The 226321-nt window shown below is 64.3% G+C and carries 194 protein-coding genes and 7 pseudogenes (2 of these 201 running past the window's edge); 115 read left to right on the top strand and 86 right to left on the bottom strand.

What is annotated here, in order from left to right:
- From AC3WLE_RS07585 to AC3WLE_RS07560, 6 genes are all read right to left on the bottom strand, one after another.
- On the bottom strand, positions 1–898 hold the beginning of the coding sequence (locus AC3WLE_RS07585; protein ID WP_492356807.1) for a polysaccharide biosynthesis tyrosine autokinase. It extends 1541 nt beyond the left edge of the window; only the first 898 of its 2439 coding nucleotides appear in the window; its start codon is at positions 896–898; its stop codon lies off the left edge, out of view.
- Positions 899–974: 76 nt separating this feature from the next.
- A complete protein-coding gene (locus AC3WLE_RS07580; protein WP_492352411.1) occupies positions 975–1697 on the bottom strand; it encodes a Crp/Fnr family transcriptional regulator in 723 nt (240 codons plus the stop codon).
- A 509-nt stretch (positions 1698–2206) separates the two neighbouring features.
- Positions 2207–3172 (bottom strand): DUF1839 family protein, encoded by a 966-nt coding sequence (locus tag AC3WLE_RS07575; protein ID WP_492319373.1) that lies wholly within the window; start codon positions 3170–3172, stop codon positions 2207–2209.
- Between the two features lie 583 nt (positions 3173–3755).
- A complete protein-coding gene (locus tag AC3WLE_RS07570; protein WP_010811142.1) occupies positions 3756–4070 on the bottom strand; it encodes a hypothetical protein in 315 nt (104 codons plus the stop codon).
- A gap of 123 nt (positions 4071–4193) precedes the next feature.
- Positions 4194–4652, bottom strand: coding sequence for a DNA-binding response regulator (locus tag AC3WLE_RS07565; protein ID WP_492319374.1), 459 nt, complete (start codon positions 4650–4652; stop codon positions 4194–4196).
- Between the two features lie 238 nt (positions 4653–4890).
- On the bottom strand, positions 4891–5751 hold the full coding sequence (locus AC3WLE_RS07560) for a helix-turn-helix transcriptional regulator (protein ID WP_492319375.1): 861 nt from the start codon (positions 5749–5751) through the stop codon (positions 4891–4893).
- 499 nt (positions 5752–6250) lie between these two features.
- Here AC3WLE_RS07560 and AC3WLE_RS07555 point away from each other — a divergent pair, with 499 nt between their 5' ends.
- The gene (locus AC3WLE_RS07555) at positions 6251–7834 is read left to right on the top strand and encodes a phage integrase family protein (protein WP_492319376.1); all 1584 of its coding nucleotides are present in this window, start codon (positions 6251–6253) and stop codon (positions 7832–7834) included.
- Between the two features lie 51 nt (positions 7835–7885).
- Here AC3WLE_RS07555 and AC3WLE_RS07550 read toward each other — a convergent pair whose 3' ends face one another.
- Positions 7886–8899: a ParB/RepB/Spo0J family partition protein gene (locus tag AC3WLE_RS07550; RefSeq protein WP_492319377.1), complete on the bottom strand. Its 1014-nt coding sequence runs from the start codon at positions 8897–8899 to the stop codon at positions 7886–7888.
- A gap of 2 nt (positions 8900–8901) precedes the next feature.
- The gene (locus AC3WLE_RS07545; protein ID WP_010811147.1) at positions 8902–9561 is read right to left on the bottom strand and encodes an AAA family ATPase; all 660 of its coding nucleotides are present in this window, start codon (positions 9559–9561) and stop codon (positions 8902–8904) included.
- A 377-nt stretch (positions 9562–9938) separates the two neighbouring features.
- Here AC3WLE_RS07545 and AC3WLE_RS07540 point away from each other — a divergent pair, with 377 nt between their 5' ends.
- Positions 9939–10142 carry a cold-shock protein gene (locus tag AC3WLE_RS07540; RefSeq protein ID WP_006159056.1) on the top strand — a complete coding sequence of 68 codons (204 nt, stop codon included), beginning with the start codon at positions 9939–9941 and terminating at the stop codon, positions 10140–10142.
- 202 nt (positions 10143–10344) lie between these two features.
- On the opposite strand, the gene AC3WLE_RS07535 is transcribed toward AC3WLE_RS07540, so the two are convergent.
- Both AC3WLE_RS07535 and AC3WLE_RS07530 read right to left on the bottom strand, forming a co-directional pair.
- Positions 10345–11439, bottom strand: a complete 1095-nt coding sequence (locus tag AC3WLE_RS07535; RefSeq protein WP_010811148.1) for a replication protein RepA — start codon at positions 11437–11439, stop codon at positions 10345–10347.
- A gap of 1662 nt (positions 11440–13101) precedes the next feature.
- Positions 13102–13305: a cold-shock protein gene (locus tag AC3WLE_RS07530; protein WP_010811149.1), complete on the bottom strand. Its 204-nt coding sequence runs from the start codon at positions 13303–13305 to the stop codon at positions 13102–13104.
- 417 nt (positions 13306–13722) lie between these two features.
- On the opposite strand from AC3WLE_RS07530, the gene AC3WLE_RS07525 reads away from it, so the two are divergent.
- From AC3WLE_RS07525 to AC3WLE_RS07515, 3 genes are all read left to right on the top strand, one after another.
- A complete protein-coding gene (locus AC3WLE_RS07525) occupies positions 13723–15099 on the top strand; it encodes an NCS2 family permease (protein WP_492319378.1) in 1377 nt (458 codons plus the stop codon).
- A gap of 710 nt (positions 15100–15809) precedes the next feature.
- A complete protein-coding gene (locus AC3WLE_RS07520; RefSeq protein WP_492319379.1) occupies positions 15810–16280 on the top strand; it encodes a hypothetical protein in 471 nt (156 codons plus the stop codon).
- 125 nt (positions 16281–16405) lie between these two features.
- Positions 16406–17773, top strand: a complete 1368-nt coding sequence (locus tag AC3WLE_RS07515; protein WP_492319380.1) for a sigma-54 dependent transcriptional regulator — start codon at positions 16406–16408, stop codon at positions 17771–17773.
- A gap of 113 nt (positions 17774–17886) precedes the next feature.
- On the opposite strand, the gene AC3WLE_RS07510 is transcribed toward AC3WLE_RS07515, so the two are convergent.
- From AC3WLE_RS07510 to AC3WLE_RS07500, 3 genes are all read right to left on the bottom strand, one after another.
- Complete coding sequence (locus tag AC3WLE_RS07510) at positions 17887–18276, bottom strand: hypothetical protein (RefSeq protein ID WP_492357466.1); 390 nt, start codon at positions 18274–18276, stop codon at positions 17887–17889.
- Positions 18277–18422: 146 nt separating this feature from the next.
- On the bottom strand, positions 18423–18647 hold the full coding sequence (locus AC3WLE_RS07505; protein WP_231881471.1) for a hypothetical protein: 225 nt from the start codon (positions 18645–18647) through the stop codon (positions 18423–18425).
- A gap of 419 nt (positions 18648–19066) precedes the next feature.
- Positions 19067–19261, bottom strand: coding sequence for a hypothetical protein (locus tag AC3WLE_RS07500; protein WP_492319382.1), 195 nt, complete (start codon positions 19259–19261; stop codon positions 19067–19069).
- A gap of 102 nt (positions 19262–19363) precedes the next feature.
- Here AC3WLE_RS07500 and AC3WLE_RS07495 point away from each other — a divergent pair, with 102 nt between their 5' ends.
- Positions 19364–20437 (top strand): YihY/virulence factor BrkB family protein, encoded by a 1074-nt coding sequence (locus AC3WLE_RS07495; RefSeq protein ID WP_492319383.1) that lies wholly within the window; start codon positions 19364–19366, stop codon positions 20435–20437.
- A gap of 173 nt (positions 20438–20610) precedes the next feature.
- Positions 20611–22212: a peptide chain release factor 3 gene (locus tag AC3WLE_RS07490; protein ID WP_035819145.1), complete on the top strand. Its 1602-nt coding sequence runs from the start codon at positions 20611–20613 to the stop codon at positions 22210–22212.
- A 70-nt stretch (positions 22213–22282) separates the two neighbouring features.
- Here the strand turns inward: AC3WLE_RS07490 and AC3WLE_RS07485 are convergent.
- Positions 22283–22687 (bottom strand): annotated as a pseudogene (locus AC3WLE_RS07485) (IS3 family transposase); the annotation flags it as partial.
- Between the two features lie 177 nt (positions 22688–22864).
- Positions 22865–25033 carry a TonB-dependent receptor family protein gene (locus tag AC3WLE_RS07480; RefSeq protein ID WP_492319385.1) on the bottom strand — a complete coding sequence of 723 codons (2169 nt, stop codon included), beginning with the start codon at positions 25031–25033 and terminating at the stop codon, positions 22865–22867.
- A 351-nt stretch (positions 25034–25384) separates the two neighbouring features.
- Between AC3WLE_RS07480 and AC3WLE_RS07475 the strand changes: the two genes are divergently transcribed.
- Positions 25385–26632, top strand: coding sequence for an MFS transporter (locus AC3WLE_RS07475; protein ID WP_492319386.1), 1248 nt, complete (start codon positions 25385–25387; stop codon positions 26630–26632).
- Between the two features lie 464 nt (positions 26633–27096).
- Positions 27097–28035 carry a mechanosensitive ion channel family protein gene (locus AC3WLE_RS07470; protein WP_058697703.1) on the top strand — a complete coding sequence of 313 codons (939 nt, stop codon included), beginning with the start codon at positions 27097–27099 and terminating at the stop codon, positions 28033–28035.
- Here AC3WLE_RS07470 and edd read toward each other — a convergent pair.
- Positions 28032–29888: a phosphogluconate dehydratase gene (edd, locus tag AC3WLE_RS07465; RefSeq protein WP_492357465.1), complete on the bottom strand. Its 1857-nt coding sequence runs from the start codon at positions 29886–29888 to the stop codon at positions 28032–28034. The two genes, AC3WLE_RS07470 and edd, sit on opposite strands and share 4 nt — an antisense overlap.
- Positions 29889–30114: 226 nt before the next feature.
- On the opposite strand from edd, the gene zwf reads away from it, so the two are divergent.
- From zwf to AC3WLE_RS07440, 5 genes are read left to right on the top strand one after another with little or no spacing between them, the layout of a single operon-like run.
- Positions 30115–31572, top strand: a complete 1458-nt coding sequence (zwf, locus tag AC3WLE_RS07460) for a glucose-6-phosphate dehydrogenase (RefSeq protein WP_492353217.1) — start codon at positions 30115–30117, stop codon at positions 31570–31572.
- A 34-nt stretch (positions 31573–31606) separates the two neighbouring features.
- Positions 31607–32287 carry a 6-phosphogluconolactonase gene (gene pgl, locus AC3WLE_RS07455; RefSeq protein WP_492357464.1) on the top strand — a complete coding sequence of 227 codons (681 nt, stop codon included), beginning with the start codon at positions 31607–31609 and terminating at the stop codon, positions 32285–32287.
- Between the two features lie 35 nt (positions 32288–32322).
- The gene (gene glk / locus AC3WLE_RS07450) at positions 32323–33336 is read left to right on the top strand and encodes a glucokinase (RefSeq protein WP_492357463.1); all 1014 of its coding nucleotides are present in this window, start codon (positions 32323–32325) and stop codon (positions 33334–33336) included.
- A gap of 2 nt (positions 33337–33338) precedes the next feature.
- Positions 33339–34052 (top strand): response regulator, encoded by a 714-nt coding sequence (locus AC3WLE_RS07445; RefSeq protein ID WP_492319391.1) that lies wholly within the window; start codon positions 33339–33341, stop codon positions 34050–34052.
- Positions 34052–35380 (top strand): sensor histidine kinase, encoded by a 1329-nt coding sequence (locus AC3WLE_RS07440; protein WP_492319392.1) that lies wholly within the window; start codon positions 34052–34054, stop codon positions 35378–35380. Before AC3WLE_RS07445 ends, AC3WLE_RS07440 begins: the two co-directional genes overlap by 1 nt.
- 67 nt (positions 35381–35447) lie before the next feature.
- Here the strand turns inward: AC3WLE_RS07440 and AC3WLE_RS07435 are convergent, their stop codons facing one another.
- Positions 35448–36383 carry a 2-hydroxyacid dehydrogenase gene (locus AC3WLE_RS07435; RefSeq protein WP_492319393.1) on the bottom strand — a complete coding sequence of 312 codons (936 nt, stop codon included), beginning with the start codon at positions 36381–36383 and terminating at the stop codon, positions 35448–35450.
- Between the two features lie 372 nt (positions 36384–36755).
- On the opposite strand from AC3WLE_RS07435, the gene AC3WLE_RS07430 reads away from it, so the two are divergent.
- Entirely contained in the window at positions 36756–37211 is a 456-nt protein-coding gene (locus AC3WLE_RS07430; protein WP_492319394.1) for a YccF domain-containing protein, read from the top strand.
- A 4-nt stretch (positions 37212–37215) separates the two neighbouring features.
- Here AC3WLE_RS07430 and AC3WLE_RS07425 read toward each other — a convergent pair whose 3' ends face one another.
- Genes AC3WLE_RS07425 through AC3WLE_RS07415 form a run of 3 tightly spaced genes read right to left on the bottom strand, consistent with a single transcriptional unit; the run spans position 37216 to position 39582 of the window.
- On the bottom strand, positions 37216–37686 hold the full coding sequence (locus AC3WLE_RS07425) for a MarR family winged helix-turn-helix transcriptional regulator (RefSeq protein WP_492319395.1): 471 nt from the start codon (positions 37684–37686) through the stop codon (positions 37216–37218).
- Positions 37687–37730: 44 nt separating this feature from the next.
- Positions 37731–37910 (bottom strand): hypothetical protein, encoded by a 180-nt coding sequence (locus AC3WLE_RS07420; RefSeq protein ID WP_010811169.1) that lies wholly within the window; start codon positions 37908–37910, stop codon positions 37731–37733.
- Complete coding sequence (locus AC3WLE_RS07415) at positions 37900–39582, bottom strand: FAD-dependent oxidoreductase (protein ID WP_492357498.1); 1683 nt, start codon at positions 39580–39582, stop codon at positions 37900–37902. The genes AC3WLE_RS07420 and AC3WLE_RS07415 overlap by 11 nt, the downstream gene beginning before the upstream one ends.
- 194 nt (positions 39583–39776) lie before the next feature.
- Here AC3WLE_RS07415 and AC3WLE_RS07410 point away from each other — a divergent pair, with 194 nt between their 5' ends.
- The 3 genes from AC3WLE_RS07410 (at position 39777) to AC3WLE_RS07400 (ending at position 43444) form a co-directional block, all read left to right on the top strand.
- A complete protein-coding gene (locus AC3WLE_RS07410; RefSeq protein ID WP_492357499.1) occupies positions 39777–41555 on the top strand; it encodes an OPT/YSL family transporter in 1779 nt (592 codons plus the stop codon).
- Positions 41556–41678: 123 nt separating this feature from the next.
- Complete coding sequence (locus AC3WLE_RS07405) at positions 41679–42836, top strand: acyl-CoA dehydrogenase family protein (protein WP_010811172.1); 1158 nt, start codon at positions 41679–41681, stop codon at positions 42834–42836.
- Positions 42837–42868: 32 nt separating this feature from the next.
- Positions 42869–43444, top strand: coding sequence for a hypothetical protein (locus AC3WLE_RS07400; RefSeq protein ID WP_492319398.1), 576 nt, complete (start codon positions 42869–42871; stop codon positions 43442–43444).
- Positions 43445–43545: 101 nt separating this feature from the next.
- Here AC3WLE_RS07400 and AC3WLE_RS07395 read toward each other — a convergent pair whose 3' ends face one another.
- Together AC3WLE_RS07395 and AC3WLE_RS07390 are read right to left on the bottom strand one after the other, a co-directional pair.
- Positions 43546–43920 (bottom strand): hypothetical protein, encoded by a 375-nt coding sequence (locus tag AC3WLE_RS07395; RefSeq protein WP_010811174.1) that lies wholly within the window; start codon positions 43918–43920, stop codon positions 43546–43548.
- Positions 43921–44091: 171 nt separating this feature from the next.
- Complete coding sequence (locus AC3WLE_RS07390; protein WP_492357500.1) at positions 44092–46938, bottom strand: M16 family metallopeptidase; 2847 nt, start codon at positions 46936–46938, stop codon at positions 44092–44094.
- A 163-nt stretch (positions 46939–47101) separates the two neighbouring features.
- Between AC3WLE_RS07390 and AC3WLE_RS07385 the strand changes: the two genes are divergently transcribed.
- From AC3WLE_RS07385 to thpR, 3 genes are read left to right on the top strand one after another with little or no spacing between them, the layout of a single operon-like run.
- Positions 47102–48583, top strand: a complete 1482-nt coding sequence (locus AC3WLE_RS07385) for an AlkA N-terminal domain-containing protein (RefSeq protein WP_492357501.1) — start codon at positions 47102–47104, stop codon at positions 48581–48583.
- Positions 48580–49080, top strand: coding sequence for a methylated-DNA--[protein]-cysteine S-methyltransferase (locus AC3WLE_RS07380; protein ID WP_492319401.1), 501 nt, complete (start codon positions 48580–48582; stop codon positions 49078–49080). The genes AC3WLE_RS07385 and AC3WLE_RS07380 overlap by 4 nt, the downstream gene beginning before the upstream one ends.
- Before the next feature lie 19 nt (positions 49081–49099).
- Positions 49100–49669 carry an RNA 2',3'-cyclic phosphodiesterase gene (gene thpR / locus AC3WLE_RS07375; protein WP_492357502.1) on the top strand — a complete coding sequence of 190 codons (570 nt, stop codon included), beginning with the start codon at positions 49100–49102 and terminating at the stop codon, positions 49667–49669.
- Here the strand turns inward: thpR and AC3WLE_RS07370 are convergent.
- Positions 49653–50276 carry a LysE family transporter gene (locus AC3WLE_RS07370; protein WP_492319403.1) on the bottom strand — a complete coding sequence of 208 codons (624 nt, stop codon included), beginning with the start codon at positions 50274–50276 and terminating at the stop codon, positions 49653–49655. The genes thpR and AC3WLE_RS07370 overlap by 17 nt on opposite strands.
- A 132-nt stretch (positions 50277–50408) precedes the next feature.
- Here AC3WLE_RS07370 and AC3WLE_RS07365 point away from each other — a divergent pair, with 132 nt between their 5' ends.
- Positions 50409–51293 (top strand): LysR substrate-binding domain-containing protein, encoded by an 885-nt coding sequence (locus AC3WLE_RS07365; protein ID WP_492319404.1) that lies wholly within the window; start codon positions 50409–50411, stop codon positions 51291–51293.
- A gap of 159 nt (positions 51294–51452) precedes the next feature.
- Positions 51453–52226 (top strand): flagellar brake protein, encoded by a 774-nt coding sequence (locus AC3WLE_RS07360; RefSeq protein WP_492319405.1) that lies wholly within the window; start codon positions 51453–51455, stop codon positions 52224–52226.
- 77 nt (positions 52227–52303) lie between these two features.
- Here AC3WLE_RS07360 and AC3WLE_RS07355 read toward each other — a convergent pair whose 3' ends face one another.
- From AC3WLE_RS07355 to AC3WLE_RS07340, 4 genes are all read right to left on the bottom strand, one after another.
- Positions 52304–53152: an IclR family transcriptional regulator domain-containing protein gene (locus AC3WLE_RS07355; RefSeq protein ID WP_013954068.1), complete on the bottom strand. Its 849-nt coding sequence runs from the start codon at positions 53150–53152 to the stop codon at positions 52304–52306.
- Positions 53153–53280: 128 nt separating this feature from the next.
- Entirely contained in the window at positions 53281–53697 is a 417-nt protein-coding gene (locus tag AC3WLE_RS07350; RefSeq protein WP_492319406.1) for a DUF6691 family protein, read from the bottom strand.
- A gap of 3 nt (positions 53698–53700) precedes the next feature.
- The gene (locus AC3WLE_RS07345) at positions 53701–54135 is read right to left on the bottom strand and encodes a YeeE/YedE family protein (protein ID WP_035819085.1); all 435 of its coding nucleotides are present in this window, start codon (positions 54133–54135) and stop codon (positions 53701–53703) included.
- 246 nt (positions 54136–54381) lie between these two features.
- Positions 54382–56676, bottom strand: a complete 2295-nt coding sequence (locus AC3WLE_RS07340) for a patatin-like phospholipase family protein (RefSeq protein WP_492353238.1) — start codon at positions 56674–56676, stop codon at positions 54382–54384.
- A 234-nt stretch (positions 56677–56910) separates the two neighbouring features.
- On the opposite strand from AC3WLE_RS07340, the gene AC3WLE_RS07335 reads away from it, so the two are divergent.
- The 5 genes from AC3WLE_RS07335 to AC3WLE_RS07315 all read left to right on the top strand — a co-directional run bounded on the left by AC3WLE_RS07335 (position 56911) and on the right by AC3WLE_RS07315 (position 59877).
- Complete coding sequence (locus tag AC3WLE_RS07335) at positions 56911–57147, top strand: hypothetical protein (RefSeq protein ID WP_010811185.1); 237 nt, start codon at positions 56911–56913, stop codon at positions 57145–57147.
- Between the two features lie 45 nt (positions 57148–57192).
- Positions 57193–57519, top strand: coding sequence for a hypothetical protein (locus AC3WLE_RS07330; RefSeq protein ID WP_010811186.1), 327 nt, complete (start codon positions 57193–57195; stop codon positions 57517–57519).
- A gap of 77 nt (positions 57520–57596) precedes the next feature.
- The gene (locus AC3WLE_RS07325) at positions 57597–57800 is read left to right on the top strand and encodes an oxidoreductase-like domain-containing protein (protein WP_492319408.1); all 204 of its coding nucleotides are present in this window, start codon (positions 57597–57599) and stop codon (positions 57798–57800) included.
- The gene (locus tag AC3WLE_RS07320; RefSeq protein ID WP_492353476.1) at positions 57797–58657 is read left to right on the top strand and encodes an NAD-dependent protein deacetylase; all 861 of its coding nucleotides are present in this window, start codon (positions 57797–57799) and stop codon (positions 58655–58657) included. Before AC3WLE_RS07325 ends, AC3WLE_RS07320 begins: the two co-directional genes overlap by 4 nt.
- A gap of 320 nt (positions 58658–58977) precedes the next feature.
- On the top strand, positions 58978–59877 hold the full coding sequence (locus tag AC3WLE_RS07315; RefSeq protein WP_492363565.1) for a DMT family transporter: 900 nt from the start codon (positions 58978–58980) through the stop codon (positions 59875–59877).
- A 40-nt stretch (positions 59878–59917) separates the two neighbouring features.
- Here AC3WLE_RS07315 and AC3WLE_RS07310 read toward each other — a convergent pair whose 3' ends face one another.
- The 3 genes from AC3WLE_RS07310 to AC3WLE_RS07300 all read right to left on the bottom strand — a co-directional run bounded on the left by AC3WLE_RS07310 (position 59918) and on the right by AC3WLE_RS07300 (position 61308).
- Positions 59918–60472 (bottom strand): DUF1439 domain-containing protein, encoded by a 555-nt coding sequence (locus tag AC3WLE_RS07310; protein ID WP_013954058.1) that lies wholly within the window; start codon positions 60470–60472, stop codon positions 59918–59920.
- Positions 60473–60592: 120 nt separating this feature from the next.
- Positions 60593–60796 carry a SlyX family protein gene (locus tag AC3WLE_RS07305; protein WP_492355867.1) on the bottom strand — a complete coding sequence of 68 codons (204 nt, stop codon included), beginning with the start codon at positions 60794–60796 and terminating at the stop codon, positions 60593–60595.
- Positions 60797–60882: 86 nt separating this feature from the next.
- Positions 60883–61308, bottom strand: coding sequence for a VOC family protein (locus AC3WLE_RS07300; RefSeq protein WP_492355868.1), 426 nt, complete (start codon positions 61306–61308; stop codon positions 60883–60885).
- Between the two features lie 265 nt (positions 61309–61573).
- Between AC3WLE_RS07300 and AC3WLE_RS07295 the strand changes: the two genes are divergently transcribed.
- The gene (locus AC3WLE_RS07295; RefSeq protein ID WP_492352413.1) at positions 61574–62521 is read left to right on the top strand and encodes a LysR family transcriptional regulator; all 948 of its coding nucleotides are present in this window, start codon (positions 61574–61576) and stop codon (positions 62519–62521) included.
- A gap of 15 nt (positions 62522–62536) precedes the next feature.
- Here the strand turns inward: AC3WLE_RS07295 and AC3WLE_RS07290 are convergent, their stop codons facing one another.
- The 3 genes from AC3WLE_RS07290 to AC3WLE_RS07280 are packed head-to-tail and all read right to left on the bottom strand — an operon-like array spanning position 62537 to position 65510.
- Positions 62537–63313, bottom strand: coding sequence for an enoyl-CoA hydratase (locus AC3WLE_RS07290; protein ID WP_479945785.1), 777 nt, complete (start codon positions 63311–63313; stop codon positions 62537–62539).
- 15 nt (positions 63314–63328) lie between these two features.
- Positions 63329–64297 (bottom strand): tripartite tricarboxylate transporter substrate binding protein, encoded by a 969-nt coding sequence (locus tag AC3WLE_RS07285; protein WP_492355869.1) that lies wholly within the window; start codon positions 64295–64297, stop codon positions 63329–63331.
- A 49-nt stretch (positions 64298–64346) separates the two neighbouring features.
- Positions 64347–65510 carry a CaiB/BaiF CoA transferase family protein gene (locus AC3WLE_RS07280; protein WP_492355870.1) on the bottom strand — a complete coding sequence of 388 codons (1164 nt, stop codon included), beginning with the start codon at positions 65508–65510 and terminating at the stop codon, positions 64347–64349.
- A 302-nt stretch (positions 65511–65812) separates the two neighbouring features.
- Between AC3WLE_RS07280 and argG the strand changes: the two genes are divergently transcribed.
- The 4 genes from argG to AC3WLE_RS07260 all read left to right on the top strand — a co-directional run bounded on the left by argG (position 65813) and on the right by AC3WLE_RS07260 (position 70555).
- Positions 65813–67138: an argininosuccinate synthase gene (argG, locus tag AC3WLE_RS07275; RefSeq protein WP_013954052.1), complete on the top strand. Its 1326-nt coding sequence runs from the start codon at positions 65813–65815 to the stop codon at positions 67136–67138.
- Between the two features lie 234 nt (positions 67139–67372).
- Positions 67373–68713 carry an MFS transporter gene (locus tag AC3WLE_RS07270; protein WP_492355871.1) on the top strand — a complete coding sequence of 447 codons (1341 nt, stop codon included), beginning with the start codon at positions 67373–67375 and terminating at the stop codon, positions 68711–68713.
- A gap of 17 nt (positions 68714–68730) precedes the next feature.
- Entirely contained in the window at positions 68731–69324 is a 594-nt protein-coding gene (locus tag AC3WLE_RS07265) for an RBBP9/YdeN family alpha/beta hydrolase (RefSeq protein ID WP_492319417.1), read from the top strand.
- A gap of 67 nt (positions 69325–69391) precedes the next feature.
- A complete protein-coding gene (locus tag AC3WLE_RS07260; protein ID WP_035823417.1) occupies positions 69392–70555 on the top strand; it encodes a porin in 1164 nt (387 codons plus the stop codon).
- A gap of 93 nt (positions 70556–70648) precedes the next feature.
- Here AC3WLE_RS07260 and AC3WLE_RS07255 read toward each other — a convergent pair whose 3' ends face one another.
- Entirely contained in the window at positions 70649–71650 is a 1002-nt protein-coding gene (locus tag AC3WLE_RS07255; RefSeq protein WP_492319418.1) for an AraC family transcriptional regulator, read from the bottom strand.
- Positions 71651–71766: 116 nt separating this feature from the next.
- On the opposite strand from AC3WLE_RS07255, the gene AC3WLE_RS07250 reads away from it, so the two are divergent.
- Genes AC3WLE_RS07250 through AC3WLE_RS07235 form a run of 4 tightly spaced genes read left to right on the top strand, consistent with a single transcriptional unit; the run spans position 71767 to position 74825 of the window.
- Complete coding sequence (locus AC3WLE_RS07250) at positions 71767–72825, top strand: beta-keto acid cleavage family enzyme (protein WP_492319419.1); 1059 nt, start codon at positions 71767–71769, stop codon at positions 72823–72825.
- Positions 72826–72883: 58 nt separating this feature from the next.
- Positions 72884–73084: a DUF1289 domain-containing protein gene (locus tag AC3WLE_RS07245; RefSeq protein ID WP_010810818.1), complete on the top strand. Its 201-nt coding sequence runs from the start codon at positions 72884–72886 to the stop codon at positions 73082–73084.
- The gene (locus tag AC3WLE_RS07240) at positions 73081–73797 is read left to right on the top strand and encodes a DsbA family oxidoreductase (RefSeq protein WP_492319420.1); all 717 of its coding nucleotides are present in this window, start codon (positions 73081–73083) and stop codon (positions 73795–73797) included. Before AC3WLE_RS07245 ends, AC3WLE_RS07240 begins: the two co-directional genes overlap by 4 nt.
- Positions 73798–73850: 53 nt before the next feature.
- On the top strand, positions 73851–74825 hold the full coding sequence (locus AC3WLE_RS07235) for a Bug family tripartite tricarboxylate transporter substrate binding protein (protein ID WP_439669490.1): 975 nt from the start codon (positions 73851–73853) through the stop codon (positions 74823–74825).
- A 67-nt stretch (positions 74826–74892) separates the two neighbouring features.
- On the opposite strand, the gene AC3WLE_RS07230 is transcribed toward AC3WLE_RS07235, so the two are convergent.
- Genes AC3WLE_RS07230 through AC3WLE_RS07220 form a run of 3 tightly spaced genes read right to left on the bottom strand, consistent with a single transcriptional unit; the run spans position 74893 to position 78405 of the window.
- A complete protein-coding gene (locus AC3WLE_RS07230) occupies positions 74893–76539 on the bottom strand; it encodes a fatty acid--CoA ligase (protein ID WP_492355872.1) in 1647 nt (548 codons plus the stop codon).
- Between the two features lie 11 nt (positions 76540–76550).
- Complete coding sequence (locus tag AC3WLE_RS07225; RefSeq protein ID WP_492355873.1) at positions 76551–77399, bottom strand: TauD/TfdA dioxygenase family protein; 849 nt, start codon at positions 77397–77399, stop codon at positions 76551–76553.
- A 25-nt stretch (positions 77400–77424) separates the two neighbouring features.
- On the bottom strand, positions 77425–78405 hold the full coding sequence (locus tag AC3WLE_RS07220; protein WP_492352421.1) for a quinone oxidoreductase family protein: 981 nt from the start codon (positions 78403–78405) through the stop codon (positions 77425–77427).
- 191 nt (positions 78406–78596) lie between these two features.
- Between AC3WLE_RS07220 and AC3WLE_RS07215 the strand changes: the two genes are divergently transcribed.
- Positions 78597–79595, top strand: coding sequence for an AraC family transcriptional regulator (locus tag AC3WLE_RS07215; protein WP_492352422.1), 999 nt, complete (start codon positions 78597–78599; stop codon positions 79593–79595).
- 12 nt (positions 79596–79607) lie between these two features.
- Here the strand turns inward: AC3WLE_RS07215 and AC3WLE_RS07210 are convergent.
- Positions 79608–80416: pseudogene (locus AC3WLE_RS07210) on the bottom strand (LysR family transcriptional regulator).
- Positions 80417–80545: 129 nt separating this feature from the next.
- Between AC3WLE_RS07210 and AC3WLE_RS07205 the strand changes: the two are divergent.
- Genes AC3WLE_RS07205 through AC3WLE_RS07190 form a run of 4 tightly spaced genes read left to right on the top strand, consistent with a single transcriptional unit; the run spans position 80546 to position 83830 of the window.
- Positions 80546–81214 (top strand): HAD family hydrolase, encoded by a 669-nt coding sequence (locus tag AC3WLE_RS07205; RefSeq protein WP_492319426.1) that lies wholly within the window; start codon positions 80546–80548, stop codon positions 81212–81214.
- A gap of 11 nt (positions 81215–81225) precedes the next feature.
- On the top strand, positions 81226–82230 hold the full coding sequence (locus AC3WLE_RS07200) for a tripartite tricarboxylate transporter substrate-binding protein (RefSeq protein ID WP_492355874.1): 1005 nt from the start codon (positions 81226–81228) through the stop codon (positions 82228–82230).
- Between the two features lie 42 nt (positions 82231–82272).
- Entirely contained in the window at positions 82273–83418 is a 1146-nt protein-coding gene (locus AC3WLE_RS07195) for a DSD1 family PLP-dependent enzyme (RefSeq protein WP_492355875.1), read from the top strand.
- Positions 83408–83830: a RidA family protein gene (locus AC3WLE_RS07190; RefSeq protein ID WP_492319429.1), complete on the top strand. Its 423-nt coding sequence runs from the start codon at positions 83408–83410 to the stop codon at positions 83828–83830. The genes AC3WLE_RS07195 and AC3WLE_RS07190 overlap by 11 nt, the downstream gene beginning before the upstream one ends.
- On the opposite strand, the gene AC3WLE_RS07185 is transcribed toward AC3WLE_RS07190, so the two are convergent.
- The gene (locus AC3WLE_RS07185; RefSeq protein ID WP_492355876.1) at positions 83817–84953 is read right to left on the bottom strand and encodes an NADH:flavin oxidoreductase; all 1137 of its coding nucleotides are present in this window, start codon (positions 84951–84953) and stop codon (positions 83817–83819) included. The genes AC3WLE_RS07190 and AC3WLE_RS07185 overlap by 14 nt on opposite strands.
- A complete protein-coding gene (locus AC3WLE_RS07180; RefSeq protein WP_010810810.1) occupies positions 84950–85348 on the bottom strand; it encodes a RidA family protein in 399 nt (132 codons plus the stop codon). The genes AC3WLE_RS07185 and AC3WLE_RS07180 overlap by 4 nt, the downstream gene beginning before the upstream one ends.
- 145 nt (positions 85349–85493) lie before the next feature.
- Between AC3WLE_RS07180 and AC3WLE_RS07175 the strand changes: the two genes are divergently transcribed.
- From AC3WLE_RS07175 to AC3WLE_RS07165, 3 genes are all read left to right on the top strand, one after another.
- Positions 85494–86381 carry a LysR substrate-binding domain-containing protein gene (locus AC3WLE_RS07175; protein ID WP_492352424.1) on the top strand — a complete coding sequence of 296 codons (888 nt, stop codon included), beginning with the start codon at positions 85494–85496 and terminating at the stop codon, positions 86379–86381.
- A 69-nt stretch (positions 86382–86450) separates the two neighbouring features.
- Positions 86451–87407, top strand: a complete 957-nt coding sequence (gene pip, locus AC3WLE_RS07170; RefSeq protein ID WP_492319433.1) for a prolyl aminopeptidase — start codon at positions 86451–86453, stop codon at positions 87405–87407.
- A 42-nt stretch (positions 87408–87449) separates the two neighbouring features.
- Entirely contained in the window at positions 87450–88103 is a 654-nt protein-coding gene (locus AC3WLE_RS07165) for a glutathione S-transferase family protein (protein WP_492319434.1), read from the top strand.
- Here the strand turns inward: AC3WLE_RS07165 and AC3WLE_RS07160 are convergent.
- Positions 88061–89368: an SGNH/GDSL hydrolase family protein gene (locus AC3WLE_RS07160; RefSeq protein ID WP_492355877.1), complete on the bottom strand. Its 1308-nt coding sequence runs from the start codon at positions 89366–89368 to the stop codon at positions 88061–88063. The two genes, AC3WLE_RS07165 and AC3WLE_RS07160, sit on opposite strands and share 43 nt — an antisense overlap.
- Before the next feature lie 134 nt (positions 89369–89502).
- On the opposite strand from AC3WLE_RS07160, the gene AC3WLE_RS07155 reads away from it, so the two are divergent.
- Positions 89503–90408, top strand: coding sequence for a LysR family transcriptional regulator (locus AC3WLE_RS07155; protein ID WP_492355878.1), 906 nt, complete (start codon positions 89503–89505; stop codon positions 90406–90408).
- 15 nt (positions 90409–90423) lie between these two features.
- Here the strand turns inward: AC3WLE_RS07155 and AC3WLE_RS07150 are convergent, their stop codons facing one another.
- The 3 genes from AC3WLE_RS07150 to AC3WLE_RS07140 form a co-directional block, all read right to left on the bottom strand.
- Positions 90424–91641, bottom strand: a complete 1218-nt coding sequence (locus AC3WLE_RS07150) for a cation:proton antiporter (RefSeq protein ID WP_492319437.1) — start codon at positions 91639–91641, stop codon at positions 90424–90426.
- A gap of 25 nt (positions 91642–91666) precedes the next feature.
- Positions 91667–92398: a 3-oxoacyl-ACP reductase FabG gene (gene fabG, locus AC3WLE_RS07145; RefSeq protein ID WP_492355879.1), complete on the bottom strand. Its 732-nt coding sequence runs from the start codon at positions 92396–92398 to the stop codon at positions 91667–91669.
- A 64-nt stretch (positions 92399–92462) separates the two neighbouring features.
- Positions 92463–93692, bottom strand: coding sequence for an NAD(P)/FAD-dependent oxidoreductase (locus AC3WLE_RS07140; protein WP_492319438.1), 1230 nt, complete (start codon positions 93690–93692; stop codon positions 92463–92465).
- A 299-nt stretch (positions 93693–93991) separates the two neighbouring features.
- Here AC3WLE_RS07140 and AC3WLE_RS07135 point away from each other — a divergent pair, with 299 nt between their 5' ends.
- Together AC3WLE_RS07135 and AC3WLE_RS07130 are read left to right on the top strand one after the other, a co-directional pair.
- Positions 93992–95026, top strand: coding sequence for an aldo/keto reductase (locus AC3WLE_RS07135; protein ID WP_492319439.1), 1035 nt, complete (start codon positions 93992–93994; stop codon positions 95024–95026).
- 223 nt (positions 95027–95249) lie between these two features.
- Positions 95250–98516 (top strand): transglycosylase domain-containing protein, encoded by a 3267-nt coding sequence (locus AC3WLE_RS07130; RefSeq protein ID WP_492355880.1) that lies wholly within the window; start codon positions 95250–95252, stop codon positions 98514–98516.
- On the opposite strand, the gene AC3WLE_RS07125 is transcribed toward AC3WLE_RS07130, so the two are convergent.
- Both AC3WLE_RS07125 and AC3WLE_RS07120 read right to left on the bottom strand, forming a co-directional pair.
- Entirely contained in the window at positions 98489–98740 is a 252-nt protein-coding gene (locus tag AC3WLE_RS07125; protein ID WP_492319441.1) for a GlsB/YeaQ/YmgE family stress response membrane protein, read from the bottom strand. The two genes, AC3WLE_RS07130 and AC3WLE_RS07125, sit on opposite strands and share 28 nt — an antisense overlap.
- Positions 98741–98862: 122 nt before the next feature.
- Positions 98863–100419 (bottom strand): methyl-accepting chemotaxis protein, encoded by a 1557-nt coding sequence (locus tag AC3WLE_RS07120; RefSeq protein ID WP_492340393.1) that lies wholly within the window; start codon positions 100417–100419, stop codon positions 98863–98865.
- Between the two features lie 460 nt (positions 100420–100879).
- Between AC3WLE_RS07120 and AC3WLE_RS07115 the strand changes: the two genes are divergently transcribed.
- From AC3WLE_RS07115 to AC3WLE_RS07090, 6 genes are all read left to right on the top strand, one after another.
- Positions 100880–101536 carry a PepSY-associated TM helix domain-containing protein gene (locus AC3WLE_RS07115; RefSeq protein WP_492319443.1) on the top strand — a complete coding sequence of 219 codons (657 nt, stop codon included), beginning with the start codon at positions 100880–100882 and terminating at the stop codon, positions 101534–101536.
- A gap of 55 nt (positions 101537–101591) precedes the next feature.
- The gene (locus AC3WLE_RS07110; protein ID WP_439672214.1) at positions 101592–102116 is read left to right on the top strand and encodes a DUF2271 domain-containing protein; all 525 of its coding nucleotides are present in this window, start codon (positions 101592–101594) and stop codon (positions 102114–102116) included.
- Positions 102117–102134: 18 nt separating this feature from the next.
- Entirely contained in the window at positions 102135–102974 is an 840-nt protein-coding gene (locus tag AC3WLE_RS07105; RefSeq protein WP_058698784.1) for a DUF4198 domain-containing protein, read from the top strand.
- 14 nt (positions 102975–102988) lie between these two features.
- Positions 102989–103996 (top strand): FAD:protein FMN transferase, encoded by a 1008-nt coding sequence (locus tag AC3WLE_RS07100; RefSeq protein WP_492319444.1) that lies wholly within the window; start codon positions 102989–102991, stop codon positions 103994–103996.
- Positions 103997–104007: 11 nt separating this feature from the next.
- Entirely contained in the window at positions 104008–105591 is a 1584-nt protein-coding gene (locus AC3WLE_RS07095) for a sulfite reductase subunit alpha (protein ID WP_492355881.1), read from the top strand.
- Between the two features lie 125 nt (positions 105592–105716).
- Positions 105717–108149 (top strand): penicillin acylase family protein, encoded by a 2433-nt coding sequence (locus AC3WLE_RS07090; protein WP_492355882.1) that lies wholly within the window; start codon positions 105717–105719, stop codon positions 108147–108149.
- Between the two features lie 108 nt (positions 108150–108257).
- Here the strand turns inward: AC3WLE_RS07090 and AC3WLE_RS07085 are convergent, their stop codons facing one another.
- Complete coding sequence (locus AC3WLE_RS07085) at positions 108258–108935, bottom strand: type 1 glutamine amidotransferase domain-containing protein (RefSeq protein WP_492318220.1); 678 nt, start codon at positions 108933–108935, stop codon at positions 108258–108260.
- 118 nt (positions 108936–109053) lie between these two features.
- Here AC3WLE_RS07085 and AC3WLE_RS07080 point away from each other — a divergent pair, with 118 nt between their 5' ends.
- Positions 109054–110010, top strand: a complete 957-nt coding sequence (locus AC3WLE_RS07080) for a LysR family transcriptional regulator (protein ID WP_492352447.1) — start codon at positions 109054–109056, stop codon at positions 110008–110010.
- On the opposite strand, the gene AC3WLE_RS07075 is transcribed toward AC3WLE_RS07080, so the two are convergent.
- Both AC3WLE_RS07075 and AC3WLE_RS07070 read right to left on the bottom strand, forming a co-directional pair.
- Entirely contained in the window at positions 109997–110689 is a 693-nt protein-coding gene (locus AC3WLE_RS07075; RefSeq protein ID WP_010810772.1) for an SDR family NAD(P)-dependent oxidoreductase, read from the bottom strand. The genes AC3WLE_RS07080 and AC3WLE_RS07075 overlap by 14 nt on opposite strands.
- 184 nt (positions 110690–110873) lie before the next feature.
- Positions 110874–111836, bottom strand: a complete 963-nt coding sequence (locus AC3WLE_RS07070) for a LysR family transcriptional regulator (protein WP_492318223.1) — start codon at positions 111834–111836, stop codon at positions 110874–110876.
- 221 nt (positions 111837–112057) lie between these two features.
- Between AC3WLE_RS07070 and AC3WLE_RS07065 the strand changes: the two genes are divergently transcribed.
- The 5 genes from AC3WLE_RS07065 to AC3WLE_RS07045 all read left to right on the top strand — a co-directional run bounded on the left by AC3WLE_RS07065 (position 112058) and on the right by AC3WLE_RS07045 (position 116285).
- Positions 112058–113005: a hydroxymethylglutaryl-CoA lyase gene (locus AC3WLE_RS07065; protein WP_492355883.1), complete on the top strand. Its 948-nt coding sequence runs from the start codon at positions 112058–112060 to the stop codon at positions 113003–113005.
- Positions 113006–113013: 8 nt separating this feature from the next.
- Positions 113014–114171, top strand: a complete 1158-nt coding sequence (locus AC3WLE_RS07060; RefSeq protein ID WP_492318225.1) for a CaiB/BaiF CoA transferase family protein — start codon at positions 113014–113016, stop codon at positions 114169–114171.
- Positions 114172–114247: 76 nt separating this feature from the next.
- Positions 114248–115240 carry a tripartite tricarboxylate transporter substrate binding protein gene (locus AC3WLE_RS07055; RefSeq protein ID WP_492355884.1) on the top strand — a complete coding sequence of 331 codons (993 nt, stop codon included), beginning with the start codon at positions 114248–114250 and terminating at the stop codon, positions 115238–115240.
- 51 nt (positions 115241–115291) lie between these two features.
- A complete protein-coding gene (locus tag AC3WLE_RS07050; RefSeq protein ID WP_492318227.1) occupies positions 115292–115816 on the top strand; it encodes a gamma carbonic anhydrase family protein in 525 nt (174 codons plus the stop codon).
- Positions 115817–115904: 88 nt separating this feature from the next.
- Entirely contained in the window at positions 115905–116285 is a 381-nt protein-coding gene (locus tag AC3WLE_RS07045) for a DUF427 domain-containing protein (RefSeq protein WP_492318228.1), read from the top strand.
- Between the two features lie 88 nt (positions 116286–116373).
- On the opposite strand, the gene AC3WLE_RS07040 is transcribed toward AC3WLE_RS07045, so the two are convergent.
- The 6 genes from AC3WLE_RS07040 to AC3WLE_RS07015 all read right to left on the bottom strand — a co-directional run bounded on the left by AC3WLE_RS07040 (position 116374) and on the right by AC3WLE_RS07015 (position 121554).
- Entirely contained in the window at positions 116374–116724 is a 351-nt protein-coding gene (locus AC3WLE_RS07040; RefSeq protein WP_492318229.1) for a hypothetical protein, read from the bottom strand.
- 57 nt (positions 116725–116781) lie between these two features.
- Positions 116782–117201, bottom strand: coding sequence for a cupin domain-containing protein (locus AC3WLE_RS07035; protein ID WP_492318230.1), 420 nt, complete (start codon positions 117199–117201; stop codon positions 116782–116784).
- Positions 117202–117301: 100 nt separating this feature from the next.
- Positions 117302–118120 carry a GntR family transcriptional regulator gene (locus tag AC3WLE_RS07030; protein ID WP_492318231.1) on the bottom strand — a complete coding sequence of 273 codons (819 nt, stop codon included), beginning with the start codon at positions 118118–118120 and terminating at the stop codon, positions 117302–117304.
- An 89-nt stretch (positions 118121–118209) separates the two neighbouring features.
- Complete coding sequence (gene puuE, locus AC3WLE_RS07025) at positions 118210–119199, bottom strand: allantoinase PuuE (RefSeq protein WP_492355960.1); 990 nt, start codon at positions 119197–119199, stop codon at positions 118210–118212.
- A 38-nt stretch (positions 119200–119237) separates the two neighbouring features.
- Entirely contained in the window at positions 119238–119972 is a 735-nt protein-coding gene (locus tag AC3WLE_RS07020; RefSeq protein ID WP_010810757.1) for an aspartate/glutamate racemase family protein, read from the bottom strand.
- A 58-nt stretch (positions 119973–120030) separates the two neighbouring features.
- Positions 120031–121554, bottom strand: a complete 1524-nt coding sequence (locus tag AC3WLE_RS07015) for an NCS1 family nucleobase:cation symporter-1 (RefSeq protein WP_492318232.1) — start codon at positions 121552–121554, stop codon at positions 120031–120033.
- Positions 121555–121861: 307 nt separating this feature from the next.
- On the opposite strand from AC3WLE_RS07015, the gene AC3WLE_RS07010 reads away from it, so the two are divergent.
- The 4 genes from AC3WLE_RS07010 to AC3WLE_RS06995 all read left to right on the top strand — a co-directional run bounded on the left by AC3WLE_RS07010 (position 121862) and on the right by AC3WLE_RS06995 (position 125725).
- Entirely contained in the window at positions 121862–123043 is a 1182-nt protein-coding gene (locus AC3WLE_RS07010) for a CaiB/BaiF CoA transferase family protein (protein ID WP_492318233.1), read from the top strand.
- 65 nt (positions 123044–123108) lie between these two features.
- Entirely contained in the window at positions 123109–123852 is a 744-nt protein-coding gene (locus AC3WLE_RS07005; protein WP_492318234.1) for a FadR/GntR family transcriptional regulator, read from the top strand.
- A complete protein-coding gene (locus AC3WLE_RS07000) occupies positions 123849–124664 on the top strand; it encodes an enoyl-CoA hydratase (protein WP_492355885.1) in 816 nt (271 codons plus the stop codon). The genes AC3WLE_RS07005 and AC3WLE_RS07000 overlap by 4 nt, the downstream gene beginning before the upstream one ends.
- 83 nt (positions 124665–124747) lie before the next feature.
- Positions 124748–125725 (top strand): Bug family tripartite tricarboxylate transporter substrate binding protein, encoded by a 978-nt coding sequence (locus AC3WLE_RS06995; protein WP_492318236.1) that lies wholly within the window; start codon positions 124748–124750, stop codon positions 125723–125725.
- Positions 125726–125781: 56 nt separating this feature from the next.
- Here AC3WLE_RS06995 and AC3WLE_RS06990 read toward each other — a convergent pair whose 3' ends face one another.
- A complete protein-coding gene (locus AC3WLE_RS06990) occupies positions 125782–127944 on the bottom strand; it encodes a TonB-dependent siderophore receptor (RefSeq protein WP_492355886.1) in 2163 nt (720 codons plus the stop codon).
- Between the two features lie 231 nt (positions 127945–128175).
- On the opposite strand from AC3WLE_RS06990, the gene AC3WLE_RS06985 reads away from it, so the two are divergent.
- Complete coding sequence (locus AC3WLE_RS06985) at positions 128176–128421, top strand: type II toxin-antitoxin system RelB/DinJ family antitoxin (protein ID WP_492350889.1); 246 nt, start codon at positions 128176–128178, stop codon at positions 128419–128421.
- Positions 128422–128522: 101 nt separating this feature from the next.
- On the opposite strand, the gene AC3WLE_RS06980 is transcribed toward AC3WLE_RS06985, so the two are convergent.
- Together AC3WLE_RS06980 and AC3WLE_RS06975 are read right to left on the bottom strand one after the other, a co-directional pair.
- The gene (locus tag AC3WLE_RS06980; protein WP_492318239.1) at positions 128523–130199 is read right to left on the bottom strand and encodes an amidohydrolase; all 1677 of its coding nucleotides are present in this window, start codon (positions 130197–130199) and stop codon (positions 128523–128525) included.
- A gap of 71 nt (positions 130200–130270) precedes the next feature.
- Positions 130271–131806, bottom strand: a complete 1536-nt coding sequence (locus tag AC3WLE_RS06975) for an amino acid permease (RefSeq protein ID WP_492355887.1) — start codon at positions 131804–131806, stop codon at positions 130271–130273.
- Between the two features lie 409 nt (positions 131807–132215).
- Between AC3WLE_RS06975 and AC3WLE_RS06970 the strand changes: the two genes are divergently transcribed.
- From AC3WLE_RS06970 to AC3WLE_RS06960, 3 genes are all read left to right on the top strand, one after another.
- Entirely contained in the window at positions 132216–133886 is a 1671-nt protein-coding gene (locus tag AC3WLE_RS06970; RefSeq protein ID WP_492318240.1) for a phospholipase D family protein, read from the top strand.
- An 87-nt stretch (positions 133887–133973) separates the two neighbouring features.
- Complete coding sequence (locus AC3WLE_RS06965) at positions 133974–135059, top strand: Zn-dependent alcohol dehydrogenase (protein ID WP_492318241.1); 1086 nt, start codon at positions 133974–133976, stop codon at positions 135057–135059.
- A gap of 71 nt (positions 135060–135130) precedes the next feature.
- Positions 135131–136063: a LysR family transcriptional regulator gene (locus AC3WLE_RS06960; protein ID WP_492355888.1), complete on the top strand. Its 933-nt coding sequence runs from the start codon at positions 135131–135133 to the stop codon at positions 136061–136063.
- Positions 136064–136092: 29 nt separating this feature from the next.
- Here AC3WLE_RS06960 and AC3WLE_RS06955 read toward each other — a convergent pair whose 3' ends face one another.
- The 3 genes from AC3WLE_RS06955 to AC3WLE_RS06945 all read right to left on the bottom strand — a co-directional run bounded on the left by AC3WLE_RS06955 (position 136093) and on the right by AC3WLE_RS06945 (position 140222).
- A complete protein-coding gene (locus AC3WLE_RS06955) occupies positions 136093–136599 on the bottom strand; it encodes a DUF6630 family protein (protein WP_010810742.1) in 507 nt (168 codons plus the stop codon).
- A gap of 26 nt (positions 136600–136625) precedes the next feature.
- Complete coding sequence (locus AC3WLE_RS06950; RefSeq protein ID WP_492318243.1) at positions 136626–137315, bottom strand: ArsR/SmtB family transcription factor; 690 nt, start codon at positions 137313–137315, stop codon at positions 136626–136628.
- Positions 137316–137864: 549 nt separating this feature from the next.
- Positions 137865–140222 (bottom strand): hypothetical protein, encoded by a 2358-nt coding sequence (locus AC3WLE_RS06945; protein ID WP_492355889.1) that lies wholly within the window; start codon positions 140220–140222, stop codon positions 137865–137867.
- 339 nt (positions 140223–140561) lie between these two features.
- On the opposite strand from AC3WLE_RS06945, the gene AC3WLE_RS06940 reads away from it, so the two are divergent.
- The 3 genes from AC3WLE_RS06940 (at position 140562) to AC3WLE_RS06930 (ending at position 143668) form a co-directional block, all read left to right on the top strand.
- Entirely contained in the window at positions 140562–142319 is a 1758-nt protein-coding gene (locus AC3WLE_RS06940) for an SNIPE associated domain-containing protein (RefSeq protein WP_492355890.1), read from the top strand.
- A gap of 478 nt (positions 142320–142797) precedes the next feature.
- A complete protein-coding gene (locus tag AC3WLE_RS06935) occupies positions 142798–142935 on the top strand; it encodes a hypothetical protein (protein ID WP_198036050.1) in 138 nt (45 codons plus the stop codon).
- On the top strand, positions 142907–143668 hold the full coding sequence (locus AC3WLE_RS06930; RefSeq protein ID WP_492355891.1) for a reverse transcriptase domain-containing protein: 762 nt from the start codon (positions 142907–142909) through the stop codon (positions 143666–143668). The genes AC3WLE_RS06935 and AC3WLE_RS06930 overlap by 29 nt, the downstream gene beginning before the upstream one ends.
- Before the next feature lie 27 nt (positions 143669–143695).
- Here AC3WLE_RS06930 and AC3WLE_RS06925 read toward each other — a convergent pair whose 3' ends face one another.
- Positions 143696–144169, bottom strand: a complete 474-nt coding sequence (locus tag AC3WLE_RS06925; RefSeq protein ID WP_492355892.1) for a hypothetical protein — start codon at positions 144167–144169, stop codon at positions 143696–143698.
- 189 nt (positions 144170–144358) lie between these two features.
- Here AC3WLE_RS06925 and AC3WLE_RS06920 point away from each other — a divergent pair, with 189 nt between their 5' ends.
- The 8 genes and pseudogenes from AC3WLE_RS06920 to AC3WLE_RS06885 all read left to right on the top strand — a co-directional run bounded on the left by AC3WLE_RS06920 (position 144359) and on the right by AC3WLE_RS06885 (position 152533).
- Entirely contained in the window at positions 144359–145618 is a 1260-nt protein-coding gene (locus AC3WLE_RS06920; protein ID WP_492355893.1) for an ABC-three component system protein, read from the top strand.
- Positions 145611–146114: a three component ABC system middle component gene (locus tag AC3WLE_RS06915; protein WP_492355894.1), complete on the top strand. Its 504-nt coding sequence runs from the start codon at positions 145611–145613 to the stop codon at positions 146112–146114. Before AC3WLE_RS06920 ends, AC3WLE_RS06915 begins: the two co-directional genes overlap by 8 nt.
- Positions 146111–148057, top strand: a complete 1947-nt coding sequence (locus AC3WLE_RS06910) for a DUF3732 domain-containing protein (RefSeq protein ID WP_492355895.1) — start codon at positions 146111–146113, stop codon at positions 148055–148057. Before AC3WLE_RS06915 ends, AC3WLE_RS06910 begins: the two co-directional genes overlap by 4 nt.
- Before the next feature lie 30 nt (positions 148058–148087).
- Positions 148088–149794, top strand: a complete 1707-nt coding sequence (locus AC3WLE_RS06905; RefSeq protein ID WP_492355961.1) for an ATP-dependent nuclease — start codon at positions 148088–148090, stop codon at positions 149792–149794.
- The gene (locus tag AC3WLE_RS06900; RefSeq protein ID WP_492355896.1) at positions 149787–151202 is read left to right on the top strand and encodes a UvrD-helicase domain-containing protein; all 1416 of its coding nucleotides are present in this window, start codon (positions 149787–149789) and stop codon (positions 151200–151202) included. Before AC3WLE_RS06905 ends, AC3WLE_RS06900 begins: the two co-directional genes overlap by 8 nt.
- Positions 151203–151235: 33 nt before the next feature.
- Positions 151236–151403, top strand: a pseudogene (locus tag AC3WLE_RS06895) (H-NS family nucleoid-associated regulatory protein); the annotation flags it as partial.
- Positions 151404–151468: 65 nt separating this feature from the next.
- Entirely contained in the window at positions 151469–152086 is a 618-nt protein-coding gene (locus AC3WLE_RS06890; protein ID WP_492355897.1) for a hypothetical protein, read from the top strand.
- A 33-nt stretch (positions 152087–152119) separates the two neighbouring features.
- Positions 152120–152533, top strand: a complete 414-nt coding sequence (locus AC3WLE_RS06885; protein ID WP_492355898.1) for a bis(5'-nucleosyl)-tetraphosphatase — start codon at positions 152120–152122, stop codon at positions 152531–152533.
- Between the two features lie 399 nt (positions 152534–152932).
- On the opposite strand, the gene AC3WLE_RS06880 is transcribed toward AC3WLE_RS06885, so the two are convergent.
- Together AC3WLE_RS06880 and AC3WLE_RS06875 are read right to left on the bottom strand one after the other, a co-directional pair.
- Positions 152933–153637, bottom strand: coding sequence for a hypothetical protein (locus AC3WLE_RS06880; RefSeq protein WP_492355899.1), 705 nt, complete (start codon positions 153635–153637; stop codon positions 152933–152935).
- A 173-nt stretch (positions 153638–153810) separates the two neighbouring features.
- Complete coding sequence (locus tag AC3WLE_RS06875) at positions 153811–153945, bottom strand: hypothetical protein (RefSeq protein WP_492355900.1); 135 nt, start codon at positions 153943–153945, stop codon at positions 153811–153813.
- A gap of 349 nt (positions 153946–154294) precedes the next feature.
- On the opposite strand from AC3WLE_RS06875, the gene AC3WLE_RS06870 reads away from it, so the two are divergent.
- The 6 genes and pseudogenes from AC3WLE_RS06870 (at position 154295) to AC3WLE_RS06845 (ending at position 165738) form a co-directional block, all read left to right on the top strand.
- Positions 154295–155509: a Druantia anti-phage system protein DruA gene (locus AC3WLE_RS06870; RefSeq protein WP_492355901.1), complete on the top strand. Its 1215-nt coding sequence runs from the start codon at positions 154295–154297 to the stop codon at positions 155507–155509.
- A gap of 44 nt (positions 155510–155553) precedes the next feature.
- Positions 155554–155694, top strand: a pseudogene (locus AC3WLE_RS06865) (competence protein CoiA family protein); the annotation flags it as partial.
- A gap of 780 nt (positions 155695–156474) precedes the next feature.
- Positions 156475–157218: a hypothetical protein gene (locus AC3WLE_RS06860; RefSeq protein WP_492355964.1), complete on the top strand. Its 744-nt coding sequence runs from the start codon at positions 156475–156477 to the stop codon at positions 157216–157218.
- Positions 157215–159137, top strand: coding sequence for a hypothetical protein (locus AC3WLE_RS06855; protein WP_492355902.1), 1923 nt, complete (start codon positions 157215–157217; stop codon positions 159135–159137). The genes AC3WLE_RS06860 and AC3WLE_RS06855 overlap by 4 nt, the downstream gene beginning before the upstream one ends.
- Positions 159138–160211: a hypothetical protein gene (locus AC3WLE_RS06850; protein ID WP_492355903.1), complete on the top strand. Its 1074-nt coding sequence runs from the start codon at positions 159138–159140 to the stop codon at positions 160209–160211.
- Positions 160201–165738: a DEAD/DEAH box helicase gene (locus AC3WLE_RS06845; RefSeq protein ID WP_492355904.1), complete on the top strand. Its 5538-nt coding sequence runs from the start codon at positions 160201–160203 to the stop codon at positions 165736–165738. The genes AC3WLE_RS06850 and AC3WLE_RS06845 overlap by 11 nt, the downstream gene beginning before the upstream one ends.
- A gap of 722 nt (positions 165739–166460) precedes the next feature.
- Here the strand turns inward: AC3WLE_RS06845 and AC3WLE_RS06840 are convergent.
- Both AC3WLE_RS06840 and AC3WLE_RS06835 read right to left on the bottom strand, forming a co-directional pair.
- Complete coding sequence (locus AC3WLE_RS06840) at positions 166461–166904, bottom strand: hypothetical protein (RefSeq protein WP_492355905.1); 444 nt, start codon at positions 166902–166904, stop codon at positions 166461–166463.
- A gap of 303 nt (positions 166905–167207) precedes the next feature.
- Entirely contained in the window at positions 167208–170078 is a 2871-nt protein-coding gene (locus AC3WLE_RS06835) for a DEAD/DEAH box helicase (protein WP_492355906.1), read from the bottom strand.
- 510 nt (positions 170079–170588) lie between these two features.
- Here AC3WLE_RS06835 and AC3WLE_RS06830 point away from each other — a divergent pair.
- From AC3WLE_RS06830 to AC3WLE_RS06820, 3 genes are all read left to right on the top strand, one after another.
- Positions 170589–170909 carry an H-NS histone family protein gene (locus tag AC3WLE_RS06830; RefSeq protein ID WP_492355907.1) on the top strand — a complete coding sequence of 107 codons (321 nt, stop codon included), beginning with the start codon at positions 170589–170591 and terminating at the stop codon, positions 170907–170909.
- Positions 170910–171249: 340 nt separating this feature from the next.
- Positions 171250–171582: a hypothetical protein gene (locus tag AC3WLE_RS06825; protein ID WP_198036045.1), complete on the top strand. Its 333-nt coding sequence runs from the start codon at positions 171250–171252 to the stop codon at positions 171580–171582.
- 180 nt (positions 171583–171762) lie between these two features.
- Entirely contained in the window at positions 171763–172266 is a 504-nt protein-coding gene (locus AC3WLE_RS06820) for a hypothetical protein (RefSeq protein ID WP_492355908.1), read from the top strand.
- Between the two features lie 120 nt (positions 172267–172386).
- Here AC3WLE_RS06820 and AC3WLE_RS06815 read toward each other — a convergent pair whose 3' ends face one another.
- Positions 172387–172944, bottom strand: coding sequence for a DUF6471 domain-containing protein (locus tag AC3WLE_RS06815; protein ID WP_492355909.1), 558 nt, complete (start codon positions 172942–172944; stop codon positions 172387–172389).
- A gap of 206 nt (positions 172945–173150) precedes the next feature.
- On the opposite strand from AC3WLE_RS06815, the gene AC3WLE_RS06810 reads away from it, so the two are divergent.
- From AC3WLE_RS06810 to AC3WLE_RS06780, 7 genes and pseudogenes are all read left to right on the top strand, one after another.
- Positions 173151–173789: an HAD domain-containing protein gene (locus AC3WLE_RS06810; protein WP_492355910.1), complete on the top strand. Its 639-nt coding sequence runs from the start codon at positions 173151–173153 to the stop codon at positions 173787–173789.
- A 725-nt stretch (positions 173790–174514) separates the two neighbouring features.
- Positions 174515–175429: a TnsA endonuclease N-terminal domain-containing protein gene (locus tag AC3WLE_RS06805; protein WP_492355911.1), complete on the top strand. Its 915-nt coding sequence runs from the start codon at positions 174515–174517 to the stop codon at positions 175427–175429.
- Complete coding sequence (locus tag AC3WLE_RS06800) at positions 175426–177564, top strand: TnsB C-terminal domain-containing protein (RefSeq protein WP_492355912.1); 2139 nt, start codon at positions 175426–175428, stop codon at positions 177562–177564. The genes AC3WLE_RS06805 and AC3WLE_RS06800 overlap by 4 nt, the downstream gene beginning before the upstream one ends.
- Before the next feature lie 19 nt (positions 177565–177583).
- Entirely contained in the window at positions 177584–179119 is a 1536-nt protein-coding gene (locus AC3WLE_RS06795) for an AAA family ATPase (protein WP_492355913.1), read from the top strand.
- A 2-nt stretch (positions 179120–179121) separates the two neighbouring features.
- The gene (locus AC3WLE_RS06790; RefSeq protein ID WP_492355962.1) at positions 179122–180828 is read left to right on the top strand and encodes a TnsD family Tn7-like transposition protein; all 1707 of its coding nucleotides are present in this window, start codon (positions 179122–179124) and stop codon (positions 180826–180828) included.
- A 634-nt stretch (positions 180829–181462) separates the two neighbouring features.
- Complete coding sequence (locus AC3WLE_RS06785; RefSeq protein WP_492350840.1) at positions 181463–181882, top strand: amidohydrolase family protein; 420 nt, start codon at positions 181463–181465, stop codon at positions 181880–181882.
- 16 nt (positions 181883–181898) lie between these two features.
- A pseudogene (locus tag AC3WLE_RS06780) lies at positions 181899–182083 on the top strand (transposase); the annotation flags it as partial.
- A 19-nt stretch (positions 182084–182102) separates the two neighbouring features.
- Here AC3WLE_RS06780 and AC3WLE_RS06775 read toward each other — a convergent pair.
- Positions 182103–183263, bottom strand: coding sequence for a porin (locus AC3WLE_RS06775; RefSeq protein WP_492355914.1), 1161 nt, complete (start codon positions 183261–183263; stop codon positions 182103–182105).
- Between the two features lie 537 nt (positions 183264–183800).
- Between AC3WLE_RS06775 and AC3WLE_RS06770 the strand changes: the two genes are divergently transcribed.
- Entirely contained in the window at positions 183801–184841 is a 1041-nt protein-coding gene (locus AC3WLE_RS06770; protein ID WP_492355915.1) for a Rieske 2Fe-2S domain-containing protein, read from the top strand.
- A gap of 270 nt (positions 184842–185111) precedes the next feature.
- The gene (locus tag AC3WLE_RS06765; RefSeq protein WP_492355916.1) at positions 185112–186059 is read left to right on the top strand and encodes a PDR/VanB family oxidoreductase; all 948 of its coding nucleotides are present in this window, start codon (positions 185112–185114) and stop codon (positions 186057–186059) included.
- Between the two features lie 124 nt (positions 186060–186183).
- Here AC3WLE_RS06765 and AC3WLE_RS06760 read toward each other — a convergent pair whose 3' ends face one another.
- Positions 186184–186882 carry a TetR/AcrR family transcriptional regulator gene (locus AC3WLE_RS06760; protein WP_492355917.1) on the bottom strand — a complete coding sequence of 233 codons (699 nt, stop codon included), beginning with the start codon at positions 186880–186882 and terminating at the stop codon, positions 186184–186186.
- Between the two features lie 202 nt (positions 186883–187084).
- On the opposite strand from AC3WLE_RS06760, the gene AC3WLE_RS06755 reads away from it, so the two are divergent.
- From AC3WLE_RS06755 to AC3WLE_RS06725, 7 genes are read left to right on the top strand one after another with little or no spacing between them, the layout of a single operon-like run.
- Positions 187085–188350 (top strand): alpha/beta fold hydrolase, encoded by a 1266-nt coding sequence (locus tag AC3WLE_RS06755; protein ID WP_492355918.1) that lies wholly within the window; start codon positions 187085–187087, stop codon positions 188348–188350.
- Positions 188351–188383: 33 nt separating this feature from the next.
- Positions 188384–189037 (top strand): VOC family protein, encoded by a 654-nt coding sequence (locus AC3WLE_RS06750; RefSeq protein WP_492355919.1) that lies wholly within the window; start codon positions 188384–188386, stop codon positions 189035–189037.
- Positions 189034–189306, top strand: coding sequence for a hypothetical protein (locus AC3WLE_RS06745; protein WP_492355920.1), 273 nt, complete (start codon positions 189034–189036; stop codon positions 189304–189306). Before AC3WLE_RS06750 ends, AC3WLE_RS06745 begins: the two co-directional genes overlap by 4 nt.
- Before the next feature lie 15 nt (positions 189307–189321).
- Complete coding sequence (locus tag AC3WLE_RS06740; RefSeq protein ID WP_492355921.1) at positions 189322–191043, top strand: AMP-binding protein; 1722 nt, start codon at positions 189322–189324, stop codon at positions 191041–191043.
- Positions 191040–191525 (top strand): acyl-CoA thioesterase, encoded by a 486-nt coding sequence (locus AC3WLE_RS06735; RefSeq protein ID WP_492355922.1) that lies wholly within the window; start codon positions 191040–191042, stop codon positions 191523–191525. Before AC3WLE_RS06740 ends, AC3WLE_RS06735 begins: the two co-directional genes overlap by 4 nt.
- 5 nt (positions 191526–191530) lie before the next feature.
- A complete protein-coding gene (locus AC3WLE_RS06730) occupies positions 191531–192310 on the top strand; it encodes a maleate cis-trans isomerase family protein (protein ID WP_492355923.1) in 780 nt (259 codons plus the stop codon).
- A gap of 20 nt (positions 192311–192330) precedes the next feature.
- On the top strand, positions 192331–193488 hold the full coding sequence (locus tag AC3WLE_RS06725; RefSeq protein ID WP_492355924.1) for an FAD-dependent monooxygenase: 1158 nt from the start codon (positions 192331–192333) through the stop codon (positions 193486–193488).
- A 140-nt stretch (positions 193489–193628) separates the two neighbouring features.
- Here AC3WLE_RS06725 and AC3WLE_RS06720 read toward each other — a convergent pair whose 3' ends face one another.
- From AC3WLE_RS06720 to AC3WLE_RS06710, 3 genes are all read right to left on the bottom strand, one after another.
- Positions 193629–197066 carry an adenylate/guanylate cyclase domain-containing protein gene (locus AC3WLE_RS06720; protein WP_492355925.1) on the bottom strand — a complete coding sequence of 1146 codons (3438 nt, stop codon included), beginning with the start codon at positions 197064–197066 and terminating at the stop codon, positions 193629–193631.
- 109 nt (positions 197067–197175) lie between these two features.
- A complete protein-coding gene (locus tag AC3WLE_RS06715) occupies positions 197176–198528 on the bottom strand; it encodes an MFS transporter (protein WP_492355926.1) in 1353 nt (450 codons plus the stop codon).
- 1461 nt (positions 198529–199989) lie between these two features.
- A complete protein-coding gene (locus AC3WLE_RS06710) occupies positions 199990–201027 on the bottom strand; it encodes a PIN domain-containing protein (RefSeq protein ID WP_492363564.1) in 1038 nt (345 codons plus the stop codon).
- A gap of 205 nt (positions 201028–201232) precedes the next feature.
- Between AC3WLE_RS06710 and AC3WLE_RS06705 the strand changes: the two genes are divergently transcribed.
- Together AC3WLE_RS06705 and AC3WLE_RS06700 are read left to right on the top strand one after the other, a co-directional pair.
- A complete protein-coding gene (locus tag AC3WLE_RS06705) occupies positions 201233–201655 on the top strand; it encodes an HU family DNA-binding protein (RefSeq protein ID WP_492318245.1) in 423 nt (140 codons plus the stop codon).
- A 557-nt stretch (positions 201656–202212) separates the two neighbouring features.
- Positions 202213–203289 carry a porin gene (locus AC3WLE_RS06700; RefSeq protein WP_492350837.1) on the top strand — a complete coding sequence of 359 codons (1077 nt, stop codon included), beginning with the start codon at positions 202213–202215 and terminating at the stop codon, positions 203287–203289.
- 1456 nt (positions 203290–204745) lie between these two features.
- Here the strand turns inward: AC3WLE_RS06700 and AC3WLE_RS06695 are convergent.
- From AC3WLE_RS06695 to AC3WLE_RS06685, 3 genes and pseudogenes are all read right to left on the bottom strand, one after another.
- Positions 204746–205174, bottom strand: coding sequence for a hypothetical protein (locus AC3WLE_RS06695; RefSeq protein ID WP_492318247.1), 429 nt, complete (start codon positions 205172–205174; stop codon positions 204746–204748).
- A gap of 396 nt (positions 205175–205570) precedes the next feature.
- A pseudogene (locus tag AC3WLE_RS06690) lies at positions 205571–205690 on the bottom strand (IS5/IS1182 family transposase); the annotation flags it as partial.
- The gene (locus AC3WLE_RS06685; RefSeq protein WP_013958643.1) at positions 205678–206310 is read right to left on the bottom strand and encodes a TetR/AcrR family transcriptional regulator; all 633 of its coding nucleotides are present in this window, start codon (positions 206308–206310) and stop codon (positions 205678–205680) included. The pseudogene AC3WLE_RS06690 and the gene AC3WLE_RS06685, both read right to left, overlap by 13 nt.
- A 281-nt stretch (positions 206311–206591) precedes the next feature.
- Between AC3WLE_RS06685 and AC3WLE_RS06680 the strand changes: the two genes are divergently transcribed.
- Entirely contained in the window at positions 206592–207485 is an 894-nt protein-coding gene (locus AC3WLE_RS06680) for an NAD(P)/FAD-dependent oxidoreductase (RefSeq protein WP_013958644.1), read from the top strand.
- A gap of 96 nt (positions 207486–207581) precedes the next feature.
- Positions 207582–208445, top strand: coding sequence for a class I SAM-dependent methyltransferase (locus AC3WLE_RS06675; protein ID WP_492318250.1), 864 nt, complete (start codon positions 207582–207584; stop codon positions 208443–208445).
- A gap of 438 nt (positions 208446–208883) precedes the next feature.
- Here the strand turns inward: AC3WLE_RS06675 and AC3WLE_RS06670 are convergent, their stop codons facing one another.
- Positions 208884–209537 carry an NrsF family protein gene (locus AC3WLE_RS06670; RefSeq protein WP_492350836.1) on the bottom strand — a complete coding sequence of 218 codons (654 nt, stop codon included), beginning with the start codon at positions 209535–209537 and terminating at the stop codon, positions 208884–208886.
- On the bottom strand, positions 209534–210229 hold the full coding sequence (locus tag AC3WLE_RS06665; RefSeq protein ID WP_492318252.1) for a sigma-70 family RNA polymerase sigma factor: 696 nt from the start codon (positions 210227–210229) through the stop codon (positions 209534–209536). The genes AC3WLE_RS06670 and AC3WLE_RS06665 overlap by 4 nt, the downstream gene beginning before the upstream one ends.
- A gap of 116 nt (positions 210230–210345) precedes the next feature.
- Between AC3WLE_RS06665 and bufA1 the strand changes: the two genes are divergently transcribed.
- The 5 genes from bufA1 to AC3WLE_RS06640 are packed head-to-tail and all read left to right on the top strand — an operon-like array spanning position 210346 to position 213093.
- Positions 210346–210666 carry a BufA1 family periplasmic bufferin-type metallophore gene (bufA1, locus tag AC3WLE_RS06660; RefSeq protein ID WP_492318253.1) on the top strand — a complete coding sequence of 107 codons (321 nt, stop codon included), beginning with the start codon at positions 210346–210348 and terminating at the stop codon, positions 210664–210666.
- Positions 210667–210680: 14 nt separating this feature from the next.
- Positions 210681–211571 carry an MNIO family bufferin maturase gene (bufB, locus tag AC3WLE_RS06655; protein ID WP_492355928.1) on the top strand — a complete coding sequence of 297 codons (891 nt, stop codon included), beginning with the start codon at positions 210681–210683 and terminating at the stop codon, positions 211569–211571.
- Positions 211543–212355, top strand: coding sequence for an HvfC/BufC family peptide modification chaperone (locus AC3WLE_RS06650; protein WP_492355929.1), 813 nt, complete (start codon positions 211543–211545; stop codon positions 212353–212355). The genes bufB and AC3WLE_RS06650 overlap by 29 nt, the downstream gene beginning before the upstream one ends.
- Positions 212352–212828, top strand: a complete 477-nt coding sequence (locus AC3WLE_RS06645) for a DoxX family protein (protein WP_492318256.1) — start codon at positions 212352–212354, stop codon at positions 212826–212828. Before AC3WLE_RS06650 ends, AC3WLE_RS06645 begins: the two co-directional genes overlap by 4 nt.
- Positions 212829–212883: 55 nt before the next feature.
- Positions 212884–213093, top strand: coding sequence for a GDCCVxC domain-containing (seleno)protein (locus tag AC3WLE_RS06640; RefSeq protein ID WP_492350834.1), 210 nt, complete (start codon positions 212884–212886; stop codon positions 213091–213093).
- 456 nt (positions 213094–213549) lie between these two features.
- Here AC3WLE_RS06640 and AC3WLE_RS06635 read toward each other — a convergent pair whose 3' ends face one another.
- From AC3WLE_RS06635 to AC3WLE_RS06615, 5 genes are all read right to left on the bottom strand, one after another.
- Positions 213550–214533: a Bug family tripartite tricarboxylate transporter substrate binding protein gene (locus AC3WLE_RS06635; RefSeq protein ID WP_492355930.1), complete on the bottom strand. Its 984-nt coding sequence runs from the start codon at positions 214531–214533 to the stop codon at positions 213550–213552.
- Between the two features lie 87 nt (positions 214534–214620).
- Positions 214621–215415, bottom strand: coding sequence for an SDR family oxidoreductase (locus AC3WLE_RS06630; protein WP_492355931.1), 795 nt, complete (start codon positions 215413–215415; stop codon positions 214621–214623).
- Between the two features lie 68 nt (positions 215416–215483).
- Positions 215484–216431, bottom strand: coding sequence for a tripartite tricarboxylate transporter substrate binding protein (locus tag AC3WLE_RS06625; RefSeq protein ID WP_492355932.1), 948 nt, complete (start codon positions 216429–216431; stop codon positions 215484–215486).
- Positions 216432–216575: 144 nt separating this feature from the next.
- Entirely contained in the window at positions 216576–217532 is a 957-nt protein-coding gene (locus tag AC3WLE_RS06620; protein WP_492355933.1) for a hydroxymethylglutaryl-CoA lyase, read from the bottom strand.
- Positions 217529–218740 (bottom strand): CaiB/BaiF CoA transferase family protein, encoded by a 1212-nt coding sequence (locus AC3WLE_RS06615; protein ID WP_492350830.1) that lies wholly within the window; start codon positions 218738–218740, stop codon positions 217529–217531. Before AC3WLE_RS06615 ends, AC3WLE_RS06620 begins: the two co-directional genes overlap by 4 nt.
- Positions 218741–218967: 227 nt before the next feature.
- Here AC3WLE_RS06615 and prpR point away from each other — a divergent pair, with 227 nt between their 5' ends.
- Positions 218968–221031: a propionate catabolism operon regulatory protein PrpR gene (prpR, locus tag AC3WLE_RS06610; RefSeq protein WP_492355934.1), complete on the top strand. Its 2064-nt coding sequence runs from the start codon at positions 218968–218970 to the stop codon at positions 221029–221031.
- A 166-nt stretch (positions 221032–221197) separates the two neighbouring features.
- A pseudogene (locus AC3WLE_RS06605) lies at positions 221198–222224 on the top strand (IS30 family transposase).
- A 52-nt stretch (positions 222225–222276) separates the two neighbouring features.
- On the opposite strand, the gene AC3WLE_RS06600 reads toward AC3WLE_RS06605, so the two are convergent.
- From AC3WLE_RS06600 to AC3WLE_RS06585, 4 genes are all read right to left on the bottom strand, one after another.
- Positions 222277–223512, bottom strand: a complete 1236-nt coding sequence (locus AC3WLE_RS06600) for an adenylate/guanylate cyclase domain-containing protein (RefSeq protein WP_492318264.1) — start codon at positions 223510–223512, stop codon at positions 222277–222279.
- A 258-nt stretch (positions 223513–223770) separates the two neighbouring features.
- On the bottom strand, positions 223771–224550 hold the full coding sequence (locus tag AC3WLE_RS06595; protein ID WP_492350828.1) for a cyclase family protein: 780 nt from the start codon (positions 224548–224550) through the stop codon (positions 223771–223773).
- Positions 224551–224577: 27 nt separating this feature from the next.
- Complete coding sequence (locus tag AC3WLE_RS06590; protein ID WP_492355935.1) at positions 224578–226176, bottom strand: phytoene desaturase family protein; 1599 nt, start codon at positions 226174–226176, stop codon at positions 224578–224580.
- Between the two features lie 99 nt (positions 226177–226275).
- On the bottom strand, positions 226276–226321 hold the 3' portion of the coding sequence (locus AC3WLE_RS06585) for a flavin reductase family protein (RefSeq protein ID WP_492355936.1). 479 nt of this gene lie beyond the right edge of the window; the window shows 46 of its 525 coding nt (coding positions 480–525); its start codon lies off the right edge, out of view — the gene reads right to left on this strand; it ends in the stop codon at positions 226276–226278.

Raw genomic sequence — 226321 nt, 5'->3', positions numbered from 1 at the left:
ACAGGAACGCGAGCGTGCCGGCCGCGTCCTGGCGCCGCTTGTCGGTCTGGCCGTCGATATAGGCGCGCGTGACCCCGTTGACGAGTTGGGCGGCAAGCTGGCGGTCCGGGTATTGCCAGCTCACGCGCACGGTGCCGCCCGGCGCGGACAGCGGGTCGGCCGCGCCGCCCAGGCTCGCCGGGGTTTCGCTGCGTTCGCTTTCCACCGTGAGTCCGCGGCGCACGGACTCGGCGGTGCGGGCCAGGTCGTGCCGCGTGAGCTGGAAGCGCGTACCGGGCGCGGCCTCGATCTTGTCCACGCGCAGCACAATGCCGTTGGCCATCGCGGTCTCGCCGGCCCGCCCTTCAAGCAGCAAGGTGTCCTGCTGCATCAGGCGGTAGCGGCCGTCGCTGCGCACCTCGAAGGTGAGTGGCTGGTCTACCAGCGCCTCGGGCACGGTCATGCTGGCGATTACCAGGCGCTCGCCGCCCCAGGCATAGCCCAGGCTGGCAGGCCAGGTGCCGCGCGGCTGGCCGGGTGTGGAAAAGCGCTGGACCAGCGCGCCCAGCAGCGGCGCACGCAGTGGCTGCGCGGTGATATCGAGCCGCAGCCGCTCCACCACCGGAGCGACCACGGCGCGGCTCTTGAGCAGGCCCGCGTCGAAGGCCGCCGGGCCCTGCATCTGGGCGACGCTGCGCATGCCGCCATCGCGCCCCTCTACCTGCACCAGCGCCTGCGCGCGATACTGCGGCGGCGCCGACAGCGCCACCAGCAAGCCGGCGGCCGCACCGGCCACGCCAGCCGCGGCGATCCAGCCGAGGTGGTCCATCAGCGCACGCGCCTGCGTGGTGCCCGGCTGGGCATCACGGCGCGGGGTGGCGCTCTCAGCCGGTCCACCGGCATATGACAGTCTGCTCACGAGTACGGCTCCTCAAATGGGATCGGCGCGGCGTATGCACGCCGCGCCTCGCAGGCCACGCGCCGAAGCGTGCCGCTCAGGCGCTGGCCAGCGCGGGCAGCAGGCGGTCATACTCGCGCTTGACCAGCTTGTAGCACTCGCACGAATGCTTCTCCAGCCCGCAGCGGTCGATCACGGTAATATGGCCGCGGCTGTGGTGGATCAGGCCCAGGTCTTCCAGCTTGCCGGCCGCTTCGGTCACGCCTTCGCGGCGCACGCCGAGCATGTTGGCGATGACCTGCTGGGTGATCACCAGCTCGTTGGAGCTGAGCCGGTCGATGGCCAGCAGCAGCCAGCGGCACAGTTGCTTGTTCAGGGAGTGGTGGCGGTTGCAGGCCGCGGTCTGTGCAATCTGCGTGAGCATGGCCTGCACGTACAGCAGCGTCACGCGCTGCAGCGTGGGCAGGCGCGGCAGCTCGCCGCGCAGCAGGCGCGCGGGAATGCGATAGGCCATTCCGGGGCTGCGCACTTCCACCCGGCTGGGCATGGTGTCGCCGCCGGTGACCACGGGGATGCCGACCAGCCCTTCGTTGCCGACCGCGGCGATCTCGACCGTCGCGCCGTCCTCCAGCAGCGACAGCAGCGACACCACCGCGGTGGTCGGGAAATAGACGTGGACGATGCGCTGGCCGGAATCAGTCAGGAGTTCGCCGGCGCGCAGACGGACCAGCTCGAAGTGCTGCGCCAGCGTCTCCCACTCGCCGCGCGGCAGCGCGCTGAGCAGGTGATTGACATGCAGATCCGATCGATGCGTAATCATTTTCGTACCCCCTGTCCAATCCCGTGTCCGGGAACAACGCTCTGCCGGCCTGGCTCGGCACGACTGCTTTCCGAGAACCGGCTGGCCACGCCGCCGACCCAGGTGCGGCGCTCTTTGCAAGCCAGTGCCTCTATTTAGCGTCATGGCAGCGCGCTCCGACAGTAGGCGAACGGCTGGGGAACGGTCATCCATCGGGAGGTTGGACGGAAAGCCGAGAGAGAAGCGGGCGCTGACAAAGGCGCCATGCGCCGCGGCGGGCGCGATGTCTGCCGCCGCCACACGAGGCGAGGCAGCATGGCGGCTGGAAGTGGTTCCGGGCTAATCAGCCGCGGCAGGCACGCAAGCCTGGATGCATGGCATGCCCTCCGCTGTCGGCATGAGACCCGGGCTATCGTGCAAATGGCGGATGCACCGGCTTGCCCCCAGCGCCGGATCAAACCGGTTCTGTGCCACGCGCCAGAGGCGGCGCACAAGCCACGGGTTGCCCGCTGCAGGCACGGTCTGCCGGCTCATGGCGTGAACTCGCCGAAATGCGCGGCCAGCAACGGCACGCTGGCCAGGTATGAGGCTTCGAGCTGGTCCAGGCAGTCTTCGCAACGGTCCGGCTTGCGGCTGATGACCGCGCGCATCAGGCGGAACTGCATCACCATCGCCTCCGAGGCCATGGTGTAGCAGGCTTGCGCCGCCTTCTCAGGCACCTCCTGCCCATGCATCACCAGCCAGCGCAGGTAGCGCGCCAGCAGCTCGAAATTGGCGCCGAGCTGGCGCAGCACGCCCGACGCGTAGTGGTGAAAGCCCGGTTCGCCGCGCGCCATCAGCCGCTCGAGATGCTGGGGAAACACCGCCCGAAACAGGGTGACGGGGTTCTCGCGCGGACGGTTTCCCAGGTGAAAGCGCAGCAATGCCAGCGAGGCCTCGAGCAGCGTCTCGGCAGCGTGCGGGTGCCCGTTGCGGCGGACCACGTCGGCGTGCATGAAGGGCAGCGCCTCGGCACTGCGCACGCCCGGTGCCAGGCGAATGATGGCGGCGTAGTCCTCGCCGGTCGCGGTGTGGTAGCCGTCGGAGTGGTAGTAGCCGACCGCGCCGGCCTCGGGGATCAACACATCGATGGCAATGCAGGTGGGCATGCAATGGCGCAGGTAGCCGGCGCCGCGGGGTGGCGGCAGCTGGCTGCTGTCCAGCTCCATCACGACGATATGGCCGCGCGAGGTCTGTGCCGCCACGTGCGACTCGAGCGAGTCGTAGAACGTCAGGGCGTGCACGGTGAGGCCATACAGCCGCTCCAGGTCGGCATCCGGAAAGCGGCACTGCGTGAAGTGGTCGGCCTCGAAGTCCTGCCGCACCGCGCAGGCCAGTGCCGCGACCGGCGGCAGGTCCAGCCCGTGCAGCAGCTCGATCCAAAGGTCGATATGGCAGTTGACGTGCGACCACACCGGATTGCCGCCGCGCAATCCCGGTCCGCCCCGTCCACGCATCCTGGTGTCGCCGTGCACTAGTGACCTCCGCCCCTGCCATGCCGTTTCATGAGCGGGTACGGACGGCCCATGCCGGGCCCGCGCGCGTGCCTGACGAGCGATACGGCAGGCCGAGCGCTGACACCAGTCATTTTTCCGTCTCCCCCTGAACCCGAGCCAGATACTTGCTGCCATTGGCCGTGATGGCGATCTTGGCGCGCGCGGTTCTGGCCAGTCTGTTGGACGGCGCACAAACCGGCAAAGGGTTCAGGCGGTTCAGGGGCACTCAGCCGCAAAGTTGCGCGCATGGTGCTTCTGGTTGATGGAGGAGCGCGAGCTGATTGGTTATCGTCAAGGAGACGTGTGGGCGGGCAGTATGGCCCGCACGCCTTCAAAGCCCGCATGGTCCCCCGGTCGGCGGGCTTCTTTTTTGGCTCGCCGGCTAGTGTCCTGTTCCGCAAATACCTTGCCATGAAATTTTGGCAAGCCATCTACGGAACAGGACACTAGCTGCGCAATCACGAGGGGAATGACAAAGGCACAGTGGCACCCGGCGAGGCCGCCGGGTGCCACTGTGCCTGATTCTCGCTGGATGCCTGCAGGTTCAGGCTACGAGTGGCGGCGGCACGCGATGCCGATGCTGAGCAATGATCAGCGCCCTCAGGCTTTCCACACGCAGCCGCGCTTCGCGCTCACCGGCCGCGCGGGCCGCGTCGGCGGCGGCCAGCTCGCAGTCAAACTGACGCCCGTGCAGTTCACCGCGATAGAGCAGCGGCTCATCGCTGCCCTCGTTGGCACCCGCGTGGCAACCATGGTCCAGGCTGGCAGCCAGCCTGATCTCGAAGCAGCACGCCCACTTGCCTCTGCCTTCGCGCACAGCAAAGCCGCGAACGACGAGGAATTCCAGTCCGGCCTCCATATGACCCCCTTACTTCCCCGGGGCGGCCTGCCTGCAAACTGGGCTGGCTTCTGCCTCCGGGCGAATCAAGCATAGGCAATCAGGTGCGATGCGCACTCATCCGGTGGATGTAGGCCTGCTCGCTCAAAGGAGGGAGGCGGTGGTCCCGCTGGCGCCCGTCAGCGACAGCGCCATGCGCGGGAAGCACTGGCCGCCGGCCCACACCAGCGCGGTGGCAGCGCAGACCAGTTCAAGCGGTGCCGGCAGCGCGAGACACCCGCTGGCACCGAGCAGCGCGGCATGCAGCATCAGCGAGGCATCGAGGCGATCGGACAGCACCAGCCAGCGCCGTGGCGCCAGGCGTGCCTGCAGCTGGTCCAGCAACGCACGCGGGTCGCCCTCCAGCGCGCTGCAATCGATCAGCGCAATATCGGCCGGGTCCGGCTTCGTCTCCGAAGACGAAGCCTGCGTCGATGCGCGCGCCGATTCATGCAGCCACTGCGGCGTGCGCCACGTGATCGGCTGCGGCACGTCCAGTGCGTTCAGGCGACGCGCCAGGACACGGCACATCATTTCATTGCTGGCGATGAGATAGGTCGGCATTGACTCGGTCTGGCAGCGGGCCCGGGCCGCAGATGCGCTTGCCACCCGGTCGGGAGCCGGGCCGCGTGGGCGGCCCGCCTTGCAGGGCATCAGGGCAGCGCCGGCCGCCGGAAAAAGTGTCTGCAGATGCCTTTCATCACAAGGTAGCAAGCCGCCGCCGCCATTGCCTCATGCTTTTGGCCGAGAGCCGCACGCCAGAAGGATGAGGCGCGGCCCGTGAAAGCCGCGCCGCCACCCGTCACGCAGCCTGGCAGGTGGGGTCGGGTGCCGGCACCCGGGTCACCGGATTAACGGGCGTGGCGGGCCCGGCCCAGTTGAGCGTTGCACCCTTCTGCAGGGCAACGTAGACGGCTTCGCCCTTGTTGCGTACGTGCAGGCGCTGGTACAGCGTGCAGGCATGCGTCTTCGCGGTGGCTACCGAGATATTCAGCATGCGGCTGACCGTCTTGATGGGATAGCCCCGCGCCAGCAGCGCCAGCACTTCATACTGGCGCTCGGTGATGTTCAGCAGGTGCGCGCCGGCCGACGGGGTTTCGTGGTACGTCGCGTGCGCCTGGAAATGGCGCTGGGGCGCGGGCACCGCATGCTCGAGCACGGCCTCGCCGATGCCTGCGCGCAGCGCCACGACCCGGGCCTCGCCCTGCCCTGCGCTGCTTGCCACCGGGGCATGGCCGGCATCGAGTTCCGGTTGCCAGGCGTGGTGGCTGCCCTGGGCACGCGCCGGGAAGCACTCGCCGCCGGCCAGCACCAGGCGCACCGCGGCATCGAGCGCATCCGCACTGCAGCTCTTGGCCACGCAACCGCGCACCGGGTCAGGCAAGCCTGCATCCGGCAGCGATGGCGCCGCCTGATCGCTGAGGACCAGCACGCGCTGCGGGCGTAGCCGCTGGCACAGTTCCTCCAGCATGGCCCAGCCGCCGGCGTGATCGGCTGGCAGGCCATAGATCAGCAGGTCGGCATCGTACAGCCACAAATCTGAATCGACTGGGGCGAGGGGATCGATATCGATCAGGTCACCAGGAATATGTGCTTGGGCCAGCAGATGGCGCAGACCCAGGCGCAGGAGGGGGTGAGGCTCGATCAAGAGGATGGTGGCCATGGCCGCTCTCTTATTATTGCGGCAAGTACGGACCCTGCGACAATCCGCGCTTGCTTGTCGGAAATGCTCCGCTATCTTGCGGTTGCACTTCCATACGATCCGCCATCGCTCCAGACCGCCCGGCAGCCTTCCCGTCAGGCTGCAGGTCCGTCCTTCCCGTGGAGATACCGGATCGCCCCGTTTTGCGTGTTAAGACGCTTATGTAGAAAGAGTCTTAGATGCGACTGAAGTCTGATCTAAGTATTTATAACTCCTGACCTGCAGCATATGAAACGCGTAGGTCGAATGCAAGGTGATGGTGCGCTGCGGCGGGTTTTCCCCGAGCACTGCCTGACACCAGCATACGGATCCCACAAGGGCAGCGGGGATGACTTTCCAGTGAAAACGCGCATAAAATTATCGGCATTGCATTTACCTATGCATTTCGGGCCGGATGAATTCTCGCTCGCTTCAAGTGCCTTATAAATCAAGAAGTTAGCCATTCAGCGCATACCTGCCCATGATTCCCGGAATGATGACGGTCAGCCTCACCCGCAGCGAATTTGCAGCGGTGCGCGCCTATGTCCAGGGCATGCCGGCGGCCATGGTGGTGCCCCGCTACCTGGCCGACGAAGCCGATGACGACGAAGCCGGGGCCGAGTCTGCGCTGCGAATCCTGCTTGCCCTGCGCGACCGGATGGTCCAGCTCGCGCACCTGCACGGACGGGCGGACCTGGCCGAACTGCTGCTGGCCGGCCCTGGCCGCTCCAACCGCGGCATGGATCGCCGCGTCGACGCGCTGGCCGAGCTCGAACGCTTGGGTACGGCGGCGCCGCGCCCCCAGCACGGCGTGGAGTTGTGGTTTGCACCAGCCTTGGCGCGGCGCTTGCACAAGGCTGAAATTGTGACTCTTAATACTCTTTTTGAGCTTGCAAACCGACGCGGCAGCGCCTGGTGGCGGACCGTCCCGCGCATTGGCGCGCTTGCCGGCGCGGCCGTCAACCGCTGGCTCGGCGAGAACCGCGCTGCCTTCCGGGATCCGGACGGCAAGCCATTGCTGGGCGAACACGTCGGCAACCGCACTCTGCTCGAGCGAGGCAGGCTGGGACCAGGGCTGCGCCAGCCGTTGCCGCTGGAATGGATGACCGCGTCGCCCGCGTTGGCCTCAGACGCCAGCTGCCCGTACAGCCAGGGCCTCGACGTGGTCCAGGCCTGGCTGCGCGATGCCGCTGGTGACAGCGGCAGCACGTTCTCGGCCTACCGCAAGGAGGCGGAGCGCCTGCTGCTGTGGGCAGCGCTGGAGCGGCGCAAGGGCCTGTCGCAGCTCGATCTGGACGACCGCCGGGCCTACCTGGGCTTCCTGGCGCAGCCCGAACCGGCCAGCCGCTGGTGCGGACCACGGGCGCCGCGCTACCTGGCCGGATGGCGTCCGTTCACCGGCCCGCTCAGTCCGGCAAGCGTGCGGCACAGCATGCGGGTGCTGGCCGCCCTGTTCCGCTGGATGCATGGCAACGGCTACCCGGGCGCAGCGCTCTGGCCAGCCCGGATCCCGGATGGCACCGATGCCTCGACGGCAACAAAGGCGGCGCGGCCGGACACCTTGCAGGTTGCCGAGACCAGCCTGGCCCCCTTCCTGTCATGGCTGGAACGCCGGGGCGGCGACGGCGATGGCCAGCGCTACCGAACGGCCCATGCGGCAATCCTGCTGTTGCGGGAACACCGGCTCAGCCTGGACCGGCTGACCTCGGTCACGCGGCGTTCGCTGGCGCCGATGCAGCAGCCTGCGCGGGTTCCGGAAGACGGTGTGGAAAGTATTGTGCCAGACGGAACGCCTGGCTTTGGCCTGGCCACGCAGCACGCGCTGGCCCGGCATTGGCGTGACCGCAATCTCCAGTGGGATGGCGCGGGCACCGAAGACGCCTCGCTGATCGGTCCACCGGCCGCGCCGCCGACCCGGCGCGCGCAGCGCAAGCTGGCGGCATTGCCGCAGGCCGGCTACTCGGTGCGTGGCCTGCATGCCCTGCTGTCCAGCATGCTTGAGCGCTACCGCAAGACCTGTGATCCGGAGTTTGGCGCGCGCTCGCCGCGCGACCTGCTGGCCTGAGCGCTGCGGCGGCAATGCTGCCGCAGCGCCGCCATGGCGTGCCTTCCCGGCTCAGAGCAGCGTGTTATCCAGCCCGAAGCGGGCCTTCAGGGCCTCGACCAGCGCCTCGCGGGCACTGCGGTCGCTCAGCTGCACGTCCAGCATCACGCGTCCCGAGTCCCATTCCTTGATGGTGCCCAGCAACTGGCCGCTGTCGGTCCGGATCTTGTATTGCCGGCTGATTTCCTTGACCTTGCGCGCCTTGCCTTCCTGCGCGTGCTTGCGGATGGCTTCAACCTCGCGGCTCGACAGGCCGTCATTGATGATGCGCGCCACCAGTTCTCGCGTGCGCTCCTCGCCCGCCAGCTTGCAGTACAGCGTCAGCTCATAGCCCGCGGCGATGCCGATCGCGCTCGGGCGCTCGCGCATCACGCCCAGCACGGACTCGGGCAGGCGCAGCAGCGCCAGCGTCTTGTTCACGGTGCCGGCCGACATGCCGGTCAGCTCGCAGATTTCCTCTTCCTTCTGGACCTTGCCTTCGTCCAGCAACTGGCGCCAGGCGATCGCATTGTCCAGCGCTGACTGGTCCGAGCGCTGCTCGTTGAGCATGAACGACAGCCGGTAGAAGTCCAGGTCGCTCAGGTCGTTTTCGACAAAACATTCCATCTCGAGCTTGCCGGCAGACGCCAGGGCTCGCTTGCGGTAATGACCGTCGATCAGGATGTAATGGCCGGGGCGCGCCGGATCGGGCGCGGCCAGGCCGGGGGTCTTCTGGCCGTGCGTGGCAATGGATGCCGCCCGCTCCTGCACCACGGCGGGATCGTAGAGGCGCCGCGCGTTGAGAGGATTGTCGTGCAGTTGCGCCAGCGGAATCCTGATCAGCTGCCGACCCGCGGCGGCTTCGCCAGGACTTTCAGCGCTGAAAACAGGCGCTCCATCGGCTCCCCTGCCCTGCAGCAAGCCATTCGGATGCTGGGAAATGGCCGCTTCCGCGCGTGCGAAACGGTCCAGCGTATCGTTGCGGGTCTTTTCGGCCGCCATGCCGGCCAGCATGCCAGCCTTGAGGCTCTTCAGTTTGGTAGCCATGCCTAGTGCTCAATCAAAGACAGTATTTCATCGACCATCATGTCGACCTCCTGCACCGCCTCGCGTGCGCCGGCGACGCCGTGCACGGTGCAGCCGATCGCCTGGCATTCCCGGAATGCGGAGCGCGACCCGATCATCGAATTCAAAAGCGGTACGTCGCCGTCGTCGCCAAGGATTTCAATGGCCTGGCGCGCGATCGAGACGCGGCGCTGGACCATATTGGCCATCACGCGGATCAGCAAGGACTCATTCTGGACCTGGGCGTGTTGCGCCAGCGTCTTGGCCGCAACCGCCGCCCACAGATCCGGCGGTGAAGGCACCACCGGAATAATGGCAAGGTCGGAAATCAGCAGCGCGCTCGAGGGCGCTGCCGAATGCACCGCCGGCGGGCAATCCACGACGATGTAGTCATAATCCTGGACGAACTTTCGGACCTCGCGGTGCATGGCGCCGCCCGAGGGCGCCAGGCCGATCACGGAAGCCGGGAACGGCCGCTCGTCGCTGGCCTGCGCCGCCCAGCGGGTGGCGGTGCCTTGCTCGTCCATGTCGACCAGCATCGAGCGCGCGCCCCGCAGGCCGAGCGTGCCAGCAAGGTGCATGCTGACCGTAGTCTTGCCGCAACCGCCTTTCTGGTTAAAGACTGTGATGATTTTGGCTGGCACTGCGACCTCTCTTTCAGCGCTGAAAGCGCGGTTGATTCTTAAGGCGCAACTGTAGCCAAAAGCACGTGATGCTTCAACCGTTTTCCAAATTTACAAAATATATGTTGCCGCCACGGGGCCCACTGGCCGCCATTTGGCAGCCGGAAACCGGCCGGACCGTAAAATTGCTTGAAAAGCAGGACGGAATGTGCCTAAAGTATCTGTAGTGCGCATTACGCCGCACATGACACCGCAATCCAAAGTGGTTATGATGCGCGCTACAGTCGAGTCAAGTCGTGTCAACCTCGTCGGCTTCCGTTCGGTATCTACGAGAACTCAACGTGCTTGAACGGTTGTTTGCGTTGTGTACAAGAACTTGCTTCGAAAAGGAAATTCCTATGGCAACCGGTACGGTCAAGTGGTTCAACGAGACCAAGGGCTTTGGCTTCATTACCCCGGACGACGGTGGTGCAGACCTGTTCGCGCACTTCTCGGAAATCCAGGGCTCGGGCTTCAAGACCCTGAAGGATGGGCAGCGCGTGACGTTTGAAGTCAAGCAAGGCCCGAAGGGCCTGCAGGCTTCGGCAATCAAGCCGGCCTGACCAGCCTCGGCTGATCCCGCCCGTTGCGGCTCCGTCCGCAGCAGGCAAACAAAAAAGGCAAGCGTTCAACGCTTGCCTTTTTTGCATTCAGGGGCCGGACATGGTGCCCGGCCTCAGCTCCGGGGCGCCCGGCCCTGCTGATACCGTCCCGAGAGCACGTGCAACGGCGTGCGCGGATCTCCCCGGGCGGGAAGCTAGCAGATCAGCCCAGCTTGCGCACGCTGGTCCGGGAAGGCTGCAGGATCAGCGCCTTGGACGAATCCGCATCGACCTTGGCACCGGGATACACCACCAGCACATCCTTCAGGGCCTTGCGGAACAGCGCACGGAACTTGCGCTCGCTTTCGGTCTCGGTGCCGAACTGCATCTGCAGCGCCTCCCACGGGATTTCCGTGCGGCGCTGGATCGTGAAGAAGCGGTAGGTCAGCCACGAATACACGTCCAGCGCGAACGGCGACTGTTTCAGCGCCTTGAGCGCGCGCATGTCGACCGGTACGGGGCGGTTGACCAGTTCGTTGAAGAAGGGCTCGGACAGCACCACGAAGCTCTCGAACATGGACCCTTGACCAGGCTGCATGGGGTCCCACCAGGTCGACAGCTGGTCGGCCAGCAGGTAGCCCACCCGATCGATCGACAGTGGCTCGTGGTTGGGATTCTGGTTCTGGCTCGGCGTCGACTTGTTCTGCACGATGGCGATGGTCGCCGAGAACAGGCGAATCATCTGCTGGCGTACCAGCGTCATGGTGCCGCGCTTGCCGCCGGTGGCCATCGGAATGCCGAGGTTGTACATGAACTCGGACAGCGAATTGCCCAGCGAAATGCGCCGGTCCTCTACCGTGCCGGTGAATTCGCCGCGCTTTTTCTTCGCCATGATCTCCTTGCCGATCCAGGCCAGCATCAGTCGCGGATAGGAGCCATAGGGGTAGCCCAGCGAGACGGTCTCGGACACCAGCTTCTGGCGGCCGTTGGCGGCACGCTCGGAGCGTTGCTGCGTGAAGTAGCCAGGCTGGATCATCAGCGAGATATTGCCGCTGGTGCGGGTCCATACCGGCGGCGCGCCCTTGGGCGCGCGGTAGGGCAGCGTTACCTGGACGCTGGCGCGGCTCAGGAAGCCGACTTCACCGCTTTGCCAGGCGTCTTCACGCTCCATGGCCTGCGCTTCGTCGAACAGACGCTGGAATTTCTCGGACGGAACCAGGTTGTTCTCGTTGCCGGGAACAATGATGCGGGAGGGTTCGGCGTCCAGATCGAGGACGCTTCGATCCCCCGTGGTGGCCGGGGAGCGTTTGATGGGCATATTGGCGTGCTTCGGATTACCCGCCTTTGTACTCGAAGCCGCAAAGGTTGTCACGCAGAAACAGGTACGCAAAGCCTTTGCCTTGCTCGCCCTGTTTTTTGCGAGCCGGGGATCTCACGACTGGTCGCATGGTGGCGGACGGTGGGCAACCCGCGAGGGTTGTCCACGGTTCGCCACCCATCCACTACCAGTAAACGATACCGATACGGGTTAACTACTTGTAAACCGTATACGTGAAGTTCAGCGCCTTGATTCGTAAGGGAAAAACCAACCCCGCCGAACCCAATTCTGCGGGCAAACGTACTCGATTCTGCGAAGGGCCGAACCCGTATCTGCGGCAAGCCGAACCTGTATCTGCGGGCGGGGCGAACTGGTTTCTGCGGGGATAACTTGCGGGCTCCACAGCCTTTTCCACAGCGGCCACTCCGCAAACCGTACCCGTTTCTGCGAGCGAGCGCCGGATATACGCGTTTTGCGGGCGTTCCAGGGCGTCTTTCCCGCAGAAGCACCGCCAGAAACCGGTTATCCCCGCAGAAACTGGTTCATTTGCCGGGCTGCTGAACGGCGCTTTGCACGCCAGGCGTACCCGTTTCTGCGTTCCGAGGCCTGAAACCGTACCCGTTTCTGCGCTGGCCTGAAAAGCCGCTGCCGTGCTGCCGCAGCGTACCTGTTTCTGCGGCGTACCCATTTCTGCGTGCCGACTCTCGCACCCTGGTGTGCCACGGAGCGTACCCGTTTCTGCGTACCTCCTTCCGGGCTCTTCCGAGTCATGCGTACCCGTTTCTGCGCAAATCCATGGCGCTGTTCAGACGCAACTGTTACCAATTTTCCATTCTACATGAGACTTATATAAAAAGCTAGCGCTTACACTCAACGTATACGTGACAAATTCGCGGCGCTGCACGCCGTACCTGTTTCTGCGCAGACAGATCATGGATACCGCAGCGCGGCCGGGTAGCCAGCGGCCTTGCATGTCGGTGGCGTACCCGTTTCTGCGTGGCGTTGAGTGGTGCGCCTGCGCCCGTGGGCGTACCTGTTTCTGCGTGAGGTGCCGGCAGCCTCAGGGCTTCAGATGGTTATTGCATTGCAACATCCGCCGTACCCGTTTCTGCGTCGTCGGTCCGGCCCGGTCTTGTGGATATGTAGGAGGAATGTGGGCCGGAAAATCGCTGGCATCGGCCGAATCGAATTCGAAAAAAATATGGGGCGTACCCATTTCTTCGTGCCATAAGGCGCCTGGAAAGACCACAGCAGCTGCAGGGCGTACCTGTTTCTGCGTGCGCGCTGCCCAGCGCGAGCTGGCCTGCCAGACAGACCGTACCCATTTCTGCGAGGCTCACGGGCCGCGGCTGACCTAGTGCGGCGCAGCAGGGCGTACCTGATTCTGCGTGGAGCGCAAGGCTGGGTGGTGTGCAGGAAAGCGTGCCGTGCGCAAGGCCAGAGGTGCTGGCTGGCGGCGGCATGGCAGGTGGGGGCTGGAGCCGGAGCGCCTGGCGGTCTGCATGACCGGGGAGGCGGGGAACAGAGCGGGGGCCGGGATGTGATGAAGGTGGCGCAGCCAGCACCGCCAATCGCGCTATCCGTGCCTGAAAACAAAAAACCCCGCCATCGGGCGGGGTTCTGCGCTGTTCGGCGCGCACGGGGCGCGCCGGCAGTCAATGCTTACAGCGGGGTGATGTTCGCGGCCTGCAGGCCCTTCGGGCCATTCTTGACTTCGAACTGCACGCGCTGGTTTTCCTGCAGCGACTTGAAGCCGTCGGCGCGGATCTCCGAGAAATGGGCGAAGAGGTCGTCACCACCCGCGTCCGGCTTGATGAAGCCGAAGCCCTTGGCGTCGTTGAACCACTTGACGATACCGGTTTGCATGATTTGCTTTCCAGAAAAAGGACAAAAAACATCGCATGACGAAAACGTCATCCGACACGGGAAACTCAAGGAAAGGACACCATGGACAACCGAAGTACCAGACGGTGGCTAACGAATGAACTGTTGCCTCGTCGCTTGAATCTAGGCGGCTTTATACGGGGGATTGCCGCAAGCGTCAAGCCGGGGACGCCCCGAAGCATCCCCGTGGCGCCGCTGGCTTCAGCGGTTCGCGCTGTGGGATCATCACGCCTTTTGCATATCGCTTATTCGCCTGTGCGTGGCGAAGCGGGGCCGACCTGCACCAGAGTACGCTTGCCGCCCAGCGGGGCGTCGCGGGATGCTTCAGGCCGAAGCCAGCCACCTGCGGCCGCGCCGTTGTTGTCGCCGCGCACAGATAACGATATCAGGAGACCAGTCATGTCGATGCCGGAACCCGCTTCCAAGCCGGGCACGTCAACCACCAATCCGCCGCACGGCAAGCCACAGGCCGCGCCTTCGCTGATCGAGCGCCTGTTCAGGCTGCGCGAACACCAGACCGATGTGCGCACCGAGATCCTCGCCGGCGTCACCACGTTCCTGACGATGGCGTACATCATCTTCGTCAACCCGTCGATCCTGGGCGATGCGGGCATGCCGAAAGACGCGGTGTTCGTCGCCACCTGCCTGGCCGCGGCGATCGGCACGCTGATCATGGGCTTCTACGCGAACTACCCGATCGCGATGGCGCCGGGCATGGGCCTGAACGCGTACTTTGCCTATACGGTGGTGAAGGGCATGGGCTTTGCGTGGGAGGCGGCGCTCGGCGCGGTCTTTATTTCCGGCTGCCTGTTCCTGCTGGTGACGCTGTTCCGCGTGCGCGAGATGATCGTCAACGGCATTCCGCACTCGATCCGGGTGGCGATCACCGCGGGCATCGGCCTGTTCCTGGCGATTGTCGCGCTGAAGAACGCCGGCATCGTCACCGCCAGCCCGGCCACGCTGGTGACCATCGGCGACCTGCACCAGCCTTCGGCGGTGCTGGCGATCATCGGCTTCTTCGTGATCGTGGCGCTGGACCACTTGCGGGTGAAGGGTGCGATCCTGATCGGCATCCTGCTCACCACGCTGCTGAGCTTTGCGTTTGCCGGCAATACCTTCCACGGCGTGTTCTCCGCGCCGCCGTCGCTCAGCCCGACGCTGTTCAAGCTCGATATTTCCGCCGCGCTGTCGATCGGCATCATCAACGTGGTGCTGGTGTTCTTCCTGGTGGAGTTGTTCGACGCCACCGGCACGCTGATGGGCGTCGCCAACCGCGCGGGCCTGCTCAAGGCCGGGAAAATGGACCGGCTGAACAAGGCGTTGATGTCCGACAGCACCGCGATCATGGCGGGCTCGTTCCTCGGTACGTCTTCCACCACGGCGTATATCGAAAGCGCATCCGGCGTGCAGGCGGGCGGGCGCACCGGACTGACGGCGGTGACGGTGGCCGTGCTGTTCCTCGCGGCGTTGTTCATCGCGCCGCTGGCCGGCACGGTGCCGGCCTATGCCACCGCGCCGGCGTTGCTGTATGTGTCCTGCCTGATGTTGCGCGAGCTGCTGGAGATCGACTGGAATGACGTCACCGAAGTCGTGCCCGCGGTGATGACCGCGCTTGGCATGCCGTTCACCTACTCGGTCGCCAACGGCGTTGCGTTCGGCTTTATCAGCTACGCGGCGCTCAAGCTGCTGACCGGCCGCGCACGCAGCGTGCCCGTGATGGTGTGGATCATCGCGGCGGTGTTCATCTTCAAGTTCTACTACCTGCCGGGGCATTGAGCGCGCCAGCCGGCATGGGATGAAGGAAGGGCGGCCTGGGCCGCCCTATTCCATGGTGCGCTGCTGTCATGATATTGCCATCGTGATGCCGGGCGGGAGCCGTGGCGCCGTCCAACACTCGCCGGCCGTACCCGTTTCTGCGTGCCGCGCAAGCGGGTCCACCGGCCGGGCGTACCTGTTTCTGCGTGACCGTCCGCTACACCCCTCGGGCATGCGGCACGGCTTGCGCCACCCGCGGTGACGGTGCTGCCATCACCCGTTCGGGGGTGTCAAAGCGTACCCGTTTCTGCGTAGCATGGATGCAGACATCGACTGCTCGGAATGTGTCCGAAAAGGTGGCGGTGGCAGGCCGGCGGCCAGTGTGCGCGCGGCCTCATACCAAAGTATGAGATTGGCTGTAAGTCACCCACGCGGGGCTGGACAAAGTGGCCTAAATGCACTGAACTATAGACGTGGCAAAGAGGGGCGCGGCAAGGCGCCCCTTCTTGACTCCGGTGCATGCGGCAGGATGCCGGAGCCAACCGAGAGCGCCTGAGCGCCGTTCGCCGGTCGGTGGACATTTCGGTCCAGACCGTCAACAAGGCGGCATAGCCACCATCCGGGAGCGTGCGGGAAACACGCGCGCCACGCAGACAAAAACTAGTTCAAAGACTGACAAGTGGTAACCGCAGACGTGTAGTGCCGGGGGATGTTGTTCAACGGGGATTATCATGACCGCAGGAGAAATCCGGCGACCCGCTATCGGGCCTGTCAGGGAGACTAATAACCGCTCCATCCGAGCCATCCATCATGCCTGGGCTGCCGTGGGGGAAGCCGCAGGCGAAGCACCCAGCAAGCGGACCGTCCATGACGGCGCGACGGCCGAGGTGGCCGCCCTGCTTGCCGACGACAGCGAACTCAGCGACAGCGCACGCGCGGCCGTGGCCAACCTGCTGCGCCGCCATCGCCTGCTCGAAGGCGAACTGACACGCCAGCGCACGCTGTTGCAGGAATGGATCCTGAGCCAACAGACCTACAAGACGCTCTACTACCAATACTCCGGCCAGTCGCAGCAGGCGCCGCGCCTGGAGTTGATGCGTGAAAAGGAGGCTGTGCGGCGGCGTATCCGCGCTCAGCTCCAGGCGGGTGCGGACGATCTTGCCGCGCCCGATGAGCAACTCCGCAGTCTGTCCAGCTCGTGATACCGACGTCGCGCGCGGGTGCGTGCCCGCAGCCAGTTCAGCCCCACCGTCCGCCGCGGCCGCAGGCCGCGACGGCGGACACGGGTGCCCGAACCAAGAACAAGCCTAACGTCCGGGAGATCGTGATGGACCGACTGTGCAAGGCGTCACGCACTGCACAGATCGTGGTCGTGTCGCGTCATGAAGATTTTGGTTTTGACCCGTCTGGCACAGCCGCGGGATGGGAAATCCGCCGGGTCCAGCAGATTCGCGACCTTGAACGCGTGGTGCGGGCCTGCCCACCCATGGCAGGCGTGATCGACCTGCAGTCCGACTACAGCGATGCCGAGTTCGCGCAACTCGAACAGGCACTGCAGTACCTGCACATTACATGGGTGGCCATCACCTCCGATGAAATGCTGGCGCAGGAGCGCGCGCGCCGGCTGATCCGCGACTACTGCGTCGACTACGTGCGCATGCCGTTCTCGATGCCTGAATTGCTCTACACGCTCAAGCATGCGCAGGGCATGGCGTCGCTGCACGGCGCGCGCCCGCAGGAGACCGCCTCGCGCGGCACCATGATCGGCGAGTGCGCGGCGATGCGGGCGATGTTCCGCTCGCTGGCCAAGGTGGCGCACAACGAAGCACCGGTGTTCATTTCCGGAGAGTCCGGCACCGGCAAGGAACTCGCCGCGCAGGCGATCCACGATGCCTCGAGCCGGCGCAAGGGACCGTTTATCGCCATCAACTGCGGTGCGATTCCCTCGCACCTGGTGCAGTCCGAGCTGTTCGGGTATGAGAAGGGCGCGTTCACCGGCGCCAACCAGCGCAAGATCGGCTGGATCGAGCAGGCGCAGGGCGGCACGCTGTTCCTGGACGAGATCGGCGATCTGCCGCTGGAAAGCCAGGTGGCGCTGCTGCGTTTCCTGCAGCAGGGCATGATCACCCGCCTGGGCGGGCACCAGTCGATCCCGCTGAACCTGCGCATCATCTCGGCCACGCACGTGGATCTGGTGGCGGCACAGGCCGACGGGCGCTTCCGTTCCGACCTGTTCCACCGGCTGTGCGTGCTGACGCTGACCATCCCGGCGCTGCGCGAGCGCGGCGAGGACATCCTGCAGCTGGCCAACGCGGTGCTGGCCGAGCACGGGCACGAGGCGCACCGGCGCATTCGCGGGTTCTCGGCCTGCGCAACGCAGGCAATGATGCAGTACGCGTGGCCGGGCAACGTGCGCGAACTGATCAACCGCGTGCGCCGCGCCATCGTGATGACCGACAACCGCAAGATCACTGCCGAAGACCTGCAGCTGCACGGCGGGGCGGAGCTGCCGCGCAAGACCCTCGACGCGATCCGCGAAGAAGCCGAGCGCGAGGCCATCCGCACCGTAATGGCCAGCCACGGCTTTCACGTGGTGCCGGCCGCGCGCGAACTCAATGTCTCGCGCGTGACGCTGTACCGGCTCATGCACAAGCACAACATCCGCGTGGAGAGCCAGGCGACGGCGGGCGAGTAAGCGGCAAGCCGGCGCAGGTTGCCGGAGGCCGGACGCAATCCCAGGCGCCGCAGGAAAGGGGAACAGGCGACGTCCGCTCGCCGGCTCCGCCTTTCCTCGTGCCCGTCGGCACGTCAGCGCACCACCGCAAGGGGCTGCCTGGCCCCGGACTCGCCGCTGGCCGCATCCATCGGCTCGGCGGCAAGGTTCATGCTGAGCTTGCCGCGCGGCTGGCGCGGCGGCCCGTTCTCGTCATGCTGGCGCCACGGCACGATCGCGCCGCGCTCCGGCTTGTCGCGCGCTTGCCGCCCTGGCGTTGGCGCGGCGGCACCGGACGGCGTGTCCGGCGATAGCTGCAGTTCCCCCCAGGCCCAGCCAAAGCCGCGCACATAAACATCATTGCTGACCGCCGCGTGGCTGTCGGCGCTGGCCGCTTCGGGGCGGTCGAACCAGGCGTAGCTTGCCGCCGCGGCGCTGGTTGAGAACACCGCCAGCACCGTGGCGGCAAGCATTCCGGCTGTCATGGCGGGTGCCTCCCTGTGGAAAAAACGGTGCCCGCCGGGGGACGGAGCACCAAATCCGCGCGGGCACGCTGGCTCGCGTACCCGCCATCATTCCGTTCGCGGCGCCAGCCTGCCGCGACATCCTGCGTTGCCGATGCCGCCTGCGGTCACGCGCGCCGCTTGCCCGCGTGGCGCCGGAAGGCAGCCCTGGCAACTCCGTGCCTGGCCGTCGCTGCGCAGCCAGCGCCTTGCGCGGCCGGCGTGGCGGGCGGCGTGCGCGCCCGCGGATGGGGCAGCAGTGGCGACGACAGCAGGTCCACCACCGACGGCGGCGGACCCGCGAGCCGGTAGGAGCGCCGGCGCGCCGTCATGCGTGATGGCGGATGACGCATGTCTGGGTTTTCTCCTGCATGCAATGGCTGATTCCATGGGCACGGGCCCATGTGCCCCTGCCCAGCCTGAGCGACAAGTGTGCCAAGGGCCGCAAAGGCTTATGCCACGCGGGTTTGCGGTATGCGGGGCGAGTGCGGGCAGGCCCCGGAGCGCGGTGGCAGACCAATCGGTTTCGCCGCTGCAACGCGCCATGCGCGCGGCGGCGCGCGTGGTGGCCGCGCTGGTGCGGTGCCGGGTGCACGTTGCGTACGCGGGGTGCGGGATAACGCGCTGCGCTACGCCCGCAGGCGCGCACTTGCAACGCGTTGCACGCCTGAAACCGGCATTGCAGCGGAAGCGGCCCGGCAACATCTGCACCGGCCGCCGATACGTCACGCAGAAACGGGTACGCCCCGGTCAGTGCCTGCCTGCAGTGCCGTCAGCGTGGTTGCCCCGATGCCGGCTTGGCTGGTGTGTCGGCGGGATTGAGCGTGGCGGGTGCGCCCGGGGTGGCGCTGGCCGCCGTGCCGGAAATGGGCTTGGGGCCCGGCTGGCTGCGTTCGCAGCCGACGCAGCCCAGCATGCCGATGATCAGTAGCACGGCCGCAGGGCGCGTGCGGAGGTTGCAGGTCACGGTGCCTCCTTGCGCCGGCGCGCAGGCACGGGTTGCGCCGGCAGGTGTGCCTGGTCCTACTGTAGCAGGTTGCCTCCGTGCGCCGGCTTGGGGCAGCGCGCAATGCGCAGTATGATGAACGCACGGGCCTTCGCCGCACAGACCGCGCCGCGAAGGCATGCGCAACGCACACGCGATCCGCCTGGCGCATCGCGCCAGCACCTGGCCGTGACCGACAATACCGAACACCAGTCCTCTTCCGCCGGCAGCGCGGCGTCACAGCACCGCAGGCATCGCCCGCACTGGCTGCCGGACCGCCATACCGGCGCACGCACCCTGCGCGTGGTCGCCGCCGCCATCAACTCCTGGTTCGCGCATCGGGCGGCCAGCAAAGGGGCGGCGCTCTCCTTCTACATGCTGTTCTCGCTGGCGCCCATCCTGGTGCTGGTGATTTCGATCGCCGGCCTGTTCTTCGGCGCCGAGGCCGCACGCGGCGAGATTTTCTCGCAGCTTGAAGGCCTGGTGGGCGAGCAGGGCGCCACGGCCATCCAGGAAATCCTGGCGGCCACGCACCGCGCCGGCGGCAGCGGCATGGCGGCGCTGGTGGCGACGGGCATCCTGTTCGTGGGCGCCACGAGTGCCTTTGCCGAGCTCAAGAGCAGCCTGGACGATATCTGGCATGTGCCGGTGCCCGAGACCGCGGGCTGGCAGCAATTGCTGCGCACGCGCCTGCTGTCGTTCAGCCTGGTGCTGGTGCTGGCCTTCATGCTGCTGGTGTCTCTGATCGTCAATGCGGCGCTGGCCGTGGTTGAGCGCCTGTGGGGCCAGTTGTGGACGCAATCGTGGTTCGCGCCGGTGGCCGATGTGATTTCCACAGCCTTTTCCTTTGCCGTAGTGACGGCGCTGTTCGCGGTGATCTTCAAGATGCTGCCCAACGCGCGCATTGCCTGGCGCGACGTCACCATGGGCGCGGTCATCACCGCCTTGCTGTTCTCGATTGGCAAGCGGCTGATCGGCCTGTACCTGGGCAACAGCGCCGTGGCCTCGTCATATGGTGCCGCGGGCTCGGTGGTGGCGCTGATGCTATGGGTGTATTACTCGGCACAGATCTTCTTTTTCGGCGCGGAACTGACGCGTCAGTACGCGCTGCAGTTCGGCAGCCTGCGTGGCAAGCCGGCAGAGAAGCTGGCGGAATAACTTGCCGAACCTGGGCGCCACAAACCCGGAGCGGTGCCCAAAACCGGTAAAATAGCGCCCCATTCCCTTCGCGTGCCCGCAGAGCCCGGCCCCGCCATCGCCCGCGGGCGCTGCCGGCCCTGGCCCGGCCGCCCGCCGGGCCATCCAATATTTCCCAGTCAAACTCCGCTGCCGTGAGCTCGCTCGTTTCTGAAATTGCGCGTCGACGCACCTTTGCCATCATCTCCCACCCCGATGCGGGCAAGACCACCCTGACCGAAAAGCTGCTGTGGTTCGGCGGCGCCATCCAGGTCGCGGGCGAAGTGCGCGCGCGCAAGGCCGACCGCCACGCCACCTCGGACTGGATGGAGCTGGAAAAGCAGCGCGGTATCTCGGTGACCTCGTCGGTGATGCAGTTCCCCTACCGCCGGGAGACCGCCGATGGCAAGGCGCAGGAGAACATCGTCAACCTGCTCGACACCCCGGGCCACGAGGACTTCTCTGAAGACACCTACCGCACGCTGACCGCGGTGGACTCCGCGGTGATGGTGATCGACTCGGTCAACGGCGTGGAAGCGCAGACCATCAAGCTGCTCAACGTCTGCCGCCTGCGCGACACGCCCATCCTCACCTTCATCAACAAGCTCGACCGCGAAGGCCGTTCGCCGATCGAGCTGCTCGACGAGATCGAGGAGGTGCTGCAGATCCAGTGCGCGCCGATGACCTGGCCGATCGGCATGGGCAAGGCCTTCCGCGGCGTGTACCACCTGATCGACGACAAGGTGCAGCTGTTCGATCCGCACGGCGAGAAGGGCACGGCCGCGATCCTCGACGGGCTGGATAACCCGGAGCTGGACCGCATCCTGGGCAGCCAGGCTGAAGAGCTGCGCATCGAGATCGAGCTGGTGCGCGGTGCCTCGCACACCTTCGACAAGGATGCGTTCCTCAACGGCAAGCAGACCCCGGTCTACTTTGGTTCGGCCATCAACAACTTCGGCGTGCAGTCGCTGCTGGATGCGCTGTGCGAGCTGTCGCCGCCGCCGCTGGCGCGCAACACGGATTCGCGCGTGGTTGAGCCGCAGGAGCCCAAGTTCACCGGCTTCGTCTTCAAGATCCAGGCCAATATGGACCCGCGCCACCGCGACCGCATCGCCTTCGTGCGCGTGTGCTCAGGCCGCTTCGAGCGCGGCATGAAGCTGCTGCACGTGTCCGCCGGCAAGACCGTGGCGATCAACAACGCCATCACCTTCATGGCGCAGGACCGCAACACCACCGAAGAAGCCTATGCCGGCGACATCATCGGTGTGCCCAACCACGGCACCATCCGCCTGGGCGATGTCTTCACCGAGGGCGAGCCGCTCAAGTTCACCGGCATCCCGTCGTTCGCGCCGGAATTCTTCCGCCGCGCGCGCCTGAACAACCCGCTCAAGGTCAAGCAGTTGCAGAAGGGTTTGCAGCAGCTGGCCGAGGAGGGCGCCACGCAGATGTTCCGCCCGCTCGCCTCCAACGACCTGGTGTTGGGCGCGGTCGGTATCCTGCAGTTCGACGTGGTCGCGCACCGGCTCGAGCATGAGTACGGCGTCGATGCCATTTTCGAATCGCATGAATGCGCGACCGCGCGCTGGCTCAAGGGCGCGCCCGCGGAGATCGAGAAGCTGATCGCCAAGGCAGGGCATAACGTGGCGCTCGATGGCGCGGGCGACCATGTCTATCTGGCGCCGAGCATGGTGAACCTGCGGCTGACCCAGGAGCGGTTCCCGGAGCTGCAGTTCATGGAGACGCGCGAGATCGTTTGATCGCGTACTAAAGCTGCAAAAACAAAACGGCTCGCAGTTTGAACTGACCCCGTAAAGTTGGACGGGTAAGTTAGGCCGCCAAGGGCTGAGTCCTGTATTGCACGGGGCTCAGCCCTTTTAGTTTGAGCTTGATGCGGTCGTGATTGTAGTACCGGATGTATTCGGCTATGCCTTTGCGCAGTTGGTCGAGATCGGCGAAACGCTCAAGCCGGAAGCACTCTGACTTGAGCGTGCCGAAGAAGCTCTCCATGGCCGCGTTGTCCAGGCAATTGCCCTTGCGAGACATGCTCTGATGCAGGCCTCGTGCGGCCAGTTTGTGGCGGTACGCTGCCATTTGGTAGGCCCAGCCCTGATCCGAGTGCAGCAAAGGGGATTCCTCTGGCCGCAGTCTTCGCAATGCCTTGTCGAGCATCTCTTGGATCAGTGCGAAGTCAGGTCGTTCGCTGGTTTGCCAAGCGATGATCTCCCCGTTGTATCCCATGCTTCTGACTCAGTGCCCGGATCCCAATCCCCCCAGACAAATACTCCTGAACTACCTTGCGCTTGAATGCCTCGTCGTACTTCGTCATGAAAAACACCCCAAAGATTGGATGGGGTGCAGTTCAGTTGCGACCGTTTTGCTACCTGAGGGGAGCACCCCCCTGATTTCGCCTCAATACGCCAACGACGCCTGGATATAGAACGTCCGCGGCATCCCCACATACTTGCCCGCATTGTTGTCGGTCGAGCGCGTGAAATAGCGCTTATCGAACACGTTCTTCACCCCAACCGCCACCTTCAGATTCTGCGCCGACTTGCCGAAGTCATAGCCCAGCCGCATGTTCAGCAGCGCATAACCCGGGATATCGCCCAGCGCACCGTTTGCGCTTTCCGCCGTCTGGTAGTTGGTCGACGTGCTCGGATCGCCCGGCGAACGCTGCTTTGACTGCGCGAAGCCATCGACATTGAGCGCCCAGCGGTTGCGCGCATAACGCATGCCTACGGTGGCCACGTGGCGCGAATAGAACGGCAGGTCGCGCCCGGCGAAGTTGCCCTGGTTGTAGGTGGCTTCGGTGAAGGTGTAGGTCGCGTATGCCGACAGGCCGGCCAGCGACTTGTCGAGCGCGCCGAAGTCATAGCGCAGCGACGATTCCACGCCACGGTGGGTGGTAGCGCCGAGGTTGGTCCACGCATCCGGCGCGCCGCCGGTGCCGCCGCGCAGCTGCAGCTCGTCGTCGAAGTCGATATTGAACAGCGTCAGCTCGCCGCCCCAGCCGTTGGCGTTGAAGTGCGTGCCGACCTCATACGTCTTGGCCTTCTCGGGCGTCAGGCCGTTGGTGGTCTGCGCGATCTGGAAGTACTGCAGCGGGCCGAACGAGACGCCGGCATTGGCGAACAGCTTCCACTGGTCGCTGACGTGGTACATCACCGCCAGCGATGGCAGCGGCTCGTTGGACGAGACGTCGTTGCGAGCGCCGGTGAAGTTGTCGGTCACGTACGATCGGATGAACTCATAGCGCAGGCCCGGCGTGATGGTCCAGCTGCCGACGTTGATGGTGTCGTCAATGTAGACCGCATTGGCGGTGGTGCCGCCCGTGCGCGACTGGTACACCGGCGAACGCAGCGTGGTCGGGTCGATGGTGCCCGGGGTGTAGAACACCGTGCGCGATGCCTTCTCGTCGCTGGCTTCGCGCAGGAAGCGGTAGCCGACGCTGACCTCGTGGCTCATGCTCTCGCCGCGGAACAGCTGCGAGTAGCGCGGCTCGATCGCGAACGTGTGGTAGTTGCGCGGGGCCGCGGTCAGGCGGCGCAGGTTGGCCTGCGTGCCGGTGCCTTGCTGCTCGATGTTGCTGCCGCGGAAGCTGTCGGTGTAGTACGTCAGCACCTCGAACTTGCGGTTATTGTCGTTGTGGCTGTACTTCAGGCTGAAGTCGCTGCGGCGGCCGTCGAAATTGTCGTAGGGTCGCACCGACTGGAACGGGTCGGCCGCATACTGGGCCGAAGTCAGGCCGCCGGGCATGCCGGCCCTGCCCTCGTAGTAGTGGAAGGCCGCGCTCAGTTCATCGGTCTTCGAGATCCGGTACGCGCCCTTGAGCATCAGGTCGTCGATATTGACGTGGTCGTTGCTCTCGCGATAGCCGTTGCCATGGATGCCCGAGTACAGCAGCGCGCCGCCCAGGCCGTTGTCGTTGGTGCCGCCGATGAATGCGGTCGGGTTGGTCTTGACGCTGCCGCCGTGGCTGTAGATGTCGGTCGACACCGACGCATCCGCCGCGAAGGTCTTCGGTATCGGGCGCGTCACGAAGTTGATGATGCCGCCCACGTTCTGCGGGCCGTAGCGCACCGAGCCGGCGCCGCGCACCACATCGATGGTTTCCAGGTTGCCCAGCGACAGCGGCGCCATCGACAGCTGCGGCTGGCCGTAGGGCGCCACTGCCAGCGGCACGCCGTCCATCAGGATGGTCGAGCGCGGCGACAGGCGCGAGGTCAGCCCGCGCACGCCCACGTTGAGCGAGACATCGCTGCCGCCGGTGCCGTTGTTCTCCTGCACCTGCACGCCGGGGATGCGGCGCAGCACCTCGCGCACATTGTTGGCGCCGGCTTCCTGGAAGGTCTCGCGGTCGACGATGGTACGCGCGCCGGGATGCTCCAGCACCTTGGCCTCGTTGGCGTTTTCCAGCCAGTTGCCGACCACGGTGACGGTGTTCAGCGTGGCTTCGGGGTTGGCGGCGGGTGTTGCAGCTGGGGCAGGATCAGCGGCGTGGGCGGGCAGGGCGGCAAGCTGGGCGAACAGCAGGGCGGCGCCGATGGCACCCCCGGAAAGGCGGAAAGCGGGCTGCAAGATGAGATTCCTGAAAAGCAGCGCGTTCCGCAAGCCAGAGAGGGACGTCGTGGGCGGCCGCGCCAATGGGCCGCGATTATAAATGCGAGTGATTCTCAGAAGCGAGACGGCCAGCACCCGGCGCCGGTGCATTGTGGTTTCTGTGCATCAATGTGCAGACATTCGGACACCATAAAGAGGTGAATTGCCGACATTTCCCTGAACCCGTGTGCGCGTGTGGGCATCTGTATGCAGGTATTCAGCAGGCGCTTTAGAATCTTGCCTTTGTGCACTGCAAAGCCTGGCGTGGCGTCCTCAACGGCACGGCGGCGCTGGGCGGTGCACAGCAATCTTCGCCTCCCTCCTGCATTCATGTCCTCCCCTGCCACCGTCCCGGCCGCCGCGCCGGACAGCGTCTTCGGCGACGCCGTTTTCCGCCGTTACTGGTTCGCACGCCTGTACACCACGATTGGCTACCAGATCTTTACGGTGGCGGTAGGCTGGCAGATGTATGACCTGACCCGCGACCCGCTGATGCTCGGCATGGTCGGGCTGGTGCAGTTCCTGCCGTCGGTGGTGCTGATCCTGATGTCAGGGCACGTGGCCGACCGCTTCGACCGGCGCCGCATCGTGCGCACCTGCCAGGCGATCGAGGCGCTGCTGGCCGCCGGCATGGCTGTGGCCAGCCTGAGCGGCTGGATCGACAGCCATCACATCTTTGTCTTTGTCGCGCTGATCGGCGCCACGCGCGCGTTCGAGACCCCCACGCTGCAGGCGCTGCTGCCCAGCGTGGTGACACCGCGCCAGTTGCCGCGCGCGGTGGCGCTGGCCAGTTCCGCCGGGCAGGCCGCCATCATCATCGGCCCGGCCATTGGTGGCTTTGCCTACGTGGCCGGGCCGGGCGTGGTCTATGGGCTGAGTGCCACGCTCTTTGCCATTGCCGCCGTGCTGGTCAGCGGCATCACGCTGCGCCAGGCCGCGCAGCGCCTGACCGCGCCGGTCAGCGTGCGCACGGTGTTTGCGGGGTTTGCCTATATCCGCAGCCGCCCGGTGCTGCTGGGCGCGATTTCGCTGGACCTGTTCGCGGTGCTGCTGGGCGGCGCCGTGGCGCTGCTTCCGATCTACGCGCGCGACATCCTGCACACCGGGCCGTGGGGCCTGGGGCTGCTGCGTTCGTCGCCTGCAGTCGGCGCACTGGTGATGGCGCTGTGGCTGGCGCGCCATCCGCTGAACCGGCGCGCCGGGCGCATCATGTTCGGCGCGGTGGCGCTGTTCGGGGTGGCTACCGTGGTGTTCGGCGTGTCGACCTGGCTGCCGTTGTCGATGGTGGCGCTGGTGGTGCTGGGCGCCTCGGACATGATCAGCGTGGTGGTGCGCTCCACGCTGGTCCAGCTCGACACCCCGGACGACATGCGCGGGCGCGTGGGCGCCGTCAATTCGGTGTTTATCGGCGCCTCGAACCAGCTGGGCGAGTTCGAGTCCGGCGTCACCGCGGCATTGCTGGGCCCGGTGGGCGCGGTGATCCTGGGCGGCGTCGGCACGCTGCTGGTGGTGGCGCTGTGGATGCGGTTCTTCCCTGCGCTGGCCGCGCGCGACCGGCTGCACGATCATCCGGCCTGACCAATTGCCGGGGCAGGGCAGGGAGCGTACCCGTTTCTGCGTCCCTGTCGATGCCCGGATGGCGCTATCGCCGACCCCTATTCGCCAACTTTCGTCGCTGAAAGTTGTGCCGCACAGCTGGCCCGCCGCGCCGTGCCTGGCCTGGCTGCCCCTGGTTCCTCCCTCGCTCGGATTTTTCTGATCCGCCGCCAGCCCTGATTGCACAAGGGCTGGCGCGCCTGCACGCAACCGCGTGACGCAATCGCCGGAAACCAAATCCCGCCTTGCTTGTCCCCTTCACTGTATTGCCGTGCCGGCATTGTCGGTGATCCTCTGACATCGCGCTGGCAACGTACGGAAATCTGTCAAGCGGGAAGTTTCCCGCCAAGCGCCTGGGGGCGATCTGGCAGCCCGCTGCCGCACGCAGAAACGGGTACGCAGCACCGCCTGTCTCCTCCATAACAAGCGCAAACGGAGCCGCTCCCATGGACCTGAACTTCATCGATGCCAACAAGCTGGAGGCGGGCTGGACCTACCTGGTCCAGTTCGCCATCAACCAGGGAATGAACTGCCTGGCAGCCATCCTGATCCTGATGGCCGGCTGGTGGCTGTCGGCCCGCGTGGCCCGGGGCGCCCGGCGCGCGCTCAGCGGCACGCACGTGGACGAGACCATGCGCCCGCTGCTGGCCAACGCTCTGCAATGGATGGTGCGCGTGCTGACCATCGTGCTGGTGCTGTCGCAGTTCGGGGTGCAGACCGCCAGCATCATCGCCATGCTGGGCGCCGCGGGCCTGGCCATCGGGCTGGCGCTGCAGGGCACGCTGCAGAACATTGCCGCCGGCATCATGCTGGTGCTGCTGCGGCCGTTCCGCGTCGGCCAGTACATCGATGCGCAGGGGGTGGCCGGCACCGTGCGCGAGACCGGCCTCTTCATGACTGAGCTGACCACCTTCGATGGCGTCTGCCTGCGCGTGCCTAACGGCAAGCTGTGGGGCAGCGCCATCACCAACTACAGCGAGAACGCCACGCGGCGCGCTGACATCGAGGCCACGGTGACCTTCGACAGCGATGTGCAGCGCAGCCTGGAAGCGCTGCGCGCGATGCTCGCGCGCGAGCCGCGCCTGCTGGCCGAACCCAGGCCCGAGACCATGGTGGTCAACTACACGCAGCAGGGCATCACGCTGAACGTGCGCTACTGGACCTCGAACGACGACTACTGGAACGTGCGTTTCGCGTTCTACGAGCGCATCAAGCATGTGCTGGAACAAGCCGGCAGCAAGCTGGCGGTGCCGATCCAGGAATTGCACGTGCCGGGCGCCGCCTCGGTGCCGGGTGCGGTGAAGGTGGCCGACAGCGCGCCATCGGCGAGCGCGCCGCACCCGGCCGGCGCGGCTCCGCGCCAGCCGGTGCAGCACCTGGGCTAGCCGAGCACAGGTGCGTTATTGTTGTCGTCGCCCTCGTCGGAAAACAGCGTGCAGGCGCCGCTTTCCGCGGTGCTGACATGGCGGCGGAAGGTGGCGAACAGGTCGCGGCCCACGCCGTGGCGATTGGCGCTGAGGTCCGGACGGGCAGGCGCGCGCGCCTGCCATTCGTCGTCCGGCACCAGCACCTCGAGCACGCCCGCGGGCGCATCCACGCGCATCATGTCGCCGCTGCGCACGCGCCCGATCGCGCCCCCGTGCAGCGCCTCGGGGCAGACGTGAATAGCTGCCGGCACCTTGCCCGAAGCGCCCGACATGCGCCCGTCGGTCACCAGCGCCACATGGAAGCCGCGGTCCTGCAGCACCGTCAGCGTGGGCGTGAGCTTGTGCAGCTCGGGCATGCCGCACGAGGCCGGGCCCTGCCACGGCAGCACCGCAACGAAGTCGCGCTCCAGCTCGCCGCGCTTGAATGCGTGCAGCACATCGTCCTGATGCTCGAACACGATCGCCGGTGCCTCCACCACCTGGTGCTCGGCCTTGACCGCCGAGGTCTTGATCACCGCGCGGCCCAGCCTGCCGTCCAGCACCTTGATGCCGCCGTCCGGCGCAAAGGGCGCGTCGGCGGCGCGCACGATGCTGTCGTCGAGCGGCGCGGCCGGGCCGTCGATCCAGGTCAGCTTGCCGTCGCGCAGCACGGGTTCGCGCGTGTAGTCCTGCAGCCCGCGGCCGACGATGGTGGTCACGTCGTCATGCACCAGGCCCAGCGACAGCAGCCCGCGGATCACCACGGGCAGCCCGCCTGCGGCCTGGAACTGGTTCACGTCGGCCTTGCCGTTCGGGTACACGCACGCCAGCAGCGGCACCACGGCCGAGAGCTCGTCAAAGTCGTCCCAGCCCAGCACGATGCCGGCCACGCGCGCCATCGCGATCAGGTGCAGCGTGTGGTTGGTAGAGCCGCCGGTGGCCAGCAGCCCGACGATGCCGTTGACGAAGGCGCGCTCGTCCAGCACCTCGGCCACCGGCGTATAGCGCTCGCCGCCGTGCACCAGCTTCAGCGCCTGGCGCGCGGCCTCGCGCGTGAGCGCCTCGCGCAGCGGTGTGTTGGGGTTGACGAAGGCCGTGCCCGGCAGGTGCAGGCCCATCATTTCCATCAGCATCTGGTTGGAATTGGCGGTGCCGTAGAAGGTGCAGGTGCCGGGGCCGTGGTAGGAGCGGGTCTCGGCCTCGAGCAGCTCCTTGCGGCCGATCTTGCCTTCGGCGTAGAGCTGGCGCGTGTGCGCCTTTTCGTCGTTGCTGATGCCGGTGGTCATCGGACCGCCCGGCACGAACACGGCCGGCAGGTGGCCGAACGACAGCGCGCCCATCACCAGCCCGGGCACGATCTTGTCGCACACGCCCAGGTACAGCGCGGCATCGAACATCTGGTGCGACAGCGCCACCGCCGTGGCCAGCGCAATCACATCGCGCGAGAACAGCGACAGGTCCATGCCGTCCTGGCCCTGCGTGACGCCGTCGCACATCGCGGGCGTGCCGCCGGCAAACTGCGCGGTGCCGCCGGCCTCGAGCGCCGCTTCCTTGAGCCACTGGGGGAAAGCCGCCAGCGGCTGGTGCGCCGACAGCATGTCGTTGTAGGCCGAGACGATCGCCAGGTTTGGCCGCTCGTCGGCCTTCAGCCGGATCTTCGCGGCGTCCGGCATGGCAGCCACCGCATGGGCCAGGTTGGTACAGGAAAGCTGCGCGCGTTCGACCTTCTGCCCGGCCATGGCGCGGGTGCGGTCAAGGTACGCCTGGCGCGAGGCGGCGCTGCGGGAGACGATGCGGGCGGTGACCCGCTCGAGCACTGGATGACGTGGCATGGGGTTCTCCTGCGGGGGAGCTTTCAGCCTAGCGCACTTTGCCGCGTACCGCACGATCCACTGCGCAGCGCACGCAGAAACGGGTACGCTTCGCGCTCCGGTCATGCCTTTGCCACGCAAGTGCCGCGGCCTGCGCCTCGCCAAGCGCTGGCGAGTCACGTAAACTGGCCACAACGCGCGCCTTCCATGGCGGGTCTTCAAATCGCTAAAGGAGTCCAGGGTGAGCATGCCTGATTTCGACATGGTGCTGTTCGGCGGCACCGGCGACCTGGCGCGGCGCAAGCTGCTGCCGTCCCTGTTCGATGCCCACCACGCCGGCCTGTTGCACCCGGCCGCACGCATCCTTGCCACCGGCAGCCAGCCGCTCTCGACCGCGGACTACCTCGCCTCGCTGGAGCAGACCGTGCGCCCCGGGCTGGCCCATGCGCCGCCCGAGTCATGGGACAAGTTCTGTGCGCGCATTGTCTACGTGCAGGCCGACGCACGCGTGCCTGCGCATTTCGATACGCTCGCGGAGCAGGTGCTGGCGCGCAAGCCTGACGTGGTGGTGTGCTATCTCGCCACCGCGCCGCACCTGTTCGTGTCGATCTGCGAGCAGCTGGCACGCACCGGCCTGAACACGCGCCAGGCGCCCAACGTGCGCATCGTGCTGGAAAAACCACTGGGGCATGACCTCGAATCCAACGAGGCGATCAACTCGGCAGTGGCGAAGTTCTTCGCCGAAGAGCAGATCTACCGCATCGACCATTACCTCGGCAAGGAGTCGGTGCAGAATCTGATGGCGATCCGCTTCGGCAACGCTCTGTTCGAGCCGCTGTGGCGGCGCGAGTGGGTGCAGGACGTGCAGATCACCATCGCCGAAGAACTCGGCGTGGAAACGCGCGGCGACTTCTACGACCGCACCGGCGCGCTGCGCGACATGGTGCAGAACCATTTGCTGCAGCTCTTGTGCATGGTGGCGATGGAGCCGCCGGCCAGCCTCAGCGAAGATGCCATCCGCGACGAGAAGATCAAGATCCTGAAGGCGCTCAAGCCGATCACGCCGCAGGACGTGGCCGAGAAGACCGTGCGCGGCCAGTACCGCTCCGGTGCCATCGGCGGCAAGCCGGTGCCGGGCTACCTGGAGGAAGCGGGCATCGCGCCCGACAGCCGCACCGAGACCTTTGTCGCGATCAAGGCCGAGATCGCCAACTGGCGCTGGGAAGGGGTGCCGTTCTACCTGCGCACCGGCAAGCGCATGCAGTCCCGCGTGGCCGAGATCGTGATCCATTTCCGCGACGTGCCGCACGCGATCTTCCCGCGGCCGCTGACGCTGTCGCCGCAGAACCGGCTGGTGATCCAGCTGCAGCCGGAAGAGAGCATCCGCCTGTACTGCCTGGTCAAGCAGCCTGGCGACACGCTGGAGCTGACGCCGACCTCGCTCGACCTGGACTTTGCCAACTCGTTCAAGGTGCGCCGCGCCGGCGCCTACGAACGGCTGCTGCTCGACGTGATCCGCGGCCGGCTGGGCCTGTTCGTGCGCCGCGATGAACAAGTGCAGGCCTGGCGCTGGGTCGAACCCATCATCGACACCTGGGAGGCCAGCACCGTGCCGCCCAAGCCCTATACCGCCGGCACCTGGGGACCGGCCGCGTCGTCGGCGCTGATGTCGCGCGACGGCGGGCTGTGGCACGAGGAAGCCTGAGCCATGCGCCCGCAGAATCGCAAAGGAAACCATCATGCGCGTGTTTGAACATCCCACCCCGATGGACCAGGCCGAGGCGCTGGCCATCTCCATCGGCAATGCGCTGGAGCTGGCCATCCGCGTCAAGGGCTGGGCGGTGCTGGCGGTCTCGGGCGGACGCTCGCCCGTGGCGATGTTCGAGCGGCTGCGCCACCGGCACGTGCGCTGGAAAGCGGTGACCATCACGCTGGTCGACGAGCGCGTGGTGCCGCCCGAGCACGCGGACAGCAACGCCGCCCTGGTGCGCGCGCACCTGCTGCGCGAGGCCGCTGCCAGCGCCGCCTTCGTACCGCTGATTGCCGATGCGCAGGACGTTGCCGCGCCGGCACAGGCGGTGGCGCGGGCCAACAGCGCATTCCGCCAGCCCGACGTGGTGGTGCTGGGCATGGGCGAGGACGGCCATACCGCCTCGCTGTTCCCGGATGCGCCCGAACTGCAGGGCGCGCTGAGCGAGCCGCAGCCCGGTTACGTGATCACGCACCCGTCAGCCGCGCCGCATGCCCGCATCACGCTCAACCTGGCGGCGCTGCTGGCCGCCGAGCGCGTGTTCCTGTCAGTGTCGGGCGCGGCCAAGGCCGAGGTGCTCGAACGCGCGTTGCAGGGACCTGCGCCGTCGTTGCCGGTCAGCCTGGTGCTGTCACGGCACCGGCACGGGCTTGACGTGTTCAAGACCTGACAGACTGATTCCCAAGCGGAGCGATACCCGACGCCATGGCCACCACTGCATCCTCCTGCGCTGACTTCCCCCGCCTGCTCGGCGATGTGGGCGGCACCAACGTGCGCTTTGCACTGGAAACCGCGCCAATGCGGATCGGCCCGGTGACCGCGCTGAAGGTGGCCGATTTCCCGTCGCTCGAGGCGGCCCTGCGCCAATACCTCGACGGACTTGCCGCGTCGGGCAAGCCGGTGCCGCGCCACGCGGCGATCGGCCTGGCCAACCCGGTGACCGGCGACCAGGTCCGGCTCACCAACCACAACTGGTCGTTCTCGATCGACGGCATGCGGCGCGCGCTCGGGCTGCAGACGCTGGTGGCCATCAACGACTTCACCGCGCTGGCGCTGGCCCTGCCGCACCTGCCTGCCGACGGGCTGGTGCCCGTGCGTGCCGGCACCGCGGTGCGCACCGCGCCGCTCGCGCTGGTCGGGCCGGGCACCGGGCTGGGCGTTTCCGGCCTGGTGCCGGCGCCGGGCGGAGCAGCCGTGGCGCTGGCCGGCGAAGGCGGCCATATCGAGCTGATGCCCGACACTGACGACGAATGGATCGCCTGGCGCGCCGCCCATCGCAACGTCGGCCGGGTGTCGGCGGAGCGGCTCCTGTGCGGCAGCGGCCTGTCGCATATCCATGCCGCGCTGGCCGCAGAAACGGGTACGCTTTTGCTCGCGCCGCTGCTGCCGGAGCAGGTCACCACCGGCGCCTTCGAGCGCCACGACCCGCTGTGCCAGCGCGCCATGGCGGTGTTCTTCGGCCTGCTCGGCTCGGTTGCGGCCGACATCGCCCTGGTGCTGGGCGCGCGTGGCGGGGTCTACCTGGGCGGCGGCATCCTGCCGCGCTTCGTGCCGGCGCTGCAGGCCTCGGCCTTTGCCGAGCGCTTTGTCGCCAAGGGCCGCATGCGCGGCTGGCTGGAGGCCGTGCCGGTCCACGTCATCACCGCCAGCCACCCCGCGCTGCCGGGACTGGCGCGCGCACTGGCCGAGCAGCTCGACGGCCGCGGCCGGAACGCATAGCCATGCGCGTGTTGCTGGTGGAAGACGACGCCATGATCGGCGACAGCGTCAAGCTGGCGCTGCGCCAGGATGGCTTTACCGTCGACTGGGTGCGCGACGGCGACGCGGGCCTGGCGGCGGCCAGCACCGCGCAGCACGGCCAGGCATGCTATGACCTGATCCTGCTCGACCTCGGCCTGCCGCGGCGCCCGGGCCTCGACGTGCTGCGCAGCTTGCGCGCGCGCGGCGTGCCGACGCCGGTGCTGATCCTGACCGCGCGCGATGCCGTCGCGGACCGTGTCGCGGGGCTCAATGCCGGCGCCGATGATTACCTGGTCAAGCCCTTTGACCTGCAGGAACTGGCGGCGCGCATGCACGCGCTGGCGCGCCGCGCTGCCGGCCGGGCGGAACCGCTGGTCAGCTACGGTGACATCGTGCTCAACCCCACTACCCGCGAGGCCACCCACCACGGCGAGCCGGTGCGGCTGTCGGCGCGCGAGTTCGCGCTGCTGTCCGCGCTGATGGCGCGGCCCGGCAAGGTCTGGTCGGTGCCGCAGCTGCAGGAGCGGCTGTACGGCTGGGACGACGAAGTCGGCAGCAATACCGTCGAGGTCTATATCCACGCGCTGCGCAAGAAGTTCGGCGCGGCGCTGATCCGCAATATCCGCGGCGTGGGCTATGTGGTGCCGCGCCTCGATGGGGATGCAGCATCCGCGGGCGAAGGAGACACCCCCTGATGCGCTCCATCCAGCGAACCCTGCTGTGGTGGCTGGCCGCGGGCCTGCTTGCCGGCATCGCCGTCGCCACGGCGCTGATCTACGGGCAGGCACGGCAGGAAGCCAATGCGCTGTTCGACTACCAGATGAAGCAGATGGCCGCGGCATTGCCCAGCCAGTTTGCCGACCCGGTGGCGCCGCCTTTTCTGGGCTCGCCCGGCGACCTGACGCACGCCGACGAGGATGTGGTCATCCACATCTGGGACGGCTCCGGCCGCAGCCTGTACCTGTCGCATTCGCACCCGGCGCTGCCCGCGCGCGCGGAGCTGGGCTTTTCCAACGTGACTACGCAGCAGGGCGAATGGCGCCTGTACAGCATGCAGCTCGGGCCCACCGTGGTGCAGATCGCGCAGCCGATGAGCGCACGGCGCACGCTGGCCGCGCGCATGGCGCTGCGCACCGTGGCGCCGCTGTTGCTGTTGTTGCCGCTGCTGGGCTGGCTGGTGTGGATGGCGGTGGGGCGCGGCCTGCGCCCGCTGCGCGAAATCGCCACCGAGGTGCGCGCGCGCGACGCCAACACGCTGGCGCCACTGGCCGTGCGCCAGATGCCGGACGAGATCGCTCCGCTGAGCGCGGCGCTGAACCAGCTGCTGGCACGGCTCTCGCACGCCATCGACACCCAGCGCGCCTTCGTCGCCGACGCCGCGCACGCCCTGCGCACGCCGCTGGCAGCGCTGCAGCTGCAGGCACAGCTGGTGGAGCGGGCTGAGAACGGCGCAGCGCGTGACGAAGCCATCGGCAAGCTGCGCCAGGGGCTGGAGCGGCTGACCCACCTGGTCACCCAGCTGTTGACGCTGGCACGGCAGGAGCCGGGCGCAGCCATGCCCCGGCACGAACCGGTGGAGCTGCACCAACTGGCCGCAAGCGTGGTCGCGGACATGGCGCAGGCCGCGCTGGATCGCAATATCGATCTTGGGCTGGACGGCACCAAGGACTCATCGCCGGCGGTGGTGCGGGGTGATGTGGATGCGTTGCGCATCCTGCTGACCAACCTGCTGGATAACGCGCTGGCTTATATCCCTGCCGGAAGCCGTATCGATGTGCTGGTGGGTCGCAGCGCCGATGGGCGCGCCGTTGAACTGGTGGTCAGCGACAACGGGCCGGGGATCCCCGCTGAAGAGCGCACGCGCGTGTTTGACCGGTTCTATCGGGTGGCCGATGCGCCGACCGGCGGCAGCGGGCTGGGGCTGGCCATCGTGGCGGAGATTGCGCAGTCGCATGGGGCGCGGGTGGTGCTGGAGGATGCGGGGCCGGGGTTGCGGGTTAGGGTGGTGTTTGGCGCCGGGTAGGTCTTAGCTGCAGGTTGGGCTGTTGTCGAGCGACGGCGTACCGTTGGCCAATGCAAAACTTTCCTCCTCACCCCACCGGCGTCAATACCTCCTCCCCCGCAAAATGCCGCCGCGCATTCTCCAGGAACTGCGTCACGGACGCCGTGATGGCCTCCGGCGACCAGCCGGCCACATGCGGGGTCAGCACGACGTTAGGACAGTCGAACAACGCGACCGGCGGCGCCGGCTCGCTCTCATAGACATCCAGCCCGGCCCCGCCAAGCTTGCCAGCGCGCAGTGCGGAAGCCAGCGCCTCGGTATCCACCACGCTGCCGCGCGCGATATTGACGAGGAACCCGGCCGGCCCCAGCGCCGCCAGCACGCTTGCATCGACCAGGTGCCGCGTACCCGCCCCGCCCGGTGTGGCGATCACCAGGTAGTCCGCCCACGCGGCCAGCGCACCGATACTGTCGAAGTACCGGTACCCCGCATCTTCGCGCGGCTTGCGGTTGTGATAGCCGATCTCGAGGTCGAAGCCTTCGCCGCGCCGGGCAATACGCCGGCCGATGGTGCCCAGCCCTACGATCCCCAGCCGCTTGCCCGAGACATTGGGCCGCAGCGGCAGCGCGGTGCGCCAGGTACCGGCGCGCGTGGCCGCGTCCAGCTGCGGCACGGCGCGCACGGTCGCCAGCAGCAGTGCGAAGGCGTGGTCGGCCACGCAGCTGTCGTTGGTGCCGGCGCCGTTGGCCACGGCGATGCCGCGCGCGCGGGCGTGGGCCACGGCGATGTTCTCGAAGCCCGCGCCCAGCGCGCACACCAGTTCCAGTGCTGGCATCGCGTCGATCTCCGCCGCGGTCAGGCCGGTGGAGCCGATGGTCAGTACCGCGCGGATGCGTTCGCCCTGCGTGGCGATCTGCGCTGCGCGGCCTTCGGCGTCGGGCGCGTAGAGGATCTCGAATCGTTCGGCAATGGCGTCGCGGTGGTGGGTGGCGACCTGGGTCAGGATCAGCAGCGTGGGCTTCATGGCGGGGTGGAGTCGGAGAGGGGTGGCAGCGGGTGGGATGCACCCGGAGTCCGTCACGCGGATAGCGGGCAGACGTCACATTCTAGCGCTGCGGCGCCGGGCTTGCCGAAGGCGACAGCACGCGCGGAGGCACGCAGAAACGGGTACGCTTTGCCTGCGGCAGCGAGGTTTGCGACCGGTCTTGCAGAATGGAATATGCCTATAAACAAGGGTCGAACGCGATTCCCGAAGGGCCGGCAGTACCGTTCCGCCGGTTCCGGCAAGGCACGCAGAAACGGGTACGCTTTGCGGGGTACGCCCCCCTCGGCGCCATGACCGCATCACACCATTGCGTATCATGCGTGTTCTCTTCCTCACTCGCAAAAGAACGGCATGCGCGCAATCGGCAACTTCCTCTGGTTCATCCTTGGCGGCGTGGTGATGGGCCTGGCCTGGTGGCTGGCCGGGCTGCTGGCCTTTATCTCGATCATCGGGATCCCCTGGGGCAAGGCCTGCTTCGTGATCGGGACTTTCACCTTCTTCCCGTTCGGCAAGCAGGCCATCAGCCGGCGCGAGCTGACCGGGCGCGACGATGTCGGCACCGGCGCGCTGGGGCTGGTCGGCAATGTGCTGTGGTTTATCTTTGCCGGCGTGTGGCTGGCCATCGGCCACGTGATGGCGGCGGTCGCCAACTTCGTGACCATCATCGGCATTCCGTTTGCGATCCAGCACCTGAAGCTGGCCGGCATTGCGCTGGCGCCGATCGGGCAGACCGTGGTCACCAATGAAGTGGCCGACGCCGCGCGCCGCGATGGCGCACGCCTGCAGGTGGACAACCTGCGCCGCTGACGGATCAGGCGTTGGCGTCTTCGGCGCCGCCTTCGTCCTGCTGGCCGGCGTGCGCGACCAGCCGGTCGAGCAAGCTGCCCAGCAGCGCCTGTTCGGCGTCGCTCAGGCAGCCGAAGATCTCCGCATTGCGCCTGGCGATCATCGCGATCGCCTGCCGGTATAGCGGCTTGCCCTGTGCGGTCAGTGACAGCACCACGCCGCGCCCGTCGGCCTCGCTCGCCTCCTTGCTGACCAGCCCGCGCGCCACCAGCGCCTGCGCCGAGCGGCTGGCCTGGCCCTTGGTCAGGTTGGCGCCCTGCGCCAGCTGGTTGACCGACAGCGGCGCGAAGGCGCCGATCGCGGCCAGGCAGCGGCCCTCGCTGAGCGGCAGGCCGCATTGCTCCAGGTAGGCGGCGGCGCTGTCCTTGTCGCTGAGCTTGTTGACCTGGTGCAGGCGGTAGGTCAGGAACTGGTCGAGGCGTGGCAGTGGCTTCATGGCGTGTCCTTGTCAGGCGTCGGCATTCTAGCGTCCTGTACTCCCTATTGCTGGCTGCGAGCCTCGGCTTCGTCGATCAGCGCCAGCACCGGCGCCAGCGCTTCCTGCCGGCTCATCAGGCCCAGGCACACCATTGCCAATAGCAGCGGGGAGCGTGCTTCGCCGGCACGGCCCATAGCCTCGCACAGGCGGGTGTAGGCGAGGTCGAGGTCTTCAGCTTGCATGGCGGGCTCCGGTTTGCATCAGGGGGGCGAGGGTGGCGCGCACGGCGTCCCATGACGGTTCGCGCCAGCGTGCCAGGACATAGCCATCGGGGCGGATGAGGTAGAGCGTGCCGGATCGTGCGCCGTAGCGGGCGTGGGCCTGGCCGGCGACGTCGGCCAGCGCCGTGGCGCCGGCCACGTTGCCGCCGGTGACCACCACGTGTGTCTGCACGGCCTCCGGATGCGCATTCTCGAATGCGGCCAGTGGCTCGGGAAGCGAGGGCGCATCGCTGAAGTACAGCAACGTGAACCGTTGCCCGAAGCATTGCGTGAGGTGCACGACCTCGTCGGGGCCTGCCACGCGCATTTCCGGCGCGGGCAGGCCGGGCGCGGCGCCAGGACAGTCGTCGCCAAAGTCGCTGGGACCGTTCAGCGCCGAATCCGTATAGGCAATCGGTGCCGACTGCCGCGGATTGATCAGTGACCGCACCGCGGGCTCATGCTGCGCCAGCCGCAGCGTGGCTTCGCGCATCAGCCGGAAGGCAAAGTCGGGCGGTGCCATGAACTCGGTGCTCTTGGCGCCGTAGGCGATGTTCTGCCGCGTGGCATGCACGCGTTCGGCCGAATAGGAATCGAGCAGGCTGTCGGGCGCCTGGCCGCGCAGCACCCACGCCAGCTTCCAGGCCAGGTTGCCGGCATCGTCCAGCCCGGAGTTGAGCCCGCGCACGCCAAAGATCGGCACCAGGTGCGCGGCGTCGCCGGCAAACAGCACGCGGCCGTGGCGGTAGTCCTGCAAGGTCAGGCACTTGGCGTTGTAGATGGAGATCCACAGCGGCCGCCACGGCTCGGTCTCGCCGATCATGTCGAGGTGGCTCTGCACGCGCGGCAGCACGTTCTCGGGCTTGACGGCTTCGTCAGGGTCTTCGTCATCGCGGATCTGGTAGTCGATGCGCCAGACGTCGTCAGGCTGGCGGTGCATCAGGATGGTCGATCCGGGGTTGGAAGGCGGGTCGAACCAGGCCAGCCGCTCCACCTCGCGCCGCGTCTTCTGCACGATATCGACGATCACGTAGCGGCCTTCGTACTGGGTGCCTTCCATGCGCAGCCCCAGTTGCTCGCGCACGGTGCTGCGCCCGCCGTCGCAGGCCACCAGCCATTGCGCGTCGACCTGCACCACGCCTGCGCCAGTCTGGATCTCGGCCACGACGCCGCTGCCGTGCTGGCGCACCGCCTGCACGCGCGCGCCGAAGCGCACATCCGCTGGCGCAGCGCCGCGCAGCGCGGCGTCGTGGGCGAGGGCTTCCAGGTAGTACTGCTGGATATTGACCATCGGCGCGAAGCGCTCGCCGGGTTCGCTGGGCATGCGGAAATGCAGCGCCTCGGCATCGCGGTAGTAGCTACGCCCGCCCACCCACGGCAGGCCGGTTTCGACGGTGGCGCGGTCTGCGCCCACCCAGCCGAGGATTTCCAGCGAACGCCGCGCCATGCAGATGGCCCGGCTGCCGGCGCAGTAGCCGTCGTCGGCTTCCACCACCAGCGCGGCTATGCCCTGGCGCGCCAGCAGCGCAGCCAGCGTCAGGCCGACCGGGCCGCCGCCGGCAATCAGTACCGGCACGTGCTGCGGCCATGGGCGCGATGACGAGGGCGGCGGTGCCGGCGGCACGGCCGCGTGGGGTGCGGTGGAGTCTGGCATGGCGGGGTCGTAGTGTCTCTGCGATGTAGTTGTGTGCGCAACTATATCGACCAGATGGTTGCGCACGAAACTAGTGTTAACCCGGCCGGGAAACGGCGATCCGGCGAAAGTCGGGAACAAGTCGCACATCGCCGCAGGCCGTCCTTGGCCTATGCTTCGCAAGAGGCACACTACTTCAGCCCACCCGCTGCGCCATGCCCACGCTCCCGACCGATGCCGCACCCCGCGCCACCAGGCTGCCTGCGCCGGGCAGCTGGCAGTACCACGTGCTGCTGGGCGCGGCAGGCATGCTGGTGCTGGGTCCGCTGGGCGGCATCGCTGCCGCGTATATGAATTTCTCGCTGGGCTTCTTTGTCGGCGGGCAGGTGCTGGCGGGCATCCTCGGCTCGGTGGTGACTGCAGGCTATGGCGCGCCCGGGCGCCACGGCGCCAACTACATCCAGACCGCGGCGGCGTCGGTGGCGGGCATGGGCGGCATGGCCGTGGTGCTGCAGGCGATGGCGTGGCTGGGCATGGCGCAGCCGCCGTTGTGGCAGCTGGTGCTGTACATGCTGTGCATCGGCATGTTCGGGGTGGGTGTGGGCATGCTGTACACGCCATTGCTGGTGGACCGGATGCAGCTGACCTTTCCGTCGGGGCTGGCCGTGGCCAATATCCTGCGCGCGCTGACCGATCCGGCGCTGCTGCGGCGTTCGGTGGCGCGGCTCGGGGGCGGCCTGGCGCTGGGCCTGGGTTGCGGCCTGGGCGCCGCGCGCATGCCGTGGCTGGCGGCGCTGGACCTGTCGGCCGCGACCTTCGGCGCCGGGATGATCGTCGGCGCGCGCGTGGGCATTGCCGCGCTGGTGGGCGGGCTGGCCGGCTGGGCCATGACCCCGTGGTTTGTCGCCGCGGGCTGGATGGCGCCCGGCGAGCCCTATCGCAAGGCCACCTTCCTGGTGGCCCTGGGCATGATCATGGGGGCGGCTGCGGTCGATGTGGCCTTGCTGCTGGCACAGGCGTGCCGCCAGTGGCGCGCGCGCCGCCACCCTGCGCCGCGGCGCGGGCCGGGCATGGGCTGGGTGGCGGCCTGGGCGCTGCTGTGGGGCGCGGCCACGGTGGCGGCGGGCGTGGCCTGGTTCGGCCAGCCGTTGGGCTTCCAGCTGATGGCGGTGCTGCTGGTGCTGGTGTTTGCGCTGGTCAACGGCATCTCGGTCGGCATGGTCGACCAGAACCCGATCTCGTCCGCCTTCGTGCTGTCCGTGATCCTGATGGCCGCCGCCGGGCTGCGCGCGCCCCATGTCGGGCTGATCGCCGCCACGGTCTTGCTGGTGGCCACGGCCGAGGCGAGCGACATGCAGCAGGACCGCTCCACCGGCTGGCGCCTGGGCAGCGACCGCATGGTGCAGTTCGGCTACCAGGTGGCGGGCATCGTCGTGGGTGCGCTGGTGGCGGTGGCGATGGCACGGCTGTTCATGCATGCCTATCCGGTGCTGGCGCTGGACCAGACCAGCCTGCCGGCCGACCAGCAGCCCGCGCGCTGGACCTCGGCCATGACATACAAGATCGTGGGCGTGCTGCACGGGCTGGCGCAAAGCCGCACCGGCCAGCATGTTGCGGTGGCAACGGGTCTGGCGCTCGGCCTGGCCACCGCGGTATTGCGCAAGGCCATCCTCGGCCGGCAGGCGTGGCAGCGCTTCGCGCAAGCCAGCCGGCGCGGGCGGGTGGCGGATTTCCTGCTCGATGCGGCGATCCTGCCCTCGCCCTATGCGTCGTCTTTCGGTGGCTTCGTCAACCTGGCGGCGGCCGGGTGGATGGCGGCCGGCGGCGTGGCGGCGAGCGTGGCCGCCGCCGTGGCCAGGCCCGCAAGGACGGCCCGGGGTTTGCCGCAGGATATGAGCACGGCATCGCTGGTCGGTGGCGGCCTGATCGCGGGCGATGCGCTGGCGGCGCTGGCCATCGGCGTGGCGGGCCTGTTATCCCCCACATTGGGTTGAGGCCGGCCGCGATTGTCAAATTATACTGACGCTTCTGTCCAAGTTTCAGTGGATTGTCAAATCCCGCGACCAGCGTACCATAGGCGGCCAGACTGACGCACTGGCTTGACCCGGAGAATCATCATGGCCCTTGACCAAGAATCCTTTGCCCTGCTGCGCGCCTCGGTGCAGCGCTTCATCGACGAACGCCTGAAGCCCGCCGAAGACACGCTGGAGGAAACCGACGACGTGCCCGCCGAGATCGTCGCGGACATGAAGGAGATGGGCCTGTTCGGCATCTCCATCCCCGAGAACTACGGCGGCATCGGCCTGTCGATGTCGCAGGAATGCGATGTGGTCTACGACCTGGGCCATACCGCCTTTGCCTTCCGCTCGGTGTTCGGCACCAACGTCGGCATCGGCTCGCAGGGCATCCTGATGGATGGCACCGAGGAACAGAAGCAGCAATACCTGCCGCGCATCGCCAGCGGCGAGCTGATCATCTCGTTCGCGCTGACCGAGCCGAACGCCGGCTCCGATGCGGCTTCGCTGCAGACCAAGGCCGAGCTCGACGGCGACCACTACGTCATCAACGGCACCAAGCGCTTCATCACCAACGCGCCGCGCGCCGGCGCCTTCACGCTGATGGCGCGCACCGGCGGCGCGGGCGCTTCGGGCATCTCGTCCTTCATCGTGCCGGCCGACACCCCGGGCATCTCGCTGGGCAAGCCGGACAAGAAGATGGGCCAGCGCGGCACCAAGACCTGCGACGTGGTGCTTGAGAACGTGCGCGTGCCGGCCGCCAATATCATCGGCGGCGTGCCGGGGGTGGGCTTCAAGACCGCGATGAAGGTGCTCGACCGCGGCCGCCTGCATATCTCGGCGCTGGCCTGCGGCATGGCGCATCGCCTGATCACCGACGCTGTGGCCTATGCCAGGGAGCGCAAGCAGTTCGGCAAGCCCATCGGCGACTTCCAGCTGATCCAGGCGATGCTGGCCGACAGCCAGGCCGAGCTCTACGCCGGCCTGTCGATGGTGCGCGACTGCGCCCAGCGCTACGACGCCAAGCCCGCCGGCAAGAGCGATCCGGAGGTCAGCATGCTGGCCTCGTGCACCAAGATGTTCTGTACCGAGATGGTGGGCCGCGTGGCCGACCGCGCGGTGCAGATCCATGGCGGCGCCGGCTATATCGCCGAGTACAAGGCCGAGCGCTTCTACCGCGACGTGCGCCTGCTGCGCCTGTATGAAGGCACCACGCAGATCCAGCAGTTGATCATCGCCAAGCAACTGCTGCGCGACTGACCATGCAACCGCCCGGCGCGGCAGGAGTCGACATGAACACGATGCAGTTACGCGGGCCGGACAGCCCGCTGCAGGCAGGGCATGATGGCGATGCGCCGCACCGGCTGCGCGCCGTGGTGGCGACCTATCGTCCCACGCTGCAGGCCTATACGCTGGCGGTGTCGCCGGCCGAGCTGATGGCGCTCAGCGCGCTGCCGGCTGAGATGGCGGGCGGTGTGGGCGGCACCAGCGATCCACGCGCGCACGCGCACCTGGCGCGCTTGCGTGGCGAGGTCCAGGCCAGCGGCATTGCGTTGCCGGGTGCAATCGTGGTCGCGGTCAGCGGCGGCAGCCTGCAATGCGAGTCTGACCACCTCTACACGCTGTCGCTGCATCCGCGCCGTGGTGACCGGCTGATCGTGCTGGACGGCTATGAGCGGCTGCTGGCGCTTGCGCATGGCGAACGGCGGCAGTGCAAGACGCTGGTGTCGGCGGTGCTGTGGCGCGCGGCGCTGGATACCGCCGCGGCGGTGCCGGCGGCGGAGGCCGCCAACGAAACGATCGACGCGGCCGTAGCGCAGTCGTCGTGCGCGGCGCGCTGGGCCAACGCCACGCGGGTGTGGCATTGACCGGGGTACCGGGCACGAAGAACATGCTCAGCGCAATATGACGGAAGCCGCCTGCATGGCGGCTTTTTCTCTTCTAGTGGCCCGGCGTGCGCGCAAGCCGCTTATTGCGGCCACACGCCATCGACATCGCGCAGCAGATGGCCGGCGAGGATATAGTCCCCGAGCCGCGTGGCCTTGGCCTCGAGGTCGAGCAGTTCATGGTCCGCCAGCGTGCCGAGATCGAACTGGCAATAGAGATTGCGTTGACGGAACGTGGCCTTGGGTTTGGCCAGCCCTTCGATCAGGGCTTCGCGGGAACGGACGGCGATGCTTTCTTGTCCGCGATACTGCACCTTGATACCGCGCTTTTCTCCGAGCCTGCCGAGTTCGACGGCATCCTGCCATCCTGTCTCGTAGTCCAGCTCAAGCGCCAGCACGCCTTCCGAGGCCAGAAGCCTGAGCGCTTCTGCCTTGCTGCCAGCTCGCACGATTGACATCCACACCTCTTATATCGACTTATACTGTACGAATATACAGTCAACCCGGGGTCGCGGCAAGGGGCTTGCACCGGACGCCTGCCGACCGCTCCCTGCCTTGCCGCTGCGATGTTGCGCTGGCCGCGCCTGCGGCCTCTTGCCAGTGCAGCCGAATATTGTTTCCCGCGTATGTCAGGGCTGCGCCTGCGGTGCCGCGCCGGCCGCTTCGTTGCCTGTGCTGCCGGCCGCGCCGGAGCCACTTCCGCTGCCGGTTGGGCCCAGTTGCGCCGGTGCGCCGCTGAAGTCGCCAGCATAGACGCGCGACAGCGTGCCTGGCTGCATGTAGCGCCGAATGGCCGCGTTGACGGTTTCCGGCGTGGCGTTGCGCAGGCGCTCTTCGAGTTCGGCGGTGAAGGCCATGGTGCGGCCCAGGTAGAGCTGGTTGACCAGCGCGCCGGCCAGCGCGGCGTCGTTGCTGCGGCCGACCATGCCCTGCTGCAGCAGGCCGCTGACGGCCTCGGCCAGTTCCTGCGCGGTGATGCCGTCGCGCACGAAACGCTCCAGCTCCTCGGTCACGGCGCGTTGCAAGCGCGGCAGGTTCTGCGGTGCGTATTGCGCCTGCAGGCCGAAGCGTCCCGCGCGGTCGAGCGCGCCCACCTGCACCCAGCTGCTCGCGCCATAGCTCAGGCCTTCCCGCTGCCGCAGCCGGTCAGCCAGGCGGCCGCGCAGGCTGGCGCCGCCGAGCACGCGGTTGGCAATCATCATCAGCGCATAGTCCGGCGCGTCATTGGTCAGGTCGATCGGCGTGGAGGCCAGGTAGATGGCATTGGCCTTGCCCGGCGCGGGCAGCGTGAACTCCGCCGGCGGGATCGGCACAAAGGGGCGCTCGACGCGCGCGTAGGGCCGTTGCGCGCTCCAGTCGCCGAACAGCTGCGCTGCCTGCGCGGCCGCGGCCGCGGCATCGAAGTCGCCCACCAGGCTCAATTGCGCATGGCCCGCGCCATAGAAGCGCGCGTGGAAGTCGCGCACCTGCGCCAGGGTGGCGGCCTGCAGGTCGGCGATGTTCTCGGCAAAGGTGCGCGCATGGCGCGGGTCGCCCGCGGGGTAGGGGTCGCCATGGCGGCCCAGCGCGTTGGACGCCATCACGCCCGGCTCGCGCCGGATGCTCTCGATCTCCGCGATGCTGGTCTTGCGCAGCGTCTCAAACTCCGCCTCGGGGAAGGTCGGTGCGCGCAGCAGGTCGCGCAGCAGGGCCAGCAGTTCCGGCAAGTGCGCGCGGCGCGTCTCGAAGCTGACGGCCACGCGCTCAGAGCTGCCAGAGATGCCGACGCGTGCGCGCAGCGCCTCGATGCGGTCGGCGATCTGCTGGCGGTCCATGCCAGCCGCGCCGCGCCGGAGCATGGAGGCGGTCAGCGCGCCCACCGTGGTCAGCCCCTGCAGGCTCTGCGCGTCGCCCATGCGCAGCACCAGCGCGCCGTGCACCACTTCACCGCGCGCGGGCTTGGGCAGCAGCGCCAGCTGCATGCCGTTGGCCAGCGTCTGGCGCGTGGTGTGGGCCTCGATATTGGCGGGGCTGGGATCGAATGCCGCCACCGCGGCCATTGCCTGCCTGCCCTGGTAGCCGCTGACCATGGCCGTGACATCGGGCGCCGGCGGCACCTGCGCGCGCGACGGCTGCTCGGCGGGAAGGAACACGCCCACGGTGCGGTTCGAGGCTTGCAGGTAGTTCAGCGCTACGCGCTGCACGTCTGCCAGCGTGGTGGTCTCGATGCGGTCGCGCGCCAGGAAGAACAGGCGCCAGTCGCCCTTGGCGATGGCCTCGGACAGCGCCACGCCGAGCGCGCCGGGATCGTTCATGTAGTGCTCGTAGGCGTTGCGCATGCGCACGCGCGCACGTTCCAGCTCGGCCTCGGTCACGGGCGCCTCGGCAAAGCCCTCGACCTGCGTGATCAGCCCGGCGCGCGCAGCCGCGAGCGGCTGGTCTTTGGACGTCTCGACCATGAGCAGCAGCGCGCCCGGGTCCTTCATCGCATAGAGCGCGGTGCCGACCGACACGGCCTGGCCACGCTCGACCAGCGCCTTGTACAGCCGCCCGCCCGGCGTATCGCCGAGGATGAGGGTCAGCAGCGAGAGTGCCGTGCTGTCCGGATGCGCACCCGGGCTGACGTGGTATTGGGCGGCGACCAGGCTGTTGTCGCCGGGGCGCATCACGACCAGCTCGCGCGCGCCTTCCTGTGCGGGCTCGACGGTATGCTCGGGCGGCAGCACGCGCGTCGGGCGCGGGATCGGCCCGAAGTAGCGCTCGATGCGTGCCAGCGTGGCGGCGGGATCGAACTTGCCGGCCACCACCAGCACCGCGTTGTCGGGCTGGTAGTAGCGGCGATAGAAGGCGCGCAGGCCGTCGATGCTGACGTGCTCGACATCGCTGCGCGCGCCGATCGGGGCCTTGCCGTAGTTGTGCCAGCGGTAGGCGGCGGCCATGGTCTGCTGCATCAGCATGCGCCCGGGGCTGTTCTCGCCCATTTCCATCTCGTTGCGCACCACCGTCATCTCGCTGTCCAGGTCGGCACGCGAGATCACGCTGTTGACCATGCGGTCGGCTTCCATGCGCAGCGCCCAGTCAAGGTTTTCATCGTTGGCGCTGAAGGTGCCGAAGTAGTTGGTGCGGTCCTGCGCGGTGGTGCCGTTCACGCTCATGCCGCGCCGGGCGAACTCGGTCGGGATGGCCTTGCCGGGCAGCGATGGCGTGCCCTTGAACAGCAGGTGCTCGAGCAGGTGGGCCATGCCGGTCTCACCATAGTTCTCATGGCGGCTGCCGACCAGGTAGGTGATGTTGACGGTGGTGGTGGCCTTGGCCGCGTCCGGTGCCAGTATGATGCGCAGGCCGTTGGGCAGGCGGTATTCGGTGATGCCTTCGACCGATGCCACCTGCGTGGCTGTGGCAGGCGTCGCCGTGGGCGCCGTCTGCACCGGCTGCGCCAACGCCGGCGCGCAGGCAAGCGAAGCGAGCAAGGACAGGTGCAGGGCAGTGCGGCGCATGGCGTCTCCGGGCGGGCGGTGGCAGTGGGTTGGCGGGTGAGGCACGAAGCGCATTCTAGCCGCCGCCCCTGCCAGGAACTGTGCCGCAGCCCACGCCCGCGCGCCAGAGGGAAATGTCCGAATCCAGCGGGTAAGCACTTGCAGGTAGCGGTAGCATGCCGTCATGCACCTCGATCCCGATACCTGCTACAAGGCCGTGGCCTCGCACGACCGCCGCTTCGACGGACGCTTCTTCGTGGGCGTGTCGTCGACCGGCGTGTACTGCCGGCCGGTGTGCGCAGTGCGCACGCCCAAGCGCGAAAACTGCACCTTCTACGAGAGCGCTGCGGCGGCGGAGAAGCATGGCTTCCGCCCCTGCCTGCGCTGCCGTCCGGAACTGGCGCCCGGGCACGGGCTGGCCGATATTTCAGGCCGGCTGGCGCAGGCCGCGGCCACGCTGATCGACGAGGGCTTCATGGCCGAAGGCAGCGTGGCCACGCTGGCGGCGCGCATCGGCGTGACCGAGCGGCACCTGCGGCGCCTGTTCGATGCGCAGTTCGGCGTGTCGGTGCTGGAGTACGCGCAGACGCAGCGGCTGCTGCTGGCCAAGCGCTTGCTGGCCGACACCGCGCTGCCTGTGACCGAAGTGGCGCTGGCGGCGGGCTTCGGCAGCGTGCGCCGCTTCAACGATGTGCTGAAGACCCGCTACGGCCTGACGCCGCGGGCGCTGCGCCGCCGCGCCGCCGACGGCGTGGCCGACCGGCTGGTGTTCGACCTGGGCTACCGCCCGCCGTTTGCCTGGGACGCATGGCTGCGCTTCCTGGCTACCCGGGCGGTGGATGGCATCGAGGCCATCCGGGACGGTACCTATATGCGCACGCTGCTGGTGGATGCCGGCGGCAGCACGCATACCGGCTGGGTACGGATCGAACATGTGCCGCGCCGGCTGGTGCTACGCGTCACGTTGTCGGCCTCGCTGGCGCGCGTGATTCCGCAGGCGCTGGGCAAGGTGCGCCGCCTGTGCGACCTGGGCTGCCGCCCGGACGTGGTGGACCGGCACCTGGGCGAGCTTGCCGAGGCAATGCCGGGCGTGCGCCTGCCGGGCAGCGTCGATGGCTTCGAGATCGCGGTGCGCGCGGTGGTGGGGCAGGTGATCTCGGTGGTGCAGGCGCGGCGCATCCTGGGCGCGCTGGCGCGGCACGCGGGGCAGTCGCTGGACGGCACGCCCCCCGACGGCCTGCGCTACACGTTCCCGACTGCCGCCGCCATTGCCACACTGCCAGAGCAAGGCTTGCGCGATGCCGGGGTGTCGGCGGGCAAGGCGCGCACGCTGCTGGCGCTGGCGCAGCGCGTGGCCGACGGCACGCTGGCGCTCGATGCGCACGCGCCGCCGGAGCAGACCGTGGCGGCGCTGCGCGAGGTCGGCGGCATCGGCGACTGGACCGCGCAGTATGTCGCCATGCGCGCGCTGGGCTGGCCCGATGCGTTCCCCGGCACCGACTATGCGCTGCGCAAGGTGCTGGGCGTCAGCACCTTGCGCGCGATGCACGAGCGCACCGCGCAATGGGCGCCGTGGCGTGCCTACGCCGCCATCCACCTGTGGCATCGCTATGAAGCGATGAAGGATGCGGCCAGTGCCGCGGCCGAACCGGAGACGATCACATGACCAGCTATCGCCATATCGACAGCCCGCTCGGGACCATCCTGCTGCGCGCGCAAGGCGCACACCTGACTGGCCTTTTCTTCGCCGGGCAGAAATACCATCCCGCAGGCATTGCCGACAGCCGCGACGTGCCGCCGGCCGACGCCGCGGTGCTCGACCGCGCCGCGTCGGAACTGGCCGAATATTTCGCCGGCCGCCGCGATACCTTCACCGTGCCGGTGCGCTTTGCCGGCAGCCCGTTCCAGCAGCGCGTGTGGGAGGCGCTGCTGGCCATCCCCTGCGGCGAGACCGCGTCGTACGGCGAACTGGCCCGCACCCTGGGCCTGCCGCCCACGCATGCGCGCGCAGTCGGCGGCGCGGTGGGACGCAACCCGCTGTCGGTGATCGTGCCCTGCCATCGCGTGCTGGGCAGTGCCGGCGCGCTGACCGGCTACGCCGGCGGCATCGAGCGCAAGCGCGCCTTGCTGCAGCGCGAAGGCATCGGCACCTCGCCCGGCTGATGGCGCCGGCTGCGCTGCCATGCCGCGCCTGTTCATTGCCGTGGAAGTCCCGCCCGCGCTGGCGGCATGGCTGCTGTCGATCCTGCCGCCCGCGCACGGTGTGCGGCCGGCAGCGCCAGAGCAAGTCCACCTGACCCTGCACTTCCTGGGTGAGTGCAACGTGCCTGGCGCAGCGCTGGAGGCCGCGCTCGACAGCATCCGCGCACCTGCCTTCCTGCTTCAGGCAGCCGGTACCGGGCGCTTTCGCAGCGGCCAGGGTTCGGTGCTGTGGGCAGGCCTGGCGCCAGGTCCCGGCCTGGACGCGCTGCGCGCCCTGCATGCCGACGTCGGGCAGGCGCTGGCCGGGGCCGCGGGCATTACCCCGGAGCGGCGGCGCTTCCATCCGCACCTGACGCTGGCGCGCTGCAAGCCGTCCGTGCCCGAAAGCGTGCTGCGCGCGTGGCTCGATACGCACCGTAGCCTGGCCAGCGAGGCCTGGCAGGTGCAGCGGCTGGTGCTGTTCGAAAGCCGGCTCGGCCCGCAAGGCCCCCAGCATCTCGTGCGCCAGGCCTGGCCACTGACGCAGGCCGGCCCTACGCCAGGTTGCTGAGCCCCAGCGTTACGCCCAGCCCGCACAAGGCCGAGCCGATGGTGCGGTCCAGCAGCCGCTGGCGCCGCAGCATCGCCGCGCGCAGTGCCGGCGCGGTGAACACGCACGCCACCAGGCTGAACCACGCCAGGTGCGCCACCGACATGAATCCGCCATAAGCCCATTGCACCGGCACCGGCGTGTGCACATCGACCACCTGGGTGTAGGTGCTGACCACGAACAGCGTGGTCTTCGGGTTCAGCGCATTGGTCAGGAAGCCCATGCGCAGCGCCGCCCACGGCGGCAGCGTGCGCGCACCTTGCAGGTCTACTGCCAGGGCCTCGCGGTTGCGCAGCGTCTGGATACCGATCCAAACCAGATAGGCCGCGCCCAGCATCTTCACCACCGTCAGCACGTTGTGCGCATGGGCCATCAGCAGCCCCACCCCGAATATCGTATAGAGCACATGCACCTGCACCCCCAGCGCGATCCCGAGGGCGCTGAGCAGGCCGGCGCGGCGGCCGTACAGGTAGCTGTTGCGGGTGACCATGGCGAAGTCCGGGCCCGGACTGACAACGGCCAGCACGGTCACGGCGGCGACCGCCAGGGATTCGGCGATTGGGGGCATTTTCTGTGAGGTTACGTTACAGTTATCCGGAAATCGCCACATCGGGAGATCCGGGCGTACCCAATTCTGCGTGCCGGAAAGCGCCGCAACAACCGATATATACTCGCGCAATTACGTGAGAAAAACTGACTGATGCACTGGCTGGGCTGGATCCGATTCTTCGAGGCCGCGGCGCGCCACGAAAGCTTTGTCCGGGCGGCGGAGGAACTGCACCTGACCCATGGCGCGGTCAGCCGGCAGATCCGCCAGCTGGAGGACACGCTGGGCGTGGCGCTGTTCGAGCGGCGCAACCGCGGGGTCTTCCTGACCGAGGCGGGGCGCACGCTGTTCGCGGCGTCGACGCAATCGATGGAGGTGCTGGCCGGCGCCGCCGCGCGCATCCGCACGCAACCGCCGGGGCGAGCGCTGGTGCTGTCATGCGAGCCGACCATCGCCATGCGCTGGCTGATCCCGCGGCTGCCGCGCTTTGCCGCGCGCCATCCCGATATCCCGCTGCACCTGATGGCAGCAGGCGGGCCGATCGACTTCACCCGCAGCGGCGCCGACCTGGCACTGCGGCGCAATGACTTTGCCTTCGATGCGCGCTGGCATGCGCGCGAGGTGGCGCAGGAACGGGTGGGGCCGGTGTGCCGGCCGCAGCTTGCGCAGGGGGCAGCCACGGTCCCGGCGCGGCTGCATACGCGCACGCGGCCCGAGGCATGGCAGCGCTGGCAGGCGGTGCGCGACGATGCCGCCCCCGTCGTGCAGTGCGACGGCGACGCCTGGTACGAACATTTCTACCTCAGTCTGCAGGCCGCCGCCGCAGGGCTGGGCTGGGCCATGGCCTCGCAGCTGATGGCCGCGGACGAGATCGCCGATGGCCGGCTGGCCGCGCCGTTCGGCTTTGTTGCCGACGGATCGGCCTATCATTTGTTGTCGCCCGCGCCGTTTGAACACGACACGCGCCGGCTGGTGCTGCTGGCGTGGTTGCGCGAAGAGGCGCAGGCAACGCTTGCGGCGCCGCCACCGGACGCCTGAAAGCGGCGTGCGCGCTACCCCCCGGAAGTCTGTGCTCAAGTTCTGCCACAGATCTGCCGAAGTGAGAGCATGCGTCTTGCCGGGCATCGGGACACGCGCTTAACATGCGCGCGGCCGGCAGGCCGAAGCCCCCGTAACCGGCGATCCCAGCCACTCCAGATGTTGCGTGAATCCATGAATCAGCACGATGCCTCCGGGCCAGCCGATAACGGCGCCGAATCCGACATTGAGCCGGCGGATGACCGTTATCGCCTGACGCACAACTCGCAGATCGGCACCGTGCTGCGCGACCTGTCCTGGCAGAAGTGCATGCTGAGCGTGCGCACCCGCACCGGGCACCAGTTCGTCACGTCGGTCCTGCACGTCGACCCGGTCGACCGCACCTTCGTGTTCGACTGGTGCAATGCGGAACCCGAACGGATGTCGCTGATGACCTCGGATGAAAATGCGTTCTCGGGGCTGTTGCGCGGCGTGCCGGTCAACTTCGTAGTGGGCCGGCCGGGCGCCACGCGCTATGAGGAAGGCCCCGCCTTCGTCGTCGAATTCCCCGAGAAGCTCTACCACTTCCAGCGCCGCCGCCATTTCCGCGCGCGCACGCTGGTGACGAGAGGCTACCGCTGCGAGATCCACATGTCGGACAAGACCGTGCTGGGGCTCGATATCGCCGACCTGTCGCTGTCGGGCGTGGGTCTGCGCTCGAAGACGGTCTCGGCAGAGCACCTGCCGGTCGGCACCACGGTCGGCAAGTGCCGGCTGGACTTCCGCGAGCTGGGCAAGCTTGAGCTGGACCTGCAGGTGGTTGGCCACTGGCTGGTGGGCCATGACGACAGCGCCATCCACCATTTCGGCTGCGCCTTCATCCATCCGGACGGGCGCATGGAGAACTTCCTGCAGCGGCTGGTATTTGCGCTGGAACTGGCGCACCGGGGCTGAAGCACCGGTGCCGAGGCCGCGCAACCCGGGCCCGGATTACCTCAATCCCGTGCGGCTGCCCGGGTAGTCAGCGGCAATCAGGAGCCGATCAGTCGGCCGATTGCCGCCGCGGCTTCGCGTATCGGCGGCAGCAGCCGCGAGATCATCTCTGCTTCAGAGACACGCGCGGCGCGCACGCTCACGCTCAGCCCCGCCAGCACGATGCCCGAGGCCGAGCGCACCGGCACCGCCATCGCGCGCAGGCCCGGTTCCAGCTCTTCATCGACGATCACGTAGTCCACTTCGCGGGCGCGCTCGAAGCACGCTTCCAGCTCCTGGCGCGAGACCTTGGTCTGCAGCGTGCGCGGGCGCAGCTCGGCATGCTCGAAGAAGCCGTCCAGCACTGTGGCGGGCTGGTGCGCCAGCAGCAGCCGGCCGTTGGAGGTGCAGTAGGCTGGCAGGCGGCTGCCCATGCCTAGCGAATAGTTCAGCACCCGCTGCACTTCGGAGCGCACCAGGTACAGGATGTCGGTGCCGTCCAGGATCGCCAGCGTGCAGGTCTCGTGGATGCGCGCGCTCAGGTTGTCCAGGATCGGCTGCGCCAGAGACACCAGCGAGGTCGACGAGAAATACGCGTGGCCCAGGTGCAGCACGCGCGGCCGCAGCGCGAACTGCCCGTCCTGCTGGCTGACGTAGCCGAGCTGTTCCAGCGTATAGAGGCAGCGCCGCACCGAGGCGCGCGACAACTGCGTGCGCTGCGCCACCTGCGAGATCGTCAGCGGGCGCTTGCGTTCCGAGAACGCCTCCAGCACGGTCAGCCCGCGCGCCAGCGACAGCATGAAGTTGGGATCGCCGGCAAAACTGGCGAGCAGGTCGGCCTGGGGCCGGGCAACGCGGACGGTGTCGGCCTGTGCATGGCCAAGACCGAGGGGGCGGAGGACATCCATTGGGAGGTGTGTTGTCTGGGCTTGTTGTCCGATAATCGCGCAATCTTAAACCGGCTGGCCGCCAGGGGCCAGCCTTTGCTGCATTCGCGCATCGCCCGCATGGCACGCGGGCCGGATGCTGCACGGCATCAACGCCCGCGTCGCTCCGCGATCTCGTAGAGCGCCATGCCAGCCAGCATGGCGCCGACAAAGCCCCAGGCCTTGGCATAGCCGGCACCCAGCGCCACCAGCGCCGGGCCCGGGCAGAAGCCCGCGAGGCCCCAGCCCACGCCGAACGCCGCGCTGCCCAGCACCAGCCGCGGCGTGACCGCGGCCAGCGCCGGCCACTGCATCGGCAGCCCCAGCCAGGAGCGCTGGCGCCGGCGCGCCAGTGCGAAGGCCACCACCCCCACCAGGATCGCGCCGGCCATGACAAAGGCGAGCGACGGGTCCCAGGCGCCGGCCAGGTCGAGAAAACCCAGCACCTTGGCCGGGTTGGCCATGCCGGACAGGATCAGGCCGATGCCGAACACCAGCCCGGCCAGCAATGAGAAGAGCATGCCCATCGGTCAGCCTCCCAGCCAATGGCGCTGCACCAGCACCGTCAGGAAGCCCGCCGCCATGAAGGTCAGCGTGGCGGCCAGCGAGCGCACCGAGCCCCGCGACAGGCCGCACACGCCGTGCCCGCTGGTGCAGCCGCCGGCGTAGCGCGTGCCGATGCCTACCAGCAGCCCCGCCGCCAGCACCTCACCCCAGCCGGCATCGATTTGCGCCGCGGGCATGGCATCGAACGCGCCCGCCAGCCATGGCGCCAGCAACAGCCCGATCACAAAGGCGGCGCGCCACGCGCTGTCGCCGTGCGGCAGCTTCAGCAGGCCGCCGACAATGCCGCTGATGCCGGCAATGCGGCCCAGACCCAGGATCATCAGCGCCGCCGCGAGGCCGATGACCAGCCCGCCGGCCAGCGACAGCCACGGCGTGAAATGGGTGAAATCAATCTGCATGGGAGGAGGCGCGCGAAAGGGACGCAGTGCGGCCGCAAGTGCAGCCCGAGGCCCGGATTATAGGCGCCGCATGCCAGGCGGGCGCCCAAAAAAAAAGTCGCCGCTGGGGAGCGGCGACCGGGGAAGGTCGTCATTCAAGAGGGGTCTTGGTGACGTAAAAAGTATAGACATTTGAATTAAGACATTACATACAACTTTGGTAGGGTGCGGCAGGCTCACATTTGGTGGGTGCTTATGCTGGCCGGCTCAGAAGGGTTTGCCCAGGAACAGGTAAAAGCTGTATGTGCCTGCGGCGGCGCGCCCATAGGCCAGGTAAAGCGGGCCCAGCGGACTGTCCAGCGCCAGGAAGACCGAGCCCGATTTGAGCAGCCCGGTCGGGCTCCCCGGCACCAGCGGGTCGCCCATGCGGCCCGCCTCCAGCGAAAAGCCTGCGTACACGCCTTGCAGCAGGGTCTGTCGCGCCAGCTTGTTGTAGTAGACCAGCCGCGCAAACTGCAGGTTGCCGCCCAGCAGCTGCCCGGTGGCATAACCGGATTGCTGCAGGAAGCCGCCCCACTGGAACAGGTCATAGCGCGGCAGCGGCTTGCCGCCGATATTGCTGCCGACCTTGAAGGCCAGCGAGACCGTGTTGTCGCCGAACGAGTGGGCATAGATGCCATCCGCCTGCGCCTTGACATAAGCCTGGTCGGCACCCAGCCCCGGCTGCGAGCCGTAGATGTGCAGCCGGGCCGCATAGCCGAAGCGCGGGAAGTCGACGCTGTCGAGCTGGTCGAACAAGAGCCGCCCGGTGATGGCGCCGCGCCGGATATTGCCCGGGCCTGGCGACAGCGACTCGGGGCCGGTGCTCAGGGTGGCGTGCTCCGTGCCGGTCTGCACGCCCACGCGCAGCTCGCCGTACTTGGTGAACTGGCTGCCGGCGTCCAGCGCGATGTCGAAGCGGCGCAGGTCGTAGGTGGCGATGCGCGTGCTGCCCTGGAAAACATTGACCGGGCGCCGCTCCAGCTCGATGCGCGGCGCGATAAAGAAGTACTGGCGCGTATCCAGCGGCTGGTAGAACTCACTGATCAGCGACGAGGTCTGGCCCACCTGCGCATCGGTGCGCCATTCGGCGCCAAGCGCATTGAGCCAGGTGCGCCGGTAGCTGCCCACCAGGTTGAAGTAGGCATCGCCGCGGAAATCCGAACTCAGCCCGAGCCCGAAGCGCAGGTAGTCGGGACCGTAGGATTTCTCCACCGCATTGACCGCCAGCACGCGCTTGCCGGGCTCCTCCAGGATGCCGTAGTTGACGTGCTCGAAGTCGCCGGTGCCGAACAGGCGGCGCATGTCCTGGTCCAGCGTGGCCTGGTCGACCGGCTGCCCGGGCTTGGTTTCCATCACTGCGGTGGCGTAGTCCGGGTTGACGCGCTGCAGCGGCGCCAGCCTGATCTCATCGACCGGGCGGGTGTCAGGCGGCTGCACCGCCTGTTGTCTGGCGCGCAGTTGTGCATATTGCGCCGGCGGCAGCGCCAGCGGCGCGAGGCGGTCGGCGACCTTGCGCGCGGCAGCCTCGCCGATGGGGATGGTTGCCGGCAGGTGGTCGAAGTCGGTCGCGGAAAAATCGCCCAGCGCCGGCTCGATCAGCACGTCGGTGGGCCGCAGCGAGGCCAGCGATGCACGCACGTTCTGCTCGGTCAGGATATTGAGCATCTGGCCGGTCACGCCGATGATCGAGGTCAGTTCCTCACGCTTCATCAGCGGCGTGCCCAGGTTCACCGCGATCACGATATCGGCGCCCATCCTGCGCGCCACGTCGACCGGCAGGTTGTCGGTCAGGCCGCCGTCGACCAGCAGCCGGCCCTCGTACTCGGCCGGCGCCACCGCGCCCGGCACCGACATGCTGGCGCGCATCACGTTGGCCAGCTCGCCCTGGCTGAACACCACCGGCGTGCCTGCCACCAGGTCCGTGGCGACAGCGCGGTAGGGAATCGGAAACTGGTCGAAGTCCCGGTAGCCGGGCACCTTGGCCAGCTGGCGCAGCACGGTCTCCAGCTGCACGCCCGAGACCGCGCCCTTGGGCAGCAAGAGGCCGCTGGCCTGCACTCCGATCTCGGGCGTGAACAGGTTGGTGAAATCGTCCTGCTTGCGCCGGATGGTCAGGTCCTGGCGCGGCGGGCGCTCCTTGAAGATCTTGTCGGTGCTCAGGCCGCCGACCAGCCGCTCCATTTCGGCGGGCGCCATGCCGGTGGCATAGGCGCCCCCCACCAGCGAACCCATGCTGGTGCCTGCGATGCAGTCGACCGGGATGCGCATCGCCTCCAGCACCTTGAGCACGCCGATATGCGCCGCGCCGCGCGCGCCGCCGCCCGAGAGCACCAGGCAAATGCGGGGGCGCGCGCCTGCGGCCCGCTGCGGCGTGGCCGCCGCGACCTGGTTTGCGGGCGGCTCGATCGCCGGCGCCGCCGGCATGGAGGCCGGCTCAGCGGCCAGGACCGCGCCCGCAGCCAGTGCCGGGGCCGCCGGTACGAGCAGTTTGCGCAAGCAATGGAATGGGGCTGCCTTCATGGCACCGTGGGTTCGCAATCGGTTCGCTGTCGGCCGCAGCGGGCGGCAGTGGCCCCGCCCGGCGGCCGCCGGGCGGGGAGGTCTGGCTATCTTCGGGCAAAATGCTGCATGCAGGCCGCCCACTCGCGGCCGTGCAAAAACAATTCATCACGCCGTTCGGAAGCGTGCAGATCGGCACGCGACCCCGCGGTGCCCTGCACTAGGATGGATACAGGCAAGGTGCTTGGGGGGTGCATGTACGGTTATTTCTTTTGCCAGACCGCCGCGGGACAGCTCACGCTCATTCCCCGCGAGAAGGACTGGATGCTGATGCTGGGCAATGGCGTGATGGGGAGGTTCCCGGATGCCCAGGCAGCGGTGGATGCCCTGCACGAAGGCACACTGCGGGTGCAGGGGCGGCGCATCGATGCCAGCGCGCTGGGCGTGCCGGCACGCGCGCACGACTGGCTCTACCATGTACTGAGCCGCTGACGCGGCGTACCGGCGGACGCGCTGTCCCGCCAAAGGGGAATCGCCATGACTGCCCTGGTCGAGTGGGCCCGCGAGCATACCTGCCGGCTGTTTCCGATGTCGGCCGAATACCACCGCAGCGACGGCAATCAGGTGCAGGTCAGCTGGCAGGCCGAGCCGGCCGGCTCGCCCGGACGCTGCCGCCTGAGCGCGGCCCTGCAGTTCGACCAGAGCGTGATCGACGCCGTCTACCTGGCCGACGCCGCCGAACTTGCCCGCATCGGCGCCAGGCTGGCCAGCGTGGTGTCGCGCCGGCTTGCCGAGGACGACATCGCCTGCCTGGCGGGCACGGCGCTGGTGATCCCGGTCGGCGAGGGGCTGCTCAGCCACTGAGGGGTCCGGCGGCAGGCCGGGGCCGGCGGGAATATACTGGCGGTTGATCCGCCAATGCGCCTGTTCGCAAACTGTCAGTGTCCCAAGCGTCCCCCGCCGTGCCCCCCGACGACCCCCGCCCGGTGCCGCCAGAGCGGCCCGGCGATGACGAGTGCTGCGGCTCCGGCTGCGATCCCTGCATCTTCGACTACTACTACCAGGAGATGGACCGCTACCGCGAGGAGCTGCGCGCCTGGGAAGCGCGCCAGGCGGCGCGCCATGCCGAGGATCCGGCAAATTGAGCGAGCCGCTGCAACCCCCGCACCCGACGTCCGCGCTGTTCGATTTCGTGCAGCGCCACCCGCGCCTGTTCGTGCTGACCGGCGCGGGCATCAGCACCGATTCCGGCATTCCCGGCTACCGTGACGCGCGCGGCCAGTGGCAGCGCTCGCAGCCGATCACGCTGCAGGCCTTCCTGGGCTCGCACGCGGGGCGCCAGCGCTACTGGGCGCGCAGCATGCTGGGCTGGCCGGTGGCGTGGCAGGCGCGGCCCAATGCCGCGCACCATGCGCTGTCGCGCCTTGGCGCGGGCCGGCTCACGGCGCTGGTCACGCAGAATGTCGACGGCCTGCACCAGCGCGCCGGCAGCGAGGGCGTGATCGAACTGCATGGCAGCCTGGCCAGTGCCATCTGCCTGGACTGTGGCACGCGCCATGACCGGGCCGGCCTGCAGGACTGGCTGCTGGCACAGAACGCCGCGCTGCGCGACGTGATCGCCGAGCCCGCCGCCGATGGCGACGTGCATTTCGAATCGCCGCTGTTCGCGCAGTTCCGCGTGCCCGAGTGCGGGCGCTGCGGCGGCATCCTCAAGCCGGACGTGGTGTTCTTCGGCGAATCCGTGCCGCGCCCGCGGGTCGATGCCGCCCGCGCGGCGCTGGAAGCAGCGGATGCCATGCTGGTGGTCGGTTCGTCGCTGATGGTCTATTCCGGCTACCGCTTCTGCGTCTGGGCCGGACAGATGGGCAAGCCCGTGGCCGCGCTCAACCTGGGCACCACGCGGGCGGACGCGATGCTGGCGCTGAAGGTGGAGGCCGGATGCGCGCCGACGCTGCAGGCGCTGGTGTCCCGGCTGGAGCAGCGCACAACAGAATCGCGTTGACGCGATGGCCGCACAGGCATAGCATCGCCGGACTACTTCTTCGAAGTCTTCAATTCCCACCATGACCGCAGACCGCCAACGCCCCGTCAACGCCGCGCCCCCGGGCCGCGCGTGGCCATGCGTGCGTCGCCAGCCTGCGTTCACATCTGTCGCGCCGCCGCCGCGCGGCTGACGGGCACGCCCCCCAGCCTCATTCGTCTCCGGTAGTCCCGCATCCGTGTGCCTGCGCGCACGGCAGCCGCACGCCTGCGCGTGCTGCCACCGTGCCATGGCCGCATGCGCGTCGCCGGAGCCTGCCAAGCTGACGACAGATGACATCCATGACAACCGACAAAGACTGCGCGGCGCAATTCGACGCCGCCGCCGGCACACGCGCCACCAACACCTCCGCCTGGGCCACGCCCCTCTTCGTGCTGCTGTGGAGCAGCGGCGCCATCGCCGCCCGGCTGGCCCTCGACCACGCCACGCCCTTCGCCTTGCTGACGCTGCGCTTCGCGCTGGTCTGCGCCGTGCTTGGCGCGATCGGCCTGGCCAGGCACCGCCTGCTGCCGCCGCGCGGCGAGCGGCTGTACACCGCCGTGACCGGCCTGCTGCTGATCGGCGGCTACTCCGTCTTTTACTTCCTTGCGCTCGACCACGGCATGACGCCCGGTGTGCTCGCCACCGTGCTCGGCGCCCAGCCGATGCTGACGCTGCTGCTGACCGAGCGGCGCTTCAGCGCCGCTCGCATGGCGGGCCTTGCCCTCGCGCTCGCCGGGCTGGCCATGGTGGTGGCAGACAGCCTGCTGCCGGCCAGGCTGTCGCTGCCAGGCGTGCTGTGCGCACTGGCCTCGCTCGCCAGCATGACCGTCGGCGCCATCCTGCAGAAGCGCATCACGCGTGCACCCGCGGAAGTGCTGCCGCTGCAGTACGGCGCGAGCCTCGCGGCCTGCCTGTTGTGCCTGCCGTTCCAGCCCTTCGCCTTCGATGCTTCGCTGGCTTTTGCTGCGCCGCTGCTGTGGCTGGCGCTGGTCATTTCAATCGGCGCGACGCTGCTGTTCTACCGTCTGATCCGCGCTGGCAACCTGGTCAACGTCACCAGCCTGTTCTACCTGGTGCCGGCGGGCACGGCGGTGCTCGACTACCTGCTGCTGGGCAACCGGATGGCGCCGCTGGCGATGGCCGGGATGGGTGCGGTGCTGGCGGGGTTGGGGGTGGTGTTCAGAGGTGGGCGGGGTTGAGGCAGAGGAAGAGGGAGCGAGCCTGGTCCGCAGGCTATGCCTACCGCTGCTTCACCTCAACCCGCACCTCATCCTTGCCCACGGTAATCGCCCCCGGCTCCACGTCCTTGCCGCCGACGCGCAGTTCCTCGGGCTTGAACGTATAGACCGGATAGTCCTTCAGCAACTGCTGCGCGACCACAGCGCCGATGGCGTTGAGCTGTTCGCGGTATTGCCCCATGCCGGCGACTTCCACCTGCTGTACGGTCGGGTTGTCGAGCAGCACCGCGCGTTTGGCCGGGTCGTAGCGCACGCCGCTGTTCAGCGCAAGCTTGCCGTCTACCGGCGGGGAGGGCAGCAAGGCGTTGGTCAGGCGTGCGTCGACATGGGTGGTGACGCGGTTGTTGGCCTCGTCCAGCACCAGCCGGGGATGGCTGAGCTGCACGCTTACGACTTCGGCGTAGCGCAGCGTGGCGGGGAAGCGCTGGTCCAGCGCGGTCTGCAGTTCCTGCCGGGAGAGGGAGTACTCGCCGGTCCAGATGTTGTAGCCGGCCAGCGCCGAGGAGGCACCAGCGACGCAGGCGGCGGCAATCAGCAGGGAAGGTTTCACACGCATGTGGCGGATGGGGCGCGCCTGTCGAGGGCGGCGGTGGATGGAGTCAGCCTGTCAGACCGCGCGGGCGGGGTGGCGTTCCGTCACATCGGCGATCGGCCTGCATGGCGCGGGCCGCGTCCATCAGTAGTGCGGTGGGATTTCCTGCTGGGGGTCGGCTTCGGCCGCGGTGGTGGCGGCACTGCGCACCTGCTGGTACAGCGCGCGGAACTGCTCCTGCAGCAGGTCGATCTGTTGCTGCTGGCGCGCCACGGTGCAGTTCAGGGTATCAAGCAGGTCTTCCTGGAAGGCGAGCTTGATTTCGAGTTCGTTGATGCGATCGTCCATGGCGTGGTTTCTCCGGCAGGCGGCGCATTGTAAGCCCTTACGCTCAAGGGGCGCGTCGCTGCCGGAAAACCTGCGCGATGCGCGGCTTACTTCGGTGCCGACAGCAGCATCCACATGATGCCGAAGCGGTCGGTGACCATGCCGAACTGGTCTGCAAAGAAAGTCTTGTCCAGCGGCATCACTACCTGGCCGCCTTCCTTCAGGCTGTTGAAGGCCTTTTCGACCGCGGCCTTGTCAGGGTAGTTGATCGACAGGGCGAAGCCATGGAAGTTGGGCTGGTTCGAGCAGCGGCCGTCGGAGGCCATGATCACGCTCTCGCCGATCTGGAACTCCATGTGCATGACCTTGTCTTCGGTGCCGGCGCCGGGCTGGCAACCCTCGCCGCCCTTGTCGGCCTCCGGGTTGTCCTTGAACGTCATCCGCATGTTGACCTTGGCGCCGAGAATCTTCTTGTAGAACTCGACGGCTTCATCGCAACGGCCTTCGAAAAACAGATAGGGCTGGACTTGCATGACAACTCCTGTAGGTAGGCCGCCGCTCGGGCGGCCGTGGATATCGGCATGGCGCGCGAATCAGGCGGCGCGCTGGCAACTGGCGCATGCTTTTGTGTACGCCGTCCACAATACCTTAGCAAAGAAAATGGACGACGTCCACATTAAATGGGCGGAGTGTGTGCGGACCGGATGGCGGGCGGGAAGCCCACGGTGCTGCACTAGAATGGCCGCGACACCACCAAGCGCCAATCCTTTCGACCGTCCCGCCCCAAACGGAGTTGCCTTGCGTTACGAACTGACCGACCTGCGCCTGTTCCAGGCCATTGCCGATGCGCAAAGCCTGTCAGGTGGCGCATCGGCCACGCATATCACCGCGTCGGCGGCGAGCTATCGGCTGAAGAACCTGGAGCACGCGATGGGCACGCCGCTGTTCTTGCGCACCGCGCGCGGCATGGAGCTGACGCCGGCCGGTGAAACCCTGCTGGTTCATGTGCGCGAGCTGCTGCTTGGCGTGGAGCGCATGCATGGCGAGGTGGGGCGCTTCTCGGCGGGGCTGAAGGGCAATATCCGGCTGCTGGCCAACAGCAGTTCGCTCAACGGCTTCATCATCCCGAGCGTGAGCCGCTTCCTGCTGGCCAACCCGGATGTGAACATCGACCTGGAGGAGCGCGCCAGCCAGTCGATCCTGGCGGCGGTGGCGGCGCATGAAGCCGATGTCGGCATCCTGGCAGGCGATTTCCAGACGGGCGGTGAAGCCACCGGGGTGCGCTCGGTGCGCTACGCGCGCGACGAGCTGATCCTTGCGGTGGCCGCCGATCACCCGCTGGCGCGCGAGCCTGAAGTGCGCTTCGGCGCGGCGCTGGCCTTCGACTTTGTCTGCATGAGCCGCACCAGCAGCAACTTCCTGTTCCTGCGCGACATGGCGCAGCGCGCGGGCAAGGGGCCCAACGTGCGGCTGCATGCGCACAGCTTCGATGCGGTGCTGTCGCTGGCCGAGGCCGGCGTGGGGGTGGCGCTGGTGCCGCGCAGCGTGGCGGCGCAGGCCTTGCGTGAGGCGCGCGTGGTGGGGGTGCGGCTGGCAGAGCCGTGGGCCCTGCGCGAACTGAACCTGATCGTGCGCGCCGACGGCAAGCTGCCGGCGTTTGCCGAGGCCTTTGCGCAGTTCCTGCTGAACGATCCGCGCGTGGTGGCCACGCGCGAAGGCGGCGCCGTGGCGGCTACGGCGCCGTAAGCACTGCCCCGCGCTTCAGCGCTTGCGGTTCAGGAAGGTGGCCATGTGCTGCTGCGGCTCGCCGGTGTCGAAGGCGCTGCCGAACTCGGTCACGCTGTTGTTGATCGATACTTCCAGAGGCGCATCCTCCCACTCGCGCAGCAGGCGCTTCTGCTGGCGCACCGCGGCCGGGCCAAAGCCGGCCAGCAGCGCGGCCACGCGTTCGATTTCCAGGTCCAGCTCCGCCAGCGGCACCACGCGGCTCACCAGCCCCCACTGCAGCGCCTCGGCGGCGTCGGAGATCTCACCCGTCAGCAGCATCCACGCCGTGCGCGCATTGCCGATCAGGCGCGGCATCAGCGCGGCGTGGATCACCGACGGGATGCCGACCTTCACTTCCGGCATGCCCAGCTGCGCGTTGTCGGCGGCGATGCGGATATCGCACGCCAGCGCCAGTTCCAGCCCGCCGCCCAGGCACCAGCCCGGCATGCGCGCGATCACCGGCACCGGCAGGTGGCGCACGGCGTCGCACAGGCGGCGCAGGCCGCTGATGAAGGCCTCGGCGCTGGCGCGGTCCAGCGCGGCCATTTCCTTGATGTCGGCACCGCCGACAAAGCCTTTCTCGCCGGCGCCGCGCAGCACCAGCACGCGTACCGCGTCATTGCCGGCCAGCGCTTCGATGGCGCGCGTGAGCGATGCGATCACCGGCGTGCTCAGGATATTGAGCGAGCCCGCCTCGCGGATGGTGACGGTGGCGATGCCGCGCGCGTCGATCTCGACGCCGGCGTGCGGTTCTTGCTGAAGTGCGCTCATGTCGTTCCTTGTGGCTTACTGGAGCTTGGTGAAGTGGATGTCCTCGACGACTTGCTTCCAGTGCGCATTCTGCGCCCGGATCAGGTCGCCGAAGGCCTTGCGCGAAGTCGGTGCCGGGATCGCGCCTTGCTTTTCGATGGCGGCGATCACATCCGGCTCGGCCAATACCTGGCGCACGGCGTCGTTGAGCTTGTCGAGGATGGCTGCGGGCGTGCCTGCCGGTGCACCCAGGCCGAACCACGACGGGTTGTTCATCGCCGACAGGCCGGCCTCGGCGTAGGTCGGCACATTGGGCAGCACCTTCAGCCGCTGCTTCGCGGCGACCGCCAGCGGCTTCAGGCGCCCGCCCTGGATCAGGCCCGACGACGACGGGATATTGTCGAACACCACCTGGATCTGGCCCGCCACCGCATCGTTGAGCGCCGGGCCCAGTCCCTTGTACGGCACGTGCAGCATGCGCGTGCCGGTGGCGTTCATGAACAGCTCGCCGTTCATATGGCTCAGCCCGCCGTTGCCGGACGAGCCGAACGAGTACTTGCCGGGGTTGGCCTTCAGCAGCTTGATGAACGATTGCAAATCCGTGGCCGGGAACGCCGGGTTGACCACCAGCACGTTGGGCACGTCGGCCAGGTTGCTGACCGGCGCGAAGTCCTTGACCGGGTCGTAGGCGGTCTTGAGGTAGACGTTGGGATTGACCGCGTGCGAGCTCTCCACCTCCATCACCAGCGTGTAGCCGTCGGCCGGCTGCTTGGCCGCGTAGGCGCTGCCAACGGCGCCGCCGGCGCCGGGGCGGTTCTCGACCACCACCGGTTGCCCCAGCACCGGGCCCAGGCGCGTGCCGACGATGCGAGCGATGATGTCGGTGGTGCCGCCGGCGGCATAGGGGACGATCAGCTTGATCGGCCGGTCGGGATACGCGGTGGCATGCGCGGCGCCGCTTGCGCATGCAGCCAGCAGCGCGATGGCGGTGAAGGTTGGTTTCATCGGTGTCTCCGTATCGGTGTTTTCGGTCTCGTGGGTAGCTGCGCGCCGTTCAGCCTGCCGGGCTGTGTTCGCCCAGCAGCGGCGGCGGTGGCAGCGGCAGGTCGTGCCCGGCCAGCATCGGGTTGCGCACCATGGGTACGCGGCCCATGACGGGGTGTTCGGCCGTCTGCATCAGCCCGCGGTGCTGCACCTGCGGGTGGGCAAAGACTTCGGCCATGGTGTGGATCGGCCCCCAGGGCACGCCGGCCGCATCGAAGGCATCGGTCCACGCAGCGCGGGTGCGTGTGGGGAAGAGATCGGTCAGCAGGGCGCGCAGCGCGGGCAGGTGTTCGATGCGCGCGGAATTGGTGGCATAGCGCGGGTCCTGCGCAAGATCCGGCATGCCGGCAACGGCGCAGAAGCGCGCGAACTGGCTGTCATTGCCGATCGCCAGGATCAGGTGGCCGTCGGCGCAGCGGAACACCTCATAGGGCGCGCAGTTGGGATGGGCGTTGCCGCTGCGCTGCGGGTTCTGGCCCGACACCAGGTAGTTGGCGGCCTGGTTGGCGTTCATCGCCACCGCGACATCGAGCAGCGCGATATCCAGGTGCGCACCCAGCCCGGTCGCCTGGCGCTGGTACAGCGCGGCCAGGACGGCGGAGGTGGCATACATGCCGGTGCTCAGGTCGACCACGGCGACGCCGGTGCGCAGCGGCCCGGCGCCGGGCGTGCCGTCGGGCTGGCCGGTGTAGCTCATCAGCCCGCCCATGCCCTGGAATACATAGTCGTAACCGGGTTTGTCCGCCATCGGCCCGCTCTGGCCGAAGCCGGTGATCGACAGGTAGACCAGGCGCGGGTTGAGCGCCTTGAGCGTGTCGTAGTCCAGCCCGTAGCGGCGCAGCGTGCCGACCTTGTAGTTCTCGACCAGCACGTCGGCCTCGCGCGCCAGCTCACGTACCTGCGCCGCGCCCTCAGGCGTGCCGTAGTCGATCGCGACCGAGCGCTTGCCGCGGTTGCAGCAGATGAAGTAGCCGGACAGGCGCTGGGTGTCGCCGCTGCCCTCGGGCGCTTCCAGGTAGGGCGGGCCCCAGCCGCGGGTATCGTCGCCGCGCTCTGGGTGCTCGACCTTGGTCACCTCGGCGCCCAGGTCGGCCAGGTTCTGGGTGCACCAGGGACCGGCCAGGATGCGCGACAGGTCCAGGACCCGGACTCCTTCCAGGGCACGATGCAGCATGACGACTCCGCTTTCAGACGACAGTGCGGCGGAGTATAGGGAGGGGTCCTGGCGCGAACCAGTCGAGAGTTTTGAAGGGCGCGTTCGCGGGATTTGAATGGTCCGGCAGGCCCGGATGCAGGTGGCGCCGGCGCCCCCGCCAGCCCCGGCGTTTGGCGCGTGGGCGCTGCCGTGTCACAATTCGCGTTTGGCACTGACGCGGCACGTGACTCGGCCGGCCGCGTCGCCGTGCTTCCCGCCGCCCCGGCGCGCGTATTGGAAGCCCGCCCAAGAGCCGACAAATTCACTTAGATTTTCTGGCGATGACTACCATCCTGCAGCACATTCCTTCCGGCCAGCGCGTCGGAATCGCCTTCTCCGGCGGCCTTGACACCAGCGCGGCACTCCTCTGGATGCGCCAGAAGGGCGCTGTCCCCTACGCCTACACCGCCAACCTGGGCCAGCCCGACGAGCCCGACTACGACGACATCCCGCGCCGCGCCAAGGCCTACGGCGCCGAGGAAGCCCGCCTGGTCGACTGCCGCACGCAACTGGTGGCCGAAGGCATCGCCGCCATGCAGTGCGGCGCGTTCCATATCTCGACCGCCGGCATCACCTACTTCAACACCACCCCGATCGGCCGGGCCGTCACCGGCACCATGCTGGTTGCTGCGATGAAGGAAGATGGTGTCAATATCTGGGGCGATGGCAGCACGTTCAAGGGCAATGACATCGAGCGCTTCTACCGCTACGGTCTCCTGACCAACCCCGGCCTGCAGATCTACAAGCCGTGGCTGGACCAGCAGTTCATTGATGAACTGGGCGGCCGCGCCGAGATGTCCGAGTTCATGCGCCAGAACGGCTTCGACTACAAGATGTCGGCCGAAAAGGCGTACTCGACCGACTCCAACATGCTGGGCGCCACCCACGAGGCCAAGGACCTGGAGCACCTGGATTCGGGCATCCGCATCGTGCAGCCGATCATGGGCGTGCAGTTCTGGCGCGATGACGTGGAAGTCAAGCGCGAGGAAGTCACCGTGCGCTTCGAGGAAGGCCAGCCGGTCGCGCTGAACGGCCAGACCTTCGCCAACAGCGTCGACCTGTTCATGGAAGCCAACCGCATCGGCGGCCGCCATGGCCTGGGCATGAGCGACCAGATCGAGAACCGCATCATCGAAGCCAAGAGCCGCGGCATCTACGAAGCCCCGGGCCTGGCGCTGCTGTTCATCGCCTACGAGCGCCTGATCACCGGCATCCACAACGAAGACACCATCGAGCAGTACCGCGACAACGGCCGCCGCCTGGGCCGCCTGCTGTACCAGGGCCGCTGGTTCGACCCGCAAGCCATCATGCTGCGCGAAACCGCCCAGCGCTGGGTGGCGGGCGCCATCACCGGCGAAGTCACCATCGAACTGCGCCGCGGCAACGACTACTCGATCCTGAACACCACCTCGCCGAACCTGACCTACAAGCCGGAACGGCTGACCATGGAAAAGGGCGAGTCGATGTTCACGCCGCTGGACCGGATCGGCCAGCTGACCATGCGCACGCTGGATATCGTCGACACGCGCGAGAAGCTGCAGACGTATGCCAAGAGCGGCCTGCTGTCGACCAAGGTCAGCGCCTCGCTGCCGAAGCTGGAAGACTGAGCGTCGCCGCGCCTCGCCTGACGGCGGGCCAGCGAGAAACCGGCACCTTCGGGTGCCGGTTTTTTTTTTCGTCTCGGCGTTTTCCCCAGCTGTCCCGGAATGTCAAACGTACGTCCCGGAATATCAAACCGCGCGGTCCCGATCGCCAGATACTGCGTGCGCTCGTCGCCCTTCGGGGGCGGGCTGTGAACGCACGGCGGCGCGAAGACCGCCGGTCTGCTTCCGGAGACGCCCATGTCCAGACCCCGCCTTGCCCTTGCCGCAGAGCCGGCCACGCCGGTCCTGCCGGCTGCTGCCGGACCGCGCTATGCGTGGCTCGTCTTTGCGCTGACGTTCGCGCTGCTGCTGTCGGACTATATGTCGCGCCAGGTGCTCAACGCGGTGTTTCCGCTGCTGAAGGCCGAATGGCAGCTCGGTGATACGGAGCTGGGCGCGCTCGGCGGCGTGGTGGCGCTGATGGTGGGCGTGCTCGCGATTCCGCTGTCGCTGCTGGCCGACCGCTGGGGACGCGTGCGCAGCCTGATCCTGATGGCGGCGCTGTGGAGCCTGGCCACGCTGGGCTGCGCGGTGGCGGACAGCTTCGGCCAGATGTTCCTGGCGCGGCTTTGCGTCGGCATCGGCGAGGCGGCGTATGGCAGCGTGGGTATCGCGGTGGTGGTGTCGGTGTTCCCGCGCCATCTGCGCGCCAGCCTCAGCGCTGCGTTTATTGCCGGCGGTGCCTTCGGCTCGGTGCTTGGCATGGGGTTGGGCGGCATCCTGTCGGCCCACTTTGGCTGGCGCGTCGCCTTTGCCGGGATCGCCGGCTTCGGCCTGGTGATGGTGGCGCTCTACTACCTGACCATCAGCGAGCATCGGCTGCGCGGGCTCCAGCAACGTGTGGGCGCGGCCAACGGCGACGCGGCGGCCTCGGCCCGGCAACTGGAGCCGCGCCGGATCGTGCGCGAGCTGCTGACGGTGCCTTCCATGCTCTGCGCCTGCGCGGGCAGTGCGCTGCAACTGCTGGTGATGGCGGCGCTGCTGGGCTGGCTGCCCAGCTTCCTGTCGCGCGACTACGGCATGGCGACCGGGCGCGCCGGCGTGGCCGCGGCAATGCTGGTACTGGTGGCCGGCGTAGGCATGGTGGCCTGCGGTGCGCTGACCGACCGCGTGGCGCGGCGCGTGCCCGCGCGCAAATGGCAGATGGCCATCGCCTACAGCGTGATTTGCTGCGTCTTGCTGATGACAGCGTTCCGGCTGCCCGCGGGCCACGTGCAGCTGGTGCTGATCGGCGCGGGCATGCTGGTGGTGGGCGGCACCGCCGGCCCCGCCAGCGCGATGGTGGCCAACCTGACGCGGCCTGCCATCCATGCGACCGCGTTTGCCACGCTGACCCTGATCAACAACCTGCTGGGGCTGGCGCCGGGACCGTTCCTGACCGGAGTGCTGGCCGACCACATTGGCCTGACCGGCGCGCTGCAATGGATTCCGCTGGCCGGTGCGGCCGCGGCCCTGCTGTTCTGCCTTGGCCGCCGGCACTACGCGGCGGACCTGCGCCGCCTGGATGGCCACGCTGTGCCCGACGTTGTTCCTGCCTGACTCTTTCCAATCCGACCATGACTGCTACACCCACCCACACTGTCCTGATGGTGCCGGGCCTGCGCGACCACGTCGCCGAGCACTGGCAAACGCTGCTGCAAGCCGAACTGCAGGCGCAGGGGCACGACGTCCGCTGCGTGCCGCCGCTGGAGCACGACAAGCTCAGCTGCGCGGCGCGCGTCGCTGCACTCGATGCGGCACTGGCGGCCATCGACAAGCCGGTCGTGCTGGTCGCGCACAGCGCTGGCGTGATGATCACCGTGCACTGGGCGGCACGGCACCAGCGCCAGATCCTGGGCGCGCTGCTGGTGACGCCGCCGGATTTCTCGCAGCCGCTGCCGCCCGGCTATCCGGCGCAGGACGCGCTGGTGCAGGGGGGCTGGCTGCCGACGCCGCTCGCGCCTCTGCCGTTCCCAACTTTGGTTGCTGCCAGCGGCAACGACCCTTTGGCCAGCCATGCGCGTGTCGCAGAGATGGCCGCCGCATGGGGCGGCCGCCTGGTGGACCTGGGCAACGTCGGCCACCTCAACCCTGCCGCGGGCTACGGCCCGTGGCCGCGTGCCCATGACTTGCTGGCGGAACTGGGCACCCTGGTCACGCGCGATTCGTGACCCCGCCGCATCCGCGGCACAACAAAAGAATCCGGCCGCAAAGGCCGGGCAATCAAGGAGGAGATAAATGAAAACCAGAAGCACCGTGATGGCCCTGATGCTGGGCTGCCCGCTCGCGGCCGCCGCGCAATCGTCAGTCACGCTGTATGGCGTGGCGGACGTCAACGTCGAATACGTGAACCGCGTCGGCGCTGTGCCGGTTGCCACTAACGGCTTCAACCCGGGGCCGGGCGACAAGGTGTTCCGCATGGCCTCGGGCGGGCTGTCCGGGTCGCGCTGGGGCCTGCGCGGCGCGGAAGATCTTGGTGCGGGATGGCAGGCGTCGTTCGTGCTGGAAAGCGGTTTCAGCCTGGACAACGGCACCATGCAGCAGAGCGGCCGCCTGTTCGGCCGCCAGGCCTTTGTCGCGCTGCAGCGCGCCGGCATCGGCCAGCTCAGCCTGGGCCGCCAGTACACGTCGATCTTTGAAGCGCTGGCGAACTTCTCGCCTACTGCCTACGCCACGCAATATGAACCGGTGGTGCTGCAGGCGGGCGCCAATTTCCGCGAGGACAACACGGTCAAGTACACCGGCCAGTTCGGTCCGCTGACGGCGCGCGCACACTGGTCGTTCGGCGCCGGGCTGGCGCTGCCGCAAACGGTTGGCATTGCCACGCCGATCGGCGGCAATGGCGAAGTGCCCGGACAGTTCCGGCGTGACACCGCCTACGGGGCTTCGCTGGCGTATGCCACCGGGCCGTTCGGCGCCACTATCGGCTATGACCAGTGGAACCCCACCATCGGCACCAGCAATGGCACCGTGCGCAAGGCGGTCGTGGCGGCGAGCTATGCCTTCGGTCCGGCCAAGATCATGGGTGGCTATCGCTGGGGCCAGAACAAGAATGCCGCTGACGTGGTGATCCAGCGCGATGACTATTACTGGATCGGCGCCAACTACCAGGTCACCCCCGCCGTGGGGCTGACGCTGGAGTACAACTACGACAATGTCAGGAGCCTGTTCGGCAATACGCAGGTGGCCAATCCGTGGCAGGTTGCCTTTGTTGCCAACTATGCGTTCTCGCGGCGCACGGATGTGTACCTGTCTACGGCCTATGCTCGCAATGCCGGGCTGATGCTGGAGTCGCTGGCCACGGTCTATGCCAACAGCCTGTCGTTGGGCAACAGCTATGCTGCGGCCAACGGGCAGCGCAGCATGGTTGGCGTGGCTTTGGGGATGCGGCACAAGTTCTGAGTTGGCTGCTGTTGGATTGTTGCATAGCGACAGCCCAATCAACCACACCGCCAACAGCCACCACCCTCAAATCCGCAAAGGACCTTTCCTCAATTACCCCACCTGCGCCCGCCATGCCGACACACTGCGCCCAAAACGCCCGCTGAACCACCGCGAAAACGCACTCAGCGACGAAAACCCCAGCAGCGCAGCCACTTCCGACAGCGGACGCTCGCGGTTCTCCAGGTAGCGGATCACCAGGTCGGCACGGGCCTCGGCAAGGATGTCGGAGTAGGTCGTATGTTCCTGCCCGAGCCGCCGATGCACGGTGCGCCGGTCGACGCTCAGGTGCTGGGCCACGCGTTCGACCGAGCACAGTCCGGTGGGCAGCAGCGCATAGACCAGCTTGCGCACCATGTCCGACATGGTCGCCGCGGTCGACTGCGCCAGCAGCGTGCCGAGATAGTGCTTGACCTGCTGCGCCATCACCGGGTCATACGACGGCAACGGCGCCTCCAGGTCCGAGGCCAGGCAGACGATGCCGTCGAAATCCTGGTTGAAGGTGCAGGGCATGCCGAACACGCGTGAAAACGTGGCCGCGTTGGCCGGCGCGGGGTGGGTGAAGCAGATACTGCGCGGCCGCCAGGACTGCCCCAGGAACAGCCTCAGCATCCGGAACACCACGCCGACCGCGAGGTCGGCGGCCTGCCGCAAGGTCCCCGGCGCTTCGGTGAGCACCTGCAGCCGGATCATCACCAGTTCATCGCTGTCTTCGATGCGCATCGACAGCGACTCATTCTGCAGGCCCATGTAGCGGACCATCGACTCCAGCGCGCGGCGCAGCGTGGGCTCTTCACGCACCACGAAGGCGAGCGGGCCGAGGTTGGAGAACTCGCGCAGCTCGGCCATGCGCAGGCCGAAGTCGTCGGCCCCGGTGGCGTGTGCCGACGCATCCAGCAAGCGGCCGACCGAGGCCGCGGGGATGCGGATATCGGGATCGAGCAGCACCGAGCGGTTGATCTTTGCCGCCCTCAGTTGCTGGTATGGATCGAGCCCCAGCGAACGCGCGACTTCCACGTAATTGGTCAGGCTGGCGCTGCGCAGATAGTAGGACATTGGGCGGATTCCGTGCTTTCCCTGAGTGTCCCGAAATGTAAATCGGATGTCCCCAATCGTCAAATCGCGGCCGGTCGTTCACCGATACTCCAACCACTAACCAACCGGAGCCATCCATGCAATTCCTTGACGATTCCCTGCACCCCGAAAACATGGACAAGGTGGTGATCACCGTTGCCCCCTATGGCCCGGAATGGATGCCGCAGGACTTCCCCGAAGACATCCCCGTCACCATGGAAGAGCAGGTTCAGAAAGCCGTGGACTGCTACAACGCCGGCGCCACGGTGCTGCACCTGCACGTGCGCGAACCGGACGGCAAGGGCTCCAAGCGCCTGTCCAAGTTCAACGAGCTGATCGCCGGCGTGCGCGCCGCGGTGCCGGACATGATCATCCAGGTGGGCGGCTCGATCTCGTTTGCGCCGGAAGACGACGGCCAGGCGGCCAAGTGGCTGTCCGACGACACCCGCCACATGCTGGCGGAGCTGGAGCCCAAGCCCGACCAGGTGACCGTGGCGATCAACACCACGCAGATGAACATCATGGAGTTGCTCTATCCGGAATACCTGAAGGGCACCTCGCTGGAACACCCGGCCTACCAGGCCGCCTATCGCGAAATGACCGTGCCGGCCGGCCCGGGCTGGGTGGAAGAGCACCTGCGCCGGCTGCAGGCCTCGGGCATCCAGCCGCATTTCCAGCTGACCGGCATGCACGCGCTGGAAACGCTGGAGCGGCTGGTGCGCGCCGGCATCTACACCGGCCCGCTGAACCTGACCTGGATCGGCATCGGCGGCGGCTTCGACGGCCCCAACCCGTTCAACTTCTTCAACTTCGTGCACCGCGCGCCGGACGGCTGCACGCTGACCGCCGAGTCGCTGCTGAAGAACGTGCTGCCGTTCAACATGATGGCGATGGCGATGGGCCTGCACCCGCGCTGCGGCATCGAAGACACCATCATCGACCAGCACGGCAAGCGCATGACCTCGGTGCAGCAGATCGAACAGTGCGTGCGCGTGGCGCAGGAACTGGGCCGCGAGATCGCATCCGGCAAGGAAGCCCGCGAGATCTACCGCATCGGCACCTGGTACGACAGCGCCGACGCCACGCTGGAAGCCAATGGCATGGCGCCCAACCGCAAGGCAGGGCAGAAGAACCTGCCGCTGCGCGCGGCGGCCTGACCCTGGCCGCAGGGCCGGCATAACGGCCGGCCCTTGCCATGCACTACCGGAGTTCGTGATGCATCACCCTGACGCCCTCGCCAATCCCTGCATCAACATCTGCCGCATGGACCTCGCCAACCGCTATTGCCAGGGCTGCGCCAGGACGCGGCTGGAAATCGGGCGCTGGGCGCAGATGAGCGAGGCCGAACGCGCGCAAGTGCTGGCGGCGGCGCCGGCCCGCCGCGGGCAGCGTGCCGCTACGGGCGCTCTGCCATGAACCAGCCCGTCTCCCTCTTCATCCAGGTCGGGTTCGACCTGGTCTGCCCCTGGTGCATGATCGGCAAGCGCCATCTTGAAACGGCGCTGGCGCAACTGGCCCAGCAACGGCCCGATGTAGCAGTCACGGTCGAATGGCGCAGCTCTCTCCTGTTTCCGACGCTGCCGCCTGCCGGCATCCCCTATCGCAAGTTCAGCCTGGCGCGGCTCGGCAGTGCCGAAGCCGTGGCGCTGCGGAAGGCGCAGGTGTGCGCCGCCGCGCGCGAGGCCGGCATCACGCTGGAACTCGACCGCATCGAAGTGCTGCCCAACACCGTGCTTGCGCATCGCCTGATCCGGTATGCGCGCCAGGCTGGTGGCGAAGCGGCCGCATCCGTGCTGATCGACCGATTGTTTGAAGGGTACTTCCTGCGCGGTGAGGACCTCGGCGATCCACGCGTGCTGCACGCCGCGGCGATCGCCTCCGGCATGCCGATGCCGCAAGCGGCGGCACCAGCCACTGCGCAAGACCTGGCATGGCTGCCGCCGCTGCATGGCGAGGAGGTGCCGCTACCCAATCCCGGCCTGGGCGTGCCACGCTTTGTGATCAACGGTGCGCCGCCGATCGCCGGCGCCAGGCCGCCGCGTGCCTTGCTGGAGGCAATGCTGCGGGCGCTGGCCCGCGCATCTCCCGCTTCCCCACCCCCGCCAGGCATCGCGCTCACCGCCCGGTGACGCCGCGCCCGGCAATGCTGGACAGAAGATCCATACTACATAACGGAGACAACATGCCCACCCACCCTTCATTCCTGCTGCGCATCGCCGCCGTGGCGGCCGGCCTGGCGCTGGCGGCTCCCGCTGCCATGGCCTGGACCAGCAAGCCGGTCCGGATGCTGGTGCCCGCCCCCGCGGGCGGCACCATGGACGTGCTCGCGCGCCTGCTGGCAGACCAGCTGTCGGCGGACCTAGGCCATCCCGTGGTGGTCGACAACAAGCCGGGCGCCGGCGGCGGCATTGCCATCACTACCATGCTGGCCGCGCCCGCTGATGGTCAGACCATCATGGTCACCGCCAGCAATGTGCTGACCGAGATCCCGCATGTGCTCAAGCAGCCGTTCGACCCGCTGAAAGACATCAGGCCCGTCGCCGCCGTGGCGCGTTCGCGCATGGTGATGATTGGCGCGCCTGGCCTGCCGGCCAAGGACCTGAAGGGCCTGGTCAGCTACGCCCGGGCCAATCCGGGCAAGCTCAGCTTTGCCTCTTACAGCGCCGGCACCGCTTCGCACTACGCGGGCATGATCATGAACCAGAAGGCCGGGCTGGACTTGCAGCATGTGCCCTTTGCCGGTTCCGCGCCGGCGCTGACGCAGGTGATGGGCAATCAGATCGCCGTGATGTACGACGGCATGGTGACCTCGCTGCCGATGATCCGTGCCGGCAAGGTGCAGGTTTATGCCGTGGCGTCGAAGAGCCGCTCGGCGCTGCTGCCGCAGGTGCCGACCTTTGCGGAAATGGGTTACCCCGACATGGAGTTCAGCAACTGGGTGGGCGTGATTGCGTCGTCGAAGCTGTCGCCCGAACTGGCCGAGAAGGTCCACGCGGCTGCCTACAAGGCTGCGGCTTCTGCCAAGGTGCGTGACCGCATGGAGGCGCTTGGCTATGAGCCGCTGCCGGCGCAGCCCCTGCCGCAACTGAGCGAATCAGTGCGCACGGAGTTCGAGCGCAATGCCGGCATCGTCAAGGCGTTCAATATCCAGCCCTGAGTCAGTTCCCGGCAACGCAAAAGGGCAGCCTCATCCGAGGCTGCCCTTTCTTCTTCCTGCTGCCGGCTCAGGCGCGGGTGCCGCGCAAGCGCTTCTTGTCGATCTTGCCGACGCTGGTCTTCGGGATCTCGTCGACAAACAGGATCCGCTCAGATTCCGGCACGGCGTACTTGCTGAGCCGGTTGGCCTCGACGCGCACCAGCAGCGACGCACGAATCGCATCCGCGGTCACCGTTGCACCTGGCTTGCGCACCACGAATGCCATCGGCCGCTCGCCCCACCTGGCGTCCGGCACGCCGATGACCGCGCACTCCTGCACGCCCGGCACCTGCGTGACCAGGCTCTCGACCTCGATCGACGAGACCCATTCGCCGCCGGTCTTGATCACGTCCTTGATCCGGTCGACGATCTGCACGAAGCCGTCGGCCCCCATTACCGCGATGTCCTGCGTATGCAGGTAGCCGCCGGCCCACAGCTCGGCCGATGCCTCGGGCTTGCCGTGGTATGCCCTGGTCAGGAACGGTGCGCGCAGCACGATCTCGCCGCGCGCCTGGCCGTCGCGCGGCACGTCGTGCATCGATTCATCCACCAGGCGGAAGTCCACCATCGCCACCGGCCGGCCCGTCGAGCAGCGCATGCGCACTTCGGTCTCGTGGTCGCGAGGCGCGTCGCCCGGCGGCAACTGGGCCAGCGCGACGATGGGGCCGGTCTCCGACATGCCATAGCCGGCAAACACATCCATGCCGCGCTCGAGGGCAGCCTCGCACAAGGCCGCCGGCAGCGCCGAGCCGCCGATGATGAGCTTCCAGCCCGACAGGTCCTGGCCGCTTGCCTGCGCCGCCTGCAACAGCATCTGCAGCAAGGTCGGCACGCAGTGCGAGAACGTGACCCGCTCGGTCTCGCGCAACTGCAGCAGCATGTCAGGCGCATAGCGCCCCGGCAGCACGAGGCGCAGCCCGAGCATGACCGCGACATACGGGATGCCCCAGGCGAGCACATGGAACATCGGCGTAATCGGCATGTAGACGTCTTCCCGATGCAGGCGCTGTCCTTCGCGCGGCGCGCACAGGCTGGTGGCCGAGGCCAGCGCATGCAGCACGATATCGCGATGGCTGTAGCACACGCCCTTGGGATCGCCGGTGGTGCCCGTCGTGTAGAAGGTGGCGGCGCGGGTGTTCTCGTCGAACTCGGGGAAGTCGAAGTCGGGCGAGGCCGCGCTCAGCAGGGCCTCATACTCGCCGCTGAACGGTAGCGATGTCGGCGGCACCTGCTGGCCGTCGGCCAGCAGGACAAAGCTGCGCACGCTGGTCAGCTGGCCGCGGATCTCTTCCATCACCGGCAGGAAGTCCGGATGGAGCAGCACCACCTCGGCGCCGGAATCGTTCAGCGTGTACAGGATCTGCTGCGCCGACAGCCGCACGTTGACCGTGAACAGCGTCGCGCCCATCATCGGCACGCCGAAATAGCATTCCAGGTAGCGGTGGCTGTCCCAGTCCATCACCGCCACGGTGGTGCCGTGCGCCACCCCCTGCGCGGCCAGCGCTGAAGCCAGCCGGCCGACACGCTGGCGGAATTCGCGATAGCTATGGCGCAGTTGCCCGCGGTACGTGATCTGCTGGTCGCCGTAGAGCGACAGCGAATTGAGCAGCAGTTGCTTGACGAGCAAGGGATAGGCGTAAGCCTGCGGCGCCGCAGACACAAGGTTTGGTTGCATGTCTGCCTCCTTCAGAACGGCACGTCGCCGATGATGCCGGCGCGCTCCATCTTGCGCACCGTGGGCGCATAGTCCTGCACTGCGTAATGCTGGGTGCAGCGGTTGTCCCAGATCGCCACGCTGTTCTTCTTCCAGCGCCAGCGCACCTGGTACTCCGGGATCTCCGCCTGCGCGCACAGGTAGTGCAGCAGATCGCCCGCGCCGGGCATGAAATCCTTGCCGAAGCGGACCACGTCGTCGCGGTGGTAGTTGGCAAAGTGCGAGGTGAAGGCGTTGACGAACAGGATCTTCTCGCCCGTCTCCGGATGGGTGCGCACCACGGGATGCTCCACCATCGGGAACTGCGCCGCCAGCGCCGCACGCTTCTCCGGCGGCATATTGGCGCCGAAGGTGTGCTCGATGCTGTGCTTGGCGCGCAGGCCTTCAATGCGGGCCTTGATGTCCTGCGGCAGGCGCCGGTAGGCCTCGCCCATGTTCACCCAGATGGTGTCGCCGCCCACTGCCGGCGTTTCCACGCAGCGCAGCACGCAGCCCATCGGCGGCGCCTGGCGCCAGGTGGCGTCGCAATGGAAGGAGTTCTCGTAGTGCTCGACCTTGCTGTCGGGCGACTTGTAGATCTGCACCAGGCCCGGGTGTTCCGGGTCGCTGCCCACCACCGGGTGGTCTTCCAGTTCGCCGAAGCGGCGCGCAAAGGCAACGTGTTCGGCGCGGGTGATGTCCTGGTCGCGCAGGAACAGCACCTTGTGCTGCAGCAGCAGCGCCTTGATCTCGGCGAACAGGCCGGCGTCGCGTGATGCGTCGGCCAGGCTGACGCCGCTCAGTTCGGCGCCGATGGTGCAGGTCAGGGGTTCTGCATGCATGGTGTGGTCTCCTCTGTTGTTGTTCTCAGATGACGAAGATCGACGAACCGGTGGTGCGGCGCGCCTCCAGGTCCTGGTGTGCCTGCACCGCGTCTTCCAGCGCATAGCGCTGGTTGATGCCGATGCGGATGCGGCCCGCGCCCACGTGGTCGAACAGCTCGCCCGCCAGCGCCTGCTTCTCCGCGGGGTCGGCGATGTAGTCGGCCAGCGCCGGGCGCGTCAGGAACAGCGATCCCTTCATCGCCAGCAGCACCGGGTCGAACGGCGGAATCGGGCCCGATGCGGTGCCCACGCACACCATGGTGCCGCGCCGCTTGAGCGAATCCAGCGACGCCATGAAGGTGGTCTTGCCGACGCTGTCGAATACCACCGAGACTCCCACGCCGTCGGTCAGCTCGCGCACGCGCTTGGCCACGTCTTCGCGGGTGTACTGGATGATGTGGTCGCAGCCGTGCGCGCGCGCCACTTCGGCCTTGGCTTCGGTGGACACCGTGCCGATCACGGTCAGGCCCAGCAGCTTGGCCCACTGCGAAACGATCAGCCCGACCCCGCCCGCCGCGGCGTGCAGCAGGATGGTGTCGCCCTGGCTGAACGGATAGATGCGGCGCATCAGGTAGGCCGAGGTCAGCCCGCGCATGGTCATGGCCGCGGCGGTTTCGAAGGCAATGCTCTCGGGCAGGCGGATCAGCGGCGCGGCCGGTACCAGGCGCTCGGTGCTGTAGGCGCCCAGCGTGTTGACGAAGCCGGTGTAGGTGACGCGGTCGCCCGCCGCCACGTTGGTCACGCCCGGGCCGACGGATACCACCACGCCGGCGGCCTCCACGCCCATGCCGCTGGGCAGCGGCACGGGATAGGTGCCATTGCGGAAGTAGGTGTCGGCGTAGTTCAGTCCCACCGCCACGTGGCGGATGCGGGCCTGTCCCGGGCCCGGATCGCCCACTTCCATGTGTTCATAGCGCAGCACTTCGGGGCCGCCGGTCTCGTACATGCGGACAACGTTTGCCATGGTCTTGTCTCCTGGAATCTGGTTGGTGCAGAACACGCTGCAGCTGCAGGGAACTGTAGAGATTGCTGCCCCGGGTGGCTTTGCATTGGCTACCGATGACTTTGCATTTCATGCCACGCGGCCCTATGATCGCTGCTGCGGGCGGGCAGACTGCGCCGCCAACAGACATCTCATCGCAAGGCAACGCTGGCTTGGAAACCCTGATACGTGCAGCCGCACTGACCAACTTCCTCGAGGTTTCACGTGACCTCGGCCTGGATCCGCAGCCGCTGCTGCGCCAGGCGCGGCTGCGGCGCGCCTGGCTGGACGATCCCGACCAGCGCGTCCCGCTCAGCGCCTGCGTGGCACTGCTGGAAGCCGCCGCGCAGGCCTCGGCCTGCCCGACCTTCGGGCTGCGCATGGCGGAGTCGCGCCAGCTGTCGGACTTTGGCGTGATGAGCCTCTTGATCAGCCAGCAGCCCACGCTGCGCGCCGCGCTGGCCACCACCATCCGCTACCGGCACCTGGTCAACGACTCGGTGGCGCTGTTGCTCGAGGATGCCGGCAGCGCCGTGGTCATCCGGCAGGAAGTGCTCAGCGACGCGCCTTCGCGGCAGGCCACCGAGCTGGCCATCGGTGTCGTCTTCCGCATGTGCGCGCTGCTGCTGGGTCCGCGCTGGCAGCCGATCGGCGTGAGTTTCACGCACGCGCCGCCGGCCGACCTGCGCATCCACCGCCGCTTGTTCGGCTGCCCGCTGGAATTCAACGCGGACTGCAATGGCATCATCTGCCGCGCGGCCGACCTCGACGCGCCGAACCCGACGGCGGATCCGGTCATGGCACGCTACGCGCAGCAGTTCATCGACACGCTGCCACGCGCCAACCCGCAGTCCATCGGCCACGAAGTGCGCGCCGCCATCTACCTGATGCTGCCGATGGGCCGCGCCACCTGCGAGGCCGTGGCGGAGGGCCTGGGCCTGAGCCTGCGCACCATGCAGCGCCAGCTCGACGATGCGGGCGAGACCTTTACTGAGATCCTGAACGACGTGCGGCGCGAACTGGCGCGACGGTACGTGGAGAACCCGCGCTATTCGCTGCTGCGGGTGTCGCAGTTGCTGGGGTATGGGTCGGCCAGCTCCTTTACCCGGTGGTTTTCTGCGCAGTTCGGGATGGCGCCGGCCAGCTGGCGCAGGGATCACGCAGGGGGGTAGCGGGATAAGGTCTCAGCCTGGCGGACGGGCCCGGCGCGCCGGCACCTGGTTCCGCTTGCCGCTTCCCAGGGCCTCTTCCAGGAACTGCATCAGCGCCTGCACGCGCGCCGTGCGTCCCCGTCGCGTAGGAACAAGCAGCGTCACCGGCGCGCTGTCGAATTCCCAGTCTGCCAGCACGCGCACCAGCGCTCCGCGCGCCACCGCGTCGGCGGCGTCCCATTCCGAGCGCAGCACCAGTCCCAGCCCCTGTTCGGCCCAGGCCCGCGCGACGCTGCCGTCATTGCTGGTATAGGCCGGCACCACGCGCACGCTCTCGCGCGCCGATGTACGCCGCCCGGTGCCGGCCCGGCGCAAGCGCCAAAGCGTCACGTCCTCGTCATTCTCGCGGATGCAGATGCAGGCATGCTCGAGCAAGTCGCGCGGCACGGCGGGCGTGCCGCGCTGGCGCAGGTAGGCGGGGCTGGCGCATAGCCAGCGCGTATTGGACGCAAGCGTGCGCGCAATCCAGGACGAATCGCGCACGGCGCCGATATGGATGACAGCGTCCGAGTCATGCCGGTCGGGCCAGGGCGTTTCGCGCAGGTCAAGGCGTCGAGCTGTGCCAGCAGGGCCGCCCCCTCTCGCGCGAAGCGCTCACCCTCCGGCGTCAGGCTCAGCCGCCTGGCGGTGCGGGTCGCCAGCGCCAGGCCCAGTGTCGCCTCCAGCTTGCGCAGGCGGGCCGACAACGCGGGCGGCGTCACGTTCAGCGAGCGCGCCGCCGCGCTTAGCGAAGGCGACTGCGCCAGCGCCTCGACCAGGCGCAGGTCCTCGATCTGGATCATTCACTTCAGCTTAACGATTGATGTTCCCGGATTTAACCACGAGCGACCATCCGCTACCTACACTGGCAACCTCAGACAACCGCGCGGAACTTGCCAATCCTCCGCGCAACCTGCCCCGCAAAGGACGCCATGGACACACTTGCCTCATCCACCGCCCCCGCCTGGCCCCGCGCCGTGCTGTTCGACCTGCTGACCGCCCTGCTGGACTCCTGGACCGTCTGGAATGCCGCGGCCGGCTCCGAGGCCCAGGGCCGTGCCTGGCGCGCCGAGTACCTGAAGCTCACCTACGGCTGCGGCGCCTATGTGGGCTACGAGCAGCTGGTGGGCGAGGCCGCCGCGCGGGTCGGCCTGCCTCCCGGCGCCCCGGACGCGCTGGAAGCGCATTGGGACGAACTGCCGCCCTGGGACGGTGCCCGCGAACTGCTGCAGGCGCTGCGGCCGCATTGCCGCCTGGCGGTGGTGACCAACTGTTCCGAGCGCCTGGGCCGGCGCGCCGCGGCCCTGCTGGGGATCGACCGGGATGTGGTCATCACTTCCGAAGCGGCCGGCTTCTACAAACCGGATCCGCGTCCCTACCGGCTTGCGCTGCAGAAGCTCGACGTGCGTGCTGAGGATGCCGCGTTTGTCGCGGGCTCCGGCTACGACATGTTCGGCACCTCCGCCGTCGGGCTGCGCACCTACTGGCACAACCGCGTCGGCCTGGCCCTGCCCGGCGGCGCGCCTGCGCCTGAGGCCGAGTCGTCGACGCTGGCGCCGGCACTGCCATGGTTGCGGTCCTTCCATGCCGGCACGCGCTGAGGAGCTTTGCCATGACCTGCAAGCCTTCTGCAATTTCCCCGCGGCTGCTGCGCCGGCTGGCTGCCGCCGCGGCGCTGGCCATGGCCACGCACGCGATGGCACAGGGCCAGGCCTTCCCGGCACGGCCGATCACCCTGGTGGTGCCATTCCCCGCAGGCGGGCCCAGTGACGCGCTGGCGCGCGGCTTCGCCAGGCAGATGGGCGACGAACTCGGCCAGCAAGTGGTGATCGAGAACCTCTCCGGCGCGGGCGGCACCGTCGGCCTGGGCAAGGTGGCCAGGGCCGAGCCCAACGGCTATACGCTGGGCCTGGGCACTATCGGCACGCATGTGGCCAACGTCGCCTTGTACAAGAAGCTGCCCTATGACCCGGTGGCGGACTTCCGCCCCATCGGCCTGGCGGGTTCGGCGCCGCTCCTGCTGATCGCTCGTGCCGATCTGCCAGCCAGCAACCTGCAGGAGTTCAGCGCCTGGCTGGCCCGCCGCGGCGACCAGGCTTCGTACGGCAGCGCGGGCGTGGGCTCGGTCTCGCACTACGGCTGCGTGATGCTGCTGGCGGCGATGAAGCAGAAGGTCACGCATGTGCCTTACCGCGGCGTGGCGCCCGCCATCAGCGACCTGATGGGCGGCCAGGTCGACTTCATGTGCGACCAGACCACCACGGCGCTGCCGCAGCTGGCCGGTGGCAAGATCAAGGCGCTGGCGGTGCTGTCAGGCGAGCGCCTGAAGCCACTGCCAGCGGTCGCCACGGCCAGGGAATCGGGCTATCCGCTTGACCTGCGCTCATGGAATGCGCTGTTCGTGCCCAAAGGCACGCCGGATGCCGTCGTCACGCGGCTCAACGCCGCCATGACCGTCGCCGCGGCAGATCCCCAGTTGCGCCGTCAGATGCAGGCGGTCGGGGTTGACTTGCCTGCCGCCGGCGCGATGGGTCCGGGCGTGGTCTCCGGCCTGATCTCGCGCGGCCTGCGCGATGACGTGCCCGCCCTGAAGGCCAAGGGGCAGTTTGCCGACTGAAGCGGGCCGCGCCCTCCTGAACCAACCATCACCAACGACAACATGCTTGATTCCTCCGCCACGCTGCGCAGCCTGGAAACGCCTGCGGCAGTGATCGACACCCCGCGCATGCTGCGCAATATCCACCGCATGCAGGCGCGCATGGATGCGCTCGGCGTGCGCTTCCGCCCGCATGCCAAGACCAGCAAATGCACGCCGGTCGTGCGCGCGCAGATCGATGCGGGCGCAAGCGGCATCACCGTCTCCACGCTGAAGGAAGCCGCGCACTTCTTCGACGCCGGCATCACCGACATCCTCTACGGCGTGGGCATGGTGGCGAGCAAGCTGCCCCAGGCGCTGGCGCTGCGCCGCCGCGGCTGCGATCTCAAGATCGTGACCGACAGCGTGGAGTCCGCGCGCGCCATCGTCGCCTTCTGCAACGAACACCGCGAGGCGTTCGAGGTCTGGATCGAAATCGATACCGATGGCCACCGCTCCGGCGTCCGCCCCGACGCCCCCGCGCTGATCGACGTGGCGCGCATCCTGCATGATGGCGATGTGCGCCTGGGCGGGGTGATGACGCACGCCGGCTCCAGCTATGACCTGGACACGCCCGCGGCGCTTGCGGCCATGGCCGAGCAAGAGCGTGCCGGCTGCGTGCGCGCCGCCACGCGGCTGCGCGCGGCGGGCCTGCCGTGCCCGGAGGTCAGCGTGGGCTCGACCCCGACCGCGCTGTCGGCAGCCAGCCTGGAAGGCGTGACCGAGGTGCGCGCGGGGGTCTATGTATTCTTCGACCTGGTCATGCGCAATGTCGGCGTCTGCACCGAAGACGAGGTGGCGCTGAGCGTGCTGACCACCGTGATCGGGCATCAGCCGGAAAAGGGCTGGGCCATCGTCGATGCCGGCTGGATGGCCATGAGCCGCGACCGCGGCACGCAGAAGCACAAGCACGACTTCGGCTACGGCCAGGCCTGCGCCATCGACGGCACCGTCATGCCCGGTTACGTCCTTAGCGGCGCCAACCAGGAGCATGGCATCCTCTCGCGCGAAGGCACGCCTGATCCGGATATCACCGCACGCTTGCCCGTCGGCACGATGCTGCGCATCCTGCCCAATCACGCCTGCGCCACCGGGGCGCAGTTTCCCACCTACCACGCCATTGCCGAGGATGGCGCGGCCACCGAATGGAGTCGTCTGCATGGCTGGTAAGCTCAACGATGAACACGGCGCGGTACGCACAGTCAGTCCCGCTTCGCTCGCCGCACCAGGCGGCCACTACAGCCATGCCGCCGCTGCCGGCGGCTTGGTCTTTATCTCCGGCCAGTTGCCGATTGCACCGGACGGACGCAAGCTGGTCGACGCGACGTTCGCTGCACAGGCGCAACAGGCGCTGGCCAACGTCGAGGCCGCACTGCTTGCCGCCGGCAGCAGCATCGAGGCGCTGGTACAGGTGCGCGTCTACGTGGACACGATGGACAACTGGCCCGCCTTCAACGCGATCTACGCCGCATGGGCCGGCGAGGCCCGGCCGGCCAGGGCCGTGGTGCCCACCGGCCCGCTGCATTTCGGGCTGAAGGTCGAGGTGGAGGCCGTGGCGGTTGCGACCGTCAGCCCGGCGTGACCGCTGGGCGGCGTGCTTCGCGCAGCGCTAGTTCGGCATCCTTGATATTGCCCAGCGGCGCGAGAACGGCCGCATCGAACGGCCGCACCGGCTGTCCCTCGCGCACCAGCACCGGCCAGTCCGGATTCGCAAGGGCGCCGCGTCCGAGCGCGACCAGCGTCGCGCCATCGTCCAGCAGGCCGGCCGCGCGCGATGGCTCATGCAGGCTGCCGTTGGCCATGATCGCGAGCCCGGGCGCGGCACGGCGTGCAAGCTGCACCAGCGTCGCGCCGTGGTCCGCGAAGGCGGGCTGCCATGCTTCGTGCTCCGTCACGTGGAGGTAGTCCGCGGTGCTTGCCGCGAGCGCGGAGAAAACGGCGGCCGCGCCCTCCGCGCCTTCCGGCCACTTGTGGACGAAATCATTGACCTTGCCTTGCGAGATGCGCATGCCGACGGGAAAGACCGCCCCCACGGCAACGCGCACCGCGCGGACGGTTTCCAGCGGCAGGCGCATGCGCTGCGCGATGCTGCCGCCCCAGGCGTCCTGGCGTTGATTCGTATAGCCCGTCAGGAACTGATCCAGCAGATAGCCATTGGCACCGTGGATTTCAACGCCGTCGAAACCCGCGTCACGGGCCAGCCGGGCGGCCTGCGCAAAGCCTTCGATGGCCTGCAGGATGTCCGCCTCTTCCATGGCGCGCGGCATCCGGTATGGACCCTTGCCGGCATACACGGTCATCTGCTGCCCCCTGGGCTGCACCGCCGAGGGTCCGACCGTGTGGTCGCGGAAGCGGTTGGCTTGCGACAGCGCACCGGCGTGCATCAGCTGGGCCACGATGCGCCCGCCCTGCTGGTGGACCGCGGCAACCACCTGGCGCCACGCGGCCACTTGCTGCGCATCCGTCAAACCGGGCTGGCCGGCATAGCCCTGGGCATAGGCACGGTCGGTATAGATGCCCTCCGTGACGATGAGGCCAAAGCCGCCGCGGGCAAAGCCTGCGTAGTAGCGCGTCATGGCCTCGGTGGGGACGCCTGCGGCGGTGGCGCTGATGCGCGTCATCGGCGCCACCGCGAGCCGGTTGCGCAGCGGCACGCCGTTCAGCGCCAGCGTATCGAACAGCGATGGGGTGGCGGGCGTGGTCATCGCGCAGCCTCTGCGGCCAGGGCGATGGCTTCGATCTCGATCTTCGCGTCCGGCGAGTAGAGCGCCGAGACCTCGACGATGGTGTCGGCCGGATAGGGGGCAGAGAACCACTTGCGGCGCAGTGCGACGATCTTCGGGAAGTGTGCCATCGAGGTCAGGAAGATCGTCACCTTCACCACGCGGTCCAGCCCCGAGCCGCCCGCCTGCAGCGCGCGCCTGAGGTTGCTGAACGCCTGCTCGGCCTGGGCATCGAAGTCGTCACGGCCCACGATGGCGCCATCGTCGCCGACCCCGGCCTGGCCGGAGACGAAGAGGAAGCCGCCGGCCCGGATGGCTTGCGAAAGCAGATAGGGAGCATAGGGGTCGGGTTGGGTGTGGACTTGTTCCAGCAGCATTGCTGACTCCGGTAGATGGTTTAGTAGAATTCACCTGATCGCCTGGATGGCCGATCCGATGGGTCAAGTATCGGAGCGGGACCAGGCCGCGACAAATGGTTGCTTTTCAGTCGACACATGAATGCATCTCATCTAAGGAGGAAGCTTGCGCAAACTGCCGCCACTGGGTGCCCTGCGCACCTTTGAAGCCGCCGCCCGGCGCGCCAGCTTCAAGCACGCGGCGGACGAACTGCACGTCACGCCGACGGCGGTCAGCCACCAGATCCGGTTGCTGGAAGAGAGCCTTGGCGTGAAGCTGTTCGAGCGCCAGACCCGCAAGGTGCGCCTGACGCCCGCCGGGCATCAGTTGTTTCCCGCGGTGCGGGACGGCCTGGACGGGATGGAGCGCGCCGTGCTGGCGGTGCAGCGCAGCGGACAGGCCAACGTTGCCACGCTGACGTCGACCGTTGCCTTCATGGCCAGGCGCCTGGCACCGTGCGCCGGCCAGTTCCGCGCGGCCTACCCTGACTGGACGCTGCGCCTGGATGCGTCGGACCAGATCGTCGACCTGGACCACGATGCGGACGCTGCCATCCGCTACGGCAGCGGCAGCTATCCCGGCCTGGTGGTCGAGCCGTTGTTCCGCGACCGGTTTGCGCCGGTCTGCAGCCCCGGCCTGAAGCTGGCCAGCGTGCAAGACCTGAAGCACGCCACGCTGGTGCACTTTGAATGGGGCGCCGGCGCGCGCGATGACGAGCGCGCGCCGGTATGGCGCCAGTGGCTGGCGCACGCCGGCGTCGAGGTCACCGATCCACAGGCTGGCCTCAGCTTTACCGACGAGATCCACGCCGTGCAGGCGACCATCGCGGGGCAGGGAGTCGGCCTGCTCAGCCTGACGCTGGTCGCGGAAGAGCTGGCCTCGGGCGTGCTGGTGCAGCCCTTCGGGCTTACGCTGGAGAGCTTCCGCTATGACCTTGTCTACAGCGAGCGCGCCGCGGAGCGTCCCGCCACGCGGTTGCTGAGGGACTGGGTGAAGGCGGTGTTTGCCGGTTAGGGGGCGGGCTACTTGTTTGCAGTTCCCTCCGGCGTACACTGTGGCTCCCGATCTCCGTAGACCATATCCATGCCCGCCTTGCGCACCCTCTATCCCGAAATCGAGCCCTATGAAACCGGCACGCTGGATGCCGGCGACGGGCATGTCATCTACTACGAGCGCGTGGGCACACCCGGCGCCAAGCCGGCGGTGTTCCTGCACGGCGGGCCCGGTGGCGGGATCTCTGCGGACCACCGGCGGCTGTTCGATCCGGCGCGCTATGACGTGCTGCTGTTCGACCAGCGCGGCTGCGGGCGTTCGACGCCGCATGCGGGGCTGGAGGCCAACACCACCTGGCACCTGGTCGACGATATCGAGCGCCTGCGCGATCTGGCCGGCGTGGAGCGCTGGCTGGTGTTCGGCGGCTCATGGGGCTCGACGCTGGCGCTGGCCTATGCGCAGAAGCACCCGCAGCGCGTCAGCGAGCTGGTGCTGCGTGGCATCTACACGGTGTCGCAGGCGGAGCTGGACTGGTACTACCAATACGGCGTGTCCGAGATGTTTCCCGACAAGTGGGCGCGTTTCCAGGCGCCGGTGCCCGAGGCCGAGCGGGGCAACATGATGGCCGCGTACCGCAAGCTGCTGACCGGTGACGACCAGGACAAGCAGGTGGAAGCGGCACGCGCATGGAGCGTTTGGGAAGGCGAGACCATCACGCTGTTGCCGGACGCCGGCAACAGCGCCAAGCATGACGACGGGCACTTCGCGCTGGCGTTCGCGCGGCTGGAGAACCACTATTTCACGCATCGCTGCTGGCTGGAAGACGGGCAGCTGCTGCGCGACGCGCACAAGCTGGCCGACATCCCCGGCGTGATCGTGCACGGCCGCTATGACATGCCGTGCCCGGTGCGCTATGCCTATGCGCTGCACCAGGCGTGGCCCACGGCCGATTTCCACCTGATCGAAGGCGCCGGCCATGCGTGGACCGAGCCGGGCATCATGGACCAGCTGATTGCCGCAACCGATCGCTTTGCGGCGCAGCAGTAGTCGCGCGCCGACCACCACCGAAGATCACCACCGGAGACCACGATGGAGCTATACGCCCACCCGTTTTCGTCCTATTGCCAGAAGGTCCTGGTTGCGCTGTACGAGAACGCCATCCCCTTCGAATTCCGGATGCTGTCGCCAGAACACGCGCAGAACATGGACGAACTCGCCAGGCTGTGGCCGCTCAGGCGCATGCCGGTGCTGGTCGACGGCAGCCGCACGGTGCTCGAGTCGAGCATCATCATCGACTACCTGGACCAGCATCACCGCGGCCCCGTGCGCTGGCTGCCGGATTCGCCCGACGCCGCGCTGGAAGTGCGCATGCTCGACCGCTTCTTCGACCAGTACGTGATGACGCCGATGCAACGCATCGTGGCCGACTACCTGCGCCCGGCGGAGCACCGCGATGCCTATGGCGTGGCCGAGGCGCGCAAGCTGCTTGACTCAGCCTATGCCTGGCTTGAGCCAACGCTGGCCGGCCGGGAATGGGCCGCGGGCGGCGCCTTCACGCTGGCCGATTGCGCTGCCGCGCCGTCGCTGTTCTATGCGGACTGGGTGCATCCCATCCCGGATGCGCGCGCCAATGTGCGCGCTTATCGCAACCGGCTGCTGGCGCGGCCATCGTTCGCGCGCGCGGTGGACGAGGCGCGGCCCTACCGCCCGCTCTTTCCACCGGGTGCGCCGGACCGGGACTGACGGGCAAGCTCAGGCAGCGCCGCATCGATCTGCGCCGCCATGGCGCGATAGCCCGCGTCGCCGGGATGCAGGTGGTCGCCGCTGTCGAACGCCGGCAGCAGCGCCTGCGGGCGCGCGGGATCGCGCACCGCGGCGTCGAAGTCCACCACCCCATCGAACGCGCCGCCGTTGCGGATCCAGTCGTTGACCGCCAGCCGCACCGCTTCCTTGCCCGGGCTGTCATAGCCGCGGATCGGCGTATCGCGCAGCGCCCCCGCAAACGGCGTGATGGTGGCGCCGATCACGCGCACGCCGCGCGCGTGGGCGCGCGCGATCAGGCGGCGGTAGCCCTCGATCAGCGCGGCGGCCTGCGGCACCGCATCGCCCGGTGCAAAGGTGGAGCCCGGCCAGGCGATATCGTTGATGCCGATCGCCGCGATCACGGTGCGCACATGCGGCTGGCTCAGTACGTCGCGATCCAGCCGCGCCAGCGCGGACTCCCCCATGCCATCGCGCAGCAGCCGGCCGCCGGAGATGCCGGCATTGAGCACAGCCACGCCGTTGCCGGCCGCACGCTGTGCCAGCACGTCGGGCCAGCGGCGGTTGGTGTCGGGGGTTGAGCCGTTGCCCTCGGTGATCGAATCGCCGATGGCCACCACGGCGCCGGCATGCCCGGGCGCATCGACCTGCACCTCGCTGAGCAGGATGCGCGCGCTGAACCACTGCGGCGCAGGCAGCATGGCCCGCGTAGTCGCATTGCCGGCCGCGAGCCACGCGGTCTGGCGCCCATCCCAATGGAACGACTCGATCGCTGTCGGTTGCGGCAGGTAGAGGCTGAGTGCCAGTTCGCCCAGTGCGGGGGCGTCGAAGGCGACCGGATCGCTTGCCACGGACTGGCCAGCCGGGATGATCACCGACGCGCTGCCGCCGAACGTCACCGCGCGGCTGCCCGCCGCCTCGGTACTGCCACTGCCGGCATGGCGCGCGAGTTGCGCCGCGCCGACCGCGACCGGGTGGCGGCCGTAAGGGTTGGACAGCACCACGCGCACGCGCTTGCCGCCCACGCTGAGCCGTACCACCTGGCGCAGCGTCTGGCCGGACAGCACCGCGGGCACGCCAGTCGGCAGCGGCTGGGCGCCGGGCTGCCACACCGGCTGCTGGCTTGCCATCCAGCTGGTCAGCCAGGCCGGGTCCTGCAAGGGGCTGGCCAGCGCCGCGGTGCTGGCGATGGTGGCGGAGAACGTCAGCGCAGTCAGGCGGCGCAGGATGCGGGGAATGCGGAGCATGGGTTTGCCTCGGTTCGTGGACCGGCGTTGGTGCCGGCATGACGCCCAAGGTAGGGCATTCCAGAAATGACAGGTAGCAGGCAGAATGGCATATCGCTCATGCCACGATGGAATGAGTGGGCACAAGGAACGGCATGGACACCATCAGGGCAATGCAAGTCTTCGTGCGCGCCGTGGAGCTGGGCAGCCTGTCGGCGGTGGCGCGCGAGCAGCAGTCGACCCAGCCGACCATCAGCAAGACCGTGGCTGCGCTGGAGAAAGACATGGGCGTGCGGCTGCTGGAGCGCAGCACCACCGGCCTGTCGCCGACCGAGGCGGGGCGGCGCTTCTATGAGCGGGCGCGCCGCGTGCTGGATGAATACGGCGAGGCGGTCAGCGATGCGCGTGGCATGTCCGGGCGCCCGGCCGGGCGGGTGCGCGTCAGCGCGCCGGCCAGCTTCGGCGTGCTGCGGCTCAATGCGCTGGTGCTGGCGTTCCAGCAGCGCTATCCGGAGGTGGAGGTGGAGTTGCTGTTCGACGACCGCTTCGTCGACCTGGTGGAGGAGGGCGTCGACATCGCAGTGCGCCTCGGCGCCTCGCTGCCGCCCAACGTGGTCGCGCGCCGCATCGCGGTGTCGCCGCGGCTGCTGGTGGCCTCGCTGGATTACCTCGCACGCCATCCGCGCATCCGGCAGCCGGCCGACCTGGCGCGGCACCAGATCCTGCGCTTCACCTGGCTGGCCGCCGGCGACGAGATCGTGCTCGACGGGCCCGGCGGGCAGGCGCCGGTCAGCGCGCCCTGCCGCTACCGTGTCAACAACTCGCTGGCGATGCGCGAGAGCTTCCTGGCCGGCGCCGGCTTTGGCATGACCCCGGCATGGCTGGTGCAGGACCTGCTCGACAGCGGCGCCCTGCAGCGCGTGTTGCCACGCTGGAGCGGTCCGGCGCAGGAAGCCTTCCTGGTCTATCCGTCGCGGCGCTACCAGCCGGAGCGGGTGCGGCTGTTGCTGGACTACCTGGCGCAGGCGATTGCAGGGTTGCCGGGATTGACCCCGGTGTGAGCGGCCGGATGGCGCTTAATGCAACCGGCCCCGCGCCACCAGCATCGTCAACGGCCGCGCCAGCAGCGTGCTGGCCAGCGCCATCAGCAGCAGCCCGGAAAACGCCGCGGTGCTGATGATGCGCGCGTCCAGCAGCACGGTCAGCACCACCACCTCGACCAGGCCCTTGGTCTGCAGCAGCGTGCCCAGCGCCAGCGATTCGCGCCAGCCCATGCCGGCGCGGCGCGCGGGCAGCGCCACGCCGGCCATCTTGCCGGTGATCGCGATGACCAGCGACAGCAACGCGATCCACAGTGTCATCGGATTATCCAGCGAGATCTCGGTGCGCAGTCCGGCGGCGAGGAAGAAGAAGGGCAGCAGCACCACCACCGTGACCGGTTCGAGCTGCTGGCGCACGCGCTGCGCTTCGCGCGCGGGCCATACCAGCCCGGCGACGAAGCCGCCCATCACATGGTGCAGCCCGGCCAGTTCGCCCAGGAATGCCGAGGCCAGCACCAGGAACAGCGCCATCGCCAGCAGCAGCTCGGTCTCCGGCGCGCGGCGGCGCAGCAGCCATGCCAGCGCGGGGCGCACCGCCAGGAACATGAACCCCAGGTAGGCACCGGCGCGGGCCGCCACGGTGAGGCCGCTGGCGCCGTCCTGGCCGCCATGCTGCAGCAGCACCAGGGTCAGGAACAGCCACACCCAGGCATCGTTGACGGCCGCGCAGCGCAAGGCCAGCTGGCCCAGGCGGGTGCCGGTCAGGCGCATTTCGCGCAGCAGCGCACCCAGCACCGGCAGCGCCGTGACGGCGGTGCAGATGCCCATGGCGCAGGCAAACCAGGAGGGGCTGGCCAGTTCCCCCGCGACCGGCCAGCCGGCCGTGGTCATCCACCAGCCGGCAGCGGCCCCCAGCGCGAACGGCGCCGCAATGCTACCCAGCGAGATCTGCAGGGTCGCGCGCCAGTGCGCAGGCACGCTGTCTTCGCGCAGGTGCAGGCCGGTCAGGAAGCAGAACAGCGTCACCGCCAGCCACTGCAGGCCGGACAGCATCGGCAGGCGATCGGGGCCGAACAGCGCGGTCCAGCCCTGCGGCGCCAGCTGCCCGAACACCGACGGCCCCAGCACGATGCCGGCCAGCACCTGCACGCCGACCAGCGGAAACACCGAGCGCAGGCCGGCACCACGCCATAGCAGGTAGGGCAGGGCGACCACCAGCATCGCTTGCAGGAAGAAGATGCTGACCCCGTTCATGGGGCCACGCTGGCGACGACGCGCTTCATCCGAACATGCCCCCGTTGACCGAGATCACCTGGCGCGTGATATAGCCGGCGTCGGGCGACATCAGGAAGGCCACGGTCGCGGCCACTTCGTCGGGCGTGCCGAGCCGCCGCGCCGGGATCATGCGCAGCGCCTCGTCGCGCACGTGCTGCTCGACCATGTCGGTGTCGATCAGGCCGGGCGCCACGCAGTTGACCGTGATGGCGCGTTTGGCAAGTTCGATCGCCAGCGCCTTGGTGGCGCCGATGATGCCGGCCTTGGCCGCGCTGTAGTTGGTCTGGCCGCGGTTGCCCACCTGGCCCGAGACCGACGACAGCGTGACGATGCGCCCGGGCTGGCGCCGCTGCACCATCGGCATCACCACCGGGTTGAGCACGTTGTAGAAGGCGTCGAGGTTGGTGTGCACCACCTCGTCCCACTCGGCGCCGCTCATGGCCGGGAAGGCCGCGTCGCGCGCCAGGCCGGCGTTGCATACCACGCCGTAGTAGCAGTCATGGGCGGCGATATCGGCCAGCAGCGCGGCCGCGGCTTCCTCGCGCCTGGCCACGTCGAAGCACAACACGCGGGCTTTGCGGCCGCAGGCGCGCACCGCGTCGGCGACCGAGTCGGCTTCGTCGCGGCGCGAGCGGCAATGCACCACCACGTCATAGCCGTCGCGGGCCAGCCGCAGGGCGATGGCGCGCCCGATGCCGCGCGACGATCCCGTAACCAGCACGGTCGGATTGGTCATACCTGGTGTCCTTGAAAAGAGTCCTCTGCGCGCGCGAAAGCGGAACGCACGCGGATGCGGCGCATCATACGCGGCAGAATTCTTCCAGCACCGCCAGCCGGCGGCGTGGCTCGGCCACGAAGGGGTTGCTGCGGTCCCACGCGTAGCCGGCCAGGATCGACGAGATCATGTCGCGGATTTCGGAGTTGGCATTGGGATGGAAGATCAGCTGCTGGAAGCGGCCCTCGTACCAGGCTTCGACAAAAACGCGGAAGCAGTCCACGCCGGCCTTGAGCGGCTGGGCGAAGTCCTTGTCCCAGTCCACGGTGTTGCCGGCAAGCTGGCGCACCAGGCATTGCGCTGCCAGGCTGGCCGACTTGAAGGCGATGGTCACGCCGGACGAGAACACCGGGTCGAGGAACTCCCCGGCATTGCCGAGCAGTGCATAGCCGTTGCCCCACAGTGACTTCACATTGGCCGAATAGCCGGCGATCTGGCGCGCCGGGGTGTCCCACTGCGCGTTGCCAAGCAGCTTTGCCAGGCCGGGTTCCTCGGCCACCAGCGCCCGCAGCCGTTCGGTCTCGGTGCCGGTGTAGCGGTCCAGGAATGCCTTCTCGGCAACCACGCCCTGCGAGCAGCGGCCATCCGAGAACGGGATGGTCCAGTACCAGACGTCCGGGTGTTGCGGATGCACGCTGATCAGGATCTTGTTGCGGTCAAAGGCGCCTGGCGCGATGCGGTCTTCCACGTGGGTGAAGAGCGCGCTGCGCACCGGGAAGCCCGACGGCGATTCCAGCTGCAGCAGGCGCGGCAGGATGCGGCCAAAGCCGGAGGCATCGAGCAGGAACTTCGCGCGCACGGTGTACCGGCTGCCGTCCGGCGCACGCACGGTCACCTCAGGCTGCGCGCCGCTGACGTCGACGTCCTCGACCAGGTGCGAGAAGCGCACCTCGGCGCCCTGGCGCGCCGCCTCGCGGATCAGCACGTCGTCAAAGCGCGCGCGCTGCACCTGGTAGGTGGTGCCCCAGCCCGGCGAGAACTTCTCGCGGAAGTCGAAGGCGGTCTGCCGGTCGCCGCGCGAGAAGGCGGCGCCGTTCTTGTACTGGAAGCCCGCTTCCACCACCGCGCGCAGCATGCCTGCCTCTTCGATGTAGGCCATGCTCTGCGGCAGCAGGCTTTCGCCGATGGAAAAGCGCGGGAAGGTTTCCTTCTCGATCACCAGCACCGGAATCCCATGCTTGCGCAGCAAGCCGGCCGCGACCGAGCCCGCGGGCCCTGCGCCGATGATAACGACATCCGTGGTTTCCGTTTTCATAAGATTCGATTCTTTTCTTCTATTGCATGGAGGCCGCGAGGGTAGCGCAAAGCGTCATCCTCACGCGGCAAACGCAAGAATATGACTGCAAATTGGCTCCCGTTGGCCGGCCTGCAACATATTGAAACCAATTCTCCCGGGCTGGATACCCGATGGGCCGCACGGACACCGGCAGGGGGGCCAGCAAGCCACGCCGACTCGCGGCAAAATGTGGAACCGTGGTCACAGCCTGCCGTTTCCGCCTGTGCCCTGTGCTTTCACCACCCCGACGCCATCCCACCCCATCCCAAGGAGCCACCATGCCCGCCACCACCATGCCTTACCGCCGCCTCGGCGCCAGCAACCTGCGCGTTTCGGCACTTTGCCTGGGCACCATGATGTTCGCCGACCAGACCGATGAGGCCGAAGCCGCCCGCATCGTCGCCAGCGCGCGCGACCACGGCGTGAACTTCATCGACACCGCCGACGTGTATACCAAGGGCGCGTCGGAGCAGATGGTCGGGCGCCTGCTGACCGCCAGCCGCCACGACTGGGTGCTTGCCACCAAGCTGGGCAACGCGATGCAGGCGGCGCCCAATCACGGGCACTATTCGCGGACCTGGATCCTGCGCGCGGTGGAGGACAGCCTGCACCGGCTGGCGACGGACTACATCGACCTTCTCTACCTGCACCGCGACTATCCCGGCGCGAACCTGGAAGAGGCGGTGCGGGCGATGGGCGACCTGGTGCGCAGCGGCAAGATCCGCTACTGGGCGGTGTCGAACTTCCGCGGCTGGCGCATCGCGGAGATCGCACGGCTGTGCGGCGAGCTGGGCGTGCCGCGCCCGGTGGCGTGCCAGCCCTACTACAACCTGCTGAACCGGATGCCGGAGGTGGAGATCCTGCCGGCATGCGAGCACTACGGGCTGGGCGTGGTGCCCTACAGCCCGGTGGCGCGCGGCGTGCTGACCGGCAAGTACGCACCCGGGCAGGCACCGGGCGAGGGCACGCGCGCCGGCCGCGCCGACCGCCGCATGATGGAAACCGAGTTCCGCGAAGAATCGCTGGTGATCGCACAGCAGCTCAAGGTCCATGCCGAAGGGCGCGGGCTGACGCCGGGCCAGTTCGCCACGGCGTGGGTGCTGGCCAACCCGATCATCTCGTCGGTCATTGCCGGTCCGCGCACGCTGGCGCAATTCGAGGACTATCTGGGCGCTCCCGGTGCCGTCATCACACCCGAGGAAGAATCGATGGTCGATGCGCTGGTGTCGCCGGGTCATGCCTCGACGCATGGCTACAACGACCCGGGTTACCCGTTCGGGGGGCGGCCCGTGGCACGCGCGCAGGCAGCCTGATGACCCTTTCGGACAGGGGCGCAATGTGGCGCAGGCGCTGCCTGGGGTGATGCCTGTATGCAACGGCACGATGCCCGCGCGCGCGCTTGCTGCAGGCTGCCTTTACTCCTACTAATATCAAGACAGGCGGCGCGCGGCGTGCGCGCGCCGCGAGAACATAGCGCTTCGAGCCGGTGCATGGCAGCGCCTGCGCGCTGCATCGGCCCAACAGGGAAGCCCAAACGTGTCGCGTCGTGGCTGGATCTTCGCTGGCTTGGCGGTCGCCCTTGGTGGGGGCGCCTATGTCGTGTACAGCTTTGTCGCAAGCGAAGTGCGCAACTCGCACTTGCAGGCGCGGCTGATCGGCAGCCTGGGGCAGCGGCTGACATTCGAGATCCAGCCGGGCGCCAGCGACAGCATCCGTTTCCCGCATTCCGGGCCCTATGACGCCCGCATGGGCTACGGCCGGATGCCGCTGTTCGCGCAGCGGCTGGAGCAGCGCGGCTACGTTCCTGCCGAACAGGCGCGCATGTCGCCCGACATGGTGCGGCTGATCGACGAAGGCCTGTTCACGCCCTACCGCGAGAAAAACCAGGCGGGCCTGCTGCTGCGCGACTGCAACGGGCTGACGCTGGCGTTCGAGCGTTATCCGCAGCGCCAGTACCCGGACTTCGGCGCGGTGCCGCCACTGCTGGTGAGCGCCTTGCTCTATGTCGAGAACCAGGGCCTGCTCAACCCGGAATACCCCAATATGAACCCGGCGCTGGACTGGCGCCGGCTGTCGCGCGCGGTGCTTGACCAGGTGATCCGGCTTGCCGACAAGTCGCATGACGCGCCCGGCGGCAGCACGCTGGCCACGCAGATCGAGAAATACCGGCACTCGCCCGAAGGCCGCACCGCATCGATCCCCGAGAAATTCCGCCAGATGGCGTCGGCGTCGCTGCGTGCCTACCTGGACGGCCCCGACACCCAGCGCGCGCGCGAGCGCATCGTGGTCGACTACCTGAACACGGTGCCGCTGTCGGCGCGCGCCGGCTTCGGCGAGATCAACGGCATCGGCGATGGGCTCTGGGTCTGGTATGGCGAGGACTTCGGCGAGGTCAACCGGCTGCTCAAGGAACTGGACCAGCGCGCGCCCGATCCGCGCCAGGCGCAGGCCTTCAAGCGCGCGCTGTCGCTGATCATCTCGCAGCGCCGCCCGTCCTACCACCTGCGCCGCGACGACACCAACCTGGATGCGCTGACCGGCAGCTACCTGCGCCTGCTGGCGGCCAACAATGTCATCACCGCCGAGCTGCGCGACGCGGCGCTGGCGCAGCCGCTGGACAAGGCCGCGCCACCCCAGAGCCCGCCGCAGGAGCCCTTTGTCACGCGCAAGGCCGTCAACCGGGTGCGCGCCGATATCACCCGGCTGACGGGGGTGGAGAGCCGCTACGACATGGACCGGCTCGACCTGAGCGTGGACAGCACCGTCAACCGCGAGGCGCAGCGCATCGTCACCGAGACCCTGCAGCGCGTGAACAACAAGGCCGATGCGCGCGCCATGGGCCTGTACGGCCACAACCTGCTGCGCGACCACGACGATCCGTCGAAGCTGATGACGAGCTTCACGCTGTATGAGCGCGTGGGCAATGCCAGCGTGGTGCGGATCCAGGCCGACAATATCGACCAGCCCTTTGATATCAACAGCGGCGCGCGCCTGAACCTGGGTTCCACTGCCAAGCTGCGCACGCTGGTGACCTACCTGGAGATCATCAGCGAGCTGCACGCACGCTACGCCGGCATGACCAGCGCCCAGCTGGCCGCGGTGCCGCTGGCACGCCAGGATGCGCTCAGCCACTGGGCGGTCGAATACTTGCTGAAGGCGCGCAAGCCCGCCGAGCGCGAGCTGATGGCCATGCTCGAGGCCGCCATGGAGCGCAAGTACTCGGGCGGCGCCGGCGAAGCCTTCTACACCGGCGGCGGCCTGCAGAGCTTCACCAACTTCGAGCGTGAATCGGGCATGCGCAACCTGACGGTGCGGACCGCATTCCAGCACTCGGTCAACCTGGTCTTCATCCGCATGATGCGCGACATCGTGCGCTACGAGACCTTCCACGCCAGCCCGGACATTGGCGAGCTCTTCGATGACCGCGACGCGCCCGGCCGGCGCGCCTACCTGGAGCGCTTTGCCGACCAGGAGGGCAGCGCCTACATGACGAACTTTTACCAGCGCTACCGCGGCAAGAGTTCTGAGCTGCGCCTGGCCACGCTGCTGGGCCGCGTGCGCATGACTACGCCGCACCTGAACGCGGTGCGCATGTCGGTGACACTGCTGAGCGCGCGGCCGCAGCTGGACGAGGACAGCTACATCCGCATCATGCGCGCCCGCCTGGGCGACAAGCAGCTGGCCGGCGAAGACCTGAGTGCGCTGTACCGCAAGTACGGCAAGGACAAGTTCAACCTGAACGACCGGGGCTACCTGTCACGGGTGCATCCGCTGGAACTGTGGATGGTGGAGTACCTCGACCAGCACCCCGACGCGACCCTGGCAGAGATCCTGAAGGCCAGCACCGCCGAGCGCCAGGAAGTTTACAAATGGCTGTTCCGCACGCGCAGCAAGGCCGGCCAGGACAACCGCATCCGCACGCTGCTGGAGCAAGATGCCTTCACGCGGATTGCGCGGCGCTGGCAGCGGCTGGGCTATCCGTTCGATTCCCTGACACCGTCGTACGGCAGCGCCATCGGTGCCGCGGGCGACCGGCCGGCCGCGCTGGCGGAGCTGGCCGGCATCCTGCTGGCGGGCGGCGTGGTCACGCAGAACACGGCGGTGCGCAGCCTGGCGTTTGCCGACGGCACGCCGTACGCCACGCGCTACGTGCTGCAGCCGGGCCCGGGCAAGCGGGTCTTGCCGGCCGAGGTGGCAGAGCTGGCACGGCGCTCGATGCTGGACGTGGTGGAGCGCGGCACTGCCAAGTCGATTCGCGGCGCCTTCACGGTGCCGGGGCGTGATGGCGCCACGCTGGCGGTGGCGGGCAAGACCGGCACCGGCGACCAGCGCTACCAGGTCTACGGGCCGGGTGGGCGGCTGATTTCGTCGCGCTCGGTGAACCGCTCGGCCACCTTTGTGTTCACGCTGGGCGAGCGCTTCTTCGGCACCGTGGTGGTCAATGTGAGAGAGCCCTATGCGGCGCGCTACAGCTTTACCAGCGCGCTGGCGGTGCGGGTCCTGCGGGCGATCGCGCCGCAGGTGTCGGCGATGGCGCCGGGTGGCGACCGCGCGCTGCTGCGCTGCCGCGATGCTGCGCCCGGGCTGCGTACGCCGCGCGTGCCCACCATGGCCGCGCCGGCCGATGCCGTGCCTGGCGCTGCGCTGGCCCAGGGTCTCCAGGCGCCGGCGCGCAGCGGCAAGCCCGATGCTGCCGCGGTACCGCAGGCGCCTGCCGCGCCCGAGGTACCGGACCTGGCCGACGCCAACGATGCCGTTGGCGTGCGCCGCGCCAGTCAGCCCTTGCGCCGGACCATGCCGTAGATCACCAGCAGCACGATCGCGCCAAGCACCGACGCGATCCACCCGGCCGGCTGGCCCGGCTGGTACCAGCCCATGGCGCGGCCGACGTAGCCGGCAGCCAGCGAGCCCAGCACGCCCAGGACGATGGTCATGATCCAGCCCATCTTGTCGTCGCCGGGTTTGACCGCCCTGGCGATCAGGCCGACGATCAGGCCAACGAACACGGTGCCAATGAATGCCATCATGATGCGCTCTCCCGGTAGTGGTCAGAGTCCATGCCGACCGCATGGGGCGGCCGGCTGCGCTTCATGATACACGCAGCAGTCTGGTGCGTATGACGCCCAAGTGACAAGCGGCGGCGCTGCCGTCAAGCCTGCGCCAGCCGGAACTGGCCGACCGCGTGATGCAGCGCGTCGGCCTGGTCTTCCAGCGAGGCGGCGGCGGCCGCGGCTTCTTCCACCAGCGCGGCGTTCTGCTGCGCCATCTGGTCCATCTGCGACACCGCCTGGTTGACCTGCTCGATGCCGCCGGTCTGCTCCTCGGTGGCCGCGCGCATCTCGGCCATCAGGTCGGTCACGCGCTTGACCGCGCCGACGATCTCGTCCATGGCCTTGCCCGCGCTTTCCACCAGCACCGCGCCGTCGTCAACGCGCTGCGCCGAGTTGCCGATCAGCGCCTTGATCTCCTTGGCCGCGGTGGCGCTGCGCTGTGCCAGCGTGCGCACCTCGCCGGCCACCACCGCGAAGCCGCGGCCCTGGTCGCCGGCCCGCGCCGCTTCCACTGCCGCGTTGAGCGCGAGGATGTTGGTCTGGAAGGCAATGCCCTCGATCACGCCGATGATGTCGACCACCTTGCCCGAGGCGTTCTTGATCTCGCCCATGGTGTCCACCACCTGGCTGACAATGGTGCCGCCGCGCACGGCGATGTCCGATGCGCCTTCGGCCAGGTGGCTGGCCTGGCGCGCGTTCTCGGCGCTCTGGCGCACGGTGCTGGTGAGCTGCTCCATGCTGGCGGCGGTTTCCTGCAGCGACGCGGCCTGTTCTTCGCTGCGGCGCGACAGGTCGGCGTTGCCCGCGGCGATCTGCTTGGCCGCGCCCGCGATCGAATCGGCCGAGCCGCGGATGCTGCCGATCGCGCCGGTCAGGCGCGCCTGCATGCGCTGCATCGCATAGAGGACGCTGTGCTCGTCGCCGGGGCGCACCTCGACCTGGCTGCCGAGGTCGCCTTCGGCAATGCGCGCGGCGATGTGCGCCGTGGTGGCGGGCTCGCCGCCCAGCTGGCGCTGCAGGCTGGCGGCCACGCGCACCATCACCAGCGACATCAGCAGGCCAACCCCCAGCAGGATGCCGAACGCCTTCATCAGCTCGGCGCGGAACGCCGCCTCGATGTCGTCCAGGTACAGGCCCGCGATGAAGTTCCAGTCCCACGGGCGGAAGTTGGCCACGTAGCTCAGCTTGGGCTGCGGCGCTTCGGCGCCGGGCTTGGGCCACAGGTATTCGACGAAGCCCTTGCCAGGCCCTTTGCCGATCTCGGCGATGTCGCGGAACAGGTAGACGCCGTTGGGGTCCCTGGTGCCTTCCATGGCCTTGCCGTTCATCTCCGGCTTGAACGGATGCATCAGCACCACGGTGTCCGAGCGCATCAGCGTGAAATAGCCATCGCTGCCGAAGCGCATCGCGCGCACGCGCTCGATGGCCTGCTTCCTGGCCTCGTCCTGCGTCAGCTTGCCGGCCTTGGCCAGCGCCTCGTACTCGGCCACCACCGAGAATGCCGTGTCGGTGACGTGGGCCAGGTCCAGGCGCCGCTCTTCCATGCGTAGCGTGCGGATCTGCCACGCGTTCCACAGCGTGATGCCGAGCAGGCAGATCCAGCTCAGCACCAGCGGCAATAACAGCTTCTTCTTCAGGCTCAGGTTGTGCAGCATTGCTTCCACTCCTCCATATTCCGCGCACTGCGCGTTTCTTGTCGGCGACACGCCGGCGGCGTCATGCATCGGTGGCGCCTGTCGCATGCGTGTGAGTCATCGCCTTAACGGCGCAGGAGGCAACTAACTTGACCGGGGAATTTCACCCCTTCGGGTGATGTGGTTGATTGGCTTGCATGTGCCGTCGGGCTTGTGCATTGCACATCTCTTCCAGCGAATCGGAGCGCCGCGGACAAGTGATCCGTCCCGCTGCTTCACGTTGTAACGCGCTGTAATCCAGCGCCCACCCCGGACCGTTTGCGATTTCAAATGCGAACGATTATCCTTCTCTCTTCCGCCAGCCATTGTGCAGACAATGGCACACCTGAGCGCCGTGTGACGCGCACAAGGGGCGCTACAGCTATCCGTACACAAGGCAAGACCGGGCCACCACTTGGGCTGCGCCCGCCGACCAACCGCAATGACCGAAACCCAGCCGGCCTCCGGCCAGCAGCGCCGTGCCTTCTGGCTCAAGCATCTCCACCAGTGGCACTGGATCAGTTCCGCGATCTGCCTGATCGGGATGCTGCTGTTTGCCGTCACCGGCTTCACGCTCAACCACGCCGCACAAATCGAGGCCAGGCCCGCGGTCGAGACGCGTCACGCCACCATGCCCACGCGTGTGCTCGACCAGGTGCGAGCCGAAGCGCCGGCGGGCGATGCCCAGGCGCGTGAAAAGAAGGCGCCGGTGCCGCCGGTGCTGGCCGACTGGCTGGCGCAGGCGCTGGACATCGACGCCAGCGGGCGCGAGGCCGAATGGTCCGCCGACGAGATCTACGTGGCGCTGCCGCGTCCGGGTGGCGACGCCTGGGTCAGCCTGGAACTCGACAGCGGCGAAGCCCAGTACGAGAAAACCACGCGCGGCGCCATCTCCTACCTGAACGACCTGCACAAGGGCCGCAACACCGGCGCCGCGTGGAGCCTGTTCCTGGATGTGTTCGCGCTGGCGTGCCTGGTCTTCAGCGTGACCGGCCTGTTCCTGCTCAAGCTGCATGCGGCCGGGCGCGTGGGGACCTGGCCGCTGGTGGGGCTGGGGCTGGTGGTCCCGGTGCTGCTGGCGCTCCTGTTTATCCATTGAGTCAACCATTCCAACCGTTTTCCTTCCTGCATCTCACTGACGAGGTTTCTCCGATATGCGCCGACTGCTCACCGTCACCCTGACCGGCATGGCCGCGGTTCCCCTGGCCGGCCCCGCGCTGGCCGCGGACCTGAACGTCAAGGTCGAAATCCCGCGCCTGACCGTGGCCGAGTACCACCGCCCCTATGTGGCGATGTGGGTCGAGCGCGCTGACCAGAGCCCGGTGCAGACCCTGGCGGTCTGGTACGACGGCAAGCTCAAGGACGGCGAAGGCACCAAGTGGCTCAAGGACATGCGCCAGTGGTGGCGCAAGGCCGGCCGCGATCTGCACATGCCGGCCGACGGCATCTCCGGTGCCACGCGCGCGCCGGGCGAGCACGGCGTGAGCTTCAGCGACGGCAAGGCGCCGCTGGGCAAGCTGCCCGCCGGCAACTACCAGCTGGTGGTGGAAGCCGCGCGTGAAGTGGGCGGGCGCGAACTGCTGCGCGTGCCGTTCACATGGCCGCCGCAAGCCGCACAGACCGCCCGCGCCAAGGGCGAACACGAACTCGGCGGCGTGACCGTCGAACTGAAGCCGTAATCCTTCCGGAGCCAGACGATGAAACCTTCCCTTATGTCCGCCGCATCTACCCGCATGGCCACGCGCGTGGCCGTGCTCGCCCTGGCCGCCCTGGCGCCGCTGGCCGCGCACGCGCACCGCCAGTGGCTGCTGCCGTCGGCCACCGTGCTGTCAGGCAGCGATCCGTGGGTGACCGTGGACGCCGCTGTCTCCAACGACCTGTTCTATTTCGAGCACGTGCCGATGCGGCTCGACAACCTGCAGGTGACCGCGCCCGACGGCAGCGCCGTCAAGGCCGAGAACGCTGCCACCGGCAAGTACCGCAGCACCTTCGACCTGCACCTGACCCAGCCCGGCACCTACCGCGTGGCGGTGGTCAACAACGGCCTGTTCGCCAGCTACAAGGTCGACGGCCAGGCCAAGCGCTGGCGCGGTTCGGCCGAGAACTTCGCCAAGGAAGTCCCGGCCAATGCGCAGGACCTGCAGGTCACCCAGGCCGAAGGCCGCATCGAATCCTTCGTCACGGCCGGCAAGCCCAGCGACAAGGGCCTGCGCACCGCCGGCCGCGGCCTGGAACTGGCTCCGATCACGCACCCGAACGACCTGGTCGCGGGCGACACCGCCAGCTTCCGCATGCTGCTCGACGGCAAGCCCGCCAGCAACCTGAAGGTCTCGGTGGTGCCGGGCGGCATCCGCTACCGCGACCAGCTGCAGGAGTTCAGCGCCACCACCGACGCCGACGGCAAGTTCAGCGTCAAGTGGCCGGCCCCAGGCATGTACTGGATGGAAGCCGAGGTGAAGGACGACAAGACCACCTTCAAACAGGCCAAATCGCGCCGTGCCGTCTATGCGGTGACGGTCGAAGTGCTGCCGCAATAAGCCGGTTGCCGGGTTTGAACCGCGTCCTGGTACCTGTCGCGCTGACCGCGCCGCCGCAGCCGCCCGCAGCCGATACGCGGCTGCAGCGCTGGGGCGGCCAGACCATGGGCACGACCTGGTCGGTGGCGGCGCCGCTGCCGCCGGCGACGGATGCGGACGCCATCGCCGCCGGCATCCGGGCCGTGCTCGATGGCGTGATCGCGCAGATGAGCAACTGGGAAGCGGATTCTGACCTGAGCCGTTTCAACCGCGCGGCACCCGGCAGCTGGCACGCGCTGCCTGAAGACTGCTTCATGGTGCTGCAATGCGCGCTGCAGGTGGCGCGCGACAGCGGTGGCGCCTATGACCCGAGCGCCGGTCCGCTGGTCGACCTGTGGGGCTTCGGCCCAGCACCGGCGCGCACCGCGCCGCCGTCGCCAGACGCGGTGCAGGCCACGCGCGGCCGCTGCGGCTGGGCCCGCATCGAAGTCGATGCCACGGGCCGGCGCGCTTGGCAGCCGGGGGGCGTGTCGCTGGACTTCTGCGCCATCGCCAAGGGCTTTGCCGTCGACGCGGTGGCAGGCTACCTGTGTGAGCAGGGCCTTGACCACCACCTGACCGAGATCGGCGGCGAACTGCGCGGCCATGGCGTCAAGCCCGACGGCATGCCGTGGTGGGTCGCGCTGGAATCACCCCCCGGCCTGGACTGCGATGCCGGGGGGCAGACGCTGGTGGCGCTGCACGGCCTGTCCATCGCCACCTCCGGCGACTATCGCCGCTATTTCGACAGTGACGGTCGCCGCTACGCGCATACCATCGATCCGCGCACCGGCTATCCGGCCAGCCACGCGCTGGCCTCGGTCACGGTCATCCATGCGCAGTGCATGCTGGCCGATGCGCTGTCCACCGCGCTGACGGTGCTGGGCCCAGAGGCCGGCATGGCGCACGCGCGCCGCCAGGGCATTGCCGCGCGCTTCCTGGTGCGCACGCCGGGCGGTTTCGATGAACATCTTTCGCCGGCCTTTGCCGCGATGCTGGCATGAGGGCGAAGGCCATGCCGTCCGCCATCGCCGGCGCAAGCTGGCTTGCCGTTGCCGGCGGCATCGCGCTGTCCGTGCTGGGCCCGTCGCGCATGGCCATGGCGGCCGGCGTGGTGGCGGCCTATGCGGGCTTCTGCAGCGCGGTGGTTGCCCACTATCGCCAGCGGCGCGCGCGCGCGGCCGCACTGGCTGGCACGGAAGAGGGCGCGACGCTGGTTGCCTATGCCTCCCAGACCGGGTTTGCCGAACAGCTGGCGCTGCAGACCGCCACCGCGCTGCAAGGCGCGGGCGTGCCGGTGCAACTGCTCTCGCTGGCCGATGTCGATGCGCAGCGCCTGCAGGCATGCCGCCAGGCGCTGTTCCTGGTCAGCACCACCGGCGAGGGCGACGCCCCCGACAGCGCGTCCGGTTTTTCACGCCGCTTGCTGGCCGGCGCGGATGGCCTGCAGTCTTTGCGCTATGGCATCCTCGCGCTCGGCGACAGCAGCTACGCGCGCTTCTGCGCTTTCGGCCACAAGCTCGACGGCTGGCTGCAGCGCCACCGTGCGCAGCCGCTCTTTGATCTGGTCGAAGTCGACAACGGGGACGCAGGCGCCCTGCGCCACTGGCAGAACCACCTGTCGGCCCTGAGCGGCGGCGCGGAAATTGCCGACTGGGAACGGCCGCGCTATGACAGCTGGCGGCTCGCGCAACGCCATCATTTGAACCCCGGCAGCCAGGGTGCGCCGGTGTTCCACCTGTCGCTGGCGCCGCAGGGCGATGCGGCAATGGACTGGCAAGCCGGCGACATCGCCGAGATCGGCCCGTGCCACGCGCCGGCCGAGGTTGAACGGCTGCTGGCGCGGCTTGGCCTCGACGGCGCCACACCGGTGCGCTGCGACGGCCGCGACGCCACGCTCGCCGAGGCGCTGGGCACACGCATGCCGCTGCCTGAGGCGCACTTCGCGGCGATGCTGGGCCTGCCGCCGCAGCAACTGGTGGACACGCTGCCGCCGCTGCCGCACCGCGAGTATTCGATCGCCTCGCTGCCGCGGGACGGGCAACTCGAACTGCTGGTGCGGCAGACCCGCTACGACGACGGCCGCCTCGGCCTGGCCTCCGGCTGGCTGACCGAGCACGCGCCCGTGGGTACCCGCATCGCGCTGCGCATCCGCACCAACCGCAGCTTCCACCCGCCGACTGACGACCGGCCCCTGATCCTGGTCGGCAACGGCACCGGGCTGGCCGGGCTGCGCGCCCAGCTCAAGGCCCGCGCCGCGGCCGGGCAGCGCCGCAACTGGCTGCTGTTCGGCGAGCGCTCGGCGCAGCATGACGCGTTCTTTGCCGGGGAACTGGCCGCATGGCAGGCCGACGGCACGCTGCAGCGCGTGGACCATGCCTGGTCGCGCGACGGCGGCGCGCCGCGCTACGTGCAGGACGCCGTGCGCGCGCAGGGCGATACGGTGCGCCAATGGGTGGCGGACGGCGCCGCCATCTATGTCTGCGGCAGCCTGCAGGGCATGGCCGGCGGCATCCATGACGCACTGGCCGGGATCCTCGGCGCAGACGCGCTGCGCCGGCTTGCCGACGACGGCCGCTACCGGCGCGACGTCTACTGAGCGAACCCGCAGCGGCACGCGCCGTGCGGAGATCGGCCGCGCGGCTCGCGCGCTGGCCGGGGATGCACTATCTTCGGTGTGAACTGCAAGACATCTGCAGCCAATCACAACACCGAGGAGACCTGATGTTACGCACCCCCCGCCGCCTGGCCGCTGCGCTGGCCCTGCTCGCCGCCACCATCCCGGCCGCCATGGCCGAAGCCCACGCCCGCAACAACGTGCTGGCCGTGCCCGGCCTGGAAAAGCCCGCCAGCGTGCTGGTCGACCGCTGGGGCGTGCCGCATATCTATGCCGGCACGCTCTACGACGCCTTCTTCGTGCAGGGCTTCATGGCCGCGCGCGACCGCCTGTGGCAGATCGACCTGTGGCGCAAGCGCGGACTCGGCGAGATGGCCAGGGACTTCGGCCCGGCCTATGCCGATGGCGACCGCATGGCGCGCGCGGTGCTGTTCCGCGGCGACATGTACCGCGAATGGCTAGCCTATGGCTCCGACGCCAAGCGCGTGGCCGAGGCCTTCGTGGCCGGGGTGAACGCCTATGTGGCGCTGACCGAGCAGAAGCCCGAGCTGCTGCCGCCGGAATTCCGCAAGCTCAACTACAAGCCTGCGCGCTGGCGCGCCGACGATATCGTGCGCATCCGCCACCACGGCCTGACGCTCAACTTCACCGGCGAAGTCGAACGCGCCCAGCTCTATTGCCAGGCCAGGCAGGACGCCCCGCGTGCCGACTGGCTGCGCCGCGAACTCGACCCGCAGATCGAGCCCAGGCTCAGCCCCGGCATCGACCCCTGCACGGTTCCCGCCGCCGAACTGCGCCGCGCCTACGAACTGGCCACCGCCGCAGCGCGCTTCCCGAAAGAGGCGTGGGGCAATGCGCAGGCCGCCAGCATCCCGCTCGACCAGCTCTACGCACTGGTGGACCCCAACAGCGATACCGGCCGCAGCCTCGGGTCGAACAACTGGGTCATCGGCGGCAAGCGCACCACCACCGGCCGCCCGATCCTGGCCAACGACCCGCACCGCTCGCACGGCGCGCCCAGCCTGCGCTATATCAGCCACCTGAACGCGCCGGGGATGTCGGTGATCGGCGCGGGCGAGCCGTTCCTGCCCGGCATCTCGATCGGGCACAACGGCACCATCGCTTTCGGCCTGACGCGCTTCTACATGGACCAGGAAGACCTGTACGGCTACGAGCTCAATCCGGCCAACCCGCATGAGTACAAGTACAAGGGCCGCTGGGAACCGATGGCGACCATCACCGAAGAGATCGTGGTCAAGGGCGAGTCCGCGCCGCGCAAGGTCACCATCGACTTCACGCGCCACGGCCCGGTGCTGGTCGCCGATGCCGGCCGCGCGCAGGCCTGGGCGCTGCGCGCCGCGTGGCTCGACTACGGCATGGCGCCGTACTTCGGCTCGATGGACTATATGCGCGCGCGCAACTGGGACCAGTTCCGCGCCGCCATGAACCGCTGGGGCGCGCCTGGCGAGAACCAGGTCTATGCCGACACCAGCGGCAATATCGGCTGGATCCCGGGCGGGCTGACCGTCAAGCGGCCCAACTGGGACGGCCTCACGCCGGTGGCCGGCGATGGCCGCTACGAGTGGGCCGGCTACCGCAACATGGACGAGCTGCCATGGGCCTATAACCCCGCGCCAGGCTACATCGTCACCGCCAACGAGAACAACATCCCGCCCGAGCACCCGGCCGCGAAACTTGGCGTGGGCTATGAATGGAGCGACAGCTCGCGCGCGCGCCGGCTCAAGGCCGTGGTGGGCGCCAATGCGCGCAGCTCGGTGCAGGACTCGATGGCGTGGCAGAACGACACCGTGTCGCTGCCGGCCCAGCGCGTGGTGGCGCTGCTGAAGGACGTGCGCAGCGACGACCCGCAACTGGCCCGCGGCCTGGACCTGCTGCGCGGCTGGGACGGCAACGAGCGCGCCGACAGCGCCGCAGCGGCATTGTTCGAAGTCTGGTTCAGCAAACACCTGCGCCAGGCCGTGGTGCGCGCCGCGCTGACGCCCGAAGCCGCACGCCTGGTCGGTGCCGGCGATGCCGCGCGCGTGGTGGCGGTGCTGGAGCAGCCCGGTCCGTGGATGCCGGTGGAGCGCCGCAATGCGGTGATGCTCGAATCGCTGAAGGCCGCCATGGCGGAAGCGGAAGGCAAGCTCGGCCCCGACCCGCGCGCATGGCAATGGCGCAAGCTCCACACCGCCGTGTTCACGCATCCGATGGACCCGATCCTGAGCGATGCGGAACGCCAGCAGTTCAATGTCAACGCCGGTCCGATCGGCGGCTCGGCTTTCACGCCGATGAACACCAGCTACCGCAATACCGACTTCCGGCTGACCGCCGGCGCGTCGTTCCGCATGGTGCTGGATGTGGGCAACTGGGATGCCTCGCGCGTGATCAACACGCCGGGGCAGTCGGGCAATCCCGCCAGCCCGCATTACCGCGACCTGGCGCCGCTGTGGGCCAAGGGGGAGTATTTCCCGCTGGTGTATACGCGCAAGGCGGTGGAGAAGGCCAGCCGGGAGCGGTTGGAGTTGGTGCCGCAGTAAGTGGGGCAACCCATGCGTTTGAAGTAGCCATCAAGCCTGGCGTACGCTCCCCTCTCCCGCAAGCGGGCGAGGGGAGCAAACCGGCGGCGGCGCGTTTGCCGCCTTTCCTCACCTCAACATCTTCAACAACGCCTGCGCCGCAGCATCAGACGATGCCGGATTCTGCCCCGTCACCAGTCGCCCCGCGACCACGACATGGCTGGCCCAATCCTCGCCACGCGTGAAGCGCCCGCCGTTGGCCTTGAGCATGTCCTCCACCAGGAACGGGACCACCCTGGTCAGCTGCACGGCTTCTTCCTCGCTGTTGGTGAAGCCGGTCACTTCCTTGCCCTTGACCAGCGGTTCCCCGTCCGCGCCCCTGGTATGGCGGAACACCGCCGGTGCGTGGCATACCGCTCCCACCGGCTTGCCGGCGCGGTCGAACTGCTCGATCAGCGCGGCCGAGCGCTTGTCTTCGGCCAGGTCCCACAGCGGGCCGTGCCCGCCCGGGTAGAAGATGGCGTCGAAGTCTTCCGCCTTCACCTGGTCCAGCGTCAGCGTGCTGGCCAGTGCGGCCCTGGCGGCCGGGTCACCCTGGAAGCGCCGGGTGGCGTCGGTCTGGGCGCCGGGATCGTCGCTTTTCGGGTCGATCGGCGGTTGGCCGCCCTTGGGCGAGGCCAGCGTGATGTCGGCGCCGGCGTCCTTGAAGACGTAGTAGGGCGCTGCGAATTCCTCCAGCCAGAAGCCGGTCTTCTTGCCGGTATTGCCCAGCTGGTCGTGCGACGTCAGCACCATCAGGATTTTCATTGTTCCGCTCCATGTCGGTTCACAGGCAGCCGGGCTGAAATGCCGCGGCACTGGCAACATCCTAGGCAGCGGACTATGATTCGAAAACTTCTATTATTCGATCTCTGTTATCCAAAAAATGAATATCGGCAGCAAGGACCTGAACCTGCTGTACGTGTTCCACGTGCTGTACCAGGAGGGCAATGCCTCGCGCGCGGCCGCGCGCATGGCGCTGAGCCAGCCCGCGCTGAGCCACAAGCTCAACCGCCTGCGCGACGAGCTCGGCGATCCGCTGTTCGTGCGTGCGCCGCGCGGCCTGACGCCGACGCCGCGTGCGCACGCGCTGGCGCCGCAGGTGCAGCGGCTGGTCGGGGATCTCGACGCGTTCTATGACGCCTGTGCCGGCCACGACTACCTGGCGCGCAGCGAGCACCTGCACATCTACACCACCGACTACATGGAGCAGCTGCTGCTGCCAGCCCTGCTGCCGCGGCTGCGCAGCCAGGCGCCGGGCGTGGTGCTGGTCACGCACAACACGCGCGGCGAGCTGCCGCGCGAGGAACTTGAGAAGGGCACCTGCGACCTGGCGATCGCGGGTTTCTATGAGAACCTGCCCGATACCTTCCACCAGCAGCGGCTGTGCAGCGAGGACTTCGTGGTGCTGGCCTCGCGCGCCAATCCGCGCATTGCCGACGGCCTGGATCTCGACGCCTTCCTGGCGTGCGAACACCTGCTGACCACGCTGACCGGCGACCTCAACGGCGTGGTCGACCGCGCGCTGGCCCGGAAGGGGCACAAGCGCAGCGTAGTGGCGGGGTTGTCGAGCTTCCTTGCGCCGAGCCGGCTGGTGCGCGGCACGGAACTGCTGCTGACCTGCCTGCGCTCGGTCGCGGAAGAGGCCGTGGCGCGCGACCCTGATCTGGTGCTGCTGCCGGTGCCGTTCGCACTGCCCCACGTCGACATGATGCAGATCTGGCACGCGCGCACCGATGCCGACCGGCTGCGGCGCTGGCTGCGCCAGCAGATCCAGGAGGCGGCCAGCGCCATCAGCGCGGCCGAACCCGCCGCGCGCAAGCCCCGCGTCAGGCGCGGTTGACCACCGGCAGCAGCGCGCCCTGCACCGCGCGCGCCGCATCCGAGGCCAGGAACAGGATCACGTCGGCCAGCGCATCCAGGCTGACCCAGCGCGCGGCATCGGCATCCGGCATGGCCTGGCGGTTCTCGGGCGTATCCAGCACGCTGGGCAGCACCGCGTTGACGCGGATGCCCTGGTCGCGCAGCTCTGCCGACATCGATTCGGTCACGCGCGCCAGCGCGTCCTTCGAGGCGCAATAGGCGCTCATCTGCGCCAGCCCGCGCGCCGCCGAGTTGGCACCCACGTTGACGATGGCGCCGCCGCCGGCGGCCAGCATGTGCGGCACCACCGCGCGCGCCATGTTCAGCACCGTGCCCACGTTCATGTCGAACACGTGGTTCCAGGCCTCGGCGCTGGTTTCATGCACGCTTGGGCCCATGGCGAAGCCGCCGGCCAGGTTGCACACCACGTCGATGCGGCCGCATGCCTGAACCGCTTGCGCGACGGCCTCGCTCAGCTTGGCGGCATCCAGCAGGTCCGCCTGCAGCGTCAAGTGGCCGGTGCCCGCTTCGGGCAGCGGCGCTGCATGGCGGTCCAGCAGCACCACGCGCGCGCCGGCCTGCGCGAAGGCCTGTGCCACGGCGCGGCCCAGGTTGCCGCGTGCGCCGGTGATCAATACGTTCTTGCCGTTGAAGTTCATTTGCGTGCTCCTGCGCCGTGGTGGCGCGCATGGTCGGGGTCAGCATCGCCCGGGGCCGGCTTTTACCATCGTGGGCCGGGGCGAAAAACGCAAGCCAGTCTACGCACCGCTCCCCAACATTTGCTTGCGAAATTGCCTCGGGCTAACCCTTGAACGGCACAGGAAGTTGCGCGCCGCGCCGGCGTCATTGCCGATTGCGGCGTGGCTTGTGCGCTGGCGTGATGTCCGCGGGGGCGGCCGCCGCTTCCGCCGCCGCGGTCTGTTCAAGGAAGGCCACCAGCAGCCGCGCCGCCGGCGACAGCAGTTCCAGGTCGCGGAAGCAGATCGCAAAGCGCCGCCGCGCCCAGTCGTTGCGCAGCGGGATCACGCGCAGGCCGAAGGTGGGTGCGATCGGCGCGGCGATCTCGGCCGGGATGATGGTGATGCCCAGGTTGGCACGCACACAGCGCAACGCGGCGTCGAAGGTCGAGACCACCGCGCGGTAGGCAATGCCGCGCCCGAGGATGGCCGCGTAGCGCGTCAGCATGGTCTGCACCGCGGTCTGGGCGGGCATGCCGATATGGTCGTAGTCCAGCGTGTCCTCGAAGCGGCAGTCCTCGGCCTGCGCCAGCGGATGCGAGGCGTGGACCACCGCCGCCAGGTGGTCGGTGCGGTAGGGCCGGGTCTGGAAGCCCTCCAGGTCGGCCGCGTCCCAGCAGATGCCCAGCGGCGCCGAGCCCTCGCGCAGCGCGCGCACCACGTCGCTGCTCAGGCTTTCCTCGATGGTCACGCGCACGTCGCGGTTGGCCGGCTGCTGCAGGAAGGCGGCAATATCGTCCGGCAGCGATTCCGCCATCGACGACACCGTGGCCAGCAGCCGCACCTGCCCGCGGATGCCGGCGCCATAGTCGGCCATGTCGCGCGCGACGCGGTCCGCCGCCGCCAGCATGGCGCGCGCATGCGCCAGCACCATCTCGCCGGCGGGCGTGGGGATCACGCCGCGGCGGCGGCGTTCCAGCAGGGTTGCGCCAACCGTCTCTTCCAGTTGCGCCAGCCGCTTGCTGATGGCCGATGCCACGATGTGCTCCTGCTCGCCCGCGCGCGCCATGTTGCGGGTTTCGCAGACGGCGACGAACAGGCGCAGGGTGGTGAGGTCGAGGTCTCGCATGGCTGTGAGGGACTGCGGGGTTTCCGGAATGGAATGTTAAGCCCCTTTGCTTGCCGGTAATCATTCATCCGGGAATTCCTGGATGCCGTCGTGCGGCGCCCGACAGACATTCCGGTTCGGAAAGTTATCGTGCGTAAACCACCGCTTCAGCTCTTGGGCAGAAACTCATAGAGTTCTTCCGTCGCCCCCACGGCGGGGCGCAAACCGGAAGCCCCTGAATCATGTCTGTTCCCTTTCCCCGCCACGCCGTTATCCGCGAAGTCGGATTGCGCGATGGCCTGCAGAGCATCCGCACCATCCTGCCCACGGCCAGCAAGGAAGCGTGGATTCGCGGCGCGTACGCGGCCGGCCTGCGTGAGCTGGAAGTCGGCTCGTTCGTGCCCGCGCACCTGCTGCCGCAACTGGCCGATACCGCGCAGCTGGTGGCGTTTGCGCGCACGCTGCCGGGCCTGTTCGTCTCGGTGCTGGTGCCGAACCTGCGCGGCGCGCAGGATGCGCTGGCCAGCGGCGCGGACCTCATGCTCGTGCCGCTGTCGGCCAGCCATGCGCACAGCCTGGCCAACCTGCGCAAGACGCCGGACGAGGTGGTGGCGGAAGTCGCCCGCATCCGGGCCGCGCGCGATGCCAGCGGCGCGAAGACGCTGATCGAAGGCGGTGTCGGTACCGCGTTCGGCTGCACGCTGCAGGGCCATGTCGATCCCGAAGAAGTGCTGCGCCTGATGCAGGCGCTGCTCGATGCCGGCGCCGACCGCGTCAGCCTGGCCGACACCGTCGGCTATGCCGACCCGCGCATGGTGCGCGAGCTGTTTGCGCGCGCCGTCGAGATCGCCGGCGAGCGCTTCTGGTGCGGCCATTTCCACGATACCCGCGGGCTTGGCCTGGCCAACGTCCACGCGGCGCTGGAAACCGGCGTGAGCCGCTTTGACGCCTGCCTGGCCGGCATCGGCGGCTGCCCGCACGCGCCTGGCGCCAGCGGCAATGTCACGAGCGAGGACCTGGCCTACATGCTCGGCAGCATGGGCTTCGACACCGGCATCGATATCGGCCGCCTGCTGGCGCTGCGTGAAGACGTGGCCGGCTGGCTCAAGGACGAAACCCTGCACGGCACGCTGTGGCGCGCCGGCCTGCCCAAGACCTTCCCGGCCCAGCACGCTGGCGCCACTGCCTGAGACGCAAGATGACCCAAGACAACAGCAACTCCCTGCCGCTGGCCGGCATCCGCGTGGTCGAATTCACGCATATGGTGATGGGCCCCACCTGCGGCATGATCCTGGCCGACCTGGGCGCCGAAGTGATCAAGGTGGAGCCGCCCGGCGGCGACAAGACGCGCAACCTGCCGGGCCTGGGCATCGGCTTCTTCCGCGCCTTCAACCGCAACAAGAAGAGCGTGGTGCTGGACATCACCACCGAGGAAGGGCGCGCCGCCGCCGCCGAGCTGGCGGGCCAGAGCGACGTGCTGCTGGAGAACTTCCGGCCCGGCCTGATGCAGAAGCTGGGGCTGGACTACGCCACGCTGTCACGCGACTACCCGCATCTGATCTATGTCTCGCACAAGGGCTTCCTGCCCGGCCCGTACGAGAACCGGCTGGCGCTGGACGAGGTGGTGCAGATGATGGGCGGCCTGTCCTACATGACCGGCCCCAGCGGGCGGCCGCTGCGCGCGGGCACCTCGGTCAACGACATCATGGGCGGCATGTTCGGCGCCATCGGCGTGCTGGCCGCGCTGCGCGAGCGCGACCGCACCGGGCGCGGCCAGGAGATCCAGAGCGCGCTGTTCGAGAACTGCGTGTTCCTGGCTTCGCAGCATATGCAGCAGTTCGCGATGACCGGCGAGGCGCCGCCGCCGATGCCGTCGCGCGTATCGGCATGGAGCGTGTATGACGTCTTCACGCTGGCCGGAGACGAGCAGCTGTTCATCGGCGCGGTCAGCGACAAGCAGTTCGTGACGTTGTGCCAGGTGCTGGAGCATCCGGAGCTTCTCGACAAGCCCGAGTACGCCAGCAATGCCTCGCGCGTGGCGGTGCGTCCGCAACTGCTCGATGAGCTGGGCGCGATCCTGCGCCACCACCGCAGCGCAGAACTGGCGCCCAGACTCGAAGCCGCCGGCATCCCCTATGCGCCGATCGTGCGCCCGGACCAGTTGCTCGACGATCCGCACCTGCTCGCCAGCGGCGGGCTGGTGCCGATGCAGGCCGACGACGGCTCGACCACGCCCACGGTGCTGCTGCCGCTGCTGATGGGCGGGCGCCGCCCGGGCGTGCGCCGGCCGCTGCCCAGGGCCGGCGAGCACAACGAAGAGATCCTGTCGCAGCTCGGCCAGGGCCGCGCCGGCTGACCGGTACCACGACGGGCATGCCGCGCCACAGCGGCAGCCCGCAAAGATCCTACGATAACGATACGGAGACAACCCCATGCACCCCCGTCGCATCCTTTTCAAGTCAGGACTGGCGCTGGCCGCCACCATGGCCGCCGCGCTGGCCGCGCCCGGCATCGGCGCGCTCGCGCAGGGCAGCACCGGCAAGCCGGTGCGCCTGATCCTGCCGATCAGCGCCGGTTCCGGCGTGGACACCATCGCGCGCGCGGCCGGCCCGGCCCTGGGCAAGGCCTTTGGCCAGCCGGTGGTGATCGAGAACCTGCCCGGCGCCGGCGGCATCACCGGTGCCGCGGCCGTGGTCAAGGCGCAGCCGGACGGCAGCACGCTCGGGCTGGTCTCCAACAACCATGTCATCAACCCGAGCGTGTTCCGCACCATGCCGTTCGATGCCATCAAGGACATCACCCCGATCAGCGTGATCGGCACCACGCCGCTGGTGCTTGTCGTGAACCCGAAGGTGCCGGCAAAGAACGTGAAGGAACTGGTGGCGCTGCTCAAGGCCAGGCCCGACGGCTACAACTACGGGTCGTCCGGCAATGGCACCATCATCCACCTGGCCGGGGAGATGTTCCTGGACGAGGCCGGCGTGAGTGCGCGCCATGTGCCGTACAAGGGCACCGGGCCGATGATGAACGACCTGATCGCCGGACAGGTGGAACTGGGCGTAGTCGCGCTCAACGCGGTGGCGCCGCACCTGAAGGCCGGCACACTGCGGGCGATCGGCGTGTGCGGCGACAAGCGCTCAGCCGCAGCGCCGGACATCCCCACCATCGCCGAACAAGGCTTGCCCCACTACAACGTCGCCGGCTGGTTTGCCGTGGTTGGCCCCGCCGGCATGCCGCCGGCAGAGGTGAAGCGCGTGCATGACGCATTCGCCAGGGCCTTCACCTCGCCTGAAGTGCTGGAAGCGATGAAGAAGCAAGCCACCGTGGTCGAGCCCGGCACACCCGAAGCCGCCGCAAGCTTCTTCCGCAGCGAGGCCACACGCTACGCCGCGCTGGTGAAGAAAGCCAACGTCAAGATCGAATAGCGCCCCACTTCGCTGCGGCACCACACCTGATCCATCCTCACGCTCTCGTTCATGACACTCTACAAACTTGGCGACCTCGCGCCCGCCATCGCCGGTACCGCGTTTGTCGCGGCGCAAGCCACCATCATCGGCCGCGCGGAACTGGCCGAACACGTCTCGGTCTGGCCCGGCGCGGTGATTCGCGCCGACAACGAGCCGGTGACAATCGGCGCCGGCAGCAACGTGCAGGAAGGCGCGGTGCTGCATACCGACCCGGGCTGTCCGCTGGCGCTCGGGGCCGGCGTGACCGTGGGGCACCAGGCCATGCTGCATGGCTGCACCGTGGGCGATGGCGCGTTGGTCGGCATCCAGGCCGTGGTCCTGAACAACGCGTCGATCGGCGCCGAGTCGCTGGTGGCCGCCGGCGCGCTGGTGACCGAGGGCAAGCAGTTCCCGCCGCGCTCGCTGATCCTGGGTTCGCCCGCCAAGGCTGTGCGCGAGTTGACGGATGAGGAAGTGAAGCACCTGCGCGTGAATGCCGAGGACTACGTCCGGCGTGCCGCGTATTACCGGACGGCGCTGGAAAAGATCGGCTAAGTGACTGGGCACGGTGTGGCCTGCAGGATGCGCGCCAAGCGCCTAGAATGCCTGCAGCCACCGTGGCGATGCCCCCAGGAGGACGACCATGTCCGACAAGCCTGTCAAGATCCCCGGCCCCGACCATCCGATCACCATCACGCCGACCGCCGGCAGGGTCGTGGTCAAGGTGGCGGGCGTCACCATTGCCGACAGCGACGCTGCGCTGACCCTGCAAGAGGCGGCCTACCCGCCGGTGCAGTACATCCCGCGCGCGCATGTCGACATGGCGCAGCTGGAGCGTACCGCGCACGCTACATACTGCCCGTACAAGGGCGACTGCAGCTACTTCTCCGTTCCCGCAGGCGGCGAGCGTTCGCGCAATGCGGTGTGGAGCTATGAAGCGCCTTACGCCGCGGTCGCCGCCATGGGCTCGTACCTGGCCTTCTATCCGGAGCGCGTCGGCAGCATCGAGATCCTCGGCAACTGAAGGATCGCGCGCCGCGCGGCATGGCGGCACCAGGAACGGAACTGCGCGGTTGCTTGCATCGACGGCAAGCACCATAGCCGCGGACAGCCTACGGGCCGAGCGCCGCATCGACCATCGCCACGGCCAGCCCGAGCAGCAGTGCGATGGCCGACGCGATAAACCATCGTACCGTCCTGCGGTACTCGTCCACCGCATCGTCCTCGATGCGCAGCGCGCGGAACAGCGCGACGATCTGCAGCGACACGGCGGCCAGTAGCGATACCGCCGCGAACAGCGCGCGCAGGTTCCAGTGGCCAGGGCTTTCGAAGCCCCAGAAGCGCCAGAACGCCAGCGAAAAGCCCAGCAGCACCGTGATCGCGGTGATGATGCCTTGCCGATAGCCGTTGGGCACCATCTGCGGCGCTGGCCCGGGTGAAGCCGCTGGATCGGGAGCATTCATGGGCGTCTCCGGTGGTGGCGTTGCGTCCTCCGCAGCCTGGCCAGGCGGGCCGCGGATTCAGCCGTCGCGGGCCGGCAATTGCACCACGGCCAGCGTGGCATCGGCTGGCCCGACGACCTTGCTCAGATGCCCTTTGCCCGTGGTGTCTTCCAGCAGCAGCGCACTGCCTGCCGACAGCGGCCGGCGTTCGCCGTCGCTGGCTTCGAACTCCATCGCACCGGCCAGAACGAAGATCCACATGCGCAGCGGCGACGGGTGCAGTGCGCCCACCCAGCCGGCCGGCACCAGCAGGAAGCCCTGGCGCGCGGCTTCGTCCAGCGGCGACACCCAGAAGGCGCGCGCCGGTGGCGCGAACAGGCGCTCGGTGATGGCAACGGAAAGCGGGGCAAAGTGGGATTCGCCGGCGGCATCCGCGTAAAGCCGCTCAAAGGCCAGCGGCGCACGCGCGGTTGTGACGGGTTCGGCAGTGGCAGCCATGGCGCACCTCCCTGCGGCGCATTGCGCGCGTTGTTATGCAGCCAGTCTAGGCTGCCGGGCGCGGAGTGCAATGCCTGCCTGGGCGTGCGAGGGCAGGGCGTCAACCCTTGCTGAAGATGCTGTAGAAGTCCGGCGCGCCGCTGTCGGGCACGCTCAGGTCGAGCGAGCCTTCGATGTGTTCCAGGTGTTGCGCCATCATCGCGCTGGCGCGCGCGGCGTCGCGCTGCTCGATGGCGTCGATCAGCTGGCGGTGCTCATGCTCGGCGCAGGCCGGCGCGCCGGGGCGGTCGTACAGCGTGATGATCAGGCAGGTCAGCGACACCATTTCGCGGATCAGCTTTTCGAGGATGGCATTGCCGGCCATCTCCGCGAGCAGGATATGGAATTCCCCTGACAGGCGGATCATCGCCGCGCGGTCGCCGCGGCCGCGCGCGTTGTCTTCTTCCATGGCATGGCGGCGCAGGCTGCGGACTTTGGCCGGCGTGGCACGCTGGGCCAGTTCGGCCGCCAGCGCGGGCTCGACCACGCGGCGCGCCTGGAACACCTCGCGTGCCTCGTCCACCGTGGGGCTGGAGACAAAGGCGCCGCGATTGGGCACCAGCGTGACCAGCTTCTCATGCGCCAGGCGCGCGAAGACCTGGCGGATGCGGGCCCGGCTGGCGCCGGTCACTTCGCACAGCCGTTCCTCGACCAGCTTGGTGCCGGCCAGCAGGCGGTGCTCCATGATCGCGGTCAGCAGGCTGAGGTAGATCGCCTCGGTGGCGGAAGCCTCGCTGGCGGCGGCCTCCGGGCCGGCACTTTCCTCCGGCGCGGCATTGGCGGCGGCCTTGGGTGCCGTTTTCAGGGTTGCCTTGGACGCGGGCCGGCGCGGCGTTTTTGCTGCCGCGCCGGGCGCCGCCTTCTTCGATGTGGTTGCCATATCAGGGGACGGACATTCAGCCTGTCGCCGGAACTGGCGACGAAAGACGGCTATATCGTACACAAATATGGCGACATGGACGGCATTTGTCAGGCCGGAGCAACTTCCTCGCGCATCGTGCCCACGGCTGCGGCACCACCGGCGGCTTCGAACGGATGCACCTGCGCCCAATGCCGGGCGATGTCGACACGGCGGCAGATCCACACCTTGTCGTGACCCTGCACATAGTCGAGGAAGCGCTGCAGCGCGCGGAAGCGGCCCGGGCGGCCGAGCAGGCGGCAGTGCATGCCGATCGACAGCATCTTGGGGCTGTCCTGGCCGCTCGGGTCGCCTTCCTCGTACAGCACGTCGAACGCATCCTTCAGGTACTGGAAGAACTGTTCGCCGGTATTGAAGCCCTGCGGCGTGGCAAAGCGCATGTCGTTGGAGTCGAGCGTGTACGGCACCACCAGGTGTGGCTTCTTCTCGCCGCCAGTGACTTCGACCTCGGTCCAGAAGGGCAGGTCGTCGCCGTAGTAGTCCGAGTCGTACAGGAGGCCGCCGTGCTCCACCACCAGGCGGCGCGTGTTGGGGCTGTCGCGGCCGGTGTACCAGCCCAGCGGCAGTTCGCCGGTCAGGTCCTTGATGATCTGCATGCCGATGCGCATGTGCTCGCGCTCGGTGGCTTCGTCGATGCCCTGGTAGTGGATCCAGCGCCAGCCGTGGCAGGCGATCTCGTGGCCCAGTTCGACCAAGGCGCGGGTCAGTTCAGGATGGCGCTGCAGCGCCATCGATACGCCGAAGACGGTCAGCGGCAGGCCGCGCTTCTCGAACTCGCGCAGGATGCGCCAGACGCCGGCGCGCGAGCCGTATTCATAGATGCCCTCCATGCTCATGTGGCGGTCGGGGTAGGCCGCGGCGCCGACGATCTCGGAGAGGAACTGCTCGGAGGCAGCATCGCCGTGCAGCACGCAGTTTTCGCCGCCTTCTTCGTAGTTGAGGACGAACTGCAGCGCAACGCGCGCGCCGCCCGGCCAGCGGGCGTGCGGCGGCCGGGCGCCGTAACCGATGAGATCGCGTGGATAGCGGGACTGGAGCATGGTGGTGGAGTCGGAAATGGGTCGGGAAGTCATACGGTTCAGTTCAGCGCATAAGGGGCCAGCATGCCCGCATACGCCTTGGGCAGCGGCCGCGCCCAGTCGCCGCGCTTGCTGGTGCCCAGGCGCACCGAGACCAGCGCCTCGGCCATCTTGACCGCGCACACCACGCCGTCGATCACCGGCGCGCCGATGGCGTCGGCGATCTCGTCGCACAGGTCGGTCATGCCGGCGCAGCCCAGCACGATGCATTCGCTGCGGTCTTCAACCAGCGCCTGGCGGCAGGCCTCGGTGATGATGCGGCGCGCGTCCGAGCCCGGGCGCTCCAGTTCCAGCACCGGCAGGTCGCAGGCGCGCACGTTGTTGCAGAAGCGTTTCATGCCGTAGCGCTCGGCCAGGTGCCAGGCGATATTGCAGGTGCGCGCCAGCGTGGTCACCACGCTGAAGCTGCTGCCGACCACGCTGGCCATATGCATGGCGGCCTCGGCGATGCCGATCACCGGTCCGCGCGCCACCTCGCGGGCGGCGTACAGGCCGGGGTCACCGAAGCAGGCAATGACGTAACCGTCCACGCCTTCCTGTTCGCCGGCCAGGATTTCATCGAGGATGCCGGGCACGGACAGGGCTTCGTCATAGTGGCTTTCGATGGAAGCCGGTCCCATGCGCGGGCTGACCGCGCTGATGCGCGTGCCCGGTGCCGCCACGGCGACGGCGCACTGCCCGATCTTGTCGGTCATGCTCTGGGTGGTATTGGGGTTGATGATCTTCAGCTTCATGGGCGCGGCTCTGCTAAGTGCGGTCGAAATCGTGCAGTCGAAAGAATGGTTCCGGAGATCAGGCCTGGCTGGCGGCGCGGCTGCCGAAGTGGCCGGGCATCATGCGCGGCGCCAGTTGCCGGTACAGCACCAGCGCAATGCCCATGCCGATAAACCAGCTGTAGTTGGCCGCGGACTGCCAGGCCGGCACTACCACGCACAGGATCGGGATGATGGCCGCCGGGATCATGGTGGCCACCGCCGCCGGATTGAAGCCGTTGCGGTACCAGTAGCGGCCGCGCGGGTTCAGCGTGTACAGGTCGTCGACGTCGACATGCTGGCGGCGCACCAGGTAGTAGTCGGCAATCAGGATGCCGAACAGCGGGCCGATGAAGGCGCCCAGCACGTCCAGCGTGTAGTGGATCACCGCCGGGTTGTTGTACAGGTTCCACGGCGTGATGAAGATCGACGCCACGGCCGCGATCATGCCGCCGGTGCGCCAGCTGATGTGCTTGGGCGAGACGTTGGAGAAGTCGAATGCCGGCGAAACAAAGTTGGCGACGATATTGATGCCGATGGTGGCGGTCATGAAGGTGAACGCGCCCAGCAGCATGGCGAAGGTGCTGTCGATATGGCTGACGGTCTCCACCGGGTCGGTGATCAGCTTGCCGAACACCGGCAGCGTGGCCGAGGTCGTGACCACGGTCAGCAGCGAGAAGCCCAGGAAGTTGACCGGCAGGCCCCAGAAGTTGCCGCGCTTGACCGACTTGAAGTCCTTGGCATAGCGGGAGAAGTCGCCGAAGTTCAGCATCGGGCCGGAGAAATACGACACCACCAGCGCGATCGCGCTCAGCATCACCGGCACCGATTCCCAGCCGGTGTACTTGACGAAGCTCAGCGTGAAATTGACGTTCTCCCAGCCGGCCTTGTTCACCAGCCAGATCGCCAGCGCGATCATCACCACGTACACCGCCGGGCCGGCCCAGTCGATGAACTTGCGGATGGTCTCCATGCCGGTCCAGAACACCAGCGCCTGCAACACCCACAGCACCATGAATGCGGCCCAGCCCAGCGTGGAGAGTCCGGCAAAGCCGTGCAGCTTCACGTCGGCATAGGGCGCCAGCGCGGGGAAGAAGTGCAGCGCCAGCACCAGGAAGGCGCTGGAAGCCAGGTAGGTCTGGATGCCGTACCACGCCACTGCGATCAGCCCGCGGATCACCGCCGGGATGTTGGCGCCGAGCACGCCGAACGAGGCCCGGCAGATCACCGGATAGGGTGTGCCGGTCACCTGGCTGGGCTTGGCCACCAGGTTGCAGAAGAACTGCACGATCAGGATGCCGACCAGCAGCGACACCAGCACCTGCCAGCTGGTCAGCCCCAGCGCGAACAGGCTGCCGGCAGTGATGTAGCCGCCCACGCTGTGCACGTCCGACATCCAGAAGGCAAAGATGTTGTAGGTGCCCCAGGTCTGCTTGCGCAGCGGCGCCAGGTCCTCGTTGGTCAGGCGTTCGTCATAGCCCGGCTTGATCAGGGCGTTGCCGTGTGCGGCATGCCCCGCCTGCACCTGCGGTGCGTCGGCGGGGGTTGCGGTCGTTTGCATCATCTGAGTCTCCTGGCAGATGTGTGTCTTGACGATAGGCGACATGCGGCCGTTTGGCTCTTTGGTGTGCGCCGGTGGAAAGCTGCTTTTTATTGACTACAAAATTGTCTACAAAATTGATTTGGTGTGTAGACGATGTTGTAGATCACGGTTTCGTGATTGTCAACATTCGCTTTCCCTGAAGTCTTTTCGTCCACTCCGGGATGTCCTCAGGGGTTTACCCCCGGCTTGATTCGTGCAGATCCTGAATATAGGATGTCCAACATCCCATCTGTAGATGCCTGGCAAAGAGACAAAATTGGAGATAACTATGGGGCATGGTCCGCTTTCCCGATTCACCGTACTCGACCTCACGCGCGTGCGCTCCGGTCCGGCCGCCGTGCGCCAGTTCGCCGACTGGGGGGCGACCGTCATCAAGATCGAAGAGCCGGGCCAGGCGCCCGATGACAAGCCGGGCGGTTCGGCGCAGTTTGCCGACTACCAGAACACCCATCGCAACAAGCAGAGCATTACGCTCAACCTCAAGCATCCGGAGGGGCGCGCGCTGTTCCTGGAGCTGGTGCGCAAGGCCGATGTGGTGGTGGAGAACTACCGGCCCAACGTGAAGTTCAAGCTGGGCATCGACTATGAGTCGCTGCGCAAGGTCAATCCGCGCATCGTCTATGGCAGCGTATCGGGGTTCGGGCAGGATGGTCCGTACCACGAGCGCCCGGGCCTGGACCAGATCGCGCAAGGGATCTCCGGCATGATGTCGGTCACGGGCGAACCCGGGCGCGGACCGATGCGCGCGGGGATTCCCGTTGCGGACCTGACCGCCGGCCTGTTCTGCGCGATCGGCCTGATGGTGGCGCTGCTGGAACGCGAAGTGTCCGGCCAGGGCCAGTGGGTGCAGACCTCCCTGCTGCAATCGCAGCTGTGGATGATGGACTTCCAGGCCATGCGCTGGCTGATGAATGGCGAGGTGCCGGGCCAGAGCGGCAACGATCATCCCACCAGCAGCCCGACCGGCGTGTTCCCGACGCAGGATGGCTACATGAATATCGCCGCCATGGGCAACGACATCTTCGCGCGGCTGTGCAAGGTGCTCGACGTGCCTGAACTCATCGCGGACGAGCGCTTCCTGACGGTGCCGTTGCGTGCCCGCAATCGCCCGGCGCTGAACGCCGCGATCGCCGAGCGCACGCGCACGCGCACCACCGAGGAATGGATCGGCCGCATGAATCGCGAAGGGGTGCCGTGCGGCCCCATCCTCAGCATGAACGAGGCCTTCGCCGATCCGCAGGTCGAACATCTGCGCATGAGCCAGCCCATCGAGCACCCCAGGCTGGGCACGATCTCCGTGGTCGGCCAGCCGGTGATCCTGAGCCGGACCTCGCTGGGCGAACTGGCGCCGGCACCGGAGAGCGGTGAGCACAACCACGACGTGTACCGTTCGCTGCTCGGCCTGGATTCCGCGCGGATCGAAGCGCTTGCAGCGCAGGGGGTCATCTGATTGAGCGCTACCATATCCGCCATGATTGCCCCGCTTCCGGGGCCACGGACATGACGGAGATTCTGATGAAGGCCCAACTTGGCATGGAGATTCGCGGATTCACGAGCCTGCGCCGGCCGGACAACCTGCCCGACGAGATCGCGCACCAGATCCGCCAGCGCATCCTGGACGGGACCCTGGCCCACGGGCAGCAGCTGCCTACGGAGAACGAGCTGGCCACCGCGTTCGACGTGAGCCGCAATGTCGTGCGCGAGGCCATCGCGCGCCTGAAGCTGGCCGGCTACGTTGAAACCCGGCGCGGCACCGGCACGTTCGTGGCGCAGGGCATCGGGCAGCGCAACTTCGAGATCGTCACCGACGAGCTGCTGCATGAGGATGCGCTCGAGCATGTCTTCCAGCTGCGCGTCGAGATCGAATCGGGCGCGGCCGCGCTGGCGGCGCGGTTCCGCACGCCCGCGCAGCTGGAGGCGCTGCGACTGGCGCTGGCGAAGGTCGATGAAGCGGGCGGAGACTGGGAAAAGGGCGCGGACACCGCACTCGATTTCCACCTCGCGGTCGGCAACGCGACCAACAACCCGTACTTCATCCGCTTGATGGCGCATCTGAGCCATGTGCTCCACGACTCCGTGCGCACGCTGCGTTCCACCTCGACCGGGACCACGCGCATCGCGGAAGTCGAGCAGGAGCACCACGCGATCTTCGACGCCATTGCCGCGGGGAACGCCGACCAGGCGCGCGCCGCCATGCGCTACCACTTGACCAACGGTATTGAAAGACATAAGGCCCGAGCGCCTGGAAAGACAACATGACCACGACACGCATACTGCAAGGCGAGATTACCGATACCCTGCTGGTCGAAAAACGCGGCCGCACCGGCTGGATTATCTTCAACGACCCTGGCCGCCACAACGCCGTCTCGTTCGACATGTGGGCGGCACTGCCCCAGGCGCTCGCAGCGTTCGAGCAGGACGACGAAGTGCGCTCGGTAGTGCTGACTGGCGCCGGAGAACGCGCCTTCGTGAGCGGGGCAAACATCGCGCAGTTCGACAGCCTGCGCTCCGGCGAAGAGGCCGTCGCGGCCTATGAGCAAGTGGCCGAGGCCGCCCAGCTGGCCCTCTACGACTACGCCAAGCCGACCCTCGCCAGGATCAAGGGCTATTGCATCGGCGGCGGCCTGAATATTGCCCTGTGCTGCGATATCCGGATTGCGTCGGCCGACAGCACCTTCGCCATCCCGGCCGGCAAGCTCGGCCTGGGCTACCGGCTCACCGCAATCCGGAATCTGGTCAGCACGGTCGGCGCCGCCAATGCGCTCGAAATCTTCCTGACCGCCAACCGCTATGCGGCGGCGGACGCCAAGGCCCTTGGCCTGGTCCACCACGTGACCGATGCGGCCGACCTCGACACGGCGCTGCAGGCGCGCCTGGACCAGATTGCCGCCAACGCGCCCCTCACGCTGCGCGCCGGCAAACGCATGATTCGTCAATTGCAGCAGCTGGGCCCGCAGGTCGATATCGCGGGCATGCAGCAGCTCGTCATGCAGTGCTTCGCCAGCGACGATTACCGCGAGGGCAAGCGCGCCTTCGCCGAAAAGCGCAGCCCCGCTTTCAAGGGCCAATAAGCGTTACATCCCGGAGCTCCGGGAATATCGGCAATGCCGCCACGCATGACGTGGGGACACATACAAAAGAGAGGAGACATGGCATGAACACGAAGCAGAGGCTTGTCCTCGCGATGGCCGTGGCCGGCCTGGGCCTGGCAGGGCACGCGGCGGCCCAATATCCGCAACAGCCCATCCGTATCGTGGTGGGCTATGCGGCCGGGGGCACGACCGACATCCTGGCGCGGGCGCTGGCCGAACAACTGGCCAGCGAGCTGAAGCAGTCGGTGATCATCGAGAACAAGCCCGGCGCGGCCGGCAACTCGGCCGCCGCCTATGTGCAGCAGTCGGCGCCGGATGGCTATACGCTGTTCATGGCAACCGTGTCGAGCCACGGCATCAACCCAGCCCTGTACAAGAAAACGCTGGGCTACGAGCCGGTCAGCGGCTTTGCGCCCGTCAGCATGGTCGCCTCGATCCCGCTCGTGCTGATCACGACCCCGAACCTGCCCGCCAGGAACGTGCCTGACCTGGTGACGCTGGCCCGGAAGAAGTCGGGAGAGCTGAACTACGCATCCAGCGGCAACGGTTCGCCCGTCCACCTGGCCGGTGCGATGTTTGCCCAGAGCGCCAATGCCAAGCTGGTGCATGTGCCGTATCGGGGCGGAGCGCTTGCCAATACTTCGGTGATCGCCGGCGAGACGCAACTGAGCTTCGCCACGCTGCCTGGCGCCCTGCCGCAGGTAAAGGCCGGCAGGCTGCGCGCCATCGCCGTGACCACCAGGGAGCGGTCGCCGCAACTGCCGGATGTTCCCGCCATGCGTGAAGTGCCGGGCTTCGGCAGCTTCGAGATCAATACCTGGAATGCATTGCTGGCACCGAAGAATACGCCCCAGCCGGTGATCGATGCGCTGAACCGGGCCGTCGCCAGGTCACTGGCGTCGCCGAAGCTTGTTCAGCGCTTCAACGGGGAAGGGGCGACGCCGGCCAGCAGCACCCCGGCTGAACTCAGCCGCTTCGTCAATGCCGAACTGGCCAAATGGGCTGGCGTGGTGAAAGACCTGAACGTCAAGGTTGACTGAAGGCAGGCGCCTGCGGAAGCGGGGCTTCTGCGGGCGGCCTTGCGCTCCGGCCAATCTCAATAAGCAATCTTCGCCGTCAGGCTCACGCTGCGCGGATCGGCCGGCTGGATGTAGTTCTCGTACTGGAAGCCCCAGTAGCGCTTGTTGGTCACGTTGTTCAGCGCGGCGCGCAGCGTCAGGTCCTTGCCGGCGACGCGGGTGTTGTAGCTCGCGCCGAGATTGAACACCGTGTAGCCGCCGGCGTCCAGCGTATTGCCCGCGTTCAGCTTGGTATTGCCGGTGTACTTGCCATCGACGCCAAGGCGCAGGCCTGGCACGAAGGGCACGCGGTAGCTGATGCGTCCCGCCAGCACCAGGTCAGGCGCACCGGCGACGCGCTTGCCGTTGTTGGCCAGGCCCTTGTCGTAGTACGAGTCCAGGTACATCGCGCTGGCGCCGAATTCCCACTGCGGGCCCAGCCGGTACACGCCGGCCAGTTCCAGCCCCTGGTAGATCGAGGTGCCGTCCTGCTGGCGCGTCGGCACGCCGCCGTTGATGCTGTCGTACTCGGCGCCGCGCTCGATGCGGAAGGCGGCGGCGGTGGCGCTCCAGGCGGCCTGGTCGGCCTTGACGCCGATTTCATACTGCTTGCTGCGGATCGGGCTGAGCAGCTGGCGTGCATTGGTGTAGCCATCCGGCACGATCGAGCCGGGCTCCAGCGCTTCCACGTAGCTGGCGTAGACCGTGGCCGTGGGCACCGGCTTGAACATCAGCGCCAGCGTGGGCGTGACCACGCCGTTCTTGCTGTAGCTGGAGCTCACCGGCACGTAGCCGTTCTGCTCGAAGTTGGTCACGCGCAGGCCGGCCAGCACCGACCAGCGCTCGCTCAGCTGCACGGTGTCGCTGGCGAACACCGACTTCTGCGTAATGTCGCTGTTGCGCACCTTGTTGAAGGCGGTCGAGCTGTAGTACGTGTTGGTGTTGGGCTCGAAGATGTTGCCGGTGCCGATGACGGCGCCGAAGCCGTTGTTGTCATAGCGGTCGATCTGCTTCTGCCACGACAGGCCCGCCACCAGCTGGTGCCCGAACGGCCCGGTGCGGAACTTGCCTTCCAGCATCGCCTGCCATTGGCCCACCTGCTGGTTCTGCGCGGTGTCGTAGCGCTGGTCGCTGTAGTCGCCGGCCTGGTTCAGCAGGTTGTAGGTGCTTTCGTTGCGGCTGCGGTTGACCTTGGTGAAGCTGTAGTTGGTGCTGGCCGCCCAGTCAGGATTGATCTGGTAGCGCAGGCCGGTGCTGTACAGCTGCAGGTTGGTGTTCAGGTGCTGGTCGGCACCGGCGAAGTTGCGGATGCGGCCGGACACCGCGGCCGGCAGGGCCGCGTCGCCGTAGCTCCACAGGCTGAACGACGGCATCTGGCCAGTGGCGCGGCGGTCCTGGTAGATCGAGTCGAAGGTCCAGGTCAGGTCCCTGGTCAGGCGCGCATCCAGGCCCAGCGAGACGCTGTCGCGCTTGATATTGCGCGCGTTGTAGGGCGTGCCTTCCTCGTGCGTCACGTTCAGGCGGTAGCCGAACATACTGTTCGGGCCGGCGCGCCCGCCCAGGTCGACGTGCTCGCTCCAGACATTGGCGGCGCGGTAGCCCAGTTCGAACGAGGCGGTGAAGGTGTCGGTCGGCTTCTTGGTGACGTAGTTGACGATGCCGCCCGGGGTGGCAAAACCGTACATGAAGCCCGGCAGCCCCTTGAGCAGTTCCACCTGCTCCATGTGCTCATAGGGCAGCGTGATGCCGTAGGCCACGAACGGCAGCCCGTTGATCTTGAAGCCGTTCTGCCAGTCGATCTGCAGGCCGCGCACGCTCAGGTAGCTGGACCAGCTGTTGTAGCCGTTGCCGTTGTCGCTGACCGACGCATCCATCGCAAACACATCGCCCAGCTTGGCCACCTGGCGGTCGGCCAGGTCTTCGCCGGTGACGATGGTGGTGGAGTACGGGGTGTCGAGCTGCGTGCGCGAGCCCAGCGCGCCGGTGCTGGCCTTTTTCTCAAGCTGCAGGCCGGAATCGTCGACCGCCGAGGCGCTGACGGTCACCGCGGGCAGCGACTGCGCATCCGCTGGCGCCGCGGCTTGCTGCGCCAGCGCGGCGGTTGCCGGAAAGCCGGCCAGGACGGCCAGATGCGCCAGCACGGCGAGATGGCGGGGTTTCGGTGCGCGCAGGCGTGCGGCGCGAATGACTTGACGATTCATGAGGGGACCCGCAGAGGGCAGGAGACAGGCAAACCTGTATGTAAATGTAGATACAAATGCGAATAATTCGCATTTACGAAAAGGCCGAATGATGCCTAAGCCGGTTGCGAGGGTCAAGGTGTTGGAAGGATGTTGCGGTGAAAGCAACGGATGGCTGGCGTAGCCGTTCGCGCTAGGCTCCCTGACTCCCTTATCGATCACTGGAGCCTGCCATGGCCATGTCGAACATTCGTGTCCGGATTGATCTGCGAACCCAAGGAAAAGGCTTCTGCCGTGCTGGAAGCGATGGGCCTGACGGTGTCCGACGCAGTGCGCATGCTGTTGAAGCGCATAGCGACCGACAAGGCACTTCCCTTGGCGTTGATGACGCCAAATGCGGCGACTATTGCTGCGCTGAGGCAAGCGCGGGCCGGCGGGTTGCGCAGGTTTGAGTCGCTGGACGATCTGAGGGCCGATCTCTGCCGTGCAGGCGACTGATGCGGTCTGTCAGCTCCCCGCTCCCGCGTGCGGGAGGGGGAGCGCCAGCCATGGCTAGCGGGTGAGATTTACCGCGTGCGCGCGGGATGCGTGGGAAACGCTCAGCGCTTGCCGTCCTTCGCGTACACCCGCTCACCCGCCACCCAGGTCTCCAGCACCTGGGTCTTCCAGATGTCTGCCGGCTTGGCCTTGAACAGGTCCTGGTCGACCAGGATGAAGTCGGCCCACTTGCCGGCTTCGAGCGAGCCCAGCGTCTTCTCCTGGTGCTCGGCATAGGCCGCGTCCAGCGTGAAGGCGCGGAATGCCTGCGGCAGGGTCATGGCCTCTTCCGGATGCCAGCCGCGGATCGGGCGGCCTTCATGGTCGGTGCGGGTGACCGCGGCGTGCAGGCCGTAGAACGGGTTGGCCGATTCCACCGGGAAGTCCGAGCCGCCCGCGATCACGGTGCCTTGCTTGAGCAGCGTCTGCCAGGCGTAAGCGCCCTTGATGCGGTCCTTGCCGACGCGGTCTTCGGCCATGTTCATGTCGCTGGTGGCGTGGGTGGGCTGCATCGAGGCGATCAGGTCCAGCGTCTTGAAGCGCGGGATGTCCGACAGCGCGATCACCTGCGCGTGCTCGACGCGGTTGCGCAGCTGGCGCCCGCCCACGTCCTTGTAGGCCGCTTCCATGGCATCCAGCACCTGGTGGTTGGTGGCATCGCCGATGGCGTGGATGTTGACCTGGTAGCCGGCCTTGATCGCGCTCTTGACCGCGGTCTGCATGGCGGCATCGCTCATGAAGAGCAGGCCGCTGTGCACATGGTCGTCCGAGTACGGTGCCATCAGCGCGGCGCCGCGGCTGCCCAGTGCGCCGTCGCCATACAGCTTGACCGCGCGCAGGTAGTAGCGGTCGTTGCCATAGCCCACCAGCGGCCCCTTGGCCGACAGCGCCTTGAAGTCGTCGCCGGTGTCGCGGATCATGCCGTAGATGCGCGTGGTCAGCTTGCCCTGGTCGGCGAACTCGCGGTAGATCTTGTCTTCGGCAACGGTCACGCCGGCGTCGCCCGCTGCGGTCAGGCCGAGCGCGCTCATGTGCGCGAGCGAGGCGGCCAGTGCGGCGCGGCGATCGTCGTCGCTGTACGGCGGGATCACGCTGTTGACCAGCGCCATGGCCTTGTCGACCAGCACACCGGTGGGGTTGCCGTTGGCATCGCGCTCGATGCGTCCGCCGGCCGGGTCCCTGGTGTCGCGCGTGATGCCGGCGGCCTGCAGCGCCTTGGTGTTGAGCCACGCGGCGTGGCCGTCCACGCGCACCAGCCGCACCGGGCGGTCCGACACCGCCGCGTCCAGCTCGGCCGCGGTCGGGAAGCGGCCCAGCTTCCAGTTCACCTGGTTCCAGCCATAGCCCAGCAGCCACTTGCGCTGCGGGTTCTTGTCGCCATAGGCGCGGATCATGCCTTGCGCGTCGGCCAGCGTCCTGGTGCCGGACAGCGAGATCTCGGTGGTCTTGAAGCCCAGGCGGAACACATGGCCGTGGGCGTCGATCAGGCCCGGCAGCAGGGTCTTGCCGTGGCCGTCGATGCGTCTGGCATCGGGGTACTGCGCGCGCAGCGCGGCGGCGTCGCCGGTGGCCAGCACCTTGCCCTGGTCGAACACCAGGCCGGTGAAGCTGGTGATCTTGTCCTGCTTCAGGGTATAGCCCTGCACCGATTCCACCAGCGTCGGCGCGGCGTGCGCGGACAGGCTCAGTGCCATGCAGGCGCCAAGCGCCAGCATGCTCATGCGGATTGCTTTCTTCAAAGCGATGCTCCTTGTTGTTGTGCTTTCTTGCTTTTGTGTACTGCTGGTCGTGAAGCGCCCGGGATTGGCGCTTATTCACCGATTGCCGGCACGGCGGCGCGGGCTGGGGCGGCATCGCGTCTGGCCGGCAGGGCGGGGAATTGCATCTCGGCATAGGACACGAAGCGCGTCTTGCGCGCAATGCGGTAACCCAGCCAGATCAGGACGAAGATCGGGATGCCGATATAGGTGGCGGCCACGCTGACCCAGTCGATCTTGCCGCTGGTGAAGGCCTGGTAGTTCTGCCCCAGCGTCACGATCAGGCACAGCGCAAAGGCGAAGATCGGCCCGTAGGGGAAGAACGGCGAGCGGTAAGGCAGCCGGTCCAGGTCCAGCCCCTGTGCGACAAAGCCCTTGCGGAAGCGGTAATGGCTGACCGCAATGCCCAGCCACGCGATAAATCCGGTCATGCCGGACAGGTTCAGCAGCCACAGGTAGACCGACCTGCTTTCGAACAGCGAGGTCAGGAAGCACAGCGCGCCCACCGCGGTGGTGGCCAGCAGCGCCATCAGCGGCACGCCGTTGCGCGTCAGCTGCGCAAAGATGCGCGGCGCGCGGCCTTCGGTGGCCAGGTTGTACAGCATGCGGGTGGAGGCATACATGCCCGAATTGCCGGCCGACAGCACCGCGGTCAGGATCACCGCGTTCATCACGCCTGCCGCAAAGGCCAGGCCCGCATGGCGGAACACCAGCGTGAACGGGCTGACGCCCACGGTCTGCACGTCGTTCTTGAGCAGGTTCGGGTCGGTGTAGGGGATCAGGATGCCGATGATCAGGATCGCCAGCACATAGAACAGCAGGATGCGCCAGAAAACCTGGCGCACCGCGCGTGGGATGTTCTTGGCCGGATCGGCCGATTCGCCGGCGGCGACGCCGATCAGCTCGGTGCCCTGGAACGAGAAGCCGGCGATCATGGCCACGCCGATCAGCGCCGGCAGGCCGCCGACGAAGGGCGCGTCGCCGGTGGTCAGGTTGGCCAATCCGTGGGAGGCCGACACGTCGCCGCGCAGGATGCCGAAGATCATCAGCGTGCCGATGCCGATAAAGGCGATCACCGTCACCACCTTGACCAGCGCGCACCAGTACTCGGCCTCGCCGAAGCCGCGCACCGAGATCGCGTTGAGCAGGAACATCAGGCCCAGGAACAGCGCGCTCCACAGCACGCCCGGCGTGTCGGGGAACCAGTACTGCATCACCAGCTGGGCCGCGGCCAGTTCCACGGCGATGGTCACCGCCCAGTTGTACCAGTAGTTCCAGCCGAGCGCGAAGCCGAAGCCTTCATCGACATAGCGCGCGCCATAGGTGGCGAACGAGCCCGACACCGGCATATAGGCCGCCAGCTCGCCCAGGCTGGTCATCAGGAAATAGACCATCGCCCCGATCAGGATATAGGCGGCCAGCGCGCCGCCGGGGCCGGCCTGCGCGATGGTGGCACCCGAGGCCACGAACAGCCCCGTGCCGATCGAGCCGCCGATGGCGATCATGGTGAGATGGCGTGCCCGCAGGGTGCGGCGCAGCGTCGGCGCGGGGGCGCCGGAAGAGGGGGGCTGGGAAGGTTGGCTTGACATCAGGATCCGGTCTGGGCGCGCGCCAGGACAAAAGGCGCGAAGGCGCGCAACTATGCCGGCATCGCCGAGAGGCGGCAAGCTGTGCCGAAGCGCCAGCCGCACGGGTCGCGGGGGCCCGCCGCCAGTGCCTCCTCCCGGTTCTACCGGCCGGTATATTGGGCGGCATCATAAGAGAAATCGCTGTGCAGGGAAAGCCGCTGCGCGGGCTGTGGGCCGCCAGGTGTGCTGCATCCGCCGCGTCGCCGCGTGCCTGTGCAATGAGGTGTAGGACAAACACCCGGCGCGGAACAGGAATGGCACCGCTGCCACGGCAGCGGCGCGCGGTATATCGTGCGAGGTAGCAGGCGCTGCATGCCGGCCGGCGCGCGGGGCCAGCTCCATTCCATCCCGCCGCAGGGGGACCTTACGGATGTTCCAGACGCTCTGCCATATTCCGTTCGATACCCGGTCAAGCCGTGCCGCGGCACACGCGGGCGCCAGCCGGGGCCTGCGCCGGCTGACGGCGGCCATGCTGGGGTCGGCGCTGGTGGCCGGGCTGCTGGCAGGGTGCGCCAGCCTGCCGGCCTCGGCGCAGCGCACCCCCTCGAGCGCCCCGGCCAGTACCGCCGATACTCCGCTGGGCAAGGTGCTGGCGCCGCGCCTTGCCCAGCGCCCCGGCGAATCGCTGTTCTATCCGCTGTCGTCCGGGCCCGACGCGCTCGCTGCGCGGCTGGCGATGGCGCGTGCGGCGCAGCGCAGCCTGGACCTGCAGACCTATATCTTCGAAACCACCGGCACCGGCGCCGCCGTGCTGGGCGACATCATCGACGCGGCCGACCGCGGCGTGCGCGTGCGCATGCTGCTCGACGACTTGCATACCGGCGGCATGGACAAAATCCTGTCGGCCATCGATTCGCATCCCAATATCGAGGTGCGCCTGTTCAATCCGTTTGCCAACCGCAGCGTGCGCTGGCTGGAAATGCTGGCAGGCTTCAAGCGGCTGGACCGGCGCATGCACAACAAGTCGATGACGGTGGACAACCAGATGTCGCTGGTGGGCGGGCGCAATGTCGGCGATGCCTACTTCTCCGCGCGCACCGACATGGATTTCAGCGACCTTGATGTGCTGATTGCCGGACCGGCGGTACCGCAGGTATCGGCCGTGTTCGACGAATACTGGAACGACCAGTCCTCATACCCGGTGGTGGCGCTGATCCCCGCAGGCAAGGAAGCGCCGGTGGAGATGCGCAGCCTGCGCAAGGGCCTGGAAGCACGCGGCGACCAGGCCGTCGCCAGCCCCTACGTGAAGGAATTGCTGGAGTCCGGCCTGGCCAAGGGCATCGAGAGCGGCCGCATGCCTGCCTACAGCGGCAAGGCTGTCGTGGTCTCCGACAAGGCCGCCAAGATTACGCACCAGACCGACGACGACCCCGGGCACGCCACCGCCCGGCTCGAGAAAATGATCAACGGCGCGCAGAAGGAAGTGCTGCTGATCTCGCCGTACTTCGTGCCGGACGACGACGGCGAGGCCTGGCTGATCGCCCTGGCAAAGCGCGGCATCCGCGTGCGCATCCTGACCAACTCGTTTGCCGCCACCGATGTCAGCCCGGTGCATGCCGGCTACGCCCCGCACCGGCTGGCGCTGGTGGCCGCGGGCGTCGAGCTGTACGAGCTCAAGCCCAGCGCCTACGCCGAACTGGCAAGCAGCGGCAAGGCCGCGCGCGGTTCGCGCTCGCGCTCATGGCTGTCGTCCAGCCGCGCCAGCCTGCATGCCAAGAACTACATCGTCGACCGGCACCTGGTATTCATCGGCTCGCTCAACATGGACCCGCGCTCGGCCAAGCTCAATACCGAGATGGGCGTCGTGCTGGACAGCCCGGCCCTGGCCGAGCGCATGATCAAGTCCACCGAGCACGGGCTGCTCGACATGGCCTACCGCGTCGGCATGCAGACCGATGGCGACGGCGGCAACCGGCGCCTGACCTGGACCACGCGCGAGAAAGGGCAGCTCATGGTCTATGACAGCGAACCCGGCATGGGTCCGCTGCAGCATCTGGGCATTGGCGTGCTGCGCGTGCTCCCGATCAAGGAAGAGTTGTAAACCTGACTGCGTGCTGCACCGCGCCTTTCCTGAACCCGGGTTTGGGCGTATGGTTTTCCGCTTCGTTGCCTGCCGCAAAGGAGCTTCATGAAAGCCGCTGTCCTGCATCAACCCAAGACCCCGCTGATTATCGAAGACGTTGCCATCGGCAAGCCCGGCCCGCGCGAGGTGCTGGTGCGCACCGCCGCCGTGGGCGTGTGCCACTCGGACCTGCATTTCCTGGACGGTGCCTACCCGTACCCGATGCCGGCGATCCTGGGCCACGAGGCCGCGGGTGTGGTCGAGCAGGTCGGCGCCGAAGTGCGCACGGTCAAGCCCGGCGACCACGTGATCACCTGCCTGTCGGCATACTGCGGCCATTGCGAGCACTGCCTGACCGGCCACCTTTCGCTGTGCATTGAGCCCGATACCCGCCGCCGCGAAGGTGAAGAGCCACGCCTGATGGCCCGCCAGGGCGGGCCGCTGAACCAGTTCCTGAACCTGTCGGCCTTTGCCGAGCAGATGCTGATCCATGAGCACGCGCTGGTGGCAATACGGCGCGACATGCCGCTGGACCGCGCCGCGCTGATCGGCTGCGCGGTCACCACCGGCATGGGCGCGGTGATCCATACCGCGAAGGTGCAGCCGGGCGAGACCGTTGCCGTGATCGGCTGCGGCGGCATCGGGCTGGCCACGGTCAACAGCGCCGCCATTGCCGGTGCCGGGCGCATCATCGCCATCGACCGCGTGCCGGCCAAGCTGGAGCTGGCGCGCAAGTTCGGCGCGACCGACGTGATCGACGCCGGCAATGCAGACGTACTGGATGCCGTGCGCACCCTCACCGGCGGCGGCGTGCACCATGCCTTCGAGGCCATCGGCCTGAAGCAGACTACCGAGCAGGCCTTTGCCATGCTGCGCCGGGGCGGCACCGCCACGGTCATCGGCATGATCGCGCCGGGCGTCAAGATCGAACTGAAGGGCAGTGACTTCCTTGCCGAGAAGCGCATCCAGGGTTCGCTGATGGGATCCAACCGCTTTCCGGTGGACATGCCGCGCATGGTGGACTTCTATATGGCCGGCCGCCTGCACCTGGACGAACTGATTGCGCAGCGCCTGCCGCTGGAGCGCATCAACGATGCCTTCGACGAACTGCGCCGTGGCGAGCTGGCGCGCTCGGTGATCCTGTTCGATTAAGGGCCGCTGCCCACAGCGCCATGGTTCGCGCTGTGGGACAATCGCGGCGCACCGCAATGACGAGGCGCCGCATGAAGACAATCGAATGGAAGGACTGGGAGATTTTTTGCCGCGTGGTGGAAGGCGGCGGCTTCACCCAGGGGGCCGAGCTGGCAGAGGTACCCAAATCTTCCGCCAGCGCCGCGGTGGCGCGGCTGGAAAGCCAGCTTGGCATCCGCCTGTTCGAACGTACCACGCGCCGCGTGCGCGTGACCGAACGCGGCCAGCGCCTGTATGAGCGCGTGGCGCCGCTGTTCGCCGAACTCCATGAAATCAGTGCCGAGGCCACCTCGGACAGCGCCGAAGTCAGCGGCCTGCTGCGCATCTCCACCCCCTATGAAGTCGGCTCCCAGCATCTGTCCGAAAGCCTGACGCGCGTGCTGCGCGCCCACCCCGGCCTGCGCGTGCAGGTCGATGTCAGCTGGGACCAGCCCGACCTGATCCGCCACGGCTACGACCTGGCGTTCGTGATGACCGACACCGCGCTGCACGACACCTCGTTCGCCAGCAAGCGCGTGGTCCTGGTTGAACGCGCTTTCTATGCCGCGCCGGCACTGATCAAGGCGCGCGGGCTGCCGCGCACGCCGCAGGACCTGCAGGGGTGGCCCACGCTGGGCAACGCCGACGACCGGCACTGGGAGTTCCTGCGCGACGGCGTGGAGATTGCACGCCTGGATGTCGAGCCGCGCATCTGCACCCATAACGCCGAGCTGCGGCTCAAGGCGGCGCTCGACGGGCTGGGCGTGACGCGGCTGTCGCCGCGCTTCGTGCAGGATGCGGTCGGTCAGGGGCAGCTGGTGCGCGTGCTGCCGGGCTATGCCTCATCGCCGCTGAAGGTCTACGTGCTGATGCCGGCGCGCAAGCTGATGCCGGCCAGCGTGCGGGTGCTGCTGGACGTGCTGGAGCAGACGCTGGGGGTGCCGGAGGCGCGGCGCCCGTCCGGCAAGCGGAGGGAGAACGCTTAGCCGCCGCGGCCTCCGCTCGCGGGCATCGGTCAATAAGGCTGCTCGGCCGGCCGCACGTCAAAGTGCAGCACTTCGGCAAGATCCAGCATTTCCTCGTCGTCCTCGCTGCGCGTGATCCAGCCGCCGTAGGCGTCGCCGCCGGTATCCCAGTTCCACAGCGTATAGCCGGCCACGCGCAACTGGTTGTGCGCCAGCTCCATCAGTTCCGGCACGCTGGTGGTCTCCAGGAAGGCTTCTTCCTCGGGGTCATCGCTGCCCCAGTCGATCTCCAGGTCGATCCGTTCGCATAGCTGGTTCAGGCAGCCGATAAAGGACTGGGCATCCTTCCAGTCGACAAAGAACCCGGACTGCCAGTCGATGACCTCGCGGATCACCCACAGCAGTTCCTGGCCATCGGTGTCATCGTCCTCGGCATCGAGCAGGGCATCTTCAAACATCGACAGCTGCGCCGAGGTCTGCGCGCTGTCGCCAAGGTTGATCAGGGCGAAGAAACGCGCAATCGCGTCCTGCGTGTCGTCGTCCAGTGGTGTGGCCATCTTTTTTCTCCGTTTGCTGCGGTCTCCTAGGCCGCGATGCGCATGATCTCGCGTTGGCCGGCCGGTGTCACGCGCAACGCGCGCGAGGTGCGCGTGGGCTCGACCCAGCCGCGCGCCAGCAGGCTGCCCAACAGCGCCGCGCCCAGCGCGCCGCCCAGGTGCGGCTTGCGCTCGCTCCAGTCCGGGCAGGTGCAGGCAAACTGGCGCCGCTTGCGCCGCGCCGCCTCCACGTCGACACCCAGCCCCGCCAGCGCCTGCGCGCCGTCGCCGCTCAGGTCTACGCGCTGTCCGTCCAGCATCAGCCAGCCTGAATGCGTCATCCGCTCGAACAGGCCCACCGCCAGCTCGCCCGCCAGGTGGTCGTAGCAGGTGCGCGCCTGGCGCAGCGCCGGTGGCGCGGTGCGCGATACCGGCACGTCGCGCAGCCGCGGCGGCTGGCTGGCCAGCGACGCCGACGCCAGCGCCTCGATCGCCACGCCGATCTCCGGCGCGGCCAGGCGGTAGTAGCGGTTGCGCCCGCGCGTCTCGGCCACCAGCAGCCCGCCTTCGGTCAAGCGCGCCAGGTGGCCGCTGGTGGAGGAGGCCGACAGCCCGGCGATCAGCGCCAGCTCGCCGGCGGGCCGGGCGCTGCCGTCCATCAGCGCCCACAGCATGGCCGCGCGGCCGGGATCGGCGAGCAGGCCGGCGAGCTGGCTGATGCCGGGGGTGTAATCCATGGTTTGGCTCCGGATGAAAGGTGGCATGCGGAGTATAGGAGATGGGCGGGCCATTTGAGCTCGGGGAATAAAATCCTTGCAAGGGAATAAAGCCCTTACAGCGGGAATAAAGTGCTTCCCGAGGGAAGAAAGTCCCTCCGAAATGTATTGCCCCGGGCATGCCAGACGGTCGCAATCCCAGATGCGCGTGTCGGCCGAGAGCCCTTGCAAATCAAAGGGTTAAACAATCATGGCTGGCAAAGTAGGGCCCCCGGGGTCTGCCGAATTCCTATCCCTCCGGCATCCACTCGCTCTTCGCGGCCCGGCCGCAATAGCGTGCAGCCGACGCCGAACTCAGGGCGTGCCCTGCCCAAGCACATAGATGCCGACACGGTGCTCTTGGCCGCTTTCCACTCGGATAGCCCTGCAAGGGGCTGGGCTGAGCGCCCCATGGGGATTGCGCGCTGGGCCTGCGACGCACGCATCAAGTGTCCCAGCAGCCCGTTGAAAGGGACGCCGGAACAGTGGGGGTATGCACGGGCGAATCCGCCGGATGGCCCGCGAGATTGCTCACTCCTTGGCGACCGAATCCTTCTTCTCGCCTCCTAGAGCGGAAGTGATTGCACCCGGTAGCTTCTCCTGGTTGCTCTGTACATAATTCTGATAGAGCGCCGAGCCAGTCTCCTTCGCAAAGAACAATGCGCCGAAGCTAACAACGCCGAGAACGGTGATGCATTTCCGAAGCCGGGGAAATGGAGCAAGAGCTGCGTGTGTTTTCCCGAAGTGCCAAATCAATCCAAAGCCCACCAGGCACCCGATTACCGCCGCAGGCAAGACCGGGTGCTGCACACGGAGCAGATACATCAGCAGGCCGCCGACGGCGAGTGCCGCGAGCAGGCCGGGTAGCACCCCAACAAGCAACACGAATCGCAGTGCGGACCGAGTCATCTGCTGCCGCTCTACTGCCTTCCTTTCCTTCATCTGGAAGGCCACCAATTCTTTGTCGGTCTCCGACTTCTCTGCGGCTGCTGCTGCAAGCTGCCTTTCGAGTGCTGCGACTTTCTCATCCGCTTCCTTGGCGCGACCCTGCGCCAAATCTCGCTCTTCCGAAGTCTTCTTCTGTTGAGCCTCAAACGTGTCCCTCTGTGCACGAAGGGACTCGGCCTCCTGCGCTTGCTTACCCACAAGGGCATCCTTGTGGTGAGCTTCCGCTTCGAGCTGCTTCACTCGCTGCACGGTGCCCTCGTGAACAGCGAGGAGCTCGTCGCGAATGATTTGGACCTCTTCCTCTGACGAGTGGGCGCGCCTGAAGCGCGAACGCACAGCATTGTCCAGTAGGATGGTTTGCAGCTCTGCAGACGAAAACGTATGAACTTCCTCGAAGGTCGCCATCCTCCGCAGAATAGCGACGGTGACGTCTTCCGTGTCGGTGTCGAAGTCCCGGAACAGAAGCGGCAGCCGCAAACTGCCGAAAAGCGCCTTTTCGAAATCCGCTGACCGGGGCGTCCAGAATTGCGCATACTGGATAAAGCTACTCGGGTCAATACACACGGGAACGTAGTTCCTTCTGCCACCACGCTTGAAGGCGTCGAACCCCATCAACCTCTTGTCCAGAGTCACGAACCAGTCTGAAGCATCCAATGGCGAGGCCAGGCCGGCCGGGCGGGCCCGCTCAACACAGTGCCAGATATAGACGTCGTGCTTGATGGCTTCGTGGTTCTTCCTGCGCTCTTCCGGCTTTTTCGCTTCGTGCTCCTCCATCGTTTGCACGTCTTCGAGGAATTCCGGGTCGAGCGTGGAAACAAGAAGCGAACGGTCAATAATCTCGATATTCCGGCCCTTCAGGATTCCCGCCAAGCCCGAGATGTACGGTTCGAAGTACTCCCGGGGGCTTAAGCCAATCGTCGACTTTGCTGCCGCCTGGAAGTAGCGCCCATACACGCCGGAGAGGTTCGAGGTCATCCCCACCCGCGCCACGTTCGAAGGCATCGGGTTGGCGCCAAGATGGTTCATGGCTGCATGAAGTACGCGTGTCGCTTCGTCGATGGTTTCAGGAAAGACGAAGAGCTTAAGCTGAATTGGAGAGTTCGGATTCCGATTCAGCGCCATCAGGCTTTGAACGCTGTCGTCTTCATCGTTCTCATGCAGAGAAAGCACCGAGAACAGTGTGTTCGTGTCCAGGAAGAGCTTGATGGAACTCTTGCGAGTGCGCTTTCTGTCGAGCGCGTCGATGGTCGAGTTATCGAGGCTTACGGCGCCCACGAAAAACGTTGCCGCAACCCGCTTGAGGATGAACTGCCGCGTCTGTTGATTGTTCGGGTCAAGAAACTTGATAACCGCGTGGGTTACCTGCTCGCGAACCTCGGCAGGCACAGTTTCCATAACCGGGCCCAGTCCTTCCGTCGGGATTTCGGTCGCACCGCCCGAGATGAGGTTGAGCGTGTTGGCGCCGGACTTGGAAATCAACGGGTACAGGTAGTCGTTCTCGAATCTGGACCAGAGCGCGGTAGCTTCGACTTCAGGAGCTGCCTCCTTAATCAGGCCTTCAAAGCGTACACGCGCAGCCGTCTCTTCCGCGGACGTACTAGCCATGGCCTCGTCAATTTCGCGAATAGCCTCCTGGCGGAGCTGATAATGCTTTTTAGGACTCTCGAGCAGTTTTTTGTCCGACAGTAGCTGAGAAATTGCTTTCTCGATAGCCGCCCCGCCGAAGTCATGAGTTGTCGCGTTCTTGACTTCTTCCCGAAGCTCCTGCTTTGTTACTGCGCCTACCTTTCTTGCACGCAAAACAGCGAGAATAATCTTGAGGAGAGTCTTTTGAACCCATCCACTTTCATTCAGTTCGACATAGTGGACGAGCGATACCAGTTCTTTAGTTAGTTTTACTTGTTCGGTCATCTTCAAAAAATCTCTCTTGCGCGCTTCCATGGGTAGGCCTCCGCTTCCCCCATCACAGCACCCGAGATGTCGCCATAATATGCGGCGACGCCAGAACTCCATAATACCGCCGGGGCTTGATGCCAGACCTCATGTATTTCCAGGTTGTGTGCAAAAAGCAGACAACATAGCCGTCATATCACCCGGATGAGGTATGCGGTCTGGTGGTAGTTCGTGCATTGCCCCGTTGCTCGCGACTCGATACCCCACCACGGTGGGCTTTGCGAGCCAAGAAATTCAGCATATTGAGGACGGTTGATGTTCACACTATGGGTAAGCGCCAGCTGCGCCAACATGTGGCTCTAAGCGGCGTGCGATATTTGAGGGGCAATGATGGAACTGTTTGTCTTTTTGCTAGTGATTGCTGGCACCTTTCTGGTCTGGCGGGCCAGGAAGGTGGGTCGAGAGCTGGCGAGCGCAAAGAAGGCTCTCTATGACCTGGAGATTCGCCTCAGCGATTTGCGTGAAGCGAAGGAGCAGCTGGACGCCACGAACGCCGCATCAATTCGCGTGCTCACAGAGCGAGCCATGGCCGCCGAGCAGGACCGCGATTCTCTCGCCCAGTTCAAGCATGTTCGAGACGTTTCCCTCGAAGCCCAGCGGTTGATTGCAGAAGCCTCCGACACTGTGAGCAAGGCGCAGAAAGAGGCATCGGAAATTGTGGTAGGAGCAAAGGCCGAAGCTTCGAAACTTGCGGCGGATGCCACTGCGGATGCGAGGGCGAAGCGCACCGCATCTGAACAAATGCTTAGCCGTGCCAGCACTCAGGCTGCTAAAGTTATCGAGGATGCCCAACAGCGCGCCAAGGAGATTGCAGGCGATGCCATGCGAGCTCTGGAAGACGCTGACAAGCTCGAGGCAATCAGTTTGGCCATGCGGAACGTCATTGAGGGGTACGGCGACAGATACATGATTCCTGCCCACAGCGTGCTGGATGAACTGGCCGAAGCCTATTCGTTTGCCGAAGCCGGCAAGCAACTCAAGGTGGTGCGGGAGTATTCCAAGGTCATGGTCGCCCAAGGACGTGCCGCAACCTGCGAATATGTCGAGAACAATCGACGGGTCACCGCAATCCGCTTTGTCGTGGATGCTTTCAATGGGAAGGTGGACTCAATTCTGTCTCGGGTAAAGGTCGACAACGTTGGCACCCTGCAGCAGGAAATCAAGGATGCCGCTGCGCTCGTGAACCACAACGGCACGGCGTTCAGGAACGCACGAATCCTGAAGGAGTACATCGACGCCAGAATCGATGAGCTGGTCTGGGCGTCACGCACGATTGAGCTGCGCGAAAATGAGAAGGAAGAGCAACGACGCATTCGTGAACAGATGCGTGAGGAGGAGCGTGCGCGACGAGAGTATGAGCGTGCAATGCGAGACGCCGAGAAGGAAGAAGCCATGCTGCGTAAGGCCATGGAGAAGGCTCAACAGCAAATCGCCCGTGCTTCGGAAGAACAGAAAGCCCAGTTTGAGCAGCAACTGGCCGAGCTAGAAGATAAGCTGAAGCTCGCCGAAGAGAAGAACCAGCGTGCCTTGTCGATGGCCCAGCAAACGAAGGCCGGCCATGTGTACGTCATTTCTAACATTGGTTCTTTCGGTGAGCATGTCTACAAGGTCGGCCTGACCCGACGGCTCGACCCGCACGACCGAGTACGCGAACTTGGAGATGCGAGCGTGCCTTTCCCCTTTGACGTGCACGCGATGATTTGGTCCGACAACGCGCCGGCGCTGGAAACGCTCCTGCATCGCAAGTTCGTTGAAGCGCAGGTCAACAAGATTAACCCTCGCAAGGAGTTCTTCCGCGTCGGTATCGCGGACCTGCGCCAAACCGTAAGTGAGCTGGGACTCAATGTGTCATGGACGATGTCCGCGGCCGCGGCTGAATTCCGGGAAACGCAAGCAATTGAACGCCAATTGCAGGCCGACCCCGTCCTGCGCGATAAGTGGTTCCGACAGCAACTCGCGTATGAGGCTCGACTGGCTCTTGAGGGTGAAACTGGTGAGGACGGAAATGAGCTGCCGGCACGAGCCGACGGGAATGTGGTGGAACTCGAACGGAAGTCAGACGCCTTGGCACCCACTGAAACGTGACTGTTTGCGAATTTCTATGAGCACATAGAAACCGACGCGCTGGCTCCGAGCTGGAGGGCAGTAAATGCCCGGATACTTGCCGCCACTCGCAAGTGGCCACTAACTTCAACTCCTTCAGTGCCACGTTAGCCTCCGGGTTCGCGTCGAATGATGGGCCCCGCGACACCTGCTGTGGATTGCGCTTGCTGGTTCGGCCGAGCGGTCGACTAGCGGGGGTATGGAATTCCTCGACGGCAATCTGGATGCCGACTTCTCTCCCATCGCCTGGGACTTTCACGTTGACAATCCGGCATTCTGGGTGATACGTTAGTCACTCCCCGGCAATAGGCACTCGATGTCGCACTGTGCTTATTGTTCTCTCTGTCACATAGTGACCTCGAAGTGGAATATCGGTATCTATAAGTTGCATATCGATATGTTTGGTTGACGCCATGCGCCTTGCGCTAGGAAAGCCGGGGACTGAGAGAAGGAGATGTTTATGAATAATCGTAAATATCGCCTGGTTCATCAGGGCCTCAAGCTGGCGACGGAAGTCGTCCGCCTGATTGTGCTTCTGGTGAGCATGGCCTCTAACTACCGATGCACCTATGCCTGCCAGATGGTCTACGCGCTTTGAAATCAAGCCGGGCAGGTGGGTATTTGTCCCGACAAACGAAGTCGTCAACGAAGGCCGCGAGCTTAAAGCTGCCATCGAGCAAATCTGGACTGCGCCGGAGTACTACTTTCATCTGCGTCCTGGCGGGCATGTCGCGGCGCTGAAGGAGCACATTGCCAGCGACGTGTTCCTGCACCTCGACATCGAGGACTTCTTCGGCAGCATTTCGGCAAACCGCATATCGCGGGCGTTAAAGGGTAGAGTCGGTTACCTGACTGCTCGAGAATGGGCAACGAAGTCCGTAGTTCGCCACCCATCGGACCCGAAGAAAACCATTCTCCCGTTTGGCTTTGTTCAGTCGCAAATCTTGGCTTCGCTGGTCCTTCACGACACTGCGCTTGGCCGCCGGATTCACGCCCTTTCGAAACGCCCCGAGTTTGTTGTAACCGTTTACGTTGACGACATCCTGATTTCTTGTCCGGATGTGAAGGCCGCAACAGTCGTCGCAGAGGACCTGAAAGCTGTCGCGGGACGCTCGAACTTCGTGCTTAACGCAAAGAAGACGGAAGGCCCTGCCAGTACGGTTACCGCGTTCAACGTGGTTCTTGCAAAGCATTCTTTGACGATTTCCGAGGTGCGCATGAACGCGTTCATGGCCGTACTCGAGACCACGACATCTCTGCGGCAACGAGACGGCATCCTTCGATACATCGCGCAGGTCAACGCCATTCAAGCGGAGGAAGCGTCGAGCTGATTCGCTGGGCGATATTTGTGCACTCGTTCAGCACCACGCGACACACGTAACCGTTCCGGCCCGTTCTCCAATGCCAAGGCGTAGGAATAATGTGTGGGTGTAACCCAGCTCATCTGGCCTTTTGTACGCGCGCAACTTCCGGACGTCGCCTTCATCAGGCACGTCGCTATCCCCTTTCTTCAGCTCGACTGCCAAGTAGTTTTTTGTGGTTCCGGCCCGATGCATGATGATGTCGGGAACCACCACCTGGATTCCCTCTATGGTCTTCACCGCCACCCCGTTCCGGTTGTACTCAACATGAACCTGCCAAGGGCGTCCATCTGGCGCTACAGGGGCACGGCGACCAAGATGCTCGGCAAGCAACGCCGCAACGTGCCGCTCCGACGCGTCGACCGTAAGCGAGTGGATGTCGTTGGCGAAAAGGTCTTCGATGCTTGCGATGAGCGCAGCCGCGAGCGGCTCGTCGCCGCAAGAAGCAATCGCTTCTCTCCATTCAGTCATTTCAAGCGCCAATGGTATCTAATGGTCTGTGGAGGGACACACGCACAGCGTGTGTAAAGTCCGAGTGATAGTATCGGCTACCCGCCAAAGGGAGCGACATAAATCGGTAGATATAGACGGTAGACTCTATTGCTGAGCACTTTCACCGCGAGTGGCGGGTATATACCCCACCAAAGTGCGGTAATGGAGATGGAACCGGACTCCGAGAATGCAAACATGTCAGAGACAAAAGGTGCAGAACAATTCAGTGCTAGGGACTCCGCGCTGGGGTATCTCTATCAAGTCCGACTGGCGCTCCTGTGGGCCCTTAGAAGGCTACGATTGACGGATGAATTCAATGTCGGTCTTGAGACGCTGGATGACGTGGTTTTCGAGTCAGACGGACGCCCGACGGACCTTCTACAAGCAAAGCATAGAGTAAAGCGCGTCGCTACGCTAACAGATGCTAGTCCTGACATCTGGAAAACATTTCGCGTATGGCTGACCGCGTTAGGCGCTGAGCAAATTGACGCAACGACTCGGCTCGTCCTGGTTTCCACCGGTATTTGCGACAAAGGAACCGCAGCCTACTTGCTTGGCGAAGGCCCACATCGCAACGAGAACGAAGCTCTCGTGCTACTGGATGCCACTGCACGGTCATCTTCATCGCAAGAGAACGAGAAAGGCTACGCGCTATTTCTTGCATTGCCGGAGCGGGAGAAGCTCGCCTTCCTAGCCTGTGTGGTTATTATGGACGGTGCACCCCATGTGACGGACGTCGAGCAAGAGCTTCATGCAGAGCTCCGCTTTGCGGTCCCAAGGAAGCGCATTACTAGCGCGCTAGAAGCGCTAGAGGGGTGGTGGTTCGCCCAGATGGTGAGGCAGCTGTCGTCGCCCGGGGGGGTATCAACATTGGCATCGCAAGCAATTGAACTCAGGCTGGACGACATACGAGAGCAGTGCCGCGCGGATGTGCTCCTAGTAGACAACGAAATACTCCAGAAAAAACTTTGCCAAGCTGCTCTCGCGGCATATGCCGGCCACGTATTCGCAAAGCAAGTGATGCTTGTAACGAAGAATCAGACACGACTAAATCGAGCCATCACTGACTACACTCGCGCATACGCTCAAAGGTCAAAATGGCTCCGGGGCGACATGCTGCTTGCTGTCGACGACGAACGCTTTCGGGGAGAGCTGTTCGATGAGTGGGAGATACGATTCGCCCGTGCCCAGGAAGCCTTAGAAACCGACCCGAGTGTGGACAACAGCGTAGCTGCTGGCGCCGAAATCTTGGCTTGGGTGGAAAGCGTTGCCGAATGCAGCCTCAATACAGGTGTGAAAGCGCCTTGGATGGCGCGGGGCACCCTTCATGAGATGTCGGACCAACGACGCGTGGGCTGGCATCCCAATTACGAGGCGTTGTTAGAGGATGGCACCCCTGATAATGGCGAGGAGAGCCGAGATGAGTGACACGAAAGCATCGGTCGAATATCGGGCGCTATTCAATCCGGCTTTTTGTGCTGTCCTTCTGCGTGAGGCGTGTTTCGGTGCAGAACGAGAGTCCAAGTCGCGGGATGTTGAGCCATTGAGCTTCGCTGCGTCCTTCTTGGTTCTTCCAGCGGTCTTACATGAACCGATTCGTCGCGAGCTGCCAAAATCTATCGCAACATCCTTCGCAACGTGGCTAGCAGAGAATCCCCTCATACGTTCGCAGTTCGCTGCCGTAGCGACGGTCACGAAAGACATCACGAAAAATGGCCTGCTGTTTGGGGCGACGCATGGCGCACTAAGGCTCGACGCAGGCAGCGTACGTACGGCAGGTTCAATGAAGATTCAAACGCCTGAGTTCGACGAGGCCAATTCCGACATTGGGCAGTGCCTTCGAGCCGCCCGTTTTATGGGGCGATGGCTCACCCTGGCTGGAAACACGACAACAATCTTGGCGCTTATCGGGATGCGGGCATGATGCAGGTTATTGCAATTTCCGTTTACAGCTGTGACGGCCGGCGTCGTGCTGTACCATTTCAGCGTGGTTTGAACGTAGTATCTGGCGACTCCAAGACCGGCAAGTCAACTCTAATTGAGATTCTGGACTATTGCTTTGGCGCGGACGAATGCGCGGTGCCGGATGGGGTAGTTCGCTCGAAGGTCGCGTGGTATGGGGTTCTTCTCCACTTGGGCGACGCGGGGCGAGCTTTCATTGCTAGGCGGGCACCGATGCCGCCAGCCAAGTCCACGGAAGACATCTTCTTGCAGATAGGCGCAGAGGAACTACGACTTCCTTTGGCGAAGCAGTTGCGCAAGACAACAAACCTTGAGGGTCTCATAGCTCAACTCACATCTTGGGTTGGCATCCGGGAGACGCTCCACGTTCCGCCGCCAGGGCAAACGCGGCGTGCACTCTCCACCAATATTCGACATGCGCTAGCGTTCTGCCTCCAGACGCAGAATGAGATAGACCAGAAGGGGTACCTCTTTCACGGGGCTGCAGATAACTATGTCTCGCAAGCGCTCAAGGACTCTTTGCCATATCTTCTCGGGGCCGTTGACGAAGACCAGATGGCCAAGAGGTTCGAACTCAAACAGTATCGCGACAAGCTTCGGGCCATCGACCGAACTCTGAAGGAGCTGGAAGATATTCGTGGAAAAGGCAACAAGCGTGCGACTGCACTGTTGACCGAGGCGCGTTTGGTCGGTCTCACAGAGATGACACAAGCAGAGTCCTGGCAAGCTGCTGTTGCCGAGCTCAAACGCGTCGCCGAGTCCCCAATCGGACGAAATCCTCCCTCACAAGCTGATGAGGACGAGTTTGCGCGACTATCATCGGAACGCGCTCGCTTGCAGGACGAGATTCGCAGTAAGCGGCATGCGATAGATACGGCGCGTTCTTTTGAGAATCACGGACTGGAGTTCGAGCAAGAGGTGCAAGAACAGACTCGCCGCCTGGGTCTGGTCGACTTGTTCTCTTCGGAGCGCTCTGCGCATGCGTGTCCACTATGCAACCAAGCTCTTCAGGAACAAGAGATTGATTCGGTCGCCCACCTGCAGTTGTTCCATAGCGAACTTCTCGACCATTCGACAGCAGTACGAACTGCCACTCCGCGCATTCAGGCTGCAATAGAGGCGTATGAGAGCGAAGTGACTACGCTCCGAGAAAAACTGGAAATGGTGCGGTTGCAATTGAATGCAATCCGAGAGACGGACAGGCGCCTGCAGCGGTTTCATGACGATGCAGCGCGACACGCGTTGGTCATTGGGCGGATTTCGCTCTATTTGGAGAGCTTGCCTGAGGAGACGGACACCAGCGGGCTAAACCTCGAGAGAGAGCGTCTCGCAGGAATCTGCAAAGAGCTCGAGGGAGCCTTGAGCCACCAGTTGATGGCAGAGCGGCTCGAGTCGATTCTTGGGCGAATCAATCCCGCGCTGTCTGCACATGCTGAAACTTTGAGTCTTGAGTTTTCCGACTCACCGGTGCGATTCGATGTGCGGAATCTGACTGTCGTGGCGGACACGTTGGACGGGCCGGTTCCGCTGAAACGCATGGGAAGTGGAGAGAATTGGGTGGGCTATCATCTTGTTATCCACCTTGCGCTACATGAGTGGTTCGCGCAGAAGAATCGACCGGTCCCGAATTTCTTGATGATTGACCAGCCCTCTCAAGCGCACTTTCCTGCCGACTCGGGAAATGGAACAAAAAAGAAGGACATCGATAGGGCCACGGTTAGACGCATGTATGAACTGATGGCGCAGTCGAGTAGTGCTGCGGGACGCCAGTATCAGGTGATTGTCACCGACCACGCGGACTTTGACGACCCGGAGTTCCAGAAGCATGTCCGCCATCGCTGGCGGGATGGCGAGAAGCTCATCCCCGAGGATTGGCCAAGATGCTACGGAGAAGAGCGAGCCTAGTATGCGTCAGACCTTTAGGAGACCTTGAAGGTGCGTATCAAAGCAATATGGATAAAGAACTTCAGAGGAATCAAAGCTCTGACTTGGTACCCCAGCCCAGGGTTGAACTGTCTCATTGGTCCCGGTGACGGAGGAAAGACGAGCGTTCTCGATGCCATTGAACTGCTTCTCTCGGAGCGACACAACATCACGTTCGACGACACTGATTTCTTTGGGGGCTTGACAAAGGACCCCATATTTGTTGCTGCGACGTTCACGGACCTTCCCGTAGAGCTTAAGCGTGATGACAAGTATGGCCTTGCGCTCTCCGGATGGGGAGCAAATGGCTTTGCGCCGGAGCCCTCGGAGGCACAAGGGGTCCAAGCAGCATTGACGCTGAGACTCGACGTGGATTCAACTCTTGAGCCTCGGTGGTCGGTGCACGTAGAGCGCGCCGGCATCGTTGATGCCAGCACAGCTTTATCATTTCAAGACAGAAAGTATTTCGCTCCCGCGAGACTTGGAACCTATGCTGACCGGCACCTTTCTTGGGGGCGAGGGTCATCTCTGCAGAAGGTGAGCGCACATCCGGAACAACTGCCGGCCACCCTGAATGAGCTCATGAGGAGCACCCGGGCAACCTTTGCCAAGGACTCAGCTGCGGTCTTCGATGATGTCATAAAGGCGATTCAGCCAGACATGGAAGGATTGGGTGTTCGCTTGCGGACTGGCCTGGTCGCAAATTTGGACCGTGCAAGCTTGTCGCTTAATGCAAGCGGAGTGTCACTCCATGACGGTGATGTTCCATTGCGCTGCGCAGGTACGGGAACGACACGTCTGGCCGTTGCGGCACTTCAAAGCGCACAAGCCGCAGAGCGTCGGTTTCTTCTCGTAGATGAACTTGAGTTCGGCTTGGAACCTCACCGAGTCTCCCTGCTTATCAACCACCTGAGGGCGAGGACTGCGACGACCGGGCAGGCGTTCGTCACCACCCACTCTCCGGTGGTGTTGCGCGAAGCCAAGTTCGATGAGGTCCACGTATGTCGCAGGGACAAGAGCGGGGTGCTGAACATCCTGGCAGCCAACGAAGCCGTTACCTCGCCGCTCGATTCTAAGCGCTATGTTAGAGACAAAGGCGAAGCTCTTCTGGCGACATCTGTTCTGGTTTGTGAAGGCCAGACCGAGGTTGCGTTACTGAAGGGATTCTCATCCACACGCAGTGTGGACTTCCAAAGCCGCGGAGTGGTCTTCGTGGACGGAGGTGGTGACCCATCTTGCTTCGGCGTAGCCATGCACTTCGCGCGGATGGGTTATCGCACCGCCCTTCTAACCGACAGTGACAAAGCCATGGACCCGAAGATACCGGATGCTCTAAAAGGTGCCGGTGTATCTCACTTCCGCTGGGGGCAGCAAAATTGCACTGAGGTAGAGCTGTTCAGTGGGCTTCCTGTCCTGTTCAGGCAGCAGCTACTCGAGCTGGTGGCGGAACAGATGGAATTGCAACGTCTTCTTGGCGAGTTCTCCGCGGCGGTAAGCCACCCCGTGCATTCACTAGAGCATGCGAAGGCGTTTCTCGCAGATGACGCATACTGCGTACCAGTTGGCACCAAGGCGAGCCACGGGAAATGGATTAAGCGGGACTACGATTTGTGTCGTGCGATTGGCGAGCGCGTCCTCGCAGCTGCTTCACCTGCCGATGATGGAACACTTGCCAAACATATCAACTCTTTGAGCAAGTGGATGACTCAAGATGCTTGAAGAGTCCATGATACAGTTGCTCCAGCAGCGCACCGGTGCCATTGAGGCGCCAGCGGGAACGGGAAAGACTGAGCAGATTGCGCTGGCTGTGAGCAGCATGCCGGGACGCTGGCTGGTACTCACCCATACGGTCGCCGGAGTTGAAGCAATCCGCCGCCGGCTGAAGAAGTACGGAGTCGCAGAGCACCGTGTGCAGGTCGAAACTATTTCAGCGTGGGCGTACCGCTGGGCTCGCGCATTCCCTCTCAGTTCCAAACTTTCGTTGGCCTGGTCGCCAAAGAGTTCGAACTGGGAGAGCGTGCATACGGCTGCGTCATGTCTCATCGAAAGTGGTGCGGTCGACAGCGCATTCGCTGCATCCTACGACGGTGCATTCGTCGATGAGTACCAAGATTGCACGGCCTCCCAGCACATGCTGATAGCTGCTCTGTCCAAGTTGATGCGCTGCTACATATTGGGCGACCCACTTCAGGCGATATTCCGCTTTGGCAAGTCGGACAAGATGGTCGATTGGCATGCCACAAGCCTGCAGACGTTTGCTCTTGTAGGAAAGTTCGGTACGCCTCATAGATGGCACCGGGCCGGTAACAATGAGCTCGGGGACTGGCTTTTGGCGACGAGAGACCGAGTCGCGGCAGGCAGTATCGACTTGTCCGATGCACCAGCTTGTCTCAAGTGGACGCCTTGTGATGGCAAGATGTTACCTTTGGAGCTGGGGAGGCTTTGTACGGTAGCTCAGCAGAAACCTAGCGAGACGCTTGCAATCCTCGACTCGAGCGTAAGCGCAATTCGCCGAGCGGAACTTGCCAAGTCTATCGGCGGAACGACCGTGGAACCCGTATCCGGCAAGTGCGAACGCGAATTTTATGCCGCATTGGCGGCGTCAAACGGTTCGGACCGCGTTGCGGTCGTGCTTAACCTTGCATCGACGGCCTTTGCCGGCGTTAAAGCGTCCGAGAAGAAAAGGCGGGTAGAAAGTCTTATCGAGCGCCCCGGGAAACAAAAGGTACCCCCTACCCCAGCCGAGCTAGCGCTTTGCGCTGTCGCACAAAGCCCAAGGTATTCGGATGTCGTGGAGGCTCTCGAAAGCCTTGAGAGGGAGCCCGGAGTGAGCGTGATTCGTCCCGAATTGCTGTTCTCTATACGCGCAACTCTTCGCATGGTGGTCGAGGAGCCTGGGTTGGATATGGAAGATGCAGCTTGGCAAATTGGCACATTGAAGCGGCAGCGCGGCAGAGTTGTGAGAAACCGGTCAGTGGGAAGCACGTTGCTTCTCAAAGGACTGGAGTTCGACCATGTGGTGATTACGCCAGAGGGATGTAGGACTAGGTTCGATTGGTATGTCGCGCTCACACGTGCGACTCGGTCCGTCAAAGTCCTCTCGCCCTACCCGCGTTTCTCGGTTTGAGATGGTATATGGCACGTATGCACTGGCATTGGGAGACGTCGCCGCGGACGGCCTGCTGGTAGCGGAACGCCCAAGGTGGCCAAGGAGCCACTACCTACGAAGTATCGCGACCCCAAGACTGGCAAGACCTGGTCAGGCCGTCGCTGTACACCGGCGTGGTTTGGGAAAAATCCGAATCGGTTCCTCATTGCTGAAGAGTAAGCCGTCAATTGCTCGGGAAGCCATGTCTAAAGCGACCCCCCACGTCAGGCTAGGGTAAAAGTCTTATGGTCTCACCTAAACGAGTAGATGCATGGCGCCAGATTGCGAAGACCGACTTTGAGAGTGCGTTTCATCTATTGCTCGGCCGGCTGGTCCATGCCATTGCCAGGCTGGACTTCAATGTAGGCTTGCAGCTTCGCTATTGGGCGCACGAAGACGACTCAAGGATTCGTGCGCTGTTAAAGCCGCGAACGCCAAAGTTGGAAGAGCGGCTGAGAGTCCTGGAGCAATTGGTGGCAGCAGCATGGTCGGATGCCCATGATGAGGGGCAAAAGCAACTAGGCGGCTGGTTTGAGCGCGCCCACAAGGCTAGAGGATTCCGGAACGAGTACGCTCACGGCCGGTGGGGCGTGCCAGGAAAACACTTGCATGCGGAGTCTGGCCGGCTCTGCGACGCAACGCCGCTGCTTGTCTTCGTGCCCCTCGACTGGGACATGTCGTCCAATCGCAAAGACAATTCAATTGAGTTGACCCTCGACGAGTTCGCTGCTCAGGTTGAAGAGGCGGAGCAGCTATCAGTCCAGTTCTTGAATATAGAGCGGAAGTATGGGGAGCATCTTTATCCAGGCCGTCGGCTGAACGGAGCCCAAGGTAAATCCGTTCGCCGAACGAACGCTGGCTGACCATCTTCGCAAGCTCACTAGAAGATGCCCATAGTGACGCGCTCCGCAGGCCTGATTGTGGTGCGGCAATTCGACGGCCGGTGGCGCTGTCTCGTGCTGCGCGCGTATCGAAACTGGGACTTCCCGAAAGGGCAGCCCGAGCCTGGCGAAGAACTGTTGCAGACGGCACTGCGCGAGACCACGGAGGAAACGGGGTTGTCTGGCCTGGAATTGCCTTGGGGCGAGGACTATCGCGAGACCGAGCCTTACTCGAAGGGAAAGGTCGTGCGCCTATATCTTGCGCTGTCGAGCCAGGGTGATGTGAGCCTCCCGGTCAGTGCCGAGCTTGGTCGGCCGGAACATCATGAGTTTCGGTGGGTGCCCCTAGATAGGGCGCGGGAACTTCTGCCGCAGCGGTTTGGGCCGATGCTGAGTTGGGCGCAGACCGTCGTTATGGAGGCTGGGTAGCTGGCCTCGCCTGGCGCCCAAACGAGTGCCTCGGTCCCTGCTGCGTATGGTCTCCAAGTGGATGGTCAACCTTGCCTGTGGATGGCGGCGGCAGCCACAAAGCGCTGCGTCCCCTTCATCAGGTAGCCCTTATGAGGCGGGACATTCTCTACCTAGTGGTGTTCGGCAGTAGTATCTCGCGCGGGCCGGCCGGCTACAGTGCACACGTTACATCCGTTAGATTTCGGAAATCCATCAAGCTTGCTACGAGTCCAGGCACCGCAACTACAGGCAATACTCTGCCTGTAAAGCGGGAGTTTGGATGATAGTGGGCAGAATGTTGCCTGTAATAGCGGAGCCTCTTAGCGGAGTGGCCGGTATCTGCCCAGGCGAGCCAATCAAGTTGTTACCTTCCAGTTGCTACGGCCTGCCTTTTCCACTGCGTTCTGCAAATGCCGCGGCGGCCTTTGCGACCTGCTCGACCTTCCCGCGCGACAGCGCCTTGAGCGGGGTAACGTTGCCCAGCGACGCCTTGGATGTCGTGAAGAACTGCCATTTGCTCCATCCAGACAGACTGCCCAGCAGTTGCGTCACCTTCGCCAGCGTCTTGCGGTCTACATCGCCCGCCAGATAAAAGGCCGGATAGTACTGGGATGCTCCGACGTCGACCGTGAAGATTCGCCCCGAGGCGACAGCCTTGTTGAGGGCCTGTCGCGTCACATCCAGGCCTTCCCAGACCTTCGCGGCGGGCAGTAGCTTGCCAGAGTCGACCAGAGCCTGGCGCGCTGGCAAGACGCGGCGCTCGAAATTGAAAGGGTCGCTGCTTTCAGCCGCGTGCGATGCGGCTGTCTTTCCGCGCCCAGCCCTATTCGTGTCGCGGACAGCGGGCGCCTCGCGTCCGAACGTTACCAGCGCGGCAAGGTCCATGACCTGCGAAATGCCCAGCTTGAACAGGCGCCCAAGTTGCTCGTCCGGCAGCGCGAGCAGCGCCTTGGCCCTTTCCGGCCCAAGCATGGTCGCAGCGCCAACGGCACTACGCAGCGCATCTTCGGTTTCAGTATCGAGGGGCACCATAAAGGCCTCGACAATAGCAGGCTTGTTCATCAGCGCTTCGTTGGCCAGCATGCAATCGGTATAGGTCGAGCCTGCAACCAAGTCAACTGTGTCAACCCAATTCAGGCGTTGATTTGTCCAGTTGCGGTATCGCAGGCGCTCTGCGTCCCCAAGGGCGACGTCCCTTCATCCATCGGTTTTGGGGCAATGCCAGAAATGAGAGTTCGGCATGGCGCCGCCGCGGCTCAGTACGTTTTGAACGACGAAAAAGTCCACTCCGCCGCTGATTTGCGTTTGCCGAACCACAGCCTCGCCTGCCGCAATGCGGCAACCCGGATGCGCCTTACGAGCTTGGGGTCGAGCTGGTCGTCGTGCTGCATCGATGGTGATTCCGTGCCGAAGGTTGCAAGTGCTGTTGATAGGATGCGCTACGGTCTAGCTGTTCGGGCAAAGCAAATGCTTACCTGCGAGGCTGACCTCTCCAGTCTGAAACTCGCTCAGTTCGCACCGATGAGGGCGGAGCACAGCCAGGCTTTGCATCGGACGCCCCCAAATCGCCTGCGGGCAGAGGGGATGTGATTGAAATGCCTTGTCGCGCTATCACGAGCCCCACGTAAGGGGGGTGACCGACAAATTGACGCTCGTCAACCGTTGGTTGCGAAGCTGGTGCAATATAATTTTGCTCTTCCTGAGGCCACTACGCTGTCGCCCGCTTCGTCAAAATCAGACATGTCATCAAATCAAACCGGCAAGCTTATCCAGCTGAGTAGTCGAGAGGCACTCCTGAAGCGCAGGCTGCGCCGGCATCTTGCGAATCTTGGCTACAGTCGAGCTCAGAATGGCGAATTGAAGGCGCCTGGAGCTACCAAAGAGATTATTCGCCAACTGCACTCCCCACAAAGACGGGAGATTCTAAGAACTCAGGCGAGCTTTATCACAAAGAAGCTTCCGTCGCTGCAGCAGTATTTTGCATCCGGTCCCGACGTAAGCGCGGCCGACATTCGCCCACGAATCGAGAGAGTATGTAGTAATACGTGGCAAGCAGACCTCTTTCGGCTGGCTTCGCTGACATGGTCTGTACCAGTTTCTAGCGGCTTTGGCCGGCGGTTAAGGTATCTCGTGTGGGACGACAACAACGGAAAGTTGATTGGCATCTTTGCAATCGGAGACCCGGTATTCAACCTTTCGGTAAGAGACAACCACATCGGATGGGCGGGAGCCGATAGGGCTGACCGATTGGTCAACGTCATGGATGCATATGTGCTGGGCGCCGTCCCGCCCTATAACCTGCTGCTGGGTGGGAAACTTGTCTCATGCCTCATCCGCAGTAGAGAGGTATATGATGAGTTCGCGGCCGCTTACGGCGATTCCCAAGGAATCATCTCGAATAAATTCAAAGGCGCAAGACTTCTTGCTGTAACAACTTCCTCATCAATGGGGCGGTCATCGGTCTATAACCGTCTCAAGCTGTCAGGCGTCCACTATTTCAAAAGTCTCGGGTATAGCGGAGGATGGGGGCATTTTCACGTCCCGGAAGCATTATTCGCAGACCTGCGCGAATATTTGAGGGAGATTGGCCATCCTTATGCCGATACGCATGAGTATGGAGATGGTCCGAACTGGCGAATTCGGACCATCAGAGCTGCAATGTCAGGATTAGGGTTTAAAGGTGACGTCCTGAAGCATGGCATTAAGAGGGAAGTATTCATTTCGTTATTTGCCGAAAACTCATTAAAAATACTTAAAAATGGTGGTGGCAGGCCGAATTTGAAGTCGTTGCTTTCTGTTTCGGAAATCGGCGACCTGGCTGTGGACCGTTGGATGGTCGGACGTGCTGAAAGCAGGCGAGAATATCTCGATTGGTCTCATGAAATGCTGCCGCAATTGATTAGAGCGTCGTACGCGCGACGTAAGTCGCTTACTGACGAGCTAGCCGCAGCTTGACACTCGGCGGTGCATTTGTCGCCTAACACTTGCAGGAGGGAATTGTGCGAGAAGCCCTGAATCGGGCGGGGCAATTCGTGGATGCGGGCGCAGCGACTAGCGGCCGGCGACTCTACACCTGTCCAGAGTGTCACGCACCCGTAACCCTTCGGGCGGGAGGCTCAAAGCGCGCCTACTTTGCGCACATGCCTGGCCGCAGCGGTAAGGACTGCATTCTTTACGTGGAAGGCGGTGCGTACGGACCCGGGCTGACTGGTCTGGACGATGACGTTGGCGATGGCCCAGGTGCGATGTGTCTCGGATTGCGTCTATCCGAATCGCCGACGCCCAGAGGGTGGGGCTTGGAGCTCACGGTTCCCACTGGCGGCCATGTCGGTCTTGAATTAACAGTGGACGTAGGGGGAAGAACTGAGGTTGTCCGCTCCACGAGCGTCACTGAGAAGCAAAAAAATATCATCGTGGAGCCGGTGACAGGGAATTATGAGATTCTCTCGGTCTCCTCAGCCACGTCCTCATACGCAGACAACCTGGAACGCACCTGCGAAGGACTTGAGGCAGGATATGCCACTGTGTTCGGCGAAATCCGTCGACCTGGCAAAGAACTGGCTAAGCGTGTTTGGGAAGTAAGCGTTGGACGAACGTATGCGCTAGTCTGGCCTGCAAGCCTTGCGCCCGCATTTCCGTCGCATCTTGACTATGAGCCCTTGAAGAGCCGTTCAGGCTGGGACGGCGCATTGGTTACCTTGTCATACCCGGTAGAGAAGTCCATACAAGAGTGGCTCCTAGGGTTCACGGGGTTGGACATAGCGACAACCTTGCCGGAAATTGTGCCAGTGTGGCCACCGTTGGTGCGACGAGTCACAGGGGGCTTGGTCGAGGTACCGGCAAAGTCGGCTCTAATCGTAAGCGCAGGACGTCTCACGCCCGACCGAACAATCGGCGCCAGCGCCTTATTCGCTCGGTCCGTGACCGGTGAGATAGGACAGAACGCTAAGTCAGTTAGCGAGCCGTTCTTCCAGCTCGTACCAGAGCGTGATACCACAGTAGAACTGACTTGTCTGGACCCAGCACGAGCGTCTCTTAACATCGACATCGTCGCATCGACAAAGTATTTGGCGCAAAGCGGGGTTGAGCTTGCCGGAGTTGCTAGTAGCGGCGCAATCCAATCAGTTGGACTTCACGAAAGCGCCGCTACCAGCTTGCTGGAAGCTATCCGCAGTGGAGCAATCTCGTTCAATTACTTGTCAATTCCCAAACATGTGGTCGGCTATGCTTCGATTGGTCGAAATGGCCTTTGGGAAGAGCGCATGAAGCTGAGTGGGTCAGATGCTCCAACCCCTCATGACATCGGAGCAAGGCTGCTATGTCCGGTCGATTTGACTACCTTGGTAGACATTCTTGCCCACCGAAGTTATGACGTGCTCCTGGATTTTGGGGCATTTGGTCGAGTCATCTCCATTGGCAACAATGCACCCGCTCACATCCCGTCTCTCTCCAAAGGATTGAGAGAACGGCTGTTAGCCTATTTGTTTCAGACTCGCGGAAGGATTGCGCCGAGCTTGAATGCACGAACGGCTGAGGATGGGGAAATCATCTCGGAATTTCTGAAAGAGCCTCCCGATGCTGCGGGTGCCACGTGGAGGTCGTTGAAAGCGGTTCTGGAGCTTGAAGTCAGGGTGCGTAAGGTCAACGCACGAACGAGGATATGAAATATACATATAGCGAAAGTGCGCAACTGAGGGTTGCTAAGCAGGGTACCGCCGCCATTACAGCTTTCATTGAGGAGCTATCCCCGGCGTCCCAAGAGAAGATACTAAGCACGCGTCCCCCGATACCGGGATTTCGCAAGAATGGCCCTACATTGGTCAAAAAGCAGCGCGAGTTGCTCGCAGGCGCCCTCGGTCACGTGCCTAACGACAATCGCCGACCCAAGAAGGGTGACTGGATGGCGTTCGGTGCAATCTGGTCTTTCTGGGGACACCAGAAGTTCGCCGCTGCATTTCCAAGTGGCCCCTTCGATTTTGCCGAGACCTCGTCCGACGAAGCTTTGGATTTCGTCCGCAATCTGGTGGAAAAATGCAGCTCCGGCTGCGCGCGGGAGGACGTTGACCGCTTGGTGTTGTTCAGTGGCCTGCCGACCACGGACGCCATCGAAACCTTCATCGCTCGCTTGCCACTAAGAGCGAATCTCGAAAGAGATAGGGCTCTTGCGAAGCTCCCGGAAGAAGTAGGAGCGCTCCGGCACCAGACGAAAGAAATAGAGCGACACGTAGGAAAGTTAGCCGACGAGCTAAAAGCCAATGTTGAGGGTGTTGAGAAAGCGGTACGAAGCGCACAACAGTCTGTCATCGCGACCGCAGCGTTACAGGGTAACTTTGAGGACTTTGAGAAGAGACTTTCGGCCGCGTCATCGAAGGAGCTCCGGACTGTCGTTGATAGAGTTTCCCTCTATTCAAAGCAGGTGGATGCACTTCGAAAAGACTCTGAAGACACCCGTCGGACGCTCGACGCCGAGCTAAGCAACAAGCATCAGTCCCTCCAGAAGCACGTTAATGCTCTTGCTGAAGAAATTGCCGACGTAAGAGCAAGTATTGATGCCATGGTTGAAAGCCATCAGGAACTCCTGGAGTCTTTGAAGCCAAGTCATCTCACGGAAATTTCTAACGTTGCCGATGGCAGACCACCGGCGAGTTACAACGAGGAATTGCACCTCCCTTTTGCGGCTGTCTGGATGGAGCTCGGGGCCGGGAAAGAGGCAAAGGACCAGGCGGAAATTGAAAGTCTCTTCGAACTGACGCAAGAAAACGTGATTGCCTCAGGAGTTCGACAGAGCGACGCCGACCGCGTCACCCGAACCTTGGTATCGGCAATGATTGCTGGCCAACTGCTTCAGTGCAGCGGTTCACTCGCTGACGTCCTTGGTACAGCAGCGGCTGCTAGCTGTGGCGGCGAGAAAGTGCTGTCATGGCAGGTACCCCTTGGTCTCAGAAGTACCGTTGAGGCTGATAGCGTGCAAAGAATTGCCGCAAGCGGTGCTGCCGGAGCCGTGATGTTGAGGGGCATCAATCGGTCTGCTTTTGAGATATACGGCACAGTCGTTCGCGATGCCGTCGTGCGTCGCCATCTTCAACGAAAGGAAGGCGGAGAAAGACTAGCCCTAATAGCAACCCATGCAGAAGGCCCGGCAACTTTGCCAATGAGCTCGTCGTTGGTCGAGCTTGGTCCGCTCGTGGATACCGACACGCTGGCGTGGGGCGAGAGTGCCGACTGGCGGAGTATAGAGCTGGGGAAATTAGTTCTGGAGCAGCAGAATTTTCGCTCACCACTAAGCTTCCGAGACGAAATAGACGAGATTCATCGGCTTGTTGACGCTCTTGGAACACCGCCAACCAAACTATGGCGCATAGTGTTTTCGAGGTTCGTCAATGTCCTATTCCTTTTACCTGGCGCGAACTTTGAGGGCAGCGTATCAGTAGCGCTGCACGCTTGGGTGTTGCCATGGGCTAAGGTCAAAGGGCTGGGCAGACAGCGCGTTGAAGATGCAATTCGCTCCTACGCAATGGAGCAGCTCAACGTTGCCAACGTGAGGAGCGCCCTCGACGACTTGGTACCAGAGATGGTGGCGTGAATGCTCTACTCCTTATCGCGTCGTGACGTCGTCCACGCGCTTGAGAAAGAGTTTGATTTTTCAAGCGACGAGGCAGCCACGAAGCTGTCTGCGATTAACGAACACGTCCGGGCAGCACTGCTTCTTGAGAGTCAGCAGCCCATGCAAAGGCATATTGTTCCCGTTTCGACGGCAGCTATTACGCGAACAGTGAGACGGCGACTCGCGCCACTTTGGTCAGACCTTTTCAATGACGCTTGCACAGACGACATCGCGCTTGGTGAACTTCATCGGATGAAAGGCTTGGGTGAGGTGGCAAAGGTGGATACGCTCCACTGGGTACCAGCTCCAGCTCGCACTATTTGGGTAGACGAAGCGACGCGCCTCCTTATTTCGGCTTCGCCGCTCCCCACCCTGCAGCACCGCACTCGCAAAGCACTGCAGGTGGTCGGGAGAGCCCGGTTAATTAGCGTGGATGAAGCCACATCGCAGATGCATCCTCCGTTGCAGCGTTTGGAAGACTGGCTCAGTTGCCCGCATGATGAGGTGGCCATCTGGTCCAAGGCCTTCATGGAGCGCGCAGCTCGAATGATGCAGCCTGTGGAGCAGTTCGATGAATTGGATATTTTCCACAACGGCCGTTGGAGGCCGCGCAAGGACGTGGGCGAACAGTTAGGCAAGCTGCATCTATATAGACGGAAAGTGTCTATCTACGGGAACCCAACTAGCGAATATGGCCTATGTAGGATGCAAGCCAGAAAGGACGGCGAACCTCAAGTCATATCGTCTCTAGCCATCGAGAGGGACGATGCTAGACGATTGCAGGGGAGCATAGATATGGCGAGCGGTCGGCAGCAGCAGATTCGGTACGAAGAAAAAGGTGCTGTGGTGGTATTGGAATTACCTCGACCGTTGCCGGCTCCAGAGAACGCCTTTCTTAGCCTTGGATGGTTGTTGGTGGGACAAGTCTCAACGGATTGGCCGAAGCGTATAGCCTTTTCGGCTCGCCTTGTGCCATTGTTGAGAAGAGCTTTCGGACTGTTGGGGTACAGGTTGGCAGAACGTGCCAACGGAGGGTCAAGAGATGCAGAATGATGAGAACGCTAAGCGTTATGGGGTGCATGGGACGGCGTCCGGTTTGCACGAGAGTCTTCGACTGTACGTAGAGGCCCAATATCACATTCGTGATGAAGGGCTAGTGGCGGAACGAAACGCGCTGCTCCAAGAACCTAAGGTGATAGCGCAAAGGGCCTTCGTCGAGGCGACCCCGGTATATGCGTTTGGGAAGCCATACAAGAGCCTTGCCATCCCTGAAAGGGCAAAGGCCGTATTGACGGAGATTGCGTCGGTACCAGACAACAGCGGCCTGTATCCCACCCCATACCAGCACCAAGCGGACGCACTTGAAGCGTTCATAGGAGCCGAGCGCAGGGAATTGGTGATAGCTACGGGTACAGGCTCCGGGAAGACGGAGAGCTTTCTTATGCCAATTGTTGCAACGCTGGCCATGGAGAGTGAGGAAAGAGTCCACAGCCGGTCACTGCCAGGGTGCCGGGCGCTGCTGCTGTACCCAATGAACGCACTGGTAAACGACCAAGTAGCCCGAATCCGACGCCTTCTAGGAAATACCAGAGTCAGTGATATTGTGAGTGCTGGCCGTGACCGGCCGGTTCGCTTCGGTAGCTACACCGGTCGTACATCATACCCGGGCCCTCGCACGAGCGCCCGAGACGGCTCGCGCATAGCACCGCTGTTTGAAGATTTCTATAACCGTATCGAGCAGCGTCCAGAACTGAAGACTAAGTTGCAGAGCCTCGGTCGTTGGCCGAGTAAGGATTTGGTCGGGTTCTATAACGCGAACGCCGCCGCACAGAAAGCTTACAAAGAGACAGCGAAGCGCGCGGGCCAGTCATACACAGACTGGAACTGGAAAAGCCGGCTCATTACGCAGCCGCGTGACAGGGAACTGATGACTCGGCATGAGATGCAGGAGGCATGCCCCGACATCCTGGTCACCAACTACTCGATGCTTGAGTACATGCTGATGCGGCCCATAGAGCGAACTATCTTTGACCAAACGTCGAAGTGGTTGGCTGCCGACGAGCGAAATGAGCTCATCCTGGTCTTGGATGAAGCGCACATGTATCGCGGAGCAGGGGGGGCCGAGGTGGCTCTCCTAATTCGGCGTCTGATTGCGAGACTGGGTGTTCCCCGCTCTCGAGTACGCTGCATCTTAACGAGCGCGAGTCTTGGTGACGGTGAAAGTGCGATTGCCGATGCCGAGAAATTTGCGCTCGACCTGACAGGTTCATCCGACAAAGATGGTCCTTCGAGATTTCGAGTCGTCCGAGGCACACTGGAACCACGTCCGAAGGGGCGGCCTGCAAATGAGATGGAAGTCGAGGCATTGAGTCAATTTCGAGTTGACCAATTCGGCGGCATCGGAAGCGGTTCCTCGGATGCTATCGAAGAGGTGAACCGCCTTGCCATTCGACTCGGTTGGCCGTCGCCGCCCACCGGGTATGAGGGAATGCAAGACTACCTCTTTACTCAGCTCTCATCACTACCGCTCGTTGACTTCCTTATCAGGCATGTTTCTGGAAAAGCAACGGCACTAGAAGTGCTGACCGAAGTCCTATGTCCAAACAACTCTTCGGATGTAGCAGCACGCGCTACCGACAGCCTGCTTGCTTTGTGTTCTCATGCCAAGCGCCAGAGGGACGGCAGAGTTCTAGTCCCGACAAGGCTGCATCTTTTCCACAGAGGATTGCCGGGACTCTATGCATGTTCGGACCCGCAATGTTCCGGGCGGCTCGCGCCGCATCAAGGTCCCTCCATCCTTGGTCGGTTTCACACCAAACCGTTGCTGGCATGCTCTTGCGAAAGTAAGGCACGTGTTTTCGATTTTTATACTCATCGAGACTGCGGCGCGGCCTTCATTACTGGATGGGTCGACGAAGGACTCAACTTTGTCTGGCATGAACCTGAAGCAACGGATTCGCGGAATCGCAGCAAAAAGCTCTTCCCAATTGAAATGTCCGTTGATGGCAAGGCTCATTCGACCAGCAAGTATTCGGACGCCTGGTTGCACTACGAAACTGGGCGTTTGGTCAGGACGCAGCCCAAATCGATGCAAGGATTTCGGCATGTACGCATTCCTGCGAAGGATGTACATGTAAAGGGAGAGCTGACTTTCGACGAGTGTCCGGTGTGCTGCCGTAAGACAAGGCGGGCTGCAACCGAACCATCGAAAATTATGGACCACGTTACGAAGGGCGAAGCGCCGTTCGCCACGTTAGTTCGGGCTCAGATGTTCCATCAGCCTCCAAGTCGAGATAAAACAGAGACATACCCCAACGAGGGGCGCAAGGTCCTAGTCTTCTCCGATGGACGTCAGAAGGCTGCACGGTTAGCAAGGGACATGCCTCGCGACATGGAGCTGGACGTCTTCCGTGCGGCGGTGGCCGTTGCGGCATCAATGCTTTCCGATTTGTCACTGGAGGCAAAGCCGACGAATTCTTCGTTGTATGTCGCCTTCCTGGCGGTTCTCGCCAGGAACAACCTGTCGATGTTCGATGGAATCGATGCGGAACGTCTTGACCAGCATATCGCCACAATTCGCCACAACTACTATGGAGACTTGGAGACAGCACTGGAAGATAAATGGTCCGTTGAACCTCCGTGGCGTTATCGATATGCCTTGCTCAAACTTTTGTGCGGCAGCTACTACTCCTTGAGCGGTACGACTATTGGCTTTATCGAGCCGGCCAAACTTGCTTGGCGTCGTGTGAACGAGATGCTCGGAGGAAAAGGCGTCGCGCTAAGCGACGCCCAGCTTCGCTCACTTGCCGTCGCGTGGATAGACGAGCTTCTCGACTCCTTCTCATTCGAGATTAACTTCCATGACTCGCTTCGAGAAAAAGCAAGTGGATTTCCACGAACGAGTTGGGGCAGCAAGGGGCAGTTCCGCCCGCAGTTCAGGCTAGCTCTGGTAGGTAGTCTCGGCGAATCGGTTGTGAATTCGGTTGAGGAGGTATTCCGCTCGTTTCTGGCGGAGAGTAAAGAGGGGTTCTTCGTCAACCCTAATGCGGTCAAATTGACTATTGACCTTCGACACAATTGGGTTCAGTGCGACGACTGCACCGGCATCATGCCGGTGGAACACTCGGGCGGCTGTCCGCTATGTGGCTCCAAGCAAATACGTCTGTTAGACCCGACAACTGACCCTTACCTCAAAGCCAGAAAATCATTCTGGCGACTGCCTGTGGCTGAGGCGCTCATGCCGGGTGCGGCAATCAGCAACATTTCGGTGGAAGAGCACACCGCGCAGCTATCAAACCGGGACTATCGCAATGTGCACTCCACCACGGAGCTACATGAACTGAGATTCCAGGACATTCTGCTAAAGGACAAGGACCGTCCGGTTGATGTGCTTAGTTGCACTACGACTATGGAAGTGGGAATTGACATTGGCTCACTTGTAGCAGTAGCGCTCAGGAACGTTCCTCCTCAGCGTGAAAACTATCAACAGCGTGCGGGCCGCGCAGGTCGCCGCGGGGCATCCGTCTCATCGGTTGTGAGCTTTTCCCAAAATGGTCCGCACGACAGCTACTACTTTCTGAATCCGGAGCATATGGTTGCCGGCTCTCCGCGCAGCCCAGAGTTGAAGGTTGAAAATCCAAAGATAGCCATTCGGCATGTTCATGCGTATCTAATTCAGACTTTCTTCCAAGATGCGTCAAGCGGGAGCCCGAGCGACAGGACGCGAAGCGCCATGCTGCTGAAGGCCCTGGGGAAAACTCGAGATTTCTTCAACAAGGAGGCTGAAGGGCCAAACCTGGAGACATTTGCGAACTGGCTGCAGGTGCAAGTTTTTTCACCACCGCACCACCAGGCGCTCATCGTGGCTAGCTGGCTTCCCGACGGCCTGACCGGCGAAGAGCAGCCTGTGTTGGACTGGGTACTCGAGGTCGCGCGGGGTCTGCTAGAAGCCCTCCAGACGCTCGCTGTCGAGTTGGATACAGTCAAGCCCAAGCGGGTAGCCGATAGCGAAGACGATGAAGATGAGGACGACGAAGACCGGGAAGTAGGATTGCTTGAGAACGAAGACCTCCTAGAGTTTCTGTTTTTCCACCAACTGCTTCCGACATATGCATTCCCTACGAGCCTGTGCAGTTTCTTGGTGGAAGAATGGCGGCAAAACGCAAAGGGCTACAGGGAGATTAAGCTGGAGCAGCAACCGCAACAGTCCACGGCACAAGCGCTGAGCGAGTACGCGCCTGGGCGGCTCGTCGTTATCAACAAGAAGACCTACCGGTCTGGCGGTGTGTTCGCCAGCGCTCCTGCACCTGACGGAAATCGAGCGGCTGAACTCTTCGAGCCAGAGAACGCGAAATCAATCGTTATCTGCGAGGCTTGCTCGTTTGTCCACGACCCGTATGCGCCCGCGTCCACGCGGCCGCATGACGTTTGTCCTGTGTGCGAGGGGCCGCTAAAGGCAAGACTGATGATTGAACCGCAAGTGTTTGGACCGGAGAATGCCCGTGCTCTATCCGAAGAGGACCAAGAGCAAGAGTTCACCTTCGCCACAATGGCTCAGTATCCTCAGCCGACGAACGCAGAAGCCTTCGATTTTCAGGACGGAGGAAATTACCTTCGGTATGCCCACGCTACGGATAAGCGATTGCTGACCCTCAACAAGGGCAAGACCGTGCAACGAGAAGGGCAAGGGTTCTCTGTTTGTAATAAATGCGGCTGCGCGGAGGTCTACGACGAACTGCGCCCGAGGTCAGGTAGCCACACTCGGCCGTACCTACTTAGCAGCAAGACGGCCCCAGTGAAGTGCGACGGCGAATTCGTTCGCACTTTCCTGGGATACAGTTTTTCTACTGACCTTTTGCTGGTTCGCATCAAGATTTCCCCACCCTTGGTAACAGACATAGGTACGTCGAATGACGTGCAAGTACTCGAAAGTGCTGCGCATAGTATGGCTGAAGCTTTGCGCCTAGCAGCGAGCCGCCATCAGCAACTAGATTTGGACCCGACAGAATTTGGGTCGGGGCATCGCATTCTGCCTCTGGATGTAGACGGCAACGTCTTCCTCGACATCTATCTCTATGACACGCTTTCCGGCGGTGCCGGTTATGCAGAGCTTGCTGCAAAGTACTTCAAGGAAATTGCTATGGACACCCTTGCACTACTGGAAGGCTGTGATTGCGATACGTCTTGTACCGATTGTCTTGACCATTTTCACAATCAGCATTTGAAAGCTCATCTCAATCGAAAGTTGGCAGCGTCCCTACTTCGCTATGGATTGTACGGAACAGTACCGAGGAGCGCCGAGCCTCACCAACAGGAGATTCCACTACGTGGGCTCGCAAGCTACTTGAAGCTCGATGGCATCGAATGCGAATTCGGAGCAACTGTTCAAGGTCAGACCGTACCGCTCGTGGCGAGGGCGAATGGAAATGAGTTAGCAATCAATCTATATCCGGCCTTGCTCGCACGTCCTGACGTTGTGGTCTCAAAAGATGTTGCTCACGCAACACATCAACTGACGGAGTTGGAATTGAGGAGGGACTTGCCAGCCGTTCATGCGGAGATACGCGAGCGGCTCGGCTAGGCCATATCGTTACACGCGTTTGACGCGGCGTGGCGTCGGATTGCAGAGACCTGCCTTTCCGTCGCTGCTGGTCGAAATTGCGGTGATTGCGGCTGTTGATGACAAGTGATGCCGGGCCGCGATGGCGGGCCCGTTCCCTTGTGACATCGCACTGCCGTCAGGCCGCTAGCGATGAGTTCGCCTAACACTTCTCACCTTGGTTGCCACCGCATCGCGGTCAACGAAGGACGCTAAGTGTAGATGACTACCATTGTCACCGCGGAAGTGGGAGTGCGAAATCTCGTCGCTCCTGATGCTTCTCGCACACCAAGCCGAGCGACGAATGCCTTGGCTGCACCTCGCACGAGGGGGACCGGGCAAACGTGCTACACGGGCCCACGTGGCGGTACGTACCCCTTGCTTGTCGCGCTGGATGAGTGGCAGATGTCCAAACGCCCTCAGCCGTGCGAGGTCTTACCGCGTCGAAGTGGGGGCAACCAGTCCGGCCAAAGCGGCCGACTCCACTCCGTACGAGCCGCACGACGGACAGGTGTACCTGGACCCGCGTAGCTGGGACGACCGTATCCGCTCAGCGACCACGCCGCACAACGGGCAATTCGCCTGCTCTGGGAGCATGGTCTCAAACGGGCCGGAAGCGGAATGGAAGACCCAACGACATAGCGTATGCAGCACTTCCGGTCCAACTCCACAACTGGACCGCGGAGGGTGCTCTCTTGCGCTCGCTATCTTCGGCCGGTCAAAAAGTCCTGCCAGTCGGACGCATAAGCGCAGTCCTTCGGCGTGGGGTCTTCTTCAATGACGGGGCAGCCTGAATACTCAATGCGTTTGCGGAAGAGCGTCGCTGCAGGCTCAGGTATTTCGCCTAGGCGAACGTAGTCGGTGTTACCTGAACGGTGGATAGGAACACTGAGGGGCTCAGGGCGAGGTGGGAGTTCCTCGGTCCCGGTCAACCCGACAGCGAGAGCGCGCGCGACGAGGTCAAAGATGGATGATGCGTGGCGCGGGTAAGCATGCAGGGTTCGCTTCTCGCCGTGCTCGCGCTGGTCTTCGTGCAACCGCACCACGTAGTCGGGAGTGGCACTGCGCTCCAGCCTGCCTATGTAAGCGGTTGCTATCTCCCTGGCCGAGCCGTTCTGGCCGACAACTTCTACCGTGACTTTTAGCATGATGAGCTATACCGAACAGTAGTGACGGGAGAGGCAAGTTGCCCCATATTCTGTGGTACTGGCCTCTATCTCAGAAGCGGCTTTGGCGCTCGACTCGCTGCCCGCTTTCCATCAAGTCAGCTTAGTCCTAGTCAGCTTCCGTGACAGCCTCAGACCACTACTACGCCTTCCGATTCCATTTCGTACACTTTCTGGTAGCACCAGGGACAAGGCGACCAATCCCTGTCCTGGATGCCGGACGGGAAGCTCGCGGATTCTGATGGTCGCGCCGCGCCTATACACAACGATTTGGGTAACGTTCAACTATTCTGGAGAACTCGCCTCACTCCAGCCGTTCGCTGATATACGAGTTGCGCAATAGTCAAAGTACTTCTGTCGCGCCCACTCAGCTCTATTGCCCACCACGTACAGCCGCCGTTTCGCCCGAGTCGCTGCCACATTCAAGAGGTTGGGCTTCTCAGCCGCCCATGCTTTTGCGCCTGGCCGCTTGGGATTTCCGCCGAGAACCAGCACTACGACGTCTGCTTCCTTCCCTTGCACGGTATGAATCGTGCCTACTTTGATGCCTTCCAGAGAGTGCTGCCGTGTCATCCGCCGCAGGCCATCCACCACCGTCCTGAATGGTGAGATGAGAAAGATGTCAGCGTCATGGCCACTCCGTCGAATGCTATGGACAAGGGAGAGCACGGCTTCGCCTTCTGAGGGAATCCAATGCTTGTCAGCATCGTGCGACACCACGTCGTGCCAGGATGTCGGAGGCAGACTGGACTCCTTTCGCTGCTGCGTCCCGAAGACCATCAGGCCGTCGTACGCAATCTTGTTGGCGACATCGAACATCTCCCTGTCGCAGCGGCGGTGAACGCGGAGCGGCGCGCCAACCCAAAGTTGTTCCATTGCTTGCGCAACGGTGGTGCCTAGAGGGGTAGCTCGGTCTGCGAGCTTCTGAGCGGACGTGTTCCCAGGCAGCCAGGTTTCCGATACACCATAGTGAAGTCGCAGAGCATGCTGAGCGGTATATGGGATAGAAACGACCGGCTCCAGTTGCAATGGGTCACCGACCACGACAACGCGTCGCGAGCGCCAGATTGCACCGGCCGCTGCTTGCGGGACAGCTTGCCCGGCTTCGTCGATAAGCAGCCAACCAATATTCTCTCGGCCGAGGTGCGAGAACAATCGCGAGAACGAAGCGAAGGTGCTGGAAACCACAGGGACCACCAGGAACAAGGTTTGCCAAGCTGCTAGGGTTGCCTCTTTGGGAGCAGTCTGCGGTGCGCTGCCGCCCAAGATGTCCGTGAGGCCGTGGAGATTCTTGCGAACTGTATCGGCATTGGCCGTAATGAACGCCTTATGCAGATTCAGGGCGGCCAGGAAAACCTTGGCACGAGCATGGTTCCATGCAGCAGTCGCCCAAGGTGCAGACAGTTCTCGCGCCTCCTCGTCTCTCGACCATGCCTCGTCGTCAGGGAAGCTCTCCCCGAGAGCGTCCCTATCCTGTTGTATCTCCGTACAGAGACGTCCGACGGTTACCTCCCTATCCTTGCGCTCTTGGGCAAGGGCCTGGAGGAGCCTCCGCGCGTCTAGTTCTTCTTGCTTCGTTATGTGAACCTCGTTCTGAGCCCGGCGTAGGCGGTCCTCGGATTCGGTGAGGAGCTTCTGAAGTCCTTGTTCCATCGCACGCCATTCCCGGTGGGTTCTGCCTAGAGACCGGAGAATCTGCCAAACGCTGGGCCGGCTCCCATGGTGACGCTTTAGGGAGGCGCGGTGGTTCTCGGTTTTGGTAGTTTGAGCCGCGGCGCTAGATAACGCAGCCTGATGGCGTTTCCCGTATGAGGGCAAGCTATCGAGCAGGGCGACAGACTCTTTGTCTATGCGTGCGACTTCTGCTCGTTCAGACCGAATTTCCTTGATACGCCGATAGACCTGGGACAGCTTTGAACGTTCGGCCTTCTCGTGGGCAAGCGCGTGCTCGAACTCCTTTACGGCAGACCTCCAGTCGATAGGCTTCGTGGTGACGGCCTTGAGCCACGATTCGAATCCAGTCTTTTTTACCTTGATGTCGTCCTCGGGCGAAAAGGAGGCTTCGAAGGGCAACTCTTCTCCGTGCCAGAAGTTCGCAATGAACTCTTGCCGATTGGACTTATTCCCTAGTTTGGCCGCTAGCAGACCCCACGCAGGTTGCAGAATCGCCTGCTTCCCAAAGCGCGGGAAATAGTCGACCTGGCTCAGCCAGCTCTTGTCTATTGCTCCTGCTCCAGGAATTTCTAGGGTAATGTTCTCGACTGCTCCGTTGTTCGAGGATGCCGCAACAATTTCGAACCCAGTCAACTTGCTCGTGGGAATCGATATGGAGCGGTTCCACTTGCCGCTCTTCCAGCCTGTGCGTCCTCCGAAACCATCTGTAGGCGAAGGAAGACTTGCGAGAGCTTTGGCACGTGCTACCACGACAGCGGACACGATGTCACGCAACATTGTGGTCTTACCAGTACCGGGAGGCCCGTTCACCCCAAAAAGCCCACCCTTCGGAGCCAGCGACTTCCAGATGGAGTTGACGGCAAACTGTTGACTGTAGACTAGAGGGTGATGTCCATCGCCAGGCCATCGTCCCACGGGGAATCTATCCGGCGAAAGAGTTTCAAAGACCTCGCCGAGGCTATTTCGGATGTCTGTCCTTGGAACTCGCTTCGCGGAATCGTCCGTAATCAGATAGTCGCGCAATGCGATACCGCTGTCCCCCGCCTTGAGTGCTTCGGCGACACGGTCAAGGTCATCAACGAAGAAGCTATTCAGGAAGTCAGCGTCATCGGGTTCATGCGACTTACGTTTGGCAAGCTGGTAGCTCTGTGCCCGAATGACGGTCGGTGGAGTGACAACAGACTGAAGTCCCAGTGCTTCCGTGAGCCAGGTCGCCAACTCGAAGAGGTCAGCTGCGACCAACTGTCGACCAATGTTCTCCTCCCGTTCGCCGAAGGTTCTCTTCGCCGAGTCGTCGGGCAGAATGCCGAGCTGCTTTCGCGTGTGTTGCTCGAAGGTCGATTGGAATCGTGCAACGCCTTCAAGCCAATCCTTCGCTTGCGGACCGACGTTAACAGTGCGGCCGAGTGCCCAAGCGCAGTTTGATAGCACCAGTGTGTCAAAGAGGGGGCGCCCATCATCTGCAACGGAGATGGAGAACATCGCTGTCTCACCATCCATGCGCTCATCTACTGCCTCCGGGTCCTTTCCGCACGCATTCTCCAAGACAGCTCTGACTGTATCGAGGGAGTACACATTCACGAACAACCGGTGCCGCCACACCTTGCTGGAGGCCACATGACGGCTTCGAAGCCTATGCTGCGGCTCCCAAGGTAGCGTGGGGTCTTGCTCCGTGATGTCGAAGGATGGGAATGTCCTGTCGTTGGGCTCTGCCGCGGGGATGCTCTGAGGCGAGAACAGTTCAATCGCTCGCCAGTATTTCAGGACAGCCGTCTGTTGGAGTGAATCGGACATTTCGACATTCGTGTATGAATTCAGCAGATGCCTAATTCTCCAATATATCTACCAATATCGTCCATTTTACTGAAGTGGGGTATCAAGACTCGCTCATTGAAATGGTAGGCTGCACGGTGAATATACTTGCCTAGTCGCGATAAATTGACGTATAACCACTTAGCTCGTGTTCCCGTTAGACATCGCCAAAAGGAAAATATGGCAACCTACAAGCAACTGATGGCGCAGAAGCAAGCTCTTGAAGCGCAGCTCGCGGAGGTACGCGCGAACGAAGTAGCAGGAGTCGTTGAGAAAATCCGCGGCCTGATGGCTGACTACGGCCTTTCGATTGAAGACATCGAGGGTAAACGCCGCCGCGGTCGTCCCGCCGGCAGCACTTCCGGCAAGGCAACTGCAGCAAAGGAGCCGCTGCCGCCGAGGTATCGCGACCCCAAGACCGGCAAGACCTGGTCGGGTCGCGGTCGGGCTCCCGCGTGGCTTGGCAAGAATCCAAACCGATTCCTCATTGCTGAGGAGTAACAATTCACGTATGAGGTCCGTCGCGCCTCAAGTCTTTGAGGCGAGAACTACTGGGGGTGAACACTCCCGTCGAAGCTCGCCTTGAATCTTCTCTCGCAGCGACTACACTGCAGCAAGCTCCTTTCTACGGAGCCCTCCTGGTTGCCCTAGATAAACAGAACTAGACATCGCGGCGGCCAATCTCCCAACCCTGTTTGCCATGCCTTCTCGCGAGTGACATCGCAAAGAGGGCGCGTCTACGTCGTGCATGCGCTTCGCCATGTTCTTGGCGGTCGCTGACCAGGTACGTCGGCGCCTATTGGCAACGGATTTCCGTCCTTATGACGGAGAGGGGGTACCAATGCCAATCTGGCGTGTCGCTGCCATTTCAGAGCAGCCAGAAATATACCTTCGACGATGGAGTGTTTATGAGACGGAACGCGGAGAGCGTCATTTCGTCGGACAAAACATGGATGGCGGGACAGGTCGTGTGAGCTCTGCCATCGCTTCATTTGATGCTTCATCGAGAACTGGCATCACTCACAGTGGGCGACGCTATATCTTGGATGGTTGTCCCGGCACCGACGAGGAAGGGCTGTACACCTGGGCGGTGTGGAAGAAGGTCAACGATGTAAAGCGGGCCACAAACGTCAGCGGCGAGTACTGGGCGGACGAAACTAAGGCTGACCCTTGAGGGTGTCGGTCACGCACCTGCCTTGGATGCCAACTTGCTTGGGCGTTGCCACAACAATCAGTATCACACGATGACAACCAATTTTCACTTGCACGCAATCGCGCATTCCAGCGGTCGAGCAGGCTGGTACAGCCGAGGAACACTGCGCTAGCGAGAACCCATCGTATTGGAGGTACTGCCATGAAACTCATGTCTGGTGCCAGAGTTCGCGACGTTAGGGCCGACAAGGTTTTGAAGCCCATCGAGCGTATGGCAACGCGTGACACACACAACGTTGGAAGACACGCGGAAGTTGTTAGGGATTGGCGCTTCCTGAGGACCGGCCGTGGCGAGACTCATGTCGTAGGTCGATTTTCCACGACAGGGAAGCATTGGGCCACGCCACCACTTGTTCGCCTGTATGCGCGGGAGCGCGTCGTTGTCGCCAGGGATGGCCGGAGATTTGCGCTATTGGCTGGGCCTGGCGAACCGAATGTTGCACAACTCCTCGTGTCACTGTTCGCAGCATTCGATGAAACGCTGAGAGGAAGAACCGAGGACATCACGCAGCATGTTTGTGTTTTCGTCGACCTCGTAGAGGGACTCTACCCATTCTCCACGATAGTAGAACTCGACGTCACTGAGATTGGTGTAAAAGAGCTTGATTTCTCGATGCGGCGACATACGATTGAGGTGCGTCGATGAACGCACCATGTAAGGCCCCACACGCAGAACTACATCACGCCTTGCGTCCCCATGTTGACCACATGTGACTGCACTTTGAAGTTGACCTCGTTCTGCTTGGCGTTGCCTGGTAGTTTGTATCTAAGGCCGTAACAGTGCATGACTTCGCTGTTGTCCGTCGGTCGTATCGGTGGACAGCGCGGATGACATGCCGGCAGCTTCAGCAAGGTCACTGTGGTCTACGAATCGGATGAACTCGGGAATTGGTGCAACCAGAGCGGTTTGCAGCATCAGCGTGAACGGAAACTCGCCGCTTGCGACTTGAGCCGTGAGCCGCTCCGGAGTAACTGGTGTGCCAAATGTCTCGAGGCGACGGGACAGTTGCTCGATGCTTAGTCCCTGGGCACTGATTTCGTGGAGAAGAACATGGCTGGCAGCAGCTTCCCACGACTCGTCGGAGTCGACAAATTTGGTCCACTGAGTGGGACATTCCGCGCCCACTGCTCGAAGCAGCGCAAGAAAGTACGCGAGGCTATAGGTCCCGCGCTGGATTCTGCTCCCTGCGCCTCTGAAGGACTCGGGGATGCCTATTGCAGAAATCTTCTCCGCAACTTCATCGAACGAGACGCCTTTACGCGCGAGGATTCCTCGCGCAGTGCGCGCGGCTAGCCGCGACCACGGTGTACTCGTGTGGGCCAATGTGAAACCCCTCTAAGCAGTGGCGTCGATTCCGTGGCAAGCATAGGTATTGCACCCGCGCTTTTGCGCACACCAGCGGATTCATCCTGCGGTGTGTGAGCAAGCGGTCCCGACTTACGTTGGTTTCGTCGATTTATTTTAGACCTAACTTCAGAGCCGTTGGGGCTTTGAGGAGCTGCTGCGGTCTGTTCCCAAGAGGAGTAGTTATGGGAACCAATCCAATACTGTACCTGGCGTACGACGGCGTACTGCATCCGAACTTTGTAACGTTTCGTGGAAACGAGCTGCCGCGGTTGCGAGCAGGAGGGCACGAGCTGTTCGAAAACAATGCTCTCCTGGAAGCGGTCATCGAAGCGTGTCCTCGGACTGAGGTCGTGCTCCATAGTTGGTGGGTACCTCTCTTGGGCTATCGAAGCGCCTTGGCAATGCTGCCTGAGCTGGTGCGAAATCACGTCGTCGGTGCTACATGGCATTCCGGCCGCGGTCTGCGGGCAAGGAGGAGGCCGAGCAGGCCTCGCCGGGCGTGGCTGGATGACGACCTCAAGCGCCGGCACCCGGCTTACCCGGTCTTGCTGGACTGCGACTTGATACAGGTCGCTCCGATGCTAGCCGACTGTGCGTGCGTCGTCGACGAATGGCGTGGTCTGGCCAGTGCTGGGGCTTGCGAAAGGCTGTGTTTGCTGTTGACAGCGTATGAGAGCAAACGACCTTGCAATCAGGTCTACGGGCAGTTTCCTTCAGAGCGCCGCGACGACTCTGGATTGGTCTATGGCGGAATGGGAGTGCTGCGGGGCGGCATGGGCAAGGCCATCCTAAGGACGCGAAGATGCCCTTCCGTTGCGTAACGGAAAATTTGCGTGTTAGAATTTTCTGCTGTTTGCCCGCGAAAAGCCGAGATGCGGTAGGGCCCAGGGAGTGTCCCTGGCAATTAATTTAACACTTTGACGCATTCTACGCTATACGAGATTGTATCGCACCACACTTACGCGACGGCGGTGCTAGAACGACAAAGTTGGAAAGGACGATAGCAAGATAGGGCTACATTGAAAGTTCACGATAGTGAACCACACACCCTGAGCGGCGTAGCGCCGCAATGTGAGAGGGGAGGGTGACTGGAGTTCCAGCTCCAGCCACCCTTGAGCGTGAGCAGAGAGCTACACACCCAGAGTCTTTTAGTGTCCTCTGTTCGCTCCCTCTTTGTCAACTCGTAAAAGTGGAGGGGGCGGCATTTTCTCGCCTCCAAGCAGAGGACGACTGTCAAAATGTATCACTAGGCCATCACATTTAGTCTCGGCGGATTGTTGGTCAGTCCACGCTTGCGACGCCCGTCGGCGCTTCTTCCTGGCGTTCTCCGTCAAGACTAGCCCTTCATCCCAATCCTGCTCTATCTCCTGGGCTGCTCTCGCGTATTCGTCGACGAGTGGGGAGATGTCGTCCGCGTCCAAATTAGCGTAAGCGGCCAAGCTTACAAATTTGCGGGCATCGGAGCGGAATCAAAAATGTTTCATTGGTATCGCGTTGAGCGCGAGGGCACGTCACGTCCTTACGTAGCGATGAAGGAAAGAATTCCATGGAAGCGTCGAGCATACTGGAGAGGGTCGCTCGGGCCCTGGTGACAAGCCGGCTTGCGGAGGCTCCTCCTGTCAAATTGGGTATGTTGCTCACGGTTCGTAGGCGTAGAAAGAAGGCGTCTCGTTTCGAGATGACCCCAGCGAAGTTCGAGAGATTCCTGAAAGAAGGTCGAGGGCGTGGTGCTGGCCCGGCCTATCGGCCTTGGATTCAGGTGAACGACCTGTCGTCCAAGGGGCGCGTGCATCGGACAGCATCCGCTCTCACAGGCTTTCGGACGCACCATCTACTCTCCGACAACGAGTACTACGCGTATTTGCGCGCGTGGTGGGACAAGAGCGTTCTCGACATCCGGGAGCAGTATCCATTGTTGCCGGTAGGACTCACGGAAAGTATCGCGAAGTCGCTAGGGGTTAGGCATCCCTGGAGCAACAAGTATCAGTTTGCAATCCCGCAAACTTCAGACCTGTTCCTTGTGACAAGTAGCGGCATTGAAGTGGTCCCCGTAAAGGAAGACGAAGACTACGAGAAGCCCCGAACGAAGGAGAAACTTGCCATCGGAGAGGAGTTCTGGCGTCAGCGAAATGTTCCGACTCGAATTGCACTCTCATCCGAACTGAAGACCGCGCGCTCCTGGAATCTTGAATGGATTTACGACGCTAGGCTCAAGCCCACCGACTTGCCATTTCGTCAAGGACGGAGCCGTCTGCATGACTGGCTCGTAAGCGTAGTCGTCGGTGGTGAAATTTCTTCAAGGGAGCTTGGATACTGCGCGGATGTCGCCATGGGTCTTCCTCGCGGCACCGGCATCGAGGCGATTCGCCGTCTGCTAGCCGAACGCGTTCTGTCGACGGACATCGACGCCGGTGACATCTCGAAGGACTGCGGCCTACGTGTTGGGAGTGTAGTGCGATGAGCGCCAGTACCCTTCCGCTGCTTGCGCCTCGAATGCTCTTCAGGAATCGTAATGACCCGAAAAAGGAGTTGTATCGAATCGTCTGGACCGGTCGACAGTCTCATTACACTTTCTTCATTTCGCTGAGCGAAGAGCGTTGGCCGGAAAGCTATGAGACGGAGCAGTTAAGAGAGCGCTTCAGCCCGGATTACGAGGGCGAAGATGCGTTGGAGTTCGTTCTTGAGGACCCCTATGCGTCGAAGCTTCGGATTGAGCCGAGTGACGAGGCTTACGAGCGCATGCGATGGATAGCAGACCTCGTTGAGGGCGACGCACTCTTTGACATCCTCGTCCCAAGTAAGCGCGGGCGGGCAATTAAGGCCCAGGTGGAGAAGGTCGGCAAGTCCAGGCCAACCATCTCTTTTCATGTTAAGCGCTTTCTCTCAAGAGGAATGTCGGTTAGTGCCTTGGAGGGCGACAGGGAAAACTGTGGTGCGCCGGGGGTGGAGAGAAATCCAACGAAAAAGACAGGGCGAAGGCGCACGGTGAGAGCGGGCGTAGGAACACCTGTCAATGATTCGAATCGCTCAATACTAGAGGTTGCTGCGTGCTATGCCATCGGGGGCCGACGAACTCATCAACAAGGTCTCGACTATATAAATCAACATCATTGTCGCGATTGGCCTGTTGATACGCGCTTCACAGTTGACCAACTTCGGCATCACATTCGAAAAACGCGTCCATTAACACAAAAGATACGCGATAAGCATGGGGAGCGTCATCTAAATCTTCGGCGTCGTTCATTCGCCGGCACGACGTATGCATATGGCCCGGGCGCAGAGTTTCAGATTGACGCGACAATAGGTGACGTCTACCTGGTATCTGTATTCAATAGAACAAAAATTATCGGCCGCCCCACGATTTACATCGTCTCAGATACGTTCTCCCGTCTAATAGTAGGAGTTTCGATAAGTTTATCACCCCCCTCTATTGAGGGTGCTGCATTGGCAATGGAGAGCGTAATTACGCCGAAAGTTCTCCTTTGCCATGAGTTCGGAATCAATGCAAAGGAGGAATGGTGGCCATCTCACCATTTGCCAAAAAAAATCCTTGCCGACCGTGGTTCGGAGTTTATCAGTATTCGAGCATGGGAGCGGGTTGTGAATCGACTCCGTATTGACGTCAATAACACGGCGGCATTTCGCCAAGATTGGAAGTCAATTGTTGAATCAAGGTTCAACCTCATTAACGCGATATGGGGGGAATCTGTCCCTGGCTATGTGGAGAAGGATTTTCACGAGCGCGGGGGTGAGGACTATAGGTTAGACGCCGCGTTGACACTACACGAGTTTACTGCGTTATTCCTGATAAGCGTAATTGAGTACAACAATCGCCCCCTGCGAACCAAGGAGCAAATCCCGGCGATGGTGGCGGCCGATTTAAGCCCTACCCCTGTGGAACTTTGGAACTTTGGGGTGGCTGAATACAGTGGAATTCTCGAGACGGCAAATCTCGATGAGATGCGCGCATGCGTCTACACAAGAGACCGCGCCAGTGTTTCTCATCGAGGAATCGGGTACGCCAACCGCTTCTACGAAACGCCTAGAGCCGTAAAAGAGGAATGGTTCACCCGCGCTAGAACGAGGAAATTCATGGCTGATATTTCGTACAACCCAATAAATCCACGGAACCTATATGTGTTGTATGACGATGGAAGATTTGAGGCGGCCAGTGTAAAGGAGACGACCGTTCAATTGAGAGATGTCGACGCAAGCTATGTTGAGATAGACGCACTGCGCGTGGATGCTGCAAGAAATCTCGCTAATGCATTTGATAAAACCGAAAATTTCAAACTGGAACTTCGGGATAGGGCCGATGAAATTATTGACGGAGCCAAAGAGAAAACAAAATTGTCATTGGAGCGTCAAGGTGTAAGTAAACCTGACATCAACGAAATTAGGAACGCCAAGGCCGAAGAGAGGGCTCTTCTTGAATTCATAAGAGCCAATGGGGAATTGACTGATTTGATAGACATGTCGGTTAAGTCAAGCGTAGGGAAATCTAGCGATTGCGAAGATGGTGAAATTACCTCGATTTCTCTGGAGTCCATTAGGAAGATGAAGGCCAAGCAGCGAGAGAAGGGGAAGGGAGAATAATTCGATGAAGGGGAACAGTATGAGTAAAGCGACAGAAAAGTACGGTGAGGAAGTTGTCTACTGTGACGCGATTTACACGCCTTCGCCATATCCACAGCATAGGGGGAATCCGCTTATTGAGGCACTCCCTGCCTTCTACAACGGCACGGAACCCATTGAGGGCTTTGCCAACTATCCTCCTGTGGGGGACGCAGAACGCCGAGAGTCTCACAGCTACCGGCTGCTTGCGGTGTCCAGGCTGAGGACGCTCATTGAAGTGATGCCTTGGCATCTTGGGGTGATGAGAGACATCTATAGCACCATCTGGCGCGGGTACGAGTTTCGAAATCCGGTCGCAACGCGCAAAGAAATTGTCCAGCGGCGGTACAAGAAAGCGAAGGAAGACAACGGTATCTTTCCAATCAACGACCCTGAGCCGACTCATTCGTCGAATATTGGGCTTTTCGGCGCATCAGGAGTCGGAAAATCCACAGCTGTAAGCCGATGCCTTGATTTTCTGCCTCAGGTGATTCGGCATCCAGAATATGGAATCACTCAATTGGTTTGGCTAAAGGTGGAGTGTCCCCCAAACGGTAGCTTGAGTGAGCTAATGAAGTGGATATTAGAGGCGGTAGATGAAGTTTTGGATACACAATACGCGAGCCGCATAAAGGAGAGAACTACGCTGCCAGCGAGAATGAGTATCGTGGGGAAGGTTCTGGAGGAGCACTTTACGGGACTGCTGGTAATCGATGAAGTTCAGAATGTTCTGGCGGATGCGAAGAGTCGATACAGAAACATCGATTTCTTTATGACATTTGTGAACAAGATAAATGTTCCGTCTATGCACATTGGGCTTGCCACTGCCTTGGAACTATATCCGGACAATATTCACTCAAGGCGGCGCGCAGTCGATGGCGGCATTCGACTGCTTGAGCCGCAGTTGTCGGAGGAAGAGTGGAGTGACTATATTGACGAACTTGCGCGATACCAGTGGACAAGGCGTCTAGCATCGAGAGATGTGCTTGATAAGGGTTTGAAAGAGTGTTCGCAACGAAACATATGCATAGCGAATCGACTATACGAACTCGCGCAGGCGGTGGCCATCGAGAGCAATTTGGACTCATTAACCTATGAATTTATCCGTAAGGTGGCACGCACGCGCTTTTCCTTAGTGAAGCCATTTGTCGACGCTATTCAAAGAAAGGACGACAAAGCTATTGCTGAGAACAGCGCTGCAGTCGAGAAGCTCAGTAATGATGTTCGTGAGGATGTTAAAAGTGCGATAGACCGCGCAACCGTCCAGGAGCTAGTTGCTAAGAAGTCTGTGCACGAAGTTCTCAGTAAAGCGACAGCGAACCTTATTTCATTGGGAATGCCGCAAGACAACGTGGTTCGTGAGCTGAAGAAACTTGCGGGGCAGAATCCAGGCTGTGATGCGATATTTCTCGTCGCAGAATATCTCGAAAGGAAGAGAGCTGATGATGTACAGAGACGCGGAAACTTGGAGCAACAAGTCGCGGAGGAGCTGAAGCGTGAGCAGGAATCGCTGATGAAAAGGAGGAACAAGAGTTGAATGTGTTTATTCATCAGCCCTATCAGGACGAGCTGCTATACAGCATTTGCATGAGATATTTTTATGACTACGATTCAGTGGGATACAGCTTGCTTGCCAAGGAGTTATTTGGAAGACCTCACCGAGTTGCTCCGTATTTCTCGACAGCAATTGGTGTTTTTGCAGAGAGAACGAAGCTCTCTACGGGGTTAAGCGGGAACGATATTTATCGATTGCATACGATGTATCCATTCATTTGCGCCGCTATGCCAACTGAGAGGAAAATGAAGGTGTTTCAAGCAGTCGTATCGGAACCCTCCGGCACAAAGATTACGGGCCTCGCATCTGAGTTCGTGCCGCCGTCGCTATTTCGTTGGTGTCCGGACTGTGTCGATGCAGACAGAGCGATTCTTCATGAAACATACTGGCACAGAATGCATCAGTTGCCGGGAGTGTGGCAATGTCCTCTGCACGGTCTGGACCTAGTAGATTCGAAGATTGAACGGTACGACATTGAAAATTTCAGTCGTCTTCCAGCGGAGCTCATTATTCCCACAGATACAGGACCATTTAGAGTTGCTTCCCCTACTTCTGGGGCCGAACGCCTTCTTCGAGAGCGTTTGTTCGCCCTGCTAAATGGTGTGCAGCTGAATACGACGCCGGGATATTCCGACTTCAAAGAAACAGCGCTGATGGCCGGGTACGGAAACGCGGGAAGGATTAACTACAAGAGGGTATTCTTAGAATTCTCAGAGTTTTGGGGAGACGTTCTGGACCGGCTAGATGGGCGCAAACACCATCGTGTTCTCGGGGTTGGGTGGGTCCACAGCCATATTTCTGCAAAGACGCCGCCATGGAATCCCGTGGTGCGGGAGCTACTCAGGCTGTTCTTTCTCAGTGTCCACCAGATTGACTCCGAGAGGGTTCATGGACCGGAGGTAGTAAGACGAGCCCAACGCCTCCAATACTTCTGTCCGAATCCATATGCCGAGCACGGGAGCGGTACAGTTGTTGAACGAGTGGAACGCACTAAAGCAGACGACAGCTTGGTCTATCTCAGATGCTCTTGCGGGTTCTGCGCATACGTGCCTCGTGCAATGGCGAATAAAGACATTTCCATGGAGAGCGTAGTTCAGGTTTCGAGATATGGGGATGCATGGATAATACGGGCGAAGGCACTCAAATCGAAGGGACTGAAGATTCCGGAGATTGCTATGCAGATGGGAGTCGGCAAGCCAGCGGTTGCATACTGGCTGCGTCACGACACGTTGGGTCCTAGCCTCTCACACAAAGAGCTCATGAAACTTAGGAAGCAGTGGGAAACATTGCTTTCGAACGTCGCCCCTCGTTCAGCGACCCATGCGCGTAAGCTCGAGCGTCGACTCTTCAAGCTTCTTAGCCGTGAGGACCCTGCCTGGCTCAGAGAGGTGTGCGAAGACCACCGGCGAAAATACGCAGGACGCTACTCCAGAGAGGGCTGCTATGCCATCGACTGGGCGACACGCGATGCTGAATATAATGCTGCGGTCGTAGCAGCGTCGTCCCGACTGCGACTGGTAAAGCCATTGAGAGCTCTTAGCTGGGAGGCACTCAGGCTGGAAGCAGGGATACCGCCTCGCTCGAAACAGTACTATGCGAAGCGTATCCCTGCGACGATGGCGACGGTTGCTCGGCTGACAACACCGAAATCGAAGACGGCCGCCCGTGTTACGAGAAAGTTCACGCACTAATGTGCTCTACGATGCTCTGCCCTGGGCTGCAAGAAGATACAACTGGAAAGCTCTTTAATTTCCGACACTAAGGGTTGGCGGAAAGGACTTTAGCTTTTGGTCTCCCCTTGGCGGGGTCGAAGAATCAGCGAGTTAGCGTCGCTTTGGGAAGCACAATATTCCCCGAGCTCACCATTTGACCTCGGACATTAAAGTCCTTCCAAGACATTAAAGTCCCGTTCTAGACATTAAAGCGCCTTCCTGGACATTAATGTCCTTTTGAAATGTCTTGTCCTGGGGCTCTTCGCTTCCTGCTTTGCCGCTTACCTCCAAGGCATACACGGTCGCGCGCCCGCGCCTCGAAACAACTGCTATGCAAAATCCCCCCTTGTCTTGCGTTTGACCGGTCTGGGTTTGCATAGCCGTAGGCACGGAGAAGCCAGGCCTAGCGCGCGGCTAGCCGTTCACGTGGTTGGCGATGCGGCGCTGGACCAGGTCCTGGCAGCGTGGGAAAGCCTTGACAAGGCGAGCCCGGGTGCTGTCAGAGGCTGGACCATCGAGCATGCATTCGTGGTTCCGCAAGGAGCAGCTTGAGCGTGTGCGCGCTCTGGGCGCTAGGCTGTCCGTGTAGGCCCACCTGTACGTTGCGGCACCGGTGCTATCGAAGTACTGGGGGCACGACCGAGCGGAACACGTGACCCCCGTGAAGACCTTCATGGATGCCGGCTTCCAGCTCGTCGGCGGCACCGACTCCGTTAACATGTCGGTCAATCCGTTTTGGGGGATGTATCACTTCATTACCCGCGACACGATCGCCGACGGCGTCTATGGTCCGGACGAGCGCGTGCGACGCGCCGACGTGCTGTGCATGTTCACCATCAACTATGTCGACCTGAACGGCGAGGCCGATACCAAGGGCTCGATCGAAAAGGGCAAGCTGGCCGACTTCGTGGTGTTGTCGGGAGACTATCGGGCGGTGCCTGAAGTCGACATCCAGAATCTCCACGCCATTGCCACCCATGTCGGAGGTCGCCAGGTGTACCGCGACGCGGCGACTTCGGTTCCGGCCTTCTGAGTCAAAGCCGGGCCAGTTCGCCTGGCGGCTCAAGCCCTACCTGCCAGGCATCCTGGCCCAAGCCGCTGACACTTGGGCACCAATCTGGTCGAAGGCGTCAACCACCGGATCAAGGTGATCAAGCACATGGCCTACGGCGTCCGCGATGACCACTACTTCTTCCTCAAGATCCGCGCTGCTTTCCCCGGAATTCGGCGATGAATCTTAAAAAGGGGACCTATTAGAACTTGTGGCGAATGCCCAAGGCAACGCCGATCATGGAGCTTTGGCCATTTCCCGGCACATAGCTGTTGCCAAGCGAGAGGCTATTGGCAAAAGTCGTCGCCAACGAATCCATCATCAGGCCGGCGTTCTTTGCGTAGGCGGTGGTCAGATAGACATCAGTACGCTTGGAGAACGAGTACGTCGAGATGACGGCGATCTGCCAAGGGTTCGCTACGTGAGTGTTGCCAAACAGGCTCCGTAGGTTGTCATAGTCAAACTCGAGCGTCAGGCCAATGGAAGGCGTCGCTTGGTAGCTTGCACCGATCCAGTAGAAGTCGTCACGCTGAATGACGGTGTCCGCATTGTTCTTGGTTAGTCCCCAGCGATAGCCGCCCATTACCTTGGCGGTACCGTACTTGTAGCTTGCTGCGATCAGGGCCTTCTTGGCGGTACCGCTTCCAGCGCCAATGGTCGGATTCCACTGGTCATAACCGATGGTCGCGCCGAACGGCCCAGCGCTGTAAGCAAGCGCAGCACCGTACGCGGAATCACGCCGGAACTGACCTGGAACTTCGCCATTGCCACCGATCGGCTGTGCCGCGCCTACGGCTGCTGGCAGCGCCAGTCCAGCCCCGAAGGACCAGTGGGCGAGTGCCGTCACCGGACCGAACGTTCCTGTGTACTTCACGGTATTGTCTTCGCGGTAGTTGGCGCCGGCCAGGAGTGCGGTCGGTTCGTACTGCGTGGCGTAAAGCGCTGGTGCGAAGTTGCCAAGGGCCTCGAACATCGAGGTGTATTGGCGACCGAAGGTGATCTGACCGTAGGTTTGACTTTGCAGACCGACAAATGCCTGCCTGCCGAAGAGTCGGGCGCCTTGCTGCGACATGCCGGTGTCGAGGCTAAAGCCGCTCTCGAGCGCGAACAACGCCTTGAGGCCCTGTCCAAGATCCTCGGTGCCTCGCAGGCCCCAGCGCGATCCGGACAGGCCCCCGGAATCCATGCGGAAGACCTTCTTGCCCGGGCCCGGATTGAATCCGTTGCTTGCAGTGGGTACTGCAGCAACATGATTGACATACTCGACGTTGATGTCGGCCACACCATACAACGTCACGGACGTTTGTGCGAAGGCCACGAGGGGGCAGCCTAGGATTGCGAGGGCAGTTGTCTTTAGGGTCATTCCTTGTCTCTCTCCTTCTCGTTTTTTGCGCCGGTCGTTCGGCGCATTCACATTCCTAAGCGGACTAACATTCGCTTCGGGCTTTCTGTGTTCGCTTCAACAGGGGCGGCCGGCAAATTCCCTCGTGTTCCGCTCGATGATAGATCCGAGAGTCATAAGCGTCAAAAATTTTACTTAAGCGTAAACCCTCGTGATTCTGACCGGTCAGCTCAGATGCGCCCTCTGTCGCCGCAATCTGCACGGCGGCCGGGTTGCCGCTGCGCCACTACATTCGCTTGATGGCGCGCCACCAGGTCGAGAGATATGAGATGCGTCACTGTCTGCTTGACTTCACAATGCCTAATTTGTGATCGCGAGACGGCGACGGCTACGGGTAAACCATTGCGTATTGACGATATGGTAGATTTTATTGACACATACGTTGAAATGACTATGATGTGGGGGTACGGACACCCATTGCCGGGCAAACCTAGGTGCTCTTCGGGCGTCACGTGATTCTGATTTCCAGAAAGTTTTTGACTCTCCAAGGATTTCGAAATGCCATATTTGCAAAATGCCTGGTACATGGCTGGCTGGGTTAATGAGCTTACAGACGGGTCCTTCTTGCACCGTACCATCGCGAATCAACCAATTCTTATCTATCGTCTCCGGAGCGGAGAGCCGGCAGCGATTAGCGATCGTTGTCCACACCGTTTCGTGCCACTGCACTTGGGCAAGCAAGTTGGGGACATTATCCAGTGCGGCTACCATGGCCTCTGCTTCGACAAGACTGGAACATGTGTCAAGAATCCTGTGGATGGTGCACCTATCCCAAAGGCGGCCAAGGTGAAGTCCTACGCTGTGGTTGAGCGATTTGGGGGGTTTTGGATATGGCTTGGTGATTCTGCGTCCGCCGATGAAAGCGCTCTGCCGGATTACGATTTTCTGGTTGACCCGAAGCGTTCTGCGGTACATGGTTATATGCTGACCAAGGCGAACTATGAGCTTGCCATCGACAACTTGACTGATTTGACCCATATTCAATTTGTCCACAGCCAATATCAGAGCTCCGAGGCCTTTCCCAGAGTAAAGAACGAGGTCAAACAGGTCGGTAATACCGTCTACACGTATTTGACCTTCCCGGGCGGAAAAGCGCCGATGTTCTATACCAATGCTCTGGCCGATCCGGACGAGCCAATTGATCTGGTTTACGAGGTACGCTGGGATGCGCCATCCAATGCGAAACTGACGGTCAGGGGCTACCCGGTCGGCGATCGAAACAAGGCACTGTTCGAAATTCAGAGTGCGCATATTGTGACGGCCGAAACGGATTTGACTTGCCATTATTTTTTCTGTAATAGCCGAGATTATGCGGTTGGAGATAAAGCCGCAGATGAAAAGGTCAGGGAGTGGCAGCGTATCGGCTTTGTTCAGGAAGACAAGCCGATGCTTGAAGCGCAGCAGCGCTCAATCGGTAGTGAGGACATCATGAATTTGCGTCCAGTGCTGCTCGGTACTGATGCGGGCGCGGTGCGCGTTCGTCGGACGCTGAAGGCAATGCTCGAGGCTGAAGTCGCCACCGGGACGGCGTGTGTTTAGTAGCTAAGTGATATGGCGGCGCATGGTCTTTCCGGATCCGGGGGCAGATTTCGCGGAGTTTCCATGGTGGCCGTCATTGTAGAAATTTCCGGAGGGACAGCGGCCATATATACCCAAGACTTCAGTGCGGCAGGCGGCCGGGGTACCGCTGTCCTCGCTCAGATGCCGCGTTGCATTGAATCCGAATTGATCCCATAGTCGCGAGGGAGTGTAGAAACTCGGTGGCTACCAGCTTTTCGTGACGCTATATTCCCATGCGAGGTATTTACCATGAAAGTACGAGTTGTAAGTAAGTGCCTGGAAGCACTGGACATATTCCGATACGAGCTGGCCAGCCTCGATGGGCATCCGTTGCCTGCATTTTCCGCAGGGTCTCACATCGATGTCCACATGAATTCTGGATTGGTGCGTCAGTATTCGCTTTGTAATAATCCGAGCGAAGATCGCTACGTTATTGGGGTGCTGCGCGATCCGAATTCACGCGGTGGCTCCGTGGAGATGCATCAGGCGGTAAATGAGGGCGATATACTGACTATTTCGGAGCCGCGAAATCATTTCCCCCTAGACCCGAATGCCAAACGCAGCATTCTGATCGCCGGAGGAATCGGGGTAACTCCTATCCTCTGCATGGCAGAGCGGCTCTCAAATGTGGGGGCAGACTTCGAGATGCATTACTGTGCGAAGTCGAGCGAGAGAATGGCATTTCGTGAGCATATAGCGCGGCAACCTTACGCCTCCAAGGTGATTTTTCACATCGACGATGGCGATCTTGAGCAGAAGTTTGATGCTGACGCTGTTCTCAGTCAACCGGCATCAGGGACTCACCTATATGTTTGCGGGCCCAAAGGTTTCATGGATTGGGTCGTGCAGACTGCGGAACAGGTGGGCTGGGCGGAAACGGCTATCCATCGTGAATATTTTGCGGGGGGCGCTATTAATAGGTCGTCTGATGGGAGCTTCCAGATAAAGATTGCAAGTTCCGGAGAGATTATTACCGTCGGGCGTGATGAATCGGCGGTGCAAGCATTAGAGCGCCACGGTGTGGTAGTGCCCGTTTCCTGTGAACAGGGTGTGTGTGGTACCTGCATCACACGAATTCTGAGCGGGGAACCCGATCATCGGGATGTGTTTATGACGGACCCAGAGCACGCATTAAACGACCAGTTCACCCCCTGCTGCTCCCGTGCCAAAAGCCCCCTGCTTGTACTCGACATTTAACGGGCCGAGTTAGCACTTCCCAGGCTGACGCGAGTTGCCGACAAGTCTGATTTGGCACACCCCGGCTGCGGGGTGGCTGCCGCCAAATCAGCTTCCGACCAAGGCAAATCGACTGTGTATCGGCCTACTGCGGTGTGTCCGGCGCAACCACCGCCCGCTCGAGCAAGATCAAGTCATCGCGAACGCGCTGCAGGATTGCGCCAGGGTTGGCATCTGCCAGTTGCCGGTTTTCTGGAAGTTCTACGGAGTGCAGTGCCATGTTGGCAATGAACTCCGCAACATCTTCGAGTTGCATGGGTCCCGTAGGTTTGAACCACCATGCGGTCCAGTTGCACATACCGATAATGGCAAAGGCGGCGACCTGGGAGTCGACTAACCGGAATCTCCCCCGGGCGATACCGTTCTCGATGGCTTGTCGGAATTGATCCAGTACCGCACGTCTGGATTGCTCTGCCATTTTGCGCTGCTTGGGTGGCAGGTTGCCTTCATTACGCTCCACAACACGAAACTGGAGCGGATGCGAGAGGATCAACGTCGCGTGGCGATGCACAAGGTGACGAAGTATGCCGGATGGAGTCCGCTTCTCCTCTGGAACCGGTTCAGTGGCAAGTTCTGCAGCGCTTCGCGTTACCGAGGCTGTCAGCACTTCAAGGATCGCTTCTTTACTCTTGAAGTAGTAGTACAGGGCGGGGCGACTCAATCCGACCGCATCGGCTATGTCGTTGAAGCCGGTGCCATCGAAGCCGCGATCGATAAAAAGGCGCGTCGCAACTTCGAGAATGGAGTCTCGCGCGGCTTCGCTCTTGGTTTGGGTTCTTGCCATGGCGGAATTTCCAACGGGGATGTCAATAAACTTAACACGATAAACAAAACGCCGACCCCAAGCTAGTGCGGGCTGGCATTGAAGTCGTGTATGACTCGCTTTTTGGCGCTGGATTGTGCCTTTTTGGGCTCGTTTACAGTTTCGACGAAAAATTTACGCATACGTTTGTTTTTTGACTATACTGAAAAAAAGGAGTGAGGCGATGAATCTTAAAAGTGCTTTGAAACCAGGACCAACTGCAGGCTTCTTGAATACAGATTGGAATCCGCGTGACGTTCCCGCCGGCACCGTAACGCGCAACGTTGTGCTACGCACGGAAGACGGCGCCGCTACGGGTGGTTCGCTGTATGCGAACGGCAGGCCGGATACGGTGGTCTGCATCATGCATCCGCGCGAGTTCATGGCCTGCCATTACCTGATTCCCGATATTGTCGAAGCGGGTTACGCGGCGTGGTCGCAGTCGCCGCGCTCGGTCGGCAACGACCAGCGCCTCGAGCATGAATTTGCGCTCTACGATGTGGCGGCCGGCGTACGCTTCCTGCGAGAAGCGGGTTTCCGCCGCATCGTGCTGCTTGGCAATTCGGGGGGCAGCGGCTTGTATGCGCTCTACGTCCAACAGTCGAACTTTGCCCCCGAGGCCAGGATCGCTCGCACGCCCGGAGGGCGCGCGACGAACCTTGTGTCGGCGTCGCTGCCGGCAGTGGACGGCGTTGTATTCGTGGCACCGCACCCGGGTCAGGGTGTGCTGCTGCAGGGCTGTATCGATCCGTCCGTGACCGACGAGCGCGACCCGCTTTCCGTCGACACGGCGCTGGATGCATTTTCCGTATCCAATGGTTTCGCGCCAGCGCCCCAGTCGTCTTCATACAGCGCTGAGTTTGTAGCGCGATACCGCACCGCCCAGACCGCACGGGTGCAGCGCATCGACGACCTGGCCAAGGCCATGGTTGCCGAGCGCATGGATGCGCGCGCGGAAGTCAAGCGTAATCCCGGTACGGTCAGCGACGCCGTGCGCCGCCGCGCAGCCCACACGCAGCTCTTCCCCGTCTGGCGCACCGATGCCGACCTGCGTTGCTTCGACCTGTCGCTCGACCCGTCTGACCGCAAGTACGGGTCGCTCTGGGGTGCAGACCCGTTCGCGTCCAACTACGGCTCGGTCGGCTTCGCACGTGTCTGCTCGCCGGAGAGCTGGTTGTCGACGTGGTCAGGGCTGTCGTCGAACGCGGCGCTGTCCCGGACCGCGCCGGCCATTCACCAGCCCACCCTGCTGATCGAATACACGGCCGACCAGGCGTGCTTTCCGAGTGTCATCGCGGACATCTTTCACAGCATTGGCAGCACTGACAAGCACCACCACCGGGTGCGCGGCGACCACCACGGTCGCGCGTTGGCCAACGGCGAAGAGGCAGGCCGCTATGTGGCCGGTCGCCTGCTGCAGGCCTGGCTGAGCGAAAGCTTTCCGCAATAACGTCCCAATCAAGTTTCAACCGGAGACAAAACGATGCATGCAAGAACTTCCGCGCCTGATACCGCGCGGCTGCGCCTCCACGGTGTCGACCATACCGCCCGCCCCACCTGGCGACTGAAAGAAACCGTCACGTTCTATCGTGACATTCTGGGTCTACCGCTGATCCACACCATCTCGGCACGCGGCTGGGGCCCGGCAACGCACCCTGACTTCCTGCATTTCTTCTTCGATAGCGGCAAGGGCAGCACCATCGCGTTCTTCTACTACCTTGGCAGTACGGCGCCCAATGAGCTCGCGGGCCGCGATACCCGGCCGCCGTTCCCTGACGATCACATCTTCGACGCCACCCACACGGCGTGGCAGGTGGATACGCAGGAAGAACTGCTGGCGTGGAAGACGCGGCTGGAAGCGCGCGGCGTGGTGGTCTCCGCTGAGACCGCGCACGAGGTCATCGAGTCTATCTATTTCCGGGACCCGAATGGCTACTTCATCGAGATCACCCGCAAGCTTCGGCCCCTTGGAGCGCTGGACGCGCGTGACGCCGATGCCACGCTGAGCGCTGCGATCGAACTGGAGGACGTGGCCCGGGCCACGCGGGCGCGGGTGACCTCGATCGACGATATCTGGGTGCGCAAGGCCGAGATCCTGAGCCGCCGGCTGGCCCTGCAGCAGGAGTGTCAAGCATGAACCAGTCGACCCTGCGCATTTTTGTGCTGAACGTTCCGGAGTTTGCATCGCTCACGCAAGCCGCACGCGGCTTGCCGGCCTGCGACGTCACCGACCTTGGCGACTACACGGTGATCGCTTCGAACCAGCCGCTGGAGTTCGGACGTCGCGCGCTGGGGCTCAAGCCCGCTGTCTGGTATGGCCTCTTTACGGGCGGACTGGACGGCAGGATCGAAGTGTTCGACCGCGATACCGTGCGTATCGTACCCCGTGGCCATCAGGCAGCCTGACGGCCGGAAATCATCATGACAGCTATCCATTTTCCCGTTGAAGGTGTGGCGTACTGCCCGCAAACCGACGCCGCAAGGTACTTCGAGACCGGTGCGTGGGTGGACGACACGCTAGGCGGCGCGCTGCGCAAGACGGCGCAGCACGCTCCGGACAGGCTGGCCTTTATCAGCGACGAACGCTCCATCACTTTCGCCGAGCTCGACCAGCTCAGCGAGCGTCTCGGCGCCGCGCTGCACCAGCTTGGTCTCAACCCGGGTGACCGCGCCATCTTCCAGATGGGCACCACGATCGACACGGTTATTGCGCTGATGGGGTGCTACAAGGCGGGTGTGGTGCCCGTGTGCGCGGTGCCGCAATACCGCGAAGTCGAGATCGGACAGCTTGCCTCGCAGTCCGAGCCGCGCGCCTATTTTGTGCAGGCGGATTTCAGTGCGTTCGACCTGACCGGCTTTGCACGCGGCATGGCGCAGCGTCATCCGTCGGTGCGGCACCTGATCGTGGCAAGTGGCGAGCAAGGGGCAGGGCAGGGCACGCTTGCCGAGCACGGCATGGGGGCGCTGATCGATGCCATCCCGTATGCCGAGGCGGTGAGAGTGCTGGCCGAAGTTTCGATCGGGAGCCAGGATGTGCTCAGCTTCCAGTTGTCGGGCGGCACCACCGGTGTACCCAAGATCATTCCGCGCTTCCACGCTGAGTACATCGGCCACGCGCTGGCGTGCATGCGCCAGCTTGGCCAGACCGAGCATAGCCGCCTGATCTGGTCGCTGCCGCTGCTGCACAATGCAGGCCAGCTCTATGTGCTGGTGCCCACCGTGGCTGCGGGCATGACATCAGTCCTGATGCCGCGCGTGGATATCGCAAGAATGCTCGCGCTGATCGAGATGCACCGTGTCACGCACGGCATGTCCATTGGGCCGGTTGCGCCACAGATGATTGCCTATCAGGATATCGCGCGGCACGATCTTTCGTCGCTGGAACTGTTCGGCACGATGACGCGTGCCGACGCCCTTGAAGCCCACCTGGGGGCGCCTTGCTTCAACCTGTTCGGCACGACCGAAGGGTTGCTGCTGGGCGCTGGCGCAAAGCTGCCCGCCGGGATTCGGCACCATACGCAGGGCTTCTCCGGCTGTCCTGACGACGAGATCCGCTTGCTGGTGCCCGGCACGGACGAGCTCGCGGCGCCCGGAACGCCGGGTGAACTGTGCTTCCGTGGCCCGTCGAGCCTGCGCGGTTATTACAAAGCCCCTGAGGCCACTGCGCAAACGCTGACGCCGGACGGATTCGTGCGCTCCGGCGACCTGATGACCGAACATGTCATCGATGGCTACCGCTGCTTCGCATTCGAAGGCCGCCTGCGCGACAACGTGAATCGGGGCGGCGAGAAGATCGGCTCGGAGGAGGTCGAAGCCTACGTCAGCCGGCATCCGGCCGTGGCGGACGCCAAGCTCGTCGCCATGCCGGATCCCGTGTATGGCGAAAAAGGCTGCATCTACGTGATCCTGCGCGCCGGCCATGCCGCGCCCGATGTGGCGGAGCTGGCGGCGTTCCTGGTCGATCAGGGGCTGGCGAAATTCAAATGCCCGGAACGCGTCGAATTCGTCGATGAGTTTCCGGTGACGCGGGTTGGCAAGGTCGACAAGGCCGCGCTGCGGGCGATGGTGGCGCGACAGCTCGAATGCGAGGCCACAGCCGGTGCGGTGGCCGGAGCGGGAGAGCAGGGGAGGAAATCAGCATGACCTGCACCGAAGCCGTATTGCCAGGCACGCCGTTCAAGGTGCGCCGGCGTGTCAAGTGGGGCGAATGCGATCCTGCGGGCGTGGTCTACACGCCGTCCTTCTCCGAATACGTGATCTCAGCGGCCGAGCTCTTCTATGAGTACCTGTTCGACGGTCGTCCGCAGCAGACCAAGGACGAACTCGGTTTCGGTACGCCTACACGTGCACTGGCGTTCGATTTCCGCCGTTCGCTTTGGCCCGATGAATCGTTCGATATTGAAGTCACGGTGGAGGCCATCGGCACGCGTACCTACACGCTGGCCATGACAGCGCGCATGAGCCATGACGGTGACACCGCTTTCGTCGCTCGCCTCACGCCAATCTGCGTGCGGCGCGGTACCCGCGATGCCATCAGCGTCCCAGCCGCGCTGCGCGGCGCACTGGAACAGTATCAGCGCGTCTGCGAGACGAGCCAGTCCGCCACCCCAATTCATCAAGGCTAACCAGCATGAACAGTCGTACCTACCGAATCGGGCAGATCGTGCCCAGCTCCAACACCACGATGGAGACCGAGATCCCGGCAATGCTGCGTGCACGGGAACAAATTCTGCCGGAGCGCTTTACGTTCCATTCCAGCCGCATGCGCATGCATCGCGTAGTGCGCGAAGAGCTGGAAGCCATGAACCGCGAAGGGTTGCGCTGTGCGGCGGAACTCGCCGACGCACGCGTCGATGTGATGAGCACCGCCTGCCTGGTTGCCATCATGGCGATGGGCCCCGGCTACCACCGCCAGGTGGAGCAGGACCTGCTGCGCGTGGCGCGGGAGAACCACTGCGACGCACCGGTGATGACATCTGCCGGCGCACTGGTGACAGGCCTGAAGGCCATGGGCGCACGCCGCATCGCGCTGATGGCGCCGTACATGAAGCCGCTCACCGACGCCGTTGTTCAGTATATCGAGCACGAGGGCATTGAAGTCCTCGACGCGTTGTCCTTCGAAATCCCGGACAACCTGGAGGTCGGACGCCGCGACCCGATGCAATTGCTCGAGGATGTCAAACGCCTGAACACTGCCAAGGCCGACGCCGTGGTGTTGTCGGCCTGCGTGCAGATGCCTTCGTTGCCGGCGATCCAGGCCGCGCAGGACAGGATCGGGCTGCCGGTCATCTCGACGGCCGTCTGCACGGTCAGGCAGATGCTGGAACACCTGGGCCTGGCACCAGTCGTCCCCAATGCCGGTGCGCTGCTGGCGCCCGCAAGCGAACCAAACCAGGCCCGTTGCGCCTGATGCCGGAAGAGAGAGATACCATGAATGTCGTCGTCATCGGAGGCGGGCCGGCCGGCCTGTATTTCTCGCTGTTGCTCAAGCAACGGCATCCTGAAGACCATGTCGTCGTGCACGAGCGCAACGAGGCAGGCGCCACCTATGGGTGGGGAGTTGTCTTCTCGGACATCGCGTTGTCGTTCCTGAAGGACGCGGATCCAGCGTTCTTCAGCAAGTTCACGGCCCATCATCAACGTTGCGACCACATGGAGGTGGTCCACCGGGGAGTGGCGGTGCAACTGCGCAATAACCATTTCTCGCGGACCTCGCGCATCGACCTGCTTCGCGTTCTGCAGGAGGCTTGTGCCGAGGCGGGGGTAGAAATTCGCTATGGAAGCCAGGTAAATGATCCGGCCGAATTGCCCGACGCGGACATCATCGTCGCCGCAGACGGCATCAACAGCGAAGTGAGAACCGGGCTTGCCGAGCATTTCCAGCCCAGCTTCGACGTGCGCCGAAACAAGTTCGCGTGGTACGGTACCCACCAGCTGTTCCATCCGGTCTCGCTGATTTTCCGCGAGACGCAGTATGGGGTATTTATTGCCCATGCATACCAGTACAGCGATTCGCTGTCGACGTTCCTGGTGGAAGTGGATCCCGACACATGGCATCGCGCCGGCCTGGATACCGCCACCGAGGAGGAGAGCCGCGCGTTCTGCGAACAGGTCTTTGCCGAGGATCTGGGCGGCCAGCCATTGCTGGGCAACAGGTCGAACTGGTTCCAGGCAAGCGTGGTGCGCAACGAGCATTGGTCCCATGGCAAGGTGGTGCTGCTGGGCGACGCGCTGCGCAGCGTGCATTTCTCGCTGGGCTCCGGCACCCGCATGGCCATGCAGGACGCCATCGCGCTGTGTGACGCTGTGTGCGCGCATCGTGACAATGTGCCGACAGCGCTTCGGGCCTTTGAGGAAAGCCGCCGCGATGCATCGGCCAAGTTCCAGGACGCAGCACGTCGTAGCCTCGATTGGTACGAGTCGGTCGACCAGAAGATGGGTCTCGATCCGGTGGCCTTCGCCTATGACTACATGCTGCGCACTGGGCGGGTGACGCACGAAGACCTTCTGTCACGCGACCCCGAGTTCATTGCGCGCGTGGAAGCAGGGGGCTTCTCCAGGCCAACTGTGGATCCGGCTAATGCCTAGCGACAGGGCGAGCAAATCGTAGTACGCGCACGAGCCGCAGCATGGCGGCCGTGTGCTGGTCCATCAAGGGCGGGGTAGCAGCCGCATCGGGGCGCGTTGCAGTAAGTCGCGTGCTAAGCCTGGCGCCCAAGGACGCCAAGTCAATCGTAGTCGCCACTCTCTGACCCCGCCGCGGAACCCATGGAAATCAGCAGTGCCTTGGCCTGCTGCCAGTCAACCGTGTCGAACCCTTCAGTGAAGGCCGTGTGAATCCTGGCCAGCGTCTGGTGTGCAATCTGCGTCCTGCCTTGCTGATGCCAAAGGCGCGCCAGACTCAGCGTGGCGCGCAGTTCGAGCGACTTCGCCGCGTGCTGGCGAGCGATGGCGATTGCCTGATGAAAGCTCGCTTCGGCTGCCTCAGGGTCCATCGACATGCCGAGTGGCGTGTTCGATCGCAGGAACAACAATTCCCCCTTGAGCCGGTGAAGTTCCGCTTCAAAATGGCGTTCGTGCGTGTTGCCAACGATAGTCAATGCCTCGTCCAGCACGTCCAGTCCCGCTGCGGCGTGTCCGGCTGTGCCATAAGCGTGAGCCAGCAAGGCCAGGAAGTAGGGCCGTCCCCATCCAGCGCCCGTCATCTCGTAGGCGACCAGGCCCGTTCGAATCCGGGCAATGCCGGCCTCACTGTCTCCCTGCGCCGCCAATGCCCACCCGTGCAGGATGGTTCCCCATGCGAGCCAGAACGGATACCCCTGTTCTGCTGATAGCGTTACCGCGGCTTCGGCGTACTCATTCGTCAGCCGCCCTTCCTGACGGCACTGATGCGATGTTGCAGCAAAGATCAGCCCCAGTGCGAGATTGAAGGGCTGAGACATCCGCCTGGCCAGTGCGAGCGCCTCATCAGTTGCCTTGCTGGCTTGTGCCGCAAAGCCCAGATGCCACAGAACGGACGACAAGAGGCTGAGTCCGCGGACCCCATGATCCTGCCCATATAGTCCGTCATGGAGGGGAAGCTGCTCCGGCGCATGGTTGGCAAGCCCTTGCTCCAGGTGGCATCGCGCCGAATGCAGATTGCCAAGGAAGAGCAACGTTCCCCCAAGCGCGACGTGCGCCTGTGCGAGCATCGCCGGGTCTTGTGCACTGTCCGCCAGCGCAAGCAGTTCCTGTCCGAGGCCATACGCCGTCTCATGCTCGGCACGCAGTGAATAGTACGCGCGCAATCCGAGTTTGACTTGGAAGCGCTGTGCGGCATTACCACCCAACTCACACAGGTTTAGCGCACGGGTATAGTTCGTTCCGACCTCCGACGACGCATAGCCTCTGGCGACAACCAGCGCCGGACCCAGGGTAACGCGCAATGCAAGTTCCTGTCGTGCGCGTTCTGGTATCTCTGGTAATCGCTTGAGTAGTTCCAGCGCCATGGACAGATGACGGATGGCATCGGAATGCGCCGAACGCTCAATGGCCTGCGTCCCGGCGCAATGCAGGTATTCCACCGCCTTAGGGATATTTCCGCTGAGACTGTAATGGTATGCCAGCTCGCTGTAGTGGTCTTTTAGCTGATGACGGAACAGCGTTTCGATGGCGCTCCCCGTGCGCCCATGGATAGCCCCGCGCTGAGCGGAAAGTAGCGTGTGGCCGGCGACTTCTTGAGTCAAGGCGTGCTTGAACGCATACTCGATTTCAGGAAATGCGGGACGCGCGTAAATGAACTCAGCGTTCTGCAAGCCTGTCAGCAGAGGATATAGGCGGTCTTCGGGCTCCCCAGTGACCTCGCAAACCAGGCTCAATGCAAACTCCTTGCCAATGATGGCCAGGATCTGCAGCAGTTCCTTCTCCTCAAGCGGCAGCCGGTCCATCCGCGCGGCAAGCACGCCTTGTACCGTGGTGGGAATATGCAGTTCGCTTGGTGTCTCGTCGATGTGGTACCGCCCCGGTTCGCCTAGCAGCACCTTTTCTTCGACCAGGGTCTGGACGACCTCCTCCATAAAAAACGGGTTGCCCTCGGTTTTCGCAAGGATTAGGCGCTTGAAGGATTCGAGGCCCGGGTCATCGCCCAACAAAACGCGGAGCAAGCCCTGTGCCTCGGCCGGCCCTAATGGCTTCAGCCGCAGTTCCGTGCAATTGTCCAGATGTCCCCAGGCAGCCTGGTACTCGGGCCGATAGTTCAGGAGGAGGATGATCCGTGCATCCGCTACGCGCTCGATGAGGAAGAAAAGAAATGCTTCCGTCTCCTTGTCCAGCCATTGCAAGTCCTCGAACAGAACCTCGACTGGCTGGATGCGGCTCTCGTGCAAGAGCAAGCGTGTGATTGCATCGAATGTCCGCTCCCGCCGAATATTGGCGCCCATGTCCAATAACCCCGGACCGGGCTGGCCGATTCCCAGCAGGTAGAGGAGATAGGGCAAGGCGTCTTCCATGTTGCGCGCCAACGTGAGCACTTTGCCCGCAACCTTCTCCCGGCATTGCCGCTCGTCATCCTGTGCAGTGATCTGGAAATAATTCCTCAGCAGCTCGATCAGTGGCAGATAAGCGAAGGCCTTTCCATGCGAGACGGAGAAGGTCTCCAGCACGATGCAGTTCTGTCCTGAGCGAACCTTGAACTCGTGGAACAGCCGTGACTTCCCGACCCCGGCCTCTCCCATCACCGCAACCACTTGGCCGCATCCGGCAGCGGCCGCCTCCAGAGCGCCCTGTAGCGCCTCAAGTTCAGCTTCCCGCCCCACGAAGCGGGCCAGTCCGCGGTGCGCGGCCACTTGCAAGCGCGTACGCAGTGCGCCGAGACCTTGTACCTCATAAACCTCGATCGGCTCGGGAATACCTTTGACCTGGGCGGCGCCAAGCGCCTTGAATTCGAAATACCCCTCGGCGAGCCTGCGCGTGGAGTCGCTGACGAGAATCGATGACAGTGCGGCCATTGCCTCCATCCTGGAGGCGATATGGATGGTGTGGCCCACCGGATCGTAGTCGGTGTGCAGGTCATCCTTGCGGATGGAGCGCACGACTACCTCGCCAGTATGCAGGCCCACCCGGATTTGTAACGAGATGCCTTGCTCCAGTCTTATCTGGTCACTGTGCCGGCGCATCGCCGCTTGCATGCGAAGCGCCGCATACAGTGCGCGCTGTGTGTGGTCCTCATGGGCAATGGGTGCGCCAAAGAGCGCGAGAATCCCGTCCCCGAGCGTCTTGGCCACGTAGCCCTCGTAGTAATGCACCGCCTCCATCATCAACTCGATGACGGGTGTAATCAGGCGATGGGCCTCTTCCGGATCCCGGTCGTGGATTAGCGCGGTCGAGCCCGCCATGTCGGCGAACAAGACCGTAATGGTCTTGCGTTCGCCGGCAGCCTCGCCGCGCGCTTCCAGAGCGGTTTGCTCGGCGCGGATGCGCTCGGCCAAGTGGGCCGGGGTGTAGTGAATGGGTGCGGCGGGCGGCTTCGGCAATTCGGGGGCGGGCGCGCCGCAGGCATTGCAGAAGCGTGCGGCAGTGCCCAGAGAGTGGCCACAGCTGCGGCAGATACGGGCCAGCGCAGCGCCGCACTGCTCACAAAAACGGGCTTCGGGGGTATTCTCGAAGCCGCAATTTGTGCACTGTGTCATGGCGCCTTCCCGCGATGTTCATCCCGGATAATTAGACGCTCCGATGGCTTTTGTAGCAATGCTCGCGCTGCATTTCGCCCCAATCAAAAGCGCAAGCCCTGTCCCGCTCTCAATCGGCCTTGAGGCTACGAATGGCTGGCATGGTCGGGCTTCTGCCGTGAACTTTTCCCAGTGCACAGGCCGCCACAGCGGTGATCAGTGTAGGGATGGCGGACGCGAGAATGATGCTATCGGTTGTCCACGACAGCGCCATCAATTGGCCGCCAATAATCGGGCCCAGCACTGCACCGAGCCGTCCCACGCCAGAAGCGAAGCCGGCCCCCGTTGCGCGGCCTTTGGTCGGGTAAAGCGATACGGCGACCGCATACAGCCCGGATTGTCCTCCAATGACACTGAACCCGGCGAGTGCAATACAGCACATCGCAATCTGTGGGGATAGCGTGAAGTAGCTCAGCCCGACGATTGCCAAGCCGCCCATTAGGAAATTCGCAAAAAGAACTGTCCCATATCCACGCTTGTCGATGAGGAATCCGAGGAGGTAGTTGCCGACCAGGCCGCCGGTCCAGAGCATCGTTCCTGCGAGCACAGAATTGCTGCCAGAATAACCTTTTCCGCTCATCAATAATGGAATCCATGCAGCCAAAAAGTACGCGCACAGCATGTTGCAAAATCCTGCGACCCAAAGAGTGAGAGTGGGTGACGCTCGGCCGTCGGCAAGCAGAACTTTCAACGCATTTCCTTTGCTGGAATCTTCATTCCTGGAAATAAGGTTCAAATCGCTTTCTTTGATGCCAAGTCGTCGAATTAGGCGGGTCGTACGTGGGTCGCCAGGCCGACGCAACAGGCAGAACTGCAGAGACTCGGGAAGTTGGAACAGCATGAAGATCGCGAGACATCCGGTCAGCACTGCGCCCGCGTAGAACACGCCGGTCCAGCCAAACGGCTGAATGACGAATGCAGCCGTCGCACCACCCACAACCCCGCCGACGACGTACCCCGACGATACCGCCATGACAAGGGTGGTCCTGATGCGACTTGGGCTATATTCACTGCCAAGAGCGAGGGCGTTTGGTATGACGATTCCCATTCCAATACCGGCAACAAAACGTGCGATGACCAGCTGCTCAATCGACTGAGAAAATGGGGTTAGCGCCATGCATATCGCCACCCCAAAAAGCGCCGCAGTCAATGTCGGTCGCCGGCCGATCGAATCCGCGATGCCCGCAAGAAAGATTGAGCCCACGAGCATGCCAAGCAGTGCTGCACTGAATACGGGTCCCAGAAGAGTTTTACTGACACCCCATTCAGACATGAGCGCCGGTGCCGCATACGACATGGCCTGGACATCGAATCCATCGATGACCATGCACATCGCACACATGATCACGGCGAACCATTGCGGCATGCCCATTGGATATCTATCAAAGACAGATAGAGCATTATCTTTTTCTGATACTTCCACGACTATCTCCAATTAATTAATTTATATTTCACCAAGCAAGTTGCATTAATGCGTACGTTCGACGTTTTCCGAATTCGCCCCCTCGAAGACTTATATGTGAAACCTGGGCCGCTACGACTGCACCACCAGGGGCGGACTGCCGCAGCAGGCTGTGCTGGGAAGGGGGCAGTTTTTGAGATGCCCTCAAGAATTCTGGGGCAGATCTTTTGCTGCTCAGAGATCACAAATGGCCGACCTCCAGAGCCCTCATGCCCGCCAAGAGTGTGCTTCTGGTTCGCCTGGATTTGACATGTTAGTAAGGATATTCGACATATGCGTCAATACTAGTAAGGTTTTCCCCTAGCAGGGGGAGGCGGCGTTGACGCCTGCGTCAGATGTCTTTCAGGAATCGACATGGCATGTGCAGGCGACGCTTTGCCTGTACCGGCCGCGTGGGAATTCGGCGCAGCCCGCATCGAAGACCGGCTTGCCGAGTACGACTGCGCGATTGGCGATATGTAAGCGAAGATGAGTGGCGGCAGCCCGTTCCATAAGGTGCGGGATTGGCAGCGTGCTGCTGGCAATCCCGCTGTGCGGCGCTTTCGGCTACACCGTTGCCATGACCGCAATGGCCGCTTAGGCGTCACTGACGCTGCTTGAGCTGGATACCGGTGGCCTGGACAGGAAGCGCGCAATTGCGTGCCGGTACAGTAAGGGCTCTGCGGTGACGGGGCGTCCGGTGCAGGACATGGGGTGGCGGAGCCGGTCATGGCGGCGATTGCAGCGTTGATGCTGCAGTGTGCGACCTGGCGATCGCGAAACGCTATCTGCTTCTACGCATGGAAAAAGTTGCGAGCATCCGGGGTATTGACGGCGGCGTACGATACAAGCCGCTCGAGGAGATCTACCGGCAGTATCGGCAGACTCGACTGCTTGACGCAGACAGCGTGGCCCGCATCATCGCAATTGACCGCGGCGAAAAGACACCTGATCGCTTCCGGACGAACAACCTTCTCGACGTGTACACGGCGGACGTGCAACTGACTAGGCAAATTGACCGTAGTCCGCCAGGATCTAGGCTGGAATCCCTGATGAGCATTCGTGACTGGATACGTTCGCGTCTGAGGTTATCGCCGCCTCAAATTGAAAAAGCCAGTTTGACGCTCCATCGCTCGGCGTTCAGCGGATAGGCGGGGCCACCACGGGCGTTGGGTGTCCTTTCGGGCCCAGGCGCTTGGGCGCGGTTTCTCGCCAGCCGACGCCCAAGTCCTCGTTACCGCGGTCGTCGCAATGCTGCCGCCCGGTCAACAAGAGAAGATCATGGCGGCCAAGAGCCCGGCCGAATTCGTCGTGGCCGCCGAATCGGCGCCTTACTACTCGTGCGAATCGTGAACATCTTGATGTCCTGAATTGCGTCCGCCAAAGCCCGCGCGACCCAATGTCCTCATGCGTAGCTAGGCCTGCCTGCGTCCTCCCGCCGCCTCAGAAGTGGTAGGTAATTGCTCCCTCGGCGTCGCTGATGGAGCGGTTGGCGATGAGCTTGGCGATGATGGACTCCACCTCGCGCTCTGCGATCGCGTGCGCTTTGAACATGGCGTGGATGTGCTTGGCCAGCGTCGCCCGCCGCCGCGGCCGGGCCTCCTTCAGCGAGCGGGCGAGGATCTGACGCGTGAGCTCGGCGTTCGGCTTGGTGCCTGCCTTCTTGCCATTGCCCGACTTGGGCTGTGCGATCTTCTTGGGTGTTTTCGCCGGGGCGGCCTTGGCCGCCTTCGGGGGCTTTGACGCCGTCGGCTTGGCACTCGCGCTCGGCTTTTGCGCGGCCGCCGGGCTCGGCTGAACCAGACCTGAGGCCTGGCCGGCAGCGGCGTCGACCGGGCCGGCGCCAAACGCCTCGGCGAGCGAGGCGACACGCCGCGCGGGAATCCCCAGCTCCGCGCCAAGCCAAGCTAGCAAGGGATCGAATCCCTTGTCGCGGGAGAGCACGAACACGGGCCCTTTCTCGCCTTTCTCCACCATGCGGCCGATCTCGAAGGCGATGTGAAAGTCGAGGGCGTTGGGGCCTACCCCGCTCGAGCGGACCCACCGGGCTCGCTCGCCAAGCGCTTGCAGGCCCATGGCCACCTCAATGGGGACCTTCCTCTGGACCTCTCCGGCGAACACTACTAGACGCGAACCCGCGAGCCGGAAAAATTGGATGTCCTGGACGCTCTCAAAGTCGACCAACACGACCGCGCTGTGGCTCATCGTTGAGCATCCCGGGGCATTCTGGTCGCCCACGTCGGCACGGGCCCCGCCAAGTTGGCGCGCCAGCCAATCCTCTTCCGCAAGACCCTCATGGCTAATGCCTTCCGTTGTAGTTCTTGTATCAACGTTCATTCTACCCAACGCATCCAGAGTGGAAGCGTTATCGAGGAGCTGGCTGAGCCAATATTCCGAGGCAGGGGATTCTGGAGTAGTCAGTTCAACAAATGGGTGGTGTTCGACCAGTTCAAGGCGACAGTCTTGAACGAGTTCGAGCAAGTCGCTAGGCAGGTCTGACATTGGGTGAGGGTATCCGGGTGAATTCCTTCTGGCTGCGACTACCACATGCCTGAGCGCTGGACCGTGAAGATTCCTGCGTAACAAGCCACAACATGCGGCCGGCCCCTACTGCACATCTGCATGAATCTCCGCGATGCTGCGCGGATTCCGGCAATAGTGCCGGTATTCCTGCAAAAGGAGCCACATGGCAACGAAGAAGACGGCCGCCACGAAGACTGCGGCCAAGAAGTCGGCAGCGCCGGCAAAGAAGGCTGCACCTGCAGCTAAGAAGGCCGCAGCAGCGCCTGTAGCGAAGCCGCTGAAGGAGACGTTCAACAAGTCAAGCCTGCTGGCTCACTTGGTTACCCAGACCGAACTGGACAAGAAGACGGTGCAGACTGTCCTGTCTCACCTAGAGAACACCATCGTGAGCGCTATCCACAAGAAGGGCGCTGGCGAGTTCACGCTGCCGGGCCTGTTTAAGGTGGCTGCTATCCAGGTCCCGGCCACGAAGAAGCGCTTTGGCAAGAATCCCTTCACGGGACAAGAGCAATGGTTTGCTGCCAAGCCAGCATCGGTAAAGGTGAAGGTCCGTCCGCTGAAGAAGCTGAAGGACGCAGCCCTGTAATTCTTGAGGCGGCGCTGCAAGTAAAGATGGGAAGGGGGGGTTGCTTCCCATCTTTGCGCATACGGTCGGCGGTCTCACCGTACCGAGCCATTGGCTGATCACGACGATATCCACGCCTGCCTTGAGTAGATGAGAATCTTCGATATCGATCTACCCCAACGACATTGCGCCCTTATATCGATATCAACATCATCTTGGACCTCGATATAACCAAAGGGCTCATGATAGCTAATTGGCGTATCTTGGCATTCCCCTGTAGGCCTCTCACAAGCGTGCGTCTGGAAATCGCAACAGCGCGAACAGGAATTTTTGATGTCTTCGTGTGGCATTTGCTACCCTTATGGGGCCGCAAATCATGTCTACTTGGTTGGCTTGCGGACAAAGTATCATTTAATAGTCCATCGCTTCAGATACGCAGCAAATACAATTCAACTTCAAATTGCACAGCCGCGAAATTGCTGTGTCGATGTGTACGCTCGTTCCGAGGCTGGAAACCTGGGTACTGCACGGAAATCATGTTCCATGCGCGACTGCTCACGAGGACAATGAGAGGTCAGATGAAAAAAATACTTGCGATAGCTGCCGCATCGGTCGCAGTCAATGCGGCGTACGCCCAGTCCGGCGTGACGCTGTTCGGTATCGCCGACGCCGGTATCGAATTCAACAATAATGCAGGGCGCAACGGCGACAGTCTCGTGCGGCTGGTTTCCGGGAATCAGTCTGGCTCGCGTTGGGGCCTGCGGGGCGCGGAGGATCTGGGCAGCGGGCTGAAGGCAGTCTTTCTGCTGGAAAGCGGCTTCGATATCGATACCGGCAATTCGGGCCAGAGCGGGCGTCTGTTCGGCCGCAATGCCTATGTAGGGCTCGATAGCCAATACGGTTCACTGCTGTTGGGGCGTCAGCAGACCAGCATGCGCGAATTCGGCAATATCTATGATCCCAATGCTATTGCCGACCGCTACAGCATCCTCTCGATTGCGCCGGAGTTTGGCGCGCGCGCAGACAATGCCATCAAGTATGTCGGCAAGTTCGGAAAGCTAACTGGACAGGCTTTCTACTCATTCCAGGCTAATGGCAGCGAAGTGGCTGGCAGCAACGTATTCGGACGTAATTTCGGCGCGTTTTTCAACTATGCCTCCGGCCCCTTCGCGCTGGGCGTGGCCTATGACGATGTGCACGTCGGCACGCCGTCAAACCAGGCGCCGGTCCTGAGGCGCGTTTCCGTGGCTGGCACTTATGCGGTGGGTGATGCTAAGGTCTATGCGGGCTACCGCCTGGCGAAAGCCTATGATGGCGCCATGCTGCCGGGCGCCCAGGCGGCTGATGCCGGCTCGAACCTCTACTGGCTAGGCCTGGCTTACAAGCTGACGTCGGCTTTCTCCCTGACTGGCACGGCTTACTACCAAGACTTCCGGCAGACCGGATCCGACCCCTGGCAATTCGTGCTGACCGGCGATTATTCGCTCAGTAAACGCACCGACCTCTACGCGTCAGTCTCCTACGCGCTCAACAAGGATAACTCGGCGCTAGGTGTTAATGGCTTCAACAGCGGTAGCGGCACGTCGGCCGTCTTCAACGTACAGCCTGGCAAGGATCAGGTGGGTGCGGTGATGGGCGTTCGTCACCGGTTCTGATGCGACTTGCCCCGGCGACGGGGCGTAGTTCCCATACGGTTGACCAGCAAAAGTGGCAGCGGCACGTTGGCGCGGCGGTAGCGCGCCAGATCGGCGATCACTTCGCCGGTGGCGGGCCAAGCCTAGTCTTGTTGCCCTTGCCGGTTATTTCCAACCACCAGCGCTCGATGCCTTGCGAATCGCGCGGGCAGAAGAAGAGGCTTGGCCTGGAAAATGCCTTAATCGGCACTTACCCTGTCCGTGCAAAAAGATTCGCTCGCGGGACTCAAAGTTTCCGTCCTCGACTGAACGGACGCCTGTGTGCGGATCGTGCAGCTCAGTCGTATTCCAAGCACTTGCCCTTGGCCGCGCGTAACCTTTCCGGGCTCGGCGGCGAATCTTTTGATGACGACGGCTTCGTTCGAGGGCTCGCCGCCCCCGGCGAAGAGGTTGCTCTTGATCGCTGGAGGTGCGCTACTCTTGCTTCTCGTCGGCGCGGTGATCGCCCTTGGCGCGGGCGTCGCGTATGGCAGCACGACATGGGATGTTTATACGGATGGTGCCAGTATTTCCGGTCCACGCGATCCCTATACGGACAGTGGGAAGCGGGGAAATACGATATCTATACGGACGTGCCAAGATCGGCGACAAACGCGACCCGTTCACTGATGGTGCATAGTCCAGATGCCTACGGGGTGGATCGCCACCGCCTTGCATGAGCGGGCCATCCACCTGCGACATACCTGGAGCGCTTATGTGACTGAGCTTTTCACCCAGGCGAGTCGCGCTTTAGACAGCATCCGGCGTTACAGCGCCGCGGATGTAGCGCGGGTCAGTTTCATCGAGGCAGCGGAGCACCTATGAGCGGGCACGTCTGGTTCGACCAGCAATTGAACCCTATCCCGAACGCTGATCTACGGACCTCAACTACGCTCTGATCGTCACGGAGTACTGTCCCGCGAGGGGGCACGGAAGGTGCGCTGCAATCGTTCATGCAGATTCCGGGGGTGAATCTGCATGCGTTTGGCGTTTGGCGTTTGGCATCTGCGCGTCTGTGCGTCTGCGCGTCTGCGCCCTCGTAGCGAGCCACAGCCTTGCTGGCAGACCGGAGCGCGCGGCCGTGCTGTCGGTACTGATGGCATCTGTTCGAGTATCTTCGGTGAAGCGGTGAAGCGGTGAAGCGGTGAAGCGGTCGGTGAAGCGGTGCACGGACAATAAAGTCAGAAACATCGCGTCAATAAAGTCAGAAAAAATCGTCCTCAAACACCCAGCGACCTGTGTCTGGCGTGGCTTTCCGGACTTTATTGACAGCCTGCATAGACGCAGGCTATTGCGCCCTTATACGCCACGGTTTCCTTCATCGGGTGCCACTGTAGACCGCGTGCAGATTTCCCTTGTTGGAAAAGCCATCATGCACGCGACCGTGCGCGAAGCATCCCCGTGATGCCGGTCCTTGCCTCGGATTGCCCGCCTGCTGTCAGGCCATTTCACTGGCAGCTTCGCCGGCCAGCGCGACTTCCGTCTCGTCGGACACCGTGCTTTCCGCTATCGCGTTGTCGTCTTCTGAAACCATGTCGCCCAGACCGATGACGACCGTGATATTCGGCGTCCAGTTCTTGCGGTCGGTGCTGACCTCGGCAAACGTTGTCACCGTTGCGGTGTAGCCCTGCGTTCTGAGGTCGTCGGCTAGCCGTTGCGCGCGCGGTTCCAGCGCTGCTTGCGGATTGTCTTCGTTGATGTCGAGTACCAGTCTGGTCTCGAATTCTTCCTTGCCCTTCTGGATTGCCGTTTGCATTGCCTTGAGTTGCTTGTTCGCGAGCGCGACGAGCTTGCTGTACCTGGACTCTTCCTGGCTGGCTCGCAGTGCCTTGGCGGCGTTGATGATTTCGGTGCGGTCCACGAACATAATTGCCTTTCAAGGTGAAGGAGAGAAAGCGCAGGCGCCGCACGGGCTTGACTTCAGGAGCCAGCTTTTCTGGGATGCGACGACAACTGTATAAATATACAGTGTTCGCCGGCTAACCGGCAAGGGAGTAGAGGGTGAAAGTCCCTGACAGCGGAAGATCTACCTCTCCTGGCACCGGCTGAGGCTGGGTAGCTTGTAGGCGCTGGATTCAGGCCGTTGTGCAATGTCAGCCGTAGGGAAGCAACCGGCTGCTCAAGTCCGAACGTCATGACGACCAAGTTGAGAGGAGCCGACCGGCGCCTTACGACCCTTCCCTGTCGTTCCACTTAGGCCGCAGTAGCGGCCGCTATCGTGTGTAAAGCGGCCTCTGCCTGCCCGCGCGGACGGCTTTTGCGCTCATGCAATGGCCTCGCCCATCAGTCGTCCACGCATCATCCATAGGTTGCTCAGGGCGAACAGCGTACGCAACTGCTGCGTGTTCTTCATCGGCCGCGATGGCATCTTTAGATGCCACCGTGCGCGGCGATGAACATGGCGACTGCCGACCGGCAATAGGATTCGATTTCGTTGTCGTCCTCTGCTCTCGCCTCGTCGAAGCGGGCGATAAGCAGGAGATCGGATCCTTTGAAAAGCGCGGCGAACAAGCGGGCGGACTGGAGAGCATCGGGTACGTTCAGAATCGCTTTCGCGTGCAACTGACGCAACACGGCCTCGATTTGGGCGATGACATGGGCGGGGCCGGCTTCGTAATGGAGCTTGCTTAACGACTTTTGATTCGTCTTGTCGGCCAAAACCATGGCTTCGACACTGCGGACGTCCGGGCTCAACAGCGTGCGAAGCAGGGATGACCCCACCGCCATGAGTTGATCTTCGGCCGAACCGTCGACGCCTTCAAAAAGAGCCTGCGGTGCAAACTGCTCGCAGCGGGCCACCATGGCCGCGCTGAACAGCGCCTCCTTGTTCTCGAAGTGCCGATAGATGCTTAGCTTGGATATCTTCGCCCGCTGGGCGACCTTGTCCATGGTCGTCGCTTGAAAACCCAGTTCCACGAAGAGTTCGCAGGCGGTGTCGACTATCGTTTGGCGAAGCGCCTCGTTGGCGGGCCGACCGCGCCGGCCCTGGCTGTTTTCGGTCACGAAAATTCCAGTACTTGACAGTATTCAAATTCTTGCACTACGATACCACGGAGTATCGAAAATGTGCAAGCCAAGGGTAGGTTCCAACCGGTTGTCCAAATCAGCTTTCCCCGGGCCGCCCGGCGATAACGAATGCGGCATTGTCCGGCCGGTCAATAGCCATGGGCAACTTTCTGCCAATGCCGAAGCCCTGCTCGTTGACCGTCTCAAGCGCTTATCTCCGGACGTTATTGCGCACCAGGCCTAGCCACCCCTCTATCCACAACACGGAGCCCATCACCATGAATGACGTCATCATCATCGGCGGCAGCTTTGCCGGCCTCGCCGCCGCCCTGCAGCTCGGCCGTGCGCGCCGCAAGGTCACCGTTCTCGATACCGGCCGGCCGCGCAACCGCTTTGCCGGCCACTCGCATGGCCTGCTCGGCCACGATCACAAGCCGCCGCTGGACATCCTAGTCGAGGCGCGGCAGCAGCTCGCGCGCTATCCAACGATCAGGCTGGTCAATGCTCGGGCCGAGAGCGTGTCTGGCGCCATCGACGATTTCTGCGTCGTCACTGACGATCACGAAAGCCTAAGGGCGCGCCGCCTCATCCTGAGCTATGGCGTAGCCGACCAGATGCCTGATGTTCCGGGCTTTGCCGAAAGCTGGGGCACGTCCATCGTGCCCTGCCCCTATTGCGACGGCTTTGAAGTCGCCGGCCAGCATTGGGGCCTCGTCTGGTCCGGCCCACAGTCGCACCAGTCTGCCAGGCTGTTCCGCGATTGGACTGACAAGTTGACTGTCTTCGCCGATGGTCATGACATTGCGGCCGATATCCAGGCCGATCTGGCGCGCCGCAACATACCTGTCGTCGATGGCCGGATCGTCGAGATCGCCCATCACAAGGGCCATATCACCACGGTCAATCTCGATACCCGCCGCAATGTCGCGGTCGACGTCCTGTTCGCCCATCCGCGCAACAAACCTTCCGCAAGCCTGCATGAATCACTGGGCCTTGCCACGGTCGATACGCCCACTGGCATCGTCCTCAAAGTCGACGAGCGCCGCCAAACCAGCATCCCCGGCATCTACGCCGCTGGCGACCTCGCCACGCCCTTCTTGCCCTCGGTCACCCAGGCATCATCGCAGGGCGCGATGGCGGGTATCTTCGCCCAGCAGTCGATGGTTGTTTGAGAGCACGGATTCCTTTCTCCCGTTGCGTCGTCGCCTTCGAAAAGGTTGGCGTAGATCGGCGCGGTGAAGGACGGATCGTCGAGTCAAGGAGATGACATGGCAGAGCAAAGTGCCGATCAGGTCGGTGACTGGAACGGTCAAAGCGGGGAGCGCTGGGTTGCCAACCAGGCCCGGCTCGACGCTATGGTGGCGGTGTTCGGCCAGGCCGCGATAGAAGCCGCCGCGCCTGCGACGGGTGAGCGCGTGCTGGACATCGGCTGCGGCGCGGGCGCGTCGAGTCTGGCTCTCGCAGCCCGCGTCGGCGCAGGGGGCCAAGTGCTGGGCGTGGATATATCCGAACCGCTGATCGGCCGAGCGCGCGCGCTTGCGCAACGGGATACGCCGGCCCTGTTTCAGGTGGCCGACGCCAGCAGCGCAGAGCTGCCCGAGGGCGCGTTCGACATCCTGTTCTCGCGTTTCGGGGTGATGTTCTTCGACGATCCGATAGCGGCGTTCGCCCACATGCGACGCGCGCTCCGGCCCGGCGGGCGGGTCGCTTTCGTCTGCTGGCGCGGCGCGGCCGAGAACGATTGGGTGCGCCTGCCGATGGGCGCGCTCAAGGGCATCGTCCCGCCGAGCGCGCTGCCCGATCCCGAAGCGCCCGGCCCGTTTTCGTTCGGCGACCGGGGGCGCGTGGCACGCATCCTGACGGCGGCCGGCTTCACCGATATTGCTATCGCCCCCTTCGACGCTTCCGTCCCGTTCGGCGAGGGCGGGACGCGGGACGCTGCGATCGACGACGCGGTGAAGATGACACTCGAGGTCGGCCCGTTGTCGCGTGCGCTCGCTGATCAGCCCGACGACATCCGCGCCCGCGCCTCGGCCGCAGTTCGTGCCGCCTTCGCGGGGCTCCCCGGCGAGCGGTCGGTGATGATCAACGGCGCGGCGTGGATCGTCATGGCACGCAATCCGGTAGGCTGACAGGGATTAAACAGGGAGACGCCCCCGCTCCGTGGAGTGGGGCGTTTTTGGCCGGTCAAATTGATGTCCCTCCAAGCTTGGAAGCCGCCATTAGTGAGCTAGAAGCCTTGATGGCGAGGTACAGGCCGCTTTTGGCCGGTCTCGACCCGCTGGCCATTTGGGGCCGGACTCTGCAGCGCCAGAAGCGACTTCCGACCCACTTCGGCCGTCGGCCCCGATGCCAAGTCAAGGGCGGCTTCCAACGTGCAACCGTCATTCGTGCTGCCGCGTTGGTCGGTAAGTTCTCGGCCTATCCGGGGCAACTGAGAATCGTAGACAGAGGGAGATGAATACTGTGACGAGCCTTCCGCTTCCATCGGCTCTACCTGCATGCCCTCCTGGCGGGCGTCGTGGCCAAGTGCTTGTCACACAGGCTGGGAGAGCTGCCGTCGGGTAGCCTCAGTGTCGCGCCATTCGAGCGAACGGTCGAAGTCCAAATAGACTGCCGGCACCGACAAACAGCAGCGCGACACCCAGATTCCACAACAAGACCATCGCGCTGGCATCCAGTGGATGAATGAGTAGCAGGCTCGTTGCCGCCATCGCGGCAACGGCAAGGCCCGCACACATCGCCACCGGCGTTGGCGAGAGGCGTGCCACATAGCGCAACATGGCCGTCAAGGCAATGGATAGCGGCGCGCTGACCATCACCAGCGTTGCGAAGCAGCGCGCGGTCTCGCCGGGCGACATGCCTTCCGGCCCGATCACCACCCAGTTCGTCAGGCAGCCGTAACCGATTGTGCCCACCCAGACGGCCAGGGATGGCAGCGGCAACAACAGCCACCGGCGCGAGCGACCCGGCACGCTGGCGATGAACGCGGCCGCCGCGGCCAAGACGCCGGTCACGATGGCGGCTGTAACGCTGGTGACGAAGACGGGCTGTTGCAGCTTCAGCGCAAGATCTGGCCGCACGCCATTCACGAGCACTACCAGCGCTAGCAACAGGGCAGCCAGCAACAGCCAGCACACCACCCGCACCAAGGGCCGGTGCAAGCGGCGAACCGGCGTGGCGTCAGCCACCAGCGAGTCGATCAGGTCAGGGGTGTCTCTCACGGCTTGCTACCTTGGGATTCGAACAGTTTGCGCAGTGTCTTCAAGGCGCGATGGGTGGCCACTTTCAGCGCGCCGACAGACATGCCGCTGGCGATGGCGGCCTCTTTCAATGACATCTCCTCCAGTTTCAGCATGCGCAGCGCCTCGCGCTGTCCGGCAGGCAGACAGTCCACCGCGTCGCGCACCGCCCGCGCGTCCAGTGCCATTTCCTGGAGGTTCGCGCCGGGGTCGGAAATGGTTTCCGGTTCCGTGTCGAGCGGTGTTTCTCGCGCACTGGTGCGTGCCCGCCGGCGCAGGCCGTCGACAATCCGCCGGCGGGCGATGGCCACCAGCCACGGGCCGAACGGACGCGCCGGGTCGTAGGTGTGGCGCACGGCGTGAATCGTGAGCAGCACATCCTGCACGGTGTCCTCGATATCGCCGGGGTTGCGGACCTGGCGTACGGCCAGCGCCCGGATGTACGGGGTGATGCCTTCGAGCAGGCGCCGGTACGCCGCGCGGTCGCCGGCCTGTGCGCGGGCCATCATGGCCGACCAGTCCGGCGTGCCGTCCGGGCGGCACGCGGGTTTGGACAAGGGGTCAGGACCAGCCGCATCGTGCGTGGCGTCAACGAGACCCAGCTTGCCGCCGGCATGGTGGCCTGGACGTTGTGAGCGGTCAGCTTGGGAAGACATGCCTGAATTCTGCTTCATGGAGAGCCGCCTGTCGCGCAGTTAGTTTTTCCGGGGATGCGTAACCTTTGGTCGCGTGGGGCCGAATCTCCTGACACGGCTCCGGATCCGGGCCGCAACCGTCAGGAGAAAGCAAGATGAACAAGCATGTATTGGCCGCATCCACCTTGTCGTCCGCCCTAGGGCTGGCGCTTGCCATGGTCGCCGCGCCCGCGCAAGCGCAAACCACGAAGGACATGAGCGCGATGCCGCAGGTCGTGAAGGACAACATGGCGAGGATGGAAAAGAGCAAGCTGGAGAAGTGCTATGGCATCAATGCCGTGGCAAAGAACGACTGCGCGGAAGGTGCGCATTCCTGCGCGGGACAAGCCACGCAGGCACGCGATGCCAAATCCTACGTGCTGCTGCCCGCCGGCGATTGCAGCAAGATCCAGGGCGGCAAGCTGAAGGCCTCCTGAGGCAGGGGCGAAACATGCCTGCCGCGGCTGTCGCCTCTCCACGCGCCCTGGGCCCGATCCCGCCGCGCGCCGGGATCGGACTGCGCTTTCGGCACCATCAGGCAGTGGTGGAGGAACGCCCGGCCGTTGCGTGGTTCGAGGTGCATACGGAAAACTACATGGGCGGCGGCCGCGCGCCGGGCTGCCTGGACGCCATTCGCCGTGACTACGCCCTATCGCTGCACGGCGTTGGCCTGTCGCTGGGCAGCGCAGACGGGTTGGACCTGGCGCATCTGGCGCGGGTGCGCGAGGTGGTTGAACGGGTCGAACCCGGGCTTGTGTCGGAGCATCTTTCCTGGAGCACCACCCGCGGCACGTATCTCGCCGACCTGCTGCCCTTGCCGATGACCGAGGAGGCGCTTGCCGTGGTATGCCGGCATGTCGACCAGATCCAGGGCGCACTGCGGCGCCGCATCCTGGTCGAGAACCCGTCTACCTACCTGCAGTATCGCCACTCAACCGTTCCCGAGTGGGAATTCCTGGCCGAAGTGGCGCGGCGCACCGGGTGCGGCATCCTGTGTGACGTCAACAATATCTATGTCAGCGCCTGCAATCACGGATGGGACGCCATGACCTACCTGCATGCGCTTGCGCCGGCCGCTATCGGGGAAATCCATGTGGCCGGCCACAGTGTGCGGCAACTCGGGCAGGGGCAGGTCCTGCGCATCGATGATCACGGCTCGCGCGTGGCACCGGCGGTGTGGTCGCTCTACGAGGCGGCGCTTGAGCGGTTCGGTGCGGTGCCGACGCTGATCGAATGGGATACGGACGTGCCGCCTCTCGATGTGCTGATGGGGGAAGCGCGTATCGCTCAGGCGGCACTGGAGAAACAGCAGCATGCAATCCGATCCGCCCTCATTGCTTGAGCTGCAGCGCGCGTTCGCCCAGGAACTGGGGAATGCTGCCACCGGCGAGGCCTCGGCGCACGTGATCGCGGACGGGCTGGCGCCCCAGGCGCGGCTGGGCATCTACCGAAACACCGCCACCGCCACGCTCGTAGGCGCGCTGCGCCTGTCTTATCCTGCCATCCAGGCGCTGGTAGGCCCCGAGTTCTTCGAAGGCGCGGCCCGGCTGTTCATCGGGCCGTCTGCCCCGCAGAGCGCGTGGCTGGATGCGTATGGCGAGGCGTTCGCGGAATTTCTGGCGCGCCTGCCTGGGGCAGCCGCAATTGGCTACCTGCCTGACGTCGCCCGGCTGGAGTGGGCCGTGAGTACGGTCTTGCACGCGCCGGACGTCACGCCGCTCGATCTGCGCCGCCTGGCGGAATCAGACTTATCCGCAGCCGGCGATATGCATTTCTTGCCGCATCCCGCGGTGCGCCTGGTGCATGCCGCGTTCCCCGTCGATGCCATCTGGCGCGCGGTGCTGAACCGCGACGACCATGCCCTGTCGCGCATCGACCCCGCTGCGGACCCGGTCTGGCTGCTGGTGCGCCGCACATCGGACGGCATCGACGTCGACCGGCTCAGCGCGTGGCGATGGCAATTCACCGCGGCCTTGCTGGCCGGGCATCCACTGCACGCCGCGTTGGGCCCGACGCCGCCGGCGGACGCACCCGCGTGGCTGGCCACGCTGTTGTCGGCCGGCTGCTTTACCGGCTTCGGCCGGGCCCAGGCCTCTGACTTACCCATCCCGGATCTCTCGCCATGACACACGCTGCGCCTTCCCCCCGCGCCTCTCTAACGCTTGCCGCGCGCGCGCAGCGCGCGGTGGATTGGCTCGATCGCATGCCGTACACAGTCCTGGCCATTCCGTTGCGGCTCGCGGTCGCCACCGTCTTCTGGAACTCGGCCGTGGCCAAGCTGGCGAACTGGGTGACGGCGGTGGAGCTGTTCCGGGAGGAATACCAACTGCCGCTGCTGCCGCCCGAACTGGCCGCCTACCTGGCGGTATCCGTTGAGCTGACGGCGCCAGTGCTGCTGGTGCTCGGCCTGGCAACCCGCCCCGTGGCGCTGATACTGCTTGGCATGATCACGGTGATCCAGCTGTTCGTTTATCCGCAGGCATGGCCTACGCATATCCAGTGGGCGGCAATGCTGCTGGTACTGCTGGCGCGGGGGGGCGGGGCGCTCTCGGTTGACTGGCTGATTCACCGGCGTCTCACGGACGCTTCGGAGCACTGAGCCGTGTGGACGGGAAGCCCGGGCGATCCTTCTGATCTTCAGCGACGATAGTGCGATGCGCGACGTCATCCTGGAATCAGTCGTGACCTGCCCACATTGCGGGTGGGCGCAGCGGGAGACCATGCCTACGGATGCTTGCGTGTTCTTCTATGAGTGTCGGCATTGCAGAGTGGCGCTGAAACCCAAATCGGGAGACTGCTGCGCATTCTGCTCGTTTGGTTCGGTCAGAGGTCCGCAGGTGCAGCAAGGACGGGTCGCGAATTGAGTGAAGTTCTATACGCCGTGGCGAATGATCCGCCGTTGCCTGCGAGGGCAGACGAATATTTCCAGCGGCGGGCGGCCGTCAACCGCTTCCGCGAGGAGGCATATGTTGGCCTTTCTGCCGTGCGATTCGTGTACTGGGCGGAAGCCAGCCGTTTGAAGGTCGCCGATTCCTTTGGTGTCGGAGAATGTCGAATGTCCGGTCGGTTGAGCGAAGCCGACGGCTGGGTGTCCGTCTTGGCGATTCGGCGAGTGGCAGAAGTTGGCCGAACGCGGACATCGGTTTGCCGTCAACCGCGATTGGCACGGTTGATGTCTGTCAACCGCGATTGGCACGGTTGATGTCTTCTACGTTTGGGTCATCCGATATGTAGAACGACTATGGTCGGCGGGTACGAGCCACCTTGACAGTCGAGACGTCGATGAGGGCATCCGGGGCGCTACCAGATGCCCCATTACCTTATTCGACCCTGATATTTGCTGCCTTGACGACGTCGCCGTACTTCTTCAGATCGGTCTGAATCTGCTTGCTAAACGCCTCCGGCGAATTGCCGACCGGCACGATGCCTAGCGTCGCGAGCCGCTCGCGCGTGTCAGGCAGGTTGACAACGGTATTCAGTTCCTTGGACAGGCGATCGACGATCTCCCTCGGGGTCTTGGCAGGGGCCAGCAACCCAACCCACGAGTCGCTGACCAGGCCCGCGACACCTGATTCTTCCAGCGTCGGCACATCCGGCAGGGCGGGCACGCGGCTCGCACCGGAGACAGCGATCGCCGTGGCCTTGCCGGACTTCACGTATTGCTGGGCACCGGCCACTGCGGTGTACAGCACGGGCAGCGTGCCCCCCACCAGATCGCCCATGGCCTGGCCGCCACCCTTGTAAGGGACGTGAACCATTTTCAGGCCGGTGCGAGCCTTGAGCAGTTCGCCGGCCAGGTGCGGCGTGCTGCCGGTGCCGGCGCTGCCATAGGACAGGCCATCCGGCCGGGTCTGTGAATACGCGACGAGTTCCTTCAGGTTCTTCGCCGGCACGGACGGATGCGCGATCAGGATCAGTGCCGCATCGCCAATCTTGCCGACAGGCACGAAGTCCTTGAGCGGATCGAACGGGATCTTTGGGAAGACATGTGGATTGATGACGATGGTGCCATCGAAGCCAAGCAGTAACGTGTAGCCGTCCGGTGCCGACTGGGCCGCCATCGCGGTACCAATATTGCCCGATGCGCCGGGCTTGTTGTCGACTACGATCTGCTGACCCAGGCGCTGGCTCAGCTTGTCTGCAATCACACGTGCGCTGGTGTCCGAGACGCCACCGGGCGCGAACGGCACGATCAGGCGGATGGGGCGCGAAGGGTAGTCCTGCGCGACGGCGCCCGTGCCGAATACTGCTGGCAGGACGGCGGCCATGGCGCATAGCGCCTTGACGAGGGTACGACGTTGCATATTGTCTCCTCCTGCTCAAACAGGGAGTCTTTTGGCGTTATCGCCTGTTATTGGCACTGCAAAACGACGGGTACGGCCTCGGCACGATCAGACGACAATGGGCGTGGTGGCACCATCGATCGACAGGATCGCGCCAGAGATGTAGGCCGCCCGCGCCGATGCGAGGAACAGCACGGCATCTGCAATTTCTTCGGGCGCGGCCAGCCGCCCGAGCCCGGTGCGCTCGCTGGCGCGGCGCAGTGCCTCGTCCACGGTCGCGCCGGCCAGCTTGGCCTCGGCCTCCAGGCCTTGCTGAAGCCGTTCGGTACGCGTGGCCGACGGATTCACCGCGTTCACCCGCACCCCGGAGCGTCCGTAGGCGCTCGCCAGCCCCGCAGTGGCCAGCATCAGCGCGGCGTTGGCGGCGCCGCCGGGCAGATGGGTCGGGCTCGCAACCTTGCCACCCATGCCGATGACGTTGACGATCACGCCGCTGCCCGCCTGGGCCATCCGCTTGATGACGGGGTCGATGACATGGATGTAGGCAAAGTACTTGGCGTCCATGGCATCGCGCCACGCCGAAGGCGTGAGCTCCGCCGGAGGCGTACGACGCGCGCCGCCGGCGGACGTGACGAGGATGTCGATGCCACCCAGCGCGGCCGCGGCCGCGTCAGCGGCGCGGGCGGCCTGCATGGCATCGGTCAGGTCGGCCGCGACGGTGAAGGGCGGGCGGTCCGGTGCGTCGGCCGCCAGCGTCGTCAGCGCGGTGGCGAGATTCGCCTCGCTGCGGCCGACGATGGCAACCCTGGCGCCCTCGCGCAGGAATGCGCGCGCGCATGCCAGTCCGATGCCGCGGCTGCCGCCGGTAATCAGCACGCGCTTTCCACTCAGTTCAAGATCCATATCGGGTGGTGTCCATGTCAGTTCGATGTGTGCCGCTGCAAGATACGCGGGGCGGCCCGGCGACGCCGCTATTCAGGCTGGATGCCGCCGCGCCTGGCCACGCCCGCCCACTTCTGGGTTTCCTTGCCGAGGAACGCGCGAAACTCCGCTGGCGGCGTCAGCACGATGGTAGCCCCCTGGTCCTTCATCTGCTTGGCGAGCGCCGGATCCTGCGTCACCTGCTGCAGGTCGTGATGGATCTGCTCCACGATGGCTGCCTGCATGCCCGCCGGCCCGAACAGGCCGTACCAGTTCAGCGATTCCACGCCGTCGAGTCCCGCCTCCTTGAACGTCATGGCATCCGGGAAGAGGGCCATACGCTGGTCTGCCGCCACGCCGATCACACGCAGATTGCCACTCTGCACGTGAGGCAGCGCTGTGAGTACGCTGGTAAAACCGGCACCGACGTGGCCACCGATGACATCGACCATGATCTGCGCGCCACCCTTGTACGACACCGGAATGGTCTTGAGATTGCCGGCCTGGCGCAGCAGCTCGCCGGTCAGCCGCGTTTGCCCTTCGGAATAGCCGATGCCGAGCGGTTGGCTGCGGGCGGTGCTGACCAGATCGGTCAGCGACTTCGCGGGGTTGGACTTCGACACGACCAGCACCATCGGCGAGATGGCGAGCCGCGTGATGGGGGAAAAGCCGCGTACGGTGTCGTAGGGCAGCTTCTTCATCAGCACGGGATTGATCGCGTGCGAACCCACCACCATCAGGAGCGTATAGCCATCCGGAGCAGACTTGTACACGTGGCCGGAGCCGATCACGCCATTGGCACCGGGCCGGTTTTCCACAATGACAGACTGCCCCCAGCGCTCGGAAAGCTTCTGCGCAACGAGCCGGCTGACGATGTCGGTGCCGCCACCGGGCGCATAAGGCACCACCAGCGTGACGGGTTTTTCCGGCCACTTGGCCAGGGCGTGCCCGGAAGCCAGTGCTGCCGCGGTACAGGCCATGGCGCCCATTACGCGCATGGCGCGCAGTGCGCCACGAATCGAGCGAACATTCCACATCGTGTGTCTCCTCCATTTATGTCTTGTCTGTCCGGATGCGCGCCGGCATCCGTGTCGGCATCGCGTGCCGTCCTGGGCGGACTGTCTGGTTGCAACGTTGCCCGGTCAGGCCGCCACGCGCTGGCGCTCGCGCTGTCTGCGCAGCCACACACTGGAGCGACCGCCGAGCGCGCGGCCCAGCAGCGATTCGGCGTAGGCCACCGCGTCGAGCAGCCCGTCGAGCGAAATCCCGGTGCTGAAGCCACATTGGCCGGCCATCAGCACCAGATCCTCGGTAGCCAGGTTGCCCGCCGCGCCGGGCGCGAACGGACAACCGCCAATGCCGCCCACGCTGGCGTCGAAGCGCCGCACGCCGGCTTCCAGCGCGGCCCATGCATTGGCCGCACCCAGGCCCCGCGTGTCATGCAGATGGATCGCCAGCGTGTCGGGGTCGAGCGCTTGCGCCAGGGCCGACATGCGGGTCTTGACCGCGGCAGGCGCGGCTGCACCGATGGTGTCCGCGATGACGATTTCCCCGGCGCCCGCATCGCGCATGCGGCAGGCCAGCCGCAGCACCGTGTCCAGATCGACCGTCCCTTCGAACGGACAGTCGAACGCAACGGCCACATAGGCGCGCGTGCGCAGGCCCAGTTCGCGCGCCCGGATCAGCGTCTGCTCGCTGACCTCGGTCGCCGCATCCAGCCCCATGTTGATGTTGCGCTGGTTCATCGTCTCGGTGGCGGACAGCACGACGGCAATCTCGGTGGCGCCCGCGGCATGGGCGCGTTCCAGCCCTTTCAGGTTCGGCACCAGCGTGGATAGTCGCAGGTCCGGGCACTGTGCCGATGCACGCCGGATCACGTCGGCCGCGTCGGCCATCTGCGGCACGGCCTTTGGCGATACGAAGCTGGTGGCTTCCACGCTGCGTATTCCCGCACGCGCAAGCAGGCGGATCAGCTCGACCTTGGCGTCGGTGGAGATGGCGACGGCCTGGTTCTGCAGCCCGTCGCGCGGCGCGACGTCGGTGATGGTGATGGCCGGGGTGTCGTCCGTCCCGCGGGCGTTGCTATGGCCGGTGCTCATGCCACCGCTCCGGCTTCGCGCAACCGCGCGACCTGTTCGTCGTCATAGCCCAGCACGTCGCGCAGCACGGAGGCCGTGTGCTCGCCCAGCGCGGGCGGGCAGGTGTACGCGGGTTCGGTCACGCCGGAAAGCTTCACCGGGTTGCCCGGCATGCGCACGGTTTCGCCGGTCTTCAGCGGCACCTCGACGATCATGTCGCGGGCCTCCACCTGCGGCTCGCGCAGTGCGTGCGCGAAGTCGTTGACGGGACCGCAGGGGATGCGGGCCTGCCGCAGGCGCGCCAGCCAATAGGCGGACGATTCGCCGCGCAATTCGTTGGCGATGATGGCGTCGATGCGTGCCTTGTCCGCATAGCGGCCGGGTTGCTTCAGGTACTCCGGCGCCCGCAGGTCGGGATGATCGATCACGCTCAGGAAGCGCTCGAAGAACGCGTCGCCAATGCAGGCGATGATGATGTGGCCGTCGCTGGTGGGGTAGGTGTTGTACGGCACGTGCACGAAGTGGCTGTTGCCGATGCGCTCCGGCACCAGGCCGGACATCAGGTGCATCGTCGCCATGTAGTTCAGCAGCGAGATCTGGGCGTCCAGCATCGAGATGTCCACGTGCTTGCCAACGCCGGTCTGCTCGCGCGCGGCCAGCGCCGCCAGCACGCCGATGGCACCGAACACGCCGCCGCCCAGGTCGCCGACCGGAATGCCGCTGCGTACCGGCGGGCCGTCGGCCATGCCGGTGATCGACATGCCGCCGCCCATGGCCTGCACCACCTGGTCGAACGCCGGCTGCTGGCGGTCCGGCCCGGTCTGGCCGAAGCCTGTGACGGAGCACGTGATGATGCGCGGGTTGACCTTGCTCAGCGATGCGTGGTCGATGCCGAGCCGCTCCGTCACGCCCGCGCTGAAATTGTCGAAGACCACGTCGGCATTGCGCACGAGATCCAGGAAGACCGCCCGGCCCGCCTCGGACTTCAGGTCCACGCACACGCTTTGCTTGTTGCGGTTCAGCGTCAGGAAGTACGCGCCCATGCCGTCGCGGGCGTAGTCCTCGCTCTCGGCGAGCAGCTTGCGCGTGCCTTCCCCGGTGCCGGGAGGTTCGACCTTGATCGTGCGCGCGCCCAGGTCGGCGAGCAGCATGGTGCCGTACGGGCCCGAGAGCATATGGGTCAGGTCCAGCACGGTGATGTGTCCGAGCGCCTGCATTGATTCCTCCATGGTTCGTTCGTCTGATGGTGTCAGCGCAATGGGTGTGCCAGCCCGTGCAGGCGCTTGCAAGTGCTTGATTTCCATGGGGCAGAGGGCTTTCGGATGACAAATCCCCGGTTTCATGAAACACTCATGCAACGTCCGTGAAACAACGGTGAGACGCTCGTGCAACGCACACGAGACGAATGAAGGCGCCCGGCACTGCACTGCAGCCGCCCGGGCCGGCGAGGAGCCCCATGCGCAGCACCCTTCCCGAACGCGGCAGCCGGCCGCGCATCTGCTTCATCAGCTACAGGCACCTGAGCCGCTTTGCCATGGCGGTACTGGACGAGTTTGCCGATCGCGCGACGATCGAGGTGGTCAATGGCTCGTTCGAGGCCGCGCTGGACGCCGCCCATGACCGCCTGCGCGATGGGGCGACCGACGTCTTCGTCAGCGCCGGCGCGAACGCCACGATCCTGCGCAACGCGCTCGACGCGCCGGTTGCCACCATCAAGCTCAGCGGCTTCGACATCCTGCTGGCGCTCTACAACGCGCGGCGCATCTCCAGCCGGGTTGGTGTGGTCATGTATGGCGAATGCATCCCAGAACTGGACGCCATCCGCGAACTGCTCAATATCGAGATTGCCCAGTACGCATACCGCACGCCGGACGAGGCGCGTCAGTGCTTCGAGCTGCTGGCGCGCGACGGCTATGAAGTAGTGGTGGGTTCCAGCATCGTCGTGGAACTGGCCGAGCAGTACGGCATCCATGGGCGCCTGGCCTATTCGATCAATGCGGTCCGGCAGGGGATTGAAGACGCCATCGAGCTGGCGCGCGTGGCCCGGCTGGAAGCCGGCCGCTATGACCAGCTCAATGGCGTGCTGCATAACCTGCAGGAAGCCGTGCTGGCAGTGGATCGGGACAATCGCGTGATTGCCGTCAATCCACCCATGGAAGTGCTGCTTGGCCGCGCCAAGAATCGGATGATCGGCCAGCATCTGGAAGACATCGAGCCGGCGCTGTCCCTGCAATCCACGCTGGCCAGCGGCGTGCAGGAGCGGGGCAGCGTGTTCCGCTTCGCGCAGCGCGACTGGATCGTCAATCGCACCCCGATCCGCGAGCATGGCGATACGGTCGGCGCGGCCATCACGCTGTACGACTCGCGAAACATCCAGGATGCGGACGCCAGCCTGCGCAGCCAGCAGCGCCGGCATCCGCGCAACGCACGCAACCGCTTCGACAACCTGATCGGCGCCAGCCCAGCCTTTACCCGCGCCTGCGCAACGGCGCGGCGCTTTGCCAGGACGGACCTCACGGTGCTGCTGGCCGGCGAGAGCGGGGTGGGCAAGGAGCAGTTCGCGCAGGCCATCCACAATGAAAGCAAGCGCGCCGCCAAGCCCTTCGTGGCGATCAACTGCGCCGCATTTCCGGAGGCGCTGCTGGAGAGCGAGCTGTTCGGCTATGACGAAGGGGCCTTCACCGGCTCGCGCCGGGGCGGCAAGCGCGGGCTATTCGAATCGGCCCATACCGGCACGCTGTTTCTCGACGAGATTGGTGACATGCCGGTCTCGCTGCAGACCCGCCTGCTGCGCGTGTTGCAGGAGCGCGAGATCCTGCGTCTGGGCGGCGCAATTCCGATTCCGGTCGACGTACGGATCATCGCGGCGACGCACCAGCCGCTGCCGCAACTGATTGCCGCGCGGCAGTTCCGTCAGGATCTCTATTACCGCATCAACACGCTGCAACTGGCGTTGCCGACGCTGCGCGAGCGCTCCGAGGACATCGAACTGCTTGCCACGTTCCTGTTGCGACGTTCGCTCGATCGACTGGACTCGCGCCTGGACGCACAGGCCCTTGTCGCGCGTTTGCTGCCGCGGCTCCAGGCCTATGCATGGCCCGGCAACATTCGCGAGCTGGAGAACATCTGCGAGCGAATGGCGGTGTTCTTCTCGCAATGGGAGGTCCTGCATCACATCGCATTCGACGAACTGCGTCACGATTGCCCGGAGTTGTTTGGGGGGATGGCTGAAGGCGTCAGGGCCGGCAGCCTCGGGGCGCGGCAACAGGCTGCTGCGGATGCTTCGCCACCGTTGATCGCACCGCGCGAACGTGTACTGGAGGTGCTGGCGGAATGTGGTGGCAATCGCCAGCAAGCAGCGCAACGGCTGGGCGTCAGTCGCGCGACGTTGTGGCGATGGGAGAAGGCGGCCACGGCGGCTTCCGCGATTTCGTCGGTGCATGCTTTAGCAATCGGCGCGCAGCCGGTACGCACCGAGTCCTCGCCACACGCATCTGGTACTCCAGGCCAGGAGTGCTAGCTTGGCTGCATACCGTCATAGCGGTTGCTGAACGGGACGGTGTCCGACGGCAGCTCCCGCCCATTACTGCCACAGCCTAGCTTAGCTCTAGTGGCCGAAGTCAGGTGCGGATTCAGCCGGTCGATGCAACACACTAAAGGCTTTGCGAGCCTGAGGGGTGCTGCAAATGAAGCAAAGACGGCGGATCTACTACACCGAGACCCCAAAGGCACTGATGTGGGAACGGTGGCGCAAAGGTGACACGCTTCATCAGATCGCACGATTGTTCGATCGGGGTCACTCTTCGATTCAGAGGATCTTGGCAGAGACCGGTGGTATCCAGCCAGTACAGCGAAACCGCTCCCGATTGGCGTTGACGCTTGCCGAACTAGCGGAGATCTCTCGGTCCGTGGCGGCCGGGCTCTCTGTCCGGTCGATTGCATCCCGGCTAGGACGCGCCCCGTCTACCATTAGTCGTGAGCTCAGGCGAAACGGGGGAAGCCAAGGCTATCGTGCAAACCAGGCGGACGAGCTTGCCTGGGCGCGAGCGCGCCGCCGCACGAGACGATCTATCGTAGCCTTTATGTACAGGCCCGTGGTGCGCTGAAGAAGGAGTTGCTTGAGCACCTAAGGCGCTGCCGGGTCATGCGTCACTCTCGTCTCTATTCCGCGAAGACTGACGAGCGCGGAAGAATCTGTGACACCGTTTCGATCAGTGAGCGGCCTGCAACCGTCGAAGATCGCGCGATTCCCGGCCACTGGGAAGGCGACCTGCTCTTCGGCAGCGGCAACAGCCAGATCGTCACCTTGGTCGAGCGTCGGACGAGGTTTGTGATGCTGGTGAAGGTTGCCAGCAAGGACACAGAGACTGTGGTCAACGCCTTGATCAAACATGCAGGCAAATTACCCCAGGAGCTGTACAAATCGCTGACGTGGGATCGTGGAAAAGAGATGGCCGATCACAAGCGCTTTACCGTGGCGACCGACATCCAGGTCTACTTCTGCGACCCTCAGAATCCCTGGCAACGGGGGGCTCATACGAGAACACGAACGGCCTATTGAGACAATACTTCCCGAAAGGCACGGATCTCTCCGTCTACTCGCAAGCCAAACTCAAAGCCGTCGCGAGGCGGCTCAATGAACGTCCGCGCAAGACACTCAACTTTGATACCCCGGCCGAACGATTCCATCAAAACGTTGCATCGACCGGTTGAATCCGCAGTCGACCTCGGACATTCGCTGAGTCAGGCTTGGCGACATGCCTCGCTATAGCGCCTCGCGGCGGCCAGTCAGGAACCAGGTATGCACTGCACCGACCCCCTTTGCCACGATGATGCCGCGTTCTTCGAACTGAAAGGATTCTCCCAGTCGATTGCGAGTTGCGTCGGTAACCTGAATCCGTCCAGCCAGACTATGGGACTCCATCCGACTTGCAGTGTTGACGGCATCGCCCCATAAGTCGTAAATGAATTTGCGCTTGCCGATAACGCCGGCCACGACCGATCCACTATTGATGCCAATTCGCATTCGGAGGTTATAGCCGGTGCGTCGATTGAACAGTCTGAGCGCGTCTATCATGTCCAGTGCCATGTCGGCAGCTCGGACAGCATGGTCAGAAACCGGTTCCGGTAGCCCGGCGGCTGCCATGTAAGCGTCCCCGATTGTCTTGATCTTCTCAAGTCCGCGGCGATCCGCGATGGTGTCGAATTCGGTGAAGATCTCATTGAGCACTGCGACCAGGCGCTCGGCGCTCATGCCCACCGAGAAACGGGTGAATGACACGATGTCCGCAAACAAGACCGTCACTTCCGGGAAGCTGTCGGCTATGACTTCAGGAATGCTGTTGGCTACGATTTCCGGACGTGCTTTTAGTCGTTCAGCGATCGGAGAGGGCAGCAGGTTCAAAAGCAGCCGCTCCGAAAGCGTCTGCTCGACCATGAGTCGATCGTAAAGACTCTGAAGTTCATCGCGCTGACGGCAGATGAGATCCCAACTGGCTTGAAGCTCCTCGTTTTTTCGCGCAAGCGCTGCTTCGGCGCGCTTCTTTTCCGTGATGTTGCGCCCTTCAGGCAGCAGGAACACCACCTTGCCATCCGAATCTCTAATCGGTAATAGCGAGAAGTCGACAATGATCGTCTCCTCGCCCATCTTTTGGCCGTATACCTCGAAGTCACCGCGGACAAACTCGCCTTGGCTTGCGCGCCGGATCAGCTGTTGCAAGGCGCGCTGGGTCTCCGGAGAGATGACCCACCATCTGGCCTCCCAGAATGGCATTCCGCGAATGTCATCCATTTGAATGCCGATTCCCTCGAGCGCTGCGCGATTGATCTCGAGCATCTTGCCATCGACGTCCAGCAGGCCGACGAACTGGTACATTGCGTCCAGCATGATGCCGGCAAGCTTGGCTCGCTGGGTTTGGAAGTCGTCTTGTGCGGAAAGCGTTACATCTCGCACCCGAATCTGCGGGCTGGCCAAGAACAGCTGGCGGCTAATAAGGGCCATGCTTCACCTCTTCCGCTCCGCCGCAAATTCATACAGGAGTCAGCCTGACGGGCTGGCATTCGACGGCAGGGCTTTTGCTATTGGAGCATATCTGCAACGGCGCGGCACGCCCTGACCGGCAGGCCACGTTGCCGTTCGCACCGAGGCGAATATCAGCGCCGCCTCCTCGCAGGGCTACAGAAGCACAGCACAGGGCCTCGCGGGCCTATTCCGTCAGAAAGCGGTGACCACTTAACCCGGAATTTGTCGCCGCGAATATCAACCGGGAATAAGAGCCAGGACGCGAAGCGGGCTGCCGGAACCGTCCTTGATCTTCAGCGGGGCGGCGACAATCAATGCACCCTGCGGCGGGAGTTGGTCGAGATTGGTCAGGCATTGCAGACCGTAGCGGTTGTTGCCATGCATGAGGTAATGGCACGGGAACGGCAACTCCCAGCCATAGGACTGGCCCGCGTCGGTGCCAATCGCTTCGACGCCAAATCCATGGACATCTCGCTCTGCAATCATCCACTGGACCACGCCCAGGTCAGGGCCAGGTGTGTGCATGCCGTCGTCACGCGCATTCAGGTACGCCTCGGGACTATTGCGCTTGGACCAGTCGGTGCGCATCAGGACCCAGGAGCGCGGAGGGATGCGGCCATGCCGTGCTTCCCAGGCTTTGACGGCGTCGACAGTGAGCAAGTAGTCCGGGTCTTCCTCGGCCTCGCTCGAGCAGTCGATGACGCAGGCGGTGGCGAAGAATTTTTCGGCAGGGATGGTGTCGGTCGTATTGTCCGGCAAGTCCTTGCCAGAGATCCAATGGACTGGTGCGTCGAAGTGGGTCCCGGTATGTTCGCCGCAGGAGAAGTTATTCCAGTACCAGTTCGGTCCGCGATCGTCGTAGCGCGAGATAGTCTCTTGCCGGAAGGGCCAGGTCTGGCCCAGCTCCGGAGGCAGCGAGATGGTCGGAAATTCAGAACTCAAGGTCTGCGTCAGGTCCACCACGCGGATGCGGCCGGACAGCAGATCCGCTGCAAAGTGGGCGAGGCTGTTGCTCATGGTTGTTGTCCCCTGTGGTTGCTTCACTTATGAGTTGGATTTCGCCCGTTTCTTTGCGAGCGCATTGGCGACGTGGTAACCGGAGGTACCGCCAAGACCGGGTCCTGGATGGGTCGAGGCGCCGATGTGGTGCAGATGTTTAACCGGGGTAGCGTGATCCTTGACGCCAGGGACCGGACGCCAGAACATGAACTGGTCGATGCTGCATTCGCCGGAATAGGGATCGCCGCCGACGAGGTTGACGTTCATCGACTCAAGATCCGCCGGGGACAGGACCGTACGCCCGACGACGCTCGCCTTGAGATTCGGAACCTGGCGAGCAATGCGGTCGATAATCCGGTCGGCGTAGCGCTCACGGAGCTCGGCGGTCCAGCGACCATCCGCGGGAACGGCGATCTCTCCAAGCGCATCGCCTTTGACTTGACGCGGACACTCCGGAACCTGAATCCAGAGCACCCAGCCTCCGGCCGGGCTTCTGGAAGGGTCAACAGCGCAAGGCTGGGCAACGCAAATCGTGCCTTCGGCTGGAAGCAGGCCTCGCTCTGCTTCGCTGACTGCCCTGGAGACACCGTCCAGACCCGAGGTAAGGTGCAGGTAGATGACATCGCGCAGATGTTCTTGGGGCCAGTCCGGAGGGGCGGACAGCGCCAAATGGATCTGCATGTTCCCCTTGCCGTAGCGGTACTCGGCTGCCTGCCGACGTAGGCCAGGGGGAACGTGCTCAGCGGCCAGCAGCTTTCCGTAAAGCTGGCCGGGCGTGACGTTGCAGATGATCTCCTTGCCCATGAAAACGCGGTTGTCCCGCGTCTGTACGCCGCGCGCCGAGCCGCCCTCGACCAGGATGTCCTCGACGTCGGCATTGACGTGGAAAGCACCACCCCGGCTCTCGATGACTCTGCGGAAGGCGTCGACAGTACGGGCATTGCCGCCTTGGACGATAGGCAGGCCAACCGCCTCTAGCGTGAAGGCGACGACTTTTCCCATCAATGCAGACATGGCGCTTTCCGGGCCAAGGCCTGTATGTAGTACCCAAGGCGCGAGCAGCGCCTGGACCAGGTCGGATTTGACCCGGGTCTCCAGCCAACTGCGGCAACTCATCAGGGCAGGGGAAAAGAAGGCGACGGTGTCATGCACGCCTTGTTTCCACAGGCGGCCGGCCACGGTCTTTGCAACACCGGCACTCCACAGTTCGTTGCCAAGCAGCGAGAACACCAGGCCGGCGTTTTGCTCGACCTCTTGCATGGCGGACTGAAAGGCATCACCGTCGCCGCTTGCCAGCGTATTGAATGTGCTGACATTGCGCTCACGGGACGTGCTCAGAATCAGCGAACGGTTATCAGGCAACAGTACGCCAGTGGGCGTACCGTTATTGCGGTAGCTGAGCCCTGCCTGATGAAGTTCATCCTTCAGCTCCGCGTAGCCTGGCGACGTGACAAAGAGCGGATGTGCCGTGGACAACGTGTCGTGGAGATAGCCCGGTGCATTCAGGGCCTCTGTGCGAATGCATCCGCCCAGCGTGCTATTGCGTTCCAGCACGCAGACACGCTTGCCGCGTCTGGCCAGGACGGCAGCGCAGACGAGCGAATTGATACCACTGCCGACAATGACGGCGTCATACGTACTCATTGGATGATCCCGGGGGCAAGGATAGAGAGACGGGCAAATGCGTTCGGTCGCGGTGTTGGCCAGCTTCCTTTAGACGGATTGCCGTGTGCGGTACCGGAATCAGGTCGCGGCGACGTATTCGGTGCGGATCAGCTCTGAAAGCTCC

This window comes from Cupriavidus sp. FW306-1B-F12B, from assembly GCF_058781795.1.
This window is presented reverse-complemented; position numbering and strand designations above follow the sequence as displayed.

What these genes read in the sequence shown, in the direction of transcription:
- AC3WLE_RS07580 (WP_492352411.1), bottom strand. Translation starts at nt 1,697, where the DNA reads ATGATTACGCATCGATCGGATCTGCATGTCAATCACCTGCTCAGCGCG.
- AC3WLE_RS07575 (WP_492319373.1), bottom strand. Translation starts at nt 3,172, where the DNA reads ATGCGTGGACGGGGCGGACCGGGATTGCGCGGCGGCAATCCGGTGTGG.
- AC3WLE_RS07570 (WP_010811142.1), bottom strand. Translation starts at nt 4,070, where the DNA reads ATGGAGGCCGGACTGGAATTCCTCGTCGTTCGCGGCTTTGCTGTGCGC.
- AC3WLE_RS07565 (WP_492319374.1), bottom strand. Translation starts at nt 4,652, where the DNA reads ATGCCGACCTATCTCATCGCCAGCAATGAAATGATGTGCCGTGTCCTG.
- AC3WLE_RS07560 (WP_492319375.1), bottom strand. Translation starts at nt 5,751, where the DNA reads ATGGCCACCATCCTCTTGATCGAGCCTCACCCCCTCCTGCGCCTGGGT.
- AC3WLE_RS07555 (WP_492319376.1), top strand. Translation starts at nt 6,251, where the DNA reads ATGATTCCCGGAATGATGACGGTCAGCCTCACCCGCAGCGAATTTGCA.
- AC3WLE_RS07550 (WP_492319377.1), bottom strand. Translation starts at nt 8,899, where the DNA reads ATGGCTACCAAACTGAAGAGCCTCAAGGCTGGCATGCTGGCCGGCATG.
- AC3WLE_RS07540 (WP_006159056.1), top strand. Translation starts at nt 9,939, where the DNA reads ATGGCAACCGGTACGGTCAAGTGGTTCAACGAGACCAAGGGCTTTGGC.
- AC3WLE_RS07535 (WP_010811148.1), bottom strand. Translation starts at nt 11,439, where the DNA reads ATGCCCATCAAACGCTCCCCGGCCACCACGGGGGATCGAAGCGTCCTC.
- AC3WLE_RS07530 (WP_010811149.1), bottom strand. Translation starts at nt 13,305, where the DNA reads ATGCAAACCGGTATCGTCAAGTGGTTCAACGACGCCAAGGGCTTCGGC.
- AC3WLE_RS07525 (WP_492319378.1), top strand. Translation starts at nt 13,723, where the DNA reads ATGTCGATGCCGGAACCCGCTTCCAAGCCGGGCACGTCAACCACCAAT.
- AC3WLE_RS07520 (WP_492319379.1), top strand. Translation starts at nt 15,810, where the DNA reads ATGACCGCAGGAGAAATCCGGCGACCCGCTATCGGGCCTGTCAGGGAG.
- AC3WLE_RS07515 (WP_492319380.1), top strand. Translation starts at nt 16,406, where the DNA reads ATGGACCGACTGTGCAAGGCGTCACGCACTGCACAGATCGTGGTCGTG.
- AC3WLE_RS07510 (WP_492357466.1), bottom strand. Translation starts at nt 18,276, where the DNA reads ATGACAGCCGGAATGCTTGCCGCCACGGTGCTGGCGGTGTTCTCAACC.
- AC3WLE_RS07505 (WP_231881471.1), bottom strand. Translation starts at nt 18,647, where the DNA reads ATGCGTCATCCGCCATCACGCATGACGGCGCGCCGGCGCTCCTACCGG.
- AC3WLE_RS07495 (WP_492319383.1), top strand. Translation starts at nt 19,364, where the DNA reads ATGCGCAGTATGATGAACGCACGGGCCTTCGCCGCACAGACCGCGCCG.
- AC3WLE_RS07475 (WP_492319386.1), top strand. Translation starts at nt 25,385, where the DNA reads ATGTCCTCCCCTGCCACCGTCCCGGCCGCCGCGCCGGACAGCGTCTTC.
- AC3WLE_RS07470 (WP_058697703.1), top strand. Translation starts at nt 27,097, where the DNA reads ATGGACCTGAACTTCATCGATGCCAACAAGCTGGAGGCGGGCTGGACC.
- edd (WP_492357465.1), bottom strand. Translation starts at nt 29,888, where the DNA reads ATGCCACGTCATCCAGTGCTCGAGCGGGTCACCGCCCGCATCGTCTCC.
- zwf (WP_492353217.1), top strand. Translation starts at nt 30,115, where the DNA reads ATGCCTGATTTCGACATGGTGCTGTTCGGCGGCACCGGCGACCTGGCG.
- pgl (WP_492357464.1), top strand. Translation starts at nt 31,607, where the DNA reads ATGCGCGTGTTTGAACATCCCACCCCGATGGACCAGGCCGAGGCGCTG.
- glk (WP_492357463.1), top strand. Translation starts at nt 32,323, where the DNA reads ATGGCCACCACTGCATCCTCCTGCGCTGACTTCCCCCGCCTGCTCGGC.
- AC3WLE_RS07445 (WP_492319391.1), top strand. Translation starts at nt 33,339, where the DNA reads ATGCGCGTGTTGCTGGTGGAAGACGACGCCATGATCGGCGACAGCGTC.
- AC3WLE_RS07440 (WP_492319392.1), top strand. Translation starts at nt 34,052, where the DNA reads ATGCGCTCCATCCAGCGAACCCTGCTGTGGTGGCTGGCCGCGGGCCTG.
- AC3WLE_RS07435 (WP_492319393.1), bottom strand. Translation starts at nt 36,383, where the DNA reads ATGAAGCCCACGCTGCTGATCCTGACCCAGGTCGCCACCCACCACCGC.
- AC3WLE_RS07430 (WP_492319394.1), top strand. Translation starts at nt 36,756, where the DNA reads ATGCGCGCAATCGGCAACTTCCTCTGGTTCATCCTTGGCGGCGTGGTG.
- AC3WLE_RS07425 (WP_492319395.1), bottom strand. Translation starts at nt 37,686, where the DNA reads ATGAAGCCACTGCCACGCCTCGACCAGTTCCTGACCTACCGCCTGCAC.
- AC3WLE_RS07420 (WP_010811169.1), bottom strand. Translation starts at nt 37,910, where the DNA reads ATGCAAGCTGAAGACCTCGACCTCGCCTACACCCGCCTGTGCGAGGCT.
- AC3WLE_RS07415 (WP_492357498.1), bottom strand. Translation starts at nt 39,582, where the DNA reads ATGCCAGACTCCACCGCACCCCACGCGGCCGTGCCGCCGGCACCGCCG.
- AC3WLE_RS07410 (WP_492357499.1), top strand. Translation starts at nt 39,777, where the DNA reads ATGCCCACGCTCCCGACCGATGCCGCACCCCGCGCCACCAGGCTGCCT.
- AC3WLE_RS07405 (WP_010811172.1), top strand. Translation starts at nt 41,679, where the DNA reads ATGGCCCTTGACCAAGAATCCTTTGCCCTGCTGCGCGCCTCGGTGCAG.
- AC3WLE_RS07400 (WP_492319398.1), top strand. Translation starts at nt 42,869, where the DNA reads ATGAACACGATGCAGTTACGCGGGCCGGACAGCCCGCTGCAGGCAGGG.
- AC3WLE_RS07395 (WP_010811174.1), bottom strand. Translation starts at nt 43,920, where the DNA reads ATGTCAATCGTGCGAGCTGGCAGCAAGGCAGAAGCGCTCAGGCTTCTG.
- AC3WLE_RS07390 (WP_492357500.1), bottom strand. Translation starts at nt 46,938, where the DNA reads ATGCGCCGCACTGCCCTGCACCTGTCCTTGCTCGCTTCGCTTGCCTGC.
- AC3WLE_RS07385 (WP_492357501.1), top strand. Translation starts at nt 47,102, where the DNA reads ATGCACCTCGATCCCGATACCTGCTACAAGGCCGTGGCCTCGCACGAC.
- AC3WLE_RS07380 (WP_492319401.1), top strand. Translation starts at nt 48,580, where the DNA reads ATGACCAGCTATCGCCATATCGACAGCCCGCTCGGGACCATCCTGCTG.
- thpR (WP_492357502.1), top strand. Translation starts at nt 49,100, where the DNA reads ATGCCGCGCCTGTTCATTGCCGTGGAAGTCCCGCCCGCGCTGGCGGCA.
- AC3WLE_RS07370 (WP_492319403.1), bottom strand. Translation starts at nt 50,276, where the DNA reads ATGCCCCCAATCGCCGAATCCCTGGCGGTCGCCGCCGTGACCGTGCTG.
- AC3WLE_RS07365 (WP_492319404.1), top strand. Translation starts at nt 50,409, where the DNA reads ATGCACTGGCTGGGCTGGATCCGATTCTTCGAGGCCGCGGCGCGCCAC.
- AC3WLE_RS07360 (WP_492319405.1), top strand. Translation starts at nt 51,453, where the DNA reads ATGTTGCGTGAATCCATGAATCAGCACGATGCCTCCGGGCCAGCCGAT.
- AC3WLE_RS07355 (WP_013954068.1), bottom strand. Translation starts at nt 53,152, where the DNA reads ATGGATGTCCTCCGCCCCCTCGGTCTTGGCCATGCACAGGCCGACACC.
- AC3WLE_RS07350 (WP_492319406.1), bottom strand. Translation starts at nt 53,697, where the DNA reads ATGGGCATGCTCTTCTCATTGCTGGCCGGGCTGGTGTTCGGCATCGGC.
- AC3WLE_RS07345 (WP_035819085.1), bottom strand. Translation starts at nt 54,135, where the DNA reads ATGCAGATTGATTTCACCCATTTCACGCCGTGGCTGTCGCTGGCCGGC.
- AC3WLE_RS07340 (WP_492353238.1), bottom strand. Translation starts at nt 56,676, where the DNA reads ATGAAGGCAGCCCCATTCCATTGCTTGCGCAAACTGCTCGTACCGGCG.
- AC3WLE_RS07335 (WP_010811185.1), top strand. Translation starts at nt 56,911, where the DNA reads ATGTACGGTTATTTCTTTTGCCAGACCGCCGCGGGACAGCTCACGCTC.
- AC3WLE_RS07330 (WP_010811186.1), top strand. Translation starts at nt 57,193, where the DNA reads ATGACTGCCCTGGTCGAGTGGGCCCGCGAGCATACCTGCCGGCTGTTT.
- AC3WLE_RS07315 (WP_492363565.1), top strand. Translation starts at nt 58,978, where the DNA reads ATGACAACCGACAAAGACTGCGCGGCGCAATTCGACGCCGCCGCCGGC.
- AC3WLE_RS07310 (WP_013954058.1), bottom strand. Translation starts at nt 60,472, where the DNA reads ATGCGTGTGAAACCTTCCCTGCTGATTGCCGCCGCCTGCGTCGCTGGT.
- AC3WLE_RS07305 (WP_492355867.1), bottom strand. Translation starts at nt 60,796, where the DNA reads ATGGACGATCGCATCAACGAACTCGAAATCAAGCTCGCCTTCCAGGAA.
- AC3WLE_RS07300 (WP_492355868.1), bottom strand. Translation starts at nt 61,308, where the DNA reads ATGCAAGTCCAGCCCTATCTGTTTTTCGAAGGCCGTTGCGATGAAGCC.
- AC3WLE_RS07290 (WP_479945785.1), bottom strand. Translation starts at nt 63,313, where the DNA reads ATGAGCGCACTTCAGCAAGAACCGCACGCCGGCGTCGAGATCGACGCG.
- AC3WLE_RS07285 (WP_492355869.1), bottom strand. Translation starts at nt 64,297, where the DNA reads ATGAAACCAACCTTCACCGCCATCGCGCTGCTGGCTGCATGCGCAAGC.
- AC3WLE_RS07280 (WP_492355870.1), bottom strand. Translation starts at nt 65,510, where the DNA reads ATGCTGCATCGTGCCCTGGAAGGAGTCCGGGTCCTGGACCTGTCGCGC.
- argG (WP_013954052.1), top strand. Translation starts at nt 65,813, where the DNA reads ATGACTACCATCCTGCAGCACATTCCTTCCGGCCAGCGCGTCGGAATC.
- AC3WLE_RS07270 (WP_492355871.1), top strand. Translation starts at nt 67,373, where the DNA reads ATGTCCAGACCCCGCCTTGCCCTTGCCGCAGAGCCGGCCACGCCGGTC.
- AC3WLE_RS07265 (WP_492319417.1), top strand. Translation starts at nt 68,731, where the DNA reads ATGACTGCTACACCCACCCACACTGTCCTGATGGTGCCGGGCCTGCGC.
- AC3WLE_RS07260 (WP_035823417.1), top strand. Translation starts at nt 69,392, where the DNA reads ATGAAAACCAGAAGCACCGTGATGGCCCTGATGCTGGGCTGCCCGCTC.
- AC3WLE_RS07255 (WP_492319418.1), bottom strand. Translation starts at nt 71,650, where the DNA reads ATGTCCTACTATCTGCGCAGCGCCAGCCTGACCAATTACGTGGAAGTC.
- AC3WLE_RS07250 (WP_492319419.1), top strand. Translation starts at nt 71,767, where the DNA reads ATGCAATTCCTTGACGATTCCCTGCACCCCGAAAACATGGACAAGGTG.
- AC3WLE_RS07245 (WP_010810818.1), top strand. Translation starts at nt 72,884, where the DNA reads ATGCATCACCCTGACGCCCTCGCCAATCCCTGCATCAACATCTGCCGC.
- AC3WLE_RS07240 (WP_492319420.1), top strand. Translation starts at nt 73,081, where the DNA reads ATGAACCAGCCCGTCTCCCTCTTCATCCAGGTCGGGTTCGACCTGGTC.
- AC3WLE_RS07235 (WP_439669490.1), top strand. Translation starts at nt 73,851, where the DNA reads ATGCCCACCCACCCTTCATTCCTGCTGCGCATCGCCGCCGTGGCGGCC.
- AC3WLE_RS07230 (WP_492355872.1), bottom strand. Translation starts at nt 76,539, where the DNA reads ATGCAACCAAACCTTGTGTCTGCGGCGCCGCAGGCTTACGCCTATCCC.
- AC3WLE_RS07225 (WP_492355873.1), bottom strand. Translation starts at nt 77,399, where the DNA reads ATGCATGCAGAACCCCTGACCTGCACCATCGGCGCCGAACTGAGCGGC.
- AC3WLE_RS07220 (WP_492352421.1), bottom strand. Translation starts at nt 78,405, where the DNA reads ATGGCAAACGTTGTCCGCATGTACGAGACCGGCGGCCCCGAAGTGCTG.
- AC3WLE_RS07205 (WP_492319426.1), top strand. Translation starts at nt 80,546, where the DNA reads ATGGACACACTTGCCTCATCCACCGCCCCCGCCTGGCCCCGCGCCGTG.
- AC3WLE_RS07200 (WP_492355874.1), top strand. Translation starts at nt 81,226, where the DNA reads ATGACCTGCAAGCCTTCTGCAATTTCCCCGCGGCTGCTGCGCCGGCTG.
- AC3WLE_RS07195 (WP_492355875.1), top strand. Translation starts at nt 82,273, where the DNA reads ATGCTTGATTCCTCCGCCACGCTGCGCAGCCTGGAAACGCCTGCGGCA.
- AC3WLE_RS07190 (WP_492319429.1), top strand. Translation starts at nt 83,408, where the DNA reads ATGGCTGGTAAGCTCAACGATGAACACGGCGCGGTACGCACAGTCAGT.
- AC3WLE_RS07185 (WP_492355876.1), bottom strand. Translation starts at nt 84,953, where the DNA reads ATGACCACGCCCGCCACCCCATCGCTGTTCGATACGCTGGCGCTGAAC.
- AC3WLE_RS07180 (WP_010810810.1), bottom strand. Translation starts at nt 85,348, where the DNA reads ATGCTGCTGGAACAAGTCCACACCCAACCCGACCCCTATGCTCCCTAT.
- pip (WP_492319433.1), top strand. Translation starts at nt 86,451, where the DNA reads ATGCCCGCCTTGCGCACCCTCTATCCCGAAATCGAGCCCTATGAAACC.
- AC3WLE_RS07165 (WP_492319434.1), top strand. Translation starts at nt 87,450, where the DNA reads ATGGAGCTATACGCCCACCCGTTTTCGTCCTATTGCCAGAAGGTCCTG.
- AC3WLE_RS07160 (WP_492355877.1), bottom strand. Translation starts at nt 89,368, where the DNA reads ATGCTCCGCATTCCCCGCATCCTGCGCCGCCTGACTGCGCTGACGTTC.
- AC3WLE_RS07155 (WP_492355878.1), top strand. Translation starts at nt 89,503, where the DNA reads ATGGACACCATCAGGGCAATGCAAGTCTTCGTGCGCGCCGTGGAGCTG.
- AC3WLE_RS07150 (WP_492319437.1), bottom strand. Translation starts at nt 91,641, where the DNA reads ATGAACGGGGTCAGCATCTTCTTCCTGCAAGCGATGCTGGTGGTCGCC.
- fabG (WP_492355879.1), bottom strand. Translation starts at nt 92,398, where the DNA reads ATGACCAATCCGACCGTGCTGGTTACGGGATCGTCGCGCGGCATCGGG.
- AC3WLE_RS07140 (WP_492319438.1), bottom strand. Translation starts at nt 93,692, where the DNA reads ATGAAAACGGAAACCACGGATGTCGTTATCATCGGCGCAGGGCCCGCG.
- AC3WLE_RS07135 (WP_492319439.1), top strand. Translation starts at nt 93,992, where the DNA reads ATGCCCGCCACCACCATGCCTTACCGCCGCCTCGGCGCCAGCAACCTG.
- AC3WLE_RS07125 (WP_492319441.1), bottom strand. Translation starts at nt 98,740, where the DNA reads ATGATGGCATTCATTGGCACCGTGTTCGTTGGCCTGATCGTCGGCCTG.
- AC3WLE_RS07120 (WP_492340393.1), bottom strand. Translation starts at nt 100,419, where the DNA reads ATGCTGCACAACCTGAGCCTGAAGAAGAAGCTGTTATTGCCGCTGGTG.
- AC3WLE_RS07115 (WP_492319443.1), top strand. Translation starts at nt 100,880, where the DNA reads ATGACCGAAACCCAGCCGGCCTCCGGCCAGCAGCGCCGTGCCTTCTGG.
- AC3WLE_RS07110 (WP_439672214.1), top strand. Translation starts at nt 101,592, where the DNA reads ATGCGCCGACTGCTCACCGTCACCCTGACCGGCATGGCCGCGGTTCCC.
- AC3WLE_RS07105 (WP_058698784.1), top strand. Translation starts at nt 102,135, where the DNA reads ATGAAACCTTCCCTTATGTCCGCCGCATCTACCCGCATGGCCACGCGC.
- AC3WLE_RS07095 (WP_492355881.1), top strand. Translation starts at nt 104,008, where the DNA reads ATGCCGTCCGCCATCGCCGGCGCAAGCTGGCTTGCCGTTGCCGGCGGC.
- AC3WLE_RS07090 (WP_492355882.1), top strand. Translation starts at nt 105,717, where the DNA reads ATGTTACGCACCCCCCGCCGCCTGGCCGCTGCGCTGGCCCTGCTCGCC.
- AC3WLE_RS07085 (WP_492318220.1), bottom strand. Translation starts at nt 108,935, where the DNA reads ATGAAAATCCTGATGGTGCTGACGTCGCACGACCAGCTGGGCAATACC.
- AC3WLE_RS07080 (WP_492352447.1), top strand. Translation starts at nt 109,054, where the DNA reads ATGAATATCGGCAGCAAGGACCTGAACCTGCTGTACGTGTTCCACGTG.
- AC3WLE_RS07075 (WP_010810772.1), bottom strand. Translation starts at nt 110,689, where the DNA reads ATGAACTTCAACGGCAAGAACGTATTGATCACCGGCGCACGCGGCAAC.
- AC3WLE_RS07070 (WP_492318223.1), bottom strand. Translation starts at nt 111,836, where the DNA reads ATGCGAGACCTCGACCTCACCACCCTGCGCCTGTTCGTCGCCGTCTGC.
- AC3WLE_RS07065 (WP_492355883.1), top strand. Translation starts at nt 112,058, where the DNA reads ATGTCTGTTCCCTTTCCCCGCCACGCCGTTATCCGCGAAGTCGGATTG.
- AC3WLE_RS07060 (WP_492318225.1), top strand. Translation starts at nt 113,014, where the DNA reads ATGACCCAAGACAACAGCAACTCCCTGCCGCTGGCCGGCATCCGCGTG.
- AC3WLE_RS07055 (WP_492355884.1), top strand. Translation starts at nt 114,248, where the DNA reads ATGCACCCCCGTCGCATCCTTTTCAAGTCAGGACTGGCGCTGGCCGCC.
- AC3WLE_RS07050 (WP_492318227.1), top strand. Translation starts at nt 115,292, where the DNA reads ATGACACTCTACAAACTTGGCGACCTCGCGCCCGCCATCGCCGGTACC.
- AC3WLE_RS07045 (WP_492318228.1), top strand. Translation starts at nt 115,905, where the DNA reads ATGTCCGACAAGCCTGTCAAGATCCCCGGCCCCGACCATCCGATCACC.
- AC3WLE_RS07040 (WP_492318229.1), bottom strand. Translation starts at nt 116,724, where the DNA reads ATGAATGCTCCCGATCCAGCGGCTTCACCCGGGCCAGCGCCGCAGATG.
- AC3WLE_RS07035 (WP_492318230.1), bottom strand. Translation starts at nt 117,201, where the DNA reads ATGGCTGCCACTGCCGAACCCGTCACAACCGCGCGTGCGCCGCTGGCC.
- AC3WLE_RS07030 (WP_492318231.1), bottom strand. Translation starts at nt 118,120, where the DNA reads ATGGCAACCACATCGAAGAAGGCGGCGCCCGGCGCGGCAGCAAAAACG.
- puuE (WP_492355960.1), bottom strand. Translation starts at nt 119,199, where the DNA reads ATGCTCCAGTCCCGCTATCCACGCGATCTCATCGGTTACGGCGCCCGG.
- AC3WLE_RS07020 (WP_010810757.1), bottom strand. Translation starts at nt 119,972, where the DNA reads ATGAAGCTGAAGATCATCAACCCCAATACCACCCAGAGCATGACCGAC.
- AC3WLE_RS07015 (WP_492318232.1), bottom strand. Translation starts at nt 121,554, where the DNA reads ATGATGCAAACGACCGCAACCCCCGCCGACGCACCGCAGGTGCAGGCG.
- AC3WLE_RS07010 (WP_492318233.1), top strand. Translation starts at nt 121,862, where the DNA reads ATGGGGCATGGTCCGCTTTCCCGATTCACCGTACTCGACCTCACGCGC.
- AC3WLE_RS07005 (WP_492318234.1), top strand. Translation starts at nt 123,109, where the DNA reads ATGAAGGCCCAACTTGGCATGGAGATTCGCGGATTCACGAGCCTGCGC.
- AC3WLE_RS07000 (WP_492355885.1), top strand. Translation starts at nt 123,849, where the DNA reads ATGACCACGACACGCATACTGCAAGGCGAGATTACCGATACCCTGCTG.
- AC3WLE_RS06995 (WP_492318236.1), top strand. Translation starts at nt 124,748, where the DNA reads ATGAACACGAAGCAGAGGCTTGTCCTCGCGATGGCCGTGGCCGGCCTG.
- AC3WLE_RS06990 (WP_492355886.1), bottom strand. Translation starts at nt 127,944, where the DNA reads ATGAATCGTCAAGTCATTCGCGCCGCACGCCTGCGCGCACCGAAACCC.
- AC3WLE_RS06975 (WP_492355887.1), bottom strand. Translation starts at nt 131,806, where the DNA reads ATGTCAAGCCAACCTTCCCAGCCCCCCTCTTCCGGCGCCCCCGCGCCG.
- AC3WLE_RS06970 (WP_492318240.1), top strand. Translation starts at nt 132,216, where the DNA reads ATGTTCCAGACGCTCTGCCATATTCCGTTCGATACCCGGTCAAGCCGT.
- AC3WLE_RS06965 (WP_492318241.1), top strand. Translation starts at nt 133,974, where the DNA reads ATGAAAGCCGCTGTCCTGCATCAACCCAAGACCCCGCTGATTATCGAA.
- AC3WLE_RS06960 (WP_492355888.1), top strand. Translation starts at nt 135,131, where the DNA reads ATGAAGACAATCGAATGGAAGGACTGGGAGATTTTTTGCCGCGTGGTG.
- AC3WLE_RS06955 (WP_010810742.1), bottom strand. Translation starts at nt 136,599, where the DNA reads ATGGCCACACCACTGGACGACGACACGCAGGACGCGATTGCGCGTTTC.
- AC3WLE_RS06950 (WP_492318243.1), bottom strand. Translation starts at nt 137,315, where the DNA reads ATGGATTACACCCCCGGCATCAGCCAGCTCGCCGGCCTGCTCGCCGAT.
- AC3WLE_RS06945 (WP_492355889.1), bottom strand. Translation starts at nt 140,222, where the DNA reads ATGGAAGCGCGCAAGAGAGATTTTTTGAAGATGACCGAACAAGTAAAA.
- AC3WLE_RS06940 (WP_492355890.1), top strand. Translation starts at nt 140,562, where the DNA reads ATGATGGAACTGTTTGTCTTTTTGCTAGTGATTGCTGGCACCTTTCTG.
- AC3WLE_RS06935 (WP_198036050.1), top strand. Translation starts at nt 142,798, where the DNA reads ATGAATAATCGTAAATATCGCCTGGTTCATCAGGGCCTCAAGCTGGCG.
- AC3WLE_RS06930 (WP_492355891.1), top strand. Translation starts at nt 142,907, where the DNA reads ATGCCTGCCAGATGGTCTACGCGCTTTGAAATCAAGCCGGGCAGGTGG.
- AC3WLE_RS06925 (WP_492355892.1), bottom strand. Translation starts at nt 144,169, where the DNA reads ATGACTGAATGGAGAGAAGCGATTGCTTCTTGCGGCGACGAGCCGCTC.
- AC3WLE_RS06920 (WP_492355893.1), top strand. Translation starts at nt 144,359, where the DNA reads ATGGAACCGGACTCCGAGAATGCAAACATGTCAGAGACAAAAGGTGCA.
- AC3WLE_RS06915 (WP_492355894.1), top strand. Translation starts at nt 145,611, where the DNA reads ATGAGTGACACGAAAGCATCGGTCGAATATCGGGCGCTATTCAATCCG.
- AC3WLE_RS06910 (WP_492355895.1), top strand. Translation starts at nt 146,111, where the DNA reads ATGATGCAGGTTATTGCAATTTCCGTTTACAGCTGTGACGGCCGGCGT.
- AC3WLE_RS06900 (WP_492355896.1), top strand. Translation starts at nt 149,787, where the DNA reads ATGCTTGAAGAGTCCATGATACAGTTGCTCCAGCAGCGCACCGGTGCC.
- AC3WLE_RS06890 (WP_492355897.1), top strand. Translation starts at nt 151,469, where the DNA reads ATGGTCTCACCTAAACGAGTAGATGCATGGCGCCAGATTGCGAAGACC.
- AC3WLE_RS06880 (WP_492355899.1), bottom strand. Translation starts at nt 153,637, where the DNA reads ATGCTGGCCAACGAAGCGCTGATGAACAAGCCTGCTATTGTCGAGGCC.
- AC3WLE_RS06875 (WP_492355900.1), bottom strand. Translation starts at nt 153,945, where the DNA reads ATGCAGCACGACGACCAGCTCGACCCCAAGCTCGTAAGGCGCATCCGG.
- AC3WLE_RS06870 (WP_492355901.1), top strand. Translation starts at nt 154,295, where the DNA reads ATGTCATCAAATCAAACCGGCAAGCTTATCCAGCTGAGTAGTCGAGAG.
- AC3WLE_RS06855 (WP_492355902.1), top strand. Translation starts at nt 157,215, where the DNA reads ATGAAATATACATATAGCGAAAGTGCGCAACTGAGGGTTGCTAAGCAG.
- AC3WLE_RS06850 (WP_492355903.1), top strand. Translation starts at nt 159,138, where the DNA reads ATGCTCTACTCCTTATCGCGTCGTGACGTCGTCCACGCGCTTGAGAAA.
- AC3WLE_RS06845 (WP_492355904.1), top strand. Translation starts at nt 160,201, where the DNA reads ATGCAGAATGATGAGAACGCTAAGCGTTATGGGGTGCATGGGACGGCG.
- AC3WLE_RS06840 (WP_492355905.1), bottom strand. Translation starts at nt 166,904, where the DNA reads ATGCTAAAAGTCACGGTAGAAGTTGTCGGCCAGAACGGCTCGGCCAGG.
- AC3WLE_RS06835 (WP_492355906.1), bottom strand. Translation starts at nt 170,078, where the DNA reads ATGTTCTCCATCTCCGTTGCAGATGATGGGCGCCCCCTCTTTGACACA.
- AC3WLE_RS06830 (WP_492355907.1), top strand. Translation starts at nt 170,589, where the DNA reads ATGGCAACCTACAAGCAACTGATGGCGCAGAAGCAAGCTCTTGAAGCG.
- AC3WLE_RS06825 (WP_198036045.1), top strand. Translation starts at nt 171,250, where the DNA reads ATGCCAATCTGGCGTGTCGCTGCCATTTCAGAGCAGCCAGAAATATAC.
- AC3WLE_RS06820 (WP_492355908.1), top strand. Translation starts at nt 171,763, where the DNA reads ATGAAACTCATGTCTGGTGCCAGAGTTCGCGACGTTAGGGCCGACAAG.
- AC3WLE_RS06810 (WP_492355910.1), top strand. Translation starts at nt 173,151, where the DNA reads ATGGGAACCAATCCAATACTGTACCTGGCGTACGACGGCGTACTGCAT.
- AC3WLE_RS06805 (WP_492355911.1), top strand. Translation starts at nt 174,515, where the DNA reads ATGGAAGCGTCGAGCATACTGGAGAGGGTCGCTCGGGCCCTGGTGACA.
- AC3WLE_RS06800 (WP_492355912.1), top strand. Translation starts at nt 175,426, where the DNA reads ATGAGCGCCAGTACCCTTCCGCTGCTTGCGCCTCGAATGCTCTTCAGG.
- AC3WLE_RS06795 (WP_492355913.1), top strand. Translation starts at nt 177,584, where the DNA reads ATGAGTAAAGCGACAGAAAAGTACGGTGAGGAAGTTGTCTACTGTGAC.
- AC3WLE_RS06775 (WP_492355914.1), bottom strand. Translation starts at nt 183,263, where the DNA reads ATGACCCTAAAGACAACTGCCCTCGCAATCCTAGGCTGCCCCCTCGTG.
- AC3WLE_RS06770 (WP_492355915.1), top strand. Translation starts at nt 183,801, where the DNA reads ATGCCATATTTGCAAAATGCCTGGTACATGGCTGGCTGGGTTAATGAG.
- AC3WLE_RS06765 (WP_492355916.1), top strand. Translation starts at nt 185,112, where the DNA reads ATGAAAGTACGAGTTGTAAGTAAGTGCCTGGAAGCACTGGACATATTC.
- AC3WLE_RS06760 (WP_492355917.1), bottom strand. Translation starts at nt 186,882, where the DNA reads ATGGCAAGAACCCAAACCAAGAGCGAAGCCGCGCGAGACTCCATTCTC.
- AC3WLE_RS06755 (WP_492355918.1), top strand. Translation starts at nt 187,085, where the DNA reads ATGAATCTTAAAAGTGCTTTGAAACCAGGACCAACTGCAGGCTTCTTG.
- AC3WLE_RS06750 (WP_492355919.1), top strand. Translation starts at nt 188,384, where the DNA reads ATGCATGCAAGAACTTCCGCGCCTGATACCGCGCGGCTGCGCCTCCAC.
- AC3WLE_RS06745 (WP_492355920.1), top strand. Translation starts at nt 189,034, where the DNA reads ATGAACCAGTCGACCCTGCGCATTTTTGTGCTGAACGTTCCGGAGTTT.
- AC3WLE_RS06740 (WP_492355921.1), top strand. Translation starts at nt 189,322, where the DNA reads ATGACAGCTATCCATTTTCCCGTTGAAGGTGTGGCGTACTGCCCGCAA.
- AC3WLE_RS06735 (WP_492355922.1), top strand. Translation starts at nt 191,040, where the DNA reads ATGACCTGCACCGAAGCCGTATTGCCAGGCACGCCGTTCAAGGTGCGC.
- AC3WLE_RS06730 (WP_492355923.1), top strand. Translation starts at nt 191,531, where the DNA reads ATGAACAGTCGTACCTACCGAATCGGGCAGATCGTGCCCAGCTCCAAC.
- AC3WLE_RS06725 (WP_492355924.1), top strand. Translation starts at nt 192,331, where the DNA reads ATGAATGTCGTCGTCATCGGAGGCGGGCCGGCCGGCCTGTATTTCTCG.
- AC3WLE_RS06720 (WP_492355925.1), bottom strand. Translation starts at nt 197,066, where the DNA reads ATGACACAGTGCACAAATTGCGGCTTCGAGAATACCCCCGAAGCCCGT.
- AC3WLE_RS06705 (WP_492318245.1), top strand. Translation starts at nt 201,233, where the DNA reads ATGGCAACGAAGAAGACGGCCGCCACGAAGACTGCGGCCAAGAAGTCG.
- AC3WLE_RS06700 (WP_492350837.1), top strand. Translation starts at nt 202,213, where the DNA reads ATGAAAAAAATACTTGCGATAGCTGCCGCATCGGTCGCAGTCAATGCG.
- AC3WLE_RS06695 (WP_492318247.1), bottom strand. Translation starts at nt 205,174, where the DNA reads ATGTTCGTGGACCGCACCGAAATCATCAACGCCGCCAAGGCACTGCGA.
- AC3WLE_RS06680 (WP_013958644.1), top strand. Translation starts at nt 206,592, where the DNA reads ATGAATGACGTCATCATCATCGGCGGCAGCTTTGCCGGCCTCGCCGCC.
- AC3WLE_RS06675 (WP_492318250.1), top strand. Translation starts at nt 207,582, where the DNA reads ATGGCAGAGCAAAGTGCCGATCAGGTCGGTGACTGGAACGGTCAAAGC.
- AC3WLE_RS06665 (WP_492318252.1), bottom strand. Translation starts at nt 210,229, where the DNA reads ATGAAGCAGAATTCAGGCATGTCTTCCCAAGCTGACCGCTCACAACGT.
- bufA1 (WP_492318253.1), top strand. Translation starts at nt 210,346, where the DNA reads ATGAACAAGCATGTATTGGCCGCATCCACCTTGTCGTCCGCCCTAGGG.
- bufB (WP_492355928.1), top strand. Translation starts at nt 210,681, where the DNA reads ATGCCTGCCGCGGCTGTCGCCTCTCCACGCGCCCTGGGCCCGATCCCG.
- AC3WLE_RS06650 (WP_492355929.1), top strand. Translation starts at nt 211,543, where the DNA reads ATGCAATCCGATCCGCCCTCATTGCTTGAGCTGCAGCGCGCGTTCGCC.
- AC3WLE_RS06645 (WP_492318256.1), top strand. Translation starts at nt 212,352, where the DNA reads ATGACACACGCTGCGCCTTCCCCCCGCGCCTCTCTAACGCTTGCCGCG.
- AC3WLE_RS06640 (WP_492350834.1), top strand. Translation starts at nt 212,884, where the DNA reads ATGCGCGACGTCATCCTGGAATCAGTCGTGACCTGCCCACATTGCGGG.
- AC3WLE_RS06635 (WP_492355930.1), bottom strand. Translation starts at nt 214,533, where the DNA reads ATGCAACGTCGTACCCTCGTCAAGGCGCTATGCGCCATGGCCGCCGTC.
- AC3WLE_RS06630 (WP_492355931.1), bottom strand. Translation starts at nt 215,415, where the DNA reads ATGGATCTTGAACTGAGTGGAAAGCGCGTGCTGATTACCGGCGGCAGC.
- AC3WLE_RS06625 (WP_492355932.1), bottom strand. Translation starts at nt 216,431, where the DNA reads ATGCGCGTAATGGGCGCCATGGCCTGTACCGCGGCAGCACTGGCTTCC.
- AC3WLE_RS06620 (WP_492355933.1), bottom strand. Translation starts at nt 217,532, where the DNA reads ATGAGCACCGGCCATAGCAACGCCCGCGGGACGGACGACACCCCGGCC.
- AC3WLE_RS06615 (WP_492350830.1), bottom strand. Translation starts at nt 218,740, where the DNA reads ATGGAGGAATCAATGCAGGCGCTCGGACACATCACCGTGCTGGACCTG.
- prpR (WP_492355934.1), top strand. Translation starts at nt 218,968, where the DNA reads ATGCGCAGCACCCTTCCCGAACGCGGCAGCCGGCCGCGCATCTGCTTC.
- AC3WLE_RS06600 (WP_492318264.1), bottom strand. Translation starts at nt 223,512, where the DNA reads ATGGCCCTTATTAGCCGCCAGCTGTTCTTGGCCAGCCCGCAGATTCGG.
- AC3WLE_RS06595 (WP_492350828.1), bottom strand. Translation starts at nt 224,550, where the DNA reads ATGAGCAACAGCCTCGCCCACTTTGCAGCGGATCTGCTGTCCGGCCGC.
- AC3WLE_RS06590 (WP_492355935.1), bottom strand. Translation starts at nt 226,176, where the DNA reads ATGAGTACGTATGACGCCGTCATTGTCGGCAGTGGTATCAATTCGCTC.